The organism is Burkholderia sp. LS-044 (assembly GCF_004803625.1).
In the GTDB taxonomy this organism is placed as follows: domain Bacteria; phylum Pseudomonadota; class Gammaproteobacteria; order Burkholderiales; family Burkholderiaceae; genus Burkholderia; species Burkholderia cepacia.
Genome location: NZ_SSWO01000001.1, coordinates 457,289 through 685,219 on the forward strand (window position 1 = coordinate 457,289; position 227,931 = coordinate 685,219).

At 67.8% G+C, this 227,931-nt stretch carries 204 protein-coding genes and 1 tRNA gene (2 of these 205 only partly in view); 74 read left to right on the forward strand and 131 right to left on the reverse strand.

What is annotated here, in order from left to right; all coding sequences use genetic code 11:
- From E9536_RS02005 to E9536_RS02025, 5 genes are all read right to left on the reverse strand, one after another.
- Window positions 1-763: the 5' portion of a C45 family peptidase gene (locus E9536_RS02005; RefSeq protein ID WP_136469405.1), read on the reverse strand. 287 nt of this gene lie to the left of the window's left edge; the window shows 763 of its 1,050 coding nt (coding positions 1-763); it begins with the start codon at window positions 761-763; its stop codon lies off the left edge, out of view.
- A 20-nt stretch (window positions 764-783) separates the two neighbouring features.
- Window positions 784-1,512 (reverse strand): glutamine ABC transporter ATP-binding protein GlnQ, encoded by a 729-nt coding sequence (gene glnQ, locus E9536_RS02010; RefSeq protein WP_027791283.1) that lies wholly within the window; start codon window positions 1,510-1,512, stop codon window positions 784-786.
- Window positions 1,509-2,216 carry a glutamine ABC transporter permease GlnP gene (gene glnP, locus E9536_RS02015; RefSeq protein WP_021160890.1) on the reverse strand — a complete coding sequence of 236 codons (708 nt, stop codon included), beginning with the start codon at window positions 2,214-2,216 and terminating at the stop codon, window positions 1,509-1,511. Before glnP ends, glnQ begins: the two co-directional genes overlap by 4 nt.
- Before the next feature lie 15 nt (window positions 2,217-2,231).
- Entirely contained in the window at window positions 2,232-2,984 is a 753-nt protein-coding gene (gene glnH / locus E9536_RS02020; RefSeq protein ID WP_136469186.1) for a glutamine ABC transporter substrate-binding protein GlnH, read from the reverse strand.
- A gap of 510 nt (window positions 2,985-3,494) precedes the next feature.
- On the reverse strand, window positions 3,495-7,034 hold the full coding sequence (locus E9536_RS02025) for an ABC transporter ATP-binding protein (RefSeq protein ID WP_136469187.1): 3,540 nt from the start codon (window positions 7,032-7,034) through the stop codon (window positions 3,495-3,497).
- A gap of 119 nt (window positions 7,035-7,153) precedes the next feature.
- Between E9536_RS02025 and E9536_RS02030 the strand changes: the two genes are divergently transcribed.
- Entirely contained in the window at window positions 7,154-8,107 is a 954-nt protein-coding gene (locus E9536_RS02030; protein ID WP_124531538.1) for a LysR family transcriptional regulator, read from the forward strand.
- A 42-nt stretch (window positions 8,108-8,149) separates the two neighbouring features.
- Here E9536_RS02030 and E9536_RS02035 read toward each other — a convergent pair whose 3' ends face one another.
- Window positions 8,150-8,521, reverse strand: coding sequence for an MAPEG family protein (locus E9536_RS02035; protein WP_060315229.1), 372 nt, complete (start codon window positions 8,519-8,521; stop codon window positions 8,150-8,152).
- A gap of 301 nt (window positions 8,522-8,822) precedes the next feature.
- On the opposite strand from E9536_RS02035, the gene alr reads away from it, so the two are divergent.
- On the forward strand, window positions 8,823-9,944 hold the full coding sequence (alr, locus tag E9536_RS02040; RefSeq protein ID WP_136469188.1) for an alanine racemase: 1,122 nt from the start codon (window positions 8,823-8,825) through the stop codon (window positions 9,942-9,944).
- A 141-nt stretch (window positions 9,945-10,085) separates the two neighbouring features.
- On the opposite strand, the gene E9536_RS02045 is transcribed toward alr, so the two are convergent.
- Both E9536_RS02045 and E9536_RS02050 read right to left on the reverse strand, forming a co-directional pair.
- Window positions 10,086-10,880 carry an enoyl-CoA hydratase gene (locus tag E9536_RS02045; RefSeq protein WP_059683810.1) on the reverse strand — a complete coding sequence of 265 codons (795 nt, stop codon included), beginning with the start codon at window positions 10,878-10,880 and terminating at the stop codon, window positions 10,086-10,088.
- Window positions 10,881-11,074: 194 nt separating this feature from the next.
- Window positions 11,075-12,496, reverse strand: a complete 1,422-nt coding sequence (locus tag E9536_RS02050) for an MFS transporter (protein ID WP_124838285.1) — start codon at window positions 12,494-12,496, stop codon at window positions 11,075-11,077.
- A 133-nt stretch (window positions 12,497-12,629) separates the two neighbouring features.
- Between E9536_RS02050 and E9536_RS02055 the strand changes: the two genes are divergently transcribed.
- Window positions 12,630-13,511: a LysR family transcriptional regulator gene (locus E9536_RS02055; RefSeq protein WP_059696527.1), complete on the forward strand. Its 882-nt coding sequence runs from the start codon at window positions 12,630-12,632 to the stop codon at window positions 13,509-13,511.
- A gap of 236 nt (window positions 13,512-13,747) precedes the next feature.
- Here E9536_RS02055 and E9536_RS02060 read toward each other — a convergent pair whose 3' ends face one another.
- The 7 genes from E9536_RS02060 to E9536_RS02090 form a co-directional block, all read right to left on the reverse strand.
- Window positions 13,748-14,113 carry a response regulator gene (locus tag E9536_RS02060; RefSeq protein ID WP_011355572.1) on the reverse strand — a complete coding sequence of 122 codons (366 nt, stop codon included), beginning with the start codon at window positions 14,111-14,113 and terminating at the stop codon, window positions 13,748-13,750.
- A gap of 35 nt (window positions 14,114-14,148) precedes the next feature.
- Complete coding sequence (locus tag E9536_RS02065) at window positions 14,149-15,108, reverse strand: chemotaxis protein CheX (protein ID WP_060085069.1); 960 nt, start codon at window positions 15,106-15,108, stop codon at window positions 14,149-14,151.
- A 32-nt stretch (window positions 15,109-15,140) separates the two neighbouring features.
- Entirely contained in the window at window positions 15,141-15,722 is a 582-nt protein-coding gene (locus tag E9536_RS02070) for a hypothetical protein (RefSeq protein WP_136469189.1), read from the reverse strand.
- The gene (locus E9536_RS02075; protein ID WP_060085502.1) at window positions 15,719-16,447 is read right to left on the reverse strand and encodes a methyl-accepting chemotaxis protein; all 729 of its coding nucleotides are present in this window, start codon (window positions 16,445-16,447) and stop codon (window positions 15,719-15,721) included. The genes E9536_RS02070 and E9536_RS02075 overlap by 4 nt, the downstream gene beginning before the upstream one ends.
- Window positions 16,448-16,469: 22 nt before the next feature.
- Window positions 16,470-18,842, reverse strand: a complete 2,373-nt coding sequence (locus E9536_RS02080; RefSeq protein WP_060085067.1) for an MCP four helix bundle domain-containing protein — start codon at window positions 18,840-18,842, stop codon at window positions 16,470-16,472.
- Window positions 18,843-19,291: 449 nt separating this feature from the next.
- A complete protein-coding gene (locus E9536_RS02085; RefSeq protein ID WP_059696531.1) occupies window positions 19,292-21,022 on the reverse strand; it encodes a cation acetate symporter in 1,731 nt (576 codons plus the stop codon).
- Window positions 21,019-21,327, reverse strand: coding sequence for a DUF485 domain-containing protein (locus tag E9536_RS02090; RefSeq protein WP_027791268.1), 309 nt, complete (start codon window positions 21,325-21,327; stop codon window positions 21,019-21,021). Before E9536_RS02090 ends, E9536_RS02085 begins: the two co-directional genes overlap by 4 nt.
- Before the next feature lie 272 nt (window positions 21,328-21,599).
- On the opposite strand from E9536_RS02090, the gene E9536_RS02095 reads away from it, so the two are divergent.
- Window positions 21,600-22,283 (forward strand): phospholipase, encoded by a 684-nt coding sequence (locus tag E9536_RS02095; RefSeq protein WP_059696533.1) that lies wholly within the window; start codon window positions 21,600-21,602, stop codon window positions 22,281-22,283.
- Between the two features lie 50 nt (window positions 22,284-22,333).
- Here E9536_RS02095 and E9536_RS02100 read toward each other — a convergent pair whose 3' ends face one another.
- Complete coding sequence (locus E9536_RS02100; RefSeq protein ID WP_059696535.1) at window positions 22,334-23,845, reverse strand: amino acid permease; 1,512 nt, start codon at window positions 23,843-23,845, stop codon at window positions 22,334-22,336.
- A 106-nt stretch (window positions 23,846-23,951) separates the two neighbouring features.
- Window positions 23,952-25,358, reverse strand: a complete 1,407-nt coding sequence (locus E9536_RS02105; protein WP_027791265.1) for an aspartate ammonia-lyase — start codon at window positions 25,356-25,358, stop codon at window positions 23,952-23,954.
- Window positions 25,359-25,499: 141 nt separating this feature from the next.
- Here E9536_RS02105 and E9536_RS02110 point away from each other — a divergent pair, with 141 nt between their 5' ends.
- Window positions 25,500-26,474 (forward strand): LysR family transcriptional regulator, encoded by a 975-nt coding sequence (locus E9536_RS02110; RefSeq protein ID WP_136469190.1) that lies wholly within the window; start codon window positions 25,500-25,502, stop codon window positions 26,472-26,474.
- Between the two features lie 95 nt (window positions 26,475-26,569).
- Here E9536_RS02110 and E9536_RS02115 read toward each other — a convergent pair whose 3' ends face one another.
- A complete protein-coding gene (locus E9536_RS02115; protein ID WP_136469191.1) occupies window positions 26,570-27,634 on the reverse strand; it encodes an asparaginase in 1,065 nt (354 codons plus the stop codon).
- A gap of 322 nt (window positions 27,635-27,956) precedes the next feature.
- Between E9536_RS02115 and E9536_RS02120 the strand changes: the two genes are divergently transcribed.
- Window positions 27,957-30,191, forward strand: a complete 2,235-nt coding sequence (locus tag E9536_RS02120) for a TonB-dependent receptor (RefSeq protein ID WP_136469192.1) — start codon at window positions 27,957-27,959, stop codon at window positions 30,189-30,191.
- A 45-nt stretch (window positions 30,192-30,236) separates the two neighbouring features.
- Here E9536_RS02120 and phnY read toward each other — a convergent pair whose 3' ends face one another.
- The gene (phnY, locus tag E9536_RS02125; RefSeq protein WP_136469193.1) at window positions 30,237-31,691 is read right to left on the reverse strand and encodes a phosphonoacetaldehyde dehydrogenase; all 1,455 of its coding nucleotides are present in this window, start codon (window positions 31,689-31,691) and stop codon (window positions 30,237-30,239) included.
- Window positions 31,692-31,750: 59 nt separating this feature from the next.
- Window positions 31,751-32,089 carry a GNAT family N-acetyltransferase gene (locus tag E9536_RS02130; RefSeq protein WP_136469194.1) on the reverse strand — a complete coding sequence of 113 codons (339 nt, stop codon included), beginning with the start codon at window positions 32,087-32,089 and terminating at the stop codon, window positions 31,751-31,753.
- A gap of 270 nt (window positions 32,090-32,359) precedes the next feature.
- Here E9536_RS02130 and E9536_RS02135 point away from each other — a divergent pair, with 270 nt between their 5' ends.
- Window positions 32,360-33,886 (forward strand): PLP-dependent aminotransferase family protein, encoded by a 1,527-nt coding sequence (locus tag E9536_RS02135; RefSeq protein WP_027791259.1) that lies wholly within the window; start codon window positions 32,360-32,362, stop codon window positions 33,884-33,886.
- Window positions 33,887-33,946: 60 nt separating this feature from the next.
- Here the strand turns inward: E9536_RS02135 and E9536_RS41275 are convergent, their stop codons facing one another.
- Complete coding sequence (locus E9536_RS41275) at window positions 33,947-34,090, reverse strand: hypothetical protein (protein WP_168799489.1); 144 nt, start codon at window positions 34,088-34,090, stop codon at window positions 33,947-33,949.
- Between the two features lie 323 nt (window positions 34,091-34,413).
- Between E9536_RS41275 and E9536_RS02140 the strand changes: the two genes are divergently transcribed.
- The 5 genes from E9536_RS02140 to E9536_RS02165 all read left to right on the forward strand — a co-directional run bounded on the left by E9536_RS02140 (window position 34,414) and on the right by E9536_RS02165 (window position 41,992).
- The gene (locus tag E9536_RS02140; protein ID WP_136469195.1) at window positions 34,414-37,308 is read left to right on the forward strand and encodes a GH92 family glycosyl hydrolase; all 2,895 of its coding nucleotides are present in this window, start codon (window positions 34,414-34,416) and stop codon (window positions 37,306-37,308) included.
- A 371-nt stretch (window positions 37,309-37,679) separates the two neighbouring features.
- Window positions 37,680-38,078 carry a nuclear transport factor 2 family protein gene (locus tag E9536_RS02150; protein WP_136469197.1) on the forward strand — a complete coding sequence of 133 codons (399 nt, stop codon included), beginning with the start codon at window positions 37,680-37,682 and terminating at the stop codon, window positions 38,076-38,078.
- Between the two features lie 160 nt (window positions 38,079-38,238).
- Complete coding sequence (xsc, locus tag E9536_RS02155; RefSeq protein WP_136469198.1) at window positions 38,239-40,056, forward strand: sulfoacetaldehyde acetyltransferase; 1,818 nt, start codon at window positions 38,239-38,241, stop codon at window positions 40,054-40,056.
- Between the two features lie 137 nt (window positions 40,057-40,193).
- A complete protein-coding gene (gene pta, locus E9536_RS02160; protein ID WP_136469199.1) occupies window positions 40,194-41,228 on the forward strand; it encodes a phosphate acetyltransferase in 1,035 nt (344 codons plus the stop codon).
- Window positions 41,225-41,992 (forward strand): sulfite exporter TauE/SafE family protein, encoded by a 768-nt coding sequence (locus tag E9536_RS02165; RefSeq protein WP_060085056.1) that lies wholly within the window; start codon window positions 41,225-41,227, stop codon window positions 41,990-41,992. The genes pta and E9536_RS02165 overlap by 4 nt, the downstream gene beginning before the upstream one ends.
- A gap of 76 nt (window positions 41,993-42,068) precedes the next feature.
- On the opposite strand, the gene E9536_RS02170 is transcribed toward E9536_RS02165, so the two are convergent.
- Window positions 42,069-43,790 (reverse strand): cobalt chelatase, encoded by a 1,722-nt coding sequence (locus E9536_RS02170; protein ID WP_136469200.1) that lies wholly within the window; start codon window positions 43,788-43,790, stop codon window positions 42,069-42,071.
- Complete coding sequence (locus tag E9536_RS02175) at window positions 43,787-44,776, reverse strand: AAA family ATPase (protein WP_060373051.1); 990 nt, start codon at window positions 44,774-44,776, stop codon at window positions 43,787-43,789. The genes E9536_RS02170 and E9536_RS02175 overlap by 4 nt, the downstream gene beginning before the upstream one ends.
- A 200-nt stretch (window positions 44,777-44,976) precedes the next feature.
- Between E9536_RS02175 and E9536_RS02180 the strand changes: the two genes are divergently transcribed.
- Complete coding sequence (locus E9536_RS02180) at window positions 44,977-45,729, forward strand: IclR family transcriptional regulator (protein WP_021157633.1); 753 nt, start codon at window positions 44,977-44,979, stop codon at window positions 45,727-45,729.
- Between the two features lie 26 nt (window positions 45,730-45,755).
- Here the strand turns inward: E9536_RS02180 and E9536_RS02185 are convergent, their stop codons facing one another.
- From E9536_RS02185 to E9536_RS02225, 7 genes are all read right to left on the reverse strand, one after another.
- Window positions 45,756-46,703 (reverse strand): DmsC/YnfH family molybdoenzyme membrane anchor subunit, encoded by a 948-nt coding sequence (locus tag E9536_RS02185; RefSeq protein WP_136469201.1) that lies wholly within the window; start codon window positions 46,701-46,703, stop codon window positions 45,756-45,758.
- Window positions 46,704-46,740: 37 nt separating this feature from the next.
- Window positions 46,741-47,487, reverse strand: coding sequence for a 4Fe-4S dicluster domain-containing protein (locus E9536_RS02190; RefSeq protein WP_136469202.1), 747 nt, complete (start codon window positions 47,485-47,487; stop codon window positions 46,741-46,743).
- 16 nt (window positions 47,488-47,503) lie between these two features.
- Entirely contained in the window at window positions 47,504-50,440 is a 2,937-nt protein-coding gene (locus tag E9536_RS02195) for a molybdopterin oxidoreductase family protein (protein ID WP_136469203.1), read from the reverse strand.
- Between the two features lie 223 nt (window positions 50,441-50,663).
- On the reverse strand, window positions 50,664-52,088 hold the full coding sequence (locus tag E9536_RS02200) for an amino acid permease (protein ID WP_027791249.1): 1,425 nt from the start codon (window positions 52,086-52,088) through the stop codon (window positions 50,664-50,666).
- 189 nt (window positions 52,089-52,277) lie between these two features.
- Window positions 52,278-53,693 (reverse strand): FAD-binding oxidoreductase, encoded by a 1,416-nt coding sequence (locus E9536_RS02210; RefSeq protein ID WP_021157628.1) that lies wholly within the window; start codon window positions 53,691-53,693, stop codon window positions 52,278-52,280.
- 493 nt (window positions 53,694-54,186) lie between these two features.
- The gene (locus E9536_RS02220; RefSeq protein WP_027791248.1) at window positions 54,187-55,491 is read right to left on the reverse strand and encodes an MFS transporter; all 1,305 of its coding nucleotides are present in this window, start codon (window positions 55,489-55,491) and stop codon (window positions 54,187-54,189) included.
- A 128-nt stretch (window positions 55,492-55,619) separates the two neighbouring features.
- Window positions 55,620-57,275: a choline dehydrogenase gene (locus E9536_RS02225; RefSeq protein ID WP_136469204.1), complete on the reverse strand. Its 1,656-nt coding sequence runs from the start codon at window positions 57,273-57,275 to the stop codon at window positions 55,620-55,622.
- Window positions 57,276-57,464: 189 nt separating this feature from the next.
- Here E9536_RS02225 and E9536_RS02230 point away from each other — a divergent pair, with 189 nt between their 5' ends.
- Window positions 57,465-58,289, forward strand: a complete 825-nt coding sequence (locus tag E9536_RS02230; RefSeq protein ID WP_136469205.1) for an IclR family transcriptional regulator — start codon at window positions 57,465-57,467, stop codon at window positions 58,287-58,289.
- Between the two features lie 55 nt (window positions 58,290-58,344).
- On the opposite strand, the gene E9536_RS02235 is transcribed toward E9536_RS02230, so the two are convergent.
- From E9536_RS02235 to E9536_RS02250, 4 genes are all read right to left on the reverse strand, one after another.
- Entirely contained in the window at window positions 58,345-58,668 is a 324-nt protein-coding gene (locus tag E9536_RS02235) for a hypothetical protein (RefSeq protein ID WP_027791245.1), read from the reverse strand.
- A 115-nt stretch (window positions 58,669-58,783) separates the two neighbouring features.
- Complete coding sequence (locus E9536_RS02240; RefSeq protein WP_027791244.1) at window positions 58,784-59,806, reverse strand: DUF2891 domain-containing protein; 1,023 nt, start codon at window positions 59,804-59,806, stop codon at window positions 58,784-58,786.
- Between the two features lie 19 nt (window positions 59,807-59,825).
- Window positions 59,826-60,776 (reverse strand): DUF979 domain-containing protein, encoded by a 951-nt coding sequence (locus E9536_RS02245; RefSeq protein ID WP_136469206.1) that lies wholly within the window; start codon window positions 60,774-60,776, stop codon window positions 59,826-59,828.
- On the reverse strand, window positions 60,773-61,462 hold the full coding sequence (locus E9536_RS02250) for a DUF969 domain-containing protein (protein WP_027791242.1): 690 nt from the start codon (window positions 61,460-61,462) through the stop codon (window positions 60,773-60,775). Before E9536_RS02250 ends, E9536_RS02245 begins: the two co-directional genes overlap by 4 nt.
- 338 nt (window positions 61,463-61,800) lie before the next feature.
- Here E9536_RS02250 and E9536_RS02255 point away from each other — a divergent pair, with 338 nt between their 5' ends.
- Entirely contained in the window at window positions 61,801-62,025 is a 225-nt protein-coding gene (locus E9536_RS02255; protein ID WP_027791241.1) for a hypothetical protein, read from the forward strand.
- A gap of 57 nt (window positions 62,026-62,082) precedes the next feature.
- Here the strand turns inward: E9536_RS02255 and E9536_RS02260 are convergent, their stop codons facing one another.
- Window positions 62,083-62,511, reverse strand: a complete 429-nt coding sequence (locus E9536_RS02260) for a hypothetical protein (RefSeq protein WP_136469207.1) — start codon at window positions 62,509-62,511, stop codon at window positions 62,083-62,085.
- Between the two features lie 347 nt (window positions 62,512-62,858).
- Between E9536_RS02260 and E9536_RS02265 the strand changes: the two genes are divergently transcribed.
- Together E9536_RS02265 and E9536_RS02270 are read left to right on the forward strand one after the other, a co-directional pair.
- Window positions 62,859-63,863, forward strand: a complete 1,005-nt coding sequence (locus tag E9536_RS02265) for a chemotaxis response regulator protein-glutamate methylesterase (protein WP_027791239.1) — start codon at window positions 62,859-62,861, stop codon at window positions 63,861-63,863.
- Window positions 63,864-63,919: 56 nt separating this feature from the next.
- Window positions 63,920-64,987: a PleD family two-component system response regulator gene (locus E9536_RS02270; RefSeq protein ID WP_059694254.1), complete on the forward strand. Its 1,068-nt coding sequence runs from the start codon at window positions 63,920-63,922 to the stop codon at window positions 64,985-64,987.
- 27 nt (window positions 64,988-65,014) lie between these two features.
- Here the strand turns inward: E9536_RS02270 and E9536_RS02275 are convergent, their stop codons facing one another.
- Both E9536_RS02275 and E9536_RS02280 read right to left on the reverse strand, forming a co-directional pair.
- The gene (locus E9536_RS02275) at window positions 65,015-67,264 is read right to left on the reverse strand and encodes an EAL domain-containing protein (protein ID WP_027791237.1); all 2,250 of its coding nucleotides are present in this window, start codon (window positions 67,262-67,264) and stop codon (window positions 65,015-65,017) included.
- Between the two features lie 495 nt (window positions 67,265-67,759).
- The gene (locus E9536_RS02280) at window positions 67,760-68,653 is read right to left on the reverse strand and encodes a LysR substrate-binding domain-containing protein (protein WP_048025782.1); all 894 of its coding nucleotides are present in this window, start codon (window positions 68,651-68,653) and stop codon (window positions 67,760-67,762) included.
- A 199-nt stretch (window positions 68,654-68,852) separates the two neighbouring features.
- On the opposite strand from E9536_RS02280, the gene E9536_RS02285 reads away from it, so the two are divergent.
- The 3 genes from E9536_RS02285 (at window position 68,853) to E9536_RS02295 (ending at window position 71,484) form a co-directional block, all read left to right on the forward strand.
- Window positions 68,853-69,491 (forward strand): hydrolase, encoded by a 639-nt coding sequence (locus E9536_RS02285; protein WP_060357626.1) that lies wholly within the window; start codon window positions 68,853-68,855, stop codon window positions 69,489-69,491.
- A 204-nt stretch (window positions 69,492-69,695) separates the two neighbouring features.
- Window positions 69,696-70,418: a haloacid dehalogenase type II gene (locus tag E9536_RS02290; RefSeq protein ID WP_027791234.1), complete on the forward strand. Its 723-nt coding sequence runs from the start codon at window positions 69,696-69,698 to the stop codon at window positions 70,416-70,418.
- A 55-nt stretch (window positions 70,419-70,473) separates the two neighbouring features.
- On the forward strand, window positions 70,474-71,484 hold the full coding sequence (locus E9536_RS02295; RefSeq protein ID WP_247873404.1) for a hypothetical protein: 1,011 nt from the start codon (window positions 70,474-70,476) through the stop codon (window positions 71,482-71,484).
- Here the strand turns inward: E9536_RS02295 and E9536_RS02300 are convergent.
- From E9536_RS02300 to E9536_RS02310, 3 genes are all read right to left on the reverse strand, one after another.
- Window positions 71,481-71,978, reverse strand: coding sequence for an SRPBCC family protein (locus E9536_RS02300; protein ID WP_059694250.1), 498 nt, complete (start codon window positions 71,976-71,978; stop codon window positions 71,481-71,483). The two genes, E9536_RS02295 and E9536_RS02300, sit on opposite strands and share 4 nt — an antisense overlap.
- A 59-nt stretch (window positions 71,979-72,037) precedes the next feature.
- Entirely contained in the window at window positions 72,038-72,829 is a 792-nt protein-coding gene (locus tag E9536_RS02305) for a uracil permease (protein ID WP_136469208.1), read from the reverse strand.
- Between the two features lie 90 nt (window positions 72,830-72,919).
- Window positions 72,920-73,879 carry a LysR family transcriptional regulator gene (locus E9536_RS02310; protein ID WP_060085041.1) on the reverse strand — a complete coding sequence of 320 codons (960 nt, stop codon included), beginning with the start codon at window positions 73,877-73,879 and terminating at the stop codon, window positions 72,920-72,922.
- 157 nt (window positions 73,880-74,036) lie between these two features.
- Between E9536_RS02310 and E9536_RS02315 the strand changes: the two genes are divergently transcribed.
- The 3 genes from E9536_RS02315 to mmsB all read left to right on the forward strand — a co-directional run bounded on the left by E9536_RS02315 (window position 74,037) and on the right by mmsB (window position 77,903).
- Complete coding sequence (locus E9536_RS02315; RefSeq protein WP_027791229.1) at window positions 74,037-75,356, forward strand: MFS transporter; 1,320 nt, start codon at window positions 74,037-74,039, stop codon at window positions 75,354-75,356.
- Window positions 75,357-75,471: 115 nt separating this feature from the next.
- Window positions 75,472-76,998, forward strand: a complete 1,527-nt coding sequence (locus tag E9536_RS02320) for a CoA-acylating methylmalonate-semialdehyde dehydrogenase (RefSeq protein WP_027791228.1) — start codon at window positions 75,472-75,474, stop codon at window positions 76,996-76,998.
- 14 nt (window positions 76,999-77,012) lie between these two features.
- Window positions 77,013-77,903: a 3-hydroxyisobutyrate dehydrogenase gene (gene mmsB, locus E9536_RS02325; protein ID WP_059694247.1), complete on the forward strand. Its 891-nt coding sequence runs from the start codon at window positions 77,013-77,015 to the stop codon at window positions 77,901-77,903.
- Window positions 77,904-78,023: 120 nt separating this feature from the next.
- On the opposite strand, the gene E9536_RS02330 is transcribed toward mmsB, so the two are convergent.
- A complete protein-coding gene (locus tag E9536_RS02330; protein ID WP_059684256.1) occupies window positions 78,024-78,356 on the reverse strand; it encodes a hypothetical protein in 333 nt (110 codons plus the stop codon).
- A gap of 511 nt (window positions 78,357-78,867) precedes the next feature.
- Here E9536_RS02330 and E9536_RS02335 point away from each other — a divergent pair.
- The gene (locus tag E9536_RS02335; RefSeq protein ID WP_060173204.1) at window positions 78,868-79,632 is read left to right on the forward strand and encodes a DUF4397 domain-containing protein; all 765 of its coding nucleotides are present in this window, start codon (window positions 78,868-78,870) and stop codon (window positions 79,630-79,632) included.
- A gap of 82 nt (window positions 79,633-79,714) precedes the next feature.
- Here the strand turns inward: E9536_RS02335 and E9536_RS02340 are convergent, their stop codons facing one another.
- Together E9536_RS02340 and E9536_RS41280 are read right to left on the reverse strand one after the other, a co-directional pair.
- A complete protein-coding gene (locus E9536_RS02340; RefSeq protein ID WP_136469209.1) occupies window positions 79,715-80,272 on the reverse strand; it encodes a DUF3005 domain-containing protein in 558 nt (185 codons plus the stop codon).
- Window positions 80,273-80,480: 208 nt separating this feature from the next.
- Window positions 80,481-80,720, reverse strand: coding sequence for a hypothetical protein (locus E9536_RS41280; protein ID WP_060314592.1), 240 nt, complete (start codon window positions 80,718-80,720; stop codon window positions 80,481-80,483).
- A 218-nt stretch (window positions 80,721-80,938) separates the two neighbouring features.
- Between E9536_RS41280 and E9536_RS02355 the strand changes: the two genes are divergently transcribed.
- The 3 genes from E9536_RS02355 (at window position 80,939) to E9536_RS02365 (ending at window position 84,510) form a co-directional block, all read left to right on the forward strand.
- On the forward strand, window positions 80,939-82,489 hold the full coding sequence (locus E9536_RS02355) for an NCS1 family nucleobase:cation symporter-1 (protein ID WP_136469210.1): 1,551 nt from the start codon (window positions 80,939-80,941) through the stop codon (window positions 82,487-82,489).
- 22 nt (window positions 82,490-82,511) lie between these two features.
- Entirely contained in the window at window positions 82,512-83,240 is a 729-nt protein-coding gene (locus E9536_RS02360; protein ID WP_136469211.1) for an aspartate/glutamate racemase family protein, read from the forward strand.
- Between the two features lie 61 nt (window positions 83,241-83,301).
- A complete protein-coding gene (locus tag E9536_RS02365) occupies window positions 83,302-84,510 on the forward strand; it encodes a LysR family transcriptional regulator (protein ID WP_124674291.1) in 1,209 nt (402 codons plus the stop codon).
- A 61-nt stretch (window positions 84,511-84,571) separates the two neighbouring features.
- Here E9536_RS02365 and E9536_RS02370 read toward each other — a convergent pair whose 3' ends face one another.
- Window positions 84,572-86,143, reverse strand: coding sequence for an MFS transporter (locus tag E9536_RS02370; RefSeq protein WP_136469212.1), 1,572 nt, complete (start codon window positions 86,141-86,143; stop codon window positions 84,572-84,574).
- A gap of 100 nt (window positions 86,144-86,243) precedes the next feature.
- Between E9536_RS02370 and E9536_RS02375 the strand changes: the two genes are divergently transcribed.
- Together E9536_RS02375 and E9536_RS02380 are read left to right on the forward strand one after the other, a co-directional pair.
- Entirely contained in the window at window positions 86,244-87,134 is an 891-nt protein-coding gene (locus tag E9536_RS02375; RefSeq protein WP_060085037.1) for a LysR family transcriptional regulator, read from the forward strand.
- 148 nt (window positions 87,135-87,282) lie between these two features.
- Window positions 87,283-88,269: an ABC transporter substrate-binding protein gene (locus E9536_RS02380; RefSeq protein WP_027791218.1), complete on the forward strand. Its 987-nt coding sequence runs from the start codon at window positions 87,283-87,285 to the stop codon at window positions 88,267-88,269.
- 29 nt (window positions 88,270-88,298) lie between these two features.
- On the opposite strand, the gene E9536_RS02385 is transcribed toward E9536_RS02380, so the two are convergent.
- Window positions 88,299-88,658 carry a phage protein NinX family protein gene (locus E9536_RS02385; protein WP_136469213.1) on the reverse strand — a complete coding sequence of 120 codons (360 nt, stop codon included), beginning with the start codon at window positions 88,656-88,658 and terminating at the stop codon, window positions 88,299-88,301.
- Window positions 88,659-88,973: 315 nt separating this feature from the next.
- Here E9536_RS02385 and E9536_RS02390 point away from each other — a divergent pair, with 315 nt between their 5' ends.
- The 4 genes from E9536_RS02390 (at window position 88,974) to E9536_RS02405 (ending at window position 93,957) form a co-directional block, all read left to right on the forward strand.
- The gene (locus tag E9536_RS02390; RefSeq protein ID WP_134257559.1) at window positions 88,974-90,071 is read left to right on the forward strand and encodes a glycosyltransferase family 2 protein; all 1,098 of its coding nucleotides are present in this window, start codon (window positions 88,974-88,976) and stop codon (window positions 90,069-90,071) included.
- Window positions 90,072-90,077: 6 nt separating this feature from the next.
- On the forward strand, window positions 90,078-91,340 hold the full coding sequence (locus E9536_RS02395) for a glycosyltransferase family 87 protein (RefSeq protein WP_136469214.1): 1,263 nt from the start codon (window positions 90,078-90,080) through the stop codon (window positions 91,338-91,340).
- Between the two features lie 268 nt (window positions 91,341-91,608).
- The gene (locus E9536_RS02400; protein WP_060173196.1) at window positions 91,609-92,688 is read left to right on the forward strand and encodes a glycosyltransferase family 2 protein; all 1,080 of its coding nucleotides are present in this window, start codon (window positions 91,609-91,611) and stop codon (window positions 92,686-92,688) included.
- 15 nt (window positions 92,689-92,703) lie between these two features.
- Window positions 92,704-93,957 carry a glycosyltransferase family 87 protein gene (locus E9536_RS02405; protein WP_136469215.1) on the forward strand — a complete coding sequence of 418 codons (1,254 nt, stop codon included), beginning with the start codon at window positions 92,704-92,706 and terminating at the stop codon, window positions 93,955-93,957.
- Here the strand turns inward: E9536_RS02405 and E9536_RS02410 are convergent.
- From E9536_RS02410 to E9536_RS02470, 13 genes are all read right to left on the reverse strand, one after another.
- Window positions 93,930-94,970, reverse strand: a complete 1,041-nt coding sequence (locus E9536_RS02410; RefSeq protein WP_124841008.1) for a TadG family pilus assembly protein — start codon at window positions 94,968-94,970, stop codon at window positions 93,930-93,932. The genes E9536_RS02405 and E9536_RS02410 overlap by 28 nt on opposite strands.
- Window positions 94,963-95,391 carry a TadE family protein gene (locus tag E9536_RS02415; RefSeq protein WP_021162502.1) on the reverse strand — a complete coding sequence of 143 codons (429 nt, stop codon included), beginning with the start codon at window positions 95,389-95,391 and terminating at the stop codon, window positions 94,963-94,965. The genes E9536_RS02410 and E9536_RS02415 overlap by 8 nt, the downstream gene beginning before the upstream one ends.
- Complete coding sequence (locus tag E9536_RS02420; RefSeq protein ID WP_136469216.1) at window positions 95,388-96,263, reverse strand: tetratricopeptide repeat protein; 876 nt, start codon at window positions 96,261-96,263, stop codon at window positions 95,388-95,390. The genes E9536_RS02415 and E9536_RS02420 overlap by 4 nt, the downstream gene beginning before the upstream one ends.
- A complete protein-coding gene (locus E9536_RS02425; RefSeq protein WP_136469217.1) occupies window positions 96,260-97,204 on the reverse strand; it encodes a type II secretion system F family protein in 945 nt (314 codons plus the stop codon). The genes E9536_RS02420 and E9536_RS02425 overlap by 4 nt, the downstream gene beginning before the upstream one ends.
- On the reverse strand, window positions 97,201-98,178 hold the full coding sequence (locus E9536_RS02430; protein ID WP_136469218.1) for a type II secretion system F family protein: 978 nt from the start codon (window positions 98,176-98,178) through the stop codon (window positions 97,201-97,203). Before E9536_RS02430 ends, E9536_RS02425 begins: the two co-directional genes overlap by 4 nt.
- A complete protein-coding gene (locus tag E9536_RS02435) occupies window positions 98,175-99,593 on the reverse strand; it encodes a CpaF family protein (protein ID WP_059484272.1) in 1,419 nt (472 codons plus the stop codon). The genes E9536_RS02430 and E9536_RS02435 overlap by 4 nt, the downstream gene beginning before the upstream one ends.
- Window positions 99,590-100,813, reverse strand: coding sequence for an AAA family ATPase (locus tag E9536_RS02440; protein WP_060194759.1), 1,224 nt, complete (start codon window positions 100,811-100,813; stop codon window positions 99,590-99,592). Before E9536_RS02440 ends, E9536_RS02435 begins: the two co-directional genes overlap by 4 nt.
- Before the next feature lie 21 nt (window positions 100,814-100,834).
- Window positions 100,835-101,215, reverse strand: a complete 381-nt coding sequence (locus tag E9536_RS02445; RefSeq protein ID WP_021164087.1) for a CpaD family pilus assembly lipoprotein — start codon at window positions 101,213-101,215, stop codon at window positions 100,835-100,837.
- A gap of 15 nt (window positions 101,216-101,230) precedes the next feature.
- A complete protein-coding gene (locus E9536_RS02450) occupies window positions 101,231-102,613 on the reverse strand; it encodes a type II and III secretion system protein family protein (RefSeq protein WP_136469219.1) in 1,383 nt (460 codons plus the stop codon).
- A gap of 54 nt (window positions 102,614-102,667) precedes the next feature.
- Window positions 102,668-103,687 (reverse strand): Flp pilus assembly protein CpaB, encoded by a 1,020-nt coding sequence (cpaB, locus tag E9536_RS02455; RefSeq protein WP_136469220.1) that lies wholly within the window; start codon window positions 103,685-103,687, stop codon window positions 102,668-102,670.
- Window positions 103,688-103,707: 20 nt separating this feature from the next.
- Window positions 103,708-104,181: a prepilin peptidase gene (locus tag E9536_RS02460; RefSeq protein WP_027791206.1), complete on the reverse strand. Its 474-nt coding sequence runs from the start codon at window positions 104,179-104,181 to the stop codon at window positions 103,708-103,710.
- Window positions 104,182-104,271: 90 nt separating this feature from the next.
- Window positions 104,272-104,454, reverse strand: coding sequence for a Flp family type IVb pilin (locus tag E9536_RS02465; RefSeq protein ID WP_027791205.1), 183 nt, complete (start codon window positions 104,452-104,454; stop codon window positions 104,272-104,274).
- A gap of 344 nt (window positions 104,455-104,798) precedes the next feature.
- Entirely contained in the window at window positions 104,799-105,218 is a 420-nt protein-coding gene (locus E9536_RS02470; protein ID WP_136469221.1) for a hypothetical protein, read from the reverse strand.
- A 99-nt stretch (window positions 105,219-105,317) separates the two neighbouring features.
- Here E9536_RS02470 and E9536_RS02475 point away from each other — a divergent pair, with 99 nt between their 5' ends.
- From E9536_RS02475 to E9536_RS02500, 6 genes are all read left to right on the forward strand, one after another.
- The gene (locus E9536_RS02475) at window positions 105,318-106,385 is read left to right on the forward strand and encodes an ABC transporter substrate-binding protein (protein ID WP_060194761.1); all 1,068 of its coding nucleotides are present in this window, start codon (window positions 105,318-105,320) and stop codon (window positions 106,383-106,385) included.
- A 14-nt stretch (window positions 106,386-106,399) separates the two neighbouring features.
- On the forward strand, window positions 106,400-107,251 hold the full coding sequence (locus E9536_RS02480) for an ABC transporter permease (RefSeq protein WP_060208103.1): 852 nt from the start codon (window positions 106,400-106,402) through the stop codon (window positions 107,249-107,251).
- 48 nt (window positions 107,252-107,299) lie between these two features.
- A complete protein-coding gene (locus tag E9536_RS02485) occupies window positions 107,300-108,118 on the forward strand; it encodes an ABC transporter permease (RefSeq protein ID WP_060085028.1) in 819 nt (272 codons plus the stop codon).
- 32 nt (window positions 108,119-108,150) lie between these two features.
- On the forward strand, window positions 108,151-108,996 hold the full coding sequence (locus E9536_RS02490) for an ABC transporter ATP-binding protein (protein WP_060173188.1): 846 nt from the start codon (window positions 108,151-108,153) through the stop codon (window positions 108,994-108,996).
- A 148-nt stretch (window positions 108,997-109,144) separates the two neighbouring features.
- A complete protein-coding gene (locus E9536_RS02495; RefSeq protein WP_027791201.1) occupies window positions 109,145-110,098 on the forward strand; it encodes a TauD/TfdA family dioxygenase in 954 nt (317 codons plus the stop codon).
- 156 nt (window positions 110,099-110,254) lie between these two features.
- Window positions 110,255-111,202: a TauD/TfdA family dioxygenase gene (locus E9536_RS02500; protein WP_136469222.1), complete on the forward strand. Its 948-nt coding sequence runs from the start codon at window positions 110,255-110,257 to the stop codon at window positions 111,200-111,202.
- Window positions 111,203-111,302: 100 nt separating this feature from the next.
- Here the strand turns inward: E9536_RS02500 and E9536_RS02505 are convergent, their stop codons facing one another.
- Window positions 111,303-112,964 (reverse strand): ABC transporter substrate-binding protein, encoded by a 1,662-nt coding sequence (locus E9536_RS02505; RefSeq protein ID WP_059684287.1) that lies wholly within the window; start codon window positions 112,962-112,964, stop codon window positions 111,303-111,305.
- A 265-nt stretch (window positions 112,965-113,229) separates the two neighbouring features.
- Here E9536_RS02505 and E9536_RS02510 point away from each other — a divergent pair, with 265 nt between their 5' ends.
- Together E9536_RS02510 and E9536_RS02515 are read left to right on the forward strand one after the other, a co-directional pair.
- Window positions 113,230-113,637 carry a DUF427 domain-containing protein gene (locus E9536_RS02510; RefSeq protein WP_060085025.1) on the forward strand — a complete coding sequence of 136 codons (408 nt, stop codon included), beginning with the start codon at window positions 113,230-113,232 and terminating at the stop codon, window positions 113,635-113,637.
- Window positions 113,638-113,986: 349 nt separating this feature from the next.
- Window positions 113,987-114,979, forward strand: a complete 993-nt coding sequence (locus E9536_RS02515; protein ID WP_027791197.1) for a sulfonate ABC transporter substrate-binding protein — start codon at window positions 113,987-113,989, stop codon at window positions 114,977-114,979.
- A gap of 36 nt (window positions 114,980-115,015) precedes the next feature.
- On the opposite strand, the gene E9536_RS02520 is transcribed toward E9536_RS02515, so the two are convergent.
- Window positions 115,016-115,600, reverse strand: a complete 585-nt coding sequence (locus tag E9536_RS02520) for a putative glycolipid-binding domain-containing protein (protein ID WP_136469223.1) — start codon at window positions 115,598-115,600, stop codon at window positions 115,016-115,018.
- A gap of 174 nt (window positions 115,601-115,774) precedes the next feature.
- Here E9536_RS02520 and E9536_RS02525 point away from each other — a divergent pair, with 174 nt between their 5' ends.
- On the forward strand, window positions 115,775-116,683 hold the full coding sequence (locus E9536_RS02525) for a LysR family transcriptional regulator (RefSeq protein WP_027791195.1): 909 nt from the start codon (window positions 115,775-115,777) through the stop codon (window positions 116,681-116,683).
- 213 nt (window positions 116,684-116,896) lie between these two features.
- Here the strand turns inward: E9536_RS02525 and E9536_RS02530 are convergent, their stop codons facing one another.
- From E9536_RS02530 to E9536_RS02540, 3 genes are all read right to left on the reverse strand, one after another.
- Window positions 116,897-118,054 carry an iron-containing alcohol dehydrogenase gene (locus E9536_RS02530; RefSeq protein WP_136469224.1) on the reverse strand — a complete coding sequence of 386 codons (1,158 nt, stop codon included), beginning with the start codon at window positions 118,052-118,054 and terminating at the stop codon, window positions 116,897-116,899.
- Window positions 118,054-118,386, reverse strand: coding sequence for a putative quinol monooxygenase (locus E9536_RS02535; protein WP_048026491.1), 333 nt, complete (start codon window positions 118,384-118,386; stop codon window positions 118,054-118,056). Before E9536_RS02535 ends, E9536_RS02530 begins: the two co-directional genes overlap by 1 nt.
- Window positions 118,387-118,628: 242 nt before the next feature.
- Window positions 118,629-119,345: an SDR family oxidoreductase gene (locus E9536_RS02540; protein WP_136469225.1), complete on the reverse strand. Its 717-nt coding sequence runs from the start codon at window positions 119,343-119,345 to the stop codon at window positions 118,629-118,631.
- A 133-nt stretch (window positions 119,346-119,478) separates the two neighbouring features.
- On the opposite strand from E9536_RS02540, the gene E9536_RS02545 reads away from it, so the two are divergent.
- Complete coding sequence (locus tag E9536_RS02545) at window positions 119,479-120,465, forward strand: LysR family transcriptional regulator (protein ID WP_136469226.1); 987 nt, start codon at window positions 119,479-119,481, stop codon at window positions 120,463-120,465.
- Between the two features lie 8 nt (window positions 120,466-120,473).
- On the opposite strand, the gene E9536_RS02550 is transcribed toward E9536_RS02545, so the two are convergent.
- Window positions 120,474-121,211, reverse strand: a complete 738-nt coding sequence (locus E9536_RS02550; protein WP_136469227.1) for an SDR family oxidoreductase — start codon at window positions 121,209-121,211, stop codon at window positions 120,474-120,476.
- 103 nt (window positions 121,212-121,314) lie between these two features.
- On the opposite strand from E9536_RS02550, the gene E9536_RS02555 reads away from it, so the two are divergent.
- The 3 genes from E9536_RS02555 to E9536_RS02570 all read left to right on the forward strand — a co-directional run bounded on the left by E9536_RS02555 (window position 121,315) and on the right by E9536_RS02570 (window position 124,693).
- A complete protein-coding gene (locus E9536_RS02555; RefSeq protein WP_136469228.1) occupies window positions 121,315-122,271 on the forward strand; it encodes a LysR family transcriptional regulator in 957 nt (318 codons plus the stop codon).
- 152 nt (window positions 122,272-122,423) lie between these two features.
- Window positions 122,424-123,812, forward strand: a complete 1,389-nt coding sequence (locus E9536_RS02560; RefSeq protein WP_027791183.1) for a nucleobase:cation symporter-2 family protein — start codon at window positions 122,424-122,426, stop codon at window positions 123,810-123,812.
- A 455-nt stretch (window positions 123,813-124,267) separates the two neighbouring features.
- Entirely contained in the window at window positions 124,268-124,693 is a 426-nt protein-coding gene (locus E9536_RS02570) for an NUDIX hydrolase (RefSeq protein ID WP_060085013.1), read from the forward strand.
- 76 nt (window positions 124,694-124,769) lie between these two features.
- On the opposite strand, the gene E9536_RS02575 is transcribed toward E9536_RS02570, so the two are convergent.
- Entirely contained in the window at window positions 124,770-124,982 is a 213-nt protein-coding gene (locus E9536_RS02575) for a hypothetical protein (RefSeq protein WP_027791181.1), read from the reverse strand.
- A gap of 289 nt (window positions 124,983-125,271) precedes the next feature.
- On the opposite strand from E9536_RS02575, the gene E9536_RS02580 reads away from it, so the two are divergent.
- The 6 genes from E9536_RS02580 (at window position 125,272) to E9536_RS02605 (ending at window position 130,786) form a co-directional block, all read left to right on the forward strand.
- On the forward strand, window positions 125,272-126,252 hold the full coding sequence (locus E9536_RS02580) for an AraC family transcriptional regulator (protein ID WP_247873405.1): 981 nt from the start codon (window positions 125,272-125,274) through the stop codon (window positions 126,250-126,252).
- Window positions 126,253-126,343: 91 nt separating this feature from the next.
- Window positions 126,344-126,910, forward strand: coding sequence for a carboxymuconolactone decarboxylase family protein (locus E9536_RS02585; RefSeq protein ID WP_059694345.1), 567 nt, complete (start codon window positions 126,344-126,346; stop codon window positions 126,908-126,910).
- Complete coding sequence (locus E9536_RS02590) at window positions 126,907-127,986, forward strand: acyl-CoA dehydrogenase family protein (RefSeq protein WP_136469229.1); 1,080 nt, start codon at window positions 126,907-126,909, stop codon at window positions 127,984-127,986. The genes E9536_RS02585 and E9536_RS02590 overlap by 4 nt, the downstream gene beginning before the upstream one ends.
- On the forward strand, window positions 127,983-128,747 hold the full coding sequence (locus E9536_RS02595) for an ABC transporter ATP-binding protein (RefSeq protein WP_136469230.1): 765 nt from the start codon (window positions 127,983-127,985) through the stop codon (window positions 128,745-128,747). Before E9536_RS02590 ends, E9536_RS02595 begins: the two co-directional genes overlap by 4 nt.
- Before the next feature lie 28 nt (window positions 128,748-128,775).
- The gene (locus tag E9536_RS02600; RefSeq protein WP_136469231.1) at window positions 128,776-129,966 is read left to right on the forward strand and encodes an ABC transporter substrate-binding protein; all 1,191 of its coding nucleotides are present in this window, start codon (window positions 128,776-128,778) and stop codon (window positions 129,964-129,966) included.
- A 40-nt stretch (window positions 129,967-130,006) separates the two neighbouring features.
- Window positions 130,007-130,786 carry an ABC transporter permease gene (locus E9536_RS02605; protein WP_247873414.1) on the forward strand — a complete coding sequence of 260 codons (780 nt, stop codon included), beginning with the start codon at window positions 130,007-130,009 and terminating at the stop codon, window positions 130,784-130,786.
- A gap of 27 nt (window positions 130,787-130,813) precedes the next feature.
- Here the strand turns inward: E9536_RS02605 and E9536_RS02610 are convergent.
- From E9536_RS02610 to fdnG, 7 genes are all read right to left on the reverse strand, one after another.
- Window positions 130,814-130,909, reverse strand: a tRNA-Sec gene (locus tag E9536_RS02610).
- A gap of 31 nt (window positions 130,910-130,940) precedes the next feature.
- Window positions 130,941-132,866 (reverse strand): selenocysteine-specific translation elongation factor, encoded by a 1,926-nt coding sequence (gene selB / locus E9536_RS02615; RefSeq protein ID WP_027791169.1) that lies wholly within the window; start codon window positions 132,864-132,866, stop codon window positions 130,941-130,943.
- Window positions 132,863-134,302, reverse strand: coding sequence for an L-seryl-tRNA(Sec) selenium transferase (selA, locus tag E9536_RS02620; protein ID WP_136469233.1), 1,440 nt, complete (start codon window positions 134,300-134,302; stop codon window positions 132,863-132,865). The genes selB and selA overlap by 4 nt, the downstream gene beginning before the upstream one ends.
- 73 nt (window positions 134,303-134,375) lie before the next feature.
- Window positions 134,376-135,311, reverse strand: coding sequence for a formate dehydrogenase accessory protein FdhE (gene fdhE / locus E9536_RS02625; RefSeq protein ID WP_027791167.1), 936 nt, complete (start codon window positions 135,309-135,311; stop codon window positions 134,376-134,378).
- Between the two features lie 109 nt (window positions 135,312-135,420).
- The gene (locus tag E9536_RS02630; RefSeq protein ID WP_021162866.1) at window positions 135,421-136,047 is read right to left on the reverse strand and encodes a formate dehydrogenase subunit gamma; all 627 of its coding nucleotides are present in this window, start codon (window positions 136,045-136,047) and stop codon (window positions 135,421-135,423) included.
- Window positions 136,044-136,958: a formate dehydrogenase subunit beta gene (gene fdxH, locus E9536_RS02635; RefSeq protein ID WP_027791166.1), complete on the reverse strand. Its 915-nt coding sequence runs from the start codon at window positions 136,956-136,958 to the stop codon at window positions 136,044-136,046. Before fdxH ends, E9536_RS02630 begins: the two co-directional genes overlap by 4 nt.
- A 10-nt stretch (window positions 136,959-136,968) precedes the next feature.
- Entirely contained in the window at window positions 136,969-140,040 is a 3,072-nt protein-coding gene (fdnG, locus tag E9536_RS02640) for a formate dehydrogenase-N subunit alpha (RefSeq protein ID WP_136469234.1), read from the reverse strand.
- A 142-nt stretch (window positions 140,041-140,182) separates the two neighbouring features.
- Between fdnG and E9536_RS02645 the strand changes: the two genes are divergently transcribed.
- The 3 genes from E9536_RS02645 to E9536_RS02655 all read left to right on the forward strand — a co-directional run bounded on the left by E9536_RS02645 (window position 140,183) and on the right by E9536_RS02655 (window position 143,547).
- On the forward strand, window positions 140,183-141,115 hold the full coding sequence (locus tag E9536_RS02645; RefSeq protein WP_060083452.1) for a YihY/virulence factor BrkB family protein: 933 nt from the start codon (window positions 140,183-140,185) through the stop codon (window positions 141,113-141,115).
- A 404-nt stretch (window positions 141,116-141,519) separates the two neighbouring features.
- Window positions 141,520-142,680, forward strand: coding sequence for a porin (locus tag E9536_RS02650; protein ID WP_136469235.1), 1,161 nt, complete (start codon window positions 141,520-141,522; stop codon window positions 142,678-142,680).
- Between the two features lie 393 nt (window positions 142,681-143,073).
- Window positions 143,074-143,547, forward strand: coding sequence for a VOC family protein (locus E9536_RS02655; RefSeq protein WP_027791161.1), 474 nt, complete (start codon window positions 143,074-143,076; stop codon window positions 143,545-143,547).
- Between the two features lie 128 nt (window positions 143,548-143,675).
- Here the strand turns inward: E9536_RS02655 and E9536_RS02660 are convergent, their stop codons facing one another.
- Window positions 143,676-144,488, reverse strand: a complete 813-nt coding sequence (locus E9536_RS02660) for an AadA family aminoglycoside 3''-O-nucleotidyltransferase (RefSeq protein WP_136469236.1) — start codon at window positions 144,486-144,488, stop codon at window positions 143,676-143,678.
- A 281-nt stretch (window positions 144,489-144,769) separates the two neighbouring features.
- Window positions 144,770-145,219 (reverse strand): HU family DNA-binding protein, encoded by a 450-nt coding sequence (locus tag E9536_RS02665; protein WP_011355701.1) that lies wholly within the window; start codon window positions 145,217-145,219, stop codon window positions 144,770-144,772.
- Window positions 145,220-145,476: 257 nt separating this feature from the next.
- Between E9536_RS02665 and E9536_RS02675 the strand changes: the two genes are divergently transcribed.
- A complete protein-coding gene (locus E9536_RS02675; protein WP_136469237.1) occupies window positions 145,477-146,595 on the forward strand; it encodes an acyltransferase in 1,119 nt (372 codons plus the stop codon).
- A 399-nt stretch (window positions 146,596-146,994) separates the two neighbouring features.
- Here the strand turns inward: E9536_RS02675 and galU are convergent, their stop codons facing one another.
- Both galU and E9536_RS41285 read right to left on the reverse strand, forming a co-directional pair.
- Window positions 146,995-147,882 carry a UTP--glucose-1-phosphate uridylyltransferase GalU gene (galU, locus tag E9536_RS02680; protein ID WP_021162860.1) on the reverse strand — a complete coding sequence of 296 codons (888 nt, stop codon included), beginning with the start codon at window positions 147,880-147,882 and terminating at the stop codon, window positions 146,995-146,997.
- Window positions 147,883-148,112: 230 nt separating this feature from the next.
- Window positions 148,113-148,256 carry a hypothetical protein gene (locus E9536_RS41285; protein WP_006479318.1) on the reverse strand — a complete coding sequence of 48 codons (144 nt, stop codon included), beginning with the start codon at window positions 148,254-148,256 and terminating at the stop codon, window positions 148,113-148,115.
- A gap of 217 nt (window positions 148,257-148,473) precedes the next feature.
- On the opposite strand from E9536_RS41285, the gene E9536_RS02685 reads away from it, so the two are divergent.
- Window positions 148,474-149,649, forward strand: coding sequence for an acyltransferase (locus tag E9536_RS02685; protein WP_136469238.1), 1,176 nt, complete (start codon window positions 148,474-148,476; stop codon window positions 149,647-149,649).
- Between the two features lie 576 nt (window positions 149,650-150,225).
- Here the strand turns inward: E9536_RS02685 and E9536_RS02690 are convergent.
- From E9536_RS02690 to E9536_RS02700, 3 genes are read right to left on the reverse strand one after another with little or no spacing between them, the layout of a single operon-like run.
- Window positions 150,226-152,691, reverse strand: coding sequence for a glycosyltransferase family 4 protein (locus E9536_RS02690; RefSeq protein WP_168799490.1), 2,466 nt, complete (start codon window positions 152,689-152,691; stop codon window positions 150,226-150,228).
- A complete protein-coding gene (locus E9536_RS02695; RefSeq protein WP_060083447.1) occupies window positions 152,688-154,154 on the reverse strand; it encodes a flippase in 1,467 nt (488 codons plus the stop codon). The genes E9536_RS02690 and E9536_RS02695 overlap by 4 nt, the downstream gene beginning before the upstream one ends.
- A gap of 26 nt (window positions 154,155-154,180) precedes the next feature.
- On the reverse strand, window positions 154,181-156,397 hold the full coding sequence (locus E9536_RS02700) for a hypothetical protein (protein ID WP_136469240.1): 2,217 nt from the start codon (window positions 156,395-156,397) through the stop codon (window positions 154,181-154,183).
- Between the two features lie 464 nt (window positions 156,398-156,861).
- Between E9536_RS02700 and E9536_RS02705 the strand changes: the two genes are divergently transcribed.
- Genes E9536_RS02705 through E9536_RS02715 form a run of 3 tightly spaced genes read left to right on the forward strand, consistent with a single transcriptional unit; the run spans window position 156,862 to window position 159,966 of the window.
- A complete protein-coding gene (locus E9536_RS02705; RefSeq protein WP_136469241.1) occupies window positions 156,862-157,926 on the forward strand; it encodes an acyltransferase in 1,065 nt (354 codons plus the stop codon).
- A gap of 35 nt (window positions 157,927-157,961) precedes the next feature.
- Window positions 157,962-159,008, forward strand: a complete 1,047-nt coding sequence (gmd, locus tag E9536_RS02710) for a GDP-mannose 4,6-dehydratase (RefSeq protein ID WP_027791153.1) — start codon at window positions 157,962-157,964, stop codon at window positions 159,006-159,008.
- Window positions 158,995-159,966 (forward strand): NAD-dependent epimerase/dehydratase family protein, encoded by a 972-nt coding sequence (locus E9536_RS02715; protein WP_059694019.1) that lies wholly within the window; start codon window positions 158,995-158,997, stop codon window positions 159,964-159,966. Before gmd ends, E9536_RS02715 begins: the two co-directional genes overlap by 14 nt.
- A gap of 107 nt (window positions 159,967-160,073) precedes the next feature.
- Here E9536_RS02715 and E9536_RS02720 read toward each other — a convergent pair whose 3' ends face one another.
- The 13 genes from E9536_RS02720 to E9536_RS02785 form a co-directional block, all read right to left on the reverse strand.
- Complete coding sequence (locus E9536_RS02720) at window positions 160,074-161,264, reverse strand: O-succinylhomoserine sulfhydrylase (RefSeq protein ID WP_027791151.1); 1,191 nt, start codon at window positions 161,262-161,264, stop codon at window positions 160,074-160,076.
- A 247-nt stretch (window positions 161,265-161,511) separates the two neighbouring features.
- On the reverse strand, window positions 161,512-163,044 hold the full coding sequence (gene purF, locus E9536_RS02730; RefSeq protein WP_027791150.1) for an amidophosphoribosyltransferase: 1,533 nt from the start codon (window positions 163,042-163,044) through the stop codon (window positions 161,512-161,514).
- A gap of 51 nt (window positions 163,045-163,095) precedes the next feature.
- A complete protein-coding gene (locus tag E9536_RS02735; RefSeq protein WP_136469242.1) occupies window positions 163,096-163,590 on the reverse strand; it encodes a CvpA family protein in 495 nt (164 codons plus the stop codon).
- Between the two features lie 6 nt (window positions 163,591-163,596).
- Window positions 163,597-164,433: an SPOR domain-containing protein gene (locus E9536_RS02740; protein WP_059684345.1), complete on the reverse strand. Its 837-nt coding sequence runs from the start codon at window positions 164,431-164,433 to the stop codon at window positions 163,597-163,599.
- 29 nt (window positions 164,434-164,462) lie between these two features.
- A complete protein-coding gene (gene folC, locus E9536_RS02745; protein ID WP_021158730.1) occupies window positions 164,463-165,773 on the reverse strand; it encodes a bifunctional tetrahydrofolate synthase/dihydrofolate synthase in 1,311 nt (436 codons plus the stop codon).
- 100 nt (window positions 165,774-165,873) lie between these two features.
- The gene (accD, locus tag E9536_RS02750; RefSeq protein ID WP_021158729.1) at window positions 165,874-166,746 is read right to left on the reverse strand and encodes an acetyl-CoA carboxylase, carboxyltransferase subunit beta; all 873 of its coding nucleotides are present in this window, start codon (window positions 166,744-166,746) and stop codon (window positions 165,874-165,876) included.
- Window positions 166,747-166,810: 64 nt separating this feature from the next.
- Entirely contained in the window at window positions 166,811-167,626 is an 816-nt protein-coding gene (gene trpA, locus E9536_RS02755; protein ID WP_027791147.1) for a tryptophan synthase subunit alpha, read from the reverse strand.
- A gap of 41 nt (window positions 167,627-167,667) precedes the next feature.
- On the reverse strand, window positions 167,668-168,519 hold the full coding sequence (locus E9536_RS02760) for a site-specific DNA-methyltransferase (protein WP_060373006.1): 852 nt from the start codon (window positions 168,517-168,519) through the stop codon (window positions 167,668-167,670).
- Between the two features lie 9 nt (window positions 168,520-168,528).
- Complete coding sequence (trpB, locus tag E9536_RS02765; RefSeq protein WP_027791145.1) at window positions 168,529-169,722, reverse strand: tryptophan synthase subunit beta; 1,194 nt, start codon at window positions 169,720-169,722, stop codon at window positions 168,529-168,531.
- A 55-nt stretch (window positions 169,723-169,777) separates the two neighbouring features.
- Window positions 169,778-170,479: a phosphoribosylanthranilate isomerase gene (locus E9536_RS02770; RefSeq protein ID WP_027791144.1), complete on the reverse strand. Its 702-nt coding sequence runs from the start codon at window positions 170,477-170,479 to the stop codon at window positions 169,778-169,780.
- On the reverse strand, window positions 170,476-171,288 hold the full coding sequence (gene truA, locus E9536_RS02775; protein WP_060373004.1) for a tRNA pseudouridine(38-40) synthase TruA: 813 nt from the start codon (window positions 171,286-171,288) through the stop codon (window positions 170,476-170,478). The genes E9536_RS02770 and truA overlap by 4 nt, the downstream gene beginning before the upstream one ends.
- On the reverse strand, window positions 171,288-173,450 hold the full coding sequence (locus E9536_RS02780; RefSeq protein WP_136469244.1) for a FimV/HubP family polar landmark protein: 2,163 nt from the start codon (window positions 173,448-173,450) through the stop codon (window positions 171,288-171,290). Before E9536_RS02780 ends, truA begins: the two co-directional genes overlap by 1 nt.
- Window positions 173,451-173,861: 411 nt before the next feature.
- Window positions 173,862-174,062, reverse strand: coding sequence for a hypothetical protein (locus E9536_RS02785; RefSeq protein ID WP_136469245.1), 201 nt, complete (start codon window positions 174,060-174,062; stop codon window positions 173,862-173,864).
- Window positions 174,063-174,296: 234 nt separating this feature from the next.
- Between E9536_RS02785 and flgE the strand changes: the two genes are divergently transcribed.
- Window positions 174,297-175,541, forward strand: coding sequence for a flagellar hook protein FlgE (gene flgE, locus E9536_RS02790; protein WP_048022078.1), 1,245 nt, complete (start codon window positions 174,297-174,299; stop codon window positions 175,539-175,541).
- A gap of 105 nt (window positions 175,542-175,646) precedes the next feature.
- Here the strand turns inward: flgE and asd are convergent, their stop codons facing one another.
- The 9 genes from asd to E9536_RS02840 form a co-directional block, all read right to left on the reverse strand.
- The gene (gene asd / locus E9536_RS02795; protein ID WP_027791140.1) at window positions 175,647-176,768 is read right to left on the reverse strand and encodes an aspartate-semialdehyde dehydrogenase; all 1,122 of its coding nucleotides are present in this window, start codon (window positions 176,766-176,768) and stop codon (window positions 175,647-175,649) included.
- Window positions 176,769-176,849: 81 nt separating this feature from the next.
- Window positions 176,850-176,969: a hypothetical protein gene (locus E9536_RS42625; protein ID WP_021158720.1), complete on the reverse strand. Its 120-nt coding sequence runs from the start codon at window positions 176,967-176,969 to the stop codon at window positions 176,850-176,852.
- Window positions 176,970-177,067: 98 nt separating this feature from the next.
- On the reverse strand, window positions 177,068-178,135 hold the full coding sequence (gene leuB, locus E9536_RS02805; RefSeq protein ID WP_021158719.1) for a 3-isopropylmalate dehydrogenase: 1,068 nt from the start codon (window positions 178,133-178,135) through the stop codon (window positions 177,068-177,070).
- A gap of 76 nt (window positions 178,136-178,211) precedes the next feature.
- Window positions 178,212-178,862, reverse strand: a complete 651-nt coding sequence (leuD, locus tag E9536_RS02810; protein WP_060173163.1) for a 3-isopropylmalate dehydratase small subunit — start codon at window positions 178,860-178,862, stop codon at window positions 178,212-178,214.
- A gap of 68 nt (window positions 178,863-178,930) precedes the next feature.
- Window positions 178,931-179,077, reverse strand: a complete 147-nt coding sequence (locus tag E9536_RS02815) for an entericidin A/B family lipoprotein (protein ID WP_027791137.1) — start codon at window positions 179,075-179,077, stop codon at window positions 178,931-178,933.
- Window positions 179,078-179,080: 3 nt separating this feature from the next.
- Window positions 179,081-180,490, reverse strand: a complete 1,410-nt coding sequence (gene leuC, locus E9536_RS02820) for a 3-isopropylmalate dehydratase large subunit (RefSeq protein ID WP_021158716.1) — start codon at window positions 180,488-180,490, stop codon at window positions 179,081-179,083.
- Between the two features lie 437 nt (window positions 180,491-180,927).
- Window positions 180,928-181,689, reverse strand: a complete 762-nt coding sequence (locus E9536_RS02830; protein ID WP_136469408.1) for a Tat pathway signal protein — start codon at window positions 181,687-181,689, stop codon at window positions 180,928-180,930.
- A 30-nt stretch (window positions 181,690-181,719) separates the two neighbouring features.
- Window positions 181,720-182,541: a hypothetical protein gene (locus tag E9536_RS02835; RefSeq protein WP_124672956.1), complete on the reverse strand. Its 822-nt coding sequence runs from the start codon at window positions 182,539-182,541 to the stop codon at window positions 181,720-181,722.
- A complete protein-coding gene (locus tag E9536_RS02840; protein WP_136469246.1) occupies window positions 182,538-182,822 on the reverse strand; it encodes a hypothetical protein in 285 nt (94 codons plus the stop codon). The genes E9536_RS02835 and E9536_RS02840 overlap by 4 nt, the downstream gene beginning before the upstream one ends.
- Window positions 182,823-182,930: 108 nt before the next feature.
- On the opposite strand from E9536_RS02840, the gene E9536_RS02845 reads away from it, so the two are divergent.
- Window positions 182,931-183,254, forward strand: a complete 324-nt coding sequence (locus E9536_RS02845) for a cupin domain-containing protein (RefSeq protein WP_136469409.1) — start codon at window positions 182,931-182,933, stop codon at window positions 183,252-183,254.
- A 132-nt stretch (window positions 183,255-183,386) separates the two neighbouring features.
- Entirely contained in the window at window positions 183,387-184,112 is a 726-nt protein-coding gene (locus E9536_RS02850) for a glutathione S-transferase (RefSeq protein ID WP_048022087.1), read from the forward strand.
- 49 nt (window positions 184,113-184,161) lie between these two features.
- Here E9536_RS02850 and E9536_RS02855 read toward each other — a convergent pair whose 3' ends face one another.
- Both E9536_RS02855 and E9536_RS02860 read right to left on the reverse strand, forming a co-directional pair.
- Window positions 184,162-184,560, reverse strand: a complete 399-nt coding sequence (locus E9536_RS02855; protein WP_027791131.1) for a hypothetical protein — start codon at window positions 184,558-184,560, stop codon at window positions 184,162-184,164.
- A 15-nt stretch (window positions 184,561-184,575) separates the two neighbouring features.
- Entirely contained in the window at window positions 184,576-185,961 is a 1,386-nt protein-coding gene (locus E9536_RS02860) for an MFS transporter (protein ID WP_136469247.1), read from the reverse strand.
- A 208-nt stretch (window positions 185,962-186,169) separates the two neighbouring features.
- On the opposite strand from E9536_RS02860, the gene E9536_RS02865 reads away from it, so the two are divergent.
- Window positions 186,170-187,084, forward strand: a complete 915-nt coding sequence (locus tag E9536_RS02865; RefSeq protein ID WP_124672952.1) for a LysR family transcriptional regulator — start codon at window positions 186,170-186,172, stop codon at window positions 187,082-187,084.
- 110 nt (window positions 187,085-187,194) lie between these two features.
- Here the strand turns inward: E9536_RS02865 and E9536_RS02870 are convergent, their stop codons facing one another.
- From E9536_RS02870 to E9536_RS02890, 5 genes are all read right to left on the reverse strand, one after another.
- Window positions 187,195-188,727 carry an amino acid permease gene (locus E9536_RS02870; protein WP_027791128.1) on the reverse strand — a complete coding sequence of 511 codons (1,533 nt, stop codon included), beginning with the start codon at window positions 188,725-188,727 and terminating at the stop codon, window positions 187,195-187,197.
- Window positions 188,728-188,829: 102 nt separating this feature from the next.
- Window positions 188,830-189,294 (reverse strand): Lrp/AsnC family transcriptional regulator, encoded by a 465-nt coding sequence (locus E9536_RS02875; protein WP_059684359.1) that lies wholly within the window; start codon window positions 189,292-189,294, stop codon window positions 188,830-188,832.
- 98 nt (window positions 189,295-189,392) lie between these two features.
- Window positions 189,393-190,151, reverse strand: coding sequence for an arginine deiminase family protein (locus E9536_RS02880; protein WP_060195101.1), 759 nt, complete (start codon window positions 190,149-190,151; stop codon window positions 189,393-189,395).
- Window positions 190,152-190,358: 207 nt separating this feature from the next.
- Window positions 190,359-191,609: a DUF1479 domain-containing protein gene (locus E9536_RS02885; protein ID WP_136469248.1), complete on the reverse strand. Its 1,251-nt coding sequence runs from the start codon at window positions 191,607-191,609 to the stop codon at window positions 190,359-190,361.
- A gap of 110 nt (window positions 191,610-191,719) precedes the next feature.
- Window positions 191,720-192,109, reverse strand: a complete 390-nt coding sequence (locus tag E9536_RS02890; RefSeq protein WP_060173155.1) for a VOC family protein — start codon at window positions 192,107-192,109, stop codon at window positions 191,720-191,722.
- A 72-nt stretch (window positions 192,110-192,181) separates the two neighbouring features.
- On the opposite strand from E9536_RS02890, the gene E9536_RS02895 reads away from it, so the two are divergent.
- Window positions 192,182-193,147 (forward strand): AraC family transcriptional regulator, encoded by a 966-nt coding sequence (locus E9536_RS02895; protein ID WP_136469249.1) that lies wholly within the window; start codon window positions 192,182-192,184, stop codon window positions 193,145-193,147.
- Between the two features lie 90 nt (window positions 193,148-193,237).
- Here E9536_RS02895 and gltA read toward each other — a convergent pair whose 3' ends face one another.
- From gltA to E9536_RS02930, 7 genes are all read right to left on the reverse strand, one after another.
- Complete coding sequence (gene gltA, locus E9536_RS02900) at window positions 193,238-194,539, reverse strand: citrate synthase (RefSeq protein ID WP_049097329.1); 1,302 nt, start codon at window positions 194,537-194,539, stop codon at window positions 193,238-193,240.
- 66 nt (window positions 194,540-194,605) lie between these two features.
- A complete protein-coding gene (locus E9536_RS02905) occupies window positions 194,606-194,878 on the reverse strand; it encodes a succinate dehydrogenase assembly factor 2 (RefSeq protein WP_011548107.1) in 273 nt (90 codons plus the stop codon).
- Window positions 194,879-194,890: 12 nt separating this feature from the next.
- Window positions 194,891-195,592, reverse strand: coding sequence for a succinate dehydrogenase iron-sulfur subunit (locus tag E9536_RS02910; protein WP_006479352.1), 702 nt, complete (start codon window positions 195,590-195,592; stop codon window positions 194,891-194,893).
- A gap of 21 nt (window positions 195,593-195,613) precedes the next feature.
- A complete protein-coding gene (sdhA, locus tag E9536_RS02915) occupies window positions 195,614-197,389 on the reverse strand; it encodes a succinate dehydrogenase flavoprotein subunit (protein WP_027791121.1) in 1,776 nt (591 codons plus the stop codon).
- Between the two features lie 3 nt (window positions 197,390-197,392).
- Entirely contained in the window at window positions 197,393-197,761 is a 369-nt protein-coding gene (sdhD, locus tag E9536_RS02920; protein ID WP_011355745.1) for a succinate dehydrogenase, hydrophobic membrane anchor protein, read from the reverse strand.
- Window positions 197,762-197,765: 4 nt separating this feature from the next.
- The gene (gene sdhC, locus E9536_RS02925) at window positions 197,766-198,182 is read right to left on the reverse strand and encodes a succinate dehydrogenase, cytochrome b556 subunit (RefSeq protein WP_021158703.1); all 417 of its coding nucleotides are present in this window, start codon (window positions 198,180-198,182) and stop codon (window positions 197,766-197,768) included.
- A gap of 171 nt (window positions 198,183-198,353) precedes the next feature.
- Entirely contained in the window at window positions 198,354-199,178 is an 825-nt protein-coding gene (locus tag E9536_RS02930; protein ID WP_124534145.1) for a GntR family transcriptional regulator, read from the reverse strand.
- Window positions 199,179-199,466: 288 nt separating this feature from the next.
- Here E9536_RS02930 and E9536_RS02935 point away from each other — a divergent pair, with 288 nt between their 5' ends.
- The 5 genes from E9536_RS02935 (at window position 199,467) to acnA (ending at window position 206,637) form a co-directional block, all read left to right on the forward strand.
- A complete protein-coding gene (locus E9536_RS02935) occupies window positions 199,467-200,453 on the forward strand; it encodes a malate dehydrogenase (protein ID WP_027791119.1) in 987 nt (328 codons plus the stop codon).
- Between the two features lie 187 nt (window positions 200,454-200,640).
- Entirely contained in the window at window positions 200,641-201,648 is a 1,008-nt protein-coding gene (locus tag E9536_RS02940) for an aldolase/citrate lyase family protein (RefSeq protein ID WP_027791118.1), read from the forward strand.
- Between the two features lie 229 nt (window positions 201,649-201,877).
- A complete protein-coding gene (locus E9536_RS02945; RefSeq protein WP_027791117.1) occupies window positions 201,878-202,393 on the forward strand; it encodes a hypothetical protein in 516 nt (171 codons plus the stop codon).
- Window positions 202,394-202,415: 22 nt separating this feature from the next.
- A complete protein-coding gene (locus tag E9536_RS02950) occupies window positions 202,416-203,867 on the forward strand; it encodes a bifunctional 2-methylcitrate dehydratase/aconitate hydratase (protein WP_027791116.1) in 1,452 nt (483 codons plus the stop codon).
- Window positions 203,868-203,919: 52 nt separating this feature from the next.
- Window positions 203,920-206,637, forward strand: a complete 2,718-nt coding sequence (gene acnA / locus E9536_RS02955) for an aconitate hydratase AcnA (protein ID WP_027791115.1) — start codon at window positions 203,920-203,922, stop codon at window positions 206,635-206,637.
- A 124-nt stretch (window positions 206,638-206,761) separates the two neighbouring features.
- On the opposite strand, the gene E9536_RS02960 is transcribed toward acnA, so the two are convergent.
- From E9536_RS02960 to E9536_RS02970, 3 genes are read right to left on the reverse strand one after another with little or no spacing between them, the layout of a single operon-like run.
- Complete coding sequence (locus E9536_RS02960; protein ID WP_060194856.1) at window positions 206,762-207,193, reverse strand: DUF1801 domain-containing protein; 432 nt, start codon at window positions 207,191-207,193, stop codon at window positions 206,762-206,764.
- Window positions 207,190-207,621 carry an SRPBCC domain-containing protein gene (locus tag E9536_RS02965; protein WP_059693989.1) on the reverse strand — a complete coding sequence of 144 codons (432 nt, stop codon included), beginning with the start codon at window positions 207,619-207,621 and terminating at the stop codon, window positions 207,190-207,192. Before E9536_RS02965 ends, E9536_RS02960 begins: the two co-directional genes overlap by 4 nt.
- Window positions 207,621-207,944, reverse strand: a complete 324-nt coding sequence (locus tag E9536_RS02970) for a metalloregulator ArsR/SmtB family transcription factor (RefSeq protein WP_027791112.1) — start codon at window positions 207,942-207,944, stop codon at window positions 207,621-207,623. Before E9536_RS02970 ends, E9536_RS02965 begins: the two co-directional genes overlap by 1 nt.
- A 646-nt stretch (window positions 207,945-208,590) precedes the next feature.
- On the opposite strand from E9536_RS02970, the gene E9536_RS02980 reads away from it, so the two are divergent.
- Entirely contained in the window at window positions 208,591-210,324 is a 1,734-nt protein-coding gene (locus tag E9536_RS02980; protein ID WP_027791111.1) for a S53 family peptidase, read from the forward strand.
- A 64-nt stretch (window positions 210,325-210,388) separates the two neighbouring features.
- Here E9536_RS02980 and E9536_RS02985 read toward each other — a convergent pair whose 3' ends face one another.
- The 5 genes from E9536_RS02985 to E9536_RS03005 all read right to left on the reverse strand — a co-directional run bounded on the left by E9536_RS02985 (window position 210,389) and on the right by E9536_RS03005 (window position 216,500).
- Window positions 210,389-211,807, reverse strand: a complete 1,419-nt coding sequence (locus tag E9536_RS02985) for an MFS transporter (protein ID WP_027791110.1) — start codon at window positions 211,805-211,807, stop codon at window positions 210,389-210,391.
- A 220-nt stretch (window positions 211,808-212,027) separates the two neighbouring features.
- On the reverse strand, window positions 212,028-212,864 hold the full coding sequence (locus E9536_RS02990) for an ABC transporter permease (RefSeq protein WP_027791109.1): 837 nt from the start codon (window positions 212,862-212,864) through the stop codon (window positions 212,028-212,030).
- A 37-nt stretch (window positions 212,865-212,901) separates the two neighbouring features.
- Window positions 212,902-214,158, reverse strand: coding sequence for an ABC transporter permease (locus E9536_RS02995; RefSeq protein ID WP_168799498.1), 1,257 nt, complete (start codon window positions 214,156-214,158; stop codon window positions 212,902-212,904).
- A 111-nt stretch (window positions 214,159-214,269) separates the two neighbouring features.
- Window positions 214,270-215,316 (reverse strand): ABC transporter substrate-binding protein, encoded by a 1,047-nt coding sequence (locus E9536_RS03000; RefSeq protein WP_021158689.1) that lies wholly within the window; start codon window positions 215,314-215,316, stop codon window positions 214,270-214,272.
- 77 nt (window positions 215,317-215,393) lie between these two features.
- The gene (locus E9536_RS03005; RefSeq protein WP_060194862.1) at window positions 215,394-216,500 is read right to left on the reverse strand and encodes an ABC transporter ATP-binding protein; all 1,107 of its coding nucleotides are present in this window, start codon (window positions 216,498-216,500) and stop codon (window positions 215,394-215,396) included.
- A gap of 108 nt (window positions 216,501-216,608) precedes the next feature.
- On the opposite strand from E9536_RS03005, the gene E9536_RS03010 reads away from it, so the two are divergent.
- Window positions 216,609-218,132 carry a PLP-dependent aminotransferase family protein gene (locus E9536_RS03010; RefSeq protein WP_027791106.1) on the forward strand — a complete coding sequence of 508 codons (1,524 nt, stop codon included), beginning with the start codon at window positions 216,609-216,611 and terminating at the stop codon, window positions 218,130-218,132.
- Window positions 218,133-218,168: 36 nt separating this feature from the next.
- Here the strand turns inward: E9536_RS03010 and E9536_RS03015 are convergent, their stop codons facing one another.
- The 5 genes from E9536_RS03015 to E9536_RS03040 all read right to left on the reverse strand — a co-directional run bounded on the left by E9536_RS03015 (window position 218,169) and on the right by E9536_RS03040 (window position 223,810).
- Window positions 218,169-219,203 carry a lipase secretion chaperone gene (locus E9536_RS03015; RefSeq protein ID WP_136469251.1) on the reverse strand — a complete coding sequence of 345 codons (1,035 nt, stop codon included), beginning with the start codon at window positions 219,201-219,203 and terminating at the stop codon, window positions 218,169-218,171.
- A 3-nt stretch (window positions 219,204-219,206) separates the two neighbouring features.
- A complete protein-coding gene (locus tag E9536_RS03020) occupies window positions 219,207-220,301 on the reverse strand; it encodes a triacylglycerol lipase (protein WP_136469252.1) in 1,095 nt (364 codons plus the stop codon).
- A gap of 228 nt (window positions 220,302-220,529) precedes the next feature.
- Entirely contained in the window at window positions 220,530-222,662 is a 2,133-nt protein-coding gene (locus tag E9536_RS03025; RefSeq protein WP_136469253.1) for a TonB-dependent copper receptor, read from the reverse strand.
- Between the two features lie 83 nt (window positions 222,663-222,745).
- On the reverse strand, window positions 222,746-223,114 hold the full coding sequence (locus E9536_RS03035; RefSeq protein WP_136469254.1) for a DUF2946 domain-containing protein: 369 nt from the start codon (window positions 223,112-223,114) through the stop codon (window positions 222,746-222,748).
- A 159-nt stretch (window positions 223,115-223,273) separates the two neighbouring features.
- A complete protein-coding gene (locus E9536_RS03040) occupies window positions 223,274-223,810 on the reverse strand; it encodes a cytochrome b (protein WP_136469255.1) in 537 nt (178 codons plus the stop codon).
- Between the two features lie 230 nt (window positions 223,811-224,040).
- Here E9536_RS03040 and E9536_RS03045 point away from each other — a divergent pair, with 230 nt between their 5' ends.
- A complete protein-coding gene (locus E9536_RS03045) occupies window positions 224,041-224,679 on the forward strand; it encodes a Pr6Pr family membrane protein (protein ID WP_027791100.1) in 639 nt (212 codons plus the stop codon).
- Window positions 224,680-224,736: 57 nt separating this feature from the next.
- Here E9536_RS03045 and E9536_RS03050 read toward each other — a convergent pair whose 3' ends face one another.
- A complete protein-coding gene (locus E9536_RS03050; RefSeq protein WP_060083422.1) occupies window positions 224,737-225,471 on the reverse strand; it encodes a peptidoglycan DD-metalloendopeptidase family protein in 735 nt (244 codons plus the stop codon).
- A 412-nt stretch (window positions 225,472-225,883) separates the two neighbouring features.
- Between E9536_RS03050 and E9536_RS03055 the strand changes: the two genes are divergently transcribed.
- On the forward strand, window positions 225,884-226,204 hold the full coding sequence (locus E9536_RS03055; protein ID WP_021160881.1) for a hypothetical protein: 321 nt from the start codon (window positions 225,884-225,886) through the stop codon (window positions 226,202-226,204).
- A gap of 130 nt (window positions 226,205-226,334) precedes the next feature.
- On the opposite strand, the gene E9536_RS03060 is transcribed toward E9536_RS03055, so the two are convergent.
- Window positions 226,335-226,679, reverse strand: a complete 345-nt coding sequence (locus tag E9536_RS03060; RefSeq protein ID WP_021160880.1) for a DUF4148 domain-containing protein — start codon at window positions 226,677-226,679, stop codon at window positions 226,335-226,337.
- Window positions 226,680-226,880: 201 nt separating this feature from the next.
- Window positions 226,881-227,931: the 3' portion of an NADP-dependent phosphogluconate dehydrogenase gene (gndA, locus tag E9536_RS03065; protein WP_021160879.1), read on the reverse strand. 362 nt of this gene lie beyond the right edge of the window; only the last 1,051 of its 1,413 coding nucleotides appear in the window; its start codon lies off the right edge, out of view — the gene reads right to left on this strand; it ends in the stop codon at window positions 226,881-226,883.

Below are 227,931 nucleotides of genomic sequence, written 5' to 3' on the forward strand. Positions count from 1 at the left end.
GCGCCTCTGCTTCACAGCCCGGATGCACGAGATGGTTCGCGTGCCCGGCCAGCGTCGCCACGTCGACGACCGAGCAGCGCGCGGCACTCGCCTCGATGCTCAGCAGCCGCGTGTCGCCGGTCGCGCCGAGCGTATGGTGAAAGCCGCTCGCGCGCGCATTCACGCGCAGCACGTCGGCGGCCTCGTCGAGCGACGCCGCATCGAGCACGGCGCGCGCCAGGATCATGCGCGGCACGCCCGGCGCGGGCGTCCTGATCCGCAGGTTGTTGATCGCCTGCACGATCCCGGCCCGGTTCGCGGCAAAGGTGTGCCCCGGCAGCGAGCCCGGGTAGTAGAAACTGACGAAGCCCGGCTTGCCCACGGGCTGCACGTCGACGAGCAGGCAGCGTTCGCGCAGGAACGGATCGCCGTCCTCGTTGTGCGCGATCCAGCGCGTGCCGGCCGCGTCGCGCGCGGCCAGCGTCGTGCAGCCGTCCGGCGCGTTGTGGATCAGCTCGCCGCGGCAGTTCCACAGGAAGATGTCCCCGGCCGGCCAGCCGACACCCGCCGCGATTCCGTCCAGTTCCGCGACGAGATCGGGGTACGCGGCCAGCGCCGCCTGCCGCAGCGCATCGACGAACGGACGGCCGCGCCAGCGGCGCACGGCCTGCCACGCGCTGCTCTGCCGCATGTACGCGTCGAACACGGGACGGGCGAGCTCGCCGAGGCGCACGCCGATGTCGAACGGCGCGCCGGCGATGACGGGGGAAAGGGAAAGCGGCATGTCGGCCATTTCGGTTTCGTTCAGGACACGTGTTTCAGGAATTCCTTCAGGCGCGGGGTCGGCGGCCGGTCGATCAGGTCGACCGGATGGCCGTCCTCGGCAATGCCGCCCTGATCCATGAACAGCAGGCGCGTGCCGACCCGTTTCGCGAAGCCGATCTCGTGCGTGACGACGATCATCGTCATCCCTTCGTTGGCGAGATCCTGCATCACTTTCAGCACTTCGTGGCGCAATTCCGGATCGAGCGCCGACGTCGGCTCGTCGAACAGCATCAGCCGCGGCCGGATCGCGAGTGCGCGCGCGATCGCGACGCGCTGCTGCTGGCCGCCCGACAGTTCCGACGGGTAATGATTCGCGCGCGATTCGAGGCCGACCTTGTCGAGCAGCGCCATCGCCTGGTCGCGTGCGTCGGCACGTGACGCGCCGCGCACCTGGATCGGCCCGAACATCACGTTCTCGAGCGCGGTCATTTGCGGAAACAGGTTGAACTGCTGGAACACCATGCCGGCTTCGAGCCGGATGTTGCGGATCGTCGTCGCGTTGCCGCGCACGCTCTGGCCGTCGACAAGCAGCTCGCCGCCGGTGATTTTCTCGAGCGCGTTGATACAGCGCAGCATCGTCGACTTGCCCGAGCCGGACGGGCCGATCACGACGACCACCTCGCCCGCGTCGATCTTCAGGTCGATGTGCTTCAGCACCGGCACGTGGCCAAAACTCTTCGACACGTTCCGGAATTCGATCATGCTCATAGAATTCTCATCCTCTTTTCGACGAGCCGCAGCGTCAGCGTCATCGCGCCGGTCAGCAGCAGGTAGATGACGGCCACGGCGCTCCAGATCTCGACCGCCTGGAAATTGCCCGCGATGATTTCCTGCCCCTTGCGCGTCAGTTCGCCGACGCCGATCACGATGAACAGCGACGTGTCCTTCAGGCTCACGATGCACTGGTTGCCGAGCGGCGGAATCAGCCGCCGGAACGCGAGCGGCCCGACCACCTTCAGCAGCACGCGCGGCATCGACAACCCCATCGCGAGTCCCGCTTCCGTCAGCCCCTTCGGGATCGACAGCAGCGCGCCGCGCACCACTTCCGCGAGATACGCGCCGGAATTCACCGTGATCGCGATGATCGCGGCCGTCAGGCCGTCGATGCGGATATGCGCGAGCAGCGGCAGCGCGAAATACAGGAACATCACCTGCACGACGATCGGCGTGCCGCGAATCAACTCGATATAGACCTGGGCGAGCACGTTCATCGCCTTCGGTCCGTATGCGCGGAACATGCCCGCGATCATCCCGACGATGAAGCCGCCCACCAGCCCGAAAAATGCGATGAACACCGTCAACCGGACCCCGTCCATCAGGTCCGGCAACGCCGCCCAGATCGCCGACCAATCGAAATTCACTTGTCGCTCCCCGTTCGATTCAAGACCGGCGCGGCCGCCCGGCCGCGCCATGGTGCGCCGTCGCGCTTACATCTTCGGCGGCTCGGCGCCGAACCACTTCTTGTAGATCTGCGCGTAGCGGCCGTCGGCCTTGATCTTCACGAGCGACGCGTTGACCTTCGGCACGAGCGGGCTGCCCTTCGGGAAACCCATCCCGTACTTGTCGCCGCTGACCGGCTGGCCCGCGACCTTCACCTTGCCCTTGCCTTCGTTGTTCACGAAGAACAGCACGTTCGGCGTGTCGTGCATCGCCGCGTCGACCCGGCCGGCTTCGAGCGCGAGGTAGGCCTGGTCGATGTTCGGGAACTGGCGGATCTCCTTCGGCTTCAGGTGCGCCTTGATCCAGTCGATGGTCGCGGTGCCCGTCTTCGCGGCGATCACCTTGCCGTTCAGGTCGTCGATCGACTTGACCGTCGTGTTGCCGGTCTGCACCATCGCCGCGAGACCGCTGTCGTAGTACGGCGCGGAGAAGTCGATCGCCTTCTTGCGCTCTTCCTTGATCGTCATCCCCGACAGCGCGACGTCGATGTTCTGCGTCTGCAGCGCCGGGATCAGGCCCGCGAAATCCATCGGCTGGATCGTGTATTTCCAGCCCTGGTCCTTCGCGATCTCCGCCCACAGGTCGAGATCGAAGCCGACATACTTGTCGCCCTGCTTGAACTCGAACGGCATGAACGACGTGTCGGTGCCGACGACGAGCGTCCCGGTATCCGCGTGTGCGAGGCTTGCGCCGAGCGCGGCAACGACCGCGACGGCTTTCAGGAAGGAACGGCGACTCATGGTTTCTCTCCGCATGATTGAGCGATGTGACCGGCCAGCCGGCCGGCGGTAACGACGACATCAAGCCGCACCGCAACATGCGATGTCGAATTAGACCTTAGTGCAACAAGTGTTGTCAACCGCGATACTACGACAACAAAAAAACGCGCAACGGATAAATGCATCGAAACAAACCCGGGGCGCGCGGCGCGGATAAATCGGAAGAATGGGAGTGTGGCGCGGGGCGATGCACCCGGGCCGGACGGCGGCGCCTAAGCGCAGTTGGCGGTGACCGGGCCGGCTTGCTGCCCCAGGCGTCACGCACGAGAGGAGGAGGATGGCGCGGGCGCCCGGACAATCGTCGCGGCCCGCGCATTGGGTTTGTCAGCGTGAAGCGTCGGCGATCGGGTACGGTGCCGTGCCGGGGCGGCGTCCCCCGCGACACAGGCTACCGCCGGCGTGACTCGACGAATGTTGCGGCATGCGCGCGGAACCGCCGGAAGCGAGGCCCGCGCGCCGATGCGACATCGCTTACACCGCCACCCCGCTTGCCTGATGCGACACGAGCCGCGCATACGCACCCTGCCGCGCCAGCAGGTCCGCATGCCGTCCGGCCTCGATCACGCTGCCCTGCTCCATTACGAGGATCAGGTCGGCATTGCGCACGGTCGACAGCCGGTGCGCGATGATGATCGACGTGCGCTGCGTCATCAGGTCTTCCAGCGCCGCGCGGATCTGCTGCTCGCTGATCGTGTCGAGGTGGGACGTCGCTTCGTCGAGGATCAGCACGGGCGCATCCTTCAGGAACGCACGCGCGATCGCGACGCGCTGGCGCTGGCCGCCCGACAACTGCACGCCGCGCTCGCCGACGCGCGTCGCGAGCCCGTCCGGCAGCCGCGCGACGAATTCGCCGAGCGCCGCATGCTCGATCGCGCGCTGCACGTCCGCGTCGGACGCGTCGTTCGCCGCGAGCCGGATGTTCGCCTCCAGCGTGTCGTTGAACAGGTAGGTATCCTGCGCAACCAGCGCGATGTGCTGGCGCAGGTCGTCGAGCCGCAGGTCGCGCAGGTCGACGCCGCCGAGCGTCACGCGGCCCTGCTGCGGATCCCAGAAGCGCAACAGCAGGCTCGCGACCGTCGACTTGCCGGCGCCCGACGCACCGACCAGCGCAACCGTGCTGCCGGGCGCCATCTCGAAGCTCACGCGGTCGAGCGCGGGCACGCTGCGGCCCGGGTACGTGAAGGACGTCGCCTCGAAGCGCACCGCCGGATCGGCGGGCAGCGCATGCGTGCCGTCCGTCACCGGCACGGGCTCCTTCTCCAGCGCGCGCAGGCGGCGCGTCGACGCGATCGTGTCGGCGAGCTGGCGCGCGACCTGGCCGATTTCGGCAACCGGCATGAAGGCGGCCACCGCGACCAGCACCAGCAGCGGCAACGACTCGCGCGGAAACCAGCCGCGCGCGCACAGCAGCGCACCGAGCGCCGCGACGACCAGCCCGCCGAGCCCGCTCGCGACTTCCAGTGCGGCGCTCTGCGTCGACAGGTCGTCGAGCAGCCTGGCGCGTTGCTTCCGGTACGCATCGACTTCGGCCACGAACGCTTCGCGCCGGCGCGCGACGGCCTGGAACGCGGTCAGCTCCGCGAGCCCCTGGATCGTCTCGGTCAGGTGCGCGCCGAGCTGGCCGAGCGCTTCGCGCGCGCCGGTGCCGAGCCGGTCGACCTCGCGCCGCGCCAGCACCGGTGCAAGCCCGGCCCACAACAGGAACGGCAGCAGCGCGAGCGCGAGCGGCCACGCGACCGACGCGAGCAGCACCAGCACGGCGGCCGGCACGAGCACCGCGACGAACGCGGGCGCCAGCGTATGCGCATAGAAATACTCGACGGTCTCGACGTCCTGCGTCGCGAGCGACACGAGATCGCCGGAACGGCGGCGCAGCAGCCCGGCCGGTGCGAGGCGTTCGAGCGTCGCGAACAGCGCGATGCGCATTTCCGCGAGCAGCCGGTACGCCATGTCGTGCGCGAGCCACGATTCGAGCCAGTGCAGCACGGCCGCCACCGGCGCGATCACGAGCAGTGCGGTGACGAGCGCCGGGCTCACATGGCCGCCCGGTACCGCACCGACCACCAGCGCGCCGATCACGCCGACGCCGATGAACGCGAGCACGCGGCCGATCCCGAACAGCACCGTCAGCACGACCTTGCCCGTCCACGGCCGCACGAACCGCAGCAGCGTCCGCAGCGTTTCCGGCCAGCCGATCTCGGCCGCATCGTCGTTCAGCGGCCGCACCTGCGGGCCGGACGACGCGCGCGCGGTCGCGCCGGCCGTCGTCGCCACGCCGGCCGATTCGGCGACCGCTTCCAGTTGCGGCCCCATCAGCCGGCGATACGGGCCGTCACGCGCGATCAGCGCCGCGTGCGTGCCCTCGTCGACCACCTGCCCCTGGTCGAGCACCAGGATGCGGTCGGCGCCGATCACGCTGGACAGCCGGTGCGCGAGCACGAGCGTGGTGCGCCCGCGCGTGAGCCGGTCGAGGGCCTGCTGGATCAACGCTTCGTTCTCCGCGTCGACGGACGACAGCGCCTCGTCGAGCAGCAGGATCGGTGCGTCGCGCAGCAGCGCGCGGGCAATCGCGAGGCGCTGGCGCTGGCCGCCCGACAGCATGAGCCCGCGTTCGCCGATGCGCGTCGCATAACCGTCCGGCAGCGCCGAGATGAAATCGTGCGCGTTGGCCGCACGCGCGGCGGCGATCATGTCCGCGTCGCTCGCGTCGGGACGGCCGAGCCGCAGGTTGTCGGCGACGCTGCCGTCGAACAGCGTCGCATCCTGCGCGACGACCGCGATCATCTCGCGCACCTGGCCGGCATCGAGGGTACGCACGTCGCGGCCGCCGATGCGGACCGCGCCGCCCTGCGCATCGTGCTGACGCAGCAGCAGGCGCACGATGGTCGATTTGCCCGCGCCGCTCGGCCCGACGATGGCGACCGTCTCGCCTTCGCGAACCGAGAAGCTCAGCGCCGCATGCGCGTCGGCACGACGCCCCGGATACGCGAAGCTGACGGCGTCGAACGCGATCTCCGGCCGCAGGCCCTGCACGCGCGGCGCATCGGTGGAAGGCGTGTGGCTCCGCGCGTCGAGCAGCGCATGGATCGCATTCGCCGCCGACTGGCCGATCATCCCCTGATGCAACACCGACCGCAGGTCGCGCAGCGGCCGGAAGATCTCGCTGCCGGCCATCAGCACGATCAGCAGCGCCTCGAGGCTCATGTCGCCGTGCCGCACGCGCCACGCGCCGACCGCGATCGCGGCGGCCGCGCCGAGGCCGGTGCCGAGATCGGTGAAGAGCCGCGTCAGCAGGCCGAGCGCGAGCACCCAGAACGTGCTGTCGGACAGCGCGCGTGCCTTCGCGGCCAGCTTCGCGCCGAACGCCGTGCCTTGCCCGAACGCCTTCAGCGTCGGCAGGCCTTGCACCGCGTCGAGAAACTCCTCGCCGAACGCCTTGAACGCGGCCGAGCGCGCGAGCGCCGCGCGCTTGTCGGCACGATGCACGAGTTGCGGCAGCGCGAGCGTGACGAGCGCCGCGACCAGCAGGATGGCGGCCGTCGGCACGTCCCACCACGCGAGCACCGCGAAGATCATCACCGGCGCGCAGGCGGCGATCACGAGCTGCGGCAGGTAGGTGCCGAAAAAGGTCTGCAGCTGCTCGACGCCGTCGACGACGGCCAGCATCACGCCGCCCGTGCGTTCGCCGCTGAACCATGCGGGGCCGAGCGCCGCGATCCGGTCGAACAGCCGCGCGCGCAGCGTGGCCTGCACACGCCCGGCCGTGTGCTGCGCGAGCACCGTGCGGCGATGGTCGAGCCACGCGCGCAGCAGCACGCAGACCGCCGTTGCAACGACGGCTTCGCCGATGCTGCGCGCCGGCGCGCCGGAAAAGACCAGCGCCAGCACGCGGCCGAGGAACACGAAGCGCAGGATCCCGACACCCATCGCGAGCAGTCCGAGCGCGACGGCCGCGGCGACCCGCCAGCGCAGTCCCGCCATCATTGCCCATAGTCGTCGGTCGAAATACATGAAGCCCTCCGGTAGTGTCTGGTTGCATTTTTTCTTGACCGGATCGAGGCTACCCGCGCGGCCCGCGCGCGGCAAAAGATGATTTTTCAACGGGTGTTGAGTCAACTACAATACCCGCCATGTCGCACCTCCCTCCCCTCAGCGCGTTGCGGGCTTTCGAGGCGGCCGTCCGCCTCGGCGGGTTCGCGCGCGCGGCGGTCGAGCTGAACGTGTCGACGAGCGCGGTCAGCCACCAGATTCGCGCGCTCGAGGAATCGCTCGGCGCACGGCTGCTCGAACGCAGCACGGGGCTCGGCGGCATCGGCCTCACGCCGGCCGGCGAGCGCCTGCTGCCGGCCGTCAGCGATGCGCTGTCGCGCCTCACCGATGCCTGCGCCGAGATTCGCGGCACCGCGCAACGGCTCACCGTTTCCGCCAACGCGCCGTTTTCGGCAATGTGGCTCGCACGCCGCCTCGCGGAATTCTCGTCGCTTCATCCCGAAACGCCGCTGCACGCCGTCGTGCTCGACGACGAACCGGATTTCGCGCGCAGCGGCGTCGATCTGGCGATCGTGCACGTGCCCGCGCACCGGCTGCGGGACGACGACGACGTGCTGATCCGGGAGACGGTGTTCCCGGTGTGCAGCCCCGAGCTGTTTCCGTACGCATCGGGGCACGTGTGCCGCTCGCGGCTGCTGCAGGAGATGCACGAGGACAGCCCCGAGATCGACTGGCATAACTGGGCATCGGAATTCGGCTTGCCGGACGACTTCGAGACGAAGATCGTCCGTTACAGCAGTTTCAGCCAGGTGATCGGCGCGGCGGTCGGCGGCGCGGGCATCGCGCTCGGCCGCGTGCCGCTGATCGAGCCCGAACTGCGCAGCGGGCGCCTGGTGCCGCTGGTACCGGGCCTCGCACGCGATGCGTCATGGCGCTTCGTGCTGCGTCGCAACCCGTCCGCGCGGCACCGGCTGCTCGATCCGTTGATCGCGTTCCTGCGTCGCGAAGCCGAAGCCGCGCCACCCGCCACGCTCGCGAAGATCGTTGCGCCCGCATCCAACGACAGTCACGCGCGCGGCGCGGGCGGCGCCTGACGGGCCGGCGCACGAAGCCGGCCTCGCCTTGCCTGCCGGCGCCTACGGCGCAGCGAAGAACAACGCGACCACGCACGCCATCCCGCCGAACCACACGAGCGAACGCAGCGACGCCCAGTTCAGCAGGTACATCAGCATGTAGACGATCCGGATCGCGACGAACGCCATCGCGAGCTGGTCGACGCGATGCACGTTCGCGCCGTTGTGCCATGCCACCACCAGCGCGGCCGTGAACAGCGCGAGCGCCTCCCATGCGTTCTGGTGCGCGGCCTGCGCCCGCGCGCGCCAGCCTTCGAGCTTCGCCAGGTAGTCGCGCGGCGTGCGGTTGTCGTAACCCTTGCGGGCCTTCGCGAGAAACGTCATCGTGAACGGCAACAGCGCGACGATGAACAGGCACAGCTGGGACGTCGTCATCAAAAGTCTCCTCCTTTATCGTTACATTGATCAATGACAAGATCGCCGAGAGCTTAGCATTGCGTCATGCCGTTCGCGCACCGGTTTTCTAGACGGGAGACTCGGCTGCGCGGCCTGTCGACAGCCGCGCCCAGCCGGGACGAACACAAAAATTTCCACCAAATCGTCGACAAATACGTTAATTAAAACTGGTCGAACACCAATAAGATAGCGTTCAACACTGGCCCGGCGTGTTTTCGCGCCGGACTGCCGAACCCACGCCGCCGCGCGCGCCCAACGACATCCGATCCGAGACATCGCCATGCCCCGTCCCATCGTCGCCCATATCCGCCCTGACGCCATCCGCCACAACCTCGACTTCATCCGCCGCACCGCCGCGCAATCGCGCGTGTGGGCCGTCGTCAAGGCCGACGCATACGGCCACGGCATCGAGCGGATCTATCCGGGCCTCGCCGCCGCCGACGGCATCGCGCTGCTCGACCTCGACGAAGCCGTGCGCGTGCGCGAGCTCGGCTGGGACAAGCCCGTGCTGCTGCTCGAAGGGATCTTCGAGCCGGCCGACGTCGAGCTGGCCGACCGTCATCGGCTGACGGTGTCCGTGCACTGCGACGAACAGCTCGACCTGCTGATCGCGGCAAAGCCGCGGCAGCCGATCGACATCCAGCTCAAGATGAACTCCGGGATGAACCGCCTCGGCTACCGGCCCGACGTTTTCCGCGCGGCGTGGGAGCGCGCGGCCGGCGCGCCGTCGATCGGCAAGATCACGCTGATGATGCATTTCGCGAACGCCGACGAAGGCCAGGCCGACTGGCAGCTCGAACAGTTCGATGCGGCCACGGCGGGGATTCCCGGCGAGCGTTCGACGTCGAACTCGGCGGCCGTGCTGTGGCATCCGCACGCGCACCGCGACTGGGTGCGGCCCGGCACGATCCTGTACGGTGCATCGCCGACGGGTGCGTCGCGGGATATCGCCGACACGCCGCTGATGCCCGCGATGACGCTGACGAGCAAGATCATCGGCGTGCAGACGCTCGCGCCGGAAGAAACCGTCGGCTACGGCCGCCGCTTCACGGCCGACCGGCCGATGCGGATCGGCGTCGTCGCGTGCGGTTATGCGGACGGTTATCCGCGCCACGCGCCGACCGGCACGCCGATCGCGGTGGACGGCGTGATGACGCGCATCGTCGGCCGCGTGTCGATGGACATGCTGACCGTCGACCTGACGCCGTGCCCGGACGCGGGCATCGGGTCGAGCGTCGAGCTGTGGGGCGACCAGGTGAAGGTGGACGACGTGGCGGAAGCCAGCGGCACGATCGGCTACGAGCTGATGTGCGCGCTCGCGCGTCGCGTGCCGGTCGTGATCGTGCCGCCCGGTGCGTCGAGCGAACAGCCGGCGCTGCGGACCGGAAGCTACGGGCGCTGACACGGGTCGCCGCGGCAGCGCGCTACGCCGCAAGTGCCGCTTCGGCTGCGGGCTGCCTCGGGCAGCCCGTTCGTTTTCCGGTGTACGGGACAGGCCCGGGTTACGGCCCTTCCGCGCCGTTCGCCGGCCTTCGACGTCGCACTACGAACGCCACGTCGGCTTGCGCTTCTCGAGGAACGCGTCGATCCCTTCGCCCGCATCCTCTTCCATCATGTTGCGCGCCATCACGTCGCCCGCATACGCATAGGCTTCGTCGAGCGGCAACTCGCGCTGGCGATAGAACATCTGCTTGCCGTACCGCACCGCGGCCGGGCTCTTCGCGACGATCTCGGCGACCTTGCGTGCGACGGCCGCGTCGAGCGCGTCCTCGGGCACGGCCTCGTTGACGAGCCCCCACGCGGCGGCCGTCGCCGCATCGACGAAACGCCCGGTCACGAGCATGTCGAACGCGCGCTTCGCCGTGACGTTGCGGCTCAACGCAACGGCCGGCGTCGAGCAGAACAGCCCGACGTTGATGCCCGATACCGCGAAGCGCGCGGTATCGGCCGCGATGGCCAGATCGCACGCGGCGACGAGCTGGCAGCCGGCCGCCGTCGCGATGCCGTGCACGCGTGCGATCACCGGCACCGGCAACGCGCGCATCGCGAGCATCACGCGGCTGCACTGCGCGAACAGCGTGCGGTAGTAATCGAGCTCGGGCGTGCCGCGCATCTGCCGCAGGTCGTGGCCCGCGCAGAACGCCCGGCCTTCGGCGGCCAGCACGACGCAGCGCACGTGCGGATCGGCCGCCAGCGTATCGAACGCATCGTGCAGGCTCGCGAGCATCGCCTCGGATAACGCGTTGAATTGCTGCGGGCGATTCAATCGCAGCGTGACGACGCCGTCGTGCGCGTCGCGCAACAGGATCGGCTCGGCAGTCTCTTGATCGGGTTCCATGATGATTCGCTCGACGGGGTTCGGCAGGGTTCGGCAGGGTTCGGCACGGCACGAACAGGCGGCGGTGATGCACGCCCGTTCACGGCACGGTGTTGAAATCGTCCTCCACATTCCGTGCGGCGTCCAGTCGCGTGGACGCGCATGCACGCGCAGTAGCCGGCGTGCCGTCGTGCAACAACCAGGCGACTCGCGCATCAACCGCGCCGTTGCGCGGCCCTCGCCGTGCCTGCCGTCCGCGCGGCAAGAGCGGCCGTCGCATAGGCGATACAACCGACCGCCGCGATCGCCCATAGGGCGGCGGTCGGATTCGGCAGCAGTATCGTCGCGGCGCTGGCGATGGCCACACCGAACAGGCTGCCTGCCTGTCTCGCCGCATTGAGGAATCCCGACGCCACGCCCGCCGCGTCCGCGGGCACCTGTTCGAGTACGGTCGCGATCATCGGCGCCACGGACAGCGCGGTCCCGGTGCCGAACGCGGCCATCGCCGCCCAGGCCACCGGCCACGGCGCACGCAGCGTCAACGCGGCCGCGAGTGCCGGCATGGCCAGCGCCGCCATCCCGAGGCCGTTCGCCATCAGCCGGACCGGATGGACACGGCCTTGCAATTTTCCAGACAGCAGATTGCCGAGCGACAGGCTCAGCGCGAACGGCAACAGCGTCAGCCCCGTCTGCCGCGCGCTCATGCCGAAGCGCCCGTGCAGGTACAGGCTCAGGACGAACAGCAGGCCGAAGTACCCGACATAAACGAGGCTGCCCATCAGGTTCATCGCGACGAAGGTGCGATTGCGAAACCATGCCAGCGGAACCATCGGATCGCGAGCACGCCGTTCGATGATGACCAGCGCGCCGGCGGCAAGACCGGCGACCAGCAGCGCGCCCCGGACTTCCGCCGCACCCGGGCCGCGCGTCGGCAGCTCGATCACGGCAAAACACAGCGCACCGAGCGCGATCGCACCGACACACTGGCCGGCCCAATCGAAGCGGCGCGCATGCCGCGCGACCGACGCCCGAACGAGCACGGCCGCCCCGGCAAGAGCGACCGCACCGGTCGGCACATTGATCAGGAATGCGCTGCGCCAGCCGAAATCGTCCACGAGGACGCCGCCCAGCACCGGGCCCACGGCCACCGCGACCGACGCGATGCCCGCCCATACCGCAATCGCCCGCGCCCGCTCGGCAGGCACGTCGAAGGTGCTGCGCACGACCGCGAGCGACGCGGGTAAAAAGAGCGCGGCGCCCATGCCCTGCACGAATCGCGCGGCCACGAGGACGGCCACGGACGGCGCGAAGCCGCATCCGGCCGATGCCGCGACGAACAGCGCCAGCCCCGCGAGATAGACGTGCTTGGCACCGAACCGGTCGGACAGCGCGCCGCCCGCGAGAATCAGCGCGGCGAAACTGAGCGTATATGCGTCGACGATCCACGCGAGCGCCGCGACCGTCGCACCGAGATTCGCGCGCATCGCGGGCAGCGCAACGTTGACGATCGTCGTATCGAGTACCGCCATGAACATGCCGATCGCGACGAGCGCAAGCGTGAAGCGGCGTTCGCGGGCCGTCGGGCGGCACGCTGTCGTGATGGATACGGGAAGGGAAACGGGATGGCAATCGGGCATGAAACCTCCAGGCAGATCCCGGGAGTCTAGAAACGGCACACGATGCAGAAAAGTGATAATTTCGCATTTGCCTGATGCAGATATGCATCTCCACTCCCCGCCGCCGCCCTGCCCGATGACACTGCCGACCCGTATGAACTGGGACAACGCCCGCTTCTTCCTGGCCCTTGCGCGCACCGGCACGCTTCGCGGCGCCGCGGCGCAACTGAACGTCGATCAGGCGACGGTGGGGCGTCGGATCGCCGCGCTCGAAGACGAACTCTCGGCCCGCCTGTTTCTCCGAACCCCGACCCTCTATGTGCTGACGACCGCGGGCGAAGCGCTGCTCGAACCCGCCGAAACGATGGAACGGGCGTCGCTCACCATCGAGCGACGCGTGATGGGGCTCGACGAGCAGCTTGCCGGGTCGGTGCGCATTGCCACGACCGACTCGCTCGGCAAGCGTTTCGTGATTCCCGCCATCGCCAGCTTGCGGCGCAGGCATGCCGGCATCGACGTCGTGTGCGTGACGTCGGCCGAAATCGCCAATCTCACGCGCCGCGAAGCGGATCTCGCGATTCGCACGTTGCGGCCGGAATCACCGGACCTGATCGTCAGGCTGCTGGGGCATCTCGAAACGGGCATCTACGCATCGCGCCGCTATCTGGCCGAGCGTGGCGAACCGGTCGCAGGCAGTGCGTTCGAAGGACACGACCTGGTGATGTACCAGCAGCCGGTGGTGCCGACGATGTGGGACGCCCTGTGCGGCGAACCGACGTCGCGCGGCCGCGTGATGTTCCAGACATCATCGACGATGATGCTGGTCGAGGCCGCGCTTGCGGGGCTCGGCATAGCGGAGCTGCCGTGCTTCCGCGCCGAAGCCGAGCCGGAACTGGTGCGCCTCATGCCCCGACGATGCAATCATTTCGACGTGTGGCTCGTCGCACATGCCGATCTCTACAAGACCGCACGCGTGCAGGCGGTGATCGAAGCCGTCGTCGACGAATTCGCGAGCGCCGCGCCGGACGCCCGGTAACGAACGGGGGACCGCTTCAGCGCGCGACCGGGAGCCGCCGCTGCGCCACCCGCGCCCGCCCGGCCACAGATGCCCGACGCCACCAAGAAAAAAGACGGCACCCATGACACCAATGGCCAGCACACCGCCCCGGATCGCGCCGAACGTATTCATCCGCGCAGTCATCGCGGGCGTCTGCGGTGCGGAGCGGACCTCGACCGTCGCACCGTCCTGCAAGCTGACGTCGCCGACGCGCGTCAGCCCGCGAGCTTCTTCAACGCGTCGAGCACCGCGTCGCCCTTGAACGGCTTCACGATCCAGCCCTTCACGCCGGCGGCCTTGCCGCGCTCCTTCATTGCCGGGCTGCTTTCGGTCGTCAGCATCACGACGTTGACCGTCGAATTCGCCAGTTCGCCGCGGATCTTCTCGACCATCGTCAGGCCGTCCATGTTCGGCATGTTCACGTCGCTGATCACGAGGCGCACGCCGGGCGTCGCCTTGAGCTTCGCGAGCCCGTCCTTGCCGTCGACGGCCGTCGCGACGTCGAGCCCGTGATTGCGCAGGAAACCCGCGACCTCGTCGCGCACCGTGCCTGAATCGTCGACCACCAGAATCTTTGCCATGCTGTATTCCCCTTTCCTCTTTGCGACTTCAACATTCAAAACAGTTCGAGTTCACCCGATTCGACCATCGGCCCCACGTCCTGCACCGATTCGCGGAAATCCTCCGGCGACCAGCTCAGGCTGAACACGAAGCGCTGGTCGATGCAGACGGCGCGCCCCGATGCCGGGTCGGTCATCCGGTACTTGAAGCAGAGCTGCGGGCAGTCGCCGCCGAACGAGATGAACTTCTGCTTGTGATTGACGACGAGCGGCACCTGCACCGGATGGCGCGCCAGTGCCTCGGCGTCGCCGAGATAGCGGTTCTTGAACGCGCCCCACACGAGATTGGTGAGCTCGCCGAGCACGCTGTTCACGTCGCGGAAATCCGGCGCGCGGCCGGCGTCGCGCGTGCCGCCGAGCATGTCGAGCAGCGGCTGCTCGCTCGTCTGCAGCAGCATGTAGCCGCGGCACCACGCGCTTTCGAGCGCGATCAGGCTGAACACTTCGCCGAAGATGATCTGGTCGCGCACGATACACGGCGTTTCGTGCTCGATCGTCATGCCCGGGAACAGGCCGTCGAGGCGCGCCTCGGTGATCTCCGAGATGCCGCGCACGAGCGCGTTCGGGTAATCGCGGCCGAACAGGTATTCGTCGATCGCGCGCTTGAGCGGCGTCATGTCGTCCGCGACGTAGGCCGCGCACGCGACGCGCGCGAGCGCCTCCGGCAACCCGTCGCGCGACGCGTGCGCGTCGCGGCGCAGAATGATCGGCAGCTCGGGGCGCAGCGCATCGATCTGCGTCGCGATGATCGCGCTCTCGGCCGGCGAGCCGCCGTAATCCTCGGCCAGCAGGATCGCGCCGAGGTCGATGTTCGAGCGCAGCACCTTCAGCAGCCGGTTGCGCCGCACGGTCAGGCCGACCAGGTTGTGCTCGTCGCAGAAACGCTTGATCGCGTCGGCGTGCGCGCGACTGTCGTCCAGCACGAGCACCTTGCTGACGGGTTGGTCTACGGTCATCTCAAGGTTTCCTAATGGTCGGTCGGGGTCGGTCAGAACAGTTCGAGCTCGCCGCCGGTTTCCATCACGGCCGTTTCCGGCACATGGAAATCGACCGGCGCGTTCGCGCATACGCACAGCGTCGCGCAGACCCGCACGCCGCCGTCGAGCGTCAGGTCGTAAGCGGCCACGTGATCGGGCGACAGCGCGCCCAGGTAATCGATGCTCGATCCGCTCAGCAGATAAGGCGTCGACATCCCCAGGTCGGGAAACGGGGCGGTCAGCGCCTGGTTGATCGCGCCGCAGCACAGGTTCGCGACCTCCATGAACGCTTCGGGCAGCGGCCGCTGGCTGCCGGTGCCCGCGGTCGCGCCGGCGAAATGGCGGCGCGTCGCGTCGTCGTCGCTGAAGCGCAGCGCGAGCAGCAGGCGGAAATGCAGCGCCGAGATCGTCAGCGCCGCGACGTGCTCGGGCACCGTCGGCTTCGCGCGCGACTTCGCGTGCGCGCGATCGTGCCCGTCATGCGCCGCGCCGGCGGACGGCCGGATGTCGCACGCACCGCCGGATGCGAGCCGCGTGCGCGCCGCATCGAAGAAAATCCGCTCGAAACCGGCTTTCGCCTGCGCGCTGATCACGCCGCGCCTCCGTCGATCCGCGCATGCAGTTGCCCGGCCAGCGCCTCGACGGTCGCCAGCGCGGCCGTGATCATCTTGCCGCCGGCCTGGATGTCCTGGAACGTCGCGGCCGTCACGAGATCGTTGCGGTTCAGGCTGTCGCGATAGCTGTTCGACAGCTGCTGCGAGCGCGCGGCCAGCCCGCGCACCTCGCTCGCGACGATCGAGAAGCCGCGCCCGGCCGTGCCGGCACGCGCCGCCTCGATCGACGCGTTCAGCGACACGATCGACACGTGCGCGACGATCGCCGACAGCTCCTGGTTCTTCGTGCGCATGTCCTGGTTCTGCGTGGTCAGCGAGATCATCTGCTCGTGCCAGCGCTCGAAGGTGCCGGCGAGCCCGCGCAGGCGCGCGGCTTCGTCAGCGATCTTCTGCGCGTGCTGCGCCAGCGCGGCGCGATCGGCCGACATGGCCTGCAGCGCGTCACGCTGCGTGCCGGCCGCGGAAGTCTCGCGTGCCAGCGCATCCTCGAGCTGCGCCTCGCGTTGCGCCCATGCGTCGGCCGCCTCCGCGTGCGCGGACGCCGCCTGTTCGGCACGCTCGCCGGCCGCGTCGAGCGCACCGCGCAACGCATGCGCATCGCGCTCCAGCGCCGCGACGAGCCGCTTGCGCATCACGCGAAATACGATCGCCGCCACGATTGCGACGACTGCGCCGCCCGCCAGCGCGGCGGCCATCTGGATCATCCACGCCTGCACGATCACTTCGTCACTCCACAACGCCGACGTCCGCGCCGCGCGCGCGCTCGTGAGCGGCACCGTCGGCCGCGAAGCGGGCCGGCAACGACACGATCGTTTCGAATGCACGGTACGGCGCGCCGACACGATCGTCGGTGAAACGCAGCGCGATATCGCCGCCGTCGCGCTTCAGGAAGTTGCGCACCGCGTCCATGCCGACGCCGCGCCCCGACACTTCGGTCACGGCACTCGCGGTCGAGAAGCCGGGGCGGAAGATCAGCTCGGCCACCGCGTCGTCGGACAACGCCGCGTCGTGGTCGGCGTCGATCCAGCCACGCTCGCGCGCGATGCCGCGAATCCGGTCGAGCGCGAGGCCGCGGCCGTCGTCGCTCAGCACAAACCACAGCTCGCCGCCGCCCACGCCGACCGCGATGTCGATCGTGCCGGATGCCGCCTTGCCGGCCGCGCGCCGCTCGTCGGACGATTCGATCCCGTGGTCGATCGCGTTGCGCAGCAGGTGCATGAACACGTTCTTCAGCGTCGCGACGATTTCGCTGCGCACGCGCTGGCCATGGCTGTCGATATGCACGACGGGCGCCGGCTTGCCGAGTTCGGCGGCGAGCGACGGCAGCGACTCGATCACGCCGCCGAGCGCATCGCCGATCCCCTGCGTGCCGAGCTGGCTCAGCATGCGGCGTACGGCATCGCGTGCCGCGTGCCAGTCGGCCGCGTTCGCCGGATCGGCGCCGTCGAGCACGCGCAGGCTCTCGCTGATGTGCGCGCGCTCGACCATCAGGAAGTCGGCGCCGCCCTGCACCGCGTCACCGCTGCGGCCCAACGTGACCGCGTTGATCGTCGCGTAGTGCTCGACGGCCTCGCGCACGCGCGCCAGGTCGTCCATCAGCGCGTCGCGGTTCCACTCGGGGCCGCCGTCCGCGCGGCGCAGCGAGTCGTACGCCTGCTCCGCTTCGTGGACGATGTTCGTCAGGTGCTGGAGGCTGTACGTGCGTGCATTGCCCTTGATCGTGTGCATGTTGCGGAACAGCGCCGCGACGATCGAGTGATCGGCGCGCTCGTGCTGGCGGATCATCCGCTCGTTCTCGCTGAGGAAACCCTTCGCGCTGTGCACGAAGTCGTGGAACTTGTCCTGGCTGATCGACAGGATCTCGCCGATCATCTCGAGGCGGCGCTGCTGCTCGCCGGCCTGCGCGGTCAGCTCGCGGATCTCGGTCACGTCGCGCACGCACAGCATCAGGCGCACCACCGTGTCGGTCTCGTCGGTGATCGCCGACCAGCTCAGGTCGAGCCACTTCTCGCGGCCGTCCGGCATCCGCTTCGCGACTTCATTCACCAGCAGGTGCTCGTTGAACTCGAAGTTCATGCTGTCTTCGCCGAGGCACGCATGCACGGCCGCGTCGACCTGCGAACGCGCGTCGGCGCCGATCGCCGAATCGTCGAACACGAGCGCCATCAGGTCGCGGCCGGCGATGTCGCTCGTCTCGAAGATGGTCTCGAGGTACGCCGAATACTCGGCATGCACGACGCCGCCTTCGACGACGGTCAGGATCCCCTGCTGCATGTTCTGCAGCATCGCCTGGATGTCCGCCGTCTTCTGCTTGAGCTGCGCGGCGTTCTCCTGGATCTTCTCGATCATCCCGTTGAACGCGACGATCGAATGGCCGATTTCGTCCATCCGGCCCACCGGTACGCGGCGCGTGAAATCCTGGCTCGCCGCGATCTCGCTCATCGCCGTCTGCATCCCGATCAGCGGGCGCGTGATCTGGCGATACAGCAGCAAGCCGAGCGCGGTCAGCAGCACGATCACCGTGCCGGCGACGCCCGCGATCGCGGTCGCCGTCGTCGAGAGCATCCCGTTCAGCGCGCTGATCGCGACGTCCTTCTGGCGGTTCTTCTCGACGCGCAGCGTGTCGACGATGCTTTCGAGTTCGTCGCGATACTGCGCGACGTTCGCGAACAGGTACGCCTGCGCCATCTCGGGCTTGCCGTCGGCCTTCATCTTCACGGTGTCGTCGATCGCCGCGAAATAGTTCGCGGCGCTGTCCTTCGCCTGCGACACGAGCCCGACCTGCGCCTGGCCGACCGCCGACTTCGCCTGCACGTCGAGTGCGGCGCGCAGCGCAGCCTGCTTCGCCTTCAGCTCGTCACGCGCCTGGGCGGCGGTATTCGCGTCGGGCGCGTAGACGAGCGTCATCGTCGCGATCTGGATGTTCTTCACATCGGCGACGAGATCGGCCGACGCGAGCGCGCTCGGCACGATGCCCTGGGTAACCTGACGCACCTCCGACGCGCTCTTGCGCGTCTGGTACACGGCATAAATGCCGATCGCGGACAGCGCGAAGAACGTCAGGACGACTAGCAGCGTAATGCGATGACGGATGGTCATGAGTACAGCTCCCCGCAGCGATCCGGCTTCGATCGCCGTTTGGTCTATTGAAAGAATGTGAGCGCCGAATTATCGGGGATGGTGTATGACGCTCCGATGACCGGAAATCAATCGTTCATTGATAAAAATGCAATGAATAATTGTGGCGAAAGAACCCTAAAGTATTGCCGGGATCTGCCGTTAACCCTCTGCCTCAAGGCTTCTGGCGGTGCCTGTGCGTGACCGGAAATCCGGGATACGGATATTTTTTTATTTATTCGATCCGCGAATTGACCGTTATATGACTTTCGCAAAACGTTTGCGAATTATCGGCGAATCCGGTTGAATGCGCGATTTTTTATTGCCGGTGAATCATTGGACGGACGGCTGAAAACGATACCGCCCGCCCCGGGGCCGACGATGCGATGAACGGCATCGTCGGCCCTGGAGCGGGCGTGACCGGCGGCCGGTCAGTGGCTGCTGGCGCGGGTCGCCCCCAGGCCCGTTTCCGAGCGCACCTGCTGCGCGGCGAACGCGCCCTTCTCCGACCGTGCGCGCGCGCTCGAGTCAAGCACCGAGAACAGCCACACGCCCACGAAGCCGATGGTCATCGAGAACAGCGCGGGCGACGTGTACGGGAACCACGCCGAACCCTTCGGATAACCGAGCGTTGCCTCCCACACCGACGGCGACACGATGGTCAGCCCCACCGACGAGACCAGCCCAAGGAACCCGCCGATGACCGCGCCGCGCGTGGTGCATCCCTTCCACATCATCGACAGGAACAGCACCGGGAAGTTGGCCGACGCCGCCACGGCAAAGGCCAGCGACACCATGAACGCGACGTTCTGCTTCTCGAACGCGATGCCCAGCAGCACGGCGATCACGCCGAGCACCAGCGTCGTGATGCGCGACACCTTCAGTTCGTCGGCACTGTCGGCCTTGCCGTTCTTGAAGACGGTCGCATAGAGATCGTGCGACACCGCGGAAGCGCCGGACAGCGTGAGCCCGGCGACCACGGCCAGGATCGTCGCGAAGGCCACGGCCGAGATGAAGCCGTAGAACACGTCGCCGCCCACCGTCTTGGCCACCAGCACCGCGGCCATGTTGGCCGTGCCCGCGCCGCCCTTGATCACGCCCTTGGCCACGTCGGACAGTTCCGGATTGGTCAGCACCAGCGTGATCGCGCCGAAGCCGATGATGAAGATCAGCACGTAGAAATAGCCGATCCAGGTGGTGGCCCAGAACACCGACTTGCGTGCTTCCTTCGCATCCGGCACCGTGAAGAAGCGCATCAGGATGTGCGGCAGGCCGGCGGTGCCGAACATCAGCGCCATGCCGAACGAGATGGCCGAGACCGGATCCTTGATGAACCCGCCCGGCGACATGACGGACAGCCCGATACGGGTCGCGTCGTCCGTCGATTTTCCGGCATTCGCGGCAATCGCGGTCTTGACCTCCACGGCGTGGGCGAACAGCGCCTCCGGGCTGAAGCCGTACTGCGCGAGCACCATGATCGCCATGAACGTCACGCCCGCGAGCAGCAGGCACGCCTTGATGATCTGCACCCAGGTGGTCGCGGTCATGCCGCCGAACAGCACGTAGACCATCATCAGCGCGCCGACGATCACGACGGCCACCCAGTAGTCGAGACCGAACAGCAGCTTGATGAGCTGCCCCGCGCCCACCATCTGCGCGATCAGGTAGAACGCCACCACCACCAGCGTGCCGATTGCAGCGAAACTGCGGATCGGCCCCTGCTCGAAGCGGTAGCCCGCGACGTCGGCGAAGGTGAACTTGCCGAGGTTGCGCAGCCGCTCGGCCATCAGGAACGTGATGACCGGCCAGCCGACCAGAAAGCCGATCGAATAGATCAGGCCGTCGTAACCCGAGGTCATCACCGCGGCGGAAATGCCGAGGAAGGAAGCGGCCGACATGTAGTCGCCCGAAATGGCCAGCCCGTTCTGAAACCCGGTAATGCCGCCGCCGGCCGTATAGAAATCCGCCGCGGAGCGCGTGCGGGAAGCCGCCCACTTGGTGATCCACAGCGTCCCTGCCACGAACAGCGCGAACAGGACGATGGCCGTGGTGTTGGTCGCCTGCTTGGCGGTCTGCCCGACATCGCCGCCGCCCGCGACGGCCACGCCGCACGCACTCGCGGCCAGCAGCGCGACCAGCATCGTCGAAAGTGTCTTCTTCATCGGGCGACGTCCTGCAGGATGTCCTGCGTCAGTTGGTCGTATTCGTTGTTCGCGCGGCGCACGTAGATGCCGGTGATGACGACGGTGAACACGATCACCGCCATGCCGATCGGCACGCCGACACTCGTCACGCCGGTGCTCACGGGCTTCGCGAGAAACGACTTGTCGAACGCGATCAGCGCGATGTAGCCGTAGTAGACGATCAACATCAGCGCGGTCAGAAAGACACCGAGCGTATTGCGCCGTCGCTTGAGCAGCGCGTACTTCGGATGCGCTTCGATTTTTTTCACCAACCCATCATGCATCGCCTGTCTCCTGGTTTGCTTTTTGAATGAGTTCGGCGATTCTGAATAGCGAAGCTGACTGCGCGCTTACTCGCTCTTGCGCGCGCGGCATTCCGGGCACTATGGTTTTCCCTAGCGGGTTCGGGCGTGGCGGCGGCATCGCCTGCGCATGAGCGGCAGGCTCGATGCGTCGAATTCATTCCTCCCAGGAAACAATCAATCGCTCGCCGACGATTCACCCGCCCGCCCGTACGCTCTAGACTGTCGCATCGTTCCCTTTCCGGATTCACGCAATGACCGACGTCCTGCCGCTGACCACCGATCCCGAGTCGGGCCTCCCATACCGGCTGCGCCCGGCCGCCGGCCGCCCCGTTGCCCGCCTGTTGCTGCTGCATGGCGTCGGCGGCAACGAAACCAACCTGCTGAACCTGGCCGGCATCGTCGATCCCCGGATCGAGATCGCGTTCCTGCGCGGCCCGCTCACGTTCGGGCCCGGCCAGCATGCATGGTTTCCGGTGCGCTTCGGCCCGAACGGCCCCGAAATCGACGCGGCCCGCGCGGACGAAAGCCGCATTCAACTGATCACGCTGCTGCGTGCATTCCGCGCCCGCGACGGCGCGGGCGCCGCATTGCCGACCGTGATCGCCGGCTTCAGCCAGGGCGGCATCATGAGCGCGGGCGTCGGCCTCACGTCGCCGGACGATGTCGCCGCCTTCGCGGTGCTGTGCGGGCGCATCCTGCCCGAAATCGATCCGCTGATCGCGCCGCGCGATGCGCTTCGCCCGCTCCATGCGCTGATCGTGCACGGCCGCTTCGACGACAAGCTGCCCGTCGCATGGGCCGACACCGCCGATGCGAAACTCACGGCGCTCGGTGTCGCGCACGATACGCGGCTGTACGAAGCCGGCCACGAGCTGACCGCGGAGATGGCCGGCGATTTCGGCCGATGGGTCGGCGAACGCGCCGGCTTGAACTGACCGTACCGGCGCGCCGGGCGCGACCGCGCCGGCGCGCCCGGCGTGTACCGTCAGGCGCCCCGCGCCGGATCGGCGACGGCACCCGTGGCGACGGACGTACGCGCATTCTCCGCCTGTTCTCGCGCGGCACCGCGCTTCGCCAGCTTCCAGCCCACCACGAGTGCGAGCACGACGACCGGAATCATCGCGATGGTCCACGTGCCGCCCGGATAGTCGAACGCCATCAGCACCAGCACGCCGACGAGGAAGGCCAGCGTGAGCCACGACGTGAACGGCGCGCCGGGCATCCGGAACGACACCGCCTTCAGCTCGCCGCGATCGACCGCGCGGCGGAACAGGATCTGGCACATGACGATGAAGCCCCACGTCGTGATGATCCCGAGCGACGCCATGTTCAGCACGATCTCGAACGCCTGCGCCGGCACGATGTAGTTCAACGGCACGCCGATCGCGTTGATCGCGACCGTGATCAGGATCCCGCCGTACGGCACGCCGCGCGCGTTCATCCGCGACACGAAGCGCGGCGCCGATCCGCCCATCGCCAGCGAGCGCAGCACGCGCCCGGTCGAATAGAGGCCGGAGTTCAGGCTCGACAGCGCGGCGGTCAGCACCACGACGTTCATCACGGTGCCGACGTACGGCACGCCGAGCTTGCTGAAGAACGTCACGAACGGGCTTTCGTGCGAGCTGTATGCGGTCCACGGCAGCAGCATCGTCAACAGCACGACGGAGCCGACATAGAACAGCGCAATACGCCACATCACGCTGTTGATCGCCTTCGGCAGGACCTTGCGCGCATCGGCCGTCTCGCCCGCCGCGACGCCGACGAGCTCGATGCTCGCGTACGCGAACACGACGCCCTGCACGATCAGCACGGCCGGCAGGAGCCCGTGCGGAAAGATCCCGCCATGATCCGCGACCAGGTGAAGCCCCGGCATCTGCCCGGCGACCGGATGGCCGCTCGCGAGAAACACCGCGCCGACCGCGAGGAACACCGCGAGCGTCCCCACCTTGACGAGCGAGAACCAGAACTCCATCTCGCCGAACACCTTCACGCCGATCATGTTCATCACCGACACGATCCCGAGCGCACCGAGCGCGAACACCCACTGCGGCACGTCCGTGAACACGGCCCAGTACTTCATGTAGATCGCGACCGCCGTGATGTCGACGATGCCGGTCGTCGCCCAGTTCAGGTAGTACATCCAGCCCGCGACGAACGATGCGCGCTCGCCCATGAACTCCCGCGCGTACGACACGAAGCTGCCGCTGGTCGGCCGGTGCATCACGAGCTCGCCGAGCGCGCGCATGATCAGGAAGGCGAACACGCCGCAGACGAGATACACGAGCGCGAGCGCGGGCCCCGCGCTCTGCAGGCGTCCACCCGCACCGAGGAAGAGGCCGGTGCCGATCGCACCGCCCATCGCGATCATCTGCACGTGCCGCGGCTTCAACTGCTTCGCGTAACCTGCTTCGTGCGATGCAAACATCGCGTCGGGGTCGGCATGACGGGAATCCGCGCCGCCGGCCGGACCGGCCGGGCGCTCGCTGCTGTGGTTCATCGTGAGTCTCCGTAGTTTCTTGATGTGTCGCGCCCCGCGCGGGGGCGCTGATGAAATGACGGCCCGCCGGGCGCTCAACGCGCGCGCCGGCGGCCTTCAGCCGGCGTCAAAGCACGCGCGGCCGGATCAGCGCTTCGGGCTGAAGCGCTTCGTCGACCTGCGCATCGGTCATCCACTGGCGTTCGAGAACGACCTCGCGAATCGACTTGCCGGTCGCGTGCGCTTCGGCCGCCACGGCGGTCGCACGCTTGTAGCCGATGTACGGATTCAGCGCGGTCGCGAGCGCGACCGAGCGCTCCATCGTTTCGCGCAGCCGCTCGGGGTTCGCGGTGATCCCGCTCACGCAACGCTGCGCCAGCGTCGTGCAGGCGGCCGTCAGGTGGCTGAAGCTGCGGAACAGCGCGCTGGCGATCACCGGCTCGAACGCGTTGAGCTGAAGCTGCCCGGCCTCGGCGGCGAAGGTCACGGTCAGGTCGTTGCCGAACACCTCGAACGCGACCTGGTTGACGACTTCCGGGATCACCGGATTCACCTTGCCGGGCATGATCGACGAGCCGGCCTGCACCGGCGGCAGGTTGATCTCGCCGAACCCCGCGCGCGGGCCGCTCGACAGCAGCCGCAGGTCGTTGCAGATCTTCGACAGCTTCACGGCGATCCGCTTGAGCACACCCGAGACCTGCACGAACGCGCCGCAATCCTGGGTCGCCTCGATCAGGTTCGGCGCGGTGCTCAGGTCGAGCCCGGTAATGCGCCGCAGCGCCGCCAGCGCCTTCTCCGCGTACTGCGGATGCGCGGTGATGCCCGTGCCGATCGCGGTCGCGCCGAGGTTGATCTCGCGAATCAGCCAGCCGGCTTCCTGCAGGCGTGCAATGTCTTCCGTCAGCATCACCGCGTAGGTCGAGAATTCCTGGCCGAGCGTCATCGGCACCGCGTCCTGCAATTGCGTGCGGCCGAGCTTCAGCAGGCCGGCGAACGCGTCGGCCCGCTCCGCGAACGCATCGCGCAGGCGCGCCATCGCTTCGAGCAGGTGCTCGAGCGCGAAGCAGGTCGCGACGCGGATCGCGGTCGGATAGACGTCGTTGGTGCTCTGCGCGAGATTGACGTGTTCGTTCGGATGCAGGTATTCGTACTGCCCGCGCGCGTGCCCCATGAGTTCGAGCGCGCGGTTGCAGATCACCTCGTTCGCATTCATGTTGGTCGACGTGCCGGCTCCGCCCTGGATCACGTCGACGACGAACTGGTCGTGCAGGCGCCCTTCGCGAATCTCGACGCACGCGGCGGCGATCGCATCGCGGTACGGTCGCGGCAGCAGCCCGAGCTCGCAGTTCGCGTCGGCCGCGGCCTCCTTCACGGCGGCGAGCGCCATCACGAGGTACGGCAGCGACGCGATGGTGCGGCCCGAAATGTCGAAGTTCTCTTTCGCGCGCAGCGTATGGACACCGTAATACGCGTCGTCCGGAATACTTCGTTTGCCTAAAAGATCCGCTTCGACGCGGAAGCCGTTTTCTGTCATCGTGCCCTCCTGGATGTCTCGTACCGCTCGTCGTTCGCCGCTTCCCGACGCGACGGGTTCGCATTCTATGCCTTTGCAAAAACAAGCTCGCTTATGTATTATCGAAAGCGGTTTTGCGTGGGACGCAACAGCGAGAATCGAATGAAAAAAGGCGCGAGAGAAACCGGCATCGATCACATGGGCGCGATGCGCGCGTTCGTGAGAGTGGTCGAAACAGGGAGTTTTTCGGCGGTCGCGAAGGAGATGCACGTGTCGACGTCGACGGTCGCGCGCAAGGTCACGGCGATCGAGGAGGCACTCGGCGTCGCGCTGCTGCACCGCTCGACGCACAGCGTCACGCTGACCGAGGCCGGCCACATCTACCTGGAACGCGCCGTCACGCTGATCGCCGATCTCGACGACACGCTGCGTGTCGTCGCCGAGCTGAATGCGCAGCCGAGCGGCCCGCTGAAGCTCACCGCGCCGGTTGCGTTCGGCCGCCGCCATCTCGCCCCGCTGGTCGCGCCGTTTCTCGCGCGCTACCCGACGATCCAGCTCGACGTGCGCCTCACCGACAACCACAACGACCTCGTGGCCGGCGGCTTCGACCTCGACATTCACGAAGGCGAGAACTACCTGGACAACCTCGTCGTCCACCGCCTGTCGCGCAACGACAGCATCCTGTGCGCAACGCCCGGCTATCTCGACCGCTGCGGGCGCCCGTCCACGCCGGACGACCTCAAGCAACACAACTGCCTGCGCTACGTGCACCCCGAAGGCGATCCGCGCTGGGAGCTCGTGAACGGCGACGCGCATCACAGCCTGCTGCCGGTCGGCAACCTCGTCACCGACCATTCGGAGCTGCTGCTCGAAGCGACCTGCGCGGGGCTCGGCATCGCGGAGTTCGAGATCTGGCTGGTGCGCGACCTGCTCGCGAGCGGGCGGCTCGAAGCCGTGCTGCCGCGCTACCGGCTGCTGAACCGGCTGACGGGCGAATACATCTACATCGCGTATCTGGCGAACCGGCGCAGCTCGGCGAAGCTGCGCGTCCTGAAGGACTTTCTCGCCGAACACCTCGCGCACATCGGCGAACTGTCGGCGCTGGAGCTGGCGAAGATTCGCGGCGCACGCACGTAGCGCCCGCGTTCACGCCCGCGCCGGCCGGCAGGCATGTGCCCGCCGCCGCGCGCGGCCCGGATCGCGGGCCCGCGGCAGCGGCGCATCCGCGCCGGTCAGGCCGGCTGCAATTCGAACGGGAACGTGGCGTGCCCGATCTCGACGCCCTGCGTGTTGAGCATCGGCGGCCGATGGAAAGCGGCCAGTTGCGCGCGCTGCTCGGCCGTGCCGATCTGCAGCCGCTCGAGGAGTTCGCTGACGACCATGTAGAGCACGTCGAGATTGCCGTCCTCGATCTTCACCGAGATGCCGAGCGCGCCATCGGCGCCCAGTTGCCGCGTGCGCGCCGACGCACGCACGCCGATCCCGTAGCACGCATCGGCGCCGAGCTTGCCGACCACCTGCCCGTCGAACGCTTTCATCAGCACCGTGCAATAGCGCCCGTCGCCGGCCACCAGTTCCGGATACGCGGTCATCGCACGATGAATGCGCGCCAGCGCACGCACGCGATCGCTGATTGCGTCACCGCCCGCCTCCACCGTATCCGCACCATCGGCCAGCGATGCGTACAGGCGCGCCAGCCGGTCCAGCGGAAACGCCGGCGTCGGCAGGTTGCACCCGTCGATCGCCCAGCCCACTTCGTCCTCGCGCAGCCCGCACGCATCGGCCATCACCTGTTTCACGCGCACCTGCATCGGATGCTCGGGCAGATGGTAATCGGCGATCGCGGCGCCGATCGCCTGCGCGCCGGCCAGCATCCCGACATGCTTGCCCGAACAGTTGCTGCATACGCCGGTCGGCGTGTAGTCGCGCTTGATCCACGCGCGGTACACCGCGTCGGACAACGGCGGATGACCGCCGCAACGCAAGTCCGATTCGTGCGCGGCGACTTTTGCGAGCATCGCGCGCGTGCGTTCGATATGCCGGTCCTCGCTGCTGTGCGACGCGCACATCAGTGCGATGTCCGCATCGTCGAAGCCGAAGCGCTCGGGCGCGCCCGTCTCGATTACCGACAGCGCCTGGGCCGGCTTCGCCGCCGATCGCGCGAGCGTCATCCGGAACGGATTGCCGAACCGGGCCAGCAGCCTGCCGCGTGCATCGACCACCGCCACATCGGCGACGTGCGTGTTCTCGATCGCCTTGCCGCGGTACGTGACGACTGCTGCGCGTTGGGTGTCCATCTTATGTTGTCTCCATGCTCGGGGCCTGCTTGCCGGGGCCCTTCCAACCGGTACGGCAGTGTAGCGAGTCGCCGCGCCACGCGCCGGCCCGGCCATGGAAAGCGGTGTTGCATATAACGCAAAGGCGATCGCGCCCCCACGAAGACCTGACCGAATTAGTACAAAAACCATTCAATCGTTTACAGAATTAGTACCAATCCGTACAATTGCGACCGCAAACGCGAATCATACGCATTTGCATTGACGTTTTCCGATGTTCCGCACTGCCCGGCCTGCATCGAGAAGACGCGCCTGCTCACCGAATCTTCTGCTGCCTCTCGATATGCCCGCCCAGTTCAAGACGAGGCCTCGCGCCCTCGTGTCGGCGCTGACCTGCTCCGTTTTCCTGACCCCGCTGCTCGCCTCCGCCGAAACGGCACCGCCCCCCGCCGCCGACCGGCCGGCCCCGTCCGCCGACGTGCAGGCGACGCTGCCGACGATCACGATCCAGTCGTCCGCGCCGTCGGACATGCAGGTGAAGCAATCGCCGTCGTACAAGTTCACCGCGCCGCTGCTCGATACGCCGCGCTCGGTCACGGTGATCCCCGAGCAACTGATCAAGGAAAAGAACGTCACGTCGTTCGCGGATGCGCTGCGCTCGGTACCGGGCATCACGTTCCTCGGCGGCGATGCGGCCGCGAACCCGTCGGCCGACCGCCCGGTGATCCGCGGCTTCGAATCGCGCAACTCGATCTTCGTCGACGGGATGCGCGACTCGGGGCTGCAGAACCGCGAAACGTTCGCGGTCGAGCAGATCAGCGTGATCAAGGGCCCCGATTCGGTCTATGCGGGCCGCGGCTCGGTGGGCGGCAGCATCGACATCGTCACGAAGACGCCGAAGAACGACGATTTCATCAACAGCAGCATCGGCTTCGGCACCGACGGCTACAAGCGCGCGACGGTCGACGCGAACCGCAAGATCAACGACACGACGGCCGTGCGCCTGAACGTAATGGGTCACGACGCGAACCAGGCCGGCCGCAACGACGTGTACAACAAGCGCTGGGGTGTCGCGCCGTCGATCGTGTTCGGGCTGAATACGCCGACCACGGTCACGATCAGCTACTACCACATGAACTCGTACGACATGCCGGACTTCAGCGTGCCGTTCCGCGCGTCGGGCGGCACGCCGGTGCCGACCGATCGCGGGCAGTTCTTCGGGTTGAACACGCGCGACTACCGCTACGGGCAGACCGACACCGCCGAAGTGCGCGTCGAGCACAAGTTCAACGACGACTGGAAGCTGAAGAACACGACGATGTTCGGCCGCTCGACGCTCGATTACGTCGCGACGAACCCGCAGATCCTCGCGTCGAACCCGAACATGCTGAGCCTGCAGGCGAAGAGCGGCAAGTACGCGCTCAACGGCTTCTCGAACCAGACCGAGGTGACCGGCAGCGCGAGCCTGTTCGGCATGAAGCACACGATGACGGCCGGCGTCGAGTTCAGCCATGAACAGGCGCGCTACGAGGGCTACCTCGTGTCGGATTCGGCCGGCCACAACATCCGCTCGGGCGGCCCGTGCTCGGTGGCCGGCAACTGCACGCCGCTCGCGGGCGGCTGGAACCCGAACATGCCGTGGACCGGCAGCATCGTGCTGAACGGCGACAAGGGCTTCCCCGGCGCGACGACGAACACGCGCACCGACACCGTGTCGGCGTACATCTTCGATACCGTGAAGCTGTCCGAGCGCTGGCAGTTCAACACGGGGCTGCGCTTCGACCGCTACGACACGACCGGCAAGCAGGCCGGCGTCGCCGACCTGTCGAACACGTCGAACCTGTTCAGCTACCAGTTCGGCCTCGTGTTCAAGCCGGTGAGCAACGTGAGCCTGTATGCGTCGTACGGCACGTCGTCGAACCCGCCGGGGTCGAACGGCGGCCTCGGCGGCGGCACCGACCAGATCACCGCGACGAACCAGGACCTCGCGCCGGAGCGCTCGCGCAACATCGAGATCGGCGCGAAGTGGGACGTACTGCGGGATCAACTGTCGCTGACGTCGGCGCTGTTCCAGACCGAGAAGACCAACGCGCGCGTGAGCGACGGCCTCGGTCACACGGTCAACGCGGGCAAGCAGCGCGTGCGCGGTTTCGAATTCGGCTTCGCGGGCAACATGACGCCGAAGTGGCACGTGTTCGGCGGCTACTCGTACCTGAACGCGATCACGACCGACGCGGGCCCCGGCAACCCGGGCGCATCGGGCCTGCCGATGGTGATGGTGCCGAAGCACAACTTCACGCTGTGGACGAGCTACGACGTGATGCCGAAGCTCACGCTCGGCGCCGGTGCGACGGTGATGAGCCAGACCTATGCATCGGTGTCCGCGACGACGAAGAAATGGACGCCCGGCTACGCGCGCTTCGACGCGGCCGCCACCTGGCGCGTGAACAAGACGATGGACGTCCAGCTGAACGTGCAGAACCTGTTCGACAAGAAGTATTACGCGAGCGCGTACCCGATCTACGCGACTTGGGCGCCGGGCCGTTCGGCGATGGTCACGCTCAACTTCTATCAGTAACGCGGCTGGCGGCGGGAGGGCATGATACGCCCCTCCTCGCCGCGCTCACCACGGCAGCGAATACGTCTTCACGTTCGTGAAGCTCTTCATCGCTTCCTGTACGCCTTCCTTGTATCCCAGCCCCGAATCCTTCACGCCGCCGAACGGCGTCAGCTCCAGCCGGTAGCCCGGCACTTCACGCACGTTCACGCTGCCGACTTCCAGCTCGGTGATGAAGCGCGTGATGTGGTCGAATCGGTTCGTGCACACCGACGACGATAGCGCATAGTCGGTGCTGTTCGACATCCGGATCGCTTCGTCGATGTCGCGGAAACGCATGATCGGCGACACGGGCCCGAACGTCTCGTATTTCACGAGCGGCATGTCGGGCGTCACGCGATCGATCACCGTCGGCGAATACAGCGCGCCGTCGCGCACGTTGCCGACCAGCAGCCGCGCCCCGCGCGCGATCGCGTCGTTCACCTGCCGCTCGCAGAACTTCGCGGCCGCTTCGTCGATCACCGTGCCCATGTCCACCGACGGATCGGCCGGATTGCCGTACGACCACGCACGCGTTTTTTCGACGACCAGCCCGGTGAAGCGATCGGCCACCGACTCGTGCACGAGCATCCGCTTGATCGCGGTGCAGCGCTGCCCCGAGTTCCTGTACGAACCCGACACCGCGAGCGTGCTCGCTTCGTCGAGATCGGCGTCTTCCATCACGATGATCGGATCGTTGCCGCCGAGTTCGAGCACCGCGCGCCGGTAGCCCATCCGCGCCGCGATCGACTTGCCGATCGATACGCCGCCCGTGAACGTGATGAGGTCGATCGCCGGGTTCGTGATCAGTTCGTCGGCGATCTCCTTCGGGTCGCCGGTGAGCACCTGCAGCATCTGCGGCGGCAGGCCCGCTTCGTACAGGATGTCCGCGAACAGGCAGCACGACAGCGGCACCTTCTCGGAAGGCTTCACGACGATCCGGTTGTTGGTCGCGATCGACGGCACGATCTTGTGCGCGACCTGGTTCATCGGGTGGTTGAACGGCGTGATCGCCGAAATCACGCCGAGCAGCGGGTCGCGCTGCGTGTACACGCGGCGCTTCTTGCCGTGCGGGGTCAGGTCGCACGAGAAGATCTGCCCGTCGTCCTTCAGCACTTCGCCGGCGCCGAACGTCAGCACGTCGGCCACACGCCCCGCCTCGTATGTCGAATCCTTGATGCACAGCCCGGCCTCGGCGGTGATCAGCGCCGCGATCTCCGCCGTGCGCGCACGCACGATGTCGGCCGCGCGGCGCAGGATCGCCGCGCGATCGTGGCGCGTGAGCGCCGGCCGGTATGCGCGCGCGGCCGCGAACGCGCGCCGCACGTCGTCGAGCGTCGCCTTCGGCACGGTGCCGACCAGCGCGCCGTCGTACGGGTTGCGCACTTCGATCACCGCGTCGCGCCACACGCGCTGCCCGTCGATGCGCAACGCTTCGTGCCGCACGCCGGATGCGGGAATCGGCTTCAGGACCGTGCTCATGTCGTCTCCGTCGTCGTGATGCGTGATCGTGGCCACGCTACCGGGTGCCGCGGCGCGCCCTACCGCACCACGACCAGCCCTTCGTATTCGAGGCAGCGGCACAACGTCGCCCATGCCGGCGAATCGGGCCACTCACGCGCGCCGGTGTCGATGCGGATCGGCCGTCCGAATTCGCGCGATGCACACGCCAGCAGCGTGTGCGCGATGCCGCTGCGTCGATAGGCGGGTTCCACGTACAGCCGCACAAGCGACGGCGATCGCGCGTCACCGCCGCCGTCGTCGATGCCGAGTTCGCCGATCGCCTCGTCGTCGCGATACGCGACCGCCGTCGCGCGTGTGTCGTCGAACACGATGCGGATCACGCGCTCGCAGCGATCCCTGAACACGACGACGTGCATGGCCTCCTCCCTTCGCATCACGATGCGGGCGAACGCGATGCGCGCACGCCCTCCCGCGCCCGCGTACCGGGGAGTTATCCGGATCGTCCAGGGGCGACGAGTTGAGTATCGTCTTGCCACGTCGGCGCGCAGTAGTGCCAGACGACACCTTTCATTGAGTCCACATCCGCGGCGCGACGCGCGTATTCTCGCGAAACCGCGCCTCTCGCGGGCCGCGCGCACCCCAACGCGCACCGCCTCGCGTTTCCCGTACCGATCACAGGAGGAAGCATGCCGAGTCGTACCCCGACCGCCCTATGGGCCCAGCAGTTCCGGCGGTCGTCGGCGTCGAGCCTGCAGGACCAGATCCGGCGGATGCTCGTGGCCGCGATCCTCGACGGCCAGCTCGCCCCCGATGCCGCGCTGCCGTCGAGCCGCGAGCTCGCCGACCAGCTCGGCGTCGCGCGCAACACCGTCGTGCTCGCGTACCAGATGCTCGTCGAGGAGGGCTACCTGATCTCGCGCGAACGCAGCGGGCACTTCGTGAACCCGAAGATGCTCGAGGGCGTGCCTGGCTTCGCGGCGGCCAAGCCCGGCGAGAAACCGGACGGCGACGACGACACGCCGGGCCGCCCTGCGTGGGAAAAGCGCATCGCGCATCCGCCGTCGAGGCAGCGCAACATCGTGAAGCCCGCGAACTGGCAGCACTACGAATTTCCGTTCATCTACGGGCAATTCGACCAGTCGCTGTTTCCGACCAACGACTGGCGCGAATGCTGCCTGAAGGCGCTGTCGGTGATGGAGATCCGCAACTGGGCGCCCGACCTGATCGAGCGCGACGACGAATCACTGATCCAGCAGATCCGCACGCGCGTGCTGCCGCGGCGCGGCGTGTTCGCGATGCCCGACGAGATCGTCGTCACGAACGGCTGCCAGCAGGCGCTGTACCTGATCGCGGACCTGCTGTGCGGCAAGCACACGACGGTCGGCTTCGAGAATCCCGGCTATCCCGACGCGCGCAACATCTTCGAGAACCGCAACGCACGGCTGCTGCCGCTGCCTGTCGACGGCCACGGGATCGCGCCCGATGCGCTCGCCGATACGCTGGCGCGCTGCGACTACGTGTACGTGACGCCGAGCCACCAGTGCCCGACCACCGCGACGATGCCGGTCGAACGCCGCCGCGCGCTGCTCGATTGCGCGCGGCAGCACGATTTCGTGATCATCGAGGACGACTACGAGAGCGAGAACACGTTCTCCGGCACGCCGCATCCAGCATTGAAGAGCCTCGACACGGCCGATCGCGTGATCTATGTCGGCAGCCTGTCGAAGACGTTCGCGCCGGGGCTGCGGCTCGGCTACGTGGTCGGGCCGCGCGAGCTGATCCGCGAGTTGCGCGCGCTGCGGCGGCTGATGGTGCGCCATCCGGTCGCGTATATCCAGCGTGCGTTCGCGACCTTTCTCGCGCTCGGTCATCACGACGCGCTGCTGCGCCGGCTCGCGCATGCGTACAGCGAGCGCTCGCAGGCACTGATGGCCGCGCTCGATGCGCATCTGCCGGAAGCGCGTCATGTGCGTGTGACGGGCGGTGCGTCGTGCTGGGTCGAGGGGCCGCCGTGGCTCGATGCCACGCGCCTCGCGACCGACGCGCAGGCGGCCGGCATCCTCATCGAGCCGGGGAACGTGTTCTTCATGGACGATACGGGCGACGCGCGCCGCTGCTTCCGGATGGGGTTCTCCGCGATTCCGCTCGAGCGGATCGAGCCGGGCGTGCGGGCGCTGGCGCAGTGCGTGCGGGCGCAGAAGCCGGGCGCCTGACCGGATGCGGAGAGGCGTCGCGCCACTGATTGCGTGATCGCCCTCGCCCCTCGTGCACAATCACGCATCCGGAAACGATCCCGACTTTCGTTGCGCGGCAAGCATGCCGTCGGTGTCGCGCGCGTCGCTCCCGTGCGACGCGCGCAGGTGCCGATCGTAACGATCGATCGGGTTGCGCTGCCGGTCATGCAGGCTGCCTTTCATGCAACGGTCGCTTTCACGTGCGCACGCAACGTGCGCCGCCCCCGATCGGCACGTTGTTTCTCGCCTTGTCGTAGAACCCTGCATTCGCCACGCGCTCGCTGAATCCGTTGCACCCGCCGATACCGCGCCACCGCCTGCACATCGTTTCCACTCGTTTAGTAAATCTAATAAAAACATTACAAATCCGTTATTCGGATTGACAGCGAATTCATACGAATCCTAGTGTTACGACGCAACACGACAGCAACAACCCACTGCGATCCCGGGATTCGATCGTCGGGATCGTCAAGGCAAAAAGGCATCTCCGACTGGAGGGGACGATCATGAGTCGATTCACGACGCTCGCGGCGTTGCTGGCCGCGGCGTGCGCATTGAGCGGGTGCGGAGGCGGTGACGGCAGCGACGGAACGGCGGCGTCGATACTGGCCGCACATCCGGCGGAATCGTCGGCCGGTGCGGCCGACACGACCAACCTCGACGACAACCGCAGCCTGTCGTTGACGCAGTATGTCGACCCGCTGATCGGCACGCTCGCGAGCAATTCGCCGAACCCGGTGCCGGCGGGACAGGCCGGCAGCGTCGTCCCGGCCGCCGGGCTGCCGTCGGGCATGGTGCAATGGGCGCCCGACACCAACACCACGCCGGCGCCGAACGACAGCAAGGAACCGAACTCGCCGGCCGGCTATTACTACGACCTCCATTCGATCCAGGGTTTCAGCGTCACGCACATGCCGGGCGCCGGCTGCAGCGGCAACAACGGCGAATTCCCGGTCATGCCGACCACCGACGCGACGCAGCTCGTTCCGACCTTCAGTCATGCGAATGAAATGGCCCGGCCCGGCTACTACTCGGTCGCGCTCGATTCGCAGATCAAGGTGGAACTGACCGCCACCCTGCGCACCGGCTTCGGCAGGTTCACCTACCCGGCCGGCAAACCCGCACTGCTGGTACTCGACGCGACGCGCACCAATACGAAGACCTCGACCACCGGCGCGATTACGCAGGTTTCCGACAGCGCCATCTCGGGCAGCACGATCGGCGGCGGCTTCTGCGGCAACTCGGTGCCGGTACCCGTCTACTTCTATGCCGCGTTCGACCAGGCGTTCACGTCGGCGTCGATCTCGCACGGCGTGGCGCAACTCGGCTTCCGTCCCGGCCAGGCGGTCAGGATGAAGATCGGCATTTCGTACGTCAGCGCCGCCAATGCAAAGGCCAACCTCGACGCGGAAAATCGCGGCTGGGACTTCGAGGGCGTGCGCACGCAGGCAGACAGAATCTGGAACGAGCGCCTCAACGCGATCCGCGTGGCAGGCGGGACGCTGGACGCGAAGAAGAAGTTCTACACGGCGCTCTATCACGCGCTGTGGGCGCCCAGCATCTTCAGCGACGCGAACGGCCAGTACATCGGCTTCGACAATACCGTGCACCAGCTCGCCAAAGGCCAGAACGCGCAGTATTCGTCGTTCTCGGGCTGGGACATCTACCGTTCGCTGATCCAGCTCAAGTCGATCCTCGCGCCGTCCGAAACCAGCGACATGATCCAGTCGCTGGTCAACGACGCCGATCAGTGCGGCGCGATTCCGCACTGGGTCAACGACAACGTCGAGGACGGCGTGATGCCGGGCGATGCCGGTTCGCTGATCGTTTCGAGCGCCTACGCATTCGGCGCGCGGCGCTTCGATACGCGCTCCGCGCTGCAGCACATGGTGAAGATGGCGAACATCCCCGGCACCGCCTGCAACAACGTGACCACCAACGGCGGCCGCGCGAGCTACCTGCAGGGCGGCTACATCACCGGCGGCGAGTGGGGGCAGGCTTCGTCGACGCTCGAATACACGAGCAGCGACTTCGCGATCTCGCGCTTCGCCGGCGCACTCGGCGATACCGCCACGCAGCGCATGCTGCTGAGCCGCTCCGCCTACTGGCAGAACCTGCTCAATACCGCGCTGACGCCGCCGCTGATCGCGGCACGGCAATCGAACGGCGCGTGGATACCCGAAACGCCGGGCAGCGGCGACAACTACGTGGAAGGCAATGCCGAACAGTACACGTGGATGGTGCCGTACGACGCGGCCGGCCTGTTCGCGCAGCTCGGCGGCAACACGGCCGTGACGTCGCGGCTCGACCAGTTCTTCACGGTGCTCAATGCCGGCCTGAGCCTGCCGAATTTCTACATGGGCAACGAGCCGACCTTCGAGGTGCCGTGGCTTTACAACTGGGCCGCGCAACCGTCCGGCACGCAGCGCGTGGTGCAGCAGATCATGGCCAGCGCGTTCGGCACCGGCCCCGACGGCTTGCCGGGCAACGACGACCTCGGCGCCGTGTCGGGCTGGTATGTGTGGGGCGCGCTGGGCCTGTACCCGCAGATCCCCGGCGTCGCGGGCCTGGCGATCGGCAGCCCGCAGTTCCCGCAAATCGACGTGCGGCTCGGCAACGGCCACACCTGGCGGATCCGTGCAGCAGGCGCGCCGGCCTCGAGCTACGTGCAGTCACTGTCGATCAACGGTCGTGCCCACCCTGCCGCATGGGTCGCCTATGACGACATCGCCAATGGTGCGACGCTGCACTTCGCGATGGGCAGCGCACCGTCCCGATGGGGCGCCCAGGCGCAGCCGCCGTCGTTCGGCGTACCGGTGGCGCTCAACGCGGCCGACAGCTACAACAACCGCGGCTTCAGCATGGACGGTGCAACCAATACCGACGGCCAGGGCGCGGACTTCGACGGCAGCCTGTTCAGCTACTCGATCAATGCGCTCGGCGCGGCCGGCGTGCAGCCCGGCAAGCCGTTCGCGGTGGCCGGCGCCACCGTGACGGTAGCGGGCGGGCCGCTCTCGCTCGACAACACCGTGACCGTCGGCCAGACCGTGATGCTGCCGCCGGGATCGGCCGGCACCGGCGTCGTGGTGCTCGGTTCGTCCAACAACGGCCCGAGCAGCGGGATCGCGCAGCTGAATTTCGCGGACGGTTCGAGTCAGGCCGTCACATTGGCCTTCGACGACTGGACCCTGAACGGCGGCAGCGCGAGCCCACGCTCGACGGTGGCCGTCACGATGGCCTATCGCAATGCCGGCAACGGCCAGCAGGACAACGTCAAGACCTACATCTTCGCGCAGAAGATTCCGGTGCCGCCCGGCAAGGTGGTGACGAGTATCGTGCTGCCGCGGCAGGTCAGCGCCGGCAAGATGCACGTGTTCGGGATCGGCATGACGGCATCCTGATGCCCGCATGACCGGCGGGGCACATCGCGCGCGACGATGTGCCCCCCCGCCTCCTCCTGCTCGCCCGCGTCGCGGGTCCCGCCCCGATGGCGGCCGAATCCCTCGTCCGCCATTTTCCGTGCACGCCACGCTCACCGGCCTCGTTCGCCGTCGCGTCATGCGAGACGGCACGAAACCGGTTCAAGCCGTGCGTCCCGCCATGTCGGTAACGCCGTGAACGCGCGAACGTGCCCGGCATCCGCCGCTGGCCCAACCGAATCCCCCGAACTGGCGCTACCGCCAAAAACGAGCGCTCACTAACGTGTCGATACCGCGTGCCGCATGCGCGCCAGCGCCTCGCGCACCGCCCACCATTCGACAGGAGACACGTTATGTCCGACACGCTCACCGCCCCCGTCACGGCCGCCATGCTCGCGGCGTTTTCCGACGCATTCAACCGGCATGACGCGAATGCATTGATGGGCTTCATGACCGAGGACTGCGTATTCGACGCGGCCGGCGGCCCCGACATCCACGGCACGCGTTTCGTCGGCCGCGACGCCGTGCGCGCCGCGTTCGAAGCGGTGTTCAAGACCTTCCCCGACGCGCACTGGGGCCGCGGCCGCCACTACGTGACCGGCGAGCGCGGCGTGTCCGAGTGGGTGTTCACCGGCACGCACGCCGAAGGCTGGCGCGTCGAGGCCGAAGGCTGCGACCTGTTCGAATTCCGCGACGGGCTGATCGCCGTCAAGCGTGCGTTCCGCAAGGAACGGCCGAAGCAGCCGGCCTGAGCGCACCACTCGGGGCCACCGTACCCGCGCGCATTTTGAAACGAATCATTTCATTTCATTCCACATTCCCCCGCAGCAGGTGGAATGACTTGACCGGATTTTCCCGGCAAATAGCATCTGGAACAAGACGTTCCGTTAATTGAACAATCGGAGACAACCCATGAGCGAACAATCCACTTCCCTGCGTGCATCGGCCAGCGGTCCGCAGGACATGACGCCGTCCGAAGCCTTCGTCGAGACCCTCGCGGCCAACGGCGTGACCGATATGTTCGGCATCATGGGCTCCGCGTTCATGGACGCGATGGACATCTTCGCGCCCGCCGGCATCCGCCTGATCCCGGTCGTGCACGAACAGGGCGCGGGCCACATGGCCGACGGTTATGCGCGCGTGTCGGGCCGCCACGGCGTCGTGATTGGCCAGAACGGCCCCGGCATCAGCAATTGCGTGACGGCGATCGCGGCCGCGTACTGGGCACACAGCCCGGTCGTGATCGTCACGCCGGAAGCCGGCACGATGGGCATCGGCCTCGGCGGTTTCCAGGAAGCGAACCAGCTGCCGATGTTCCAGGAATTCACGAAGTACCAGGGCCACGTCACGCACCCGGCGCGGATGGCCGAATTCACCGCGCGCTGCTTCGACCGCGCGCAGGCCGAGATGGGCCCGACCCAGCTGAACATCCCGCGCGACTACTTCTACGGCAAGGTCAAGGTCGAGATTCCGCAACCGCGCCGGCTCGATCGCGGCGCCGGCGGCGAACAGAGCCTCGACGATGCGGCCGCGCTGATCGCGCAGGCGAAGTTCCCGGTGATCATCTCGGGCGGCGGCGTCGTGATGGCCGACGCGATCGAGGAATGCAAGGCGCTCGCCGAACGGCTCGGCGCACCGGTCGTCAACAGCTACCTGCACAACGACTCGTTCCCGGCGAACCATCCGCTGTGGTGCGGCCCGCTCGGCTACCAGGGCTCGAAGGCCGCGATGAAACTGCTGTCGCGCGCGGACGTCGTGATCGCGCTCGGCTCGCGCCTCGGGCCGTTCGGCACGCTGCCGCAGCACGGGATGGACTACTGGCCGAAGGACGCGAAGATCATCCAGATCGACGCGGACCACAAGATGCTCGGCCTCGTGAAGAAGATCTCGGTGGGCATCTGCGGCGATGCGAAGGCGGCGGCCATCGCGCTCACGCAACGCATCGAGGGCCGCACGCTCGCGTGCGACGGCTCGCGCGGCGATCGCGCCGACCAGATCGCGACCGAAAAGGCCGCGTGGGAAAAGGAACTCGACGACTGGACACACGAGCGCGACGCATACAGCCTCGACATGATCGAGGAGCAGAAGCACGAGAAGCCGTTCAGCGGCGGCCAGTACCTGCATCCGCGCCAGGTGCTGCGCGAGCTCGAGAAGGCGATGCCCGAGGACGTGATGGTGTCGACCGACATCGGCAACATCAACTCGGTCGCGAACAGCTACCTGCGCTTCAACAAGCCGCGCAGCTTCTTCGCGGCGATGAGCTGGGGCAACTGCGGTTATGCGTTCCCGACGATCATCGGCGCGAAGGTCGCCGCACCGCATCGCCCGGCCGTGTCGTATGCGGGCGACGGCGCGTGGGGCATGAGCCTGATGGAAACGATGACCTGCGTGCGCCACAACATCCCTGTCACGGCCGTCGTGTTCCACAACCGCCAGTGGGGCGCGGAGAAGAAGAACCAGGTCGACTTCTACAACCGCCGCTTCGTCGCGGGCGAACTCGACAACCAGAGCTTCGCGGCGATCGCGCGCGCGATGGGCGCCGAAGGGATCACGGTCGACCGCCTCGAGGACGTCGGCCCCGCGCTCAAGCGCGCGATCGACATGCAGATGAACGAAGGCAAGACCACGATCATCGAAATCATGTGCACGCGTGAACTCGGCGATCCGTTCCGCCGCGATGCGCTGTCGAAGCCGGTACGCATGCTCGACAAGTACAAGGACTACGTGTGAGCCCGCGTCGCTGACGCACCCGCTTCAGGCCGCGCGCATCGCCGCGCGGCCTGAACCCGGCCGGACGCCGTGCCCCGTGCGGGCCGCCGCATCCGGCCGTTTTTCCTTCCCGTGTTCCATTCCTCAGCGAGCGAACGATGAAAGCCCTCGACCGCATCCTCGAATCCGCGCGCCGCGCGCCGATGCGCATCGCGCTGTGCGAAGCGGACGATCCGCGCGTGCTGCACGCCGCCGCGCGCGCGACGCGCGACGGCATCGCGCGCATCGTGCTCGTCGGCAACCGTGCGGCCATCCACGCGGCAGCCGCGCGCGACGCGATCGATCTCGACGGCATGACGCTCGTCGATCCGGCCGACGCCCCGCAACGCGATGCGTATGCCGACGCGCTGCACGCGCTGCGCGCCAAAAAAGGCATGACCGCCGACGCAGCACGCGACGCGGTGCGCGATCCGTTGACGTACGCCAACCTGATGGTGCGGCTCGGCGACGCGGACGGCTCGGTCGCGGGCGCCGTGCATGCGACGGCCGACGTCGTGCGCGCGGCGATCCAGCTGATCGGCGTGGACCCGGCGTTCCGGATCGTGTCGAGCTTCTTCCTGATGATGCTGTGCGAACCGTTCCACACGATCAAGGGCGGGCTGATCTTCTCCGACTGTGCGCTCGTCGTCGATCCGGATGCCGTCCAGCTCGCCGAAATCGCGATGGCCGCCGCCGACAGCGCACAAGCGCTGCTCGGCGAGGAACCGCGCGTCGCGATGCTGTCGTTCTCGACGAGCGGCAGCGCGCATCACGCGGCCGTCGACAAGGTGACGGCCGCGACCGCGCAGGTGCGCGAACTGCGCCCCACCCTCGCGATCGACGGCGACGTGCAGCTCGACGCGGCGATCGTCGCGGAGATCGCCGAGCGCAAGATCGCGCATTCGCAGGTGGGCGGCCATGCGAACGTGCTCGTGTTCCCGAGCCTCGAGGCCGGTAACATCGGCTACAAGCTCGCCGAACGGATCGGCCGCGCGAAGGCCGTCGGGCCGCTGCTGCAGGGGCTGCGCCGGCCCGCGAACGACCTGTCGCGCGGCTGCAGCGCCGACGACGTGTATCACGTGATCGCGGCGACCACCGTGCAGGCGCAGGCGGCCGCGCAACGCGCCGCGACCGGCGAGGCCGCGCCCGCATGACGGCAGACAAACTGGCGATCCTGATCGCGGTAATCGGCGCCGGCAGCTATTTCCAGACCGTCACCGGCTTCGGGCTCGGGATGATCGTGATGGGCGCGACGAGCGGCTTCGGGCTGGCGCCGCTCGCCACCGTCGCCACGCTGATGAGCGTCGTGTCGCTCGCGAACGGCGCGGCCGCGCTGCCCGGCCGGCTGCATCACATCGACTGGCGCGCGGTCGGCGCGGCGACGCTCGGCATCCTGCCGTCGGTGGTCGCGGGCGTGCTGCTGCTCGAATGCCTGAGCCGCTCGGCGGCCGACCTGCTGCAACTGATCCTCGGCGCGGTCGTGCTGTACGGCGGCCTGAGCGCGGCGCTGCGCCCGACGCCGCTCACGGCGCGCTCGGACAACCGCAGCTTCTTCGTCAGCGGCCTGTTCGGCGGGCTGCTGAGCGGCATGTTCGGCGTGTCGGGGCCGCCGCTGATCTTCCAGTTCTACCGCCAGCCGTTGACGCTCGTGCAGATCCGCTGCGCGCTGATCGTGCTGTTCACGACGACCTCGGCCACGCGTGTGCTGTACAGCGCATGCGAAGGCCAGATCGATCGCGACATCTGGCTGCTGGCCGCGATCGCGACGCCGGTCGTGATGCTGACGACGGTCGCCGCGCGCCACTACCCGCCGCCGCTGTCGCCGGTCGCGCTGCGCCGGTTCGCGTTCGGCGTGCTGATGGCGATCGGCATCGGGCTGATCGCGACGTCGCTGCCGCCGCTGCTGCGCGGCGTGTAGTGCCGCGCGGCGCACGCCGCATCGAACCCTCCGGCGCGCGGCATTCGCGCCGCGATGCGCACGCACACTACTCGCTTCACCGCCGCGCACCGATCCAGCGCGCGATTTCGACGAGCCGCTTCATGTCCGGCGCCGACGCAAGATCGATCGCGAGCCGGTGCCGGTAGTACGGGCCGAGATCGAGCCCGACGCCGAGCCCGAGGACTTCGACGCGGCCGGCCGCTTCCTGGCGCGCGACCACCTGCTTCAGGTGATTGTCGAGGTAGAACGGATCGTTCGCGAGCGCCGTCGCGCCGTCCATCGGGCTGCCATCCGAGATCACGACGAGGATCTTGCGCGCCTCCGGCCGCGCCGCGAGCCGCGCACACGCCCATTCGACCGCTTCGCCGTCAACGCCCTCGCGGAACAGGTCGGCCTTGAACAGCGCGGCGATGCCCGTGCGCGCATGCCGCCAGCGCGTGTCCGCGTCCTTGAACACCAGATGGCCGGTTTCGTTGAGCCGGCCCGGGTGGCGCGGCTTGCCGCGCGCGAGCCAGTCCTGCCGAGCGCGGCCGCCGTTCCAGGCGAGCGTCGTGAAGCCGAGCACTTCGGTGGCGAGGCCGGCGGCATCGCCGGCGCGGGCCAGCGTGTCGACCATCAGCGCGACGCCGTCGATCCACGTCTTCATCGATCCCGAGCAGTCGATCAGGAACGCGAGCGCGCAGTCCACGTGCGGCCGCACGCGTTCGAGCCGGAACAACCGCCGTTCCGCCGGCGAGCTGACGAGCTGCGCGAGCCGGCGGCCGTCGAGGCGGCCGTGCTCCTCGCCGAACGACCAGCCGTCGGCCTGCGGCACGACGAGCGCCGCGCGCAGCACCCGTGCGAGCCGCGTAACGTTGATCCGCTGCGCGGCGACCTGGCGGTCGAGCCGGTCGCGATACTCGCGCAGCAGTGCCGCGCGGATCTGCGCGGCCGGCCGGAGTTCGCGGTCGTAACGCGTCGTGTACGCGCGATAGACGGCATCGCCGCCATGCAGCACGACGCTGTCGCCCGTTTCGACGAGCGCCGGCAGGTCAATGCCCGTGTCGTCGAAATCGACCCATAGCGAGAAATTCGTCAGCGCATCGTCCTGCTCGCGTGCGTCTTCCGATGCCGTTTCGACGACGGCCGCGCGCGCGTCGCGGATCATCGCCGCAATCCGGCGCGCGAGCGTCAGCGCGTGTTCCGCGAATGCGCGCTGATCGTGCCGGCAGCGCTTGAGCCCCGCGAGCGGCACGCCGATCTCCGGCACGATCGCCGCGCGCGACGCTTCGATCAGGTCTTCCGTTTCTTCGAGCACCGGCCAGCCGGTCAGCCGCGACCACGCGATCTGCGCGGCCGTGTACACGAGGATCCCGACATGCGTATCGGCCTGCCCCGACCGGTGAAACGCGCGCGACCAGGTTTCGAAACGATGGCGCAGGTTCTGCAAGACACCGCGCATCGCGGGTGGCGCGAGCGATTCGCAGCGCAGTTGCTCGAGCATTTCGAACAGCACGCGTTCGACCGGATCGTCGCCGGACAACGCGCGATGCAGGTCGGCATCCGAATGCAGGATGCGCAGCGCGGCGCCGTCGGCCGCGCCGCGCCACGACGCGAGATCGTCGTCGGCGGCCTGCGCGCGCAGGTGCGGCGCGTGGATCGGCAGCGGCCGCAGGTCGCGGCACACGCGGCCCGCACGGTAATGCAGCGCCGCATCGCGAGTCAGCGCACGCACGGTCGACGCGCCCAGCGCTTCGCGCGCCGACGCGCGGCGCGCGGCGTCGCGATCGGCGCTCACCGCCCGGCTCCCGGCGCGCCACCGCCGGCGCGCGACGCAACCGCCAGTTCCTCGCCGAAGCAGCGCTGGTAATACTCGGCGACGACGGGCCGCTCGGCGTCGTCGCACTTGTTCAGGAACGTGAGCCGGAACGCGAGTGCCGGATCGCGGAAAATCTGGCAGTTCTCGGCCCAGTTGATCACCGTGCGCGGCGACATCAGCGTGGACAAATCGCCGGTCGCGAAGCCGTTGCGCGTCAGCTCCGCGAGGCTCACCATCGATTCGAGCAGCGGGCGGCCGGCTTCGTCGGCGAGTTCGGGCACGCGTGCACGCACGATGCCGATCTCCTCGTCGCGCGGCAGATAGTCGAGCGTGGCGACCACGTTCCAGCGATCCATCTGCGCATGGTTGAGCATCTGCGTGCCGTGATACAGCCCGTTCAGATTGCCGAGCCCGACCGTGTTCGCCGTCGCGAACAGCCGGAACGACGGATGCGGATGGATCACGCGGTTCTGGTCGAGCAGCGTGAACTTGCCGTCGCGTTCGAGAATCCGCTGGATCACGAACATCACGTCGGGCCGCCCCGCATCGTATTCGTCGAAGATCAGCGCGACGGGCCGCTGCAGCGCCCACGGCACGATGCCTTCCTGGAACTCGGTCACCTGCACGTCGTCGCGCACGACGATCGCATCCTTGCCGACGAGGTCGAGCCGGCTGATGTGGCCGTCGAGGTTCACGCGCACGCACGGCCAGTTCAGCCGCGCCGCGACCTGTTCGATATGCGTCGACTTGCCGGTGCCGTGCATCCCCTGCACGAGCACGCGGCGGTTGCGCGCGAAGCCGGCGAGGATCGCCAGCGTGACGTCCGGGTTGAAACGGTATGCGTCGTCGATATCGGGCACGTGATCGTCGCGCGCGCTGAACGCGGGCACCATCAGGTCCGAATCGAACCCGAACCGTTCGCGGACCGACACCATGCAGTCCGGCTTGTTCGTCACCCCTTCCATTGCGTTGCGCTCCTGTCGTTGCCTGTCTTTGTCGGTGTTTGCGTATCGCTACCCGATGCGCGGGCGTCGATCCTTGTTTACGGAACGATTCGTTCCATCGCCGGCAATCCGCGCCGGCTTGCCGCACCCGCCGCCCCGCGCGGCCGGCCTGTCGGGCCGTTCGGTACAATGGCCGCAGTCCAGTTTCCGGAACGCCTGCCATGCTGCCCGCGGATACGCCCACGCTGCGCGCCTTCGCGCTGCTCGAACATCTCGTCCAGGCCGGCGATGCCGTGTCGCTCGCCGATCTCGTGCGCGAAGTCGATATCCCGAAGGCGTCGCTGCACCGGATGCTCGCGTCGCTCGAAGCCGGCGGCCTCGTGATCCGCGAGCCGGGCCGCAAGAACGCGTACGCGATCGGCCCGCGCCTCGCCCGGCTCGGCACCGGCGTGATGCTGCATGCGGGCGCGCGCCGGCTGCGCCATGCGATCCTCGAACGGCTCGTCGCCGATCTCGGCGAAACCTGCAACCTCACCGCGCTGCACGACACGGAAGTCGTCTATCTCGACCGCGTCGAAGCCGACTGGCCGCTGCGCCTCGACCTGAAGCCCGGCTCGCGCGTGCCCGCGCATTGCAGCGCGAGCGGCAAGCTGCTGCTCGCGCTGCTGCCGCGCGACGAGCGCGCCGCGCTGGTGCGCGCGCTGGCGCTGCCGCGCTACACGCCGAATACGATCTCCGATCCCGAACTGCTCGAAGCCGAACTCGACCGCACCGCGCACAAGGGCGTCGCGATCGACAACGAGGAATTCGTCGCGGGCATCGCGTGCATCGCGGCACCGGTCGTCGGCGACGACGGCGCGTGCATCGCCGCGGTCGCCGTGCATGCGCCCGTGTCGCGCGCGCCGCTGTCGCGGCTGCTCGACTGCGTGCCGCGCCTGCAGGAAGCGGCCGGCGCACTCGCGGCGACCTTCTAGCGCCGCGCGGCGGCACGCGCGCAACGTCATGACGCGCGCTGGTAGTAGATGTTCTGCGGATGCCGCGCATCCGCGAAGAAGAACCAGCGTTCCGCGACCAGCCCCGCATACTGGATCACGAACGCCGCGCCGAGCACGACGGCCGCCGCGACCGACGTCGGCGCGAGCGCGCCCGCGCCGGTCAGGACGAACGGCACCGCGAATGCGCCGGTCAGGAAGTCGGCCTTCACCGCACGCAACGTGCCGTTGCCCTGCCCGTGAAAGAACTCCCGCGTATTGAACGCGCTGGCCGTGAAACCGCGCGACTTCTGTTCGACCTTCTCGTGGCGAATACCGGTCGCGCTCTGCACGGTCGACTTCGGCCGCAGCCGCGCATTGCGCGCGAGCGACGCGAGCCGTGCGACGCAGCCCGCGAACGTCAGCACGCACGCGGCCGCCGCGAGCCGGCCGACCAGCGCCGGCGCGAGCCACGCGGCGCAAGCCGTCGCCAGCGTGCAGCCCGACGCGCAGCCGAGCAGCACGAAGTTCACAAGCGTCAACGGGCTCGCCCATTCCTGCAGGAAACGCAGGCACGCGTAGATCATCGCGGTACACACGAACAGCGCGACGCTCGCGAGCGCGCCGGCCGCGCCGATCAGCAACGTGCCGGGCCAGCCGAACAGGTGGGCCACGCCATACGCGAACGCGCACGCGAGAAACACCGGCAGCGCGATGCATTCGCGCGACAGCCACGACGTGCGCCACATCGCGATCGCGCGCCACGCGCGTTCGGGGTGGCCGAGATGGAAGAACGACGCGAACAGGCCGAGCACGCCGAGCGCGACCGACAGCGCGGCGCCGGTCACGTAGAACGCGGCGGCCACGTCGACGCCGGCCAGGCGCGCGAGCGCCTCGACGCTCACGAGCGTCAACAGCAGACCCTGTGCGGCGCCGCACAGCGTGGTGAGGAAAACGACCGAAAAGGCTGGGCGCATGGCAACTCCGTCTGGTTCTGGATGAAAAGCGCGGGGCTCAGCGCTGCGTCGCGAGCGACACGAGATCGATGTCGCCACGCGCCGCGCGCGCTTCGAACGAGTCGCTCTCGTCGCGGCCGTTCGACCCGCTGCCGCATCCGCCGCTACTGCCGCATGCGCACGATGCTTCGGTCTTCACGCGCGGCAGGTAATGGTTCGACGGCCGCGTGCCCCATTCGGGCATCAACGCATAACCGCCGCGCTCGCGGATCGCGCGCGACACGTCCGACTCCGGATCGTGCACGTCGCCGAACAGCCGCGCCGACGTCGGGCACGCGAGCACGCACGCGGGTTTCCGGTCGCGTTCGGGCAGTGCGTCGTTGTCGATGCGGTCCGCGCACAGCGTGCACTTCGTCATCTCCTTGCGGCCTTCGTCGAGTTCGCGCGCGCCGTACGGGCACGCCCACGCGCAGTACTTGCAGCCGATGCACTTGTCGTAGTCGACCAGCACGATCCCGTCCGACTTGCGCTTGTAGCTCGCGCCGGTCGGACAGACGGGCACGCACGGCGGATCCTCGCAATGCAGGCACGACTTCGGAAAGTGGATCGTGTCGGTCATCGGGAACACGCCCGCTTCGTACGTCTGCACGCGATTGAAGAACGTGCCGGACGGATCGTCGTCGTACGGGCGCAGATCGGCGAGACTGCCGGCTTCGCCCGACGTGTTCCATTCCTTGCAGCTCGTCACGCAGGCATGGCAGCCGACGCACACGTTCAGGTCGATGACGAGGGCCATCTGGGTCATGGTCGTGCTCCTTCGATCAACGGTCGTCGGGTTTCGGGCCGGCGGAAGTCGCGCGCCGCAGCCGTGCGGCGAATGCGCCGGTGCCCGCGAAATACGCCTGCACGCGCTGCAGCACGCGCGGCGTGCCGGGCAGCGCCGGCATCGGCGCGAACTGCGGCAGCGTGGTCGCGGCATCCGCTTCGGCCGGATAGATCCGCACCTGCACGTCGTACCAGCCGGCCTGCCCGGTGATCGGATCGGAGTTCGACATCCGCGCGCCGTCGCGCGCCGCATCCGGCAGCTCGTCGGTAATGACGTGGTTCAGCAGGAAACCGCGCTGCGACTCGCCCGCCTGCGGCCCGAGGTTCCACGCGCCGGCCGCCTTGCCGATCGCGTTCCACGTCCACACGGTGCCGGGCTCCACGGCCTCGCTGTAGCGCGCGCGGCAACGCACCTTGCCCCACGGCGATTCGACGTAGATCCACGCGCCGTCGTCGATCTGCTGCGCGGCGGCCGTCACGGGGTTCACGAACAGATGGTTCTCGCCGTGGATCTGCCGCAGCCACGCGTTCTGCGAATCCCACGAGTGGTACATCGCCATCGGCCGCTGCGTGATCGCCGCGAGCGGATAGCGGCCCGCGTCGGTCAACCCGCTTTCGAGCGACTGGTGCCAGAACGGCAGCGGATCGAAATAACGCGCGATGCGTTCGCGCAGATGGTCGGGCGGCTGGCGGCCCGACGTGCGCCCCTGCGCGGCGAGCCGAAATTTCTGCATCACGTCCGAGTAGAGCTGGATCACGATCGGCACGCCGAACTTGCGCATCCCGTTGTCGACCGCCCACTGCATGTACGGGCCGTTGCAGTTGCGCATGTACTGCAGCGGCTCCGGCAACCGGTGGTGGTACACGCAGTTGTTCTCCGCGTAACGCTTCCACTGGTCGGGGTTCGGCTCGCCGACGACGGCCTTGTCGCCGTCCTTGCCGCGCCAGCCGATCAGGAAGCCGGTGCCCGAATCGGGCGCGGTCTGGAAGTTGATGACGAAATCCGGATAGTCGCGGTACTTGCGCTGCCCGTCCGCCGTCGTGAAGGCCGGAAACTTCAGCCGGCTCGCGAGCTCGATCAGCACTTCCTGGAACGGCTTGCACTCGCCGGTCGGCGGCACGACGGGCACGCGCACCGAGTCGACCGGGCCGTCGAATTCGGAGATCGGCCGGTCGAGCACCGACATCACGTCATGCCGTTCGAGGTAGGTGGTGTCCGGCAGGATCAGGTCGGCGAACGCCGTCATCTCCGACGCGAACGCATCGCACACGACGAGGAACGGGATCCGGTATTCGCCGTCGTCGCGCTTGTCGATCAGCATCTTGCGCACTTCCGTCGTGTTCATCGACGAATTCCACGCCATGTTGGCCATGAAGATCAGCAGCGTATCGATCGGATAGGGATCACCGCGCCACGCATTGGTGATCACCGAATGCATGAGCCCGTGCACCGCGAGCGGGTATTCCCAGGAGAACGCCTTGTCCAGCCGCGCGGGCGTGCCGTCCGGATGCACGAACAGGTCCTCGGGGCCGGCGGGCCAGCCGAGCGGGCCGGTCGCAAGCGGCGTGTTCGGCCTGATCTGGCCGGGATCGTTCGGCGGCTTCGCCGACGGCGGCACCGCGCGCGGATACGGCGCCTTGTGCCGGAAGCCGCCCGGCCGGTCGATCGTGCCGAGCAGCGACATCAGCACCGCGAGCGCGCGGATCGTCTGGAAGCCGTTCGAATGGGCGGCGAGCCCGCGCATCGCATGGAACGCGATCGGCACACCCTTCACCGTCGCATGTTCCCTGCCCCACGAATCGGTCCAGCGCACCGGCAGCTCGATCGCGTGCTCGCGCGCGACCGTCTCCATCTCGCGGGCGAGGCGGCGGATCGTGTCGGCCGCGATGCCGGTGATGTCGGCCGCCCACTCGGGCGTGCAACCGGCCACCTGTTCGCGCAGCAGCGTGAACGACGGCGCGACGGGCGTGCCGTCGTCGAGCGTGTAGCGGCCGTCGAGCGCCGGTTCGGCGCCTTCCGTGTGATGCAGCACCGCGCGGTTCGTCTTCGTGTCCCACCACATCCGGTTCTGCGGATACAGCGCGTTGACTTCCGGCGCGCCGGCGTCACGCACGAACAGCCCGAACGTGTCGGCGCCGTCGCGCTGGTCGACCAGCTCGGCCGCGTTCGTGAAGCGCGACACGAATTCGAGGTCGAACGCGTCGCGCGCGATCAGCTCGTGCATCAGCGCCATGAACAGCGCGCCGTCGGTGCCGGGGCGAATCGGAATCCATTCGTCGGCGATCGCCGCGTAGCCGGTGCGCACCGGATTGATCGCGATGAAGCGGCCGCCCGCGCGCTTGAACTTGCCGAGCGCGATCTTCAGCGGATTCGAATGGTGGTCTTCCGCGGTGCCGATCATGAAGAACAGCTTCGCGTGGTCGAGATCGGGCCCGCCGAATTCCCAGAACGAGCCGCCGATCGTGTAGATCATCCCGGCCGCCATGTTCGCCGAACAGAACCCGCCATGCGCCGCATAGTTCGGCGTACCGAACTGTTTCGCGAACAGGCCGGTGAGCGCCTGCATCTGGTCGCGGCCGGTGAACAGCGCGAACCGCTTCGGGTCGGTCGCGCGCAGGTGTGAGAGGCGCTTTTCGAGCACGTCGAACGCGACGTCCCACGACACCGGCTCGAACTGCGCGTCGCCGCGCTCGGCGCCCGGCTTGCGCATCAGCGGCTGCGTGAGCCGCGCGGGCGAATACTGCTTCATGATCCCCGACGAACCTTTCGCGCAGATGACGCCCTGGTTCAGCGGATGCTCCGGATTGCCGTCGATGTAACGCACCTCGCCGTCGCGCAGGTGCACGCGGATGCCGCAGCGGCACGCGCACATGTAGCACGTCGTCGTCTTGATATCGGCCTGCTCGTCGCGTTCGCGTGCCCGATGTTCCATCGTCTGTCCTCGTTCGCGGATGAGGGCGCCCCCCGCGGGGCACGCCCGTGAATCGATTCGTCCATGCTAGTCGCGCCGGCCGCCGACATAAAGTCGCATCCTCCGATCGGTTCTATCGCGCGGCCCGATAGTTGGCCGCGCGATCCATCGGGCCGCCGCCGGCGCCGCATGCGCAAAGACCCGGCTTGCGTGCCGGGCCTTCGACGTCATGCATTACCGGGTATTACCGCGGCGGATACGCGAGCAGTTCGCTGTCGTCGAGATGCTCGCGGCGGCTGCGGCGCGTGAGCCCGTAAGCGACGACCAGCACGGCGAGGCTTGCGACGCCGAGCCACAGCGGCTTGCGCTGGTCCGGGATGAACGCCATCGCGACGAGGATGCCGACCATGCCGACGATCGCGACCCAGGTGAGGTACGGATACGCCCACATCCTGACGCGCAGCTTGCTCGCGGCCACCGGGTCGAGACGCTTGCGCAGGCGCAGTTGCGAGAACGCGATCAGCACGTACACGAACAGCGCGACGGTGCCGTACGAATTGACGAGGAACGCGAACACGGTATCGGGCGACACGTACGACATCACGACCGACACGTAGCCGAACACCGTGCCGAGCAGGATCGCGCGCACCGGCACGCCGCGCTTGTTGACCTTCGCGAGTGCGGCCGGCGCATCGCCGTGGCGGGTCAGTGCAAACAGCATCCGCGACGCCGCATAGAGGCCCGAGTTGAGTGCTGACAGCACGGCCGTCAGCACGATCGCGTTCATCACGTTGGCGGCGGCCGGCAGGCCCATCACTTCAAGCGCGCTGACGTACGGCGTGGCCATCTGATGCGAATTCCACGGCACCAGCGCGACGACGAGCGCGACCGAGCCGACGTAGAACACCAGCACGCGGGTGATCACCGAATTGGTGGCCTTCGCGACGGCTTTCGCGGGCTCCTTGGCCTCGGCCGCCGCGATCGTGACGATCTCGGCGCCGAAGTAGAAGCCGGTCGCCGCGACCGCCCCGCTCATCACCGGCCCGATGCCGAGCGGCATGAAGCCGCCGTGGCCGAGCAGCGTCGGCAGCACGGAAGTCGTGTGCATCGACGCGGGCCACAGGCCGAGCACGTAGAGGCCGCCGAGGAACAGGAACACGATGATCGCGCCGACCTTGATCGACGAGAACCAGAACTCGAACTCGCCGTAGCTGCCGACCGAGATCAGGTTCGTGAGCGTCAGCACGACCAGCAGCGCGAGGCTGATGATCCACGCCGGTGTGTCGGGCAGCCAGAACTGGATCAGCTTGGCGCCGGCGACCGCTTCGAGCGCGACGACGATCACCCAGAAATACCAGTACATCCAGCCGGTGAGGAAGCCCGCCATCTTGCCGGGCCCGCGCCAGTTGCCGAACGCGAGCCGTGCGTATTCGTAGAACGAGCCGACGGCCGGCATCGCGCAGGCCATCTCGCCGAGCATCCGCATCACGAGCACGACCAGCCCGCCCGTGATCAGGAACGACAGGATCGCCGCCGGCCCCGTCTGCTGAATCACCACGCCGCTGCCGACGAACAGCCCGGCACCGATCACGCCGCCAAGCGCGATCATCGTCATGTGGCGCTGCTTGAGCCCACACTTCAGGTCACTCTGGTTCATCGAGGGTTGCATGTCTTCTCCATATCCAGTTGTCCGGACGCCGCCCGCGCCACCGTCGGGTGAACGCGGGCGCCGCCGGCGACGGCGCGTACAGGGGCGCCTGCAGCCCCGGCCGCACGGATTTCCGCTGCTTTTCTTGTGTTGGACGGCCCGGCGCGCGTTGCATCACGCCGGGCGATGTGCACTGCGTTCAGGGCTTTTTCAGGGCTTTTCGTCGTTCCTGAAGTACGACAGGTAGAGCATCCGCTGCCCGATGCGCCGGAACGGCGCGAACGGGTGGCCGGGCAGCGGCGACGTGAAGATCGGCAGCGTCTGGCGTGCGCCCTTCCCCGCGATCTGTTCGGCGAGCCGGCGGCCGGCCTGCTGCGAATACGACACGCCGTTGCCGCCGTAGCCGAGCGCGTAGTACACCGACTGGCGCGGGTCGGGCTGGCACACGCGCGGCATCATGTCGTGGCTCACGTCGACCCAGCCCCACCACGAATAATCGATCTGCACGCCGCGCAGCGCGGGAAACTTGCGCGCCATCCCTTCCTTCAGCAATTCGACATGGCGCGGGTTCGGCGCATCGTCGCCGGTGATCGCGCTGCGGCTGCCGATCTGCAGACGGCGATCGGGCAGGAAACGGTAGTAGAAGCGCAGCGTACGCGTATCGGTCAGCACCTGCGTCGTGCGGAAATTGCACGCGTCGATTTCCGCGTCGGTGAGCGGGCGCGTGACCATCGAATTCGACAGGATCGGCATCACCTTGCTGCGCAGCGACGGATGCAGCGTCTGCGCCGTGTACGCACCGGTCGCGATGCCGACCGCGCGGGCACGCACGACGCCGCCGGGCGTGCGCAGGTGGTGCACGCCGTCGATCGTCTCGAAGCCGAGCACCGGGCTGCTCGTATGCACCTTCGCGCCGGCTGCGCGCGCGAGGCGCAGGTAGCCGAACGCGAGCTTCAGCGCATGGATGCCGATGCCTTCCGGCTCGTGCAGCGCGCCGGCCGCCTCGTGGTCGTTGATGAATTCACGGCGGAAGGTTTCCGCGCTCAGCAGTTCGGACGGGTAGCCGAACACGTCCTTCCACACCTTCGCCTCGGCTGCGAGCTTCGCCATGATGCGCGGACGGTGCGCGATCAGGAAATGGCCACCCGGCTGCGGATCGCAGTCGATTTCCGACACCAGCGACTTGAAGTGTTCGAAGCCTTCGAGGATCTCGTCGTGCATCTTCAGCGCGACGTCCTTGCCCCAGCGCTCGATCCACTGCGAGCGCGACAGCCGGCCCGACGCGTTCTGCCCCTGGCCGCCGTTGCGGCTGCTGCAGCCCCAGCTGGTGCGGTTGGCCTCGAGCACGACGGCCTTGATGCCATGGTCTCGCGCAAGGCACAGCGCGGTCGCGAGGCCCGTGTAGCCGGCGCCGATGATCGCGACGTCGACGTCGAGGTCGCGCGTGACGGGGCCGTCGTCGGGCGGCGGGTTGCCGGCCGTCGCGACCCAGTAGGTCGGCGCGTACTGCTTGCCGCAACCTGGCCCCGGCGACACGAGCGGATCGTAGGTCGGGTCGTAACGCGTATCGTTCGACCGGCCGCCGGCAAAACCGCTCGCGGTGCGTTCGATGGAAGGGGTCGACATGGTCAGACCTCCGATGCGGGCTTGCCTGCCGCGCCGCAACGGGCGCGCGAGGCGATTCGACTGACTGATGCGGGGCGTACGCTCGCCGGGCGGGCGAATGCTGCCGACTGCCTGTTGGTCATGCCTGTCTCCTGATCGTTCTCTTCGGGTCGATCGTGTGCAGATGCTTCAATGCGGCGATCTGTCGAGGAAAGTGTAGGCAGGCCGTTTTTTGGCAGGTAGGGCCAGTGGGCCGGATTCGCTTGGACCAGCGTGCGAGGGTGTCGAACGGCGGGGAATGGCGGGCGACCGCGGGCGGGCGGCGGCAGTCGCGGCGCGTGCTCTCCCCGGACAATCGGGAGCCCGAACGGCGGGCAGCAGCGGACGAGCGGTTGGCGGTAACGATCAGCAACGCGGACGCGGGCGCGGGCGCCGCCGACTGATGATCGATGACCGACGACCGCCTCGTCGAAACGGCCCCGCGCCCCGCCCGCTCCCTCCGCCCCGCCCGCCGTCACATCGCGCGCACCGCGACCTCGGCCACGCTGCCGCGCTTCTCGATCGCCCGCGCGGACACGATCGACAGGAGTGCAGACAACATCACGTACACCCCGACGAGCCACGGCGCACCGCCGTTCACGCGCAGCAACGCGGTCGCGACGATCGGCGTCAGGCCGCTCGCGAAGATGCCCGACACCTGGTAGACGAACGAAATGCCCGTGTACCGCACGTTCGCGTCGAACAGCTCCGCGAACAGCGCGGCCTCCGGCCCGTACGCCATCGCGTAGAAGATCCCGAACGGGATCACCAGCGCGAGCCATACGGCGAGCAGGTTCGACGATTGCGTCTGCAGCAGCCAGAACGCGGGCAGCACCGACAGCCCGCACAGCGTCGCGCCCCACCGGTACACCCGCGCGCGGCCGAGTCGGTCGGACAGGCTGCCGAACACGGGGATGAACCCGCACATCACGACCGCCGCGCTCATCACGCCGAGCAGCGCGTCGCCGCGCGAGATCGACAGGTTGCGCGTCATGTAGCCGATCGAGAACACCGCGAACACGTTGAAGAACACGCCGTCGATATAGCGCGCGCCCATCCCGAGCAGGATCGCCTGCCGGTAGTTGGCGAGCAGTTCGACCACCGGCAGCTTCGTATCGCGCCGCTGGCGCTTGAGCGCGACGAATTCGGGCGTATCGGCCACCCGCGTGCGGATGTAGAAGCCGACCGCGACGAGCAGCAGCGACGCCGCGAACGCCACGCGCCAGCCCCATGCGAGGAACGCGGCGTCCGGCAACACGCGCGACAGCGCCGCGACCACGCCGGCCGCGAGGCACAGCCCGATCGCGAGCCCGATCTGCGGCAGGCTCGCGTACAGCCCGCGCCGGTGCGGCGGCGCATATTCGTACGCCATCAGCACCGCGCCGCCCCACTCGCCGCCGAGGCCGATGCCCTGCAGCACGCGCAGCGTCAGCAGCAGCACCGGCGCCCACATGCCGATCTGCGCGTAGGTCGGCAGGAACGCGACGCCGGCCGTCGACACGCCCATGATCAGCATCGTCAGGATCAGCGCGGACTTGCGCCCGACGCGGTCGCCGAGATGGCCGAACAGCAAGCCGCCGAGCGGCCGCGTGACGAAGCCGACCGCGAACGTCGCATACGCGAGCATCGTCGACACGAACGGGTCGCCGGCCGGAAAGTACTGCTTGTCGAACACGATGCCGGCGACCACGCCGTACAGGAAAAAGTCGTACCACTCGACGGTCGCGCCGATCACGCTGGCCGCGGCCACGCGTCGGACGACCCGGGATTCGATTGCCATGCGAGCTTCTCCAGGTAAGGATGCGCCGCAACCTGCCCCGACGCCGTACCGGCGGGGGCATCGATGAACGCGCGGCGGCCGTCCGGGCGCAGGCGCACGGGCCACGCGGGAAGATGCGTGGCGAGGCCCTACGCGACGGCCTCGGCGGCCGGCGCGACGCTGCGGCCGCGATCGGCGGCGCGCGCGTCGTCGAGGATCATGTCGGACGCCTTCTCGGCGACCATCACGATCGGCACGTTGGTATTGCCCGATACGAGGGTCGGCATGATCGAGCAGTCGACCACGCGCAGCCCGCGCGTGCCGTACACGCGCAGCCGCTCGTCGACGACCGCGAGCGGATCGCTCGCGACGCCCATTTTCGCCGTACCGGACGGATGAAAGATCGTCTGCCCGTATTCCCGGCAGAACTCGAGCAGCTCGTCGTCCGTCTGCGCGTCCGCGCCCGGCCGCACCTCGCGCTTCATCAGCGGCGCCATCGGCTCGGTGGCCGCGACGCGTCGCGCGAAGCGCACGCCGGCCACCGTCGTGCGGCGGTCGCGCTCGGTGTCGAGATAGTTCGGCTGGATCGACGGCGCGTCGCGCGCGTCGTCGGTGCGGATTCGCACGGTGCCGCGCGATTCGGGCCGCAGCTGGCAGATCGAATACGTGCAGCCGGGGAACGGATGCACGCTGCCGCCCGCCGAATCCGCCGACAGCGTCGAGAAATGGAACTGGATGTCGGGCGTCGCCGATTCGTGCGGCAGCGCACGGCAGAACATCCCGCCCTGGTTGATGCCGATCGCGAGCGGGCCGCCGCGGAACAGCGCCCATTGCAGCCCCATCTTCGCGCGGCCGACCCACGAATGCAGTTCGTCGTTGGTCGTGATCGGCTTCGTCACTTCATAGATCAGACGAATCTGCAGATGATCCTGCAGGTTCTCGCCGACGCCCGCCCGATCGGCGACGACCGGAATCCCGTGCCGGCCCAGCAGCGCGGCCGGCCCGACGCCCGACACCTGCAGCAGTTGCGGCGACTGCAGCGCGCCGGCCGCGAGGATCACCTCGCGCAGCGCACGCACGTCGTGAACCTTGCCGTGCTGCACGTACCGAACGCCGGACGCCTGCGTGCCGTCGAACAGCACCTTCAGCGCCTGCGCATCGGTTTCGACATGCAGGTTCGGCCGCCCGCGCGCGGGTTTCAGGTAGGCCACCGCCGTCGAGCAGCGCAGCCCGTTGCGCGTGGTGAGCTGGTAGTAGCCCACGCCTTCCTGGTCGCCCGTGTTGAAATCGTCGACGGTGCGCACGCCGAGCCGGTTCGACGCGGCGACGAACGCATCGACGAGTTCATGCCGCTGCCGGATCGCGGAAGCCCACAGCGGGCCGCCGGTGCCGCGCGTCGGCCCTTCGCCGAGCGTGTTGTGTTCGAGCTTGCGGAAATACGGCAGGCACTCGCGCCAGCTCCAGCCGCGATTGCCGAGCGCGGCCCAGTGATCGTAGTCCTGCTGCTGCCCGCGCACGTAGATCAGCCCGTTGATCGAGCTGCAGCCGCCGAGCGTGCGGCCGCGCGGCCAGTACAGGCGGCGGTTGTGCATGTTCGGATCGGGATCGGTGTGGAAGCCCCAGTTGTACACGGGGTGGAACATCGTCTTGCCGTAGCCGATCGGCACGTGGATCCACATATAGCTGTCGGCGGGGCCGGCTTCCAGCAGGCACACCGTATGGCGGCCGCCGTCGGACAGCCGGTTGGCGAGGACGCAACCGGCCGATCCCGCGCCGACCACGACATAGTCGAAGCTGCGTGTCATTCCGTGTCTCCGTTCCGGGGTTTTAAAAAAATCCGGTATGTTTCGTCCAAATTTATTGAGCACACGGAGCACGTACAAGCCGATTTATTGTCCACGCGGCGAATGTGGTACAAAAACCGTTCAATTCGTTTCATTTCCATCGCATACACACCATCCCGGGACGCACGCCGATCCCGACGGAGGAGACACATGCGCGAACCTGCCCCCGCGCTGCCCGACGGCGCGCCCGCCGACGACGCGCGCGTGCTGCGCGCCCTCGCCGTGCTCGAAGCGCTCGCGTCGGCCGGCCAGCCGTACACGCTGTCGCAGCTCGCCGCGCGGCTGCATATCCCGAAGGCGACGCTGCTGCGGCTGATCGAGTCGCTGGAGGCGCGTGGCTACGTGATCCACATGCCCGACTCGCGCGGCCACGACCGCGGCATCGCGCTCGGCCCGCGTGCCGCGCAGTTCGCGCTCGCGGCGCTGTCGAACAACACCTTCACGCGCGGCTGCCGCTCGGTGCTGCGCGCGCTCGTCGACGTGCTCGGCGAAACCTGCAACCTCACCGCGCTCGACGGCGACACGGTGCTGTACGTCGAACGCGTCGAGACGACCGAGCCGCTGCGGCTCGAGATGCGGCCCGGCATGCGCGTGCCGCTGCACTGCACGGCGAGCGGCAAGCTGTTCCTGTCGCAGATGAATGCACTGGAGCGCAACGCGATGCTCGCGCGGCTCACGCTGAAGAAGATGACCTACCGGACGCTGACCGATGCGCAACTGCTCGCGGCCGAGCTCGACCGGCTCGCCGCGCGCGGCGTCGGCATCGACAACGAGGAATTCGTGCGCGGGATGGTGGCCGTCGCGGTGGCGGTGAAGGATGCGGCGAGCGGCCGCTTGCTTGCGGCGCTCGCCGTGCATGCGCCGACCGCGCGCGCGACGCTCAACGATCTGCTGGAGAACGTGCCGAAAATGCGCGACGCGGCGACGCGGCTCGCCCCGCTGCTGCAGGCGGCCGATGGCGCGCCGGCGGGTTGAAGCGGCTTTGCGCGGTCACGCGTTCAAGCGTTCAAGCGTTCAAGCGTTCAAGCGTTCAAGCGAGGTGATAACGCAGCCAGAAGGTTTCGCGGCACGCGTTGTCGAACGTCATCCGCGTCGGGCCGATCGGCTGCGCATCGGGATGGCGAAGCACGTCGTAGTCGATCCAGCACTCGGCGCACAGCAGGTCGGACGGCGCTCGGTCCTGCTCGACCGAGCGGCGCACGATCGCGCCGTTGTCGAAGCGGTATTCGGTTTCGTCGCGCGTGACCTCGACGTCGTCGTCGGTCCAGCGGTCGTGCGACGTGACATGCGACACGATCGACACCGGGCCCGCGAGCCCGTGGATCGCGGCGACGTAGGAAATGAGCTTGTCCATGGCGAGGCGGCGAACGAAGGGATGGCCGCCTCGCGCAACATGGATGGCACGAGGCGGCCCGAGCGGCGAGTATAGCCGCGCATCGATGACCTTGCCGCCCGTGGGGTTTCGCGCGCTACGCCTCCAGCGCGAGCAACGCGAACGTCGCGAGCCAGTGCTCGCCCATGTAGTCGCCGGCCACGTGCGCGAGCGCGCTCGCGAGGTGCCGGCCGGCCGCATCGAGCAGCTTCGCGCGCCGCGCGTCGCCTTCCGGCAGCGCGCCGGCGAGCGCGCGCTGGCACCACGCGCGGCTCAGGTTCAGCCCGTCGAGATGGGCGATCTTGCCGTCGCTGCGATCGCTGACCGTCGCCGGCTCGAACAGCGTCGCCGGCTCGCCGCGCGCGAGATCGGGCAGGAAGCGCGCGAACCAGCCGTCGAATTCGGCGGCCGGCAGCACGCGCCGCATCAGCTCGGCCTCCATCAGCGCCGGCGACAGGAATTCGTCGCCCGACGGCTCCCACGCCTGGCACGCGACGTCGTTCAGGTGCCAGCGCTTCGCGGTATCGACGATCAGCGCCGCGAGCCCGTCGCGCTGCGTGTCGCGCGCGAAGTCGAGCGTGAGCGCCAGCGCGAACGCGGTGTTGAAGTGCGTGCCGACGCGCAGCGGATAGGTCGCTTTCGGCAGGAAGGTCTCGAAGCGCGACACGAACAGGTCGGTGAGCGGTGCCATCGTCTTCGCCCAGCGCGCGGCCTGCGGCAGCGCGCCCCTCAGCGCGAGCCGCTCGAGCTGCGCGGCGAGCGCGAGCAGCCACGCCCAGCCGTAGGGCCGCTCGAAGCCGCTGTTGTGCGGCAGCGCGAGGTACGCCCGCTCGCCGGCGACGTTCGCATCGGTGAAGTGCGCATCGACGATCGCGACGATGCGTTCGGCCTCCGGCAATGCCGGGTAGCGTTCGAGCACGCGCAGCACGAGCCAGTAGCCGTGCACGCACGAGTGCCAGTCGTAGCTGCCGTAGAAGATCGGGTGCAGCGCGCGCGGCCCTTGCACGTCTTGCGGGCCGGCGAGCGAATGCGTGAGCTTGTTCGGATATTCGCGGGTCAGGTGCGCGAGCGCGAGCGACGCGAACTTCGACGCGAGTTCGGGGGTGAGTCGGTCGGTCATGAGGATCTCGTCCATCGAGTCAGAAGCGGAATACGAACGCATACATCAGCAACGTGTTCACGGCGAGCAGCAGCACGGCGGTCGGCCACTGCGCCTTGATCACGCCGTTCTTGTCCTTCAGTTCGAGCAGCGCCGACGGCACGATGTTGAAGTTCGCGGCCATCGGCGTCATCAGCGTACCGCAGAAGCCGCTCAGCATCCCGATCGCGCCGACGATCGCCGGGTTGCCGTGGAACTGGTGGACGATCAGCGGCAGGCCGATGCCGGCCGTCATCACGGGGAACGCGGCGAAGCCGTTGCCCATGATCATCGTGAACAGCGCCATGCCGACCGTGTAGGCCGCGACCACCGCGAACGGCGAATCGATCGGCACCCACTCCTTCACGAGCCCCGACACCACGCCGCCGACACCCGCGACCGCGAACAGCGCGCCGAGCGCCGCGAGCATCTGCGGCAGGATCGCGGCCCAGCCGACCGCATCCATCGTATGGCGTGCCTCCCTCACCGCATGCACCGGCGAATCGCGCAGCATCGCGAGCGCGACGGCGAACGCGACGAGCGTGCCGAGCACGAGCGAGATCAGCGTCACGCTCTTCTGGTCGACGAACGGCACGCCCTTCAGCGCGAACGTCCCGATCAGCGTGACGACCGGAATCAGCAGCGCGGGCAGGAACAGCCGGTTGCCGAAACGCTGCGCGAGCGTCTCGCGGCGCACGGCCGCGGCTTCCCCGGCTTCGTCGGACTTGCCGCGCCCGAGCTTGCCCGAGCCGGCGAGCACCGCGAGCGCGATCGCGAGGCAGCCCGTCACGAAATGCGGCAGCAGCGCGCCGAACAGGAACGTGACCGCGTAGATCGCCCAGAACGCGAAATTGACGATGCGGCGCGGGTTCGTGCGGTCCGTCAGGTTGAAGCACGCGAACGCGGCGAACATCAGCCCCGCGAGCGTGTACAACGATTCGAGGCCGATCATCGCGCGCCCTCCCGCCCGACCAGGCCGAAGCCGCGCGTGAGCCGGCGGTCGAGCAGCGCGAGGCGCGTGCAGTGGATCAGCAGCGCGGCGATCGCGGTCGGGATCGCCCACACCGACAGGTGCAGCGGTTCGATGGAAATCCCGTTCTGTTCGAGAAAGCCCTTGATCAGCAGGATCGACTGGATCGCGATGAAGATGTCCTCGCCGAAGAACACGGCGACGTTGTCGACGCCCGACGCATGCGCGCGGATCTGCTGGCGCACCGCTTCGGGCAGCTCGCCGTGCCGGTTGACCGCGGCAGCCTCGGCCATCGGCGCGATCAGCGGCCGCACCATCTGCGCATGGCCGCCGAGCGACGTGAGGCCGAGCGCGGCCGTCGCCTGGCGCAGCACGAAGTACAGCATCAGCACGCGGCCGGTGGTGGCCGCCTGCACACGCGAGATCATCCGCTTCGCCTGTTCCTTGAGCCCGTTGCGCTCGAGCAGCGCGATCACCGGCAGCGTCAGCCAGATGAGCCCCATGTAGCGGTTTTCGGTGAACGCCTTGCCGAACGCGCTGACGATGTCGACGAGATTCAGCCCGCCCGCCAGCCCCGTCGCGAGCCCCGCGATCGTGACCACCAGCAGCGCATTGAAGCGCAGCGCAAAACCGATCACGACGATCGGCACCCCAATCAGCACCAGCATTGCTCCTCCTTGTATCGGACGCGCGGCGCCTTGGCAACGCGCCGCCTGCCCGGTTTGGACCGGGCTCTGACGGCGCAATCTAGCACGAGACTTTATCGATAAAAAGTCGACAATTTGCTGCTTCGGGTAAACGTTGAAGTGTGCGGACACCGTGCCCGAACCATGTGTCGGCGACGTTTCATCCGAGGAATCGGTGGCTGGCCGGCCGGCGCGGACGCACCGGTCGCGGCACGCGCGTTGCCGCCCCGGAGGGCAGCGTGCGACGGGCCGCCGCGCGTGGCGGAGCACCGGTGCGCCGACTAAACTGGAAAGCATCGGCAACGGACGGGAGAGCCGCCATGATTGACGTATTCCAGACCATCGGCAGCCGCGCGTTCTCCGCTCATCTGGCGAAGGACGGGATGGTGACGCTGATGGAGCAACGCCATGAGGTCGATCGCGTGACGCTCGCGACCGCGTATGCCGCGCTCGTCGAGGAAGCCGAGCAGGAAGACGACCTGCTCGACGCGACGGTCGAAGGCATGATGCGCGCGCTGATCCAGGGGTACGCGCGCAGCCATTGACGGCGCGGCCGGTTTCCTCCGGCGCCCGTCGAAGCGGAAAACGGGCCTGCGCGGGCGCTACGCGGCCGGCGTGCCGGCACCCATGTCGAACCACCGGCCCGCGCGCAGTTGCCGGTAGTCGGCCTGCGTGAAGATTCTCAGCAGGTTCGCGACCGCGCCGTTGCTGGCGCGGTCGAGCGCCGTCATGAAGGCTTCGACTTCGTCGCGGCCTGCAAACAGGATCGTGCTGAAGTAGCGTTCGCGTTCCGCGTCGGACAGGTTCGTCGCGCTCAGCTGGTATGGATGGTGAAGCGCCGCGAACAGGAAGTAGTAGCGCTCGGCGTCGTCGCGCAGCACGCGCACCGCGTCGGGTTCGACCGGGAAATCGCGGTGGAACGACGCATGTCCGCTCTCGATGTAGATCCGGTACAGCAACCGGCCGTCATGCTCGGTGACGATCGGCGCCCACGGGTCGCGGCTGACGAGTACGGTGTCGGGCACGGCCATCCTGAATTCTCCCCGTCTTTTGCTTCGAAGCCGCCACGGTAACATGCCGGCTTCCGCGGCCTGCCGTGCCGAAACCGCGCGGCCATGCATGCACGCGCGGGCCGGCCCGGCTCCGCCGCCCGCTGCAAACACCGCACAGTCATAGAGGAAACGCACTGAATCGGCGCAATGCGCAAATTTTTCGATTGCCGCCGCCCGCGCCGCATGACAGCATTCGGGGCGTCGCCAACCGAAAAGAATGCCGTGCCGTCCGGCCGCCGATGCCGTCCGGCGGCGCCGAACAGGCCCCCTCCTTCCATGAACCCGGCCCACCTCCAGCATCACGAACCGACCGGAGAATTCCGCTTGTGAACATCGGCATCGTCAACGACCTCCCGCTTGCCGTCGAGGCGATGCGCCGCGCGATCGCGCGACGGCCCGAGCACCGCGTGCTGTGGGTCGCGACCGACGGCGCGCAAGCCGTCGAACTATGCGCCACGCAGCCGCCTGACGTCGTGCTGATGGACCTGATCATGCCGAAATTCGACGGGATCGAAGCGACGCGGCGGATCATGCGATCCGAACGACCGTGCGCGATCCTGATCGTGACGAGCTGCATCGGCGCGAATGCGTGGCGCGTGTTCGAGGCGATGGGCGCCGGCGCGCTCGACGCGGTCGATACGCCGCGGCTCGGCGACGGCTCGGCCGGCGACACGACCCGGCTGCTGCTCGCGAAGATCGACCAGATCGGCCGCCTGCTCGACGCGCCCGGCGGCTCGCGCCTCGCCGGCACGCCCCCGCGCACCGGCGGCGGACCGCTGATCGCGATCGGCGCATCGGCCGGCGGCCCCGGCGCGCTCGCGTCGGTCCTCGGCGGCCTGCCGGCCGATTTCAACGCACCGATCGTGATCGTGCAGCACGTCGACCGCGCGTTCGCCGAAGGCATGGCGCAATGGCTCGACGGCCAGACGTCGCTCGCCGTGCGCGTCGCGCGCGAAGGCGACCGCCCGCAGCCGGGCGTCGCGCTGCTCGCCGCAACCGACGACCACCTGCGCATCACGCGCGCCGGCACGCTCGAATACACGCGCGAGCCGGCCGCCACGCCGTATCGCCCGTCGGTCGACGTGTTCTTCAACAGCCTGACCGAGCACTGGCCCGGCCGCGTGATCGGCGTGCTGCTCACGGGGATGGGCCGCGACGGCGCGATCGGCCTGAAGGCGCTGCGGATGAAGGGCTACCATACGATCGCGCAGGACGAGGCGACGAGCGCCGTCTACGGCATGCCGAAGGCGGCCGCGACGCTCGGCGCGGCGCGCGCGATCCTGCCGCTCGGACGCATCGCGGGCGAGCTGGCGGCGCTCGCACGGATCTGAAGCCCGATGAACACTTGCAACACCCATGCCTGCCCTCGCAACAACCCGCATCGACCATGACCATTGACCCGACTCACCCGCCAGGCGGCCCCTACGTGCCGCCCGCCGACGTGCCGGCGATGGTGCTGCTGGTCGACGACCAGACGATCGTCGCGGAAGCCGTACGGCGCGCGCTCGTCGACGAGGAAGGCATCGATTTTCACTATTGCCCGCGTTCGGACGACGCGATGGCCACCGCGATCGAGACGCGGCCGACCGTGATCCTGCAGGACCTCGTGATGCCCGGCACCGACGGGCTGAGCCTCGTGAAGGCGTACCGGACGAATCCGGCGACGCGCGACGTGCCGATCATCGTGCTGTCGACGCAGGAAGAGCCCGTGATCAAGAGCGCCGCCTTCGCGGCCGGCGCGAACGACTACCTCGTGAAGCTGCCCGACCGCATCGAGCTCGTCGCGCGCGTGCGCTATCACTCGCGCTCGTACATGAACCTGCTGCAGCGCGACGAGGCCTATCGCGCGCTGCGGCAATCGCAGCAGCAGTTGCTCGAAGCCAATCTCGAGCTGCGGCGCCTCACGCATTCGGACGGCCTCACCGGGCTGTCGAACCGGCGCTATCTCGACGAATACCTCGCCGCCGAATGGCGGCGCGGCACGCGCGAGCGCAGCGAGCTGTCGCTGCTGATGATCGACGTCGACAATTTCAAGCTGTACAACGACACGTACGGCCACGTGTCGGGCGACAGCGTGCTCAAGCAGATCGCGTCGACCATCGAGCGCTGTCTCGGCCAGTCGGGGGATCTCGCCGCGCGTTTCGGCGGCGAGGAATTCGCGGTCGTGATGCCGGCCACGTCGCCGGGTGCCGCGCGGCTGCTCGGCGAAAAGATCCGCCTCGCGGTCGAGGCGCTGCGGCTCCAGCATGCGCATTCGTCGACGGGCGACACCGTGACGATCAGCATCGGCGGCGCGACCATCGTGCCGACGCCGGGCCTGCCGACGACCGTGCTGATCGAAGCGGCCGACCGCGCGCTCTATCGCGCGAAGCACGAGGGCAAGAACCGCGTCGAGATCGACGCGACGCCGACACCGCCCGTCCCCGGCGGCTTCGGTGCGCCGCGCGCCGACTGAACGCCGAACGCCGGCTCGGCGCCTCGCTCACGCGGCGCCGAGCCGGCGCGCGTAGTCGCTCGGGTCCAGCGGGCGGCTGAACAGGTAGCCCTGCTGCATGTCGCAGCCGATCTGCTGCAGGAACCACGACTGCGCCTGCGTCTCGACCCCTTCGGCCGTGACCTTCATCCCGAGCGAATGCGCCATCGCGACGACGGCCTGCGTGATCGCCACCGAATCGTGATGATCGGGCACGCCCGACACGAACGAGCGGTCGACCTTCAGGTTGTGCAGCGGAAAGCGCTTCAGGTACGCGAGCGACGAATAGCCGGTGCCGAAATCGTCGACCGAGATGCGCACGTTCATGTCCGTGAGCGCCTCGAGCATCGGCAGCACGGTGTCCGTGTCGTTCATCAGCAGTCCTTCTGTAATCTCGAGCTCGAGCGCGGACGGATCGAGCCGCGTCTGCGCGAGGCAGCGACCGACCGACTCGACGAGGCCTTCGTGGAACTGCCGCGGCGACAGGTTGACGGCCAGCACCAGGTCGGGCGCGATCGTGCGGCGCCATTCGGCCGCCTGCCGGCACGCGGTTTCGAGCACCCACTGGCCGATCGCGACGATCTGCCCCGTATCTTCCGCGACCGGAATGAACTCCGCCGGCGACATCGGCCCGAGCTCGGGGCTCGTCCAGCGCAGCAGCGCCTCGGCGCCGACGGTGCGGCCGCTGCGCGCGTCGACGACGGGCTGATACGCGAGCCGCAGCATGTCCGACGCGAGCGCGCGCCGCAGCGACTGCTCGATCGCGAAGCGGCGCTGCAGCCGCAGGTTGAGCTGCGCGGTGAAGAACGTGAAGTGGTTGCGGCCGCGCTGCTTCGCGTCGTACATCGCCGAATCCGCGTTGCGCATCAACGTGACGGCATCGTCGCCGTCGCGCGGCGCGACGCTGATCCCGATCGACACGCCGAGCCAGTATTCGTTGTTCGCGATCGCGAACGGCTTCGCGATCGCGTCGATCACCTCGCGCGCGAGCACCGCGAGCTTGTCGGGATCGTCGCAGTCGTCGACGAGGATCACGAACTCGTCGCCGCCGACGCGCGTGAGCGCATGCTGCCCGCCTCCGCACGCCGCGAGCCGCGCCGCGACGCTGCGCAGCAGCGCGTCGCCCGCGTCGTGGCCGGCCGTGTCGTTGACCTTCTTGAAGCCGACGAGATCGATGAACAGGATCGCGACGCGCGCGGGCCCGCCCGCCGCATCGTGGCCGCCGAACAGCTCGCGCATGCGGTCGCCGAGCCAGCGGCGGTTGTAGAGGCCCGTCAGCGCATCGCGCGTCGCCAGGTAGCGCAGCTGCTGCTGCGCTTCGCGCACGGGGCCGATGTCGTTGAATGAAACGAGCACCGAGTCGGCCTGCGTTTCGCCCGGCCTCACGATCGGCACCGCGTTGCCGCGCACCCAGATGGTGTCGCCGTCCGCCAGGCCGAAACCGACCGTGTAGTCGAGCATCGGCGTGGCCGTTTCGAGCGCGCGCCGGCTCGGCCAGTCGTCGGGCGCGATCGGCGTGCCGTCCTCGCGCAGCTTGCGCAGGATCACCGTCGACAGCCTGCGGCCGACGAGGTCGCCCTTCACGCGCATCATCCGGTTCGCACTCGGGTTGCTCGCGACCACGACGCCATCGCGCGACACGACGAGGATCCCTTCGTTCAGGCTGTTCACCACGAGCCTGTGATGTTCCTCGCTGCGCGCGAGCTGTCGCGCGATCCGGTCCTGGTGCACCGCGAGGCCGACGCTGTTGCCGATGTCGCGCAGCAGTTCGGTTTCCTCGTCGCTCGGCCGGCGCGGCATGCGGTGATAGACGGCGAACGCGCCCAGCACGGCGCCCGCGTCGTCGAGGAACGGCACCGACCAGCACGCGCGCAGGCCCAGCGGCAGCGCAACCGCACGATAGTCGGCCCACAGGGGATCGGTTTCGATATCTTCGACGACGACCATCCGGCGCAGGTACATCGCCGTGCCGCACGAGCCGGCCACCGGCCCGATCGTCGCGCCTTCGATCGCCGCGCTGTACTGTCGGGGCAGCGACGGCGCGGCGCCGACGTGCACGTGCACGCCGTCGATATCGAGCAGCAGGATCGTGCACGACGCACCGTCGCCGAGCAAAGCCTCGGCGCGCCGGCAGACTTCGACGAGCAGCTCCGGCAGCGGTGTGTTGCGCGTGATCAGCCTCAGCACGCTTTGCTCGGACGCGAGCACTTCCGCCGCGAGCCCGAGACTGTAACGAGAACTTTGCGGTTCGGTATTCAAGATGAATCCTGCCGTCTGTCCGATCGGGTCTGATGCGCCCGATTCGTTTTCGATCCTTCGTGCCGTTTTTCGCTCCGGGTATACGCCGATGCCCGGTGCGCCCCGTATTGCACGCGGTGCCAACGCGCGCCGAAATACATTTAACACCAATCCGTGGCAACCCGGGCGTCCATGCGCATCAGGGGTTACACGCGGTCGATGCGGCATGTTTGGCCGGCAGTCAGTCCGCCGGAAGACCTGCGCGCGGCGCGACCGCTCCCGGCAAGGCCGTGCGCCATGCGGGCCGTGTTCGAAAGCGATTCGTCAGCTTGCGGCGGCGCCCCGGCTCCGTTCGCGTTCGATCGTCTGCGCCGGAATCCGTGCGCGTAATCGCCTTCGATGCGTTGGTGGCGGCCGCGACCGCCACGCTCCGGGCGCTGCGCCCGGCGCCGATGCATCGGGCATCGGGCCCGCACACGCGCCGGCCAGGTTTGCAGCGCCGCGCCTGTGCGAGCGTCAATCCTTCCGGATGTGTTCGGCCAGGAAATCGATCAGCAGCCGCACGCGCGGCAGCAGCCCGCGCCGCGACGGAAACACCGCGTGCACCACGCCGCCCTTCGGCGCCCAGCCGGGCAGCACGTCGACCAGCGTGCCGTCGCGCAGGTCGTCCTCGACGACCATGCACGGCAGCTGCACGATGCCGACGCCGTGAATCGCCGCATCGCGCAACGCGTGCATGTCGTCCGTGACGAAGCGCGGATGATGGCGCAACTGCGCATGCTCGCCGTTCGGCCCAACCAGCTGCCACACGTGATGCCGCGCCGGCCCCCAGTCGAGACTCGGCGCGCCGGCCAGCCCGGCCGGGTCCGACAGCGGCGCGCGCCCGTCCAGCCAGTGCGGCGCGGCCACCAGCCGCTGCGGGCTGTCGGCGAGCACGCGCATCACGAGATCGCTGTCCTCCAGCGGCGGGAAGCGCACCCGCAGCGCGAGGTCGAACCCTTCGCTCAGCAGGTCGACGCGGCGGTTCGTCGCCTCGAGATGCACCTGCACCTGCGGATGAATCGCCATGAAGCGCGCGACCAGTTCGCTCACGCGATATTCGAGCAGCGCGGTCGGGCAACTGACGCGGACGACGCCGCGCGGCTCCGCGTGCCGGCGCTCGATCACCTCGCGCGCGGCGTCGGCCTCGACCAGCACCGCGAGGCAGCGCTCATGGAATTCGCGTCCGGTTTCCGTGACGGTGAAATGACGCGTCGTACGCTGCAGCAGCCGCACGTCGTACTTCGCTTCCAGCGCGGCGATACGCCGGCTCAGTGTCGATTTCGGCACGTCCAGCGCGCGCCCGGCCTGCGTGAACCCGCCGTGTTCGACCACCTTCACGAAATAGTAGAGGTCGTTCAGGTCATCCATGATTGTTCCACCCATAGAACACTGACGGCATTTTAAGGGACTGGAACGCCGGTTGTTGCACGCCTAGCATCGTGTTTCAGCGTGGATCGAGCGTGTCGCGGCAGCCGGGGATTTTCTCGACCGGCTTCTTCGCCGGACCCGACGGTTCACTGGACCTGGATTTACCCCCTCACTTCCCGCACCGTCACTGGAGACAACCATGGCAAGCGAACCGGTTCGCGACCCCGCGAACGACCACCTGCTCACCCCGCAGAACGCGGCGTTCATCGTCATCGATTACCAGCCGGTCCAGGTGAACTCCATCGCGTCGATGGATCGCCAGCTGCTGATCAACAACATCGTCGGCGCGTCGAAGGCGGCCGTCGCGTACAACCTGCCGATCGTCCACTCGACCGTGAACGTGAAGACGGGCCTGAACAAGCCGCCGATCCCGCAGTTGCGCGCGGCGCTCGAAGGTTATCCGACCTACGACCGCACCAGCATCAACTCGTGGGAGGACGTCGAATTCCGCAAGGCCGTCGAAGCGACCGGCCGCAAGAAACTGATCATGACCGCGCTGTGGACCGAAGCGTGCCTGACGTTCCCGGCGCTCGACGCGCTGAAGGCCGGTTACGAGGTGTACGTGGTCGTCGATGCGGTCGGCGGCACGTCGGTCGCCGCGCACGAAGCCGCGCTGCGCCGCATCGAACAGGCCGGCGGCCAGATGATCAGCGTCGCGCAGCTGTTCTGCGAACTGCAGCGCGACTGGGCGCGCAGCGCCACCGTGCCGGCATTCATCGACCTGTTCATCGAAACCGGCGGCACCGCGGGCATCCAGTTCTCGTACGACAAGAGCTGACCGGCACGGCACGCGCGGCGGCCGGCGTGTCCGGCCGTCGGCGCGCGCCGTTGCCCTGCTTCTCCGTTCCGGCGCGGCCGGACTGCATCGCGGCCGGCAGGCCGCGTTTTCGTATCCGTGATTCAATGTCGATGGCTCCGGCGCCGCGCATCGCGCGCGGCACGGCGATGTGTACCCTCATCGATTGACCTTCACAGGATCACCATGACGAACCCTGCCGAAATCAAGGCGCTCGTTTTCGATGTATTCGGAACGATCGTCGACTGGAGAAGCGGCGTCGCACGCGGCGCCGCCGCGTTCCTCGATCGCCACGCACCCGCACTCGACCCGTTCGAATTCGCCGATACGTGGCGGGCCGAATATTCGCCGTCGATGGAAGAAATCCGCAGCGGGCGCCGCCGCTACGTGCGGCTCGACGTCCTGCATCGCGAGAACCTCGTGCGCACGCTCGACCGCTACGGAATCGTCGACGTGCCCGACGCCGACATCGACGCACTCAACCTCGCGTGGCACAGCCTCGACCCGTGGCCCGACGCCGTCGCGGCGCTGCAGCGGCTGAAGCGACGCTACATCATCGCGCCGCTGTCGAACGGCAACATCCGGCTGATGGTCGACGTCGCGAAACGCGCGGGGCTGCCGTGGGATGCGATCCTCGGCGCGGAAGTCGTGCGCGCGTACAAGCCGTCGCCGCAGGTGTACAGCGATACCGTCGAGATTCTCGGCATCGAGCCGGCCGAGCTGTGCCTGGTCGCCGCGCACAACGGCGATCTCGCGGCCGCACGCCGGCAGGGGCTGTCGACCGCGTTCGTGCTGCGGCCGACCGAACACGGGCCCGGCCAGACGACCGACCTGCGAGCCGTTGATCAGTGGGACTTCGACGTCAAGGACCTGAACGAACTCGCGGACCGGCTGGGCTGCCCGGGTTGAAGGCCTCCGGGTCAGGGTGCGCGAGCGTGGCGCTGGCGGCCACGATGCGGGGCCGGTGGAACGGCACGTCAAGCAGGACAAACGCACCGACAGACGACTGATAGACTCCGCAAACCTTATCCCATTGCAGCGGCCTGCCCTGATGTCGTCACCCCTGCGTCCCGTAGAAGGCAAACTGACCGCGATGCGCTTTCTCGAGCGCCCCGACCAGGGCAGCGCCGGAAGCCGTCAGGTGCCGCCCGTCGACCCCGAAGCCCGCAAGAAATCGCTCGGCTACTGGTTCACGCACACCCTGGTGCCGATCCTCGCGGCACTCACCGGCAACGGGGCCGCGGCCAATGCCCTGGTGTTTCAGCAAGCCGACGAGGATCTCGTCCTGGCCGAGTTGAACGCCGCGGCCGACAAGGTCGAGCATCCGGCGACATGGTCGTACGCGAACCTGCGCGAAACCAGGACCTTCGCGTCGGCAAACGCGTTCGTGACCGTGGGGAAGAACGGCAGGATCCTGTTCGCGAAGCTACCGGTGGAAATCGAAATCGGCGGCGGGTCGTACCGCGGGTTCCTCGGCGGGCAGTGCTTCGACGTCGGCGACGACGTGGTTGCCGTGGTCGATCGCCGCGGCCGCCTGTTTGCGCTGTCGTCGCCGGACCGGCGCCGCACGGTCATGGATCACACGTGCAGCGACACGGGGCTGGCCGGCCTGACGCACGACATCTGGCTGGCGTGGAAATGGATGTTCATCGGCATGAACTGCTTTGTCATCCCGATGATGATCGTGCTGCTCTGGACCGGCGACGACGGCTTTTCCGACCTGGGTACCGACCTGGCCATGCTGCTGGGCGGGCCGGCCGCGATCGGCGTCATGCTCGCGCTGCTCTTGGGCGTGCGGTTGTCGTGGGCCGACTGGCTGCCGGCGTGGCGCACGTCGGGCATCCTGAAGGCGCTGGGCCGCCCGGATCTGTGCACGGTCGATTTCCTGACTATGCGCACCGAGGCCGAACGCAACGGCCAGGTGCGCGACACGGATGTCGGGCAAATCTATTACGCGCCCGTGCCCAAGACCTAGCGCACCGCCTCCATCGCACCCGCCCGCCCCTGCGCCGCCATCGCGAGACGCCGCCAGTTGCGGGCCGCATACCGGTGCGCCTGCCGCAACGCGAGCCACAGCCCGATCTGCCGAACCGGCTTGAAGAGGCCACGCGCGCTGAACACGGTGCGCCGTTCGACGCGCGTCCTGCCGCCTTCCACCGGTGTCAGCGTGAATTCGTCCTCAAGCAGGCCGACCCAGTCGCGACACCACACCGTCGACGCCACCATCCGGTAACGCAGCCGGCGATGCTCGTCGAGCACGAGGATCCGCTGGTCGATGGTGCCGCGATCGGTCGTGCACTGCCGCGTGTTGCCGACGGCCGGCACGCCTTCGAGCACGCGGCAGCTGACCGGCTTCGGCACGCCGAGGCGGAACAGCAACGGCCGCGTGTCGTCCATCCGGGCATGGAGGAAATGCGGCCAGACATGCTCGGGCCGGCAATCGAACGTCCACTGCGAATGAATTTCCACGACCGTCTCCTGGCGGTTGCCGGTGCGGGCATGATGACACAACCGCCCCGCCGCATTCGTCACTTCACGACGGCACGCCACGCGGTTCGCGCGTAGATGAGCAGCAACGGCAGCAGCGCCAGCGCGAACAGCAGGCCAAGCGCCAGCACCCACACCGGCCACTGTTCGGGATTCCCCCGCACCCAGTAGCGGTACGGCACGCTCAGGAACGCGATTTCCATCAGCAGCGCACCGAGCGGCACGAGCGCGTTCATCACCACGGCCACGCCGAATCGGGCCGCACCGTCGATGTTCTTCCCCGCACCGTACGCCGCGATCAGGTAGACGAAATACCCGATGATCGCGACCATCAGCGCGCCGCCGGCCAGCAGGCCGACACTGCGCACGCTGCGTTCATGCAACTGGGTAGCCCCGGCCGGCAACACGACATCGATCTTCTCGCCGATCTCCGGCACGCCGCCCGATCGGATGTTGCCCGGCAGCACGACCCGCTCGCCATCCGGCATCATGGCTTCCAGGATCGACGTGTACTTGATGCACCGATATCGTTCGGTGCGCCCGCTGCTGTCGCGTCGCTCGCAGGTGTCCCACTCGGACTGGTAGGACACGACGGTCGCCTCGTATTTCGGCGACACGGCCAGTGCGTAGAGTTCGTCGCCGATCCAGTACGCGAACGGGAAAAACAGCGACACCAGGCAAAAGCACACGAGCCACCAGAAGGCGACCGCGCCGCCCGCCCCGCGCTTGCCGCCGGTCTGTCGGCGCACCATGCGCGACGCGAGCCAGTACGCGGCCACGCCGAATACCGCCACACAGACCACGAACACCTTGCCCGCCTGCGTCAACGCCATCTGCCTTTCCCCCGATAACCGGCCGGATCTTCGTCGGCCATTTTTTCAATTCAGATCAACTCGTTCGTCACCGCCCCGCCCGCCATTCCGTCAGGCCGGCTCGCCGACGAATCTCAGCGTCCCCGATTCGCCCGACAGCAGCGCGCGATTCGCGTCCGCCGCCGCGCGCAGGTAATCCCACAGCGCGGTCACGCGCCGCAGCTTGCGCAGGTCCTCGCGGCACGTCAGCCAGAAGCACCGCGTGACGACCACGTCGTCCGGCAGCACGGCCACCAGCGCCGGCTGCGTGGCCGCCATGAAGCACGGCAGGATCGCGAGCCCGCCGCCCTGCAGCGCCGCGAAATACTGCGCGATCACGCTCGTCGTGCGCAGCCCGGCCGTCGCGCCCGGCACCGCCCGGTCGAGGTACAGCAGCTCGTTGCTGAACGCGAGATCGTCGACATAGCTGATGAACGCGTGCTCCGCGAGATCGTCGGTACAGGTGATCGGTGGATGGTTCGCGAGATAGTCGCGCGTCGCGTAGAGCCGCAACTGGTAATCGCACAGCTTCGTAACCACGTAAGGCCCGCGCTCGGGCCGCTCGAGCGTGATCGCGAGGTCCGCCTCGCGCTTGGGCAGGTTGACGAAATGCGGCACCGGCAGCAGGTCGACCGTCACGTGCGGATGCTCGGCGCGAAACTGCGCGAGCTGCGGCGCGAGGAAAAAGCACCCGAACCCCTCGGTCGACCCGATCCGCACATGGCCCGACAGCGCCTCGCCCGTATTCGCGACCTGGTCGCACGCGGACTGCACGGTCGTCTCCATCGCGTCCGCATACGCGACGAGCCGCTGGCCTTCGGCCGTCAGCGTGAAGCCGCCGGAGCGCGACTTGTCGAACAGCAGCGTGCCCATCGCCGCCTCGAGCGCGCGGATGCGCCGCGCGACGGTCGTGTAGTCGACGCCCAGCCGCTTCGCGGCGCCGCTCGCCCGCTGCGTGCGCGCGACTTCGAGGAAAAAACGCAGGTCGTCCCAGTTCAGGTTGCCGGAAACCGGCTCGGTGGCATGTCGCATCGGCGAGGGAAAAAGGGGCGGGAGTCTCCGGGTCGGCCGTCGATATGCATAAATGCACATCCAACCGGTTTCTTTATCGGTACATGATGAATCTGCGCATAACTATACTCGACCGTGACCTGCGGACCACGAGCCGCGGCACCACCACGGAGACACCATGCAGACGCGATCCACCCTCGATGAGCATGCGACAGTCGCGGCACCTGCGCCCGAGCGCACCGCGAAGCACCACCTGCTGGCCGGCTGGGCCAGCATGGCCGGCACCACGATCGAGTGGTACGACTTCTTCCTCTACGGCACGGCCGCCGCGCTCGTGTTCAACCGCATCTTCTTCCCGTCGCTGGACCCCGTCGTCGGCACGCTCGCCGCGTTCGGCACGTTCGCGGTCGGCTTCATCGGGCGGCCGATGGGCGGCATCGTGTTCGGCCACTTCGGCGACCGCATCGGCCGCAAGTCGATGCTGATGATCACGCTGCTGCTGATGGGCGTGCCGAGCATGATCATCGGGCTGATCCCGTCGTACGACAGCATCGGCTACTGGGCCGCCGCGCTGCTGATCGGGATGCGGTTCCTGCAAGGGATGGCCGTCGGCGGCGAATGGGGCGGCGCGGTGCTGATGGCCGTCGAACACGCGCCGAAGGGCCGCAAGGGGCTGTTCGGCAGCCTGCCGCAGACGGGCGTCGGGCTCGGCCTGATCCTGTCGTCGGTCGCGATGGCCGCGGTGGCCGCGCTGCCGGAAGCCGACATGCTGTCGTGGGGCTGGCGCGTGCCGTTCCTCGCGAGCATCGCGCTCGTCGGCCTCGGCTGGTTCATCCGCGCGAAGGTGCCCGAATCGCCCGACTTCGAGAAGATGCAGCGCCAGGGCAAGGCCGAGAAGTCGCCGGTGACGGCCGCGCTGCGCCGCCATCCGCGCGAGGTGCTGACGATCGTCGGCGCACGCGCCGCCGAGAACACCTGGTTCTACATGGTCGTCACGTTCGCGCTCGCCTACGCGACGCAGCAGCTGCATCTGCCGAAGGCCGAGATGCTGCACGCGATCACGGCCGGCGCCGCGCTGTCGCTCGTCACGATGCCGCTGTGCGGCCATCTCAGCGACCGCATCGGCCAGCGCCGGATGTTCGCGATCGGCCTCGTGCTGATGTGCGCGTTCGCCGCGCCGTTCTTCATGATGCTCGGCACACAGCAGACGTCGACCGCATGGTGGGCGATCGTGCTCGGCCTCGGCGTCGTGTTCCCGATTCTCTATGCGCCGGAATCGCTGCTGTTCGCGCAGCAGTTCCCGGCGGAGATCCGCTACAGCGGCATCTCGCTGTCGGTGCAGCTGGCCGGCGTGATCGGCGGCGGCTTCGCGCCGATGATCGCGACGTCGCTGCTCAAGGCCGGCGGCGGCCAGCCGCATTACGTGATCGCTTACCTCGTCGGCTTCGGCGTGTTCGCGCTCGTGTGTACCGCGTTGATGCGGCCGGCGCGCGCGTGAGCACGCCGCCGGCATCCGATCGATTTCAGTTCGTCCTGCCGTCCGCCGTGCGTGCATGCGCGGCGGCGGATACGGGCCGCCTTGTTTGTCATCACCTCGTTCCCCGGAGAGTTCCATGAACGCCGCAGTTCCCCAGACCACCCTCGCCCTGCCCACCGCCAAGCTGCTGATCGACGGCGCGTTCGTCGAATCGCAAAGCGCCGAATGGGGCGACATCGTCAACCCCGCGACGCAGGAAGTGATCGGCCGCGTGCCGTATGCGACGCTCGACGAGGTCGACGCCGCGATCGCGTCCGCGCAGCGCGCGTTCCAGACGTGGAAGACGACGCCGATCGGCGCGCGCCTGCGCATCATGCTGAAGTTCCAGGATCTCGTGCGCCGCAATCTCGAACGGATCGCGCACACGCTGACGGCCGAGCAGGGCAAGACGCTGCCCGATGCGCAGGGCGACATCTTCCGCGGCCTCGAAGTCGTCGAGCACGCGTGCTCGATCGGCACGCTGCAGCAAGGCGAATTCGCGGAGAACGTGGCGGGCGGCGTCGATACCTACACGCTGCGCCAGCCGATCGGCGTGTGCGCGGGCATCACGCCGTTCAACTTCCCCGGGATGATCCCGCTGTGGATGTTCCCGATGGCGATCGTCTGCGGCAACACGTTCGTGCTGAAGCCGTCGGAGCAGGATCCTCTGTCGACGATGCAGCTCGTCGAGCTCGCGATCGAGGCCGGCGTGCCGCAAGGCGTGCTGAACGTCGTGCACGGCGGCAAGACGGTGGTCGACCGCCTCTGCACGCACCCGGACATCAAGGCGATCTCGTTCGTCGGCTCGACGCGCGTCGGCACGCACGTGTACAACCTCGGCAGCCAGCACGGCAAGCGCGTGCAGTCGATGATGGGCGCGAAGAACCACGCGGTCGTGCTGCCCGACGCGCACCGCGAGCAGACGATCAACGCGCTCGTCGGCGCGGGCTTCGGCGCGGCCGGCCAGCGCTGCATGGCGACGTCGGTCGTCGTGCTGGTCGGCACGGCGCGCGACTGGCTGCCCGAGCTCGTCGAGAAAGCGAAGGCGCTGAAGGTCAACGCAGGCCACGAACCGGGTACCGATGTCGGCCCGGTCGTGTCGAAGGCCGCGCATGCGCGCATCACCGCGCTGATCGACGAGGGCGTGAAGGCCGGCGCGAAGCTCGAACTCGACGGCCGCAACGTGAAGGTGCCCGGCTACGAGCAGGGCAACTTCGTCGGCCCGACGATCTTCTCGGGTGTGACGACCGACATGTCGATCTATACGGAAGAAATCTTCGGGCCGGTGGTGGTCGTGCTCGAAGCCGACACGCTCGACGACGCGATCGCGCTCGTCAACCGCAACCCGATGGGCAACGGCGTGGGGCTGTTCACGCAGAGCGGCGCGGCGGCACGCAAGTTCCAGAGCGAGATCGACATCGGCCAGGTCGGCATCAACATCCCGATTCCGGTGCCGGTGCCCTACTTCAGCTTCACGGGTTCGCGCGGCTCGAAGCTCGGCGATCTCGGCCCGTACGGCAAGCAGGTCGTGCAGTTCTACACGCAGACGAAGACGGTCACCGCGCGCTGGTTCGACGACGACGCGACGGCCGGCGGCGTGAACACGACGATCGCGCTGCGCTGAGCGAGGGCATGCACATGGACATCGCATTCATCGGACTCGGCAACATGGGCGGCCCCATGGCCGCCAACCTGCTGAAAGCCGGCCACGCGCTGACGGTGTTCGACCTCGACGCGCACGCGGTCGACGTCGCGGTGCGCGCCGGCGCGACCGCCGCCGGCTCGCCGCGCGAAGCGGCCGCGCGCGGCGCGGTCGTGATCACGATGCTGCCGGCCGCGCAACACGTGCGCGCGGTCTATCTCGGCGACGACGGCGTCCTGGCCGGCGCGCACGCCGGCGCGACGCTGATCGACTGCAGCACGATCGATCCCGGCACCGTGCGCGCAGTGGCCGACGCCGCCGCGCAGCGCGGCTTCCCGCTCGCCGACGCCCCCGTGTCGGGCGGCACCGGCGGCGCGCAGGCCGGCACGCTGACCTTCATGGTCGGCGCGGACGCCGCACTGTTCGAGCGCATCCGCCCCGTGCTGCTCGACATGGGCAAGAACGTCGTGCATTGCGGCGGCACGGGCACCGGGCAAATCGCGAAGATCTGCAACAACCTGCTGCTCGGAATCTCGATGATGGGCGTCTCGGAAGCGATGGCGCTCGGCGCCGCGCTCGGCATCGATCCGTCCGTGCTGGCGGGCATCATCAATACGTCGACCGGCCGCTGCTGGAGCTCGGACACGTACAACCCGTATCCGGGCGTGAGCGACACCGCGCCGGCCGCGCGCGGCTATGCGGGCGGATTCGCGGCGAACCTGATGCTGAAGGATCTCGGGCTCGCGACCGAAGCGGCACGGAGCGCGCACCAGCCGGTGTGGATGGGCGCACTCGCGCAGCAGCTCTATCAGTCGATGAGCCAGCAGGGGCTCGGCACGCTCGACTTCTCCGCGTGCGTGAAGCTGTACGAGGCGCAGCCGGCGTAATCGCCGCAGCCGAGGCCGGACGTGCGCCGACCCGCGATGTGCCTGAACGGCCTCGCGGGTCGGTTTGCATCGGGGAGAAGGAAAACGCGGACGGCGGCGGCGTGCGACGCCGCCGGTCGCTCAACCGCGCGGATTCGACGCCGTCTCGAAGGTCGGATGGCACTCGAACGCGAGTTCGGAGCGCGCGCCGACACGGCTGCCGCTGGTCAGCGCCTCCTGCTTCAGGCTGGCGCGCATGCCGCGCTGCGTGCAGTAGTTGGTGGCTTCGTCGACGGCCTTCGTATGGGCGTCGGCCCACGTCGTCGATACGCCGACCGTGCGCGTCGTCACGGTAAATACGTTCGGGTTCGACGTCGCGGTCACGTCGGAAGCGGTCGAACACGCGGCGAGCAAGCATACAGCAGCCGCGACGGTCAACCATCGCAGGGTTCGAAAGGAAACTGGAGTGGACATGGGGGGCAAGCGCACGTACTTCGACGTGCATTGAGCAACATAGGCGACAGTATGCCTGCTCGATCGCCGGAGATCATGCCCCTTTCGGTGAACACATTGTTTCGAATGGTTAAACGATGACGGATGCAGGCAAGATTTACAGCCCTCGCCGGCGGCCGGCTTCGGCCGGCAGGTAGTTTCGCCCTGCCCGCACGCCGTTGCGGGCGCGCCGGGCGGCGCGACGTCCGGGGCGAGCCCCGCCGGCCGGGTCGGCGCCGACGCGGCCCCGCGCCCGGCTCCTGCGACACCGCCCTTTTTACAAGCCGCGCGCCCCCTCTCCCTCACCCCTGACCGGCCCCGCCCCGCACCCGGCCGCCCGGCGCCCCGTCGTCAGACAGGCACATCGCTTGCGCCACCCACGCGCCCGCCGATCCGGCGGACAACATCCTTCCCGCAACCGGCGTTGCTCACCACGCGACCTTCGCGTGGCGATCCCGCATCGCAAACAGGTTCCCCTGAACGAGAGGACAACATGAAATCAATACGAACGATAGCGGCCCTGTGCTCCATCATTTCCGTGCTCGCGGCATGTGGCGGCGACGGCAACGACGTCGGCACCGAGCTCGGCATCTCGAAGCCGCAGGCGCGCTTCATCAACGCGGTGCCGGCCGGCCCGAACCTCGACTACTACCTGAACGCCAAGATCGACCAGTCGGGTGTCGCGTACAAGGGCGTGACGCGCTATCACGACGTCGACTCGGGCACGCAGACCGCGAGCTACGACATCTCGGGCACGACCTCGACCATCGCGTCGCAATCGTTCAGCGCGGCGAACGGCCATCACTACACGACGATCGCGCTGCCGAGCACGACGTCGCTGATCTCTGTGATCGACGATCCGTACGACAAGGGCCTGCTGTCTGACAAGGCGCGCGTGCGCAGCTTCAATGCATCGCCGAACGCGCAGAACATCGACATGTACGTCGTCCCGCCCGGCACCGACATCACGACGCAAAGCCCGACGCTCGCGGGCGCGGCCTACCAGAACGCGGTGCCGGCCTCGACGCAGGATTCGATCTACCTGAACGGCGGCAGCTACCAGGTGATCGTCACGACGGCCGGCAGCAAGACACCAATCCTCAAGACCGCGCCGGTCACCATCAACAACAACGCCGACTGGCTGCTGCTGACGATTCCGTCGGGCGGGGTCGGCGACGTGACGCCGAACGATATCCACGTGCTGGTTGCGCAAGGCAACGACGCCGATACGTCCGCGCAGGAACTCGGGCCGCAGTAACGGCCGAACACGGCGGCGGCGATCGTGGCGGACGGTGCGAGTGCACCGGCCGCCCCGCGCCGGGTAACGGTATCCGGCGGTATCAGTCGATCCGCTCGAGGCAGATCACGTGCTCGGCGCGCGCACCGTCGCCGTGCTCGACGTCGACATCGCCGACATGCCGCACGCGCCAGCCCGGCCGCGTCGCGATCTGCGGCATGTTGCCGCCCGGCCGGCTCTCGATCCCGCCGAGCCCCTCGTCGGGCGTATCGACCGCATCGTCGAGCGACGCGTTCGAGTAGATCACGTTGTCCTGCAGTTCCGACGCGCCGGTGCGCGCCTCCATGCCCTTGCCGTCGACGTCGACCGTGTTGTCGGTCATCGCCATGTTCGCGTTGTCGAGCGTGACGATCCGGCCGGCCGCGCGACGCACGGGATCGCCGCTGTCGACCGCATGCGCGCCGACGTCGATCGGCGGCAGGCCGGTCGGCGTTTTCGCCGCGACCGCCTCGGGCGTCAGCGGCCGCTTCGCCACCTCGGCGGCCTCTGCGGCCTGGGTCGCCGCGTCGGGCATGTCGCCGGCCGCCGGGGTCTTCACCGGACTCTTCGCAATCTGTTCCTGCTGCTGTTGCGGGGTTGGATTCGATTCCGCGTTCTGCATCGCACCTCCTGTTCCGGACGGCGTGCGCCGGCGTGATGCCGGCGCCGGTCCGGGAATCGCTACAACGGTCCTTGCAAATCTTTCACGCGCAGGGACGCCGCGCACGCGCGTCCTGCGACGCCCATGCGGCATGGGCATGCCGCACGGCAGCGCACGGGTGACGAACCGGCGCACGCCGCGTGCACGTGCGCCGCCCGCCTGATGCCGGTCAGCCGCCGCTTGCGCCCGCCGGCGCGGAAGCCGCGCCCGGCATGCTTGCCGCGCCGCCCGGCGTGCCCGACGGCGCGGTGGACGGCGCCGGCGACATGCCGCCCGTGGCGCTGGTGTCCGAGCTCGCACCGGTACCTGTGTCGCTCTTTTTCTGGCAACCCGCACCCGCCGCCAGGCCGGCGATCAGGATGCCGGCGAAGACGGCTCGCGATACGTGACGAAGGGAATATCGCTGCATGACACCTCCGCTGATGTCGGTGGATGGAACCCTTCGACGCGCAATCCCCGTGCCTCGCCATCGATCCCTCCCATTCATTTTTCAAATGACGCCCAGCCGAATATTTAATTTCCCATCACCATGCCGGCGACCCATACTCGCGAACAAATCCGAGACATAACGTCCACGGCGGCCGGGCCGTCGCAGCGTATACGCGCTGCCGGTTTCGCGCCCCGCACATGGAAGGAGACAACGGCGTGCAACTGGAAGCCACCCACCGCCCGGGCATCGTGCCCGGCGCGGTCGACGCATCGCATCGAACCGATTCGGCCGCGCGCGACCCCGCGCTGAGCCCGCGGCTGCACAACCCCGACCTCGCGCCCACCAAGGCCGAGGGGCGGACGTGGGGCCGCTACAGCATCTTTGCGCTGTGGACCAACGACGTGCACAACATCGCGAACTACTCGTTCGCAATCGGGCTGTTCGCGCTCGGCCTGTCGGGCTGGCAGATGCTCGCGTCGCTCGCGATCGGCGCGGTGCTCGTGTACTCCTTCATGAACCTCACCGGCTACATGGGCCAGAAGACCGGCGTGCCGTTCCCGGTGATCAGCCGGATGAGCTTCGGCATCTACGGCGCGCTGCTGCCCGCGATGATCCGCGCGGTGATCGCGATCGCGTGGTTCGGCATCCAGACCTATCTCGCGTCCGTCGTGCTGCGCGTGCTGCTCACCGCGATCTGGCCGGGCGTCGCCGCGTTCGACCAGGACGCGATCTTCGGGCTGTCGACGCTCGGCTGGGTCACGTTCGTCGCGATCTGGCTCGTGCAGATCGGCATCCTCACGTACGGGATGGAAATGGTCCGCAAGTACGAAGGGCTCGCCGGCCCGGTGATCCTCGTCACGACGCTGTCGCTCGCCGCGTGGATGTTCAGCCGCACGGGCGGCCATCTCGCGATGTCGATCGGCAAGCCGCTGACCGGCCTGAAGATGTGGACGGAGATCTTCGCGGGCGGCTCGCTGTGGCTTGCGATCTACGGCACGCTGGTGCTCAACTTCTGCGACTTCGCGCGCTCGTCGCCGAGCGCGAAGACGGTGCGGGTCGGCAACTTCTGGGGCTTGCCGGTCAACATCCTCGTGTTCGCGACGATCAGCTTCGTGCTCGCGGGCGCGCAGTTCAAGCTGAACGGCCACATCATCCACAGCCCGACGGAAATCATCGCGACGGTGCCGAACAAGCTGTTCCTCGTGCTCGGCTGCCTCGCGTTCCTGATCGTCACGGTCGCCGTGAACATCATGGCGAACTTCGTCGCGCCGGCCTTCGTGCTGACGAGCCTTGCGCCGCATCGCCTGTCGTTCCGCCGCGCGGGCCTGATCAGCGCGACGGTCGCCGTGCTGATCCTGCCGTGGAACCTGTACAACAGCCCGATCGTGATCGTCTATTTCCTGTCCGGCCTCGGCGCGCTGCTCGGCCCGCTGTACGGGATCATCACGGTCGACTACTGGCTCGTGCGCAAGCAGCGCGTGAACGTGCCCGACCTCTATACCGAAGCGCCGACCGGCACCTATTTCTACACGCGCGGCGTGAACCGCAAGGCACTTGCGGCGCTCCTGCCGTCCGCGCTGATCTCGATCACGCTCGCCGTCGTGCCGGCCTTCAGCGCGATGACGCCGTTCTCGTGGCTGCTCGGCGCGGCCATCGCGGGCAGCGTGTACTGGCTGCTGGCCGATCGCAAACGGCAATACGAGGAGCGCTCGGGCGAGCCCATCGCGGTCGCCTGCGCGCAACACTGAACACACGCATACGGAGTCAGCAATGAGGATCCTGGTAGTCAACGTCAACACGACCGAGTCGATCACCGACGCGATCGCCGCGCAGGCACAGTCCGCCGCGTCGCCGGGCACGGAGATCGTCGGGCTGACGCCGCGCTTCGGCGCGGAGTCGATCGAAGGCAACTTCGAGAGCTACCTCGCGGCGATCGCCGTGATGGATCGCGTGCTGAGCTACGACGAGCCGTACGACGCGGTGATCCAGGCCGGCTACGGCGAACACGGCCGCGAAGGCCTGCAGGAACTGCTGACGGTGCCCGTCGTCGACATCACCGAAGCGGCCGCGAGCGTCGCGATGCTGCTCGGCCATCGCTACTCGGTCGTCACGACGCTCGACCGCACGGTGCCGCTGATCGAGGATCGCCTGAAGCTCGCCGGGCTCGACGCGCGCTGCGCATCGGTGCGCGCAAGCGGCCTCGCGGTGCTCGAACTCGAGGAGAACCCGGCGCGCGCGATCGAGTCGATCGTCGGCCAGGCGCAGCGCGCGGTGAAGGACGATCACGCGGAAGTGATCTGCCTCGGCTGCGGCGGGATGGCCGGCCTCGACCGGCAGATCGAGGAATGCACGGGCGTGCCGGTCGTCGACGGCGTATCGGCCGCGGTCGCGCTCGCCGAGTCGCTGGTGCGCCTGAAGCTGAAGACGTCGAAGGTCCGCACGTACGCACCGCCGCGCCCGAAACGGATCGTCGGCTGGCCGGGCACCTTCGCAAAATGACGCGCCGCCGGCCGGCTGCTGCGTCGCGCTCGGGCATCGTGTCGCCGGGAGACGTATCGGCATGCGGGACACGCTAGAACCGGACGCACTGCCCCGCGGCGCGTCCGACGCCGCGGGCGCGCTCGACGTGCTCGATGCGCGGCTGATGCGCATCCTGCTCGTGCTGCTCACCGAGCGCACCGTGTCGCGCGCGGCCGTGCGGCTGAACATGTCGCAGCCGGCGACGAGCGCCGCGCTCAAGCGCCTGCGCACGCTGCTCGGCGATCCGTTGCTGGTGCGCAGCCGCTACGGGATGGTGCCGACCGAGTTCGGCGCGCGGCTGATCGAACCGCTGCGCAACGCGCTGCGCGTGATCGACTTCATCCGCATCCAGCAGCCGACGTTCGACGCGCGCACGTCGGTGCGCACCTACCGGATCGGCTGCCCCGACTACCTGAACGTGCTGTTCGTGCCGAAGCTCGTCGCGCTGTTCCGCGAACGCGCGCCGAACGCGCAGCTCGTGTTCCATCCGCTCGGCGACGGCTTCGACGACGAGCGCGCGCTGGCCGACGGCGAACTCGACGTCGTGATCGACAATCGCCCGGCGCGCTCGTCGCGGTTCCGGCAGGACGACCTGTTCGACGATCGCGTCGTATGCCTGATGCGCGCGACGCATCCGCTCGCGCGGCACGGCGCGATGACGGCCGCCGATTTTGCCGACGCGCCGCAGCTGTGCCCGACACCGTCGTGGCTCGAGGCGTCCGGCGCGATCGACCGGCAGCTCGAACGCGTGGGCCTGCAGCGGCGGATCGTCGTCACGCTGCCCCACTTCGAACTTGCCGCGCATGCGCTCGTGCGCACCGACATGCTCCTGACCACCACGTACCGGCTCGCGCGGCATTATGCGAAGCTGCTGCCGCTCGCCGCCGTCGCGCTGCCGGCGGAGCCGCCGGGCATCGTGTACCGGATGACGTGGAACGAATCAGGCGCGTGCGTGGACGGCGTGCGCTGGCTGCGCGGGCTGATCGCGGAAGCGACACGCGCGTGGCTCGACGCCGAGGCGATGCTGCCGGCGGTTGCCGCGGTTCCCGCCGGCGCAGCTGCGGACGCAGGGAACAGCGTGACGGCTGCGGGCGATACGGCCGATGCACCCGATACAGCCGCTACGGCCGATGCGCCCGAACCGGTTCGACGCACGCGCCGCAGGCAGGCGACGCATTGCCGTGCATCGCACCCGCCGCGCGTCGCCCATGCGGCACGCATCCACCGTCACGCGACGAAGTCGCATTGACCGGCGCGACCGACCGGCGCGACAACGCGCCGCTCCGTACGTCACACACTTTCACGCACCGTCACGCAGCATCGCGCATCGGTTGCGCAAGCAGCCTGCATGCAACGACGGCCACGACGAGCGCGAGCACGCCGCTCACCGTCAGCGCGTCGGCAAACCCGCTCGCGAACGCGACGGGCGCCGCCTTCGCGAGCGCGCCGGCGGCCGACGGCGGCACACGCTCGAGCGCCCGCGCCAGGTCGCCGGCCAGCAGGCTCGACATGAACGGCGCATCGGCGAACGCGCGCAGGCCGGGCGCGGCGGACAGCAGCCGGTCGAGCCGCGCCTGCGTGCTCGCCGCCAGCACCGCGCCGAGCACGCCGACGGCCGTCACGATCGCCGAGAAGCGCGTCGTCGTGCTGATGCCCGACGCCATGCCGGTGCGATTCGACGGCACGCACGCCATGATCGCCTTCTGCGTGTCGCCGTTCATGATGCCCGCGCCGCAGCCCGTCACGAACATGCCGATCGCGACGAGCCGGTAGTCGCCGGCGGCCGTCAGCGCCGCGGTCGCGAGGTTGCCCGCGCCGATCAGCGCGAGCCCACCCGCCAGCACGCCGCCGGACGACACGCGCGCGGCCAGCGCCGCGCCGAGCGACGGCCCGGCGATCATCGCGAACGCGAACGGCAGCATCCCGAGCCCCGCGTCGATCGCCGACATCCCGAACGCGTTCTGCAGGTACAGCGGCAGGAACGTCATCATCACCTGCGCGCACGCCGCATAACCGAACATCGCGAGCACGGCGCCGACGAAGCGCGGCTGGCTAAACAGCGCGAGATCGATCATCGGCCGCGCCTGCCAGCGCTCCGCGCCGACGAACGCCGCGAACAGCGCGGCGGCGAGCGCGAGCCGGCCGAGCGTCGCGGCCGACAGCCAGCCGTGCGACGGTGCGCCGATCAGGGCTGCGATCGCGCACGCGAGCGCCGCGCCGAACAACAGGCTGCCGGCCGCATCCACGCGCTTCGCGTGCGGATCGCGCGACTCGTCGATCGCGACGCGCGCGCCGGCCGCGAGCAGCATGCAGACGGGCAGGTTCAGCAGGAACACCCAGCGCCACCCGATCCATTGCGTGATCGCGCCGCCGACGAGCGGCGCGACGGCCGTCGCGATCCCCATGCACATGCCCCAGATCGCCCACGCGCGCGCCCGCTCGCGCCCCTCCGGAAAACGGTTCGCGATCACGGCGAGCGCGGCCGTCAGCAACAGCGCGGCGCCGCCGCCCTTCACCGCACGCGCGGCGATCAGCCAGCCGGCCGACGGCGCGACGCCGCAGCCGAGCGACGCGAGAAAGAACAGCGCGAGCCCCGCGCCGAGCATCCGCTTGCGTCCGAAGCGGTCGGCGAGCCCGCCGGCCGGCAGCAGGCAGGCGGCGAACGCGGTCATGTACGCGCTCACGACCCATTCGATATCGGCGAAGCTCGCGTGGAAACTGCGCGCGATGCTCGGCAGCGACACGGCGACGACGTTCGTGTCGAGCACGATCAGCGAGCAGGTCGCGGACGCGACGGCGAGCGTCGCGGCGGCGGGCATGCGGCCGCCCGTGCGCGGGGCGGCAACCGCGCCCGCGCGCGACGCCGGTGAAGACTGGGACATCGGACACTCCGCAACAGGTTGAACGAACCGTATGCTAGGCTTGCCCGGTATTGCCCGTCATTGACACTCAGACGCTTTTTTATTGACGAAAACTGCAATCATGGATCGGCTCGAATTCCGTCACGTGCGCGCGTTCCTGAGCGTCGCGCAGCACCTGCACTTCGCCCGCGCGGCCGAGGCGCTCGACATGGCGCCGCCCGCGCTCACGCGGCAGATCCAGGAAGCCGAACGCGTGCTCGGCGTGCGTCTCTTTCACCGGTCGCGCCGCGCGGTCACGCTGAGCGCGGCCGGCGAGGCCTATCTCGCCGAAGCGCGCGCCGCGGTCGAACACCTGCAGCGCGGCCGCGAACTCGCGGCGCTGGCCGAGCGCGGCGAGCTCGGCCGGATCGAGATCGGCTACGTGTCGTCGGCTGTCTATTCAGGCACGCTGCAGCGCACGGTCGGCGCGTTTCGCGACGCGCATCCGCGCATCGAACTGAACCTGCGCGAAGTGCCGATGGACGACGTCGCGAACCAGCTCGACACCGGCCGCCTCGACCTCGCGTACGTCCGCCCGCCGCTGCCGCTGCCCGGCGGCCTGCGGATCGTCACGCTGCAGCGCGACGTGTTCGTCGCGGCCGTGCCGGCCGGGTCGCGCTACGCGTCGATGGCCGCCGTTCGCGCGGCCGACCTCGCCGACGCGCGCTTCGCGGTGCCCGAACAGGAGCGCGGCACGCTCGAAGTCGCGCGCCGCGGCCGCTTCGCGCCGCTGGTCGCCGCCCGCCCGGGCGGCTTGCTCGCGGTGCTCGCGTGCGTGTCCGTGAACGGCTGGGTCGCGGTGATTCCCGATGCGCTCGCCGGCTGCGTGTCGCTGCCGGGTGTCGTGTACCGGCCGATCGCCGGCAAGCCGATCACGTCGGAACTCGCGCTCGCGCACCGGCGCTTCGAAAAGGCGCCGGCGGTGCGCGCGTTCCTGCGGACGGTTCCGTCGGCCGCGCAAGACGCTGGATGAAACGCCCGCGTGCGGCGACGGCGGCGATGGCCGCCGCCGCGGCGCGAATATGCATTGCACGATTCGATGTTTGTCGGCTGGAAACCGATTCCGTAACCTGCCCGGCAACCGCGCCACCTGCGCGCGGGTAACCGAGGACACTCCGCCGATGAACCCAACTTCCGCCCCGGCGCGCCGCCGCGTGCTGCAGCGTCTTGTCGCCCTCGCCGCCGCGCCGCTCGCCGGCGGCGTCGCACTGCCCGCCCATGCGGCGGGCGCCGACCCGTCGGGCGTCACGCTCGTGCTCGGCGACCAGGCCGGCGGCCTGCGCGCGCTCGCCGAAGCCGCGCGCGTGCTCGACGGCACGCCTTACCGGTTCCGCTGGGCCAACTTCCAGGGTGCCGCGCCGCTGTTCGAGGCGCAGCGCGCGGGGGCGATCGATCTCGCGCCGGCCGGCGACCTGCCCGTGCTGACGGCCGCGCTCGGCGATCCGTCATTGCGGATCGTCGCGACGCGCGTCGGCTCGGCGACATCGCTCGGCATCGTCGTGCAGCCCGATTCGCCGGTCCGCACCGTCGCCGACCTGAAAGGACAGACCGTCGTCGTGTCGTCCGCGCGCGGCAGCATTTCGCAGTACCAGCTGTACGGCGCGCTGCGCGAACACGGCCTCGCGCCGCGTGACGTCGACGTGCGCTTCGTGCTGCCCGTCGACGCGTTCGCCGCGTTCGAGGCGAAGCGGATCGGCATCTGGGCGACGTTCGACCCGTACTACGGGCATGCGGTACGACGCGGCGCGCGCGTCGTCCGTGACGGCAGCGGCATCAATTCCGGGCTGGCGTTCCTCACGTCGCCGGTCGAAACGCTCGACGATCGCGCGAAGCGCGCGGCGCTCGCGGACGTGCTGGCGCGGCTCGCCCGCGCGGGCCAGTGGGCGCTCGCGCATCCCGCCGACTATGCGACCGTCTATGCGTCGCTCACGCGCCTGCCGCCCGACGCGGCCACCGACATCGCACGCCGGGCCGCGCTCGCGCAGCGCAGCCTCAGCGGTGCCGACATCGACGTGCTGCAGCGTGTCGCCGACCGCGCGGCGGCCGATGCGATCCTGCCGCGGCGCGTCGACGTCGCCTCGATCGCGATCCGCAACGTGTCCGCCTGAACGATGACGCGCGTGGCGGCGTGCAGCGTTCAGCGCGGCCGCGGCATGTCGAGGTCCGGCACGTCGTCACCGAACGTGGAGGCGACGAGCGTGCGCATGGCGGCGACCAGCAGCATCGGCCCCGACTGGTTGAACGTGCAGCGCTCGCCCGCGACCGGCACGGCCCACCACGCGCCACGGCCGCCCTCGCGTTCGAAAGCGGCGAACGGCAGCCGCTCGACGATCGGGCCGCCGTCCGTCCACGATGTCGACGGCGCGAACGGAGCCGGCGCCGCGCCCGCCGCGCGAATCGACGTACACCCGGACGCATCGGCGCGCGGGGCGTCATGGCCCTGCGCGACCGCGACCCAGTAGTCCAGCGGCGCGCCTGTCAGATCCCGGACTTGCATACCCGTCTCCGTCACCGTCGTTATCGAATCGACATGCTGACCGTTGCATCTGCGGCGGTTGCGGTTCCCGATGGCGCCGAAGCGCGCTGCCATATCGCTGAAATCCCTCCCCCGAGCAAACCCGCGCACGTTGTCACGGCCGCGTCACTCGTGCGTACAATGATCCGACCGCTTGCCGCCGCCGTTCACGGCAAACGAATCAGGACATTACAAACAGAAAACACACAAAACTGCGCCGATCCGGAGCTGTTTCCGGGAGTTCGGCGACATCAGGACCAGACAATGCGGCGCAGACCTGATCTCACGGGGGGACATATGTCCAGGCACACCCGAAAGCCGTTGGTATCGCTCGTCGTACCCTTCCATGACGAGGCGGAAGCGATCGACGCATTCTTTGCGACTGCCCTTCCCATCCTCGAATCGATCGACACCACGCGCTTCGAAATCGTTTGCGTGAACGACGGCAGCCGCGACGACACGCTGGACAGGCTCATCGACATCGCAGCCGGCGACCCGCGCGTGCGCATCGTCGATCTCACCCGGCGCTTCGGCAAGGAAGCCGCGCTCACCGCCGGCATCGACGAAGCCGCCGGCACCGCCGTGATCCTGATCGATGCCGACCTGCAGGACCCGCCCGCTCTGATCCCCGCGATGGTCGAACGCTGGCTCGCCGGCGCCGAGGTCGTCGCCGCGAAGCGCACCGACCGCATGTGCGATCCGCTGATGCAGCGCGTGGCCGCCGCGCTCTACTACCGCGTGCACAACCGCCTCTCCGAAGTCGAAATGCCCGAGAACGTCGGCGATTTCCGGCTGATGGATCGCCAGGTCGTCGACGCGCTGCGTGCGCTGCCCGAACGGCGGCGTTTCATGAAAGGCCTGTTCGCGTGGGTCGGCTATCGCACCGAGATCATCGAATACACGCGTGCCCCACGCAGCGGCGGCCGCTCGAAATTCTCCGGATGGCGGCGCTGGAACTTCGCGCTCGAAGGCATCACGAGCTTCAGCACCGTGCCGCTGCGCGTATGGACCTACATCGGCCTCGCGTTCGCCGCCCTCTCGTTCATCTACGGCACGTTCATCGTCATGCGCACGCTGCTGTTCGGCAACCCCGTGCACGGCTACGCGTCGCTCATCTCCGTGATGCTGTTCGTCGGCGGCATCCAGCTGATCGGTATCGGCGTCATCGGCGAATACCTCGGCCGCATCTATCACGAATCGAAGCAGCGCCCCGTCTATCTCGTCCGGCGCCGTTACCGCGCCGCCGCCCTGGTGGGCCAACATCCGGCGCGGCACGTCGCGCAGCCGGATGCCTCGAAGCTGCTGCCGTTTCCGGTTCGGCGCGTCGCCCCTGCCCGACGACGGCAGACGGCCGCCGTGACCGCGGCAGCAGCACGCAACCTGTCGGTCAAGTAGCGCAGCATGGATATTTCCAGCTCATCGATTCAAGCTGACGAACGCCCTGTCCGCGTCTGGCTGACGCCCGGACGCATCGCGCTTTACAGCGCGGTCATGCTCGCGATCGGCGTGCTGTTCGTGTCGATCATGGTCCGGGTCGGCTTCCACTCGCCCGACCCGGGCCTGTTCCGCCCCGGCTCGGGGTTCACGGTGTTCTGGTCCGCGTCCCATCTGATGCGCCATGGCTCGCCGTGGCAGGTCTACGATGTCCCCGCGTTTTCGCGGGCGCTCGCCGACCTGTTCCCGATCACGGCCGGCCATGCGTTCCTGCCGTGGCTGTACCCGCCTTCATATCTGCTCGTGGTGGCGCCGTTCTCGCTGCTGCCCTATGCGATCGGCTATCCGCTGTTCATCGCGCTCGGCATCGTGCTGCTGGGCGTGTCGACCTGGCGCGTGTCGGGGCTCGCGGCGACGCCCGGCGCGAAACGTGTCGGCTGGCTCGCGCTGCTCGCATGTCCGGGCGTGCTCGTCACCGCGACGTACGGACAGAACGCGATGCTGACTGCGACGTGCGCCGCGCTCGCCGTGCATTTCGTCGATCGACGGCCGATGCTGGCCGGCTTCTTTATCGGACTCCTGTCGGTCAAGCCGCAACTCGCGTTGCTGTTCCCGTTCGTGCTGATCGCAGCGCGTGCGTGGCGCGCATTCGCGTGGGCCGCGGCCTTTGCGACTGCCTTCACCGCGCTGGGCATCGCGACAGGCGGCATCGAATCGCTCCATCTCTTCATGCAGAACGCGGGCGCGCTGCGTTCGCTGATCATCGAGCATGGCGTTCCGTTCTGGTTTGCGTCGCCGACGCCGTTCGCGGCGTTTCGTCTCGCCGGCCTGTCGCCGGCGCTCGCCTATGTTGGGCAGGCCGGCATCGCCGCGGTTGCGATCGCGGCCGCGTGCTTCGTCTGGCATCGCCATCAGGATGCGCGGATGCGCGTCGCGACACTGTTCATCGCGACGCTCGCCGTGAATCCCTATGTCTGGCACTACGAACTGTCCTGGCTGTGCGTCCCGATCGCGTGCATGATCGCCATCGGCTCGCAGGACGGCTGGCTGCGCGGCGAGCAAGGTTTCGTGGCCATCCTGTGGGCGCTGCCGCTTTACGAGTTTCTGAATCCGTGGATGCATCTGCCGCAGATCGGGCCGCTCGTGACGTCGATCGCGCTGCTCATGCTGCTGCGGCGCGGACGGTTTGCCAGTCGCGGTACGCGCGCCGCGCTCGTTCGCGCCCCGTGAGCCGATAGCCGCGCACCACGCCGGCACCCTGCCCGTGCCGACTGCTGCGCTCGGCAATCGCGTCCCGGGTCGCGCTCGGGCAGCGTCGGTGGCACCGTCGACGTCCGGCAAGTCAGGCTGACGCCCGCCCCACCACCACGCCCGCATCAATTCGTGTTACGAATCCCCGATTCCTGCCTACAATGATCAGAACGCCTGTCGTCCGGCCTGCAGCGGACGACGACCTGATCCATACGGCGCAGCACGAGCCGGATCTCTCGGGGGACGTATGTCCGCGCACGCCAGAAGGCCGCTGGTATCGCTCGTCGTACCGTTCCACGACGAGGCGGAAACAATCGACGCATTCTTTGCGGCAACGCTGCCCATCCTCGAATCGGTCGATACGATCCGTTTCGAGATCGTCTGCATCAACGACGGCAGTCGCGACGACACGCTGGACAGGCTCATCGACATCGCCGCCGGCGACCCGCGCGTGCGCATCGTCGATCTCACCCGGCGCTTCGGCAAGGAAGCCGCGCTCACCGCCGGCATCGACGAAGCCGCCGGCACCGCCGTGATCCTGATCGATGCCGACCTGCAGGACCCGCCCGCTCTGATCCCCGCGATGGTCGAACGCTGGCTCGCCGGCGCCGAGGTCGTCGCCGCGAAGCGCACCGACCGCATGTGCGATCCGCTGATGCAGCGCGTGGCCGCCGCGCTCTACTACCGCGTGCACAACCGCCTCTCCGAAGTCGAAATGCCCGAGAACGTCGGCGATTTCCGGCTGATGGATCGCCAGGTCGTCGACGCGCTGCGTGCGCTGCCCGAGCGGCGGCGTTTCATGAAAGGCCTGTTCGCATGGGTCGGCTATCGCACCGAGATCATCGAATACACGCGTGCCCCACGCAGCGGCGGCCGCTCGAAATTCTCCGGATGGCGGCGCTGGAACTTCGCGCTCGAAGGCATCACGAGCTTCAGCACCGTGCCGCTGCGCGTATGGACCTACATCGGCCTCGCGTTCGCCGCCCTCTCGTTCATCTACGGCGCCTTCATCGTCATGCGCACGCTGCTGTTCGGCAATCCCGTGCACGGCTACGCGTCGCTCATCTCCGTGATGCTGTTCGTCGGCGGCATCCAGTTGATCGGCATCGGCGTGATCGGCGAATACCTCGGCCGCATCTATCACGAGTCGAAGCAGCGCCCCGTCTATCTCGTGCGCCGCCGTTACCGCGCGCAGCGGGACGCCGCCGCGCATCCTGCGTCGAAGCTGCTGCAGTTCCCGCTCAAGCGCACGCACGCGGCCCGCCGCCGGACGCCGCTCCCCGCGACTGCCGCCGGCCACGGCGCGCGCAAAGTCTCCGTCAAGTAACCGCGTACACGCCGCATGGATCTCGCCCGGCAAACGATGCGATCGGCGGACCATCCCGTCCGCGCATGGCTGACACCGCGGCGCGTCGTTGCGTACAGCGCGGTCGCGCTCGCGTGCTACGCGCTGTTCGTCGCGATCTGGGTATCCGTCGTCCGTCATGCACCGGCCACCGCCCCGTCGCGCCCGGGCCCCGACTACGCGGTGTTCTGGACGGCGTCGTACGTGATGCTGCACGGCTCGCCGTGGCAAGCGTACGATGTGCCGACCTTCTCGCGGCTGGCCGCCGAGCTGTTCCCGCAGTTCCGCCGCGACGACCTCGTCGCGTGGCTGTACCCGCCCACCAACCTGCTGCTCGTGACGCCGCTCGCGCTGCTGCCTTTTGCGATCGGCTATCCGCTGTTCGTCGCGTTCGGTGTCGCCGTGTTCGGTTTCGCCGCATCGCGCGTATCGGGCCTCGGCGCAATCCCCGGCGCAGGGCGCATCGGCGGGTTCGCGCTGATCGCCGCCCCGTGCGTGTTCGTCACCGGGATGTTCGGGCAAAACGCGTTCCTGACCGCGTCGTGCGCGGCGCTGGCCGTCTGCTGGGCGGACCGCCGGCCGATGTGGGCCGGCCTCTGCATCGGCCTGCTGTCGGCCAAGCCGCAACTGGCGCTGCTGTTCCCGTTCGTGCTGATCGCCACGCGCGCATGGCGCACGATCGCGTGGGCCGCGCTCGCCACCGCCGCGTTCGCCGCATTGAGCGTCCTCGTCTGCGGCGTCGAGTCGCTCCATCGGTTCGTCGCCGGCACCGCGCTCGCGCGGTCGCTCCTCCTCGAGCAAGGTGTCGTGTTCTGGCTCGCGTCGCCGGCGCCGTTCGCCGCCTTTCGGCTCGCGGGCCTGACGCCCGGGCTCGCGTATGCCGCGCAGGCATGCATCGCGGCGCTGGCGATCTCAGCCGCCTGCATCGTGTGGACCCGTTCGCGCGACCTCCGCCTGCGTGCCGCCGTGCTGGCGGTCGCGACGCTCGCGGCGAACCCGTACGTGTGGCACTACGAGCTCGCGTGGCTCGGCATCGCGATCGCGTGCATGCTGGCGACCGGCTGGCAGGACGGCTGGCTGCGCGGCGAGCAGGCCGCGATCGCGCTCATGTGGCTGCTGCCGATCGTCGAATACCTGAACCCGTGGCTGCAATGGCCGCAGATCGGCCCGGCCGTGACGCTGTTCGCGCTCCTCGTGCTGCTGCGCCGCGCCGGCCCGCGTGCTCACAACGCGAGCCGCGGCGGCACGTAGACGCCGTAGTACGGCCCGACGCCGGTCCCTGAGCCCGACATCTTCACGCCGGCGACGAAGTGGCCCTGGATGTACTTGTACGTGCCGCCGAGCGACACGTCGATATGGAACGGCGCGAACGCGACGATCGGCACGGTGGTGCTGGTCGCGGTCTGCGTGACGACCGGCAGCACCACCGTCGTGCCGACCGGCACCGACGTATAGAGCGTCGCCTTCACGCCGGTCGCGAGATTGATGCTGTCGCCGATGTTGAGCGCCGTCGGGTTGCCGGTCACCATCAGGTTCCCCATCGTCGTCGTGTCGGTCGCGGTCGACTGGAACGAGGTCCACTGCCCGCCCATGCAGAGCAGGCCGTAGACCTGGCCGTTCGTGATCGAGAACTCGTACGGCTGGCCGGTCAGCGGATTGATCAGCGGCTGGTTGGTCGCGGCGTTCCAGTACAGGTTGTACACGCACTGGTCGATCGCAACCGGAAACAGCGCGCCGGCCGCCACCCCGCCCGGCGCCGCCAGCACCGCCACCGCGGTCGCGCTGCCGGAGGCGCCGGGGATCCCCAGCAGCCCGCCGAGCAGCAGCGGAATCGAGCCGCCGTTCACGCCGGGCGCGCGCGACACGGTGACCTGCACCGCCGGCACGTCGTAGGTGCCGGGCGTGATGGTCGTCGGCTGCATGGATGCGGGATTGCGCGTCACGTTCCAGTATCCGGTGGTCACCGTGCCGGTCGACAGCGTCGCACCGGCCGCCGAGTTCCGCGCGATCACGCCGTTCGCCGCCGGCGCGGCCTGCGACCAGTTCACCGCGCCGCCGCTCGGCGACATCATCGCATCGGCCCCCGCGAGCGCGGCCGCATCGGCCGCGTTCTGCAACTGGTTGTTCACCGTGACCACCCACGCGATGTCGATCGCCAGCGCGCCGAACGACAGCAGCGGAATCAGGAACATCAGGAAGAACAGCGCGACCGAACCGCGCTGCCGCGCGGGGCCGGCGGGTTGCGTCGCGCACACGTCATTCATAGAGCATCACCGAAGTCGCCGAGACCGTCACCGGGCCGGTGAGCGCGCTGAACGCGGAACCCAGCACGAGCCCCGTATACGTGTAGGTCACGGTCACCGTCAGCGCGGTGCCCGACGTCGTGCCGTTCGCCTGCGTCACGGTCACCGCCGGGGTGGTCGCGGTGCCGCCGGTGATCAGGCTGTTCTGCATCGCGTTCTGCGCGATGCCCGCGATCTGCGTCGTGGTCAGCATCGGCACGCGCAGCACGACGCCGGCCCGCGCGGCCTCGCGGCTCGCGTTCGTGATGACGGCCTTGTCGCACAAGATCAGGCTCGTGTCGATGATGCCGATCAGCACCATCAGCAGGAACGGCAGCATCAGCACGAATTCGAGAGACACGACGCCGCGCGCGCGGCGGGCGCCGGTCGCCCCGCGTGTCATTTTGCGGCCCCCGCACCCGGCGGCGCGACGCCCGGCTCCAGCGCCGCGCCGGACATCGGCGGCGCGGCGCTGGAGCCGCCGGCACCGCCCCCGCGCGACGCGAGCCGCGTGCGCACCGCCTGGTAGAAGCGCAGGTTGTCGGCCACCGCCGACGCGGGCAAATCCGCGGACAGCAGCTTCTTCGCCGAATCGGTATTGCCGAGCACGCCGTACGCGAACGCGAGGTTCTGGCGCGCCTGCCACGGCGCGGACGGCAGCCCGGCGACGTCGAGCAGCACGTTCACGCCTTCGCGCGGCCGGTTGCTCAGCACGAGCGACAACCCGAGGTCGACGCGCAGCCCCTGCGCGTCCGGGTGCGCGCGCAGCGCGTCGCGATAGACGACCTGCGCATCCGCATGACGCCCCTGCAGGTCGAGCACGGTGCCGAGCCCTTCCGCCGCGAGCGGATGGTTCGGCTGCGCGGCCAGCAGGTCGCGATAGCGCTGCGCGGCTTCGTCGAGACGCCGCTGCCGCAACGCGACGCGCGCGAGCCCGAGCCGCGGGCCGAGTTCCGCGGGCGCCTGCCGCTGCGCCTCGTCGTAGAGCATCCGCGCGCGCTCCAGGTCGCCCGCGCGATAGTTGACGTCGCCGAGCCCCAGGCGCGCCGCAAGCGATTCGGGATGCTTCGCGAGCACCTTCTCGTACAGCGTCGATGCGAGATCGACGTTGCCGCCGGCGAGCGCGCTGTCCGCGATGCGTAGCTCGGCCTGCGGGTCGTCGCTCTTGTGCGACAGCACCGGCCGCGTCTGGATGCCCGGCGCGCAGCCGCCGGCCAGCACCGGCAGCACGGCCGCGAGCGCGAACGCGAACGCACGTACGACGGATCGTGTCATCTGAATACCTCGAGCAGGCGAATCGCCGCCGGGCCCGCTGCGATCAGGCACACAGTCGGCAGGATGAACAGCATCATCGGCAACGTGATCTTCGGCGCCAGCTTCGCGGCCCGTTCCTCGAGCGCGACGATCTGCTCGGTGCGCTCGGTGCGCGACAGGGTGCGCAGTGCCTGCGTGATCGGCGTGCCGAAGCGCTGCGACTGCGTGAGCGTCGTCGCGAGCGACCGCGCCGACGTGAAATCGACGCGCGTCGCGAAATGCGCGAGCGTCGCGGACACGTCGCCGCTCAGCGTGAGCTCGTCCGCGCACACCGTCAGCTCGTCGGCGAGCGGCGGGCAGATGCGCGACAGTTCGTGTGCGACGCGCCGGATGCCCGACGCGAGGCTGTTGCCGGCCATCGTGCAGATCACCAGCAGGTCGAGCGCGTCCGGAAAGCACGCGGCGATGAGCCGCCGCCGCCGCCGGATCATCGCGCCGAGCACGTACTCCGGCACGATCACGCCGACCACGAACGCGGCGACCATCGCCAGCGCCCGGATCACGAAGTATTCGCCGAAGCGCGGAATCAGCGGGCTGAACACGATCGCGCCGCATGCGAACAGCACGCCGCAGCTCAGCTTGATCCCGATCATCGACGACACCGCGCGGCGCTCGCGAAAACCCGCGCGCGTCAGTTGCAGGCCGAGCTTCACGCGCTGCATCGGGTCGAGCACCGGCAACCGTTCGCCCAGCTGCGCGAGCCGGCGCGTCAGGTCCTGGCGAACGCCGCCCGGCTGCAGCCACCCCGTCACGGGTGCCGGCGGGTGCTGCCCGGCAGCCTGCCGCACACGCACGGCGATCCGCTGGCGGGTGCCGCCGCCGGGGCTGCCGAGCGCCGCCGCGACACAGGCGAGCAACAGCAGCAATTCGAAGCCGCGGGCGGCCAGTATCGACATCGTCATCGCGCGGTATCCAGTTTCGAGATCTTGCGGATCACCAGCAGGCCGACCGTCAGCAACCCGGCCGCGATCGTCAGCATCGTGTTCCCTGCGTGCGTCGAGAACAGCAGCATCACGTAGTCGCGGTTCACGAGGAACAGCGCGCCGATCATCACGAACGGCACCGCCGAAATGATGTTCGTCGTGATGCGCCCCTCGGCGGTCAGCGCGCGGGTCTTCAGGCGGATGTCGCGGCGCGTGCGGATGATGCTCGACAGCTCGTCGAGCGTTTCGCCGAGGCTGCCGCCGGTCTCGCGCTGCAGCAGCAGGTAGACGGTGAAGAACGAGAAGTCCGCGATCATCAGCCGGTCCGCCGCCTGCGTCAGCACGTCCTTGAGATCCGCGCCGACGCGCAGGCTGTCGCCCATCGAACGGAACGTCGCGCGCACCGGTTCGGCCGCGCCGTCGCCGACCATGCCGATCGCCTGCGTGACCGGAATCCCCGCGCGCACGGCCCGCACGATCACGTCGATCGCGTCCGGGAACGCTTCGAGAAAGCGCACCCGGAACCGGTCGACCAGCGCGCGGTAGCTGGCGCGCATCGCGACCAGCGGCAACCCGGCATAGATCAGCGGACGCAGGAAGTCCGGCGGCCCGATCAGCTTCACCACGATGATCGCCGCGATCGCACCGGCGATCGTGCTCGCGACGACGATCCTCACCCCGCCCTTGCCGCCGACCGCGCGCACCCGCGTCACGCGGCGTTGCAGCCATGCGCGCAGGCGGCCTTGCCGGCGCTCGAGGTTGAACAGCGCGACGCCGGGCGCGGCGGACGCGTGCCCGGCGTGCCCGGCGAGCGACGGCGACAGCTTTCGCATCCGTGCGCGGATGCGCTGCGCCGGATGATGGCTCGCGCGATCGAACAGCGACGACAGCACGAGCCCGATCGCGAGGATCGTCACGAACCCGCCCGCCGCGAACAGGTCGGCGGCCCTCATTGCCGGAAGACCTCGGCGAGCGCATCCTCGACGCCGTAATACGCGGCACGCGCCGCGAATCCCGGCCGCAACGGCGATGCCTCGAACACGCCCTTCACCGCATCGCGCGTCGTGTCGCCTTCCTGGCGGAACACGAACAGGTCCTGCGTGATGACCACCTCGCCTTCCATCCCGACGATCTCGGTGATCCGCGTCACGCGCCGCACCCCGTCGCGCATCCGCTCGATCTGCACGAACAGGTGCACGGCGCTCGCGATCTGGCGGCGGATCGACAGCAGCTGCAGGTTCGCGTTCGCCATCATGACCATGCTCTCGAGCCGGCTGATCGCGTCGCGCGGCGAATTCGCGTGAATCGTCGTCATCGAGCCGTCGTGCCCCGTGTTCATCGCCTGGAGCACGTCGAACGCCTCGGGGCCGCGAATCTCGCCGAGGATGATGCGGTCGGGCCGCATCCGCAGCGCGTTGCGCACGAGATCGCGCTGCGAGATCCCGCCGAGCCCCTCGGTATTTTCCGGGCGCGTCTCGAGGCTCACGACGTGCGGCTGCAGCAACTGCAGCTCGGCGGCATCCTCGATCGTCACGATCCGTTCGTGCTGCTCGATATGCTGCGACAGCGCGTTGAGCAGCGTCGTCTTGCCCGAGCCGGTGCCGCCCGAGATCACGATGTTCAGCCGGCACGCGCACGCGACCTTCAGCACCTGCAGCATCGGATGCGAGATGTTGCCCTGCTGCGCCATCCGCGCGAGCGTGATGTCGCGCTTCGCGAACTTGCGGATCGAGATCGACGGGCCGCGCATCGCGATCGGCGGCAGCACGACGTTCACGCGGCTGCCGTCGGCGAGCCGCGCATCGACCATCGGGCTGCTCTCGTCGACGCGCCGCCCCACCGCCGCCGCGATCCGCTGCGCGACGCTCGCCACGTGCGCGTCGTCGCGAAACTTCAGCGACGTGAGCTCGAGCCGGCCCGCGCGCTCGACGTACACCTGGTCGGGCCCGTTGACAAGGATGTCGGTGACCGTGTCGTCGGCCAGCAGCGGCTCGATCGGCCCGACGCCGAACATGTCGTTCAGGATCGCATCGACGATCAGCACCTGCTCGCCGGCCGTGATCTTCAGGCGCTCGCGCTCGACCGTGTGCGCGGCCACCTGCTCGATGCCCGCGCGCACCTCGTCGCGCGTCTTCATCAGCGCCGCCGACATGTTCATCGACGTGAACACCGCGTGGCGGATCGCATCGAACTTGCTCGACCGGATCAGCGCCTCGTGGGTATCGGCCGCCACGGGGGCACGGGCCGATGCCGACGCGGGCGCAGGTGCTTCCGCCGGAGCCGGAGCCGGTGCCGGCTCGTGCGCCACGGCGGGCGTCGCGGCCGGCACGGGGTTCGCCGGCGGCCGGTTGCGGGTACCGAACGTCACGATCCCTTCCTCCACTTGACGAGCCGCGCATACCACGGCTCGGCGACGACCATCGGCTCGCCGGTGATGCCGTTCGCGAGCTGCCGGATCTGATCCACGAAGCCGTGCCGCTTCGCGCCTTCGATCGGCTCGCCGAGGTTCTCGGCGACGGCGAGCGTCTGCGGCTCGTGCGGCAGTTCGTGCAGCGGCGCGCCGCCGAACGCCTCCTCGAAATCGACCGGCTCGACCCGGCCCGCGACGGGCGCGAGCGGGTTGTTCAGCACCATCGACAGCAGCCGCTCGCCGGGCAGTTCCCGCACGAAGCGCACGAGCCGCGCGGCCTCGTATGCGGCATGCACCGAGCGGTCGACCACGACATGAACGAGATCGGACGCGACGAGCGCGTCCTCGAGCAGCTTGCCGGCGCCGCTCCCGACGTCGAACAGCACGTAGTGGAAGCGGTCCTTCAGCATGTCGACCAGGCGCGCGACGGCCTCGTCGCCCACCGGGGTGTCGGCGCCATACGCCAGCTCGGCGGACAGCACGTGCAGCCGGTCGCCCTTCGTGACGAACATGCGCTCGAACAACGCGTCGTCGGGGCGCTGCCCCATGTTCAGCAGTTCGATCAGCCCGTTGTTGCTGGACAGCCCGAACATCGAGTTCGCGCCGCCGCCATGCAGGTTCAGGTCGACATAGGCCACGCGGCGGCGCTTCTCGCCCGCCAGGAAGCGCGCGAGGCTCACCGTGATCGTGGTCGCGCCGACGCCGCCGCGGGCGCCGACGAAGCTGACGACCTTGCCGGTACGCGCCTGGACGACCGATTCCGTGGCCGTCAGCGCGCGCCGCATCAACTCGACGGTCAGCGGCTTGACGATGTAGTCCTGCACGCCGATGCCGAGCAGGTTGCGAAACAGCCCGACGTCGTTCTGCGTGCCGATCGCGATGACGCGCACCGACGGGTCGCACACGTCGGCGAGCCGCATCAGGTCCGACACCGGCAGCACCGAATCCGACACGTCGATGACGAGCTGGCGCGGCGAACGCTCGTACTGCTGCAGCAGCCGGATCGCATCGTCGCAGGTGCCCGCCTGCAGATGGGTGCGCGTGATCGACAGCTCCTGCGCGACGCGGCGTATCACGTCCTCGCTGCCCGGATCGGCGACGACCGCGACGAGATCGGCCGCCCCCGCGGACGCGGCGCGCCGGGTGTGCTGGCGATCGAGGAGGTTCATGGGCGGCATCGTGATGGCATCCGGGTCGGTTCAATGGCCGGGCGAGCCGGTCGTCAGCGTCTTGCCGGGCGTCGGCTGCTTCACGCGGTCCTCGACGTAGCGGCGCACTGCGTCGGCCGCGGCCTGCGCGTCCGCGCCGCCGTACGGCACGGGCGCGACGAGATCCTCCGGCCGCGCGAGCATCGCCGCGAGGTTCGAGTAGGTCGCGCAGCCGAACGGCACGCCGGGCCGCGCGTACCCCGCGTCGACGAGATGCGACGGCTGCATCAGCGTCGCGCAATCGGGCGGCACCGCGCGCGCGCCGTCGAAGCCGATCGTCCGCGCATCGGGCAGGTTGACCGGCGGCGGCGCCGACAGGCAGCCCGCGAGCCCCAGCGGCAGCAGTGCGGCAACGATCGATCGGGTTCGCATGGGCGCGCCTCCGGTTCAGTACACGAAGCCCGCGGCGCCGACGAGGCGCGGCGTATCGCCCGACAGCAGGTCGAGCCCCAGGTTGCGCTGCACCGCGAACTCCAGGTCGCTGCTCGGCCGCGCGACCGTGTCGATCGCCTGCTCGAGCTGGCCGGGCCCGGCCGGCTGCACGATGTACGGCGTGACGATGACGACCACCTCGGTCTTGTTGTCCTGGAAGTTCTTCGACGAAAACAGCCGGCCGATGATCGGCAGCCGGCCGAGCCCCGGGATCTGCGACACGGTGTCGGCCGTCTGGCTCTGCAGGAGCCCGCCGATCGCGAAGCTCTGCCCGCTCGACAGCTCGACGGTCGTCTCGACGCGCCGCACCGTGAGCCCCGGCACCTTGACGCCGCCGGTCGTCACGCTGTTGTTCGCATCGACCTCGCTCACTTCCGGCCGCACCTTCAGGCTGATCCGGTTGTCGGCGAGCACGGTCGGCGTGAAATCGAGCGACACGCCGAACGGCTTGAACTCGACCGTGATCGCGCCGGTCGACGAGCCGGCCTGCGCGACCGGGATCGGAATCTCGCCGCCCGCGAGGAAGCTCGCGGTCTCGCCGGACATCGCGGTGAGGTTCGGTTCGGCGAGCATCGTGATCAGGCCCTCCTGGTCGAGTGCGTCGAGCACCACGTCGATCGACCAGCGTCCCGCGCGGAACCCGCCGAGCACCGAGAACGCGCCCGTCGGCGACAGGTTGAACAGGCTGGTCGTCGGATCGAACAGCGTGCGCCCGTTGAACAGCCCGCCGACGAAGTTGCCGGCCCCGCCCAGCGAGCTCCAGTTGATGCCGAGCTGCTGCGTGATGTTGCGGCTCACCTCCGTCACCCGCACGCGCAGGTTCACCTGGATCGGGCGCGACAGCGTGAGCCGGTTGACGATCTTTTCCTTGTCGTGCAGGTACGGCGTGAGCGACTGCATCACGGCGTCGGCGTCGGCCGCGCTCGGCACCTTGCCCGACACCATCAGCGAGCCCGGCGCACCGGACACCGACAGCTTCAGTTGCGGGAAGCGGCTGTCGAGCACGCCCTGCAGCGATGCCGTGTCGACCTGCACGATCACCGTCTTGCGCAGGATCGGACGATGGTTCGCGCCGAGCGCGATCAGCGTGGTCGTGCCCGCCTTCTTGCCGAACACGAATACGGTACGCGGCGACGGCACCTGGATGTCCGCGATGGCCGGATCGGCGACGAACATCGCGGTTGCGGGCTCGGGCAGCGACAGCAGTTCGCCCTTGCCGGTCGCGATCGACAGCGCCGCGCCCGCGTCCGGCGCCCGCGCGACCTGCGCGGCGGCGCCCCCGCACGCGATGCCGCAAGCCAGGCCCAGGAAAGCGATCCAACGAACCATGCGCACCATGCGTGTTCCCGTCAAATGCCGGCCGCCGGACGGACGGCCCGAATCGTCAATCCGTCACTGCACCGTCGCTCCCGGCGGCGGCGCACCCGCCTGCGCCGCGACATTGGCACCGCCCGGTGCCGCGGGCATCGCCGGCCACGACGGCAGCCCGGACGGCAGCGGCGGCAGGCCCGGCGTGCCGGTTCCGCCGCCGTGCGATCCGTCGTCGACCGACGAACCGCGATAGATCACGACGGCGTTGTTCCGCCACGCCGGCCGCGCGCCCGCTTCCGGCCCGGCGGACGGCTCGCGTGCGGTCTCGCGCGCCGCGCGCGACACGTCGCCGGCCCACACCGGCTGGGTATCGGCCTCCTGCTCGTCGCCGCCCGCCGGCTGCCGCCGGTCGCTCGTCGCGAAGCTGCGCAGCGCGAGCGACAGCGAGCCGAGGCGGGTCGCCACCAGCACGACCTGCGCGGTGCGCGGCGCGACCTCGAGCGTGACCGTGCGCGCGCGCGCCGTCGCGTCCGGCGCGCTCGCGGGCGCCTTCGCGCGCTGGAATTCGGAACCGACCGCGAGCACGCGCGCACGCCGCACCACCGTCTCCGCTTCGAACGTGCCCGGCGACGTCGCCGAGCCGCCGATCTGCTGCGTCAGCAACACGTCGACGAAGTCGCCCGGCTGGATCAGCCCCGCGTTGCCCGACACGTCGTCGACCGGCACCGAGATCGCGCGCATGCCGGGTTGCAGCGCGGCCGCGAGAAAATCCGGCGCGCCGGCCGGAATCACGTTCTCGACGCGAATCGGCGCGCCCGCGCCCACGTGGTTGCGCAGCAGCGCGCCCTTCAGGTCCGCGCCCGGCTGCGACTCGACGAACGCGCCGGCCGGCACCTGCGCGCGCGGCATGCGTTTCCACGCGAGATCGTTGTCGCGCAGCAGCAGCCCTTCCGGCAGGTCGGCGGCGGCGACCCGCACGCGCGCCTGATCCGTTTCGGCGGGTACCGACGGCGTCGATGCGGCGACGTAGAGTTCGCGCAGGATGAACGCACCGATGCCGGCGGCAACGACGAGCACGGCCATTCTCAGCGGTTTGGGCATGGCGGCGTGCGTCCCCCGGGCTAGGTAAGCGAAACCGTGTGTGGAAACGACGCCCAGACGGCCAGCGTGCCGCCGAGCGCCAGCGCCACGCCGTACGGCACGCCGCGCGCGTCGATCGCGTGCACCGGCGTGGCGCGCCGCGACCGCGATACCAGCAACGCGACGCCGCACAGGGCACCGCCCGCGCCGACACTCGCCAGCACCGGAAACACCAGTGCCGGGCCGGCCCACAGGCATACCGCCGCCGCGAGCTTGACGTCGCCGCCGCCGATCCAGCCCGCGTGACGCATCGCGCCGAACAGCACCAGCGTCGCCGCGCCGATCGCGACATGCCCGGCCAGCGGCGCGAAGCCGTCGCGCGCCAGCGCCGCCGCGACGAAATACAGCGCCGCGAACGCGAGCACCACGCGATTGGACAGCCGCCGGTCGCGCAGATCCTGCGCGGCGAGCGAAGCCAGCAAGACCGTGGCCACCGACTGCACGAGCGTGAGCATGGGAGAGCCGTCCGTCGACACGCACCGGCCGCGGATACGTTCTACCGCTGCGGATCCCGGTGTTCGTCGGTGGCGCGCGGGTTCAGCGGATCAGATCAGGCTCGTCACCTTGTTGATCAGCGTCGTGAATATGCTCGGCAAGCCGCCGGTGTTGCTGCTGAGGATCACGCCGACCGCCGCCAGCGCGACCACGACGATGCCGGCCAGCACTGCGTATTCGAGCGAGCTGACGCCGCGTTCGTCACGCAGCAGGGACTTGACGTATTGCAGCATGGCAACCTCCGTGTAACGGGTCGGTGACCGACCGTTGAACGCAAAGACGCACCCTTGCTCCGGCGGTTGCGCAGGACCTTCGCCCATTGCGATGCCTGCGGGCGACCCTGGCACTGGGTCGTTCGCATCCCCCGGAATACTCTCGATCACGACAACACGCGGCGCGCAACGATGACTTCGACCGTTGCATGCCCGCATCCATGGTGCGGTCTTCCCGCACGATGCAACCACGCTGATTCGTCTAGGGTATAGACAATTTTTCAGGCGAATTCAAATGATTTGGCGTCGGAGTGCATTTATGGATTTCATGCTGCAACGATGAATGCCATATCGCTCATTTGCCTTCATTTTTCTCGCGGCATTTCGCATGATTCATGTATCGGAACAGGCATTGCCACTGTTGCGGCGCATGATTTTCCGGCCGGCCGCCGAACCGTTTCCATTCGATTTATCAGCATGCCGGATCGATCGACAGCGGCTCGCTTCTCCTTATCCGGCCTGACTTCCCGGCAAAATTGACCGGCCCGCATCGCATTTCCCCGATTACCGGCCTCCGTCTTTCCGCCCGGATTCGGCCAGCGCCCCTTACGCGATTCCATCCACGCCGCCATTGCGATTTTCAAATCGACGATTGCCCGATTCGGCATCCGGCCGCAATCGACATGATGGGAATCCTGAATGAATCTCCAATGCATGTGAATGCGGTTCTCCGCCGCAAAGAACGGAGCGCGCGGCGCGGCAACCCGCAAGGCGGCGATAAGCATAGTTCAAATCGTTTCTTGTCCGGCCCCGGCACGTCATCGAGAATGCCCCGACGGGCTGCGGCCCGGCCTTGTTCCTCAACGTTCCGGACCCGTCGATTCATGCTTCCACTGCGCCTGCTGCGATCGCTGTTCATTGCGTCCCTCATTGCGTTGCCGGCCGCCGCCGCGCACGCCGACAAGCCCGCCACCATCCGCATCGGCGTCGCCCAGCAAGGCGCCGGCGATCCGCCGACGTTCGGCGGCTCGAGCCCCGCCACCGCGCAGTTGCAGCAACAGGTCGAAAAGGAGTTCGCGGCAGACGGCATCAAGGTGGAATGGCTGTTCTTCAAGGGCGCGGGGCCTGCCGTCAACGAGGCGATCGCCAACAAGGCGCTCGACTTCGCGTACCAGGGCGACCTGCCCGCCGTGCTCGCGCGTGCGAACGGAATCAAGACGCGCCTGCTGCTCGCCGCGAGCGTGCGCTCGGGCGTCAAGATCGCGGTGCCGCCCGACTCCACGATCCGCTCGATCAAGGACCTGAAGGACCGCCGCGTGTCGATCTTCCGCGGCACCAACCTGCAGCTCGTCGCCGACAACGCACTCGCGAAAAACGGCCTCGGCGAACGCGACCTGCGCGTGATCAACCTCGACGCCGCGAGCTCGCTCGCCGCGCTCGCGTCGAAAGGCATCGACGCGTCGGTGGGCGACTACCAGCTGTACAAGCTGCGCGACGCGGGGCTCGCGAAGATCATCTACGAATCGCAGAACGACGGCCCGCAGTTCACGCGCCAGACGCACCTGCTCGTGCTCGACGATTTCGACCGCGCGCATCCGGACATCGTGCAGCGTGTCGTCACCGCGATCGTGAAGAGCGCGCAATGGTCGTCCGACGAGGCGAACCGCGATGCGCTGTTCAAGCTGTGGGCGAAGAGCGGCGTGCCGGTTTCGTCGTGGCAGGCCGACTACGCGAACCAGCGCCTGAAGGACCGGTTGTCGCCGCTGATCGATCCGTTCTTCGTCGCGCGCTACAAGTCCGTCGCGCAGGATGCGCTCGCATTGAAACTGATTCGCCAGCCGGTCGACGTCGACGGCTGGTTCGAGCCGAAGTATCTCGACAACGCGCTGCGCACGCTGAAGCTCGAAAACTACTGGCAACGATACGACGCGGCCGGCAAGCCCCTTTCCTGACCCGGACTTTCCCGATGAGCGACACCGCGTTTTCCGTCCCGTCATCCGACACTCGCCCGCCCGCCGCGCTCACCGCACAGCCGCACCCGGCGGCACACGTGAAACGGTGGTCGTGGCGGCTCGCGCCGTGGCTGCTGCCCGCGCTGCTGTTCGCGCTGTGGAGCGTCGGCAGCGCGCGCGGCTGGATCGCGCCGCAGATCCTGCCGCCGCCGGAACGCGTGTTCGACGCGCTCGCGGATCTCGCGACGAGCGGCGATCTCGTGCGCCACACGCTGATCAGCCTGCAGCGCGTGCTGGTCGGGTTCGCCGCCGGCACGCTGCTCGGCTTCGCGACCGGCGTCGCGCTCGGCCTGTCGCGCACGCTGGAAGCCTACGTGCTGCCGAGCTTCAACGCGCTCGTGCAGATTCCGGTGCTCGGCTGGCTGCCGTTCCTGCTGCTGCTCGTCGGCGTGGGCGAACCGCTCAAATACCTGCTGATCGCGCATGCGGCGCTCGTTCCCGTCACGCTGAGCACGCTGCAAGGATTTCGCCAGACCCCGCCCGCGCTCGACGAAGTCGCGCGCGTATTCGGCTACACGCGCCGCCAGCGCATCGTGCACGTCGTGCTGCCCGCCGCGATCCCGACGCTCGCGACCGGCGTGCGCCTCGCGTTCACGAAATCGTGGCTCGCGCTCGTCGTCGTGGAGCTCGTCGCATCGTCCGAAGGGCTCGGCTACCTGATCGTGTACGGGCGGCAACTGTTCCAGCTCGATCTCGTGATGGCCGCCGTGATCGTCGTCGGGGCGGTCGGCCTGCTGATCAACCGGCTGCTCGACGCGCTCGAGGCGCGCCTGCGCCGCGGCGTGCCGTCCGCCTTCCGGGGCTGAGCCACGCACCATGCCCGCCCTGCCCGTGCAACCGAAGGAGATTCTCCCGTGACGCATTCCGCTTCGCCGGACGCCGCACCGCCGGCCGCCACGGCCGCCCGCCGCCTGCGTGCGCCCGACTGGCGCGGCTTCGTCCTGCCGCTCGTCGCGCTCGCGCTGTGGTGGGCCATCGCGTCCGCGCACCTCGTGAACAGCGGGCTGCTCGTCGGCCCGGCCGACGTGTTGCGCACCGCATGGGCGCAAGCCACGAGCGGCGCGCTCGGCCGCGCGCTGTCCGCGTCGCTTGCGCGCGAAGCCTGCGGTTTCGCGATCGGCGCGGCCGGCGGGCTGCTGCTCGGCACCGCGCTCGGGCTGTCGCGCCTCGCCGCGCGGATGGTCGGCCCGAGCTTCGACACGTTCAAGCAGATCTCGCTGTTCGCGTGGATTCCGCTGATTTCCGTATGGTTCGGCCTCGGCGACGTCGCCAAGGTCGTGTTCCTGTCGCTCGCCGCGCTGCTGCCCGTTGCCGCGCACACCTGCGACGGCATTCATGCGGTGCCGCGCGCGTATGTCGACGTCGCCCGCGCGCTGCGCTACTCGCGGCTCCAGCTCGTGCGCCACGTGATCCTGCCGGCCGCGCTGCCGTCGATCTTCACCGGGTTGTATCTCGGCCTGATCTATTCGTGGCTCGCGACGCTCGGCGCCGAATACCTGCTGGTCGCCGGCAGCGGGATCGGCAACACGCTGATCGACGGCAGCGAGCAGTTCCGGATGGATCTCGTGCTGTTCGGGATCATCGTCGTCGGCGTGACCGGCTGGGCCCTGAACGCGATCGCACGCGCGATCGAGCGCAAGGTGCTGGCCCGGCGCGGCGACCTGCCGCGCTGATCGCCCTTCCTTTCCCCCTTCCTCACACCGCCATGACGACCCTCGCCTCCGATTCGCTCGACATCCTCCACGTGAGCAAGCACTACGCGCAACGCGGCGCCGCGCTCGCCGTGCTCGACGATGTGTCGCTGCACGTGCGCGCCGGCGAGTTCGTCACGATCGTCGGCGCGAGCGGCTGCGGCAAGTCGACGCTGCTGCGCCTGATCGCCGGGCTCGACACCGACTACGCGGGCGAGATCCGTGCCGGCGCCGAGCGCGTACGCGACACGTCGCTGCAGCGCGGGATCGTGTTCCAGGATCACCGGCTGTTCCCGTGGCTGACCGTCGCGCAGAACATCGAGGCCGCGCTGCGCAACGCGCCGCTCGACGCGGCCGCGAAGCGCCGCGCGGTCGCCGATCACGTCGCGCTCGTCGGGCTGAACGGCTTCGAGCATGCGTATCCGAACCAGTTGTCGGGCGGGATGGCGCAGCGCGTCGCGATCGCACGCGGCCTCGTGAACCGCCCGCGCGTGCTGCTGCTCGACGAGCCGTTCGGCGCGCTCGACGCGCAGACGCGCGCGCGGATGCAGAACGAGCTGCTGCGCATCTGGGAACAGGAGCGCATCACGATGATCCTCGTCACGCACGACGTCGACGAAGCCGTGTATCTCGGCGACCGTGTCGTGACGATGGCGCCGCGCCCGGGCCGCATCGAGCGCATCGTCGACGTCGCGCTGCCGCGCCCGCGCCGGCGGGATTCACCGGAATTCGCGCGGCTGCGCGACACCGTGCTCTCCGGTTTCGACGACGGCGAACCGCCGGGCGACGATCACCCGCGCGGCAAGCGTATCGACCCGCCGCGCCCGCACCGGATCGGCGAATGGCGGCTTGCGTGGTAGCACGCATGGCGCTTCGATTTGCTCAGCATGACGACGCATATCGATCGTCGCCGCACGCACGCTAAGGTTGTGACGATTCATCGGTTCCGGTTGCGCACGGTCCCTGCTTGAATGGAGACTCGACCGACCCGACTCCAGGAGACTCCCGATGTCCGAAGTCCAGCACGCCGCTCACCCGTCTTCGCATGCTTCGCACGCCGCGCCGCGCACGGCCGCCACCCCGCTCCAGCTTCGCCAGGTCGCTGGCCGGATCGGCGCCGAGATCGCCGGCGTGCGGCTGTCGGGCACGCTCGACGACGCGACGTTCGACGCGATCCAGGCCGCGCTGCTGCGCCACAAGGTGCTGTTCTTCCGTGGCCAGCACCACCTCGACGACACCGCGCAGGAAGCGTTCGCACGCCGCTTCGGCGAGACCGTCGCCCACCCGACCGTGCCGTCCGTCGACGGCAGCGCACACCTGCTCGAACTCGATTCCGCACACGGCGCGCGCGCCAATTCGTGGCACACCGACGTGACGTTCGTCGATGCGTACCCGAAGGTCTCGATCCTGCGCGCGGTCGTGATTCCGCCGTTCGGCGGCGATACCGTGTGGGCCAACACGGCCGCCGCCTACGCGAACCTGCCCGACCCGCTGCGCGCGCTCGCCGACACGCTGTGGGCGCTGCATACGAACGCGTACGACTACGCGTCGACGCACGTGCATGCCGACGCTGCGCAACTGAAGCGCTACCGCGAAGTGTTCACGTCGACCGTCTACGAAACCGAGCACCCGGTCGTGCGCGTCCATCCGGAAACCGGCGAACGCACGCTCGTGCTCGGGCATTTCGTGCAGCGGCTCAAGGGGCTGTCGGCGCAGGATTCCGCGCACCTGCTGCAGGTATTCCACGAGCATGTGACGCGTCTCGAGAACACCGTGCGCTGGAACTGGCAGGAAGGCGACGTCGCGATCTGGGACAACCGCGCGACGCAGCACTACGCGATCAACGACTACGGCGATGCGCGCCGTGTCGTGCGCCGCGCGACCGTGCACGGCGACGTGCCGGTCGGCATCGACGGCCGCCGGAGCGTCGTGCTGAAGGGGCCGGGCGCGACGCTGCAATAACGCCCGCGTCACGCGGCGGCGCCGTTCCGTGCGCGCCGCCGCACCTGCCTCCTTCGCCACCGGACACCCGACCATGCCCTTCCCGCCACCGGACCGACGCACGCACGCGCAACGATGTCGGCCCCGCACCCCGTTCACTTCCGCCAGGAGCGTCGCATGAGCGCCTTACTCGAACCCGCCGCCGAGCCGATCGACGTGATCCCGCTGTCCGCCCATATCGGTGCGGAAATACGCGGCGTCGACCTCACGCAACCGTTGACCACGCCGCAGATCTCGGCGATTCGCGCCGCGCTGCTGAAATGGCGCGTCATCTTCTTCCGCGAGCAGTTCCTCACGCACGAGCAGCACGTCGCGTTCTCCGCGCAGTTCGGCGAGCCGACGGTCGGCCACCCGGTGTTCGGGCACGTCGACGGGCATCCCGCCGTGTACTCGATCGCGAAACACCGCAAGGCCACCCGTTTCGAAGGCGAACCGGTGCGCCGGCCGTGGACCGGCTGGCACACCGACGTGACGGCCGCCGTGAACCCGCCGTGGGCATCGATCCTGCGCGGCGTGACGATCCCGCCTTACGGCGGCGACACGCACTGGACCAACCTCGTGCGCGCGTACGAAACGCTGTCCGTGCCGCTGCGCGGCTTCGTCGACGGCCTGCGCGGCATTCATCGCTTCACGCCGCCGGCCGGCGCGCGCGCAACCGATGCGTTCGACGACGCGGTCGAACGCCGCCCGCTCGTCACCGAGCATCCGCTCGTGCGCGTGCACCCGGAGACCGGCGAACGCGCGCTGTACGTGAGCCCGAGCTTCCTGAAATCGATCGTCGGGCTGACGCCGCGCGAGAGCCAGGCCTTGCTCGAACTGCTGTGGGAACACGTGACGCGGCCTGAATTCACGATCCGCTTCAAGTGGGAGCCGCGCAGCATCGCGTTCTGGGACAACCGCGCGACCGCCCACCTCGCGCCGGTCGACATCTTCGATCTCGACTTCGACCGCCAGCTCTATCGCACGACGCTCACCGGCGACGTGCCGGTCGGCCCCGACGGCCGGCCGTCGGTCGCGCTCGAAGGCTCGCCTGTCGAGGCCGCGGCGGCGGTCGCGCTCAACTGAACCGGCGGCAGCCGGCGCACCGCGGCGCGCCGGCCTTTCCGTCACTTCCGTCACGTCACGCCGATGAATGCGCGGGCCGCGCGTGCGCGCGGCCCGTCCGTCAATCCAGCCAGACCCCGTCGAAGCGGTGCCCGCCGAGCGGCGAGAACGTCAGCCCGTGCACGCGCTTGGACACGGGCAGCGACACGATCGACGTCGCGATCGGCGTGAACGGCACCTGGTCCTTGAACACGACCTGCGCCTGTTCGTACAGCGCCGTGCGTTTCGCGACGTCCGCATTGGAACGCGCGGCGTCCACCAGCCGTTCGAAATCCTGGTTGCACCATTTCGCGAGATTGCTGCCGTGCACCGCGTCGCAACCGAGCAGCGTGCCGAGCCAGTTGTCGGGATCGCCGTTGTCGCCCGACCAGCCGTACAGGATCGCGTCGTGCTGCCCTTCGAGCTTCGCGCGGCGGTTGTATTCGCCCCATTCGTAGCTGACGATCTTCGCACGCACGCCGATCTTCGCCCAGTCCTGCTGGATCAACTGCGCCATCAGCTGCGCATTCGGGTTGTACGGGCGCTGCACGGGCATCGCCCACAGCGTGAGGTCGAAGCCGTTCGGGAAACCGGCCTGCGCGAGCAGCGCCTTCGCGGCCGCCGGATCGCGCGGCGCATCCTTCAGGCGCGGGTTGTACGACCATTGCGCGGGCGGCATCGGGTTCGTCGCGATCTTCGCGTCGCCGTTGAACACGGTCTTCACGATCGCCGACTTGTCGATCGCGATGTCGAGCGCGCGCCGCACGTCGACGCGATCGAGCGGCGCATGCTGCGTGTTGTACGCGACGAAGCCGACGTTGAAACCCATCCCCGAGAACAACGACAGCTTCGGGTCGCGCCGCACCGTGTCGAGGTCGGCCGGCCGCGGGAACACCGACACCTGGCACTCGCCGGACACCAGCTTCTGCAGGCGCGCGGCCGGATCGGGCGTGATCGCGAACACGAGGCGGGCGAGCTTCACGTCGTCCGGCTTCCAGTAGTCCGGATTCGCGTCGTAGCGGATCAGCGCGTCCTTCTGGTACGTGCGCAGCAGGAACGGCCCCGTGCCGACCGGGAACTGGTTGATGTCGGCCTCGCGGTGACGCGCCGCGAGCTGCGACGCGTACTCGGCCGACAGGATCGACGCGAACGCCATCGCGAGATTGCGCACGAACACGACGTCGGGCGTCTTCAGCACGAAGCGCACCGTGTAGTCGTCGACCTTGTCGATGCGTTCGATGTTGCGGTCGAAACCGAGGTCGCTGAAATACGGGAAGCTGACCGGATAGGCCTTGCGGAACGGATCGTCCCGATCGAGCATCCGGCGGAACGTGAACACGACATCGTCGGCCTGGAACGGCCGCGTCGGCTTGAACCACGCGGTCGTCTGGAACTTCACGCCGCGCCGCAAATGGAACGTGATCGTGCGCTGGTCGGGCGACACGTCCCAGCTTGTCGCGAGCGACGGTTCGAGATCGAGCGTGCCGCGCTTGAACTGCACGAGCCCGTTGTAGATCGTGAACGTGCTCGCGTCGAAATCGGTGCTCGTCGTGTGCTGGCCCGGGTCGAAGCCGGCCGGGCTGCCTTCGGTGCAATACACGAGCGTCTTGCCGGCGGGCGCGGCCAGCGCCTGCGTGGCCGCGCCGGCGAGCAGCAGCGACGCCGCGATGCAGCGCAGGGCCGTCGCGGCGCGCGGCGGTTTCCGCACACGGGGCGCGGCGGGCGAAACGAAAGAGGTCTTCATGGTGGCGGAATCGGTGGCTGTCATGCAAATGACGACGGCCGATCTTCGCGCGTCGCCCGCCGATCGCTTACCAATTAATTTCGCGTTGCTTATCGCTGGATCGGCATCCCGCCGCCGCGGCACGGGGATGTCCGTGCGAGCGTCGGGCACGTGGCGCGCGTGGTCTCTTCCGGCCCCGTGCAGGTTCGCCGAAATGGGCGCATCGTATCGGCTGGCCAACGCCGGCGCGCATCCCGTCGCGCCGCCGATTCCAGGAGGACACACCATGCCTGTCAGCCCCGATACGCCTGCTCGCCCGGTGAAGACGCCGGGCCCCGATCACCCGATCACGATCGAATCGCACCCGCGGCGGGTCGTGGTCAAGGCGGCCGGCCGGATCGTCGCGGACACGCGCCGCGCGCTGGCGCTGCGCGAAGCCGCCTACCCGGCCGTGCTCTACATCCCGCGCGAGGACGCCGACCTGACGCTGCTGCTGCGCACCGATCACGCGACCTACTGCCCGTACAAGGGCGACTGCGCGTACTACTCGATCCCGGTCGGCGGCGAACGCTCGGTCAATGCCGTCTGGACCTACGAGGCGCCCTATCCGGCCGTCGACGCGATCCGCGGGCACCTCGCGTTCTATCCGGATCGCGTCGATTCGATCGAGGAAAGCACGACCGGCTCCGATTGAGCGTCGCGGCAGCGGTTCAGGCAGCGGCTCGTCGCGCGTCGCGCGCCGGGCGGCCGCGCGTGCGAGGCGGCGATTCCTCCGGGGCGGCCTGCCATGCCGCCCCGTTCCGGCCGCGTTTTGGCTCGTCGCTGCGGGTTTCTGCACTGATCGCCGGATCGGACGCCCGCAACGCGTCCACCGCTGATTTGCATATGCGCATTCGTTGGTTGGCCGCCAACGCAGGCGGACGTATCGTCACGAGTCCGGCGCGGGCCGGCCCGTGGCGTGCAGCGCCCGCATCCGGCCCCGCCCTGCGCCGACCGCGTCGCCTTTCGCGCGCGGCCCGCTCCTTCGCCCGCAGGACGCTTCGATGAACGACACACCGCACGCAGACGTTGAACCGACACCGGCGAACCCGCAGCGCCGCCAATGGCTGCAAGGCGCGGCCGCCGGGCTGGCCGGGCTCGCGCTCGGCCCGCTCGCCGGCCTGCCCGCGCACGCGCAAGACAGCGGCACGCGGCTGCGCGTCGGCTTCCAGAAATACGGCAACTTCGTCGTGCTCAAGGCACGCGGCACGCTGGAAAAGCGGCTCGCGAGCCAGGGCGTCACGGTGCAATGGCTCGAATTTCCGGCCGGCCCGCAATTGCTCGAGGGCCTGAACGCCGGCGCGATCGACGTCGGCACGGTCGGTGAGACGCCACCGATCTTCGCGCAGGCGGGCGGCGTCGATTTCGTCTACATCGGCAACGAGCCGCCCGCGCCGCAGGGCGAGGCGATCGTCGTGCTGCCCGATTCGCCGATCCGCAACGTCGCGCAGCTGCGCGGCAAGAAGGTGGCGTTCAACAAAGGCTCGAACGTCCACTACCTGCTCGTGAAGGCGCTCGAACACGCGGGCCTGACGTATGCCGACATCCAGCCGATCTACCTGACGCCCGCCGACGCGCGCGCCGCGTTCGTGCAGCGCAACGTCGATGCGTGGGTGATCTGGGATCCGTACCTGGCCGCCGCCGAGCGGCAGATCGGCGCGCGCGTGATCGCGAACGGCGAAGGGCTCGTGCGCAATACGCAGTACTACCTCGCCGCACGAAAATACGCGGCCGCTCACCCGCAGGTGCTGCGCGCGCTGCTCGACGAGGTCGACGCGGTCGACCGCTGGGCACGCGACCACGTGGCGGAAGTCGCCGCGCAACTGTCGCCGCTCGTCGGCCTCGACGCGCCGACGCTCGAAGTCGCGCTCAAGCGCGCCGGTTATGGCGTCCAGCCGATCAGCGACGCGACGCTCGCGTATCAGCAGAACATCGCCGACGCGTTCAGCGCGCTGAAGCTGATTCCCGGCAAGCTGTCGGTGGCCAGCGCACGCTGATGCACTGCCGCCGACGCACGACGCGGCACGCGTGCGTCAGCGCGCAGGGGCCGCGCCGATGCGCCGCCATTCGTCGTAGTCGGTGACGAGGCCCGCTTCGTCGACCGCGATATCGGCCGCATACGTGCCGCTTTCGTAGCGGTACACGTGCTCCGCCGTGCGGGTATAACGCTGCTCGCCGCGCACGAACTCGAATTCGGGGAAGCGCAGCCACGCGGTATGGATCACGGCCGCCTCGCCGACGGCCAGCCCGAGCCGCCGGATCGGCAACGTGTTCGTCGACGGGCTGAAACCGAGATCGATATCGGTCGCGCCCGCGAGCGCCGGTACGTCGACGCCGTCGATCGTCCAGCGCCCTGCGTCGCACGCGATATCCCGCTGCCGTGGCGGCTGCGCGCCGCCCCACTGCGTGATGCGCGCCGCGCGCGTGAGCCAGTCGGCGCCGCACGAGACCGCGTAATCGACACGAAACGGCGCGCCGTCGATCGCGCCCGACACCGACCCCGACAAGCCGATACCCGTTCGCGACTCGACGAGCCTGCACCATTCGGCCGCCTGCCAGGTCTGCACGATCTGCCATGCGACGCAGCGCGTGCGCACCGCTTCATCCTGTCGCGTCATGTCATCGTCTCCAGTCGATCGCACGGAAGCCGATTGTCGCCCATCGCTCCGGCGAACACACGCGGCTTGCGCAACCGATGGTCAGTATCGGGTCGCTCCACACCTTCAGTCAGCCGTGCTTTGGTACCATCCGTCGATCGGCATCAACCGGAACCGGACAAGGGGCGCGACTTCATGGATTTGCTGGCGACGATGCGCATCTACGTCAGGGTCGTCGAGCGCGGCACGATGTCCGGCGCGGCGCGCGATCTCGACATGGGCCAGCCGGCCGTCAGCGAGCGCATCGAACGGCTCGAGAAGCATCTCGGCACACGGCTCCTGATGCGCAGTGCGCGCACCCTCGTGTGCACGGAAGAAGGCCGGATCTTCTACGACCGCAGCAAGGCGCTGCTCGAAGCGGCCGACGATGCGGTCGCATCGGTCTCGAAGACGGAAACCGCGCTCGACGGCACGATCCGGCTCGCGGCGCCGCAATGCTTCGGCGAGGTCGTGCTGCCGGGCGTGCTGATGCATGTCCGCACCGCGTATCCGGGCCTGCACATCGATCTGGTCCTGAACGACGACATCGTCGATCCGGTCACGGAAGGCGTCGACATCTCGATCCGCGTCGGACAGCTCGGCGACGGCGGGTTCGTCGCGCACCCGGTCGGCACGGTGGGCCGCCGGCTCGTCGCCGCGCCGTCGTATCTCGACCGGTGCGGCCCGATCGACACGGCGGCCGATCTGGCCAACCATCCGTTCATCCGCGTGAAAGGCGTCTTCGCGAGCGAACGGCTGCCCGTGCAGCACGACGGCGGCCCGCTCGAATACGCGCGCATCCGAACGATCATGACGACGAGCCACTGGCGGCCGATGTTCGACACGATCGCGGCGGGCGGCGGCATCGGCGTGGTCCAGCACCCGGCCTGCGCCGATGCGCTCGCGGCCGGCACGCTCGTCGAGCTCCTGCCGCGCTACGCGATTCCCGACTTCGCGCTCAACGTGCTCGTCCACGCGCAGCGGCCGCTGCCGCCGCGCGTGCGGGCCGTCGTCGACCTGCTGAAGCAGGACATCCCGCCGCTGCTGGCCCGCCCTGCCCGCTGACGACGGCAGCCGCCGTCAAGCCTGCCGCGACTTCCCCGGTTCCTTCACGTGCGCGTCGAACATGACGCATTGCTCGTCACGCCGCGGGCCGGATGCGGGCTCGCGGCCGTTGCGCTCGCATGCGCATGCGGCGCGGCACGGCCCGCGCGGCGGGCGGCGCGCGCATCGCGACGTGAATGCATGGCGGGCGGCGCGCCACGCACGCCCGCCCCGTCACCACGCCTGCCGGTAAATCTCCAGCGCGTCGGCCTCCGTCACCTCGCGCGGATTGTTCACCAGAAGGCGCGTCTGCAGCATCGCGTCCGACGCCATCCTCGGCAGGTCGCCCTCTCCGATACCGACCTCGCGCAGCGTGCGCGGAATGCCCGTCGCGGCGATCAGCCGGTCGATCTCGCCGATCAGCGCGTGCGTACGCGCTTCGTCGCTGCCCGTCGCCGACGGCGCGACGATCGCCGCGAGTTCCGCATACAGCGGTGCGGCGGCCGGTGCGTTGAAACGCAGCACGTGCGGCAGCACGAGCGCATTCGACAGCCCGTGCGGCACATGGAAGATCCCGCCGACCGGATAGGCCAGCGCGTGCACGGCCGCGACCGGCGCATTCGCGAACGCCTGCCCCGCGAACATCGCGCCGACCAGCATCGCCTCGCGCGCGTGGCGGTCGTGGCCGTCGTCGCACGCCGCGAGCAGGTTGCGCGACAGCAGCGTCAGCGCGTGCACGGCCAGCATGTCGGACACCGGGTTCTTCAGCCGCGCGGACGTGTAGGCCTCGATCGCATGCACCATCGCGTCGATGCCCGTCGCGGCCGTCGCCGCGCGCGGCAGGCCAAGCGTCAGTTCGGCGTCGAGGATCGCGACATCCGCGAACAGGTGCGGCGACACGACGCCCATCTTGCGCGCCTCGCCGACCGTGACGATCGACACGGCCGTCACTTCGGAGCCCGTGCCGGCCGTCGTCGGCATCTGCACGAGCGGCAGCCGCGCGCTCGTGACCTTGTCGACGCCGTACATGTCGGCCAGCGCCTGCTGCCCGGGCACGAGCACCGCGATCAGCTTCGCGACGTCCATCGACGACCCGCCGCCCAGGCCGAGCACGATCTCCGCATCGGCCGCGACGGCCCGCTCGGTCGCGTCGAGGATCACCTGCTCGGGCGGATCGGCGATCACGTCGTCGATCACGGTGACCTGCCAGCCGTGCGCGGCGAGGCTCTCCAGCGCCGGCGCGAGCACGCCGCTGCGATGCAGGAACGCATCGGTGACGACGCACAGCCGCACGAGCGCCGGAAAGCGTTCACGCAACAACGCGCCGAGCCGGCGCGCGGCGCCGAATTCGACGACCTGCGTCGGCACGGTGCGGAATTGAAACGGGTTCATCAGGCACCTCCCGGCGACGTCGCCGTGCCGGTGTCCGGCTGCACCATGAAGCGCAACACGTCGCGGCGATCGAGCAACGGAAAGATCGCGCCGACACCGATCCGCTGGAAATGCGGCGTATCCCGATGCACGTCGAGGCCGTCCGCATAGCGGTAGCGTTCGAGGATCACGATATGGTCGGGGTCCTCCGCCGACCGGAAATACGCGTAGTCGAGGTTCTGCGGCTCGGTGCGCGTCGCTGGCGCGAGTTCCGCGAGCAGTTCGAGCACGCGGTCGCCGTTGCCCGGTTTGGCGAAGAAATGCGCGATGACCTGAAGGTAGGGTTCGTTCATGTTGCGCTCCGTGTTCGACTGGGGGCCGTCACGACGGGGACGCACACGATGCGCGGCGAACCGGGGGATTCGAACGCGACGGCGCAACGCCGTGTCACTGGCTTGTCGTCGCATTGTATTGAATCCGCACGGTCTTCGCAGAGCCGGCATCGGGCCGCAAAAAGCCCGGCGAAACCCGTGCCCCGTTCACGGCACGGCGGATCGCAACGGGCCGCCACCCGCGCGCTGCATCGCCGCAACGATTACCACGGCACCGTCCGCCCCAGATAGTCGAGATACTCGAGCCCCGGGCGCGTCCGCTTGGCGACCAGCACGTCGACGAGGCTCGGCACGCTTTCCTCGATCGTCAGGCGCGCATCCGGCCCGCCCAGCTCCGTGCGGACCCAGCCGGGTGCCATCAGCACCATCGCACGCCGCGTATCGGCCTGGCGCGCCGCGAAGCTGCGCATGAACTGGTTCAGCGCGGCCTTGCTGCCGCGATAGACCTCGCGCATCCCGCTGACGTTGTTCGCGACGCTGCCCTGCCCCGACGACATCGCACCGATCAGGCCGTCCGCGGTCACGCGATCCTGCAGCGTCTCGATCACGCGCATCGGCGCCAACGCATTCGTGACCATCACGCGCACGAATTCGTCGGTCGTCACTTCGCCGATCGTTTCGGTCGGCTCGTTCGTCGTTCCCGCATTCACGAACAGCATGTCGAAGCGCCGGCCCGACAGCCGCTCGCGCAGCGCCGCCAGTTGCGCCGGCTCGCAGATGTCGAGCGTCTCGATGTCGAGCCGGCCGTCGAACCGGTCGGCGAGGTCGTGCAGCCGCGTGCGCCCCGATCCTTCGCGCACGGTGCCCGTGACGCTCCAGCCCATGCTCAGGAATTGCTCCGCCATCGCGAGCCCGAGGCCGCGCGAGGCCGCGACAAGCAGGATCGTCGGTGCGTTTTTACTCGATACAGTCGATTGCATGGTGTCCGCCTTTGCCGGGTTGCGTCATGCAGCCACTATAGGTGCGTATCACGACAGGCACCAGACGCACCCGATTCAAACCATAGTTGCACCGAACGCCATGTCACATCGTGCCGTGGCGTATCCTGTCGCCATGGAAGACATCGACCTGAACCTCGTCACCGCGCTCGACGTGCTGCTGTCGGAAGGCAGCGTGACCGGCGCCGCGCGCCGGCTCGGCCTGAGCACGTCCGCGATGAGCCGCACGCTCACGCGGCTGCGGGTGTCCACCGGCGATCAGCTGCTCGTGCGCGCCGGGCGCAAGCTCGTGCCGACGCCGCACGCAGCCGCGTTGCGCGACCGCGTGCACGCGATCGCAACCGATGCGCGCGCGGTGCTGCGGCCGGCGACGGCCGACGTGGATCTGGCGACGCACGCGTCCACGTTCACCATCCGCGCGGCCGCATCGTTCATGGAAATGCTGTCCGGCCCGGTGGTCGCCGCACTCGGCGAAATCGCGCCGCAGGTGCGCGTCCGCTTCGTCCCGAAGCCCGACCGCGATCCGCAAGCGCTGCGCGACGGCGCCGTCGATCTGGAAATCGGCAAACGCGGCGACGATGCCCCCGAACTGCACACACGCATGCTGTTCCACGACTGGCACGTCGCGGTGGCACGCGCCGGGCATCCGCTGTTCGCATCGGGCAGGATCACACCCGCGCGTTATGCGGCCTGCCGTCACGTGATCGCGTCGCAGCTCGGCGATTTCGGCGGGCCGGCCGACGACCCGACCGACAGGGCCGGCCAGGGCGACGCCGTGCGCGTCGTCGTACCGGGCTACCCGGATGCGATGCGTGTCGCGGCCAGCACCGACCTGATCGCGCTCGTGCCGCGCTCGAGCCTCGGCAACGCATTCTCGCCGGGGCTCACGGACGCCCTCGGGCTGCGCAGCTTCGAGATCCCGGTGCGCCTGCCCGGGATCCTCGTTTCCGCGCTGTGGCATCCGCGCATGCACGGCGACCCCGTGCATCGCCGGCTGCGCGATGCGGTCATCGCCGTCTGCCAGCGCGCGTATCCGGATACCCGCACACCGCACACATCGCGCCCGCCGGCGCGGCGCACCGGCCCGCGCGCCGCAGGCTGACACGCGGCTCAGACCAGCCGGCCGCCGCCGTCGATGTGCAGGATCTCGCCGTTCATGAAGCCGTTGCCCAGGAGGAACGCGATCGCCTCCCCCACTTCATCGGCGCGCCCGACCCGGCCGCCGGGCAAAGCCGACGCCGCACCCGCGAGAATCGTGTCGCGCGATTCCGCGCCGAACGCATCGTACAGCGGTGTCTCGACGAATCCGGGCGCGACGACGTTCACGCGAATCGGCTTCAGTTCCAGCGCGAGCGACTGCGCCAGCGCCTCGACGCCGCGCACGGCGGCGGCTATGACGGACGTGCCGTGCGCGGCCGGACGATCCGACAGTTGCCCGCCGGTCAGCACGATCGAGCCGGTCGCCGGCATCAGCGGCAACGCGGCACGGATCGCGTAGACCGGCCCGGCGATACGTTCCTGCAGCGCGGCGAGCAGCTGATCGGGATCGGTCTCGTTCAGCTTGCCCGCAATGAACCGGCCGGCCGTGACGACCAGGTGATCGACGCGCGCGAGCGAGTCGAATACGGCCTGCACCGCCTGCCGGTCCGCGATGTCGGCCACCGCGATGCGCGCGCCGCCGATCGCTTGCGCGGCGGCCTCGAGCTTCGCGCGGGTCCGGCCGACCAACGTGACGCCCGCGCCTTTCGCCTTCGCGGCGGCCGCGGCCTCGAGGCCGATTCCGGAGCTTCCGCCGAATACCACGACGTGCGCACCGTCCAGTGCCGAAGATTGCGTTGCCTCGTTCATGTCGACTCCTCGTCAGGGATTGAAGGTTCGCGAACGTTAGGTCATTCTCCATTGCGCAGGAACGTGGGAGACTTGAATAAGGTTCATTCCCCGAAGGAATAAGATGGAATCGCTGCGATCCATGCGCGTGTTCGTCCGCGCCATCGAGCTCGGCAATTTCTCGGCGGTCGCGCGTGAGGAAGGCACCGGCCAGCCGACGATCAGCAAGATCGTCGCCGCGTTCGAAAAGGAACTGGGCGTCCGCCTGCTCGAACGCTCGACCACGAGCCTCGCGCCCACCGACGAAGGCCGCCGGTTCTACGATCGCTGCAAGCGCGTGATCGACGAATACGCGAGCGCGGTGGCCGAGGTGCGCGGGCAAACGGTGCGGCCGGTCGGCAAGCTGGTCGTCAATGCGCCGATGGGGCTGGGCGAGCTGAGGCTGAACGCGCTCGTGCTCGAATTCCTCGCCGCATGGCCGGAGATCGAGGTCGAGCTGCAATTGACCGACCGTGTGATCGACCTGGTCGAAGAAGGCGTCGACGTCGCCATCCGCCTCGGCCATCTGCTGCCGCCGGATGCCGTGGCGCGCCCCATCGCGTCGTCGCCCCGCCTGCTGGTCGCCACGCCGAAGTACGTCGCGCAGGCACCGAGGCTCCGCCGGCCGGAAGACCTGACGCGGCACGAGTACGTCGGCTACGCACGCGCAGACATCGGCAACGAACTGGCATTCGCCCGCGGCGACAAGCAGGTCGCCGTTCCGGTGCGCGGCCGGTATCGCGTGAACAGCTCGATGGCGCTGCGGGAATGCTTTCTCGCCGGGAACGCGGTGGGCAGCGGGCCGGCGTGGCTGGTTCAGGACCTGATCGACAGCGGGCAGCTCGTCCGGTTGCTGCCGAAGTGGGACATGGTGCCGCCGCATGCGCTGCACCTCGTGTATGCGTCGCGCCGGTATCTGCCGCTCAGGACCCGGACGTTCCTGCAGTTCATGGAGCAGCGGATTCCCGGGCTGCCCGGGTTCCATGCGACGACCGCCGCGACCGCCAACCCGGCCGCGCGCGCATCGCGGCAGCCCCGCTGACCGGCGGGCGTCGCGATCACGGCCGGCCCGGGCGCCGATCCGCCACCGTTTTCCCGATCCGCCGAATTCCCGCTATTGCGGCGCCCCCCGGCAGCGGCGGCAGGCCGTTCGGCTAAAATGCCGCACTTTCCACCTTGTCCGGCCCGCTCGCCATGCAACCCGCCTCCTCCGCCCAACCCGCCGCCCATGGCGCCGACGCCGCAGATGCGGCCCGCGACCTCGTCTACGGCCCGAACGACCGGCCGGCGCCGATGGTCGCCTTCGTCGCAGCCCTGCAGCACCTGCTGGCGATCATCGTGCCGATCGTCACGCCCGGCTTGCTGATCTGCCAGGCGCTCGGCGTGTCCAGCCGCGATACGACCCTCATCGTGTCGATGTCGCTGGTGATTTCCGGCATCGCCACCTTCGTCCAGTGCAAGCGCTTCGGCCCGCTGGGCGCCGGCCTGCTGATCGTCCAGGGCACGAGCTTCAACTTCGTCGGCCCGCTGATCGCCGGCGGCAGCCTGATGGTCAAGCAAGGCACGCCGGTCGAAACCGTGATGGCCGCGATCTTCGGCGTCGTGATTGCGGGGTCGTTCGTCGAAATGGGCGTGTCGCGCATCCTGCCGTTCGTGAAGCGCCTGATCACGCCGCTCGTCACCGGCATCGTCGTGCTGCTGATCGGCCTCACGCTGATCAAGGTCGGCCTCATCAGCATGGGCGGGGGCTTCGGCGCGATGGCCAACGGCACCTTCGCGAGCGCGGAGAACCTGACGCTCTCGGGCCTCGTGCTCGGCACGATCATCCTGCTGAACCGCGTGCCGATCGTGTGGGTGCGCAGCACCGCGCTGGTCATCGCGCTCGTCATCGGTTATCTCGCGGCCGCGTTCCTCGGCCGCCTCGACTTCACCGGCATGCACCAGGCCGCGCTGTTCCAGGTCCCGACGCCGCTGCACTTCGGCATCGGCTTCTCGTGGTCGCTGTTCGTGCCGATGCTGATCATCTACCTCGTCACGTCGCTCGAAGCGATCGGCGACGTCACGGCCACCAGCAAGATCTCGAACGAGCCGGTCGAAGGCCCGGTGTGGATGCAGCGGATCAAGGGCGGCGTGCTCGTCAACGGCGCGAACTCGCTGCTGGCCGGTGTGTTCAACACGTTCCCGAGCTCGGTGTTCGCGCAGAACAACGGCGTGATCCAGATCACCGGCGTCGCCAGCCGCCACGTCGGCATCTGGATCGCGGGGATGCTCGTGGTGCTCGGCCTGTTCCCGGTCGTCGCCGGCGTGCTGCAGGCCGTGCCGGAACCCGTGCTCGGCGGCGCGGCGATGGTGATGTTCGGCGCGGTGGCCGCATCGGGCATCAACATCCTCGCGGGCGTCCAGCTCGATCGCCGCGCGCTGCTGATCATCGCGGTGTCGCTCGCGCTCGGCCTCGGCGTGTCGCAGGTGCCGGACATCCTCAACAGCCTGCCGCACGCGCTGAAGAACGTGCTGGAATCGGGCGTGGCGACGGGCGGCATCTGCGCGCTCGTGATGAACTGGTTCCTGCCGGAAAAGAAGTAAGCGGATGATCCGCACGATGCGCGGTGCGCCCGACTGGCCGCACCGCGCGTCGTACCGGCCGGCACCCGCGGCGCCCGGTGCGGACAACTCGATCGGCGTATCGCCAACCGGCCGATTCCGCTCGCACCAACCGTTGCCCTGATTCCACGCGGCGCCGCGTCACACCTGGAACCGCCCGTCCGCTATCGCCGGCATCACCGGTTCCCGTACGAACGCGGCATCGGACAATTGCAGCAGCGTACGCACGACAGCCACCACGTCGTGAACCGGCACCAGCCCGCCATCGCGAGGGCGTCCGGCGCGGCACAAGCCACACGTCACACGCCACGAGACGCGCACGCCGAACTGCGCTTTCGACGTGCCCCGGGGTTATCGACCCCGTGTCGGCGGCGATCAAAGGTCAAACCCGGTCATGCCGCCTTGGCCGATCGATTTGTGCTGGTTAGAATCACGACATGCCCCGAGTTCCCGCCCCCAACAACACCCCCGAGACGCCCGCCGTCCCCGTCAAGGAACGCGCGACCGTCGTCTGCTACCGCGGTGAACGCGTCCTGCTCGTCGCCCGCGCGGCGTCGCGCTGGGCCCTTCCCGGCGGCACGATCAAGCGCGGGGAATCGCCGCTCGAAGCCGCGCATCGCGAGTTGTCCGAAGAAACCGGCATAACCGGCCAGACGCTCGTCTATTCGATGCAGTTCACCGGGCTCGCAAAGATCCATCACGTGTTCTTCGCGGAAGTCGGCCCGGACCAGACGCCGCAAGCGAACAACGAGATCGAGAAATGCAAGTGGTTTCCGATCGACGGCGTCGACGGATTGCGCGCAAGCATTCCGACGAAGCGAATCGTCGAACTCGTCCATCAACACGAAATCCGCAAGGCGTAGCGCGCGACGGACGAGCGCATGCCCCGGCCGGCGGCCGGCTCGCGTCGCTGTTCGTGAACCCGCGACGCGCGACCGCTCAGTGCATGCGCTTCCTGCGCAATTCGCGCGTGGAATAGACGACGAGGAAGATGCCCAGCATCGCGGCACCGGACGCCATGAAGTCGTTTGCGCTACCCGAACCGTGCAGGGACGTCGGGAATATGCCGAGACTCAATCCTGCGGCCGCGAGAAGCAATCCTGCAGCCACGCCCCAGATCGGCCCGGCGGTCTTGTCGATGTTATTTTTCATGCAGCACCCGTCTACAGTCATTACCTGAACGGTATCGGCAAAGCACGCCGCGTCTACCTTCAGTGATTCCACTATAGCCCGGAAAAAAATCATTGAAGCTTTAGTGCTTCTACCGATCAAGTTTTATCGATCGCGGCCGCCTGGGTGGGCTGATCGGCAATCCGGCTCGGCCGAGCCGACGCCGGCCACCGAAGAACGCATATGCCGCACGCCCATATGCATTCCACGATCGCTTGTTTTACCGCGCAACGTCGCGGCGCTAAGCTCGGAACCCGCCGTCGACTTCCCAATGGCTTTCCCGCCTTCGCCCACCATGCCGAACTCCGCCGAACAGGCCGCCGACTGGCTGCTCTCCGGACTCGAACTGCGCAGCACGCTGTTTCACGTGGGCCGGTATTGCGGCGTCTATCGCGCATCGACGGCCGGCCATCAGCGCGCGAGCTTCCACCTCGTGCTCGAAGGCGCATGCTGGTTGCACCTGCCCGCCCGGAACGGCCGTGCCGCGCAAAGCACGCGCCTCGTCGCCGGCGACGCGGTGTTCCTGATGCACGACATGACGCATTGCCTGACGCCCGACGCGGTTGCGCCGTCCGACGACGAATACACGGTACGGATCGGCACGATGACGCCGCTTGCCGAGCCTGCGTCGTCACCGGGCGACGTCGCGCTGGCATGCGGTTTCTTCGAGTTTCGTTCCGATCTTGGCGACGCGATCGCCGGCCTGATGCCCGATCACCTCCTGGCGCGCCACGACGACGCGAAGCTGGCGGGCGCGCGCACGCTGTTCGACCTGATCCGCACCGAAGCGGCGCGTGCCCAGGATGCACCGTCGCCGCTCGTCAATCGTCTGACGGATGCGCTGTTCTTCTATGCACTGCGTGCCGTCGCGAGCAGCGACGATTTTGCGCCGGGCCTGTGGTCGGTCATGCGGCGCGCCGAATTTACGCCGCTCGTCGGTGCGATCATCGAGAAACCCGGCGACGACTGGACCACGCACACGATGGCCGCGTTTTGCCACATGTCCCGCGCGCGCTTCTGCAAGCGGTTCGCGCAGGCATGCGGACAGCCGCCTGCGCAGTTCCTTGCGCTGCTTCGCATGAAGGTCGCGGCCGAGATGCTGCGGCAGGGGGCATCCACGCTCAGCACGGCCGAGCATGTCGGCTATCAGTCGGAATCCGCCTTTGCGCAGGCATTCAAGCGCGTCACCGGCCTGCCGCCCGGCACCTGCCGCCGCGCCCCGGAGCGCACCGGCGCGACACCCGTGCATTGACGCAAGACAAACGCGCATGAAACAGAGACGGCCGCGCATTGCCGGCTCGACCGGCGCCGCCAACAATGACGGCTTTCCGATCGAGGATGCCATGAGCCGCCTGCCCCTCCAAACCGTCGAAAGCGCGCCCGAAGCCAGCCGCCCGTTTCTCCAGAAGTCGCAAGCCGCCAACGGCTTCCTGCCGAATCTCGTAGCCTCACTCGCCAATGCACCGGTTGCGCTCGAAACGTACCTGACCGTCGGTGAAATCAATTCACGCAGCGGCCTCACGCTGGCCGAGCGCGAAATCGTGCAGATCACCGCCGCCGCCGTTCATGGCTGCGGTTTCTGCGTGGCCGGCCATACGGCCGTCGCGCTGAAGAAGGCGCAATTGCCCGCCGCGCTCGTCGACGAGGTCCGCGCCCAGCGCCCGCTGTCCGACGCGCGCCTCGATGCGGTCGCCACGTTCACGCGCGACGTGATAGCAACCCGCGGCGCCGTGTCCGACGAAGCGCTCGCCGCGTTCAAGGCGGCCGGCTACAGCGATGCCGGCGCGCTTGAAGTGGTACTCGGCGTGAGCCTCGCGACGCTTTGCAACTTCGCGAACAACCTGGCGCGCAACGAACTGAATCCGCAGCTCGAAGCGTATCGCTGGGAGCCGACGGCGCGCGCAGCATGACCGCGCCGGCGAGCTCCGATGCGTTCGACGCATGGCTCGAAGCAAATGCCGACGCGCTCGACGTCGACCCGTCGCGGGCGGCGGACATCCTTCCGCAGCTGGTGCGCTCGCGCACCGTCGCCGTCGGTGTGCCGGAGGTCATGGGCGGCACGGGCGGCACGATCGCGGACGCGATCGACACGGTGGCCGGCGTCGCGCAACGCTCATTGACGGCCGCATTCGTGCTGTGGGGACATCGCACCTTCATCGAATACGTACTGCAGAGCGACAACGACGCGCTCCGTGCGCGCTGGCTGACGCCGCTGCTCGACGGCGAAGTGGCGGGCGCCACCGGTCTTTCGAACGCGATGAAGTATCTGTCCGACATCGAGCCGTTGCAGATGCACGCGGCCCGCAGCGGCAACGCGTTCGTGCTGAACGGCAGCCTGCCGTGGATCACGAACCTGCGGCGCGAAGGCTTCATCGCCGCGGCCGCATTCGATCACGACGACGGCACGCCGCCGTCCGTCTTCGCGATTCCGCACGACGCGCGAGGCGTCGAGCGCAGCGACGATCTCGACCTGATCGGCCTGCGCGCGAGCAATACGGCTGCGCTGCGCGTGAGCGATACCGTCCTCGACGAATCGTACCGCCTCGCGGCCGACGCACCGGCCTGGCTCGCGCGCGTGCGCCCGGCGTTTCTCGGCTTGCAATGCGGGATGTCGATCGGGCTGGCGCGGCGCGCGTTGCTGGCCACGCTGGATGCCAGCGAGCCGTCGCGCGCGTCGATCGGCGCGGAAATTCGCGAACTCGAAACGACGCTCTCCGATCAGGCCGCGCAGTTGAAGCGAGGTGTGCTCGACGGCACCTTCCTCCACGCGCCCGCGAAGATGTTCGAACTGCGCATCGCGCTCGTCGAGACCGTCTCGCAGGCGGTCTCGCTCGAAGTGCAAGCCACCGGAGGGCGCGGCTATCTGCGCGGCCAGAGCGGCAGCGCGCGGCGCGTGCGCGAAGCGTCGTTCATCCCGATCGTGACGCCGAGCCTCGTGCAGTTGAAATCGCAGCTCGCGCGGCATCGACGGGCGGCGGCAGCATGACGCAAGGCGCGCACATCGTCGCGAACGGCGTCACGTTGCGGTACGGATCGCGCAGCGTACTGAACGGCGTCGACCTGTCGGTTGCGCCCGGCGAACTCGTTGCGCTGCTCGGGCCGAGCGGTTGCGGGAAGTCGTCGCTGTTGCGGGCCATCGCCGGCCTGACGCGAACCGCATCCGGCACGATTCGCGTCGATGGCGAGCCCGTCGACGGCCCGCGCCCGGAGGTCGCCCTCGCGTTTCAGGACCCATACCTGTTGCCGTGGCTCACGGTCGAGCGGAACGTGGGGTTCGGGTTGACCTTCGCGCGTCAACCGCACCTGACACGTGCAGACCGCAAGGAACGCGTGACGAACGCATTGGCCGCCGTCGGGCTCGACCATGCACGGCACGCGCTGCCGTCGCAGTTGTCGGGCGGCATGGCACAGCGCGCGGCGCTGGCGCGCTGCCTGGCGCGGGCGCCGCGCGCGCTGCTGCTCGACGAACCGTTCGGCGCGCTCGACGAAGTGACCCGCGCCGACATGCAGCAGCTCCTGGTTGCCGCGGTGCGCAACACCGGCGCGTCTGCGCTTCTCGTCACGCACGATATCGACGAAGCGCTGCTCGTCGCCGATCGGATCGTGCTGCTCGGCAAGCGCGGCACGCTGGTCGGACGCTGGACCGTCGAACTGCCGCAGCCGCGGCACACGCAAGTGCGCTCGCTCGGCGAGCTGCGCATCTCCATTCTCCAGGCGCTGCAGAACTCGATTTCAGCAGCCGCCTGAATCCGGCCGATACCCGCGGGGAATCCTCATGTGCAATGTACCGATGTCACGACGCGAATGGCTGAAGCTCGCGTCGCTCTTTACCGTCGCGGGCGCGGCGCCGCTGCTGAAAGCATCCGGCGCGCGCGCGGCAGCCGATCCGAATGCGCCCGTGCGCATCGGCTACCTGCCGATCACCGATGCGGCGCCGCTGCTCGTCGCACACAACAACGGCTACTTCGACGCGGCCGGCATCCAGGCGGAGAAGCCGACGCTGCTGCGAAGCTGGGCGCAGCTGGTCGAGGCGTTTCTGTCGGGACAGGTCAACGTCGTGCATCTGCTGTCGCCGATGACCGTGTGGGCGCGCTACGGCAGCAAGGCGCCCGCGAAGGTCGTCGCATGGAATCACGTGAACGGCTCGGCGCTGACGGTTGCGCCCGACATCAACACCGTGGCGGACCTCGCTGGCAAGACGGTTGCGGTGCCGTTCTGGTATTCGGTGCATAACGTCGTGCTGCAGGACCTGCTGCGCGCGCAGGGTCTCGCGCCCGTGCTCAAGCAGTCGGGGCAGCCGGGGCCGAAGGAAGTCAACCTGGTCGTGATGGCGCCGTCCGACATGCCGCCCGCGCTGGCGTCGAAAAAGATCGCCGGATATATCGTCGCCGAGCCGTTCAACGCGGCCGCCGAGCAGTTGAACGTCGGCAAGATTCTCCGCTTCACCGGCGACGTGTGGCGCAACCACGCGTGCTGCGTGATCTTCATGCACGAGCAGGACCTGACGCAACGCGCGGCGTGGTCGCAGAAGGTCGTCGATGCGATCGTCAATGCCCAGCTGTGGACGCGCGCCCATCCGCAAGAGGCGGCCAGGCTGCTGTCGAAGGAAGGCCCGAACCGCTACACGCCGCATCCTGCGCAACTGCTCGCGCGCGTGCTCGCGCCGCAAGCAGCCGATCAGGGGCGCTATCTCGGCGATCGCGCGATCCAGCACGCGAGCTGGGGCGTGAAGCGCATCGACTTCCAGCCGTATCCGTATCCGAGCTACACGGAAGAACTCGTGCGCCGGTTGAAGACGACCCAGGTGGAAGGCGCGAGCCAGTTCCTCGCGTCGCTCGATCCGAAACGGGTCGCCGGCGATCTGGTCGACGACCGGTTCGTGAAGAAGAGCATCGAAGCGCTGGGCGGCTTGTCCGCGTTCGGCCAGGATGGCGGCTATGCACGCAAGGAGACGATCGTTGTCTAGCGTGCTCGTTCGGGAAACGTCGGCGGCGGCGCGGCGTCCGGTGCCCGCGTCCACGCATTGGCGCAGCATCGTGCTGGGCGGTGCGGGACTGGCGGCCGCCCTGGCGCTGTGGTGGCTCGCCGTCACGCTGCTCGCGGGCCACAACGCGATGGCCGCGCAGTTCGCGCCGCAGCGTGCGTTCGAAGCGCTGCCGTCGCTCGTCACCGAGGACCAGCTGCTCGTGCATGCGGCGACCAGCCTCAGGCGCATCGCCGTCGGGCTGGCGTGGGCGCTCGAGGTCGGCGTGCCGTTGGGATTCGCGATCGGCCGTCTGCGCTGGCTCGAACGGACGCTGTCGCCGACGCTGCAGTTTCTTCGCATGATCTCGCCGCTTTCGTGGATGCCGCTTGCGGTGATGTCGCTCGGCGTCGGCGATCGCGCGGTGTATTTCCTGCTCGCTTTCGCCGCGGTGTGGCCGCTGGTGATGAGCACCGCATCGGGTGTCGCGCATCTCGACCGGCGCTGGGTCCAGCTTGGCGAAAGCCTTGCCGCCACGCGCGCGGAAATGCTCTGGCACGTCTACGTGCCGGGCATCGCCGCGCATGTGCTCACCGGCGTGCGCCTCGCGATCGGCATCTTGTGGATCGTGCTGGTCCCGGCGGAAATGCTCGGCGTGAGCGCGGGGCTCGGCTACCTGATTCTCGACACGCGCGACCGGCTCGCGTATTCGGAGCTGACGGCCGTGATCCTCGTGATCGGCGTGCTCGGTTTCCTGCTCGATCTGGCCGCGCGCGCGGTCGCGGCCCGGCTGTCGAGCGATATGTCGGGGGGTGATCGGTAGGTTCCGGTGAGTCGGGGATGCGTTGAATGGCGGAAGGCAGCAGGAGTCGAACCTACCCGGGAGTGTCTGACACCCCCAACTGGATTTGAAGTCCAGCCGTACCACCGGATACGAATGCCTTCCGTCGTGGGAAAAAACAAAGAACAACGAGCGCCTACGCCTGAATACCCGCCCAACCGCTGTCAGGCCGCAGGAAGTGGAGATCGCGGTGGAAGCGAGTATACCCAACCCGGTCGAAGAACTCGAGAATCTGGATCGCACGCTTGCGGCCCAGCCCCGTCGCGTCGCGGAACGTCGCGGCATCGAGCCCGCCGTCGCGCGACGGCGCGAGATGCGCAACCAGTTCCGCGAGTTCGCGCACGACGTCCGCGTGATAGAACAGGTCGCGCACGACCTGGTGCACGTCGCCGCGCCGTGCGAGCTTGCGCAGCAAGGTGCGCACCGCGTCCTCGGCCGCCCCCGTGTCGCGGGCCAGGTCGCGCACCCACGGCGGATCGAAGCGCCCCGCATGAATCAGCGGCAGCAGTTGCTGCGCCAGCGCTTCCTCGCGCGGCTCGAGGCTCACCGAATGCGACGGCAGGTGCAGCCACGGCCCGCTTCGCGCCACTTCGCCGCCGGTCACCAGCGCATCGACGAGCGCGCGCCACAGCGCATCGCCGGCGAGCGGCGCCGCCATCCGCCGCAGCCGCGCGGCGTCGAGCCCCTGCTCGTCGGGCATGCGTTCGTGATACGCACGCAGCGTATCGATCGCCCGCGTCTGCAGCGCACGCCAGTGCGCATGGGCAATCACCGCGCCGTCATTCGACGCGGCATCGCGCTGCCCGATTGCCAGCGCGTCATCCGGCAAAACCAGCGCGTTCGGCGCAAAACCCGTCAGATGCGTGAGCATCGCGCGCGGGACGCCGAGCGGCGCCTGCGCGAGCAGCGCATCGAGACGTCCTGCGTCGAGCCATTCGGCCAGCGCGTCGAGCCACGCGCGGCGCTGGGGCGTACGACGCTTGCGCGCCGGCCCGAACGGGTCGAGCACGCGGCCGCCGCCGACCGTGCGCGTCGCCTGCGGATTCCGGACGATGAACCGGTCGCCCGGCAACGCAAACACCGGCTCGTCGAATACCAGTTGCACGCGCATCCGCTGGCCGGCCGCAAGCGTATCGCCGTCGAGCAGCGCGACATGCGCGACGCGATGCAGCGTGCCGAGATGCACGTGCAGCGGTGCCCAGTGCGTGAGCGTCAGCCCCGCATCCGCGAGCAGCGTCAATTCGACGTCGAGACGCGGCGACGTCGCGACGAGCCGCGCATCGGCCACGGTATCTCCGCGCTCGACATCGGCCTTGTCGACCCCGGCCAGGTTCAGTGCGCAACGCTCGCCCGCGCGGCCGGACTCGACCGGCCGGTTCTGCGCATGGATGCTGCGCACGCGCGCCGCGCCGCCCGTGCGCACGATCGCGAGCGTATCTCCGGTCGCGACGCGGCCCGCGAACGCGGTGCCCGTCACGACGGTGCCCTGCCCCGTGAGCGTAAACACACGATCGACCGCGAGCCGGAACAGCCCGTCGTCGCGGCGGGCGCGCCACGCGATCGCCGCATCGGCCAGGTGACGTTTCAACGCGGCGACACCCGGATCGTCCACGGCCGTCGCCCGCGTTTCGAAGATCGGTACGCCGGCCAGCGTCGAATCGTTCAGCCATGCGGCGATCTCGTCGCGCACCTCGGCCACGCGCGCGGTGTCGACGCGATCGCACTTCGTCAGCGCGACGGCGCCATGCGTGACGCCGAGCAGTTGCAGGATCGCGAGATGCTCGCGCGTCTGCGGCATCACGCCGTCGTCGGCGGCAATCACGAGCAGCGCGAAGTCGATCCCGCACGCGCCGGCCGCCATCGTGTGAATCAGCTTCTCGTGGCCCGGCACGTCGATCAGGCCGAGCACGTCGCCGTTGTCGAGCGGCGTATACGCATAACCGAGTTCGATCGAGATGCCGCGCGCCTTCTCTTCCTTCAGGCGGTCGGTATCGACGCCCGTCAGCGCGCGCACCAGCGTCGTCTTGCCGTGGTCGATGTGTCCGGCGGTACCGACGATCATGCAGCGGGCCCCGCGAGCGGTACGCATTGCGCGATGAACGCCGCCTCGTCGGCCGCTTCGAGGCAGCGCAGGTCGAGCCGCAGCGCGTTGTCGGCCACGCGGCCGATCACCGGGCGCGGCCATTCGCGCAGCCGCTTCTCGAGCTGCGCGAGCGCGCGGCCGCCGCGCTTGCCGTCCGCCGTGCGCACGACGAGCCCGGCGCTCGGCAGCTGGTCGACCGGCAGCGCACCGCTGCCGATCTGGCTGAACATCGGCTCGACCGCTACGTCGAAACCGCCGCCGAGCGCGGCCTGCAGCGCCGGACGCACGCGTTCGGCGGCCTCGGCGATCTCGCCGTGCGGGCGCGTCAGCAGGCGCAGCGTCGTGAGCCGGTCGCGCAGGAACTCGGGGGACTGGTAGAGGCGCAGCACGGGTTCGAGCGCCGCGAGCGTCAGCTTGCCGACGCGCAGCGCGCGCTTGAGCGGATGTTTCTTGATCTTCGCGATCAGCGCACGATCGCCGACGATCAGGCCGGCCTGCGGCCCGCCAAGCAGCTTGTCGCCGCTGAACGTGACAACGTTTGCGCCGGCGGCCACGGTTTCCTGCACGGTCGTCTCGTGCGGCAAGCCCCATTGCGTCAGGTCGGCGAGCGTGCCGCTACCGAGATCGACGGCGACCGGCAGCCCATGCTCGCGCGCGAGCGGCGCGAGTTCGGCGAGCGACGTCTCCTTCGTGAAGCCGCTGATCGCGTAGTTGCTGCAGTGCACCTTCATCAGCAGCGCGGTGCGCGGGCCGATCGCCTCCGCGTAGTCGCGCAGATGGGTGCGGTTGGTCGTGCCGACTTCGCGCAGCCTGGCGCCCGCGCGGCTCATGATGTCGGGGATGCGGAATGCGCCGCCGATCTCGACCAGCTCGCCGCGCGACACGACGACTTCCTGCTTCGTCGCCAGCGCCGACAGCGCCAGCAGCACGGCCGCCGCGTTGTTGTTGACGACGGTCGCGGCTTCCGCGCCCGTCAGTTCGCACAGCAGATCGTCGATCAGGTCGTCGCGATCGCCGCGGCGGCCCGTGGCGAGGTCGAATTCGAGGTTGACGGGGCGCGTAAGCGCGTCGACCACCGCGCGCACCGCGTCGTCGGGCAACAGCGCGCGCCCGAGGTTCGTGTGCAGCACGGTGCCGGTCAGGTTGAACACGGTGCGCACCGCGCCCGCGCTCTGCGCGGCCAGCGCGCGCGCGACGGCCGCGGCGATGCGCGGTTCGTCGAGCGGTTCGGCCCCCGCCGGATCGTGCTGCGCGGCGGTACGCCAGCGTTCGAGCTCCGCGCGCACGGCGTTCAGCACGCGCGTGCGGCCGTAGTCGGCGAGCAGCGGTTGCAGCGGCGCCGACGACAGCACGCGCTCGACCGACGGCACACGCGCCAGCACGGCATTCAGTTCATTCAAACCGGGTTCGGTCACGTCGTGGTGGCTCCAGTCTCATGCTTCGCAGTCGGCCGGCGCCGGCGCTCTCGCGCCGCCCCGGCCGATGTCGTCAATCCGCTTCCCGCGCGACATCCGGCCACAGCAGCGGGTTCGGCGAACTGCGCTGGTAACCGGCCTCGTTCATCAGCAGGTCGAGCGTGAGGCTCGCGAGATCGTCCGCCAGCGGCTCGAACTCGTAGTCCTTGTCCTGATAACCGATCTTGCGATAGGTCTTGCACTCGTCGCACGATTCGGCCTTGACGGCTTCGCTGCCGCCCTCGATCCCGTGATACGCGATGCCTTTCGTCGAATCGCAGTGCGAGCACTTCGTGCGCACCATGTGCCACTCGGTCGTGCACAGCCCGCACTGCAGGAAACGGTAGCCCTGGTACTGCCCGCCGACCCGCACGACGCTCGCGACCGGGTGCGTGCCGCACACGGGGCACAGCCCCGGCTGGTCGAGATACGGGACGTCGGCCGGCGCAACGCAGCTTGCGAGATCCGTCCAGACGACCTGCAGCGCGGCCATCAGGAACGGCGCGGTGGCCGGGTCGACTTCGGCGAAGCGCAGCGCGAGGATCGCGTCGGCCTGCGCGTCGAGTTCGGCGGGCGCCATCAGGCGCAGCCGGTCGAGCAGCTTCGCGAGCTGCGGGTTGACGAGTCCGGCGCCTTCGACGCGGTCGAGCAGTTCGTACAGCACAGCCCGCCATTGCGGGTTGCGCTCGCCGTCGAGCGCCGGTATGAGCGGCATCGAATGCTGCTGCGCGAGCGCGATCGCTTCCTTCGACGGCAGCGGCAGTTCCAGCGTCTGCAGCGTCGCATGCTGCGCATCGGCGACGGTGGCCATCAGCCGCAGGTAGCCGCTGATCGGGTTCAGGTCGGCCAGCTTGCGCAGCCGCGCGGCGCGCGCCGAAAACGCGGTGGCGCGCTCCGGCAGGCGAAAGCGCGGGATGGCCGAATGATCGAGTGTCGAGATCTCGGTCGGTTCGAGGATGCGTTGTGTCACAAAAATGTCTTCCAAATAAACAAGCGCCGACGCATCGGCGCTTTCGGGCGGCTCCGGCGAAGGAACGGAACGCCTCGCCGTGACCGGCGAGCCGCCCCGCTCCGGTGCGTTATTTCACGCTTTCACGGAACCACTTCGGGTGATGCTTGCGAGCCCAGCCCAGCGTGACGGTGCCGCGCACCATCGCGCCGATCGAGCCCTTCACCCACAACGCCGCGTAAATGTGCACGATGATGCTCGCGATCAGCACGAAGGCCGCCACGGCATGCACGACAGCGGCCGCGCGGATCACCCCGATCGGGAAGTAGAACGAGAAGTAACGCCGCCAGATCACGACTCCCGACAGCAGGAGCAGCAACAGGCACGCCACCAGCGTGAAGAATAGCAGCTTCTGCCCGGCGTTATAGCGCCCGACGGGCGGCAGCTTGTCTTCCTGGTTGGTCAGCACGTCGCCGATCTGCTTCAGCCATTGGCGATCGTCCGCATCGAGCGCGTTGTGGTGCCAGAAGCGCACGACCAGGATCGCGAACGACACGAACATCACGAGGCCGACGAACGGATGCAGGATCCGCGTCCACTGGCCGCCGCCGAACAGCGCGGTCAGCCAGAACATCGACGGATGAAACAGCGCGAGCCCGGACAGCGCGAGCAGCACGAACGTGATCGCGGTGATCCAGTGGTTCGTGCGCTCGTTCGGCGTGTAGCGGACGATCAGGTTGGGGTCGTCGTGGTTCATTTCGCGTCCTCCTTGATGCGTCGCGCCTCGTCGCGCGCGGCCGATTCTTCCTCTTCGCTCACCTCGTTCGGACCGACCCGGACATAGTGGAAGAACCCGGCGAGCGCGGTCAGCGCGATGCCGGCCACCGCGAGCGGTTTCGCAATGCCCTTCCACAGCTTCACCATCGGGCTGATCGACGGGTTGTCGGGCAGCCCGTGGTACAGCGACGGTTTATCGGCATGGTGCAGCACGTACATCACGTGCGTGCCGCCCACGCCCTGCGGGTCGTACAGCCCCGCATGCTCGAAGCCGCGCTCCTTCAGGTCCTCGATCCGCTCGGCCGCGTGCTGCTTCATGTCCTCCTTGGTGCCGAACACGATCGCGCCCGTCGGGCAGGTCTTCACGCAGGCCGGTTCCTGGCCGACCGCGACGCGGTCGGAACAGAGCGTGCACTTGTACGCGCGATGATCCTTCTTCGAGATCCGCGGAACGTTGAACGGGCAGCCGGTCACGCAATAGCCGCAACCGATGCAGTTCTCCTCGTGGAAATCGACGATCCCGTTGTTGTACTGCACGATCGCGCCCGGCGACGGGCACGCCTTCAGGCAGCCCGGGTCCTCGCAGTGCATGCAGCCGTCCTTGCGGATCAGCCACTCGAGGTCGCCCGCCGGGTTCTCGTATTCGGCGAACCGCATCACCGTCCACGAGTGCTCGGAGAGATCGGCCGGGTTGTCGTACACGCCGACGTTGGTGCCGACTTCGTCACGCAGGTCGTTCCACTCCATGCACGCCGTCTGGCATGCCTTGCAGCCGATGCACTTCGATACGTCGATCAGCTTCGCGACGCTCCCGGTCACCGGTTCGCGCACCGTGGGCGGTGGCGTCGTGGTGGCCGAGACGCGCTTGATATCCAGCGATTGCAATGCCATCTCTTTCCCCTTACGCCTTTTCGACCTTCACCAGGAACGACTTGAATTCCGGTGTATAGGAGTTGCCGTCACCCACGGACGGAGTCAGGGTATTCGCGAGATAGCCGGGCTTCGTCAGACCCTTGAAGCCCCAGTGCAACGGGACACCGACCGTCTGGACCTTCCTGCCGTCGACCATCAGCGGCTTGATCCGCTTCGTGACGAGGGCGACCGCGATGATGTAGCCGCGCTTGGACGACACCTTCACGCGCTCGCCATGCGCGACACCGACTTCCTTCGCGAGGTCTTCGCCGATCTCGACGAATTGCTCGGGCTGGATGATCGCGTTCAGCCGCGCATGCTTGGTCCAGTAGTGGAAATGCTCGGTCAGCCGGTACGTGGTCGCCGCGTGCGGGAACTCCGGTGCCTGGCCGAACGACGCCCGATCGTCCGGGAACACGCGGGCGGCCGGGTTGTTCAGCGCCAGCGGGTTGTTCGGGTGCAGCGGGTTCGTGCCGATCGGCGTTTCGAACGGCTCGTAGTGCTCGGGGAACGGGCCTTCGTTCATCCCCGCACGCGCGAAGAAACGCGCGACACCTTCCGGATTCATGATGAACGGCCCCATCCCGTTTTCGGGTGGTTCGTCCGCCTTGAAATCGGGGATGTCGGCGCCCTTCCACGCGCTGCCGTTCCAGCCGATCAGCTTGCGGGTCGGGTCGAACGGCTTGCCGCTCACGTCGCACGATGCGCGGTTGTACAGGATCCGCCGGTTCGCCGGCCAGGCCCACGCCCAGTTCAGCGTCTGGCCGATGCCGGTCGGATCGGAGTTGTCGCGCCGGCCCATCTGGTTGCCGGCCTGCGTCCACGCGCCGCAGAAGATCCAGCAGCCGCTCGCGGTTGTCCCGTCGTCCTTCAGTTGCGCGAACGCGGCCAGCTGCTCGCCCTTCTTCACGAGCGTCTTGGCCGGATCCTTCGGATCGGGCAGATCGGCGAGCGCACGGCCGTTGAACTCCATCGCGAGCTCTTCGGGCGTCGGGCTTTCCGGGTTCGCGTACGGCCACGTCAGGTTGACGATCGGGTCCGGATACTTGCCGCCGTCCGTCTGGTACATCTTGCGCATGCGCAGGAACAGCCCCGACATGATCTCGAGGTCGCTACGCGCTTCGCCCGGCGGCTCCGCGCCCTTCCAGTGCCATTGCAGCACGCGGCTCGAACTCACGAGCGAACCGTTTTCCTCCGCAAAACACGTGGTGGGCAGGCGGAACACCTCGGTCTGGATCTTCGACGCGTCGACGTCGTTGTAGTCGCCGTGATGCTTCCAGAACTCGGACGTCTCGGTCGCGAGCGGATCCATGATCACGAGCCACTTCAGCTTCGCGAGCCCTGCCGCCGTCTTCACCTTCGACGGCGCCGCCGCGAGCGGGTTGAAGCCCTGGCAGATGTAGCCGTTCATCTTGCCGGCATTCATCAGCTCGATCGCCTGCAGCAGGTCGTACTGCTTGTCCAGCTTCGGCAGGTAGTCGTAGGCCCAGTTGTTCTCGGCGGTCGCCGCGTCGCCCCACCAGGACTTCATGAAGCTGACGTGGAAGGCCTTGTAGTTCTTCCAGTAGCTCAACTGGTTCGGCCGCAGCGGCTGCTGCACGCGCTTCTTGATGTAGCCGTCGAAATCCTGCTCGGCCTGCATCGGCAGCGTCATGTAGCCCGGCAGCAGGTTCGACATCAGCCCGAGGTCGGTCAATCCCTGGATGTTCGAGTGGCCGCGCAGCGCGTTCATCCCGCCGCCGGCGATGCCGATGTTGCCGAGCAGCAGCTGCACCATCGCGCCGGTGCGGATGATCTGCGCGCCGATCGAGTGGTGCGTCCAGCCGAGCGCGTACAGCACCGTGCCGGCGCGGCCGGGAACGGCGGTGGTCGCGAGCATCTCGCACACCTTCAGGAACTTCTCCTTCGGCGTGCCGCAGACCTGCTGGACCATGTCCTGCGTATAGCGCGCGTAATGCTGCTTCAGCAGGTTGTACACGCAACGCGGGTGCTGCAGCGTCGGGTCGACCTTCACGAAGCCGTCGTCGCCGCGCTCGTAGTCCCAGCTCGATTTGTCCGGGTATGCGTGTTTCTCGGCGTCGTAGCCGGAATAGATGCCGTCGTTGAACGCGAAATCCTCACGCACGATGAACGAGAAGTCCGTGTAGTTCTTCACGTACTCATGCTGGATCTTGTCGTTCGTCAGCAGATAGTTGATCACGCCGCCCAGGAAGACGATGTCGGTGCCGGTGCGGATCGGCGCGTAGTAGTCGGCCACCGAGGCCGTACGCGTAAAGCGCGGGTCGACGACGATCAGCCGCGCCTTGCGGTGCGCCTTCGCCTCCGTTACCCACTTGAAACCGCACGGATGGGCCTCGGCTGCATTGCCGCCCATCACGAGAATCACGTCCGCGTTCTTGATGTCGACCCAATGGTTCGTCATCGCTCCACGGCCAAACGTCGGGGCAAGACCTGCCACCGTCGGGCCATGTCAGACACGCGCCTGATTGTCGAATGCGAGCATCCCGAGACTGCGGACCGTCTTGTGCGTCAGGTAGCCGACCTCGTTGCTGCCCGCCGACGCGGCCAGCATGCCGGTCGTCAGCCAGCGGTTGACCTTCGCACCGTCCTCCGCCGTCTCGACGAAGTTCGCGTCGCGGTCGGCCTTCATCAGCTTCGCGATCCGGTCGAGCGCGTCGTTCCACGAGATCGGTTCCCACTTGTCCGAGCCGGGCGCGCGATACTCGGGGTGCGTCAGGCGGTTCGGGCTGTGGATGAAGTCGATCAGGCTCGCGCCCTTCGGGCACAGCGTGCCGCGATTGACGGGATGGTCGGGATCGCCTTCGATGTGGATGATGCTCGGCTGCGCGTTCTTCGCGCCGTCTCCGAGGCTGTACATCAGGATGCCGCAACCCACTGAACAGTATGGACAGGTGTTGCGCGTTTCGACGGTGCGCGCCAGCTTGTACTGTCGGACTTCGGCGAGCGCTTCGGACGGAGAGAAGCCCATCAGGGCTAGACTCGATCCGGCAAGCGACGTAGCCGTCACCTTCAGGAACTGGCGCCGGGACATTTGGAGCATGGCTGGTCTCGGCGTTATTGTGGGGGTGAGGAAACTGAAAGGAATTATAGACAGTTCGCGCAACTATGTTCGAATCTTCGGATCAATACTGAATTGTCTGATTACCAACGATGACCCGCGTTCCGCGCGCCACCGAACCGTCATGAAACGACCGATCACCTCCGAAGCCACCCGTCTCGCGCAACAACAGGCCAACTGGGCCCTCACGGCGTTCAAGCGCTTCTCGGCCGACCGTTGCTCCGCGATGGCCGCGGGCATTGCATTCTTCTCCGCGTTCTCGCTCGCGCCGATGCTCGTGATGGTGATTGCCGTGGCCGGCTGGTTCTACGGCGACGACGCCGCCCGCGGCCAGGTATTCGAACAGGCGCACCAGCTGATCGGCGACGACGCGGCGGCCAGCATCCAGACGATCGTGCAGAACGCGCACCGCGCGGGCGAGCGCGGCGGCCTCGCAACCCTGATCTCGTTCGCCGCGCTGGCCATCGGCGCGTCGGCCACCTTCGCGTCGCTCAGCGCCGCGCTCAGCGTGATCTGGCCGGCCACCGAGAACCGCTGGTCGAGCATGCTCGGGCTCGTGCGCGTGCGGCTGATCTCGTTCGGGCTCGTGCTCGGTGTCGCGTTCCTGCTGATCGTGTCGCTCGTGCTCGACACCGCGATCACGTTCGTCGGCACCTGGCTGCTGGGCAATTCGCCGTACGTGGTCGTCACGAACCTCGTGCAGTTCTTCGTCGGCATCGCCGTGCTCGCGGCCGCGTTCGCATCGCTGATGAAGTTCCTGCCCGATGCGCGCGTCGCGTGGCGCGACGCCGCGATCGGCGGCATCGTGTCCGCGATCCTGTTCTCGGGCGGCAAGAAACTGTTCGCGCTGTACCTCGCGCACGCGGGCACCGCCAGTGCATTCGGCGCGGCCGGATCGTTCGCGGTCCTGCTGATGTGGCTGTACTTCTCCGCGATCGTGCTGCTGCTCGGCGCGGAATTCGCGGCGGCCCGCGGCAACGCGCATCGTCTCGCCGGTACCGCACCGGCCGCGTCCGCTCAAGCCGACCGGCCCGTCGATCGCATGCGCGACGACTGATTCACGCTGTTCGCAACGTCGCGGCGCGCCCCAGCACACCCGTCTGCCTTCCTGCAACCACCCCAGTCCGCCGCGCATTCGCGCGACGTTGATAAGTCCTTTGCATGCCCCGGCTTCGTTGCCGCAACCGCAAACGTTTGCAAGCATCCATTTCCGTCCGCCAACGTGCCAAAACAGGCTGCCGACCGCAATGTGCGTCGACTTTTGAAACAATCGCGCCGCAGCAAATGTCAACTATTTCAAAAATGGGAACAGTCGTTGATGTGCTTGATATATATGGACTTTTTCGCGCTGTTACCTTTTCGAGACACTTTATTTTTTAGGCTTTCTTGCGTCTATGGCACTGAGCTATTCTCCAATCCGCAACAAATAACGATGAATCACTTGCGTGGAGAAACTCAACGATGAAGAAACTTGCTCTCTCGACCCTCTCGCTCGCGCTGCTGGGCGCCGCCGGCGCTGCTCAGGCACAGTCGAGCGTGACGCTGTACGGCGTGATCGACACGTCGATCACCTATGTTCACGGTAACGACGGTCAAGGTAACAATTCGTGGTCGATGGGTAGCGGCAACCTGCAAGGCAGCCGTTTCGGCCTGAAGGGTTCCGAGGACCTCGGTGGCGGCCTGAAGGCGATCTTCCAGTTGGAAAACGGCTTCAACTCGGCATCGGGCGCACTGGGCCAGGGTGGCCGCATGTTCGGCCGCCAGGCATTCGTCGGCCTGCAAAGCGACCAGTACGGTACGGTCACGCTGGGCCGCCAGTATGACCCGCTCGTCGACCTGGTCCAGGCAGTCACGGCAGACAACTACTTCGGCAGCGTGTTCGCCACGCCGGGCGACGTCGACAACAACGACAACAGCCTGCGCGTCAGCAACGCGATCAAGTACACGTCGCCGGTCTGGGCAGGCCTGCAGGTCGAAGCGATGTACGCACTCGGCGGCGTCGCAGGCGCAACCGGCAAGGGTCAGACTTGGGCGGCAGCTGCAGCCTACAACAACGGCCCGCTCGGCCTGGCTGCCGGCTACTTCCACGCAAACAACTCGGCTCCGCTGAGCGCAGTTGGCCAGCGCACCGGCTGGGCCGGCACGTCGGACGAGATCTTCGACAGCCCGGGCAGCAGCTTCATCAACAACGCATACACGTCGGCTTCGTCCATCGGCATCGCGCAAGTCGCTGGCCAGTATGCATTCGGCCCGGTGACGTTCGGCCTCGGCTACAGCAACGCGCAGTACAAGGCGGATGCGAACTCGGCCTTCGGCACGAACCAGAAGTACAACACGGGTCGCGCATTCGTCACGTACCAGGCATCGGCACCGCTGCTGCTGGGCCTCGGCTACATCTACACGAAGGGTAGCGGCCAGACGGACGCCAAGTACCACCAGGTTTCGCTCGGCGCTGACTACTCGCTGTCGAAGCGTACGGACATCTACCTGGTTGGCGCGTACCAGCACGCAAGCGGCAAGAACGCGGACGGTACCGATGCGCAAGCGTCGGTCGGCTCGTACGGCATCGCCGGCAAGAGCTCGCAGGAAATCGTCGCACTCGGCCTGCGTCACAAGTTCTAAAAACGACGTACCCGGCGTGCATGGCGTCTCCGACGCCCTGCCGCCGACCTGGAAAGCCAGCCCCGGTTTCGGCCGCGGCTGGCTTTTTTTTCGTCCGTCGCCGGCTGGCCCGCACGGCCTGCACGGGCCGACGGCCGATGTCCGGGTACCCGACACTCGTCACCCGGCCGGCAGCGGCGCCTGACGGCCGCAATGCGCCGGAAACGCGGTTTCCTGATGACAGGCTCGCTCGCCACGGGTGCGCCGGACGACTACCATCCGCACTGTCGGTGCCACGGCCCCGGAGCGACGGCCGTTCGCCCCGGCGTGTCGATTTCGACGGCCTTCATCCGTCGTACAGAGGCCGGCACGCGATTTGCGCCCCGGCCAATCCATACAGACAGGAGATTCGTCATGACGATTCAGAAGATCACGCCGTTCCTCTGGTATTCGACGGAAGCCGAAGAAGCAGCGGCCTTCTACGCAGGCATCTTTCCGGATTCGCGCATCGTGCGCGTCACGGCGGTGCCCGGCACCGACGGCACGCGAATGGTCGAGTTCGAGCTGTTCGGGCAACCGTTCTTCGCGATGAGCCACCCGCGCACCGACACGTTCAACCACGCGATCTCGCTGCTGGTCAGCTGCGCCGACCAGGCGGAACTCGACCGCTACTGGAACGCCCTGCTCGACAACGGCGGCACGGCCGACGCCTGCGGCTGGCTGCGAGACCGCTACGGCGTCTCGTGGCAGATCGTTCCGGAAGCGCTGATCCCGATGATGTCCGACCGCGACACCGTCAAGGCCACGCGCGTGGCCGCCGCGATGATGCAGATGGTCAAGCTCGACGACGCCGTGCTGAAGGCCGCCTTTGCCGGTACGGCCGGCTGACGATGCACATCGCATAAGCGCGTGCGAATGATGCGCCGGGTCGCCGGGCAGGCGTCCGGCTCGACTGCAAACGCGTGCGACAGCGTCGCAAACGCCCATGGCCCTCGTCGGCCCCGTCCGCAAGCCGGCTACGTTCGCGGCATCGGCTGCGACGTCGACAGCATCGATTCGACCGTTCGCCGCGCGTAGCCGATGAATGCGGCGAGGGGTTCGCCCGACAGGATCGCCGTGTCTTCCTCGCCGCCGAGATAGGCGGCGCGCGCCGCCGCTACAACCGGACGGTACGTTTCCGGCAGACGCTCCAGCGCCCACGTCGCGGCGACGTCCTTGGGCGCGATCCTGCCGGTCGCGGCGCTGTACCAGATGCGCGCGAGCGCGAGCACCACGTTGCACTCATCGCCGCGCCAACTCGGTTCGGCATGCCACTGCGCGACGGTCGCCAGCAGTGCGGCCACAAAATCCCCCTCAGGCACCGGCTCGAGCAACGCAGCAGCCGGCGGGCCGGCCAGCGCGACACTGTGCTGTCGCACCTTCGTCAACAGGATCGCCAGATCGTGATCGACGAGCGCCGGCTCGGCGATGCCGGCTTCGAGATCGTGACGCAGCCACTCACCGAACTGCAGTTCGCGTCGCGCCGGATGACGCCACGGCACGATTTCGTCGTGCGCGACGACGGTCACTTCCAGTGCGCGCATGCCGCCTGCGCGGCCGGGCGGCGCCGACACGGCGAGCACGCCGAGCATCAGCGCACGCCGCGTCGGCTCGTCGGGCCGGGCCGACACCGTCGCCAGCAGGTCGATGTCGCTGCGCGGTTTCAGTCCGCCGTCGAGCGCCGAGCCGAACAGGTGGATCGCGTTCAGCGTCGCGCCGAGATGCCGCTCGATCGTGTCGCATGCGGCGGCGACCTGCGCCGCGATTTCGTCGGGAATGGTTTCAGTCACGATGCGCGTGTCTCGCGATGCGTACGCAACAGGCGCAACCGGCGCGGCGAGCGCGAGCCCCTGTGAGTGGATCGCCGTTCGTCATGGCGCATGCACGACTCGTCGTCCGGCGTGCATCACACGTCGAACCGGACTTTCCGCCATTTCGCTTCTGCACTTCTGCACTTCTTCGCGGCCGCGCGCTTTGCGCAGCGCAATAAAAATCCCCGCACGCTTTCGCGTACGGGGATCGTCGGACTTCGCAACGGCTGCCGAATGCATTCGGCAGCCGCCGCGCGGCATTACGCTGCCGCGTCCTTCAGCTTCTTCAGCGCACGTGCCTTCACGCGCACGCTGGCCGGCTTCGCCGGGAACCAACGCTCTTCGCCCGTGAACGGATCCTTGCCGAAGCGCTTCTTCTTCGCCGGCACGACTTGTGCCGTGATCTTCAGCAGACCCGGCAGCGTGAACTCGCCCGCGCCCTTCTTGTGGACCGAGCCGAGCACGACGTTCTCGAGTGCGACGAGCACTGCCTTGACCGCCTTCACTTCGACAGCTGCGCGCTCAGCGATGTGCGTTGCGAGCGATGCCTTCGTGAACTTGTCCTTCAGCGGCGTCGGAGCGGCCGGTGCCGCCTTCGCGACGACCTTCTTAGCCACTACTTTCTTCGCGGGCGCAGCCTTTTTGGCAGCCACTTTCTTGGTGGCGGGTGCGGCAGCCTTCTTGGCCACCTTTTTTGCGGAAGTCGCCATGTTTCTCCTACCAGGTGTGGTCGTTGGATACACGAAGCGTGCAACGCGCGCGCTTCAACGCCGGATTCTACAAGCGCCGTGACGCTTCGTGGAGTACTTTTGTGCGTTTTCGCGGGGTTTCCCGCAGGTTTTTTTGCATGCGGACGATTTCGTCGACGCTCCAGCATCAGAAAACGCCTTCACGTATGCATCCGAACGCGAATTACGTTCGATATTTGCGCACCTATACTGGGCGCGCTCAATGCCCGGATGCCTCCATGCGCGAAGCCCGATACGTCAAAGGACTCGACGGCCTGCGAGCCCTCGCCGTCATCCTCGTTTTCCTGTCCCACAAAGGCCACGTCCTTGCCGTCGACGTCGGCAAGCTTGGCGTGTGGACGTTTTTCCTCATCAGCGGATTCCTGATCGTCGGCGAGCTGCATCGCAATCGCCAGGCGGTCGAATGCGGCACCATGACGCGCCGCCATGCGCTCGCGCTGTTCCTCGCGAAGCGCGCGCTGCGGATCTTTCCCGTCTATTACCTGCTGCTCGCCGCGCTCGCGATCGCGCACGCGCTGTTCTACCAGCGCGGCGTCAATCTCGGGCTCGCGTGGCACGCGGTGTTCCTGTCGAATTACTGGATCGGCGTCGTGAAGGACGGCTGGCCGGGCTCCACGTCGCACTTCTGGAGCCTCGCGGTTGAACAGCAGTTCTATCTGATCGCGCCGCTCGCGCTGCTCGCGGTGCCGGCCGCGCGACACGTCGCGCTCGGCATCGCGGCCGTCGTGCTGTGCGCGCTCGCCCATCTCGCGCTCTACCTGTGCGACGCGTCGCCGGTGCTGATCTACGCATTTTCCCCGTGGAATTTCGCGCTGATCGCACTCGGCGGCGTCGGCGCGATGGCGCTTGCCGGACGCGGCGCGGCCGCCGTGCGCCGCGTGCCGCCCGGCTGGCTCGGCGCGGCAGGCGTCGTGTTCTTCCTCGTGCTGCCCGCATGCACGGCACTCCCCGACGCGATCGCGGGGCTCGCGGATCTCGGCCTGTCCGCGTCGCTCGGCGCCCTGCTGCTGTGGATCGTCAGCGAACCCGAGCATCCGGTCGTGGCGCTGCTCGACTGGGCGCCGCTCGTCTATCTCGGCACGATCAGCTACGGCTTCTACCTGTTCCACAACCTGATTCCGACACGCTTCGGCGTGCTGCCCGCGCACTTCGCGCACGGGGCAATACCGGAAATCGTCCGCGAAACGCTGCCCGAGATGCTGCAGTTCGCGCTCGCCGTGCTGCTCGCGCACCTGTCCTGGCGCTACCTCGAAAAGCGGCTGCTCGACCTCAAGAAGCCGGTCACCGCGATGCTGGCCCGGCGGTTCGTCGCACAGCCGGGCACGTCGGCACGTTGAACGCCGCACGGATGCGGATACGATCGAACGGGAAAACCGCGATTCGGGCCACACCCGGAAGCTGACACCCGGCCAGCGTGGCGTGGCGCCCCGTCATCGACCGGCGCCGGCAGCACCGCTGCGGCACCGAACATCGACGTGCAGCGCGCAATCGAATCGCGACAGAGGCCGCCCGGTCACCCGCCGCGGCACCGGTTTCAGGCGTGACACCCATGCTTGCCGGGGCGCCCGGCTTCACACGCGGCAACGCTCGCACGGCAAACCCGCCACCGCACTCACCTCGACGGTGCGCACCAGAATCACGCATCCGCTCGCCCGTATACGCAAAAAAGCCCCGGCGCGCGAGCGGCCGGGGCCAACGGAACAACCACCACCTGAAACAACGGAGCGCGAGGCTGCTTAGGCGACAGCAGCCAGCGCGGGCAAGCAGGTACGCAGGTAGGCCTCGAATTCGCGGCTCACTTCCGGATGCTGGAGCGCGAGCTCGACGGTGGCCTTGAGATAGCCGATCTTGCTGCCGCAGTCGAAGCGCGTGCCGTAGTAGCGATACGCGAGCACCTGCTCGTTCGCGAGCAGCGACTGGACCGCGTCGGTCAGCTGCAGCTCGCCGCCGGCGCCCGGCTTGAGCTTGCGCAGGTGATCGAAAATCGTCGGCATGAACACGTAGCGGCCGACCACGCCGAGATTCGACGGCGCATCCTCGGGCGCGGGCTTCTCGATGATGCCCGACAGCTTGATGATGTCCTCCTCCCATTCGCGGCCTTCGACGACGCCGTACGAACGGCTGTCGTCGCGCGCGATCGTCTCGACCCCGATCACCGAGCTGTGATAGTGGTCGAACACGTCGACGAGCTGCTTCAGCACCGGCTGTTCGCCGTGCAGCAGGTCGTCGGCGAGAATCACCGCGAACGGCTCGCCGTGCACCAGCTTCTCCGCGCACAGCACCGCGTGGCCGAGGCCGAGCGCTTCCGGCTGGCGCACGTAGAAGCAGTTGACGTGGCTCGGCTTGATGCCGCGCACGAGCTCGAGCAGCTTTTCCTTGCCGCGCGCCTCGAGCTCGGCCTCGATCTCGTACGACTTGTCGAAGTGATCCTCGATCGCGCGCTTGCTGCGCCCGGTGACGAAGATCATCTCGGTGATACCGGCGTTGATCGCTTCCTCGACCGCGTACTGGATCAGCGGCTTGTCGACGACGGGCAGCATTTCCTTCGGGCTCGCCTTCGTTGCCGGGAGGAACCGCGTGCCGAGACCGGCAACGGGGAACACGGCCTTGGTGACTTTCAACATGTTCGCATCCTGATTGCGTTGACTGCGCCGCGTCGACCAGCGACCCGGCGCGATTGTGTTCCGAACGGCATATCGAGAATCGACGGTACTGCCAATTCGACTCCGCTCATTATCGATATGGACTGATTGCCCAATGATTCCGGAAAAAATATAATCCTTTCAACCCGGTCGATATTGCCGAACCGAGTGCCGAGGCAGAAACAAATTACCGATTTTCCAGATACAAATTCTTACGATTCGAATTCCTCGATATAGGGCACGCCGCCCCGTTCGAGCCCCGGGCGAATCGGTTCGTTCTTCAGCGCCTCGCGGTACGCCGACAGCACGGCCATGACCAGCAGTACTGCAGCGCTCGCGATCCAATGCATGTCCATCTTGCCGCTCCTTGCATCAATCAACTGGAGCTTCAAACTATCAGAAAAAAATCGGTAAATAATTGACCTGCCTCGCGGAACCGCTTTCTGAACGCGATAAAACCATGATGTGGAATACCGATATTTCCCGGTGAGATTTTTTTATTCATTGATCGAATTCTTGCGCATTACGATTGGATGAAACTTCCCGTCAATCCGTCGCAAGGAATCGAATCGCATGCAAGCTTTCAGCGGATCGTCTCTGACCGCGCCGCCCGTCGCCGACCACAAGGAACACGTGATCGACGCGATGCGCGGTTTCGCGGCGCTGCTCGTCGCCTATTTCCACTGCCGGCAGGTCGTCTGGGTCGGCATGCAGAGCTTCCATCACGCTTACGGCCATGCGCTCACCCCGGGCGCGATCGCCGGCTACCTGACCTTTCCGTTCGCGTGGGGCTCCGCCGGCGTGCCGATCTTCTTCGTGATCAGCGGCTACTGCATCCACCGCAACGCGGCGCTCAAGCTCGCGGCCGATCCAGCGTACCGGCTCGACGCGCCGAACTTCTGGATGCGCCGGTTCGCGCGCATCTACCCGGTGCTGCTCGCCGCACTGCTGTTCACGCTCGCGCTCGACTCGGTCAGCCTGCAGATCGAGCCCGTCAGCCACAAGATCCGCGATGTCGGCCTCGTCGCGTTCCTCGTGAACCTGTTCTCGCTGCAGGGCGTCGCCGGCTACACGTACGGGTCGAACGGCGCGCTGTGGACGCTGTCGCTCGAAGTGCAGTTCTACGCGATCTACCCGCTGCTGTTCGCGGTACGCCGGCGCATCGGCATGCCGGCGGTCGTGGCCGCGGTCGCGCTCGTCAACGTCGCGTCGGCGTGGCTGCTCGAACGGCACGACCTGCAGTTCTTCACGTCGTACTGGCTGTCCTGGACGATCGGCGCGTGGATCGCCGACGTGCGCGCACAGTCGCCGCGCGACGCGGCCGCCGTGCCGTCGCGTGCGTGGTACGGCGCGGCCGCCGTGCTGCTGGCCGCCGGCTGCGGCGCGTTCCGTTTCGGCCAGTACGGCGCGTTCCAGCTCTGGTCGGCCGGCTTCGCGTGCTTCCTGTACCGCGCGCTCGCCCGCCCGCCGCGCACCACGCCGCCGTTGCGCGTGCTGAGCTGGTTCGGCGACTTCAGCTATTCGCTGTACCTGATTCACCTGCCGCTGTTCGTCTGCCTCGGCTCGGTGCTGTTCCATTCCGAACTGCAGTTGTCGATCTGGCCGTCGTTCGCGTTCATGGCCGCCGCGATCCCGGTCGCCTACCTGTTCTACCGGATGTTCGAACGGCCCGCGATGACGTGGTCGGCCAGCTTCAAGCCGTCCCGCCCCGCCCGCGTCGTCGCGACGGCGCCCGAACGGGCCGCCTGATCCGGCCGGCCCGGGTTCCCGAGCCCCCGCGCGGCACCCCGCCGCGCGGGGGCTTTATCGTGGGCTGAGCGCGTCGGCACGCCGGGTTGACCAGATGGGGCAGGCCTCCGGCGTCGGGCCGCGCCACGACCCGCCTGGGCCGTCCTCGGCCGGCTTTCGCTGCGCGGGGTGCCCTGGGTACCGTCTTTCTCGCATCACCTTCTCGCATCACCTTCTCGCATCACCTTCTCGCATCACCTTCTCGCATCACCTTCTCGCATCACCTTCTCGCATCACCTTCTCGCATCACCTTCTCGCATCACCTTCTCGCATCACCTTCTCGCGTCACCTTCTCGCGTCACCTTCTCGCGTCACCTTCTCGCGTCGCCCTCTCACGCCGTCCTCTCACGTCGCCCTATCCCGCTGCCGTCTTGCATCGCCCGCCGTCCCCCCAACGGCGATCGTGCAAGCACGCGCCCGCCACGCTACACAACGACCTGCCCGCCACTCGCCCGACCAGGCACCGCGCTGAAAAGCAAAGCCCCCACGCAGCGCATTGCCGCATGAGGGCTCGTTCCGGGGGGCGGCTCGCGCCGGTTACTGCCTTTTCGCCTTCGCGGCCTTCGCCGTATCCGCGAGAATCTTCTCGACCCGCTCCACGTAGGTTTCGGTGCCGAACCGGCGCACCGCCGTCGCCCGCCCGCTCGCGACGAGCCGCTCGCGCAGCGCACCGTCGCGCTTCAGCGTATCCAGCGCCTCGGCCAGCGCGGCCGCATCGCCCGGCGCGCAGAGCAGCCCGTTGTCGCCGTCCTCGATGATCTCGACGACGCCGCCCGCGCGGGCCGCGACGACCGGCCGGCGCGCGAGCATCCCCTCGACGATCACGCGCCCGAACGGCTCGGGCGTGATCGACGTATGCGCGACGACGTCGACCGCCGTCATGCACGCGGCCACGTCGCGCTGGAACCCGAGGAAATGCACGCGCTCGCCCATCCCGTGCCGGGCGACGAATTCGTGCAGCTGCGCGGCGTATTCGTCCTCACCGAACAGCGGCGCGCCGACCAGCACCACGTGCATGTCGGGATGCCGCGCGGCGGCCTCCAGCAGCACGTGCTGCCCCTTCCAGTGCGCGAGGCGGCTGAACGAGCCGACGAGCCATGCGTGCTCGGGCAACCCCAGCCGCGCGCGCAGCGCGGCCTGGCTGACGCCTTCCAGCGCATCGAACGGCTCGGCCGAAATGCCGTTGAACACGACGTCGACGTGCTGCGGCGTGAAGCCCGTCAGCGCGCGGAACGCCTGCGCGGACGCGTCGGAGTTCGCGATCACGCGCGTGACGCCGAACCGCGCGCAGTACTTGATCGCCAGCAACTGCTTGCTGCCGAAATGGTCGGTGCTGACGATGTCGCGCAGGTGCCACACCACCGGCTTGCGCGCGAGCCGCCCGGCCAGCGCGGCGACCACCATCGCGCGCTGCGTGTTCGCGTAGATCACCTCGGCGCGGCGCGCGCGCCGCGCCACATCGCGCACGAGCCGCACGAGCTGCTTCACCGCGCCGACCGACACGCCGCCCTGCTTGCGCACGCCCGCGAGCGCGCCCTGGTCGACCACGTCGACACGCGCGCCGATCTCGTCGAGCGCCGCACGGAACGGGCCGTCGTCGAACAGCAGCACGTCGGCGTTCGCGCGCATGTGCTTCATGATCTCGAGCAGCGACAGCTCGGCGCCGCCAAGCACGCCGCTCTGGTCGAGCACGAGCGTCGCCGGGCCGCGCGCGGCCGGCAGCGGCGCGACGGCCGTACCGCGCTGCGCGGTCGAGCCGGGCAGCGCGGCTTCCACGTAGTCGAGAAAGCGCCGCCGGAACGTATCGGCGGAAAACCGCTCCGCGTTCGCGCGGCATGCGTCCGGCGTGAAGCGCTGCGGCGCGCGCTCGAAATCGTCGACGGCCGCGACGATCGCATGCGGCGTCTGTTCGTCGAAGAAGAGCCCGGTCGGATTCCGGTTCGATTGCGGGTCAAGCACGGTTTCGAGCGCACCGCCCTTGCCGTACGCGATCACGGGCGTGCCGCACGCCTGCGCCTCGACGACCGAGATCCCGAAATCCTCCTCGGCCGCGAACACGAACGCCTTCGCGCGCCGCATCCGGTCGTGCAGCACCGCGAACGGCTGGTAGCCCATGATCTCGACGTTCGGGCCGGCTTTCGCGCGGATCTTCTGCATCTCGGGGCCGTCGCCGATCACGACGAGCTTGCGCTCGGGCGTCTTCGAGAACGCCTCGACGATCAGGTCGATCTTCTTGTAAGGCACCATCCGCGACGCGGTCAGGTAGAAATCGTCCTTCTCCGCGTTCAGCGAAAACGCGTCGACGTCGACCGGCGGGAAGATCACCGCCGCGTCGCGGTGGTAGACCTTCCTGATGCGCCGCGCGATGAACGCGGAGTTCGCGACGAAACCGTCCACCGCGTTCGCGGTGCGCGTATCCCAGTTGCGGATGTAGTGCAGGATCATCCGCGCGAGCAGCGATTTCGGCCCGCGCGTGAGGTTCGACTGTTCCAGGTACTGGTGCTGCAGGTCCCACGCATAGCGGATCGGCGAATGCACGTAGCTGATGTGCATCTGGTCCGGCCCCGTCAGCACGCCCTTCGCGACCGCGTGGCTGCTCGATATCACCAGGTCGTACTCCGACACGTCGAGCTGCTCGATCGCGAGCGGCATCAGCGGCAGGTAGCTGCGGTACTTGGTGCGCGCGAACGGCAGCTTCTGGATGAACGACGTCGTCACCGGCTTGCCGCGCACGAACGCGCGGTCGTCGAGGAAGTCGACGAGGCTGAACAGGTCGGCGTCGGGAAAACACGCGACGATCTGTTCGAGCACGCGCTCGGCGCCCGCATAGGTGACGAGCCAGTCGTGGACGATCGCCACGCGCAGCGCGCGCGACGGTTGCCGCGCGCTGGCGCGCTCGGCCGGCACGGGCCGGCGCAGTGCGGCGACATCGCCGGCTTCGGCCGCGGCGGCATCGGCCGTGGCGAGATTCAACAAGGCGTGTTCCGCCAGATCGCGATTCATGTTGTTCTCCTCGCATTGAGACGGACAAACAGGTCGCGCACGAGCGCGCGCAGCCCCGGCGTCATCGTGAGCGACCACGCGACGTTCAGCAGCAGCACGACCGCGCACATGCCGATCGACTCGACGAGCCCCGGCCATGCCTGCGCCAGAAACAGGCTCGCCAGCAGGAACGCGAGGTGCGCGAGCATGTCGAGCACGATCGCGCGCATCCGGATCGCCGACAGGTACAGCAGCACGCCGTAGTCGACGAACGCGCGCGCCGCGACGACCACCGCCGCGCCGATCAGCCCGAAGTGATGGATCCCGAACCACAGGCCGCCGACGAAGAACGGCATCTGGACGAGCCCGGCAAAGGCCGCGCGGGACGGATTGACCTGCGACTGGATCAGGATGCGCGTGACGCTCGCCTGGCCGACGAGCCACACGCTGATCACCAGCACGCGGCCGACCGGTGCCGAATGCGCGGCGAGATCCGCGCCGACCCACAGCGTGAGGAACGGCGCGAGCGCGAAGATCGCGACGATGCCGACCGGCGTGAACACCCCGTTCAGGAATTCGAGCGACTGGCGCGCGAGCGTGTCCGCATGGTCGCGGCCGACCGCCGACAGGCGCGGGAACAGCGTGCGCACGAGCGCGTTCGGCAGCATGTTCAGGCGCGTGACGAGGTTCTGCGGCACCGTGTAGTAAGTGACGAACTTCGCGCCCATGCCGGCACCGAGCATCACGCGGTCGAGCGTGTCGGCGATCATGCTCGTCGTGCTCGCGATCAGCATCCAGCCGCCGAAATTGAACAGCCCTTTCGCGGTGCCCCATTGCGGCGGATCGATGCGCCGGATCCCGAGCACCTTGATGCTGGCGTGGCCGAGCATCACCGCCGCGATCAGGCGCGCGACGACCGCCGCGGCGAGCACCGTCTGCAGGTTCGGCGCGATCCACCACGCGGCGCCGAGCGGCAGCAGCTGGAACAGGAACGTGCCGATCGTCTGGTTCGTGTTGAACACGCCGAAACGTTCGGCGCCGTTGATCGCGCCGGCGAACACCCACGACACGTTCGCCAGCGGAATCGCGAGCGCGAGCCACGGCAGCGCGAGATACACCTCGTGCTGCATCGCCGCCGACACCTTCGTGAAGTAGGCGGTGTAGATGAACGCGCCGAAATAGATCAGCAGCCCGCCCACGATGCCGGTGCCGAGGTTCAGCCAGAACGCGCTCCAGAACACGCGCGCGCTCTCGTCGTCGTTGCCGCTCGCGAGCGCCTTCGAGATGTGGTTCTGCGCGGCCATGCTCATCCCGAGATCGAGGATCCCGAAATAGCCGATCAGCGTCCACACGAGGCTGACGACGCCGTAACGTTCGACGCCGAGCGCGTGGATGTACGCGGGCACCGTCACCAGCGACACGAAGGTCGGCAGGATCAGCCCGATGAAGTTGATCGAAACGTTCTTGAGTATGCCTTTGTCCATGCTTCTGCCTTGTGTGACGTCGTCCGTCACGGTTTCCAGCGATACATCAGCACCTTGCCGCGCGCGTCTTCCTCGACGAACACGAGGTACTCGCCGTTCTCGCGCCGGAACGCGCTGATGCCGAACGGCACGTCGACCCAGCCGGATGCCTTGCCGACCTCGGCGCCCGGGCTCATCACGCCCACTTCCTTGCCGGTTTCCTTGTCGTACACGTGGATCTTGCCGACCGGCTCCACCCCGAAGAGGTAGCGGCCCTCGGCCGTGATCCCGATCAGGTCGAAGATCGGCTTCGCGTCGAGCTGCCACGGCAGCGCGACCTGGTAGCGCACGACCGGCGAGCCCGTCGACCACTTGTCGAAGCGGACCAGCACACGGCCCACTTCCTTGTTGATGCCCGGCTGCGCCGGGGCATCGGCCGTGTAACCGGTCACGTACAGCGTGTCCGTCTGCGCGTCGTAGATCGAGCGGCGCAGCTGCGTGAACGGCTGCGGCATCGGATAGGTCGTGACCTTGTCGTACGAGTAGATCGGGTTGCCGGCCTTGTCGACGCCGCCGTACTGGAAGCGGTGGATGCCGCGCACGTCGCTCGTGCGCCAGATGTCGCCCTTCGTGTCGACCCACCAGCCCCAGCCGCCCGCCTTCGCCTTGCCGGTGGTATTGATCTCGAACTCGTCGGCATCGAGCCGGCCGTTGCCGTTCGCGTCGCGCCACAGCCAGTCGCCGCCCGGCGGCTTGTTCGGCACGTTGTCGACCGGCCGCGCGCGGCCCGCGATCAGACCGGACGGAATCGCGACTTCGCCGTCGCGCTTCGCGTCGAAGCGGTAGATCTTCAGGTGATCGGCGTACATGTCCGTCAGGTACAGGAACGTGCGGCCGTCGAGGCGCCGCGCGATCGGCGTGCCGGGCCACTGGTCCGTATGGAACACGGGGTCGTCCGGATACTTGAAGCGGTTCGACAGGAAGCCGACGTATTTCCAGTCCCGGCCCGGCGGCTTCGACAGGTCGAGCTCGAAGCGCTTGTTGCCCGTGTACACGCTGTTCGGCCGCGCCGGGTCGAGCCATGCGCCGTCGACGAACAGCAGCCCCTGCACCTGCCAGCGCAGCTTGCCGTCAGGCGTATAGCTTTCGAGCACGGCGCCGAGCCCCGCACCGATCGTGTCGTGACGCGGCCCGATGCCGTTCATCGACACGTAAATGTTGCCCGCCCGGTCGACACCGACCCCCGTCAGCCCGTTGAAACGCTGCGGCCCGGGCCGGCCCGGCACCGGGCCCGCGAAGATGCCGCCGCGCTCGCCGAGCGTGCCCGACTGCGCATAACCCTTGCCGCCTTTCGAGAAGATCAGGATCTGCTGGCGCGGCCCGTTGTCCGCGACGAGCACGCGCCCTTTCGCGTCGACTGCCACGTCCACCGCGTCGGTGCCTTCCGGCAGCGCGGGGGCGTCGTCGAGCTTGCGGCCGTCGGCGCGCACGTGCGCGAGGTGCGCGGGCCCCTTGATCGTGTCCGTGAGCAGCCACAACGTGCCGTCGCCCGCGAGCGCGATGCGGCCCGGCTCGTGCGCGCTCCACGTGCCCTTCTGCTGCATCGTCTCCGCGTCGTACACGTCCACCGCGTCGCGCGTCGGATTCGTGGCGAACAGCGTCTTGTCGTCGGCCGCGAGGCCGCCGACCTCCGCCTTCTGCTCGCCCGTTTCCGAGCGCGCGGGCGCCGCCACCTCGTTCATCATCATGAAGCTCGCGGCCATCCGCGCGCGGCCGGCATCGGCGTGCCCGCCAGGAGCCACCTGCGGCGCCGCGCGGAACGGCGCCGGCTGCTTCATGTCGCCGATCGTGCGGCGCGAGATGCCGAACCACTGCTTGCCCTTGTCCGGCCAGATGCCGGGCGACTGCAGGTGGCCGCGCTCGTTGCCGACACCGATCGCGACGTACGCATATTTGCTGTTCACGGCGATCGCGCTGCCGCCGAGGTTGCCCCAGCCGTGCGTGCCGCCGGCGAAGCCGAGCATCTTTCCGTCCTGGTAGACGCTCGCTTCGGCGCCGCTCTCGTCCCATGGCGCATTCGTATACACCTTGCCTTCAGGCGTCACCGCGATCGCGCGGATGTCGATCTGCGTCCAGCTGCCGTCGCCATAGCCGAACGTATTGCCGATCCACGACGTCGTCGCGGGCAATACCGTTTCGGCCGGTACGGCGCTCGTCAGCAGCGTCGCGCATACCGTCATGCCTACCAGAATCAGACGTCGCAATGCGCTTCTCCAGACTTGATGCAACAGCGACCGGCACCGCTGCCGGCGCACCCTGTCGCTAAATGGGTTTCAAACGTCGCGATGCAGGTTACAAGCAAAAATAATCACAAGAAATTTGGAAATATTTGGGGATGTTTCCGCCTGAAATATCGAACCGGAACAGACGCGCAAAGACACCCGAAAACGGCAATTACGACCGTGTTTCGCTTTCCAGTCTGTAGAAAATGCCGCTTTTCACCGCCTGGCGGGGCCTCCCGGGCGGCGACCGTTCATCGCGCGACCGAAATAACCGGCATTTGAATGTTTGTCGTCGGATAAATGACGCGCGTTTTTTTGCCGATTTCTTTTCCCTAGAATCGATTTCGATTCGATATTTCATTTAATGGCATGCATTACGTTCACGTTTACGTATCGGATGTGCGACTCGCCCCGGCTCAGGCCGCGCGTCGCGAAGGAGCGGCGCGATGACGGGCCTCTCGCGACCCGCGGCCCCCACCCCGCCGCAACACGGCCGCATCGTGCAGCTCGACGGGCTGCGCGCGATCGCGGTGGGCGCCGTGTTCCTGCAGCATGCGCTGAAGGCGCCGCTGTGGATGGGCGTCGACCTGTTCTTCGTGCTGAGCGGGCTGCTGATCACCGGCATCCTGCTCGATCGCAAGGCGCGCGGGCAGTCGTACTTCAGCCACTTCTACGCACGCCGCGTGCGCCGCATCCTGCCGCCGTACGTGTTGCTGCTGGTGGTGTCGACAATCCTGTTCGGTGCGGGCTGGCTGCCGCACTGGCCGTGGTTCGCGTTCTTCTCGACCAACATCGGGCTGTCGCTCGGCAGCATCGGCCACGACAGCCTGAACGTGCTGTGGTCCCTCGCGGTCGAGGAGCAGTTCTACATCTTCTGGCCGTTCGTCGTGCTGTGGTGCTCGGAGCGCGCGCTGCTGTGGATCGCCGCCGCGCTGATCGTCGCGGCCCCCGTGCTGCGCGCGATCGCGACGCCGTGGTTCGACTCGTTCTGGCCGATCTACTACCTGACGCCGTTCCGGATGGACCTGCTCGCCGCCGGCGCGCTGCTCGCGATCGTGCTGCGCCGCGACCGGCGCGCGCTGGAACCGTTCTATCCGCTCGCGATCGTCGGCGCGCTCGTGTCGCTCGCGATCCTCGGCTGGCTGCACCTGTCGTTCCCGCGTTTTCGCGCCGCGAACACGCCGCTGTCGAACGCCGCGCTCTACAGCATCTCGCTGCTGCTGTGCACGTCGATCGTCGTGATCGCGCTGCGCGGCCGCGGCCTTGTGCAGCGCGTGCTGACGAACCCAATGCTCGTCTACGTGGGCACCGTCAGCTACACCGTGTACCTGATCCACCTCAGCGTGCTGTACGCGCTGTGGCCGCTGCACCTGAACCGCTTCGTCACGGCCGCGCTGGCGCTCGCGATCACGCTCGCGTACGCGACCCTGAGCTGGTACAGCTTCGAACGACGCCTGACGCGCGGCCCCGCACGCGGCGCGCTGCCGGCCGCCGCCGGCACGACCGCCTGACTTTCACCCTCCATCGTTTCTACCAGGACAACGTCATGAGCCAAACTCGCAAGAAGGCCATCATCACCGGGATCTCGGGGCAAGACGGCGCCTACCTGACCAAGCTGCTGCTCGACAAGGGCTACGAGGTCACGGGCACCTACCGCCGCACCAGCTCGGTGAATTTCTGGCGCATCGCCGAGCTCGGCGTCGACACGCACCCGAACCTCACGCTCGTCGAACACGACCTGACCGACGCCGGCTCGAGCCTGCGCCTGCTCGAACGCACGCAGCCCGACGAGCTGTACAACCTCGCCGCGCAGAGCTTCGTCGGCGTATCGTTCGACCAGCCGGCGACGACCGCCGAAGTGACCGGTCTGGGTCCGTTGAACCTGCTCGAGGCGATTCGCGTCGTGAGCCCGAAGACGCGCTTCTACCAGGCGTCGACGTCGGAGATGTTCGGCAAGGTGCAGTCGATCCCGCAGACGGAAGCGACTTCGTTCTATCCGCGCAGCCCGTACGGCGTCGCGAAGCTGTACGCGCACTGGATGACGGTGAACTATCGCGAGTCGTACGGCCTGTTCGGCAGCAGCGGCATCCTGTTCAACCACGAATCGCCGCTGCGCGGCCGCGAGTTCGTCACGCGCAAGATCACCGACACCATCGCGAAGATCAAGCTCGGCAAGGCGACCCGCCTCGAGCTCGGCAACCTCGACGCGAAACGCGACTGGGGTTTTGCACTTGAATATGTCGAAGGCATGTGGCGCATGCTGCAGGCCGACGAACCCGACACCTACGTGCTCGCGACCAACCGCACCGAGACCGTGCGCGATTTCGTGCGGATGGCGTTCGCGGCGGCCGGCTACCAGATCGAATGGACCGGCAAGGGCGAACAGGAACGCGGCCTCGACGCGTCGAACGGCAACGTGCTCGTGGAAGTGAACCCGAAGTTCTATCGCCCTGCCGAGGTCGACCTGCTGATCGGCTGCGCCGACAAGGCCCGGTCCAAGCTCGGCTGGGAACCGAAGACGACGCTCGAACAACTTTGCCAGATGATGGTCGAAGCCGATTTGACGCGGAATCAACACCATGACACGTTCTGAAGCCGGACGCCCGTCGCGCCGTGCATTTGTCACCGGCCTGACGGGCTTCACGGGCCGCTACATGGCCGAGCGCCTGCAGGCGGCCGGCTATGAGGTCTGGGGCACGGTCGCGCCCGGTGCGGCGCGCCCCGACGATCCGGCCTTCGCGCACTGCACGCTGCTGCCCGTCGACCTGCTCGACGCACAGGCGCTGCGCGCGGCGGCCGCCGACGCCCGGCCCGATGCGGTCGTGCATCTCGCCGCGCGCGCGCATGTCGCGCAGGACGAGCCGTCGGAAACCTACGCGGTCAACATCGTCGGCACCCGCAACCTGCTGGCCGCGCTTGCGGGCCTCGACCGCCGCCCGTCGGCCGTGCTGCTCGCCAGCAGCGCGAACATCTACGGCAATTCGACCGCCGGCGTGCTCGACGAAACCGTCGCCCCCGCCCCGGCGAACGACTATGCGGTCAGCAAGCTCGCGATGGAATACGCGGCGAAACTGTGGGCCGACCGTCTGCCGATCGTGATCGCGCGGCCGTTCAACTACACGGGTGTCGGCCAGAGCGATGCGTACCTGCTGCCGAAGCTCGTCGCGCACTACGCGCGCAACGCCCCGCGGATCTCGCTCGGCAACCTCGACGTGAGCCGCGATTTCTCCGACGTGCGCGACGTGACGGCCGCGTACCTGAAGCTGGTCGAAGCCGCGCCGGCCGGCGAGACGTTCAACGTGTGCTCGGAGCGCGCGTATTCGCTGAAGGAAGTGCTGGCGATGCTGTCGCGTATCGCCGGATACGTGATCGACGTGACGATCGATCCGCGTTTCGTGCGGCACAACGAGGTGAAGAGCCTGTCCGGGTCGCGCGACAAGCTGCGGCGCGCGGTGGGCGAGTTGCCCGTCACGCCGCTCGACGACACGCTGCGGTGGATGGTGGAGGCGATGCGCAACGACACGCACGCCAACGCAGATCGCACCGGGTAAGCCGCGCGATTTCATCGGCACAAAAACGAAGGGCCGCTCGCTTGCGCGAACGGCCCTTCGTCCATCGTCACGTCAGATCACGTCACGACATGCGTGACGTGCCGCGCTCAGCCTTCCAGCCCGCGCGCGAGATCCTTGCGCAGGTCGCCCGCGTCCTCGAGGCCCACCGACAGGCGGATCAGCCCTTCGCTGATCCCCGCTGCCGCGCGCGCCTCCGGCGTGATGCGGCCATGCGTGGTGGTCGCCGGATGCGTGATGGTCGTACGCGTGTCGCCGAGGTTGCCGGTGATCGAGATCAGCTTCGTGTTGTCGATCACGCGCCATGCATTCGCGCGCTGCTGTTCGGGCGTGTCGCCCTTCAGCTCGAACGACAGGATCGCCCCGCCCGCCTTCTGCTGACGCTTCGCGAGCTCGTGCTGCGGATGCGATTCGAGGCCCGGATGAAACACGCGCGCGACGGCCGGATGCGAATCGAGCCAGCGCGCGATCTCCAGCGCGTTCGCCGATTGCTTCTCGACGCGCAGCGACAGCGTCTCCATCCCCTTCAGCAGCACCCACGCGTTGAACGCCGACAGCGTCGGGCCCGCGCTGCGCACGAACGGGAACACCTTGCCCATGATGAATTCCTTCGAGCCGACCAGCGCGCCGCCGAGCACGCGGCCCTGGCCGTCGAGGAATTTCGTCGCCGAGTGCATCACGACATCCGCGCCGAGCTTCAGCGGCTGCTGCAGCACCGGGCTGCAGAAACAGTTGTCGACGACGAACAGCGCGTTCGATGCCTTCGCGATCTTGCCGATCGCCTCGATGTCGGCGAGTTCGGTCAGCGGGTTCGACGGCGTCTCGAGGAAGAACATCTTCGTTTCCGGACGCACGGCTTCCTTCCACGCGTTCAGGTCGGTCGGGTCGACGAAGGTCGTCGTGATCCCGAACTTGCTGAAGATCTGCGAGAACATCCCGAGCGTCGAGCCGAACAGGCTGCGCGAGCTGACCAGGTGGTCGCCCGCCTGCAGCGCGGACATCACGACCGACATGATCGCGGCCATCCCGGATGCCGTCGCGATGCACGCCTCGCCGCCCTCGAGCGCCGCGAGGCGCTCCTGGAACATGGTGACGGTCGGGTTCGTGAAACGCGAATAGGTGAAATAGTCTTCCGAATTCGCGAAGCGCTCGGCCGCGTCGGCCGCGCTCTGGAAGCAAAAGCTCGACGTGAGGAACAGCGCTTCCGAGTGCTCGTTGAAGTCGCTGCGCAGCGTGCCCGCGCGCACGGCAAGCGTGTCGAAGTTGAGGGAGTCGTCCATGTTCCGTTTTCCGTATCCGATGGCCACGCGCATCGCGCAGGCCAGATCAAAACCAGGCCAAAAAACAAAAAGCCCGCTATGCGTCGGCATCAGCGGGCTTCGGTGCGGTACGACAGCGATCGACTCGGGCCGGTTGCCACCGGCCTTCGCTTTAGCTGTTTTGGGAAGTCGCCCCGCGTCCGCAAGCTGATATCAAATCGACGCAAGGCCACATCCTATCACGCCTCGATAAAAGCGTGCGCCGGTGTCACTCGACCGACAGTTGCAGGTTCATCTGCGAACGTTCGGTGTCGCCGGCCGTATCGCGATCGGCCTGCGACGCCGGCGTGAGGCGCGCGCGCTCGATCGCATCGAGATACTCGGGCGTCACGTCGCCGGTGATGTAGTTGCCGTCGAAGCACGACGCCTCGAAGCGTTCGAGCTTCGGGTTGATGTCGCGCACCGCGCGGCGCAGGTCGTCGACGTCCTGGTAGATCAGGTGGTCGGCGCCGATGATCTTCGCGACGTCTTCGTCGGTGCGGCCGTGTGCGACGAGCTCGCCGCGCGTCGGCATGTCGATGCCGTACACGTTCGGGAACTTCACGGGCGGCGCGGCCGACGCGAAGATCACCGACTTCGCGCCCGCATCGCGCGCCATCTGCACGATTTCATGCGAGGTCGTGCCGCGCACGATCGAATCGTCGACGATCAGCACGTTCTTGTCCTTGAACTCGATGCTCATCGCATTGAGCTTCTGGCGCACCGACTTCTTGCGCACGGCCTGCCCCGGCATGATGAAGGTGCGGCCGACGTAGCGGTTCTTGAAGAAGCCTTCGCGGTACTCGACGCCGAGCTTCGCGGCGACCTGCATCGCGGCCGGGCGCGACGAATCGGGAATCGGCATCACGACGTCGATCGGCACGTTCGGCAGTTCGCGCTTGATCTTCTCGGCGAGATAGTCGCCCATGCGCAGGCGCACGTTGTAGACCGGCACGCCGTCGAGGCACGAATCCGGACGCGCGAGGTACACGTATTCGAACATGCACGGGTTCAGCGTCGGGTTCTCCGCGCACTGCTGGCTGTGGAAGTTGCCGGCCTTGTCGATGAAGACCGCTTCGCCCGGCTCCAGGTCGCGCACGAATTCGAAACCGATGCCTTCGACCGCGACCGACTCCGACGCGACCATCCATTCGGTGCCGTGCTCGGTCTCGAGCTTGCCGATGCAGAGCGGGCGGATGCCGAACGGGTCGCGGAACGCGAGCAGGCCGTAGCCGGCGATCAGCGACACGATCGCATACGAACCCTGCAGGCGGCGATGCACGCCCGAGACGGCCTTGAACACCGAAGCCGGATCGAGCTCGAGGCCCGTGGTCGACAGTTGCAGCTCGTGCGCGAACACGTTGAGCAGCACTTCGCTGTCGGAATTGGTGTTGATGTGCCGGCGGTCGATCCGGAACATCTCGTCCTTCAGTTGCTGCCAGTTCGTCAGGTTGCCGTTGTGCGCGAGGATGATCCCGAACGGCGCGTTCACGTAGAACGGCTGCGCCTCGGCTTCGCTCGACGCCGAGCCGGCGGTCGGGTAGCGCACCTGGCCGATGCCGTAGGTGCCGGGCAGGCTGCGCATGTTGCGCGTGCGGAACACGTCGCGCACCATGCCGTTCGCCTTGTACATGTGGAAATTGCTGCCGTCCGCCGTCGCGATGCCCGCCGCGTCCTGACCGCGATGCTGCAGCAGCAGCAGGCTGTCATAGATCAGCTGGTTGACAGGGGATTGGGAGATAACGCCTACGATGCCGCACATGGCATGTCCTTCAGAATGACAAAATCGGTTCCGTCCTGCCCAGCCGCGTCGTCACACGCGTACGTACTGGGCCATGCCGTCGGGCAGGAGCTGCTTCAGCTCGTGCACGCCCTGTTCGGCGAAAGGACGCAATAGCGCATTGCGCCAGAAATCCTGTTTGGGCAGTTCGGTCAGCCCGGCCGCCGCGACCAGCAGCACCACCATCACGCAGCCGCGGACGAGCCCGAACATCATGCCCAGCGAGCGGTCGACGCCGCCCAGGCCACTGGCCTGCGCGATCCGCGACAGCAGCGCGTTCGCGACGCCGGCGACCAGCACCACGCCGATCACGACCAACGCGAAAGCGATCACCCACTGCGTCAGCGCACCGCCCGGCCAGTTCGCCGGAATATACGGTACGACCAATCCGACGTAGCGGCCCGCGATCACGATCGCCGCGATCCAGCCGATCAGCCCGAAAATCTCGGACACGAAGCCGCGCCACGCACCGCGTAGCGCCGACAACACGATCACCGCCAATACAGCGTAGTCGAAAGCCGTCAGCATCGTGCGTTACTGCGTGAGACCGGCTTCGCGCACCTTCGCGATCGCGGCGGAAGCCGCCGCGCGATCCGCGAACGGGCCTGCACGCAACAGTGTAGCCGTGCTGCCATCCGACTGCTTGCGATGCTCGACATATGCGGGCACGCCCGCCGATTTCAACTTGGTGGCCCACGAACGGGCCGTCGCGTCATCCTTGAACGACCCGAGCTGCACCGCGAAGCGCGCACCGGCCGGCGACGACGGCGACGACGCGTCGCCGCTGTCCGGGCTCGCGGCGTCGGCATTCGCGACGGCCGCGGGTGCGGGCTTCGGCGCAGCCGGCTTCGCCGCGGGCGCAGCCGGTTTCGGCGCAGGCTTCGGCGGCGTCACGCTCGCCGTGGTCGTGGTATCGGGTTTCGCGGCCGGCTTGGCGGCATCCTTCGGCGCGGGCGCCGGTGCGGCCGCAACGGCCGTGTCGGATGCCGGCGGTTCGTCATGCGCGACGCCGGCCTGCACGTCGGACACATCGTCGTCGCGCGGCGCGACCGCCTGGTGCGCGGGCCGGTTCGGGATGTCGATCGCGATGTCGTCGGTGACCGGCTTCGGGTGCGAATCGAGCACCATCGGCAGCACGATCACCGCGGCGACGACGAGCGCGATCGCGCCGACGAGGCGACGGCGCGCGCGTTGCTTTTCTGGAAGGGTCGGATCGAGGAGCAGTGCGTCCGATTCCGGACGCTCGGTGCGGCGCGAGCGTCGCTCGACGCGTTCAGTGCGCTCCGTGCGCACGTTCCGGGAGGCCCCGGTGCGACCGCCGCGCCGCGGGGGCGCGTCGTCGTCTTTCTTGCCGAACGAGAAAATTCCCATGAATGGCTGAGTCCGAAACTGCCCGTCAGTCAGTGTTGCTGCGATTTACGGTAGGCCAGCACGCCGGCAACCGTATGGAAACTGCCGAAAACCACGATTCTATCATTCTCGGATGCTCTTTTTAGTGCATCGCGAAACGCTTCAGCGGGCGACGTGTAACGCGTGACGCTCGAATCGGGCCCCTCCTCCACGCCGGCCTTGCGCAGCGCGGCTTCGAGCTGTTCGGCGGTGGCCGCACGCGGCAGCGGCAGGTCGGTCACGCACCAGTGGTCGATCTCGCCCTTCAGGTGCTGCAGCACGCCGTCGATGTCCTTGTCGTGCATCGCGCCGAACACCGCGTACGTGTACGGGAAGAAACCCATGTTGCCGAGGTTCTGCTCGAGCACGGCCGATGCATGCGGGTTGTGCGCGACGTCGAGCACGATCGCCGGCTTGCCGGGCAGCACCTGGAAGCGCCCGGGAAGCTCGACGTTCGCGAGGCCGAGCCGGATGTCCTGCGCCGACACCGGCAGCACCGGGCGCAGCGCCTCGAGCGCGGCAAGCGCGGCCGATGCATTGATCAGCTGATTCGCGCCGCGCAGCGCCGGGTACGCCAGCGCCGGATAGCGCTTCTCGCGACCGAGGTAGCTCCACTGCTGGCGCTCCGCGCCTGCCTGCGCCTCGTAGCGGAAATCGCGGCCGACGAGCCACAGGTCGGCGCCGATCGCTTCCGCGTGGTCGATCAGCGTTTGCGGCGCGGCCGGATCGCCGCAGATCGCCGGCTTGCCGGCACGGAAGATCCCGGCCTTCTCGAACGCGATCTTCTCGCGCGTGTCGCCGAGGTATTCGGTGTGGTCGATGTCGATGCTCGTGACGATCGCGCAATCGGTATCGATGATGTTGACCGCGTCGAGCCGGCCGCCGAGGCCGACTTCGAGGATCACCGCGTCCAGCCCGCGCGACGCGAACAGGTGCAGGATCGCGAGCGTCGTGAATTCGAAGTACGTGAGCGACACGGGCTCGGGCAACGACGTGCGTGCGGCTTCGACGGCCTCGAAGTGCGGCAGCAGCTCGTCATCGGTGACGTTCTGCCCATTCACGCGCGCGCGCTCGTTGAATTCGAGCAGGTGCGGCGACGTGTGGCAGCCGACCTTGTAGCCCGCGCGCACGAGGATCGTCTCGAGGAACGCGCAGGTCGAGCCCTTGCCGTTCGTGCCGCCGACGGTAATGACGGGGCACGCGAATTCGAGCTGCAGCGCCGCCTTGACCTGCCCGATGCGGGTCAGGCCCATGTCGATGCCGACCGGGTGCGCGCGTTCGAGATGCGAAAGCCACGCGTCGAGAGTGGGAAAAGTGCTCATCGGTTCAAATCTGGATCGGTACCGCCACTACGCCAAAAAACGAAGCGCGTCGCCTGACGCGGAAGCCAGGCGACGCGCAGAGTTCACAACCTTGCGCCGGTCAAGCCAGCGCGTCGGCCGGCTGTCGCTGCAGCAGCGCGAGCAGTTGCGCGATCTCGTCGCGCATCTTGCGACGGTCGACGATCATGTCGATCGCGCCCGTCTTGATCAGGAATTCGGCGCGCTGGAAGCCTTCCGGCAGCTTCTCGCGGACCGTCTGCTCGATCACGCGCGGGCCGGCGAAGCCGATCAGCGCCTTCGGTTCGGCGATCACGACGTCGCCGAGGAATGCAAAGCTCGCCGACACGCCACCCATCGTCGGGTCGGTCAGCACCGAAATGAACGGCAGCTTCGCTTCGGCCAGCTTGGTCAGCATCGCGGTGGTTTTCGCCATCTGCATCAGCGACAGCAGGCTTTCCTGCATCCGTGCACCGCCCGAAGCGGTGAAGCAGATGAACGGCACCTGCTGTTCGAGCGCGTTCTGCGCGCCGCGTGCGAAGCGCTCGCCGACCACCGAGCCCATCGAGCCGCCCATGAACGAGAACTCGAAGCAGGCCGCGACCACCGGCAGCGTGTGGATCGCACCGCCCATCACGACCATCGCGTCGGTCTCGCCCGTGTCGTCCATCGCTTCCTTCAGACGATCGGGGTACTTGCGGCTGTCCTTGAACTTCAGCGTGTCGACCGGCACGACTTCCTGACCGATTTCATAACGGCCTTCCGGATCGAGCAGCCCGTCGAGGCGCTCACGCGCACCGATGCGCATGTGGTGATCGCACTTCGGGCACACGTGCAGGTTCGCGTCCACGTCGTTGCGGTACAGCACGGCCTCGCAGGACGGGCACTTGACCCACAGGCCTTCCGGAATGCCCTTGCGGCTTTTCGGGTCGGTCTGCTTGATCTTCGGCGGCAACAGTTTGTCGAGCCAGCTCATCGTATGGTTTCCTGTTCCGTGGCGGGCCGGGCCGACCGGCCCGTTCCCGCTTCCTGTGTTGTGTTTATCGCGCCGTCTTGCCCGCGCCGTCCAGGGCGGCGCGCAGCTCGGCAATGAAAGTCTTCAGCGCGGCGGCGGCACCCTCCGGCGCAGCGCTTTCGAGCAGCTGCACGAGGCGGCTGCCGATCACGACCGCGTCCGACACCTCGGCCACCGCGCGCGCCGTTTCGGCGTCTCGGATACCGAAGCCGACGCCGACCGGAACCGGCACGCGCGACTTGATGGCCGGGATTTTACCCGCAATGCTCGAAACATCCAGATTTCCTGCGCCGGTCACGCCCTTGAGCGACACGTAATACACGTAGCCGCTCGCGATCTTGCCGACGTCGGCGATACGTTCGTCGGTCGACGTGGGCGCGAGCAGGAAGATCGGATCGATCTGCGCGGCGCGCATTTTCTCGGCGAACACGCCCGCCTCTTCCGGCGGATAGTCGACGACGAGCACGCCGTCGACACCGGCCGCCTGCGCTTCGGCCGCGAACGCGTCGACGCCCATCCGCTCGATCGGGTTCGCATAACCCATCAGCACGACGGGCGTTTTGGGGTCGGTTTCGCGAAAGCGCTTCACGTCGGCGAGCACGCTCTTCAGCGTGACGCCGCGCGCGAGCGCGCGTTCCGACGAGCGCTGGATCACGGGGCCGTCGGCCATCGGGTCCGAGAACGGCACGCCGAGTTCGATCACGTCCGCGCCGCCTTCGGCGAGCGCGTGCATGAATTCGACGGTTTTCGCGGGATCGGGATCGCCGGCCGTGATGAACGGGATCAGGCCCTTACGGCCTTGTTCGGCGAGCGCGGCGAAGGTTTGCTGAATACGGGACATGGCAATTTTTCCTCAATGCTTCGGCGAGGCGGCGGCGCGATTCACGCGCACGCCGGCACAGCGAGCGCGCTCACGCGCTCGTGCGCGATCGCACAATAGCTTTCGTTGATCTCGTAGCCGACGAAGTCGCGCCCCTGCCGTGCGCAGGCCACCGCGGTCGTGCCGCTGCCCATGAACGGATCGAGCACGCGGCCGCCCGGCGGGCAGCTTGCGAGCACCATCCGCTCGATGATTTCCAGCGGCTTCTGGGTCGGATGGTCGACGCGCTCCGCGTGCTGCCGGTGCAGGCGCGAGACCGACCAGACGTCCTTCGGGTTGTAGCCCATCTCCAGCCACTTGCTGCCCTCGAACAGCTTGCGCGAGCGGGCCTTCTTCGTGTCGGCGTCGTACGGGATGCGGACCGGATCGAGATCGAAGTAATACGCCCTGGAAACCGCGAAAAAGCCGATGTTGTCGTGCACCGACGTGAAGCGGCGCGTCGTGCCGCCCATGCTCGGCACGCGCCGGTCCCAGATGATCTCGTTGACCATCGTGAGCTGCGTCTTCAGGAAACTGAAGATTTCCGGCGCGTACTGCCATGTGCAGAAGATGTACATCGACCCGCTCGGCTTCAGCTTCGGAATCGCGAGCTCGAGCCATTCGCGCGTCCACGCGAGAAAGTCGTCGCCCGAACGCTTGTCCGAGTCGTTGCCGTAGTCCTTGCCGAGCCCGTACGGCGGATCGGCGACGATCAGGTCGATCGACGCGTCCGGCAGGTGCGCGGCATCGGTCAGGAAATCGCGGTTGTGCAGTTCGATCCCGGACGGCAGCGCGCGCGGCACGGCGGCGGCGGGCTGAACCGCCCCCGCCTCGCTCGCGGCACCGCCGCCCGGTTCTTCGATCAGGTCACGCATCGGTCGGGGTCAGAGCTCGATGCCCGATCGCTCGGCGACCGTGTGCATGTCCTTGTCGCCGCGGCCCGACAGGTTGACGAGCAGGATCTTGTCCTTCGGCAACGTCGGCGCGAGCTTCACGCCATACGCGATCGCGTGGCTCGATTCGAGCGCGGGAATGATCCCCTCGATCCGGCAGCAGTCGTGGAACGCCTTCAGCGCCTCCTCGTCGGTAATGCCGACGTACTGTGCGCGGCCGCTGTCCTTGAGCCATGCGTGCTCGGGGCCGACGCCCGGATAGTCGAGGCCCGCCGACACCGAATGCGTCTCGATGATCTGGCCGTTGTCGTCCTGCAGCAGGTAGGTACGGTTGCCGTGCAGCACGCCCGGGCTGCCGGCGATCAGCGACGCCGCGTGATGACCCGTGTCGAGGCCGTCGCCGGCCGCTTCGACGCCGATCAGCTGCACCGACGTGTCGTCGATGTACGGATAGAAGATGCCCATCGCGTTCGAGCCGCCGCCGACGCAGGCGATCACCGCGTCCGGCTGCCGGCCCGCGAGCTCGGGCATCTGCACCTTGCACTCGTCGCCAATCACGCGCTGGAAGTCGCGCACCATCATCGGGTACGGGTGCGGGCCCGCGACCGTGCCGATGATGTAGAACGTGCTCTCGATGTTCGTGACCCAGTCGCGCATCGCTTCGTTCAGCGCGTCCTTCAGCGTGCGCGAACCCGATTCGACCGGCACGACCGTCGCGCCAAGCAGCTTCATCCGGTAGACGTTCGCGGCCTGGCGGCGCACGTCTTCCGAGCCCATGTAGACGACACACTCCATCCCGAAGCGGGCGCAGATCGTCGCGGTCGCGACGCCGTGCTGGCCGGCGCCCGTCTCGGCGATCACGCGCTTCTTGCCCATGCGCTTCGCGAGCAGCGCCTGGCCGATCACGTTGTTGATCTTGTGCGCGCCCGTGTGGTTCAGGTCTTCGCGCTTCAGGTAGATCTGCGCGCCGCCGAGCGTCTCGCTCCAGCGCTGTGCGTGATAGATCGGCGACGGGCGGCCGACGAAATGCTTCAGCTCGCGCTCGAATTCGGCGACGAAATCGGGATCGTTCTGGAATTTTTCATACGCCGCGCGCAGTTCGTCCAGCGCGTGAATCAGCGTCTCGGCGACGAACACGCCGCCATACGGGCCGAAGTGGCCGCGGTCATCAGGAAGGTTGTACATGGTGTCTCTCTCGATCGGTCGGGGCGCCCCGCTTTCGGGGCCGCGCCGGCTTGCATCACCCGGCGTCCGCTTCGCGCACCGCGCGTACGAACGCCGCCATCCGGGCGTGATCCTTCACGCCCTTCGCGCCCTCCACTTCGATGCCACTCGAGACATCGACAGCAAACGGGCGCAACTGGCGAATCGCATCACCGACGTTTTGCGCGCTCAAGCCACCACTCAAAACGGCCCGATGCGCGAGCTCTGCGGGAATAAGAGACCAATCGAAGACCTTGCCGCTACCGCCGTAATCCGGCACCAGGGTGTCGAACAGGAGGCCGCGCGCTTTCGAATAATGAAGTGCCGATTCTACCAAATCGGCCGGCTGCGTCGAGGGGCCGACGCGCACCGCGCGCAACCACGGCAGGCGTGCCGCGCGGCCGAGGGCATCGCACTGCCCGGGCGTCTCGTCGCCATGGAACTGCAACAGCGTGAGCGGCACGTCGCGCACGACGGCCTCGATCTCGGCTTCGGTCGCATTCACGAACAGTCCGACCACCGACACGAACGGCGGCGCGAGGCGCGCCAGCTCGGCCGCCTGCGCGATCGTCACCGCGCGCGGGCTCTTCGGGTAGAACACGAGACCGATCGCGTCGGCGCCGAGCGCCGCCGCGTGCAGCACGTCCTCGGGGCGCGACAGGCCGCACAGCTTGATGCGCGTGCGCGGCGGCAGGCCGGCCGCGGCAGGAGTCGAAGGAGACACGGCGTGATCCGTCATGGTTGAGGGTCCAGGTCGGCCCAGACGCTGCTCCACGGCACGCTGCCGAGCTGCGCGGGCGGGACGGCGAATTCCGCCGGGTAGCCGACGTGGGCGAGGTACAGCCCGTCGGCCATGAACGTGGGCGCCGCGAGATTGCGGTCGCGCCCGGCCAGCACGTCGGCAAGCCAGTCGGCCGGATAGCGGCCGCGGCCGACCGCGACGAGGCAGCCCATCAGGTTGCGCACCATGTGGTGCAGGAACGCGTTGGCGCGGAACCGGAAATGAATGAAATGGCCCACGCGCCGCACGTCGATCTGGTACAGGTGTTTGACCGGCGTCTTCGACTGGCATTCCGACGACCGGAACGACGAGAAGTCGTGCTCGCCGATCAGGTGCGCGGCGGCGGCGCGCATCGCGTCATCGTCGAGCGGCGTATGGATCCAGCCCGCGCGCCCCGCCAGCATAGGCGAGCGCACGGGATGCACGTACAGCGCGTAGTAATAGGTGCGCTCGAACGCCGAGAAACGCGCGTGAAACGCCTCCGGCATCGGCTTCGCCCATTGCACCGCCACGGTCGGCGGCAGGAACGCGTTGGTCCCGCGCACCCACGAGAACACCTCGCGATCCAGGTCGGTATCGAAATGCACGACCTGCCCGAGCCCGTGCACGCCCGTGTCGGTCCGCCCGGCCACCGTCGTATGCAGCGGCACGCGCGCGAACTCGGCCAGCGCGTGCTCGAGCCGATCCTGCACGGTCTTGCCGTGCGGCTGCGCCTGCCAGCCGCAGAACGCCGCGCCGTCGTACTGAATGCCGAGCGCGATCCGCATCACGCCTCGTCCGCCAGTTTCGCGAGCAGCGCACGCGCATCGTCGCGCGTCGCGATGTCGTTCGCGTCGACCACTTCCTGCAGCAGCGTCCGTGCGCCGGACAGGTCGCCCAGCTCGACGTATTCGGTCGCGAGGTCGAGCTTGTTGCGCGCGATGCGGGCAAGTTCGTCCGGCGTCAGCGCCGGCAACGCGGCGCCCGGCGTCGACGGCAGGTCCAGATCGAAGTCGAGCTTCAACGCGCCGAACTGCGCGCCGCCGAGCGGCGGCAGCGACGACGTCGCGAACGAGCTGCCCGCCTGGCCGGCAGGCGTCGCCGCGTCCGGATCCCAATCGAACTCGTCGTCCTGATCGGCCGGATGTTCGGGGGCCGGAGCGATCGCGCCAATCGGAAGGCGTTGGTCGGCTTGACCGTTAGTTGCGACCTTATCGGTGTCGGACTGCCTTGCCTGCGCGGCAGACTCGTCCGTCGCCAGCGACGGCTCGTCCTGCGTGCGCGGCGGCAGCGGCATGTCGAGGCTGTTGAGCGCGCTGATCGCGTTCTGCATCAGCGCCTCGTGCTGCGTTTCGGTGGCCGCGGGGGCGATCGGCGTCTCGGCAGGCTGTTCCGCGGGCTGTTCGGCAGCGATCTTCTCTACCGGCTCTGTATCGTGCGGAGCCGGAGCCGCCTCGCTCGCGGTCGGCACTACGGCGTGCGCGGCCGGCAATTCGGGCTGCTCGTCATGCGGCGGCACCACTTCCGGCGCCGACGGCACATCCGTATCAAGCGTCTCGGCCGTCTCCGCCGCTGCGGCAGTGGCCGCAGCAAGGCTCAAATCGGAAGCCGCGTCGCGTGCGACCGGCATCTCGGGCCGGATCGGCAGTTCCGGCTCGACGGACGGCGCGGCTTCGGTTTCTGCCGCCGCAGCCGCGGACCCGCCCGCGACGACCGCAGCAGCCGTCGCGCTCGTACCCGCATCACCCGTTTCTTCCGCGCGCCGGCCCTTCCGGCGCTTGCGCCACGCAAAACCTGCGGCGAGGACGATCACGGCCGCACCGGCCACCGCGGCCGGACGCCAGTCCATCTGCCCGGTACTGCGCGCAGGTGCCGCCACCGGCGCGGCCGATTGCGCGGGCGCCGATACCGATGCCGGCTGCGCTGCGCTGGCAGCAACGCCGGACGCGGCTTCACTTGCCGCCGGCGCGGCAGCGGATGCGCCCGTATCGTTCGTGGCCGGACGCGGTGCGACAGGTGCCGGCACGGGCGCCGGCGCGACCTCGTTCGTCGTGGCCGGCTTGCCGATGCCGTGCTTCTGCAACTCCATCAGCACGCGGTTCTTCAGCGCCAGCAGTTGCTGCAGGCTCGACGGCCGCGGCTGCGACGCGCCCGTCGCGGGCGCAGCCGCGGCCGGTTCGTTCATGCCCGAAACCTGGCTGCCCGCAACAGGCGGAAGCGCGGCACCGCTCGCGGACGACGGCACCGACTGGATCGCACCGCTCCACACATGCGGACCGCTTGCACCGGCAACGGGCGCCGCCGGCTGCACGCTTTCGACGGCCGATGCGCCGTGTGCCGCCGAAGCGCCAAGCGACGCCGCCGCACCGGCGGCCGTCGCGACGCTCGCACCGCTCACCGGAGCCGCATGCACGGCCGGCGCCACCGGCGCGGACGGCACGGTCGCCGCCGGGGTCGAGCCCGGATGCGGCGCCGACGCACCATGCTGCGCGACCGCCGTGCCGCCGGATGCCGCCGCGGGCGCGGACGCTGCCGCCGTACCCGATGTGCCGGATGCAGCGGATGCAGCGGATGCAGCGGATGCAGCGGCCGGTGCGAGTGCCGCGCCTGTCGCATCGAGCGCCGGCACGGTCAGCGTCGCACCGACTTTCAGGCGGCTCGCGTCGTGCTTCATGAACGCCTGCGGATTGGCGTCGAACAGCGCGCGGCCGGCGCGCGCGAGCACACCGGGATCGCGCGACTGCGTGGCCGCTTTCGCGATGTCGTTCAGCGACTGGCCGGGCTGGACCGTCACGGTAAGCGGCACTGCACCACCGGCAGCGGACGCCGGCAGTTCGCCGGTGCCGGCCGCCCAGGCCGATGCGGTTGCGCCGAGCGCCAGGATCGCCAGCGCGCCACGCACGGCGCGCGACAGACGGGACTGACGCGGAAACAAGGAAATTCGGGACATCGTTGGCTCTATCGCCGCGCGTGGGCGCGGCTCGGATTCGCGGTTGAAAGCGTCAATAAAGTTGCCGCAGAAATGCAAAAGCGTCGCGTTGAACGCGACGCTTTCGGCGGGTCTGTGCGTCGTAACCGCGTAGTTTACTTCACGTGATCGGGTTCGGGCCGAATTCGTCGCCGATGGGTGCAACCGGCCGCGTTCGCGCGTCCGCGCGCCCGCCTGCCGGGCCGCTCCGATGCCCGGGTTCACACGGCGCGACCAGCGTTCCCGATCGATCGGAAGCACACCTCCCTCAACTGAAAGATGCCCGGCCGCATCCCGTCCCGAACGAATGGCGCGCCCCTTGCCGCTCACCCGGCGCCCTGCCCACTCCGGGGCTCGATGCCGCGCCACGACCGCGAAATCGGGCACGTTTGCTCAATAAATCGCGCCACCTGCCGTTAATGGATTAGCAATTTCCAATAAAGACAAATCCCGCCGATCACCAAAACAATTCAAATAAATTTCAATTGATCGATAAGAGGCCAATTCCCCTCTCTTATCGTTGAATTGGACATATCCATCCTCAAACACCCGCCCCACAAGGCTTTCAAGCCTCATCCCAGTTTCATTGCTCATACGAAATCAATCATTTCGACAACAATTCAATTACATTACACAAAATTACACAGATCGAATAATTGCCGTCGCTACGATCGTCTTCAAACAAGAATCGGCGCAGTTCGACCACCGCGTACACACCTGCCGGAAAGGCAGGCACGCGCCTGGCCAGGCTGACGTCGTGAGGTGCCAGGGAGGCATCGCGCAGTCGCACGACTGCATCTACTCACCAGCTCGTTACGGGGATCGAACATGGGCTATCAACAGGGTTTGAGCGGGTTGGCCGGCGCGGCGAACCATCTCGACGTGATCGGCAACAACATCGCGAACGCAAACACGGTCGGCTTCAAGCAGGGGCGCGCGAACTTCGCCGACATGTACGCGAATTCGGTTGCGACGTCGACCAACACGCAGATCGGCATCGGCACGCGGCTCGCGTCGGTGCAGCAGCAATTCGGCCAGGGGACGATCAACACGACGAAGTCGTCGCTCGACATCGCGATCAACGGCAACGGCTTCTTCCAGATGTCGAACAACGGCGTGACGACGTACTCGCGTGACGGCGTATTCCACCGGGACAAGAGCGGCGCCATCGTCGATTCGCAAAACCGCAACCTGATGGGCTATGCGGCAGGCCCGGGCGGCGCGATCAATACCGCGGCGACCGTGCCGCTGCAGGCGCCGACCAACAACATCGCCCCGCAGGCGACGACGAAGATCACCGGCCAGTTCAACCTGAATTCGCAGGACAAGGTGCCGGCCAAGACGCCGTTCAACCCGGGCGACAACACCACGTACAACTACAATTCGTCGATCCAGGTGTACGACACGCTCGGCGGCTCGCAGCAGGTGTCGATGTATTTCACGAAGAACGCGGCCGGCACCTGGCAGGCCTACGCGGGCGTGCAGGGCCAGACGCCGACGAATCTCGGCACCGTCACGTTCGACACATCGGGCCGGATCACCTCGACGACGTCGGCCGCCACCGGCCAGCCGACGCCGAGCCTCGGTCAGTTCGCGTTTTCGATCCCCAACGCGTCGGGCGGCGCCAATCCGCAGAACCTGACGCTCGACCTGGGCGGCACGACGCAGTTCGGCGGAAAGAGCGGCGTGACCAACCTCGCACAAGACGGCTTCGCGAGCGGCACGCTGACGACGTTCTCGATCGGCACCGACGGCAAGCTGACCGGCAATTATTCGAACGGCCAGAGCGCGGTGCTCGGCCTGATCGCGCTCGCGAACTTCAACAACCCGAACGGGCTCGAGAACATTGGCGGCAATCAGTATGTGGAAACCGCCGCGTCGGGCGTGCCGCAGATCTCCGCGCCGGGCAGCACGAACCACGGCACGCTGCAGGGAAGTGCGCTGGAAAACTCGAACGTCGACCTGACGACCGAGCTCGTGAACCTGATCAAGGCGCAGCGTGATTACCAGGCCAATGCGCAGACGATCAAGACCCAGCAGACCGTCGACCAGACGCTGCTGAACATGCGCTGACGCGCACATGAAAAACGCGCCGCGCCAGCCTTGATATCGTCAAGGCCGGCGCGGCGCGCCATCTTGTGCAACGCGGCCCGCGCATCGCGGGCCGGACACACGAGCTTACTTGTCGAGCAGGATGCGCAGCATGCGGCGCAGCGGCTCGGCCGCACCCCACAGCAGCTGGTCGCCGACCGTGAACGCCGACAGGTATTCGCCGCCCATCGCGAGCTTGCGCAGGCGGCCGACCGGCACCGTCAGCGTGCCCGTGACGTTCGCCGGCGACAGGTCGCGCATCGACGCTTCACGCTCGTTCGGCACGACCTTCACCCAGTCGTTCGCCGACGCGAGGATGCCGTTGATCTCGTCGAGCGGCACGTCCTTGTTCAGCTTGATCGTCAGAGCCTGCGAGTGGCAGCGCATTGCGCCGATCCGCACGCACAGGCCGTCGACCGGGATCGAACCGGGCTCGCCCATCGCCGGCTTGCCGAGGATCTTGTTGGTTTCCGCGCCGCCCTTCCACTCTTCCTTCGACATCCCGTTGCCGAGATCCTTGTCGATCCACGGGATCAGCGAGCCGGCGAGCGGCACGCCGAAGTTGCTGGTCGGCATCGCGTCGCTGTTCATCGCGGCCAGCACGCGGCGGTCGATGTCGAGGATCGCGGATGCCGGATCGGCGAGCTGCTCCTTCACCGCGCCGTTCAGCGTGCCCATCTGCGACAGCAGTTCGCGCATGTTCTGCGCGCCCGCGCCCGATGCGGCCTGGTAGGTCATCGCCGTCATCCAGTCGACGAGGTTCTCGCGGAACAGGCCGCCGAGCGCCATCAGCATCAGGCTGACCGTGCAGTTGCCGCCGATGAAGTTCTTCGTGCCCTTGACGAGCGCATCCTTGATCACGTCGAGGTTGACCGGATCGAGGATGATGACCGCGTCGTCCTTCATCCGCAGCGACGATGCCGCATCGATCCAGTAGCCGTTCCAGCCCGCCGCGCGCAGCTTCGGGAACACGTCGTTCGTGTAGTCGCCGCCCTGGCACGTGATGATCACGTCGCACTTCTTCAGCTCGTCGACGTTGGTCGCGTCCTTGAGCGTAGTCTCGTTTTTCGCGAACGACGGCGCTTTGCCGCCCGTGTTGCTGGTGCTGAAAAACACCGGTTCGATCAGGTCGAAATCGCCCTCTTCCTGCATGCGCTGCATCAGGACGCTGCCGACCATGCCGCGCCAACCTACGAGACCTACGTTCATGACTAACCCTTTGATGGAGCTTCCCCGCCATTTCCGTCCCCGGTGTGACCGCGCGGGGAAATAGGCGGGCACGACGGACGATCAGCGTTTAATGATCGTTTTCGTGGTAATGGTTTTCGTGATGACGATGGCGCGCGCACCCGCACGGGCAATGTTGCCGTGGAGTTTCAAGACCGGGGAGATCAGGGAAATTTGCGCCATCGTTCGAGTCTACACAAAGCCGGTTGCCCGCACAACGGCCAACCGCGCGCGAACCGGCCGATTTCGCGGCCCGTTCGCGCCCTTTCTACTTGCTTGCGTTACAGCGCCGCGACCACCGCGTCGCCCATCGCCGTCGTGCCGACCTGCTTGCCACCCGGCGTCGCGATATCGCCCGTGCGGTAGCCCTGTTCGAGCACCGTTTTCACCGCGCGCTCGATGCGATCGGCCTGCTCCGCACGATTCAGCGAGTAACGCAGCATCATCGCGGCCGACAGGATCGTCGCGAGCGGGTTCGCGATGCCCTTGCCCGCGATGTCCGGCGCCGAGCCGTGCGACGGTTCGTACAGGCCCTTGTTGTTCTTGTCGAGCGACGCCGACGGCAGCATGCCGATCGAGCCCGTCAGCATCGACGCTTCATCCGACAGGATGTCGCCGAACATGTTGCCGGTGACGATCACGTCGAACTGCTTCGGCGCCTTCGCGAGCTGCATCGCCGCGTTGTCGACGTACATGTGCGACAGCTCGACGTCCGCGTACTCCTTCGACACGTCGATCATGATGTCGCGCCAGAACTGCGACGTTTCGAGCACGTTCGCCTTGTCGACCGACAGCAGCTTCTTCGCGCGCTTGCGGGCCGCCTGGAACGCGACGTGCGCGATGCGGCGCACTTCCGGTTCCGAATAGCGCATCGTGTCGAAGCCTTCGCGTTCGCCCGCGAACAGGCCGTCCGGTGCGGCACGCACGCCGCGCGGCTGGCCGAAGTAGATGTCGCCGTTCAGTTCGCGCACGATCAGGATGTCGAGGCCCGCAACCAGCTCGGGCTTCAGCGGCGACGCATCGACGAGCTGCGGGTAGCAGATCGCCGGGCGGAAGTTCGCGAACAGCTCGAGATGCTTGCGCAGCCCGAGGATCGCCTGCTCGGGGCGCAGCGCGCGCTCGAGCGAGTCGTACTTCCAGTCGCCCACGGCGCCGAACAGGATCGCGTCGGCTTCCTTCGCGAGCGCCAGCGTCGCGTCCGGCAGCGGATGACCGCTTGCCTCGTAGCCCGCGCCGCCAACCGGCGCCTGTTCGAGTTCGAACTTCTCGTCGAGTGCGTTCAGCACCTTCACCGCTTCATTGACGATTTCCGGACCGATGCCGTCGCCGGGCAGCACTGCAATCTTCATGCGAAATTCCTGACTGGGTAGGTTTTATGAGGCAGGCCGGCGAGCGCGCCGCCGGCGCGCCCGCCCGAAAGGCACGTCAGCCGACCAGCTTGGTATTGAGCCACGGCTGCTTCACGAGGCGCTCGGCCTCGAACTGGCGAATCTTGTCCGCGTGGCGCAGCGTGAGGCCGATGTCGTCGAAGCCGTTCAGCAGGCAGTACTTGCGGAACGCGGTGATCTCGAACGGATACTCGCGGCCGTCGCCCGAACGCACGACCTGTGCGTCGAGGTCGATCGTCAGTTGAAAACCGTTGAACGCAACCGTCTCGTTGAACAGGTGATCGACCTGCTGCTCGGTCAGCACGATCGGCAGCAGCCCGTTCTTGTAGCAGTTGTTGAAGAAGATGTCCGCGAAGCTCGGCGCGATGATCGCGCGGAAGCCGTACTGCTGCAGCGCCCACGGCGCGTGCTCGCGCGAGCTGCCGCAGCCGAAGTTCTTGCGCGCGAGCAGCACGGATGCACCCTGGTAGCGCGGCTGGTTCAGCACGAAGTCGGGATTCAGCGGGCGCTTCGAGTTGTCCTGGCCCGGCTCGCCGTGATCGAGGTAACGCCATTCGTCGAACGCGTTCGGACCGAAGCCCGTGCGCTTGATCGACTTCAGGAACTGCTTCGGGATGATCGCGTCGGTGTCGACGTTCTCGCGATCGAGCGGCGCCACGACGCCGGTATGCACAATGAATTTTTCCATGATCCGTCTATCCGGTTGAAGGGCCGGCGTTCAGCCGGCGCACATCGACAAATTCTCGGCGGGAATCGTCACTCCGCGGCGCGCTTCAGCGCGTTGCCGGCGGCGTTGACGTCCTGCCCGAAGCCCTGGACGGTGTTGCAGCCCGCAAGGCCGAAGCCCAGCCCCGCAAGCGCCAGCGCGGCAACCAGCCGCGTTATGACCTTCGATGCCGTCACGCGTTACCCCAGCTTGCGAATGTCGACGAAGTGACCTTCGATCGCCGCGGCCGCCGCCATCGCGGGGCTCACGAGGTGCGTGCGACCGCCCGCGCCCTGCCGGCCTTCGAAGTTGCGGTTCGACGTCGACGCGCAGCGCTCGCCCGGATCCAGCCGGTCGGCGTTCATCGCGAGGCACATCGAGCAGCCCGGCTCGCGCCATTCGAAGCCGGCGTCCGTGAACACCTTGTCGAGCCCTTCGCGCTCGGCCTGCGCCTTCACGAGGCCCGAGCCCGGCACGACCATCGCGAGGCGCACGTTCGACGCGACACGACGGTTCAGCTTCTTCACGACGTAAGCGGCTGCGCGGATGTCCTCGATGCGCGCGTTCGTGCACGAACCGATGAAGATCTTGTCGACCTTGATCGACTCGATCGGCGTGTTCGGCTCGAGCGCCATGTAGGCCAGCGCACGCTCCATCGCGTCGCGCTTGACCGGATCCTTCTCGCGTTCGGGATCGGGCACGCGACCGTCGATCGACGTGACCATTTCCGGCGACGTGCCCCACGTGACCTGCGGCACGATCTCGGCCGCGTTCAGCTCGACCACGCGATCGAACTGCGCGCCTTCGTCCGACTTGAACTGGCGCCAGTATTCGACGGCCTGATCCCATTCCGCGCCGGTCGGCACGAACGGACGGCCCTTCAGGTAATCGATGGTCGTGTCGTCCACCGCGACCATGCCCGCGCGCGCGCCGGCTTCGATCGCCATGTTGCAGACGGTCATGCGGCCTTCCATCGTCAGCGCGCGGATCGTCGAGCCGCCGAACTCGATCGCGTAGCCCGTGCCGCCGGCCGTGCCGATCTTGCCGATGATCGCGAGCACGATGTCCTTCGCGGTACAGCCGCGCGGCAGCGCACCCTCGACCTTCACGAGCATGTTCTTGCTCTTCTTCTGCAGCAGGGTTTGCGTGGCGAGCACGTGCTCGACTTCCGACGTGCCGATGCCGTGTGCGAGCGCGCCGAACGCGCCGTGCGTCGACGTATGCGAATCGCCGCACACGATCGTCATGCCCGGCAGCGTCGCGCCCTGCTCCGGCCCGATGATGTGGACGATGCCCTGGCGCACGTCGTTCATCTTGAACTGCGTGATGCCGAACGCATCGCAGTTCGCGTCGAGCGTGTCGACCTGCAGCTTCGAGACGGGATCGGCGATGCCGTGGCTGCGATCGGTGGTCGGCACGTTGTGGTCCGACACGGCCAGGTTCGCGCTGATGCGCCACACCGGACGCTGCGCGATCTTCAGCCCTTCGAATGCCTGCGGGCTCGTGACTTCATGCAGCAGCTGACGGTCGATGTAGAGCAAAGTCGTGCCGTCTTCCTCGGTGTGGACCACGTGGGTGTTCCACAGTTTGTCGTAGAGAGTCTGTGCCATGGGTATGCGGGGTCGTTGTGACTACAAGCCTTGCGGATGCGGTCGATTATGCCACGCAGAACGCGTCACGGCGCGGGCCGCACGCGAAAAAACCCATTAAAAACAGTGGTTTGGCTGGTAGTGCCAATACCTGTATCGGCATTACCCGGCAAATGCGGGCGCAAACGGCGCGGCGGCGGTTGCAGCCGTCGCGTGGGACGCATGTCGCGGCGACACGCGACGGCTGGCCGCCTTCGTGGGGTCGGTATCGCGCTGCACGCAGAAGCGCTGCGCGTCCTTCGGCGAGTGGAAGCGGCCGTTGCGGAACAACACCCTTCGCTGCAACGTGTCGTGCAGCGACGGCGTCTTGAACGGCCGGCAGCTCGCGATTGCGCCGCACACCGGGCGCCCGGAACGTGAAGTCGTTCGGCGGCGGATGCCGCGAGTGCCCCGCAGCGTCAGCCGTTCGGGTATTCGCGGTTGATCAGGTCGAGCCGCAGCATCCCGAGTTGCACGCCGACGTTGCTCAGCAGGTAAAGATCGCGGCGCCGCAAGGCCGGCATCTGCGCGGACGCGTCGTAGAGCGACGGCAGCGTCAGGCCCGCCGGCACCGCGGCCTGCATCCCCGCGGTTTTCGACACGCGCACGGCAATCGAAGCCTGATCCGAATGCGTGACGACACCGACGTTGCCGAGTGCCGACGCCGAGCCGGCCTGCCTGACGATCGCGGTTACGACGCCGTCGGGCGTCGGTATCGGGCTGCCGGCGGCCGGCGCCGGTGTCGCGATCGACGTCACGCCGGCCGTCAGCCCGTATTTCGACGCGAGCACGCTCGCGACTTCCTGCTGCGCAAAGATCCGCGCGGCGACCTTCCGGCGCAGCAGGAACACGGCGTCGGCAATCGCCTCGTTCACGGGGCCGGGCACCGGCGCGGCGCCCGACGACGGCGCGGCGCGACTGCCGAAAGCGAATGCGGCAATCGTGTTGATAGCCGTGGCCTGGACGGCCGGCGGCATCCACGAGAAAAACGTCTCGAACAGGTAACCGGCCTCGTCGGCGGCGGCTGCGCGGTCGTTCAGTTCGTTCGTCAGCTTGCCGAGCATCTGGCGTTGCAGTTCGGCATCTGAAACGGGAGCGTCGCCGGCGAAGCCCGGCGTGCTGGCGGCACCGGTCACGGCAAGCGCGGCAGCGGAAGCGAGGAAATGGCGGCGGGTCTGCATGGTCATCGGAATCGGGAGAAAGAAAGTGCGTCAGCCCTTCGGGAACGCCTGCATCGTCGCGCCGACCGCGCGGGCGAGCATCTGCGCATACATGTCGTGCACGAGGTACAGGCTGCGGTTGCGCGTCCACGGCTGGCCCGACTGCGGGTCGTAGCGCGTCGGCAACGGCACCTCGGCAACCGCGGCCGCCTTCATGCCCGCCTGCTGCGAGGTCTGGATGCAGCGCTTCGCGTGATCCCGATGGCCGACCACCGCGACGCGGCCCATCGCGGCCACGCCGCCCGCGCGCGACACGGCCTCGGCGGCCACGCCGGCCGTGCTGAGGTACACGATCGTGCCGTCGCTCGCGATCACGGGCTCGATCGACGACAGCACGTCGGCGCCCATCCCGTATTTCGACACGAGAAAGCGGGCGATTTCCCACTGCGCGTAGACCTTGACCGGCTTCAGTTGCCGAATGCGGTAGACGGCGTCCGCGAGCGCTTCGTTGACGGGCCCCGGATCGGGCAGCGCGGACTGGTTGCCGCCCGTGCTCGACGTATTGCCGCTTGCCGCGTTCGGGCGATTGCCGAAGCTGTACGCAACGATCGCGCCGGCCTGGGCCGCCGGCATCGTCGGCAGGTCCCAGGCAAACCCGACGTCGGTCAGCGCCGGCTGGATCGCGCCGACCGTCGCGGCATCGCCGAGCTGCGCATTCAGCTTCGCGGACATCTGCGCGGCCAGCGCGGCGTCGGTAACGGGCATCGACGTGACGTCGTCGCCGCCGCATGCGCTCAGCAGCGGCACCGCCGCGACGGCCGGCGCGGCGGCCAGGAATTTTCTGCGTGAGGAAGCCAGCGGATTCAGTTTCATGAGAAATACGAAATGATGCGAATGACGTCGACGCGATACCTCGGCGTCGCATTCACGGTCACGGGAAATCGCAATCGGGCGAGTCGCGCAGGCGGCGACGGACGGCAGTACCGCAGCGCGGACCGAATCGCCGCGCTTGCGTCGATTGACGAGCCCGGATCGTAGTCGGCGTTTGTTAAATTGCGGTGAAGCTCGCGAGCCAATACGCGCAATCTCGTCGTTGTTTCGCGGATGAATGCCAGCGTTTCACATAAGGTGAGCGCCTGCGCGATTCGTTCCACGGATGGCGATCATGCGCCCCGCGCTCCGCGCGACTTCCCGGCATGACGCGCTACGATCGCGCAACGCACATGGGCAATCCCCACGCCCCGAACCCGGAGTACACCACGATGAAGCTCGGCCTGAACGAATCGCTCACCCGTCTCGACGAAGAAGGCACGCTGTTCACGACGCTGTTTCGCCACGGCACGCTCGACGTCGAGCTGTACCGGCCGCGCATTGAGGACAAGCAGAAGCCGCACACGCGCGACGAGGTCTACGTGATCGCCACCGGCACGTCGCACTTCGTCGTCGACGGACACGAATGCGCGGTCGCGGCCGGTGACGTGCTGTTCGTCCCGGCACACGCCGACCACCGCTTCACCGGCTTCTCCGGCGACTTCTCGACCTGGGTGTTCTTCTACGGCCCCGAGGGCGGCGAGCGCGGCGCGTAGCGCGCGATGGCGATGCGCGGCACTTTTCCCGCGATCGCCTAGACTGTCTATTCGCAGCGGGCGGCGCGCGACGCGCGGCCGCCCGATCGTCACGATGCCCGTGGCAGCCGCGTCAACAAACGGGAAAACAGCATGCGATACGAACTGTATTACTGGCCCGAGATCCAGGGCCGAGGCGAATATGTGCGGCTCGCGCTCGAGGCGGCGGAAGCCGACTACGTCGACGTCGCGCGCGAATCGGGGCGCGGCATGGGGGTGCCGGCGATGATGCGCATGATGGACAGCGCGAAGGCGGAATGCGTGCCGTTTGCGCCGCCGTTCCTGAAAGCCGGCGACCTGGTGGTCGGGCAGACCGCGAACATCCTGCTGTTTCTCGGCGCGCGGCTCGGGCTCGCGCCGGACGACGAAGCCGGCCGGCTGTGGGTGCACCAGCTTCAGTTGACCGTGGCCGATTTCGTCACCGAGATCCACGACACGCACCATCCGATCGCAAGCGGCCTCTACTACGAGGACCAGCAGGCGGAAGCCGCCGAGCGCGCGGCCGATTTCCTCGAAAACCGGCTGCCGAAATTCCTCGGTTACTTCGAGCGCGTACTCGACCAGAACCCGCACAAGAGCGGCTACATCGCCGGCCACGCACTCAGCTATGCGGACCTGTCGATGTTCCAGTTGATCGAGGGGCTGCGTTACGCGTTTCCGAAAGCGATGAAGCGCGCGGAGCGGAAAATCGCGGCGCTGGTCGCGCTGCACGACCGCGTCGCGGAGCATCCGCCGGTGGCGCGCTACCTCGCGTCGGAACGCCGCATCCCGTTCAACGACATGGGCATCTTCCGGCACTATCCGGAGCTGGACAAGTAACGCCGGCACCGCATCCGCGCCGCCTCAGGCAGGGCGGCCGATGCCCCGCTCACGCGACGACCGGCGTCTCGTGCAAATGGCGCCACACGATCAGCCCGTCCGCCTCGCGCCGGAACACGACCGTCGAGCGCCGCACCGTGCGCTGCCCTTGCGCGTCGGTCTGCGTCTCGCGATAGCCGATCGTCGCGCCATCGGACCACACGGCAAGCCCGCGCAACTCGTCGATGTCGATCACCAGCCCGGGGCGCGCGCCGTGCCCGTGTGAAAACAGCGCATCGATGCCCGCGTAATCGAGCACCGTGCCCGACATCGTGATCATCGAAAATCCCGGCGAAAAACGCGCCATCAGCGTCGCGAGCCGCTCGGGGCCGGCACGGCCGGACAACCAGCACGCGATGTCGGCAACGGTGTCGACGACTTCCTTGAAATACGGATTCGGCAAATTCATAAAGCTCTCAGGTTCTCACGAGTGGGATGAAACGGGTTGCGCGACCGGCGCACGGTATGCGGGAAGCCGCGCAATCAGGCCCAGCGGCAGCAACGTCAGCACGACCGCCAGCCCGAAGCACCAGCGGTACGGCGCGAGCGACGGCCCGCCCGCGTCGAATGCCAGCAACGCATTGAGTGCGCTGCCGAGCACGGCCACGCCGACGCAGAAGCTCAACTGGCGGTTGATGTTCCACAGCGCGCTCGCGTCGCCCATCCGGTCGGCAGGCACATCGACGAACGCCGCGCTTTGCGACGTGCTCGTGCACAGGCTCGCGCCGAACCCCATCGCCGCGAATGCCGCGATGCGCACGGCTTCGACGCCGGCCCAGGGGGTCGCGAGCAGTGCGATGCCGACGCAATCGATCACAATGCCGCTCGCGAACAAGGGCTTCGCGCCGTGGCGCGCGAAGCAGCGGCGCGTGGTCGCGATCGCGAAGCACGCCGCGATCGCCCACGGCAGCATCAGCGCGCCGGCATGCGCAGCGCTCAACCCGAGCGCGTTCTGCAGATAGAGCGACGCGACGAGGTTGACGCCCGTGAAGACGCCCGGCACGCACAGATAGACCACCACGCCGGTTCGCAGCAGCGGCTGGGCGAGCAGTCGCAGGTCGACGACCGGCGACAGGGCGCGACGCGCATGCGCCGCATAGCCTGCGCCTGCCGCGCTCGCGACGGCCAGCATCGCGAGCGGGAATACCGCGCCGCCGGGCTGCCCCGCGGCGGTCAGCCCGAGCAGCAGCGCGACGAGCGTGACCGCACTCAGGCCGAGCCCCGGCCAGTCGAGCCGCGGCGGCCGGTCGCGCGCGCCGTCGCGCGGCAGCCATGCGAACGCGAGCGCGCAGGTCGCGGCCGCGATCGGCAACATCACGAAGAAGATCGCGCGCCACGAACCGCGATCGACGATCGCCCCGCCGATCGCCGGCGACAACGCGGGCACGAGCAGCGCGACCATCATCACGACCGACGTGAGCCGCGCCCGCGCCTGCGGCGGATACGCGCGATAGGCCATCGTCTGCCCGACCGGAATCAGCAGCCCGCCGCCGAGCCCCTGGACCAGCCGCCACGCGAGCAGCGTCTCGATCGACGGCGACGCGCCGACGCCGGCACTGCCGAGCCCGAACAGCAGCAGCGATGCCGCGAACACGCGCCGCTCGCCGCAGCGGCGCGCGAGCCACGTGCCGAACGGAATCACGACGGTCAGGCCGAGCACGTACATGTTGCCGACCCACGCAAGCTGCGCGACCGACGCGTGCAGCTCGCGCTGCAGCGCCGGATACGCGGCGTTCAGCATGAACATGTTCGCGAGGTCGATCGCGAAGCCGAGCAGGTAGACGGCGGCGATTCTGGAACGGTCTGGCATGGCGGCGGGAACATCACGAAACGCCGCAGTGTAGAAGCCGGCACGCGCATCGGTAAGCGGCCGGATGCGACGAGTCCCGTCGAATTTTTTTGACAATCGGATCGCGCCGCCACGACGCCGTAGCGCCGCAACGCCGCAACGCCGCGCGGCCGCACATTCGGGTACCCTTCGAGCGATCCAACAGCCAGACAGGACCCACGCCCCAACCATGGTGAGCCTCGATCGTTTCGCCGTTTTCCGTGCCGTGGTCGAAGCCGGTTCGTTCACGGCCGCCGCCACCGCACTGAACCAGGCGCGGGCGGCCATCAGTTTCAACGTGAAACAGCTCGAAGCCGAGCTCGGCGTCACGCTGCTCACGCGCACGACCCGGCGTGTCGAGCTGACCGACGCCGGCGAGCGCTTTTACCAGCGCTGCCTGCGCGTGCTCGACGAAGCCGAAGGCGCGATCGACGAGGTGCGCGGCGAGCACGGCGGGATGCAGGGCATGCTGCGCGTGACGTCGACGGTCGAGTATGCGGCGCGCGTCCTCGCACCGATGCTGCATGCGTTCACCGCGCAGCATCCCGCGTTACGCGTGCGGCTCGAAACGCATACGTCGCAGGCCGATCTCGTGCGCGACCGCTTCGACGTCGCGATCCGGCTCGGACGCCACGAGCACTTTCGCGACCTGCCCTATCGCGGCGTCTGCCTCGCCACCTACGACGTACTCGCCGTGATGGCGCCCGACCTGCCGGCGAAGGCCGGGCGCCCGAAACCGGCGTCGCCCGACGACCTCGCCCGCCTGCCGCAGCTCGGCCACAGCCGGCTCGAGCGGATCGCCGAATGGACGCTCACCGATCGCGCGGGCAACGAACATGCATTTCGACCGGCCGCGAAGCCTCGCGTCGTCGTCGACAACGCATCGGTGTTGAGTGAACTCGCGCGCCAGGGCAGCGGCGTCGCGCTGCTGCCCGCATGGCTCGTACGCGACGATCTCGAAAGCGGCACGCTGGTCGATGCGCTGCCCGCGTATCGGTTTCCGCAGCAGAACGTCTACGCGCTGTACGTCGCGACGCGGCACGTGCCGCAGAAAGTGCGCGCGTGGGTGGACTTCATGAAGGCGCGGTTGCAGCACGCGCACTGAGCGCGGTTTGCGTGCGCCGCCGCGCGCGGGCCGTCGCAGCGAAGCCGGCCGTCCGACACGACCGGCTTCCGTTGCCGCGCTTTCGGTACCGCGCGTTCAATACCGACTAGTCAGTGCGGATGCCCGTGCTGCGTGGCCGCCGCATCGACGGCCTCGACCGAGCGCGTCAGCCACGGCCCGATGTCCATCTCCTCGTAGCGCACGAGCCGGCTCTTGCGCGCCCGGCGATATGCCCACCAGATCGCGACGAACAGCGGAATCCACACGTAGATCGACAGCACTTCCATCCAGTCGATGCGGGCCGCGAAGAACGCCTGGTAATCCTGCCCGAGCGAGATCACGATGCAGATCGCGATCGCGAACAGCGGCCCGAACGGGAACCATTTCGCGCGGTACGGCAGTTGATCGAGCCGGTAGCCCTGCTTCAGGAACCCCTTGCGGAACCGGTAATGGCAGACCGCGATGCCGAGCCATGCGATGAAACCCGTGATGCCGACCGTGTTCAGCAGCCACAGATAGATGCTCTGGTTGTTGGTCAGCGACGTGAGGAAGCACAGCCCGCCGACGGCCATCGTCGCGTACAGCGCGTTGCGCGGCACGCCGCCCGGCGACAGCGTCGCGAACATCGCCGGCGCGCGCCCTTCCGCCGCGAGGTTGTACAGCATCCGTGTCGCCGCGTAGGTGCCGGAGTTGCCGGCCGACAGCACGGCCGTCAGGATCACGAGGTTCATGGCGCCGGCGGCGAGCCGGAAACCCGCATGGCTGAACACCAGCGTGAACGGGCTCACGCCGATGTCGGTCACGTCGCTCTTCAGCAGGTTCGGGTCCGTGTACGGCACCAGCAGGCCGATCACGAAGATCGCGAACACGTAGAACAGCATGATCCGCCAGAAAATCTGCTTCACCGCGCGCGGGATCGTCTTGCGCGGATTCTCCGATTCGCCGGCGGTGATCCCGACCAGCTCGGTGCCGAGAAACGAGAATCCCGCGATCAGCGCGACGCTCATCATCGCGTGCACGCCGCCGACAAACGGCGCGTCGCCGGTCGTGAAGTTGCGCAAGCCCACCGGATGCCCGTTCCCGATCAGGCCGGCGGCGATCAGCAGCCCGGCCGCGATGAACGCGACCACGGTCACGACCTTGATCAGCGAGAACCAGTATTCCGATTCGCCGAAGCCGCGCACCGACAGCGTATTCAGCAGGAAGATCAGCACGAGAAAGCCCGCGCCCCACCAGATGCCGGGTATGGTCGGAAACCAGTAGCGCATCACGATCTGCGCGGCGACCAGCTCGATCGCGATCGTCACGGCCCAGCTGTACCAGTAGGTCCAGCCGAGCGCGACGCCGAAGCCTTCGTCGACGTACTTCTCGCCGTAGATCGCAAACGACCCCGACACCGGCATCAGCGCGGCCATCTCGCCGAGGCCCGTGACGACGAAGTACACCATCAACCCGATCGCGATATACGCGGCGATCGCACCGCCCGGCCCCGCCTGCGCGACCGACGCACCCGACGCGACGAACAGCCCCGTGCCGATCGAGCCGCCGATCGCGATCATCGCGATGTGGCGGCCCTGCAGACGGCGCTTCAGCGTCGTTCCCGACGGCGCGGCCGTCTCCACTGCCGCTTGCATAGCATCCATAGTGTTCACCCTGATTGGATTCGGGCCGGACAATTTGATTCGGAATACAAATCGTCAGGCCCGGTCATTCGCGTCGAAACCGGCCCTTCCCGGCCGGCCGCCTCACACGACGGTGCGCTTGATCGCCTGCAGTTCGGCCGTCGTCACGATCTTCTCGATCCGGAATCGCGGGCTTTCCAGCCACACGTTCGCGATCCGCCGGTACTCGTCGAGATCCTCGCACGCGAGCCGCACGAGAAAATCGAACGTGCCGCTGACGAGCCAGCAATCGAGCACGGCCGGATTCGCACGCATTTCGTCTTCGAACGGCGCCTGCGAACGCCCGTGGTCGGCCAGCACGATCTGCGCGATCACGACGATCGGCTTGGTCGCGCGCGGCGCCTTGATCACCGCACGGTAGCCCTCGATCACGCCGAGCGCCTCGAGCCGCTCCACGCGCGCCTGGCAGGGCCGCGGCGTGAGGTTCACGAGCTCCGACAGCTTCCGGTAGGAAATGCGCCCGTCGGTGCGCAGGATGTCGAGGATCCGGAGATCGATCTTGTCGAGCTGCATCTTCTTGTCGGTCATCCGCGTTCGCTCCGGTCGGGTCGTGGCTGGTGCGCGGAACGTTTCCTGTTCCGCGCGGGGGCCACATTATCGGGCCGAAGCGGCCGCGCGCCAATCGGCTAGAACCGCAGCGACAGGCAGGTCAGGCCGCCGTCCATCTTGCGGAACTCGCTCGTATCGATCACGTGCAGCGGCAGCCCGAGCGACGCGATCGCGTCGTGCACGCGCGGGTAGCCGGCCGGCGTGATCAGCGTGCCGTTCACGCGCAGCGTGTTGCCCGCGTATTCGTCGGCGGCCGAGATCGCGATCCGGCGATAGTCGGCGAATGCCGGATGCGCGGCCAGCGCTTCGGTCACGAGCAGCGTGTCGTCGCCGAGCGCGTTGACGACCGACTTCAGATGCAGGCCGGCGCCCACCGGCACCGCGACGACCGAATAGCCGTAGCGCGACACGAGCGATTCGAACGCGGCGATGCCTTCGGCGTCGGTACGGCCCGTCAGGCCGATGTAGAAGCGCTTGCCGACCAGCATCACGTCGCCGCCGTCGAGACGGCCGTCCTGCATCGGCAGCAGGTCGCGATGCGCGGCGAGCGCCGCTTCGATGTGCACCGTCTCGCCGCGCCGGGCGGGCGCACCGGGGCGCGTGATCACCGCGAATTCCGGTGTCACGACCGCGACGTCCTCGACGAAGTGCGAATCGGGAAACGCGTCCAGCGGCGGCAGTTCGGTCAGCTCGACGCCGAGCGTGCGCAGCGCGTCGCAGTATGCGTGGAACTGCGTGAGCGTCTTGTCGTAGTCGGGCGCGCCGAGCTCGGCAGTAGTCAGGCCCGCGCCACAGGACGGCGCGGGGCGGCGAACGATCGCTTGCGTGAATTGCATCGACTCCTCCATGGTCAGCGCCACACCCGTGCGGCACACGGGGCGGCTGCGTTGTGTCCGGACCATTATCGGAAGCCAAATTGCGCAATTCGCGTCGATTTCGGCTGCGCCGACAGCCGATTGCGTCGAATTGCACGCAGCCCGCAGCGGATTCGGCAGACGGCCGTTCACCGCGTGGCGAACGGCCGCTTTCCCGTGCGACGCGGGCTAAGCGCCCGGCCCGAACCCCATCTGCGAACGGCCGAGCGCCGAGAGATCGCCCTCCCCGCCACGTTCGTCGAATGCGACCTCGAAATGGTCGGCCGGGAAATCGGGCGGGCTCTCGCCGCGCAGGAACGCGGCCCGCTGGCGCAGCAGGTACGCGTCGTTCTTCGCGCAACCGGGCGCGGCCGCGATGTACATCACGTTGCTGTCGCCGCTGCCGCGGTGCGCATCCTCGACCGCGTGCACGACGTCGCCATGCCAGAACACCGCGTCGCCCGGCTCCATGTGCGGGATCGGCACCAGCGCATCGAGCAACAGTGCGTGCCATTCAGGCCGGATCGACAGCGCGCGACCCGGACGCGCGCCGCACAGGTCGTCGTCGGCGACATCGTCCTGCAGCGCGCGCAGCACGACATAGGCCATCGCGTTCGCAACCGGGATCAACTGCAGCGTGCCGTCGCCCGGCCCCTGCGGCGTGAGCGCGGTCCAGCCCTGGAACGTGCGGAACATCGAGCACACGGCCGGCGACGGAATCTCCTCGACGTCCGGACGGAACGCCGCATCGAACGGGTCGTAATCGCGCCAGCGGCCGGCCAGCACGTGACGGTAGACCTGGCGGAAGTTCGCGCCGAGCCAGCGTTCGACGGAACCGCCGTCGACATGCGGCGACAGCCCGAGCGACGTCGAGCCGGGCGGGCGGCGGCGAATCCGGTCCGCATAGGCCGGCACCTGGTCGGGATCGAAGTGCGTACGCCCGCTGTCGGCGTGCCGCCACAGGCGGTTCAGGAACACGCGCGCCTGCGTCAGGGCCGGCGACTGGCGCGCAACCACCTGCGGCTTCGACCAATAAACGCCGTAGATCTGCGGCTTGCCCGACGCAAGGTTGCCGAAATAGCGATCCTCGGCGCGCGCATCGAGCCGCTCGGTGAAGCGGTTCGCGTCCAGGTACGCGCCGATCTCGTCGTTCCAGTCGCGCGCCTGCCGCGCATCGAATACGCGACGAATCACGACCGCGCCATGCGTGCGGATCGCTGCCACCGCGCGCGGATCGACGGTCCCGCCCGCGATGTCCGCGAACGGCACCACCGGAATCACGTCGTGACCATGCGCATGCGCGCGGCGGATCGCGTCGACCTGCCGCGCGATGTCGCCCTCCAGCTCGCGAAACGTGGCCGCATAACCGGGCAGGTCGGCGCGCAGCCCCTTTTTCGCGTCGCGAATCGCGGCAGGCAGGTCGTCAATCGTCAATTGCATCGTGGTCTCCTCGCTGACAGGTGTCGTGATGTGCCATCAGCGTACGGCCGGTGCGCTGCCGAGATCACCGTTATCCGGCCAACTATCGATACAATCCCGACAACCCTGGATCACTCGGGACGATGACAGACCACGCACAGCTTGTTGCCGTCCGGATCGCGGAAATAGGCGCCGTAGTAATCGCGGTGATAGTCCGGCCGCAGGCCCGGCGGCCCTTCGCAGGTGCCGCCGTGGCGCAGCGCGAGCGCGTGGCAGCGATCGACGTGCGCGCGCGTCGGCGCGACGAACGCGATCGTGTGGCCGTTGCCCGGTTCGGGCGCGCGGCCGTCGAGCGGCTGGCCGAAGAAGAACAGCGGCCGGTCGGCGTCGGCCGGCATCCAGCCCGTCCAGCCGTCCGGCTCGCGAAATTTCAGGCGCAGCCCGAGTTCCGCGAACAGCGGCGCGTAGAAATCGTAGGCGCGTGAGGTGTCGCTGACGCCCACGCAAACATGTGAAAACATGGCATTGCTCCGTCGTGACGATCGCCCTCGATCATGCCATGGCGCGATGCCCGCCCTCTCCCGGAGGCCGCGATGAAACCGCAGTACGAGCACGTGACGTTCGCCCCCGGCTGTTCGATCCGTGTCTATCACCGCCAGCTCGCGCGCATTCCGTTCGAATGGCATCGCCATCCCGAGTACGAACTGACGCTGACGCTCAACAGCCGCGGCCGGCGCTTCATCGGCGATCACGTCGCGCACTACGCAGACGACGACCTGGTGCTCGTGCCGCCCAACCTGCCGCATACCTGGTCGTCGAACGCGCGCATCGATCGCGATGCGCCCGAGGTCGCGGTCGTCATCTGGTTCGACGGCGACTGGGTGCGGCGGCTGGCCGACTGCTGCCCCGAATACGCGCCGCTGCGTTCGCTGCTGCGGCGTGCCGCACCGGGCCTGCGCTTCGACACGGACACAGCCCGCGCGATGCGGGCGCGGCTGCCGCACTTGCTCGATCCGTCGCCGCGCACCAGGCTCGCGGCCGCGCTCGACACGCTCGCCGATCTCGCGGAGGCCGGCGGCGAGCCGCTCGCCACCGCGCACGCGTACGACCGGACCGAACGCACGACACCGCGCGCCGATACGGCCGCCCCCGAAGCGGAGCGCCTCGACCGCGTGCTCGACGCGATCGACCGGCACTTCCACGAACCGCTGCGCATCGACGCGCTCGCCGCCGCTGCGCATATGTCCGAACGCACGCTGCAGCGCCTGTTCGTCCGGCATCTCGGCGAAAGCGTCGGGCGCTACGTGCAGCGGCTGCGGCTCGCGCACGCGTGCCGTCATCTCGTCGGCACCGACTGGCCGATCGCGACCGTGGCCGCGCGCTGCGGCATTCCGAATGCCGCGAACTTCAACCGCCAGTTCCTCGCCGCACGCGGGATGACGCCCGGCGCCTACCGGCAGTTCTTCGTGCGGCACGGCCATGCGCCCGATGACGACGCGCCCGCACTCGACACACGCCCGCCGTCGCTGGAGCATCGCGCCGATCCGGCGCGCAAATGAAAACACCCCGACGGGATGACCCGTCGGGGTGTCGTGGCGTTGCGATTGCCCGACGCGAGCGGCCTGCCGGCCGTTCGCGCCACACACGGCTTAACGTGCGTTGAGCGGCTTCGCTTCGCGCGGCGTATCGCCGATGAACAGCTGACGCGGACGGCCGATCTTCTGCTCCGGATCGCCGATCATTTCGTTCCACTGTGCGATCCAGCCGACCGTACGTGCCATCGCGAAGATACACGTGAACATCGACGTCGGGATGCCCAGCGCGCGCTGAACGATGCCCGAGTAGAAGTCGACGTTCGGGTACAGCTTGCGCGACACGAAGTATTCGTCTTCCAGCGCGATCTTCTCGAGCTGCATCGCGAGCTTGAACAGCGGGTCGTCGTGCAGGCCCAGTTCGTTCAGCACTTCGTAGCACGTTTCGCGCATCAGCTTCGCACGCGGGTCGTAGTTCTTGTACACGCGGTGACCGAAGCCCATCAGCTTCACGCCCGAATTCTTGTCCTTCACCTGCTTGATGAATTCGGGGATGTTGTCCGGCGAACCGATCTGCTCGAGCATGTTCAGCGCGGCTTCGTTCGCACCACCGTGCGCCGGGCCCCACAGACACGCGATACCGGCCGCGATACATGCGAACGGGTTCGCGCCCGACGAGCCGGCCAGGCGGACGGTCGACGTCGATGCGTTCTGCTCGTGGTCGGCGTGCAGGATCAGGATACGGTCGAGTGCGCGGACGAGCACGTCGTTGACCTTGTACTCTTCGCACGGGTTCGAGAACATCATGTGCATGAAGTTCGCGCTGTACGACAGCGAGTTCTTCGGATACACGAACGGCTGGCCGATGCTGTACTTGTAGGCCATCGCGACGAGCGTCGGCAGCTTCGCGATCATGCGGATCGCCGACACTTCACGGTGACGCGGATCGTTGATGTCGAGCGAGTCGTGGTAGAACGCCGACAGCGCGCCGACTGCGGCGACCAGGATCGCCATCGGGTGCGCGTCGCGGCGGAAGCCACGGAAGAAGAAGTGCATCTGCTCGTGCACCATCGTGTGCTTCGTGACGGTATCGACGAATTCCTTCTTCTGCGCTGCGTTCGGCAGTTCACCCTTCAGCAGCAGGTAGCAGCTTTCGAGGAAGTCCGCGTTTTGCGCGAGGTTGTCGATCGGGTAGCCGCGGTACAGCAGCTCGCCCTTGTCGCCGTCGATGTACGTGATCGCCGAATTACAAGCTGCCGTCGACATGAAGCCCGGGTCGTACGTGAACTTGCCGGTCTGGCCGTACAGCTTGCGGATGTCGATCACGTCCGGGCCCATCGTGCCCTTGTAGATCGGCATTTCGACGCTCGGAGAGTTGTCGCTGAACGATAGCGTGGCTTTAACATCAGACGGAGTCATGGCACATCCTCAATCGAAATAAAGAAACGGGATTCGATAACGGGCACAACGTGTCACACCTTGGCGTTACACGTTGCGCAGCATCTCCAACAGCCGGTGAATGTCCGGGCTGTCTAGGTCGCCTTCTGGTTCCTTGCGCGCGAGGAGCAAGTCCATCAGGTCGTTGTCGCTCAGATCGAGCAGGCGCGACAACGCGCCTACGTCTGCATCGGTGAGGTCATGCTCGTATCTGCCGAAGAAACGCTCGAATACGATGTCGTTTTCCAGCAGACCCCGCCGCGCGCGCCAGCGAAGGCGCGCGCGACGGTGCGGGTCGGATTGATGCGAATCGTCGCTCATTGCAGCCCGGCCTTAAACCGCGCGGCGGACCATCAGTTCCTTGATCTTGCCGATCGCCTTCGTCGGGTTCAGGCCCTTCGGGCAAACGTCGACGCAGTTCATGATCGTGTGGCAACGGAACAGACGGTACGGGTCTTCCAGGTTGTCGAGACGCTCGCCGGTAGCGGTGTCGCGGCTGTCCGCGATGAAGCGGTAAGCCTGCAGCAGGCCGGCCGGGCCGACGAACTTGTCCGGGTTCCACCAGAAGCTCGGGCACGACGTCGAGCAACTCGCGCACAGAATGCACTCGTACACGCCGTCGAGCTCGTCGCGTTCTTCCGGCGACTGGAGGCGTTCCTTCTCCGGCGGCGGCGCGTCGTTGATCAGGTACGGCTTGATCGAGTGGTACTGGTTGAAGAAGTGCGTCATGTCGACGATCAGGTCGCGCACGACGGGCAGGCCCGGCAGCGGACGCAGCACGATCTTCTGCGGCAGGTCGTTCAGGTTCGTCAGGCACGCGAGACCGTTCTTGCCGTTGATGTTCATCGCGTCCGAACCGCACACGCCTTCACGACACGAACGGCGGAACGACAGCGTCTCGTCCAGTGCCTTCAGCTTCACCAGTGCGTCGAGCAGCATGCGCTCATGCTGGATCTCGAGCTCGTACGTCTGCATGCGCGGCGCTGCGTCCTTGTCCGGATCGTAGCGGTAGACTTCAAAAATGCGTTTTGCCATTTCGGATTCCTTTGACTCGGCTTAGAACGTGCGCGGCTTCGGCGGCACGGAGTCGACCGTCAGCGGCTTCATTTGAACCGGCTTGTAGTCGAGGCGATCGCCTTCGCTGTACCACAGCGTGTGGCGCAGCCAGTTCTCGTCGTCGCGGTGTTCGTAGTCGCTGTGTGCGTGCGCGCCACGGCTTTCCTTGCGCGCTTCCGCCGACACCATCGTGGCGCGGGCCACTTCGATCAGGTTCTCCAGCTCGAGCGCTTCGACGCGCGCGGTGTTGAACACCTTCGACTTGTCCTTCAGGTGGATGTTTTCCACGCGCGCCTTCAGGCCGGCCATCTGGTCGACGCCTTCCTTCAGCAGCTCCGACGTGCGGAACACGCCTGCGTGCTTCTGCATCGTCGAACGGATGTCGTTCGCGACGTCCTGCGTGTATTCGCCCGAGGTCGACTTGTCCAGCTTCGCCAGGCGCGCCAGCGAGAATTCGCCTGCATCGGCCGGCAGCGGCTTGTGTTCCTTCTGGTTCTTCACGTGCTCGACGATGTGGTTGCCGGCCGCACGGCCGAACACCACGAGGTCCAGCAGCGAGTTCGTGCCGAGGCGGTTCGCGCCGTGCACGGACACGCACGAGCATTCGCCCACTGCGTAGAAGCCGTTGACCGGATCCTTGTGACCGCGCGACGTGCCGACGACCTGGCCGTGGATGTTGGTCGGGATGCCGCCCATCTGGTAGTGGATCGTCGGGACGACCGGGATCGGTTCCTTGATCGCGTCGACGTTCGCGAACTTCAGCGCGATTTCGCGGATCGACGGCAGACGCTTCATGATCGTCTCGGCGCCGATGTGCGACAGGTCGAGCAGCACGTGATCCTTGTTCGGACCCACGCCGCGGCCTTCCTTGATTTCCTGGTCCATCGAACGCGACACGAAGTCACGCGGCGCCAGATCCTTCAGCGTCGGTGCATAGCGCTCCATGAAGCGCTCGCCGTTCGCGTTGCGCAGGATACCGCCTTCGCCACGCACGCCTTCGGTGATCAGCACGCCCGCGCCGGCCACGCCGGTCGGGTGGAACTGCCAGAACTCCATGTCCTGCAGCGCGATGCCCGAACGCGCAGCCATGCCGAGGCCGTCGCCGGTGTTGATGAACGCGTTGGTCGATGCCGCGAAGATCCGGCCTGCGCCGCCCGTCGCGAACAGCGTCGTCTTGCCTTCCATGATGTAGACGTCGCCCGTCTCCATCTCGAGGGCCGTCACGCCGAGCACGTCGCCGTCCGCGTCGCGGATCAGGTCGAGTGCCATCCATTCGACGAAGAACTGCGTCTTCGCTTCGACGTTCTGCTGGTACAGCGTGTGCAGCAGCGCGTGACCGGTACGGTCGGCGGCCGCGCATGCGCGCTGGACCGGCTTCTCGCCGTAGTTCGCGGTATGGCCGCCGAACGGGCGCTGGTAGATCGTGCCGTCCGCGTTGCGGTCGAACGGCATGCCGAAGTGTTCGAGTTCGTACACGACGTTCGGCGCTTCACGGCACATGAACTCGATCGCGTCCTGGTCGCCGAGCCAGTCGGAGCCCTTGATCGTGTCGTAGAAGTGGAAGTGCCAGTTGTCTTCGCTCATGTTGCCGAGCGACGCACCGATGCCGCCCTGCGCGGCCACCGTGTGCGAACGCGTCGGGAACACCTTCGACAGCACGCCGACCGACAGGCCCGCGCGCGACAGTTGCAGCGCTGCGCGCAAGCCGGAGCCGCCCGCGCCGACGATCACGACGTCAAACTTGCGGCGCGGGAGATTAGTTTTGATTGCAGCCATTCTTTACACTCTCCAGAGAATCTGCGCGGCGTAGCCCGCACATGCGAGCAGCCAGACGATGGTCAGCGATTGCAGCAGCAGGCGCACACCGACGGGCTTCACGTAGTCCATCCAGATGTCGCGCACGCCGACCCATGCGTGGTAGAAGAGGGAAAGCAGCATCACGAAGGTCGCGAGCTTCATCCATTGCGCGGCGAAGATCGATGCCCAGCCTTCGTACGAGAAATCGTGCGCGCCGAAGAACAGGACGAGCAGAATGACCGTGTAGACCGCCATGATCGTGGCGGTGATGCGCTGCGCAAGCCAGTCGCGCAGGCCGTAATGTGCGCCGACGACGAGGCGCTTCGAGCCGATTCGGTTATTGGCTGCCATTTTCTTAGAATGCTCCGAACAGTTTGAGTGCCATGGCGATCGTCAGCGCGATCGAGACGACAAAGACGACGACTGCCGTCCGCTTGCCGCCTTCCTTCGTGACGGCGTCGTGGTTGACGTCCATCAGCAGGTGGCGAATGCCGGCGCAGAAATGGTGGAAGAAGGCCCACGACAGTGCGAGGACGATCAGCTTGACGATGATGTTGGAGAGGAAAGCCTTGAAGACTTCGAAGCTGAGCTCGGACGTAAGGCTCTGGTCGAAGAGGAACAGCAGGAACGGCAGGAACAAGAACAGCAGCGCGCCGCTGACTCGATGGAGAATCGACAATATCGCCGCCAGCGGCATGCGATATTTCATCGTGATATCGGCGAATCCGATGTTCCGGTATTCCGGCCTCGGCTTTCTTACTGCATCAGTCATGCTAGACCCCTACTATGTTGTCACACTAATCCGCGATTTTAGCGCCTTTTTATATCGCGCTGCAGCGAAAGTCTGCTCTGGATAGTTGCGCGAACTAGAACAAAAGGCGGCCCGAAACGTGCTTCGCGAGCGTGGGAAACGCGAACGCACTCGGCTTGAGCCGAAACTCCGTCAACTCAAGTCATTCTGATAGTAGTACCCGGTTGTGACATACCAGCCGCGACGCACCTCCACCGGCCGGTCACCATATGTATAGGACACGCGCTCGACCGACAGCAACGGAAAACCCGCCGGCACGTGCAGCAGGTCCGCCACCGCCGGCTCCGCCGCCACCGCGCGGATCTTCTCCGTCGCGCGAATCATTCGCGTGCCGAACTCCGTCTCGAACATCGCGTAGAGCGGCCCCTTGTACTCGCTCAGCCGCTCGAACGTGAGCCCGCGGAACATCGCGCCCGGCAGCCAGATCTCGTCGAGCACCGTCACTTCGTTCTCGAACTCCAGCAGCCGGCGCACCTGCACGACCGGATCGGCCGGCTTCAGGTCGAGCTGCCGCGCGATCTCGGCCGGCGCGCGCAGGCGCCGGCATTCGAGCAGGCGGCTCACGTGCGGATGCTCGGCACCGTCGTCGGCCAGCAGGCGCAGGAAGCGGAACTGCGCGCGATCTTCATTGTGCGTCGCAACAAAAGTACCCTTGCCCTGCCGCCGGACCACGAGGTTTTCCGCGGCCAGTTCGTCGATCGCCTTGCGGACGGTGCCCTGGCTGACCTTGTAGCGGGCCGCGAGCTCCACCTCGCTCGGGATGATCTCGCCCGGCTTCCATTCACCGGATTCGAGACTTTGCGTGATCAATGACTTAATCTGCTGGTATAACGGGCTGAACGTCGGCGACGGCGACGCCGCAGGCGAAGGTGCGGGATCGCTCGCGCCCGGCTGCCCTGGGCCGCCTGCGCCGGTCTGATTCGCGGTATTCGCCTGGTTCGATGTCATGGCGCGCATTTCATCACAAACCGCACTTTTTCGTCCACTCAATTTCCGCAAAACATCTGTCTTATATAAGACATATGATACCGTTTGACTTTGCGCGTGACGGCTCCTACACTCCCGGTCGAGCAAGGGTTCGCGGGTGCAAAAGCGCGTCCCCGGCTACGTGCCACGGCCGTCTCCAGGTTCACCGCGTCTGCCATCGCGAGTCCTCCGCCCTGCTTCAATGCAACGCTACGCACAACGCGCATAGAATGGCGTTTTCGCTAGCGTCCAACGCTTCACCCGTCCTGGAGATTTTCAATGGCTAAGCCCGCAAAGCGCGTTGCCGTCACCGGCGCCGCAGGTCAAATCGCTTACTCCCTGCTGTTCCGCATCGCGAACGGCGACCTGCTCGGCAAGGACCAGCCGGTCATCCTGCAACTGCTCGACCTCCCGCAAGCCCAAGCCGCCGTCAAAGGCGTCGTGATGGAACTCGACGATTGCGCGTTCCCGCTGCTGGCGGGCGTCGTGATCACCGACGATCCGAAGGTCGCATTCAAGGATGCCGACGTCGCACTGCTGGTCGGCGCACGTCCGCGCTCGAAGGGCATGGAGCGCAAGGACCTGCTGTCGGCAAACGCTGAAATCTTCACGGTTCAGGGTGCTGCGCTGAACGAAGTCGCCAGCCGCGACGTGAAGGTCCTGGTCGTCGGCAACCCGGCGAACACGAACGCATACATCGCGATGAAGTCGGCACCGGATCTGCCAAAGAAGAACTTCACGGCAATGCTGCGCCTCGACCACAACCGCGCGCTGTCGCAGCTCGCAGCGAAGTCGGGCAAGCCGGTCGCATCGATCGAGAAGCTCGCCGTGTGGGGCAACCACTCGCCGACGATGTACCCCGACTTCCGCTTCGCGACCGCCGAAGGCGAATCGCTGCTGAAGCTGATCAACGACGACGTGTGGAACCGCGACACGTTCATCCCGACCGTCGGCAAGCGCGGCGCGGCGATCATCGAAGCGCGCGGCCTGTCGTCGGCGGCGTCGGCAGCCAACGCGGCGATCGACCACGTGCGTGACTGGGTCCTCGGCACGAACGGCAAGTGGGTCACGATGGGCATCCCGTCGGACGGCTCGTACGGCATCCCCGAAGACATCATCTACGGCGTGCCGGTCGTGTGCGAAAACGGCGAGTACAAGCGCATCGAAGGCCTGGAAATCGACGCCTTCTCGCGCGAGAAGATGGACGGCACGCTGGCCGAGCTGCTCGAAGAGCGCGATGGCGTTGCCCACCTGCTGAAGAACTAAGCATCACGTGCCTTTGCCGGGCGGCTCTCGGGCCGCCCGATTCCGGCCCGGGCCGGCGCCAGCCGCCGGCCCTGCCGAACGATCCGATCCGCGCCCGTTTTGCCGCCCCGCGCCCGCCGCGCACCGGCCCAGAACGCGCCCGAATCCGATTTTCTCCACGTTGACCCGCTTCCCTGACGTAGACGAGATGGCTGCGCTCACTCCTGCACAAGTGCTGTACGACGGGGCGTCCCCGCCCGCGGTCCTGCCCTGTTGCGATCACTACGCGGGCAGCGAAAAGCTGATGCGCAAGTCGCTCGCGCTGCAGGCCGAAACGGGCCCCGTGTTCGACATCACGCTCGACTGCGAAGACGGCGCGGCCGTCGGCCAGGAAGCCGCGCACGCGGCACTCGTCGCCGACATGCTCGGCAGCGACGAAAACCGCTTCGGCCGCGTCGGCGTCCGCATCCACGACTTTTCCCATCCGCACTGGCGCGACGACGTGCGCATCGTGCTGCGCGCGTCGCGCGCACCCGCCTACATCACGCTCCCGAAGATCGCGAGTGCCGCCGACGCAGCCGAAATGACCGCGTTCATCGAAGGCACGCGCCGCGAGCTCGGCATCGCGCAGCCGATCCCGGTCGACGTGCTGGTCGAGACGCACGGCGCGCTCGCGCAGGCGGCCGCCCTCGCCGCGCTGCCGACGGTCGGCACGCTGAGCTTCGGGCTGATGGATTTCGTCTCCGCGCACCATGGCGCGATTCCCGATGCCGCAATGCGCTCGCCCGGCCAGTTCGAGCACCCGCTCGTGCGCCGCGCGAAGCTGGAAATTGCCGCGGCCTGCCACGCGCACGGCAAGACGCCGTCGCACAACGTGACGACCGAGGTGCGCGACATGAGCGTCGTCGCCGCCGATGCCCGCCGCGCGCGCGACGAATTCGCCTTCACGCGGATGTGGAGCATCCATCCCGCGCAGATCCGCCCGATCGTCGACGCATTCGCGCCGCGTACCGACGAGGTCGCGCTGGCCGCCGAGATCCTGCTGGCCGCGCAGGCCGCCGACTGGGGGCCGACGCGCCACGGTGATACGCTGCACGATCGCGCGAGCTACCGGTATTACTGGTCGGTGCTGCGCCGCGCGCGGGCCACCGGCCAGCCCGTACCGGCCGAGGCCGCGCCGCTGTTCGGCCCGGCCGCCGCGGGCAGCGCGCCGTAAGCGCGCGGCGCCGGCCGATACACGAGTTTCATGCATTCGACGACACGCGAACCGGATAGAGGTTTGCGAAACGACAAAAAACGTAACGGAGCCCGAAAACCTGATATGTACGCGGCCAAATAGGTGAAAATAGCGGCCGCTGCGCGCTTTCGGGGCGCGTGCAGTTTCAAACCGGCCGGCAATTCGATTGCCGGCCCTTGTCAACTGATTATCGAAAGGTTCTGACTCCATGAAGAAACTCCTGATCGCTACCGCCATCGGCGCCTTGTCCGCCACGATGCTGGTGTCGGCTCCGAGCGCGTTTGCCCAGGGTACGACCACCACGACCGCGAAGAAGGCAACGGCCAAGCGCCCGGCGCCGGCCAAGCGCATCATCCCGCGCAGCAAGAAGGCACAGGCACGCGCCGCAGCCAAGGTCGATCCGGTACCGGACGGCGCGGTCAAGTGGTCCTGCAAGGAAGGTCTGTCGTTCGACCTCGCCGGCGACATGAAGCGCGACCAGGTGGTCACGGTTCACTGGGCGAAGAAGAACTACAAGCTGCCGCGTCAGGCCACGACGACGGGCGCGGACACGTTCTACGATCCGGCAGCAGGCTTCAAGCTGATCGTGATCCCGACCAAGGCGATGCTGTTCTCCGACGCAAACGGCGGCGAGCGCCTTGCGGACGAATGCGTGACGCCGGAAATGGCACAAGGCACGCCTGCACCGACGCAGTCGAACGAGCTGAAGCCGGCAACGAACTAAGCGCGTTCCCATCGGCCCCTCGATGTCCGCCCCGGTCTCCAACGTCCGCCCTGCTCCGGATACGGTACTCGTCGATATCGTCGACTACGTGCTGAATGCCGGCATCGACAGCGCGCTTGCGCTGGAGACGGCGCGTCATTGCCTGATCGACACACTCGGATGCGGACTCGAGGCGCTGTCCTACCCTGCCTGCACCAAGCTGCTCGGCCCCGTCGTGCCCGGCACGATCGTGCCGAACGGCGCGAAGGTGCCCGGCACGTCCTTCCAGCTCGATCCCGTCCAGGCCGCGTTCGGCATCGGCGCAATGATCCGCTGGCTGGACTTCAACGACACCTGGCTCGCCGCCGAATGGGGCCATCCGTCCGACAATCTCGGCGGCATCCTGGCGACGGCCGACTGGCTCTCCCGCACGGCCGTCGCGGCCGGCAGGAAGCCGCTCACGATGCGCGACGTGCTGGTCGCGATGATCCAGGCCCACGAGATCCAGGGCTGCCTCGCACTCGAGAATTCGTTCAATGCGGTCGGGCTCGACCACGTGCTGCTCGTGAAGGTCGCATCGACGGCCGTCGTCGGCCGGCTGCTCGGGCTCACGCGCGACGAGCTGATCAACGCGGTGTCCAACGCGTTCGTCGACGGCCAGGCGCTGCGCACCTACCGCCACGCGCCGAACACGGGCTCGCGCAAATCATGGGCGGCCGGCGACGCGACCTCCCGCGCGGTGCGCCTCGCGCTGATCGCGAAAACGGGTGAAATGGGCTACCCGTCGGCACTCACCGCAAAAACCTGGGGCTTCTACGACGTGCTGTTCGACGGCAAGCCGTTCCGCTTCCAGCGCCCGTACGGCACGTACGTGATGGAAAACGTGCTGTTCAAGATCGCGTTCCCTGCCGAGTTCCACGCGCAGACGGCCGCCGAGGCCGCACTGCAGCTGCATGCGCAGCTCGCCGCCGCGGGCCGCACGACCGACGACATCAGCCGGATCACGATCCGCACGCATGCGGCCGCGATCCGCATCATCGACAAGCAGGGCCCGCTCGCCAATCCGGCCGACCGCGACCACTGCATCCAGTACATGGTCGCCGTGCCGCTGCTGTTCGGCCGGCTGACCGCGGCCGATTACGAAGACGCGGCCGCCGCCGATCCCCGCATCGACGCGCTGCGCGCGAAAACGGTGTGCGTCGAGGATCCGCAGTTCACGAAGGATTACCACGACCCGGACAAGCGCTCGATCGCGAATGCGCTGACGATCGAGTTCACGGACGGGTCGAAACTTGCCGAAGTGGCGGTCGAATACCCGCTCGGCCATCGGCGGCGGCGTGCGGAAGGCATCCCGCTCCTGGTCGAGAAGTTCAGGACCAACCTTGCCCGCCGCTTCCCGGCAAAGCAGCAACAAGCGATTCTCGACGTGTCGCTGGACCAGGCAAAGCTCGAAGCGATGCCGGTCGATGAGTACGTCGACTTGTATGTGATATAGCCGTCAGATACAGGACTATTTGTTTCCTAGCCTTAAACCCAGGAAAATCACCATGGCCCACAATCTCCACAAGACCCTCAAGGAATTCGACAGCGGTTCCGGCAAAGGCAAGTTCTACTCGCTGCCGCAGCTCGGCAAGGAACTGAAGACGAAGATCGAACGCCTGCCGGTGTCGATCCGTATCGTGCTCGAGTCCGTGCTGCGCAACTACGACGGCAAGAAGATCACCGAAGAGCACATCGAGCAGCTCGCGAACTGGAAGCCGACCGCGAAGCGCGTCGACGAGATTCCGTTCGTGGTGTCGCGCGTCGTGCTGCAGGACTTCACGGGTGTGCCGCTGCTCGCCGACATCGCGGCCATGCGCGGCGTCGCGGAGCGTACGGGCAAGAACCCGAAGAAGATCGAGCCGCTGGTTCCGGTCGATCTCGTCGTCGACCACTCGGTCCAGATCGACTACTTCCGCCAGAAGGACGCGCTCGACCTGAACATGAAACTGGAATTCCAGCGCAACAACGAGCGCTACCAGTTCATGAAGTGGGGCATGCAGGCATTCGACACGTTCAAGGTCGTGCCGCCGGGCGTCGGCATCGTCCACCAGGTGAACCTCGAATACCTCGCACGCGGCGTCCACAAGAAGGCGGACGGCGGCGACACCGTGTACTACCCGGATACCCTCGTCGGCACGGACAGCCACACGACGATGATCAACGGCATCGGCGTGGTCGGCTGGGGCGTGGGCGGCATCGAGGCAGAAGCCGGCATGCTCGGCCAGCCGGTGTACTTCCTGACGCCGGACGTCGTCGGCGTCGAGCTGAAGGGCAAGCTGCGCGAAGGCGTGACGGCCACCGACCTGGTGCTGACGATCACCGAAATGCTGCGCAAGGAGAAGGTCGTCGGCAAGTTCGTCGAGTTCTTCGGCGAAGGCACGAAGTCGCTGTCGCTGCCGGATCGCGCGACGATCGGCAACATGGCGCCGGAATACGGCGCGACGATGGGCTTCTTCCCGGTCGACGAAAAGACGATCGACTACTTCGAAGGCACGGGTCGCACGAAGGCGGAAATCGCCGCGTTCGAAAACTACTTCAAGGCGCAGAAGCTGTTCGGGATCCCGAAGGCCGGCGACATCGACTACACGAAGGTCGTGACGCTGGATCTGACGACGGTCGCCCCGTCGCTGGCCGGCCCGAAGCGCCCGCAGGACCGCATCGAGATCGGCAACGTCAAGTCGACGTTCACCGACCTGTTCTCGAAGCCGGTCGCGGAAAACGGCTTCGCGAAGAAGGCGGACGACCTGGGCACGCAGTACACGACGAGCAACGGCGTCGACGTGAAGAACGGCGACATCCTGATCGCCGCGATCACGTCGTGCACGAACACGTCGAACCCGAGCGTGCTGCTGGCCGCCGGCCTGCTCGCGAAGAAGGCGGTCGAGGCCGGCCTCACGGTCGATCCGAAGATCAAGACTTCGCTCGCGCCGGGATCGCGCATCGTCACCGAGTACCTGACGAAGACGGGCCTGCTGCCCTACCTGTCGAAGCTCGGTTTCGAAGTCGCGGCGTATGGCTGCACGACCTGTATCGGCAACGCGGGCGACCTGACGCCGGAGCTGAACGAAGCGATCACGAAGAACGACATCGTCGCGGCAGCCGTGCTGTCGGGCAACCGTAACTTCGAAGCGCGTATCCACCCGAACATCCGCGCGAACTTCCTCGCGTCGCCGCCGCTCGTCGTCGCGTACGCGATCGCCGGCAACATCACGCGCGACCTGATGACCGAGCCGGTCGGCAAGGGCAAGGGCGGCCGCGACATCTACCTCGGCGACATCTGGCCGACGAGCGACGAAATCCACGCGCTGCTCAAGTTCGCGCTCGATCCGAAGAAGTTCGAGGACAACTACTCGAAGCTGACCAAGAAGGGCGACCTCTGGAGCAAGATCGAGGGCGAATCGGGCCAGGTCTACGACTGGCCGAAGTCGACCTACATCGCCGAGCCGCCGTTCTTCGGCAACGACTTCTCGATGGAACCGGCTGCATCGATCCCGACGGTCAAGGGCGCGCGCGCACTGGGCATCTTCGGTGACTCGGTCACGACCGACCACATCAGCCCGGCAGGCTCGATCAAGGAAGACTCGCCGGCAGGCAAGTGGCTGAAGGAAAACGGCGTGCAGAAGGCCGACTTCAACAGCTACGGCTCGCGCCGCGGCAACCACGACGTGATGATGCGCGGTACGTTCGCGAACGTCCGGATCAAGAACCTGATGATCCCGGCGAAGGCGGACGGCACGCGCGTCGAAGGCGGCCTGACGATCCACCAGCCGAGCGGCGAACAGCAGTCGATCTACGACGCGGCGATGCAGTACGTCGCGGCCGACACGCCGACCGTCGTGTTCGCGGGCGAAGAATACGGCACCGGCTCGTCGCGCGACTGGGCCGCGAAGGGCACGCAGCTGCTCGGCGTGAAGGCCGTGATCGCACGCAGCTTCGAGCGTATCCACCGCTCGAACCTGGTCGGCATGGGCGTGCTGCCGCTGCAGTTCAAGGGCTCGGACAGCGTCCAGTCGCTCGGCATCACCGGCGACGAGACGTTCGACATCGAAGGCCTCGGCGACGACTTCAAGCCGCAGCAGGACGTCACGCTCGTGATCAACCGCAAGAACGGCGAAACGCAGCGCGTGCAGGTCCTGCTGCGCATCGATACGCCGATCGAAGTCGACTACTACAAGCACGGCGGTATCCTGCCGTTCGTGCTGCGCTCGCTGCTCGCAGCGTAAGCGCCCTGCCTTTGCAGGTGCCGCAGCCGCCTCGCGGCGGTTGCGGCCGATTTGGATGCCCGACCTCGTGTCGGGCTTTTTTTTGCCTGCGCGCGTTACGCAATGTTGCCGATTGTCAGGCTCGTCACGCCGCCTTGTCGCCGCGCGCCTTCGCGCCCGCTCCTCGTGCGTTCTTCTTCAAGTGCGTGCGGTTGTACTCGATCGCCGCGCGCACGAGATTCTTCAGCGCCCGCTTGTCGAGCCGGTCGCCTTCGAACAGGTCGATCGCGCGTCGCGCATTGCCGTCGAGGCCGTCGTTGAACAGCTTGTCGGGATCGGGCAACTGCGCGCCGTGCATGAAGGTCAGCTTCACCTTGCCCTTGTGCGCGTTCGCCACCGCGATCATCCCGTCGCACGACCATACGGGGCTGCCCATCCACTTCCATTCCTCGACGATGCCCGCTTGCGCGGCGAGAATCGTCTGGCGCAGGTCGGCGAAGGTCTTGCCGCGCCAGTCGGCGATGCCGGCGATCAGCGCGTCGATGCGCTCCGACGGCGTGAGGTCCGTTGCGTTCATGCGCGGGCCTCCGTGCCTTCGTCGGGGCGTGCCAGCACCTGTTCGAGCGCATCGAGGAACCGCACCCAGCCGTGCTGCGCACCGCGGTATGCCTGCTCCTGGTCCGTGCGGAAGCCGACCTGCTCCATCCGCAGGTGTGTGCCGGCCGGCGTCGGCGTGAGCGTCCACGTGACGACGCTTTCGAGGCCGTACGCGGCCCACGTATAGGACAGCGTGCGCGGCGGCTCGATCGTCAGGACCTTGCAGTCGACCGAGCCCCAGTCGGCGCGGAAGCTGAAGGCGCGGCCCGCGACGGGTTCGAAGTCGCTCTTCATCAGCCAAGCCTCGATCAGGTGCGGTTGAGTGAGCGCGCGCCAGATCTTCTCCGGTGGATGAGGCAGTTCCCGGTCGACGACGACGGAGCGCGTTTCGGTGGTGGCCTGGTTCATTACTGGTCCATCCTTTTCAGAAGATCTTCGAGGGCATCGAACCGGTTCTGCCAGAAGCCGGCCATCTGGCTCGTCCAGTCGATCAGCGGGGCCAGCGCTTGCGGCTGCGCGCTGTAGTGCGTCTGCCGGCCTTCGTGACGGTCGTTCACGAGCCCGGCCTGCTTCAGTACGCCGAGATGCTTCGACACGGCCGGCTGCGAGACGCCCGCATGGGCCGTCAGCGCGGCGACCGTCAGCTCGCCGTCCGCGCACAGCCGCTCGAAGAGCGCGCGGCGGGTGGGATCGGCCAGCGTCCGGAAAAGCATGTCGTGATCGGTCTGCATGTCGTTCAAAATCCATAACCCGTTGGTTATGGATTGAAGAATAGCCGCCGGTCGACGCGCGTCAAGGCGGAATTTCACGAACGGCGTCGTGCAATCCGGTGCGGGCCTGCCGCCCACCCATCGGCGCGCGCCTGCACCCGGATTCGAGCGTTTCCTCTAATCCGCATGTGCGACACGCGATCCGAAAGCCGCCTGCAAGACTGCCCGACGTGCTGTTCCACAGTTCGGGAAACGTTTGCGTTCGACCGGCCCCTTTCTTGTGCACGCGCGAATCCGTTCCTGCCGCATCGCTTCGTTTGACCACATAGTGCGACGCGGCATGCGGCAACGACCGGTCGCGCGCCACGCGTTCACGCGTCGATCCACTCCGCGATCGCGCATGTTCCGACGCCGTGACGAGCGACGCGTGCGTGCGAACGTCGCGCATTGCCGCGCCGTCGTGCCGCGAACCGGTTCCGTTCGCCTCGCCCACGATCGCCTGCGCATACGACGCAACGCGTGCACGCTCACACCCCGATGTCAGAACTGACAGCTATGGAAACTGGCAGCTACCTGAACGGTAGCGACGCCCTACGCTCGTCACCGCTCGCGACCCCACAAGGGTCGAGGGCTCCAGCAACGTCGTCTCTCCTAAAAAGGACTCCCGATGAAAAGGAACGCCTGGTTTGCCCTGCCCCTGCCGTCGCCCCGCCGCCTTGCGTGCGTGGCACCCCTCGTGTTCGCTGCCGCTGCGGCGCATGCGGCGACGGACTGGGTCGATACCCATACGAAGGCCTTTCTGACCGGCCCGCAGTTGATGGCGCGCAGTGCGGCGCCGTCGCTCGAACTCGCGGCCGGCGAAACGACCGACGTCGTCGTCAGCCTGAAGCTGCGCAATGCCGCGCAGCTCAAGCAACTGGCGCGCGACGTGAACCGGCCCGGCAGCGCGCATTACCGCCAGTACCTCACGCACGAGCAGTTCCTCGCCAACTACGCGCCGACCGATGCGCAGGTGAAGTCGGTCGTCGACTATCTGCACAAGAGCGGCTTCGTGAATGTCGAGGTCGCACCGAACCGGTTGCTGGTGTCCGCACGCGGCACGGCCGGCACCGTGAAGACCGCATTCAACACGTCGCTCGTGCACTTCGACTACGCGGGCCGCTCGGGCTTCGCCAACACGTCGACCGCGCAGGTGCCGCGCGCGCTCGGCGACGTCGTCGGTTCGGTGCTCGGGCTGCAGAGCGTCGCGCGCGCGCGGCCGCTGCTGCGCATCGGCAACGTGTCGAAGCCGCAGGCGCTCGCGGCCGGCACGGCGACCGGCCACTATCCGAAGGAATTCCCGGGCCTCTACAACGCGACCGGCGTGCCGACCGCAGCCGGTGTCACCGTCGGCATCATCACGATCGGCGGCGTGTCGCAAACGCTGCAGGACCTGAAGCAGTTCACGTCGAGCAACGGTTACGGCACGGTCTCGACGCAGACCGTCAAGACCAACGGCTCCGGCGGCAGCTACACCGACGACCAGGACGGCCAGGGCGAATGGGATCTCGACAGCCAGTCGATCGTCGGCTCGGCCGGCGGCCAGGTCGGCAAGCTCGTGTTCTACATGGCGGACCTCAACGCCAGCGGCAACACGGGGCTCACGCAGGCGTTCAACCGCGCGGTGTCGGACAACACCGCGAAGGTGATCAACGTGTCGCTCGGCTGGTGCGAGACCGACGCAAACGCGGACGGCACGCTCGACGCCGAGGAACAGATCTTCACGACGGCAGCGGCGCAAGGCCAGACCTTCTCCGTGTCGTCGGGCGACGAAGGCGTGTACGAGTGCAACAACCGCGGCTATCCGGACGGCTCGAACTACACGGTATCGTGGCCGGCTTCGTCGCCGCACGTGCTCGCGATCGGCGGCACGACGCTCTACACGACGTCGTCGGGTGCGTTCTCGAACGAGACGGTGTGGAACGAAGGGCTCGACGACAACGGCAAGCTGTGGGCAACGGGCGGCGGCGTCAGCACGATCCTGCCCGCACCGTCGTGGCAGTCGGGCAGCAACCGCCAGTTGCCGGACGTGTCGTTCGACGCCGCGCAAAGCACCGGCGCGTACATCTACAACTACGGCCAGCTGCAGCAGATCGGCGGCACGAGCCTCGCCGCGCCGATCTTCACGGGCCTCTGGGCACGCCTGCTCGCAGCGAACGGCACGGGCCTCGGCTTCCCGGCCGGCAACTTCTATGCGGACATTCCGTCGCGTCCGTCGCTCGTGCGCTACGACGTGGTGTCGGGGAACAACGGCTATCAGGGGTATGGCTATAACGCCGGCACCGGCTGGGATTACCCGACCGGCTTCGGCAGCCTGAACATCGCGAACCTCAACCAACTGATCAAGTCGGGCGGGTTCTAAGCGAAGCCTGAAGGCCGGTGCGCGGCGGCAGGTTGCCGCGCACCGGCGCGTGACTTGCCCTTGCCTATTCCGCCGCCCGCTCGCCCACGCGCTCGGACGCCGCCGCCACGCCGGCCCGATGCGACGGCGCAAAGAGCCGCAACCCGCTCGCGACACTCGCCGCCCCGGCGAACCCCGCACCGAGCATCAGCGCAAGCGTCGGCCCGTGGCGCCCCGCGATCCCGAACGACAGCGCGACGAGCGCAGCACCCGTCGCCTGCCCGATCAGCCGCGCGGTCGCGATGATCCCGCTCGCGCCGCCACTGCGCTCGGGCGGCGCGCTCGACATCAGCGCCTTCAGATTCGGCGACTGGAAGAAACCGAAGCCCGCGCCGCATAGCATCATCCGCCAGCCGATGTCGATCACGCCCGGCGCCGCCGGCAACGCGGCGAGCGACACCATGCCCGCGCTCAGCAACGCAAGACCGATCGCACCGAGCAGGCCCGGCGGATAACGATCCGACAACCGCCCCGCGATCGGCGCGGCAAGCGCGACGATCGCCGACCACGGCGTCATCAGGAACCCCGTCTCGACCGCGTTGCGATGCAGGACGGTTTCGAAATAGAACGGCAGCGACACGAACGCGAGCCCCTGCGCGGCGAACGCGCACACGGCGGTCAGCGCGGACAGCGTGAACACCGGCCGGCGAAACAGGTCGACCGGCAGCATCGGTGCCGGGTGCCCGGCCTGGCGGCGGATCAGCAGCCAGCCGAACGCAAGCGCGACCGCGGCCGACGCGAATACGATCGAAAGCGGCCCGCGCTGCGCGAATTCGCCGAGCGCGAAGATCAGCGACGCGAACGTGATCACGTTGAACAATGCGGCGACCGGATCGAATGCGTGCTTGCCGCGCGCCGTCTGCGGCAGCGACGGAATCGCCACGGCCAGCGCGAACACGCCGAGCGGCACGTTCACCGCGAACAGCCACGGCCACGCGGCGACCGACAGGATCAGCGACGCGATGGTCGGCCCCACCGCGAACGACACGCCGACGACGAGCGCGTTGAAGCCGACGCCGCGCCCGAGCCGGTGCGCGGGGAACAGGCCGCGGATCAGCGCGACGTTGACGCTCATGATCGCGCTCGCGCCGAAGCCCTGCACGATCCGCGCGGCCGTCAGCATCGGCAGCGTCGACGCGAGCGAGCAGCCGAGCGACGCGAGCGTGAACACCGCGAGCCCGGCGATATACACGCGCTTGTGGCCGACGATATCGCCGAGCGACGCGAACGGCAGCAGCGTCGCGACCATCGCGAGCTGGTATGCGTTGATGATCCATACGGACGCGGCCGGCGATGCATGCAGGTCGGCGGCGATCGCGGGCAGCGCGGTGTTCGCGATCGCGGTGTCGAGCGTCGCGAGCGCGACGGCCAGCAGCACGGCGGACATCGCGCGCCAGTTGACGGCCGGCTCATGCGCGCCGGCGGAGGAGGCGAATTCGGACAAGATGAGGCTCGGCTGACGAGCGACGCGATGCGCCGCGTCGCGGATTGGACTCGCGGCGGCGTTCCGGTCGCACCGCACGGAACGCGCGCCGCCGCGTCCCGTATTGTTGCAGAGCCGCATCGAACGTGCAGGCGGCCGCTTCGTCAGTCAGCGAAATGAAAGCAATGCGCGGCCACGCATGACACGTGGCGACTCAGGTGCCGGGGGCAAGCCCGCCCGCTCAGCTCACTGCGCGCCGCGCATTGCGTCCGCGCAGCCATTCGAGCGCAAGCAGCAGGCTCGTCGAGAAGATGATCAGGATCGTGGCGAGCGCGGCGATCGTCGGGCTGATGTTCTCACGGATGCCCGTGAACATCTGGCGCGGCAGCGTGGTCTGGTCCGCGCCCGCGAGGAACAGCGTGACGACGACTTCGTCGAACGACGTCGCGAACGCGAACAGCGCACCCGACATCACACCCGGTGCGATCACCGGCAGCGTCACGCGGAAGAAGGTCGACACCGGATTCGCGCCGAGCGACAGGCTCGCGCGCACGAGGTTCTGGTTGAAGCCCTGCAGCGTCGCCGCGACCGTCGTCACGACGAACGGCACGCCAAGCGCCGCGTGCGCGGCGATCAGCCCCGTGTAGGTGTTCGCGAGCCCGAGCGGTGCGAAGAACAGGTACATGCCGACGCCGACCACGACGACGGGCACGATCATCGGCGACAGCAGCACGGCCATCAGCAGCCCCTTGCCGCGGAAGTCGGCCTTCGTAAGACCGATCGCGGCGAGCGTGCCGAGCACCGTCGCGACGACGGTCGCCGACGGCGCGACGATGAAGCTGTTCTTCGCGGCCATCCGCCACTCGTCCGACGCGATCAGGTTCTCGTACCAGCGCATCGAGAAGCCCGGAATCGGATAGACGAGGAACGTGCTCGACGAAAACGACAGCGGCACGATCGCGAGCACCGGCAGGATCAGGTACAGCAGCGTCAGCACGACGAGCACGCGCAGCGCGACGTACCACGCGCGCTCGACGAACGACATGTGCGGCGCGAACAGCGGCCTGGCGAGTTTCATGGTCGGATTCCCCTTCCCGTTTCGTTGTGCGCGGCGCTCAGCCGAGGCTCACGTTGGTGCGCGTGAAGCGCCCGTACACCGCGTACAGCACCAGCGTCGCCGCGAGCAGCAGCCCGCCGAGCGCGCACGCCATGCCCCAGTTGATCGTCACGTTCGTGAAGTACGCGACGTAGTAGCTGACCATCTGGTCGTTCGGCCCGCCGAGCAGCGCGGGCGTGATGTAGTAGCCGATCGCGAGGATGAACACGAGCAGCGCGCCCGCGCCGACGCCCGGATAGGTCTGCGGCAGGTACACGCGCCAGAACGCGGCGAACGGATGGCTGCCGAGCGATACGGCCGCGCGCTGGTAGGTCGGCGGGATCGACTTCATCACGCTGTAGAGCGGCAGGATCATGAACGGCAGCAGGATGTGCGTCATCGAGATGTACACGCCGACGCGGTTGAACAGCAGCGTCAGCGGATGCGAGATCAGCCCGCTGCCGATCAGCGCCGTGTTGATGAGCCCTTCGCTCTGCAGCAGCACGATCCACGCGGCGACGCGCACGAGCACCGACGTCCAGAACGGAATCAGCACGAGGATCATCACGAGGTTCGCGCGGCGCTCCGACAGCGTCGAGATCCAGTACGCGAGCGGATAGCCGAGCAGCAGCGCGAACAGCGTGACGGCAACGCCGATCACGAACGTGCGGCCGAAGATCGCCAGATAGATCGACTGGTCCGGATCGGCCTGCACGATGTGGCCGAAGCCGTCCTGCTTGTGGTCGAGCGCGGCGAGCAGGTAGAACGGCGACACGGTGCTGCCGTTCTTCGCGATCGACTGCCAGTACGCGACGTCGCCCCAGCGTGCATCGAGGTCGATCAGTTTCGCGCGCGTCTGCGCGGGCGTCAGTGCCGCGTCGTTGTCGCCTTTCAGCGGCATCGCGCGCGCCGTCTTCGCGACGAGCGAGCGATAGCCGGGAATCTCGGTGTTCAGGCGCCGCGCGAGCGCCCCCATCGCCTCGCTGTCAGCCACCTTCGTCATGTCGGCCGCGAGCGCGACATACGCGGCGTCGGCCGGCGGTGCCTTGCGGTCCCAGCCCGACAGCGCGGCGACCGTGCCCGGCAACGCGGTCGCGATCTCCGGGTTCTGCACCGCGCGCGTGAGCAGCGTGCCGATCGGCACGACGAAAATCAGCAGCAGGAAAATCGCGAGCGGGGCGACCAGCAACAGCGCCATCGTGCGCTTGCGGGCTTCGGCGGCCTTCAGCTCGCGCTTGAGCGCGGCGGTCGACGGCGAGGAAGACGCGATCGTCATCGTATTCAACGTTTCTCTCCGGCCGGGGACGATCCGGCGGAAGGCCGCGCGACGCGATCGACGCGCCGCGCGGCAGGTTGCATCAGGACACCTTTGAGGATGCCTGACCGGTTACTTCGTCGCCCATGCTGCGAAACGCTGCTCGAGCTCGTCGCTGTGGTCGGTCCAGAAGCCGATATCTTCCAGTACGGCGTTCTTGCCGTTGGCCGGCGAGTTCGGCAGGTTCGCGAGCGTCTTCGCGTCGAGCGACTTGATCGCCGCGATGTTCGCGGGGCCGTACGCGATGTGCTGCGCATACCCTTGCTGCGGCTTCGGCGTCAGCGTGTACGCGATGTACTGCTCGGCCAGCGCCTTGTTCGGCGAGCCCTTCGGAATCGCCCAGTAGTCGAGGTCGTAGATGCTGCCGTTCCACACGACCTTCAGGTTCTTGCCTTCCTTCTGCGCAGCGTCGATGCGGCCGTTGTACGCGGTCGACATCACGACGTCGCCGGCGACGAGGAACTGCGGCGGCTGCGCGCCCGCTTCCCACCACTGGATATACGGCTTCAGCTCGTCGAGCTTCTTGAACGCGCGATCCTGGCCGGCCTTCGTGCCGAGCACCTTGTAGACGTCCTTCGGCGCGACGCCGTCGGCCATCAGCGCGAATTCGAGGTTGTAGCGCGCCCCCTTGCGCATGCCGCGCTTGCCGGGGAATTTCTTCACGTTCCAGAAATCGGCCCAGCCGGTCGGAGCCGACTTCAGCTTGTCCGCGTTGTACGACAGCGCCGTCGACCACACGAAGAAGCCGACGCCGCACACCTGCGGCGATTCCGGAATCAGGTCGGACTTCTTCGCGATCTTCGACCAGTCGAGCTTCTCGTACAGCCCTTCGTCGCAGCCGCGATTCAGGTCGCCCGACTCGACTTCGACCACGTCCCAGTTGACGTGCTTCGCCTCGACCATCGCCTTCACTTTCGCCTGCTCGCCGTTGTATTCGACGGCGGTGACCTTGTTGCCGGTCGCCTTCTCGAACGGCTGGTTGAACGCGGCCTTCTGCGCGTCGCCGTTCGCGCCGCCGAAGTTGACGACCGTGAGTTCGGCAGCCGATGCCGATACGCCGACGACGGCGAGCGCGAGTGCCAGCGCGGTACGACGCGCCGTAATGCTTGCTCGGTTCATGGTGGTTCCTCTCCTCTCGTGGTGGAAGTGGGCAGTTGTTGTTGACGACGTACAGCGGAAAATCGGGAAAACCCTGCTCAAGCGAACACGCGCAGGTGTTCGGGTGCGAACGCGAGCGCGACCGGCGCGCCGGGCGAGAACGCGTCGAGCGCGCCGGTGCCGAGCGGCACCTTCACGAAGCACTCGTCCTGGCCCGGCAGCGCGCAGCGCATGCGCACGTGATCGCCGAAATAGATGAGGCTGCGCGCCTCGCCGCTCAACCGGTTGGCGGCCGCGCCGTTCGCGTGCCCGTTCGCGCCGTGCGGGGCGAGGCTCATGCGTTCGGGGCGGATGCACGCGACGGCCGGCGCGCCCTCGGCCGCATCGCCGATGCGGCGGCCGACGAGCTGCGTGCCGTCGTCGAGCCGGAATTCGCAGAATTCGCCGTCGACGCGCGCGATGGTGCCGCGCAGCCGGTTGCTGTCGCCGATGAAGTTCGCGACGAATTCGTTGCACGGCGACTCGTACAGGCGGTCGACGGTGTCGAGCTGCTGCACGATGCCCTTGTCGAACACGGCGACGCGATCGGACATCGTCAGCGCCTCGCCCTGGTCGTGCGTCACGTACACGAAGGTCACGCCGAGCTTTTCGTGCAGCGCCTTCAGTTCGTACTGCATGTGCTCGCGCAGTTGCTTGTCGAGCGCGCCGAGCGGCTCGTCCATCAGCACCAGCTTCGGCTCGAACACGAGCGCGCGCGCCAGCGCGATGCGCTGCTGCTGGCCGCCCGACAGTTGCGCCGGGTAACGTTTCGCGAAGCGCTCCATCTGCACCATCTTCAGCGCATGCGCGACGCGTTCTACACGCTCGGCGGCCGGCAGCTTGCGCACGGTCAGCGGATACGCGACGTTCTGCTCGACCGTCAGGTGCGGAAACAGCGCGTAGTTCTGGAACACCATGCCGATGTTGCGCTTGTGCGGCGGCACGTTGTTCAGCAGTTCGCCGTCGAGGCGGATCTCGCCGCCGGTCGGGAATTCGAAGCCGGCCAGCATCATCAGGCAGGTCGTCTTGCCGGAGCCCGAGGGCCCGAGCAGCGTCAGGAATTCCCCGCGGTGGATATCGAGGTCGAGCGATTTGACGACCAGCGTTTCGCCGTCGTAGGTCTTCCGCACGCCGCGAAAGCTGACGATCACATCATCGGACTTCATCGTGGCTGTCCCCTTGCTTCGCGACAATTGATTTTGAGATGCGAGCCACTATACGGCGCCCACGGTTCTACAATAGGGAACCATTTCAATATTACTAGTAGGACCACTTTGGATACCGTGATCCTCGCCGACTGGCTCTCCGCCCGTCTCGACCGTAGCTCGCCCGAGCCGATGTACCGGCAGTTGCTGCAGCTGATGCAGCAGGCCATCCTGACCGGAGAATTGGGGCCAGGAACCAAGCTGCCGAGTTCCCGCACGCTCGCGGCCGACCTGTCGATCGCGCGCAATACCGTGCTGCACGTGTACGACCAGCTGACCGCCGAAGGCTACGTGCTGACGACCACCGGCAGCGGCACCTATGTGGCCGACACGCGGCCGGATGCCGCCGCGATCCACGTGCCGGGCGCCGCGCCGCCGCCGTCGAGCGCCGACGCAGCGCCGCAGCCGGACGCGCAGGGCGGCCTGTCGATGCGCGGCCGGCAACTGATCGAGCATGCGGGGGTATCGCGACGCCAATGGGGCGCGTTCATGCCGGGCGTGCCGGACGTGTCGGAGTTCCCGAGCCGGACGTGGAGCCGCCTGCAGGCGCGGCTGTGGAAGGAAGCGAACCCCGAGCTGCTGACCTATGCGCCGGGCGGCGGCTACCGGCCGTTGCGGCGCGCGCTCGCCGATTACCTGCGCGTCGCGCGCTCGGTCAAGTGCTCGCCCGACCAGGTGATCATCACGACGGGCATCCACCAGTCGATCGATCTCGCGGTGCGGCTGCTGTCCGACATCGGCGATCGCGCGTGGGTCGAGGAACCGTGCTACTGGGGTGTGCGAAGCGTATTGCAGGCGGCGGGCCTCACGCTGACGCCGGTGCCGGTCGACCAGGAAGGGCTCGACCCGCGTGCCAGCGACATGCAGCATCCGCCCCGGCTCGTGCTCGTCACGCCGTCGCACCAGTACCCGCTCGGGATGGTGATGAGCCTCGCACGGCGCCGGATGCTGCTCGAATACGCGCGGCAGCACCGCTGCTGGATCATCGAGGACGACTACGACAGCGAGTTCCGCTACGGCAGCCGCCCGCTCGCGTCGCTGCAGGGGCTCGACGACGGCGGCCGCGTGATCTACGTCGGCAGCCTCGGCAAGATGCTGTTCCCGGGGCTGCGGATGGGCTACATGGTCGTGCCCGAGCATCTCGTCGACACGTTCCGCACCGGGTTGTCGGAGCTGTACCGCGAGGGCCAGTTGATGCAGCAGGCCGTGCTCGCCGAATTCATCATGGACGGCCACCTGACTTCGCACGTCAGACGGATGCGCACGCTGTACGGCGAGCGCCGGCAGCTGATGATCGACGCGATCCGCGCGCGCTTCGGCGACGCGCTGCCCGTGATGGGCGACGAGGCCGGCCTGCATCTCGTGCTCGGCCTGCCCGACGCCTGCGATGACCGTGCGGTCACGCAGAGCGCGTTCGATGCGGGCGTGATCGTGCGCCCGCTCACCAGCTACTACAGCAACCTCGATACCGCGCGGCGCGGCCTGTTGCTCGGTTATGCGTGCGTCGCGCACGAAGGCATCCGGCCGGCATTCGACACGCTCGCGAATACCATCGAGCAACACCTGCCTCGCGATCTCACGCGCGCGGCATAACGGCCGTCATGCGCCGTGCCGCCAGCGCCGCGAGCGTTACCGCGCGCTGCCCGCCCCGCGATCGAGCGACGCCGCGCGCGCGGCTTCGCCGGGCTTCGTGAACACGCGCTGCCGCAGCGCGGCGATCTGCGCGTCGCGATCCTGCGGCGACAGGCCGGCCGACTCGATCTGTGCACGCTGCGTCGCGTAGTCCGCGTAGCGGCTCTGCCACGATGCGTCGTCCTGCTGCATCTGCGCGACGCGCGCGGCCGCTTCGGGGCCGAGCGTCTGCGTCAGTTGTGCGCGCATCGCATCGGGCGTCGCCCCGCTCTTCTGCAATTGCGCGATCTGGTCGATCGCCGCGCGCTGCCGGTCGACGCGCTGCTGCGCGGCGCGTTCGTCGGCCGGCATCTGCTGTTCGAGCGCCGCGAGCCGTTCGGCCTTCTGCGCATCCGTCAGCGCGGGGTCCTGCACGATCTTCAGCCGCGCGAGGTCGTAGCGCTGCCGCCATTGCTCCGCACCGAAGAACGGCTGGCTCCAGTCGCCGAGCGTGCGGTACGCGATCGACGCGCGCTGGTCGAGCGCGAGCTGCAATGCACCCAGGTCCGACTTGTCGGCCGCGCCGGCATCGCGCAATTGCGCGAGTGCGTCGAGATACGCGCGATACCGATGCCACACGTCGAGCGCCTCGGCCTGCGCAACGGTCCCGTCGAGCTGTGCGGCAATCTCGCGCACGACGAACGCATCGAGCCCGGCCGCACTCAGGTCGCTCTGCGCGGTCAGGCAGTAGTCGAAGAAATCCCGCACCGCGCGCGCCTTCGCGAGATGGCCGCCGGCATCGAGCGGCAAGCGGGGCGCGCTGGAGCCGGCGAGCGACGGCGGCAGGCCCGTGCTTGCCGGCACGGCGGCCTGCGGCGGTGCGGCAGCCGGTCCGCGTGCCGCCGACGCATCCGGCGGCTCGCCGGATGCGCCCGTCCCGCCATGCCGGCCCGCGCCGCTCCACATCGCCACGCCGGCAATCGCCGCCAGCCCCACGGCACCATAGACCACGGCGCGGCGCGCCAGCGGCGCGCGTCCTCCTCGTGCCGTCATCGATTACACGCCCGCCAGCTTCAGCCGGTTCGCATGCGTGCGGATCACCGCGACCGGATCTTCCGCATACGCGCCGCGCACGCCGAGCAGCTGGTTGATCTCGTCGAGGTGGTTCCACTTGTAGTTCGTGCTCAGCACCTTGCCGTACAGCGCACTGCACTTCGACACGAGCCCGTCGTTCTGCCCGGAGCCGCGGTTGATCATCACCGTGCCGGTGCCGAACAGCGCAAGCGTCGACAGGTCGAGCACGTTCGCCGGATCGACGAGCGGAAGGGTGCTCGTGTCCGTCGCGCCCGTGACGCCGAACACGGAGAGCGTCGACTGGATCGCCGTGCCGGCCCATGAATACAGCAGGTGCGTGTTGCCGCCGACGGTTTCGGTCGGCGCACCGGTCTGGCAACTGCCCGGCGCACCCAGGCCCGCGCTCGGATAGTTCTGGTTGTACGTGGCGGCCCGTGCGGTGGTCAGCGTCTGCAGTGCGGCAAGCGCGTCCTGGTTGGCGTTGTGGCTGCTGCTCGTCAGGATCCCGAACACATTGACGAACGCGGCGATCACCGATGACGAAAGCCCGGTCGGATCGTACGCGAGCACGTTCTGCACGAAGTCGGCGAATTCGGAGCCGCGATGAGGCGTGCCGATCGTCGTCACCGACGCAACGAGATCGGGCGCGACGGCAGCAACATAGCGCGACGAGAGGCCGCCCTGGCTGTGACCGACGAGATTCACCTTGGTCGCCCCCGTCGCCGCGAGCACCGTCTTCACGTAAGCGAGCAACTGTTCGCCGCGCCCGTTCGGGCCGTCGTCGCTCTGGAAACCCGACAGGTTCGCGACGTAGACGGTCGCACCGTTCTGTTGCAGGTCCTCCTGGATGCCGTACCAATACTCGAGCACGCCGGCGTACTTGTCGGTACCCGAGAGCCCGTGCACGAGGATGATCGGGTAACGCGTCGCCGCGTAGCCAGCGGCGGGCGCGGTGGCCGCCATTGCCGCGTGCGTCGTCGCGAGCGTCATCATCGCGGTCGTCCCCGCGAACGGCGCGATGCTCATCGCGCATGCCACTGCCCCTGCCACCACCCTGGAACGCATCGTCCTGGCCATGCATGTTCTCCTGATTATTGTGCTGCCGGTGCGAATGAAGCCGGATCGACACACACCCTGCATCGCGAACGTCGCGCGCACCGTGTGCGTCGAATGCGGGAGTGAATCACGACTCGCGAACGTTTGCGCCCTGACTAGACACGGTTCTCTAATCGGTTGACGCGCCCCGCCCGTTCAGGCGGGGCCGCGTTCATGCGTGCGCATGCTGCAACGCACACGCGCGACGCGTTACAGCTTCGCGCTCACGCGCACCCAGGCGGTCCGGCCCGGCTCCATCACCGGCGAGTTCGCCGGATAGCCGAAGCCCGCGTTGCCGGCGAGGTTCAGGTGCTCGGTATAGGCCTTGTTCAGCACGTTGTCGACGCCCACCGATACCTGCACGGTCTTGCTCACGTTGTACTGCGTATGCAGCGAGAGCACGCCGAATCCGGCGCTCGGGCCGAAGTCCTTGCCGACCACGTTGCCCTCGTTCAGTGCATAGCGATGCTGCGGCGCAACGATGCGCCACAGGCCCCCTGCCGACCACGCACCACGCGTGTATTCGAGCCCGATGCGTGCCTCGAGCGGCGGCATCTGCGGCAGCGGATCGCCGCTTGCCACGTTGCGCCCCCACGCATACGCGAGCGACGTCTCGACGCGCAGCGGCGCAACCGGCCGCCACGACACGCCCGCCTCGCCGCCCATGATCTGCGCATTGACGTTGGTCGCCTGCGTGGTCGGGCCCATCATGCCGGCCGAATAGTTGAACAGGATGAAGTCCTGCACGTAGCCCGCGTAGGCCGACACCCATGCATCGAGCCGGTCGCTCTTGTATTGCGCGCCGATGTCGAGCTGCGTGGTCTTCTCCGGCTGCACCGCCGAAAACGCGTTGACCGAACCGGCTGGCCCGCGCTTCGCGGAGAACAGCTCCCAGTAATCGGGATAACGCTCCGTATGGCCGATCCCCGCGTACCACGTGACGGGCAGCGACGCGAGATCGCGTTCGTAGCGGATGAAGCCGCTCGGCAGCACGCGCGTGCGATCGTCGTCGAAGGTCGGATTCGGCTTGCTCTTCATCATGCCGCTCGTCGTCGCGCGCTTGTCGCGTGCGCTCGCATAGTCGACGCGCGCACCGCCGATCACGCGCGACACTTCGCTCGCGTACCACGTCAGTTCGCCGAACACGCCCGCGTTCCACATCGTCGCCTGCGCATCCCACGGCTGGTCGCCGTAGTTCTGCCGCCCCATCGCCGAGCGCGAGTCGAGCCGGTTCGATTGCGCATCCACGCCCGTCACGAGCTTGAAGTCGCCGGCGAAACGGAACGTCGCGGCTGCGCGCGCGCCGACCGTGCGACGCCGCACTTCCGACGCCATCCGCATCGGCATGCTGCTGGTCGGGTCGGGTTGCCGCAACGTGTAGTTGTCCATCACGTGATCGGCTTCGTTGTAGTACACGCGCGCCTCGATCCGGTCGAGCACGTCGCCGATATGCTTCTTGTCGAACGACAGGCCGAACGTCTCGCGGCGGAAATGCGCGCCGTCCATTCCGCGCCCCGCGTAGCGCGCATAGCCGTCGCCGGTGCCGGCGGTCAGCTCGACGCGCGTGTGGTCGTCCGGCGTCCAGCCGAGCGCCGCATCGGCGTTCCATTTGTCCCACTGCGACGGCACGGTGTTGCCGTTGCCGTCCTTGTAGTCCTGCGAATGCGCGTGGTTCGCGGTCACGCGGCCATAGACGTCCGGCGTGCCGGCCGTCACGTCGATGTTCTGGTCGTTGCGGCCGAACGACCCGCCGACCAGGCTGCCCTCGAAGCGCATGCCGGGCTTGTCGAATCGCGGGGTCACGCGCTCGAACAGCACGGTGCCGGCCGATGCGCCGGGGCCGTACAGCACGGTCTGCGGCCCCTTCAGGACGGTGACCTTGTCATAGCTTTCGGGTGCGATATACGACGTCGGCGCATCCATCCGGCCCGGGCATGCGCCGAGCGTCGACATCCCGTTCGCCAGGATGTTCAGCCGCGAGCCGAACATCCCGCGCAGCACGAGGTCACCGTTGGTACCGCCGCTGCGGATCGACGTGAAGCCGGGGATCGTCTTCAGGTAATCCGCGCCGTCGCTGGCGGGCAGCGGCTGGCGCGGGGTCTTCGGATCCGTGACGACGACGAGCGGCGTCGTCAGCGGCGATGCGACGACTTCGATGGCCGGCAGCGGCGCGGCCGTATCGTCGGCCGGCGCGCCGGCCGCGCGCGCCGTTTCGGCTGCCGCGGCGCTCGCGGCCAGTGCGCCGGCTGCGAGCGCGGGAACGGTGAGTTTCAGCACGCGCGGCATGCGCCGCGCACAGGCATTGCGCGACGCCCGCGGCGCACGCAACTGGAAAATGGTCATGATCGAAAGCCCGAGTGACGCCCTCCGCACGGCCTCGACGGGCCGCACGGATATCGGCGGTGAAAAGAACGGAAAACAGCGCGTCAGGCGCGCTCGGGCGGTGCGCGCGGGTACGCGCGCGGATAGCGGTCGGCGCGCGCCGCGACGGCAGGCGGCGCGACGGCGGAGACGGAAACGACGGGAACGGAAGCGAGTGCCGCGGCGGCAGGCCCGCCGATCGCGGGACTGTGCGCGAAGAAACCGCAGTAGCCGCACGCATCGAGATGCAGCGCGTGATCGTGCATGCGGCCTGCATCGGGTGACCGATGCGCGCCATGCTCTGCACTGCAGACAATTGCGTCGGGCGTGGCCGCCTGCGCGACGCGCCACTGCGACACCAGCGGCGCCGCGATCGCGAACCAGATCGCGAGCACGCCAAACCAGGCGGTCAGGTGACGATGTCGGTGCAGCATGCGCGGCGCAGAGTAAGCGGAATGTAAAAACAGCCGAGATGTTACAGAATGTTTAACGCGCTGACCAGCGCAGATGGCGGTAAACGGACCGGGGGCGCATGGTTGTCAACACAACCATGCGCCCCCGCCTGCTGCATGCTTCCGGAACGAACGTGCCGTTCAGGGCGCCATGCGCCGCAGTACGTCGTCGCGCCGGATGAAATGATGGTAAAGCGCGGCCAGCGCGTGCAATCCGATCACGAAATAGAACGCGTTGCCAATCAGCTCGTGCGCTTCCTTGATCGTCGGCCGCAGCGCCTTGTCGGGGCCGAGCAGCGTGAACGACACGCCGAGCCAGTCGAGCGACACCGGCTTTCCGCCCAGGTTGATCGTCATGATCCCGAGCAGCGGCTGCGCGATGATGAACACGTAGAGCGCGAGATGCGCGAGCTTCGAGAGCCAGCGCAGCAGCGCCGTTTGCGGAACGGCCTCGGGCACGCGGCTGACGACTCGCCACAGCACGCGCAGCACCGACAGCACAAGCACGAGCGTGCCCGCGGTGAGGTGAGCGTTCATCCAGAACACCCGGCTGTCGCTGCCTTTCGGCCCGCGGATCTCGATGGCCAGGTAGGCCAGCGCCACCAGCGCGAACACGGCCCAGTGGAAGAAGATCGCGGGCGAGCTGTAGCGCGTCTGTTTCGCGAGGATGTTTCTCATGCTTCGTCTCGTGTTGTATGCGGGGATGGGCGCATGCCGCAATCGGTTCGGCAGCCCGGCAAGGCTGCCACGATTGTAGCCGCACGTGCGTCCGGTTTTGTGCGGCGAGGTCAAATATCGGATGAATCGTCAACGCACGCGCCGCGCGGGCCGTCATATGGAAAATCCGCATCGCGCCCGTAAACGGCTGTGGCACGATGAAGCTTTGGTGTCGACGTTGCGCGCGCATCATGAGCAAGGCGTTCTTCGTTGCGGCCTATCGGCTGACCGCCGCGTTGCTCGCGGTGTCGACGACGTTGCACAGCATCGCCGGCTACTGGGGCATGCCTGCATTCGAGCTCGGCAACTTTCTCAGCTACTTCACGCAACTGAGCAGCCTCTACGCGGCCGCGATGCTCGCCGCCGGGCTCTGGCGCATCGCCCGCCCCGGCTCGGCTCGATACGAATCGATGCGCGGCGCCGCGGTGCTGTACGTCCTGATCACCGCGATCGTCTACGAACTCCTGCTCGCGCGGCTCGATGCGCTGCGCCACGTCACGCCGGCGTTCAACAACTGGGTGCTGCACCGGATCGTGCCGCTCGTCGTGCTGTGCGACTGGCTGTACGTGGAGCCGCGCCTGCCGATCCCGCGGCGCAGCGCGTTCGCGTGGCTCGCATTTCCGGTCGTCTATCTCGGCTATACGCTCGTGCGCGGCGCGCTGGAGAACTGGTATCCCTACCCGTTCGTCGATCCGCGGCCGCATGGCTACCTGCCGGTCGCGATCCAGTGTTCGCTGATCGCGATCGGCGCGGCGGCGCTCGCACTGGGCATTCGCTGGCTCGGCAATCACGCGAGACAGTCGGGTGCAGTGACGCTCGGGAAAGGATGAAGGCGGGAAACGCCGGATCGTGTGCGCCGCCCGGCGCACACGGGGTGAGGCGGGCCGTCAGCCGCCGTTGCGCGGCAGGAAGTTCATCGGATCGACGACCTTGCCGTTCTGGCGCACTTCGAACTCGAACGTCGAACGACCGCTCGTGTCGGTGCCCATTTCGGCGACCGGCTGGCCCTGGCGCACCGCGTCGCCTTCGTTGACCAGCAGTTTGCCGTTGTGTCCATAGGCCGTGATGAGCCCGTTCTCATGCTTCAGGATCACGAGCGGGCCGTAGGCCTTGACGCCGGACCCCGCATAAACCACGCGTCCGGCCGCCGCGGCCCGCACCGAATGGTCGGGGCCGGACGCCGCGATCACGATGCCGCGCGTCCTGCCGGCCGCGAACGGCGTCGCCACGACACCGGTGGCCGGCCAGGCGAGCGAGCCCGGCTGCGCGGCCGCCGAGGGCGGCTGCCCGAGCGACGTCGCCGCAGGCGGCGGCGCGACGCGCAGCACCTGCCCGGGATACACGGCATCGGTCGGCGCCATGTGGTTCCAGCTGGCCACGTCCTGCACGCGCTGCCCGTACGCGTTCGCGACACCCGCGAGCGTATCGCCCGGATTCACGCGGTAATAGCCGGCGATCACGCCCGGCGTCGCGGCCGACGTGGGTGCCGACTGGCGCGCCGGCTGCCAGCTGTCGGTCCACGGCGTCATCGTGCAACCCGTCAGCGCGATGGCCGCGGCAACGAGTGCCGCCTGCGGCAGCCAGCGCGTCGGCGCATCGTGGATGGGAATAGTTTCTCTCAAGGGTCCTCCCGGATTTGCGTCGTTGCGCCGCCCACCGCCCCCCGGCGCGCGACGCACGATGTCCGGCCGGACGGCCGGACCAATCAGTATCCGACCGCTCTCGCGGCCGTCAGTTTCCACAGCGGAACATCGGCGCGATGGGCTCACCGGCCCCTTTTTCGCGCCGTTCCGATCGGCAAAGATACCATTTGTGGCGGTCAAGGCCGCGACCGATGCCTGATCCGGCAACAATCTTGCGGTGCCGCAGCAGCGTGCCGGCCGCCTGCGAGCCCCGCCGGGCGGGCCTGCCGCGGATCTTCCGCAGGCCTCGCCACCCGCGCCTGCCGTATCGATCCCGTCACATTCTCCCCTTCGATCGCCACCTATACTCGGTGATGCACTGCGCGACCCAACGACAACGAGGAGCATGACAATGAACAACGCGACGTTTCTTTCCGTGCAGCTCAACGCCGACGATTTCTCCGGTTCCAGCGGCCTGGTCGAATTGCTCAACCGGCACCTGCTGTTCGCAACCGACGTCGCCGAGGCGGCCGATGCGCTCGTCCAGCTGGCGAGCGTCGCGCACATGACCGGCGCCACGCGCCACAGCGTCGAGTTGCCGGTCCTCGCGATCGAGCGGCTGCGCGACGCGCTCGACACGCTGAGCGGCTACGACGAAACGTGGCTGCAGGTGCTGGAACCGGCCGAAGCGCTGTTCCGGGATATCGGGCGCGGCAGGCGCCCGCTGCACTGAACCGACGGTCGGCGCGATACGCGCGCCACCAATGAAAACAGCCCGTCGTTCCGCTATCCGGAACGACGGGCTGTTCGTACTTCAGGGGACGGATCAGGCCGCCAACGCGGCTGCACCGACCGAACCACCATTAACGACCCTTGTAGATCGGCGCGTCGTCAGCGATGCGCTTGACTTGCCAGCCGGTCTTGGCCTTGGCCGGTGCGCCGGATTCTTGCGCGGCAGCCGGTTGTGCGCCATAGCCGGTCGTGTCGGCAGCGGCGACGTTCTGTTGCGGGTTCAGGCGGGCTTCAGCGGCCTGAATGCTTTCCGGGTAGTTCGTACGGTCGCTGCCCAGCTTGTAGCCGGCCTGCTGGACGGCGACCAGATCGGCCTTCACCTGTGCACGGGTGACGGGCGCATTCTGTTGGGCGAACGAGACGGCGGGAACGGCGAGAACGGCAGCTGCGGCGAACGTTGCGATCAGCGATTTCATGATTACCTCCGGGATTTTTTTGCTCCGCCGCACACACCATGTCTGCAGCGATGGAACAGAGTTTAGTCCCGGGAACACCTAGGGAAAACCATGAAAGAACGAAAACACTGTTTCCCGGGAGCCAACAATGTCGGCATCCGGGATAGAAAAACCCTATTCAAAGAATAGATTTTCGCAACAATGCCGCCCCCTGCCAGCCGGTCAGGACCAGTTCGCGTGGAAGCTGCCCGGCTTGTCGGTACGCTCGAACGTGTGCGCGCCGAAGAAGTCTCGCTGCGCCTGCACGAGGTTCGCCGGCAGCCGCTCGGAACGATAGCTGTCGAAGTACGCGACGGCCGACGCGAACGCCGGTACCGGCACGCCTGCCTTCACCGCGGCCACCACGACGTCGCGCAGCGACGCCTGGTAATTCGCGGCGATGTCCTTGAAGTACGGATCGAGCAGCAGGTTCGCGAGCGCCGGATCCTTCGCGTACGCGTCCGTGATCTTCTGCAGGAAGCGCGCGCGGATGATGCAGCCAGCGCGGAAGATCTTCGCGATCGTCCCGAGATCGAGGTTCCAGCCGTACTCTTCGGAGGCCGTGCGCAGTTGCGCGAAGCCCTGCGCGTACGAGATCACCTTGCTCAGGTACAGCGCGCGGCGCACCGCTTCGACGAACGCGGCGCGATCGCCGTCGAACGGCGCGGCGGCCGGGCCCGACAGGATCTTGCTGGCCGCGACACGCTCGGTCTTCAGCGACGACAGCACGCGCGCGAACACCGACTCTGTGATGAGCGGCAGCGGCACGCCGAGATCCAGCGCGTTCTGGCTCGTCCACTTGCCGGTGCCCTTCTGCGCGGCGCGATCGAGGATCACGTCGACGAGGTGCTTGCCGGTCTCTTCGTCCTTCTTGCCGAAGATCTTCGACGTGATCTCGATCAGGTAGCTGTCGAGTTCACCCTGGTTCCATTCGGTGTACACCGCGCCGAGTTCGTCGTTGGTCAGGCCCGCGACGTCCTTCAGCACCGAGTAGCTTTCGGCGATCAGCTGCATGTCGCCGTATTCGATGCCGTTGTGGACCATCTTCACGTAATGGCCCGCACCGTCCGGGCCCATGTAGGCGACGCACGGCTCGCCGTCCGACGGCGCCTTCGCGGCGATCTGCTTGAGGATCGGCTCGACGAGGTCGTACGCGTCACGCTGGCCGCCAGGCATGATCGACGGGCCGCGCAGCGCGCCCTCTTCGCCACCCGACACGCCGGTGCCGATGAAG

What these genes read in the sequence shown, in the direction of transcription:
- glnQ (WP_027791283.1), bottom strand. Translation starts at nt 1,512, where the DNA reads ATGAGCATGATCGAATTCCGGAACGTGTCGAAGAGTTTTGGCCACGTG.
- glnP (WP_021160890.1), bottom strand. Translation starts at nt 2,216, where the DNA reads ATGGCGCGGCCGGGCGGCCGCGCCGGTCTTGAATCGAACGGGGAGCGA.
- glnH (WP_136469186.1), bottom strand. Translation starts at nt 2,984, where the DNA reads ATGAGTCGCCGTTCCTTCCTGAAAGCCGTCGCGGTCGTTGCCGCGCTC.
- E9536_RS02025 (WP_136469187.1), bottom strand. Translation starts at nt 7,034, where the DNA reads ATGTATTTCGACCGACGACTATGGGCAATGATGGCGGGACTGCGCTGG.
- E9536_RS02030 (WP_124531538.1), top strand. Translation starts at nt 7,154, where the DNA reads ATGTCGCACCTCCCTCCCCTCAGCGCGTTGCGGGCTTTCGAGGCGGCC.
- E9536_RS02035 (WP_060315229.1), bottom strand. Translation starts at nt 8,521, where the DNA reads ATGACGACGTCCCAGCTGTGCCTGTTCATCGTCGCGCTGTTGCCGTTC.
- alr (WP_136469188.1), top strand. Translation starts at nt 8,823, where the DNA reads ATGCCCCGTCCCATCGTCGCCCATATCCGCCCTGACGCCATCCGCCAC.
- E9536_RS02045 (WP_059683810.1), bottom strand. Translation starts at nt 10,880, where the DNA reads ATGGAACCCGATCAAGAGACTGCCGAGCCGATCCTGTTGCGCGACGCG.
- E9536_RS02050 (WP_124838285.1), bottom strand. Translation starts at nt 12,496, where the DNA reads ATGCCCGATTGCCATCCCGTTTCCCTTCCCGTATCCATCACGACAGCG.
- E9536_RS02055 (WP_059696527.1), top strand. Translation starts at nt 12,630, where the DNA reads ATGAACTGGGACAACGCCCGCTTCTTCCTGGCCCTTGCGCGCACCGGC.
- E9536_RS02060 (WP_011355572.1), bottom strand. Translation starts at nt 14,113, where the DNA reads ATGGCAAAGATTCTGGTGGTCGACGATTCAGGCACGGTGCGCGACGAG.
- E9536_RS02065 (WP_060085069.1), bottom strand. Translation starts at nt 15,108, where the DNA reads ATGACCGTAGACCAACCCGTCAGCAAGGTGCTCGTGCTGGACGACAGT.
- E9536_RS02075 (WP_060085502.1), bottom strand. Translation starts at nt 16,447, where the DNA reads ATGATCCAGATGGCCGCCGCGCTGGCGGGCGGCGCAGTCGTCGCAATC.
- E9536_RS02080 (WP_060085067.1), bottom strand. Translation starts at nt 18,842, where the DNA reads ATGACCATCCGTCATCGCATTACGCTGCTAGTCGTCCTGACGTTCTTC.
- E9536_RS02085 (WP_059696531.1), bottom strand. Translation starts at nt 21,022, where the DNA reads ATGAAGAAGACACTTTCGACGATGCTGGTCGCGCTGCTGGCCGCGAGT.
- E9536_RS02090 (WP_027791268.1), bottom strand. Translation starts at nt 21,327, where the DNA reads ATGCATGATGGGTTGGTGAAAAAAATCGAAGCGCATCCGAAGTACGCG.
- E9536_RS02095 (WP_059696533.1), top strand. Translation starts at nt 21,600, where the DNA reads ATGACCGACGTCCTGCCGCTGACCACCGATCCCGAGTCGGGCCTCCCA.
- E9536_RS02100 (WP_059696535.1), bottom strand. Translation starts at nt 23,845, where the DNA reads ATGAACCACAGCAGCGAGCGCCCGGCCGGTCCGGCCGGCGGCGCGGAT.
- E9536_RS02105 (WP_027791265.1), bottom strand. Translation starts at nt 25,358, where the DNA reads ATGACAGAAAACGGCTTCCGCGTCGAAGCGGATCTTTTAGGCAAACGA.
- E9536_RS02110 (WP_136469190.1), top strand. Translation starts at nt 25,500, where the DNA reads ATGAAAAAAGGCGCGAGAGAAACCGGCATCGATCACATGGGCGCGATG.
- E9536_RS02115 (WP_136469191.1), bottom strand. Translation starts at nt 27,634, where the DNA reads ATGGACACCCAACGCGCAGCAGTCGTCACGTACCGCGGCAAGGCGATC.
- E9536_RS02120 (WP_136469192.1), top strand. Translation starts at nt 27,957, where the DNA reads ATGCCCGCCCAGTTCAAGACGAGGCCTCGCGCCCTCGTGTCGGCGCTG.
- phnY (WP_136469193.1), bottom strand. Translation starts at nt 31,691, where the DNA reads ATGAGCACGGTCCTGAAGCCGATTCCCGCATCCGGCGTGCGGCACGAA.
- E9536_RS02130 (WP_136469194.1), bottom strand. Translation starts at nt 32,089, where the DNA reads ATGCACGTCGTCGTGTTCAGGGATCGCTGCGAGCGCGTGATCCGCATC.
- E9536_RS02135 (WP_027791259.1), top strand. Translation starts at nt 32,360, where the DNA reads ATGCCGAGTCGTACCCCGACCGCCCTATGGGCCCAGCAGTTCCGGCGG.
- E9536_RS41275 (WP_168799489.1), bottom strand. Translation starts at nt 34,090, where the DNA reads ATGAAAGGCAGCCTGCATGACCGGCAGCGCAACCCGATCGATCGTTAC.
- E9536_RS02140 (WP_136469195.1), top strand. Translation starts at nt 34,414, where the DNA reads ATGAGTCGATTCACGACGCTCGCGGCGTTGCTGGCCGCGGCGTGCGCA.
- E9536_RS02150 (WP_136469197.1), top strand. Translation starts at nt 37,680, where the DNA reads ATGTCCGACACGCTCACCGCCCCCGTCACGGCCGCCATGCTCGCGGCG.
- xsc (WP_136469198.1), top strand. Translation starts at nt 38,239, where the DNA reads ATGAGCGAACAATCCACTTCCCTGCGTGCATCGGCCAGCGGTCCGCAG.
- pta (WP_136469199.1), top strand. Translation starts at nt 40,194, where the DNA reads ATGAAAGCCCTCGACCGCATCCTCGAATCCGCGCGCCGCGCGCCGATG.
- E9536_RS02165 (WP_060085056.1), top strand. Translation starts at nt 41,225, where the DNA reads ATGACGGCAGACAAACTGGCGATCCTGATCGCGGTAATCGGCGCCGGC.
- E9536_RS02175 (WP_060373051.1), bottom strand. Translation starts at nt 44,776, where the DNA reads ATGGAAGGGGTGACGAACAAGCCGGACTGCATGGTGTCGGTCCGCGAA.
- E9536_RS02180 (WP_021157633.1), top strand. Translation starts at nt 44,977, where the DNA reads ATGCTGCCCGCGGATACGCCCACGCTGCGCGCCTTCGCGCTGCTCGAA.
- E9536_RS02185 (WP_136469201.1), bottom strand. Translation starts at nt 46,703, where the DNA reads ATGCGCCCAGCCTTTTCGGTCGTTTTCCTCACCACGCTGTGCGGCGCC.
- E9536_RS02190 (WP_136469202.1), bottom strand. Translation starts at nt 47,487, where the DNA reads ATGACCCAGATGGCCCTCGTCATCGACCTGAACGTGTGCGTCGGCTGC.
- E9536_RS02195 (WP_136469203.1), bottom strand. Translation starts at nt 50,440, where the DNA reads ATGGAACATCGGGCACGCGAACGCGACGAGCAGGCCGATATCAAGACG.
- E9536_RS02200 (WP_027791249.1), bottom strand. Translation starts at nt 52,088, where the DNA reads ATGCAACCCTCGATGAACCAGAGTGACCTGAAGTGTGGGCTCAAGCAG.
- E9536_RS02210 (WP_021157628.1), bottom strand. Translation starts at nt 53,693, where the DNA reads ATGTCGACCCCTTCCATCGAACGCACCGCGAGCGGTTTTGCCGGCGGC.
- E9536_RS02220 (WP_027791248.1), bottom strand. Translation starts at nt 55,491, where the DNA reads ATGGCAATCGAATCCCGGGTCGTCCGACGCGTGGCCGCGGCCAGCGTG.
- E9536_RS02225 (WP_136469204.1), bottom strand. Translation starts at nt 57,275, where the DNA reads ATGACACGCAGCTTCGACTATGTCGTGGTCGGCGCGGGATCGGCCGGT.
- E9536_RS02230 (WP_136469205.1), top strand. Translation starts at nt 57,465, where the DNA reads ATGCGCGAACCTGCCCCCGCGCTGCCCGACGGCGCGCCCGCCGACGAC.
- E9536_RS02235 (WP_027791245.1), bottom strand. Translation starts at nt 58,668, where the DNA reads ATGGACAAGCTCATTTCCTACGTCGCCGCGATCCACGGGCTCGCGGGC.
- E9536_RS02240 (WP_027791244.1), bottom strand. Translation starts at nt 59,806, where the DNA reads ATGACCGACCGACTCACCCCCGAACTCGCGTCGAAGTTCGCGTCGCTC.
- E9536_RS02245 (WP_136469206.1), bottom strand. Translation starts at nt 60,776, where the DNA reads ATGATCGGCCTCGAATCGTTGTACACGCTCGCGGGGCTGATGTTCGCC.
- E9536_RS02250 (WP_027791242.1), bottom strand. Translation starts at nt 61,462, where the DNA reads ATGCTGGTGCTGATTGGGGTGCCGATCGTCGTGATCGGTTTTGCGCTG.
- E9536_RS02255 (WP_027791241.1), top strand. Translation starts at nt 61,801, where the DNA reads ATGATTGACGTATTCCAGACCATCGGCAGCCGCGCGTTCTCCGCTCAT.
- E9536_RS02260 (WP_136469207.1), bottom strand. Translation starts at nt 62,511, where the DNA reads ATGGCCGTGCCCGACACCGTACTCGTCAGCCGCGACCCGTGGGCGCCG.
- E9536_RS02270 (WP_059694254.1), top strand. Translation starts at nt 63,920, where the DNA reads ATGACCATTGACCCGACTCACCCGCCAGGCGGCCCCTACGTGCCGCCC.
- E9536_RS02280 (WP_048025782.1), bottom strand. Translation starts at nt 68,653, where the DNA reads ATGGATGACCTGAACGACCTCTACTATTTCGTGAAGGTGGTCGAACAC.
- E9536_RS02285 (WP_060357626.1), top strand. Translation starts at nt 68,853, where the DNA reads ATGGCAAGCGAACCGGTTCGCGACCCCGCGAACGACCACCTGCTCACC.
- E9536_RS02290 (WP_027791234.1), top strand. Translation starts at nt 69,696, where the DNA reads ATGACGAACCCTGCCGAAATCAAGGCGCTCGTTTTCGATGTATTCGGA.
- E9536_RS02305 (WP_136469208.1), bottom strand. Translation starts at nt 72,829, where the DNA reads ATGGCGTTGACGCAGGCGGGCAAGGTGTTCGTGGTCTGTGTGGCGGTA.
- E9536_RS02310 (WP_060085041.1), bottom strand. Translation starts at nt 73,879, where the DNA reads ATGCGACATGCCACCGAGCCGGTTTCCGGCAACCTGAACTGGGACGAC.
- E9536_RS02315 (WP_027791229.1), top strand. Translation starts at nt 74,037, where the DNA reads ATGCAGACGCGATCCACCCTCGATGAGCATGCGACAGTCGCGGCACCT.
- E9536_RS02320 (WP_027791228.1), top strand. Translation starts at nt 75,472, where the DNA reads ATGAACGCCGCAGTTCCCCAGACCACCCTCGCCCTGCCCACCGCCAAG.
- mmsB (WP_059694247.1), top strand. Translation starts at nt 77,013, where the DNA reads ATGGACATCGCATTCATCGGACTCGGCAACATGGGCGGCCCCATGGCC.
- E9536_RS02330 (WP_059684256.1), bottom strand. Translation starts at nt 78,356, where the DNA reads ATGTCCACTCCAGTTTCCTTTCGAACCCTGCGATGGTTGACCGTCGCG.
- E9536_RS02335 (WP_060173204.1), top strand. Translation starts at nt 78,868, where the DNA reads ATGAAATCAATACGAACGATAGCGGCCCTGTGCTCCATCATTTCCGTG.
- E9536_RS02340 (WP_136469209.1), bottom strand. Translation starts at nt 80,272, where the DNA reads ATGCAGAACGCGGAATCGAATCCAACCCCGCAACAGCAGCAGGAACAG.
- E9536_RS41280 (WP_060314592.1), bottom strand. Translation starts at nt 80,720, where the DNA reads ATGCAGCGATATTCCCTTCGTCACGTATCGCGAGCCGTCTTCGCCGGC.
- E9536_RS02355 (WP_136469210.1), top strand. Translation starts at nt 80,939, where the DNA reads ATGGAAGGAGACAACGGCGTGCAACTGGAAGCCACCCACCGCCCGGGC.
- E9536_RS02360 (WP_136469211.1), top strand. Translation starts at nt 82,512, where the DNA reads ATGAGGATCCTGGTAGTCAACGTCAACACGACCGAGTCGATCACCGAC.
- E9536_RS02365 (WP_124674291.1), top strand. Translation starts at nt 83,302, where the DNA reads ATGCGGGACACGCTAGAACCGGACGCACTGCCCCGCGGCGCGTCCGAC.
- E9536_RS02370 (WP_136469212.1), bottom strand. Translation starts at nt 86,143, where the DNA reads ATGTCCCAGTCTTCACCGGCGTCGCGCGCGGGCGCGGTTGCCGCCCCG.
- E9536_RS02375 (WP_060085037.1), top strand. Translation starts at nt 86,244, where the DNA reads ATGGATCGGCTCGAATTCCGTCACGTGCGCGCGTTCCTGAGCGTCGCG.
- E9536_RS02380 (WP_027791218.1), top strand. Translation starts at nt 87,283, where the DNA reads ATGAACCCAACTTCCGCCCCGGCGCGCCGCCGCGTGCTGCAGCGTCTT.
- E9536_RS02385 (WP_136469213.1), bottom strand. Translation starts at nt 88,658, where the DNA reads ATGCAAGTCCGGGATCTGACAGGCGCGCCGCTGGACTACTGGGTCGCG.
- E9536_RS02390 (WP_134257559.1), top strand. Translation starts at nt 88,974, where the DNA reads ATGTCCAGGCACACCCGAAAGCCGTTGGTATCGCTCGTCGTACCCTTC.
- E9536_RS02395 (WP_136469214.1), top strand. Translation starts at nt 90,078, where the DNA reads ATGGATATTTCCAGCTCATCGATTCAAGCTGACGAACGCCCTGTCCGC.
- E9536_RS02400 (WP_060173196.1), top strand. Translation starts at nt 91,609, where the DNA reads ATGTCCGCGCACGCCAGAAGGCCGCTGGTATCGCTCGTCGTACCGTTC.
- E9536_RS02405 (WP_136469215.1), top strand. Translation starts at nt 92,704, where the DNA reads ATGGATCTCGCCCGGCAAACGATGCGATCGGCGGACCATCCCGTCCGC.
- E9536_RS02410 (WP_124841008.1), bottom strand. Translation starts at nt 94,970, where the DNA reads ATGAATGACGTGTGCGCGACGCAACCCGCCGGCCCCGCGCGGCAGCGC.
- E9536_RS02415 (WP_021162502.1), bottom strand. Translation starts at nt 95,391, where the DNA reads ATGACACGCGGGGCGACCGGCGCCCGCCGCGCGCGCGGCGTCGTGTCT.
- E9536_RS02420 (WP_136469216.1), bottom strand. Translation starts at nt 96,263, where the DNA reads ATGACACGATCCGTCGTACGTGCGTTCGCGTTCGCGCTCGCGGCCGTG.
- E9536_RS02425 (WP_136469217.1), bottom strand. Translation starts at nt 97,204, where the DNA reads ATGACGATGTCGATACTGGCCGCCCGCGGCTTCGAATTGCTGCTGTTG.
- E9536_RS02430 (WP_136469218.1), bottom strand. Translation starts at nt 98,178, where the DNA reads ATGAGGGCCGCCGACCTGTTCGCGGCGGGCGGGTTCGTGACGATCCTC.
- E9536_RS02440 (WP_060194759.1), bottom strand. Translation starts at nt 100,813, where the DNA reads ATGCCGCCCATGAACCTCCTCGATCGCCAGCACACCCGGCGCGCCGCG.
- E9536_RS02445 (WP_021164087.1), bottom strand. Translation starts at nt 101,215, where the DNA reads ATGCGAACCCGATCGATCGTTGCCGCACTGCTGCCGCTGGGGCTCGCG.
- E9536_RS02450 (WP_136469219.1), bottom strand. Translation starts at nt 102,613, where the DNA reads ATGGTGCGCATGGTTCGTTGGATCGCTTTCCTGGGCCTGGCTTGCGGC.
- cpaB (WP_136469220.1), bottom strand. Translation starts at nt 103,687, where the DNA reads ATGCCCAAACCGCTGAGAATGGCCGTGCTCGTCGTTGCCGCCGGCATC.
- E9536_RS02460 (WP_027791206.1), bottom strand. Translation starts at nt 104,181, where the DNA reads ATGCTCACGCTCGTGCAGTCGGTGGCCACGGTCTTGCTGGCTTCGCTC.
- E9536_RS02465 (WP_027791205.1), bottom strand. Translation starts at nt 104,454, where the DNA reads ATGCTGCAATACGTCAAGTCCCTGCTGCGTGACGAACGCGGCGTCAGC.
- E9536_RS02470 (WP_136469221.1), bottom strand. Translation starts at nt 105,218, where the DNA reads ATGCTTATCGCCGCCTTGCGGGTTGCCGCGCCGCGCGCTCCGTTCTTT.
- E9536_RS02475 (WP_060194761.1), top strand. Translation starts at nt 105,318, where the DNA reads ATGCTTCCACTGCGCCTGCTGCGATCGCTGTTCATTGCGTCCCTCATT.
- E9536_RS02480 (WP_060208103.1), top strand. Translation starts at nt 106,400, where the DNA reads ATGAGCGACACCGCGTTTTCCGTCCCGTCATCCGACACTCGCCCGCCC.
- E9536_RS02490 (WP_060173188.1), top strand. Translation starts at nt 108,151, where the DNA reads ATGACGACCCTCGCCTCCGATTCGCTCGACATCCTCCACGTGAGCAAG.
- E9536_RS02495 (WP_027791201.1), top strand. Translation starts at nt 109,145, where the DNA reads ATGTCCGAAGTCCAGCACGCCGCTCACCCGTCTTCGCATGCTTCGCAC.
- E9536_RS02500 (WP_136469222.1), top strand. Translation starts at nt 110,255, where the DNA reads ATGAGCGCCTTACTCGAACCCGCCGCCGAGCCGATCGACGTGATCCCG.
- E9536_RS02505 (WP_059684287.1), bottom strand. Translation starts at nt 112,964, where the DNA reads ATGAAGACCTCTTTCGTTTCGCCCGCCGCGCCCCGTGTGCGGAAACCG.
- E9536_RS02510 (WP_060085025.1), top strand. Translation starts at nt 113,230, where the DNA reads ATGCCTGTCAGCCCCGATACGCCTGCTCGCCCGGTGAAGACGCCGGGC.
- E9536_RS02515 (WP_027791197.1), top strand. Translation starts at nt 113,987, where the DNA reads ATGAACGACACACCGCACGCAGACGTTGAACCGACACCGGCGAACCCG.
- E9536_RS02520 (WP_136469223.1), bottom strand. Translation starts at nt 115,600, where the DNA reads ATGACGCGACAGGATGAAGCGGTGCGCACGCGCTGCGTCGCATGGCAG.
- E9536_RS02525 (WP_027791195.1), top strand. Translation starts at nt 115,775, where the DNA reads ATGGATTTGCTGGCGACGATGCGCATCTACGTCAGGGTCGTCGAGCGC.
- E9536_RS02530 (WP_136469224.1), bottom strand. Translation starts at nt 118,054, where the DNA reads ATGAACCCGTTTCAATTCCGCACCGTGCCGACGCAGGTCGTCGAATTC.
- E9536_RS02535 (WP_048026491.1), bottom strand. Translation starts at nt 118,386, where the DNA reads ATGAACGAACCCTACCTTCAGGTCATCGCGCATTTCTTCGCCAAACCG.
- E9536_RS02540 (WP_136469225.1), bottom strand. Translation starts at nt 119,345, where the DNA reads ATGCAATCGACTGTATCGAGTAAAAACGCACCGACGATCCTGCTTGTC.
- E9536_RS02545 (WP_136469226.1), top strand. Translation starts at nt 119,479, where the DNA reads ATGGAAGACATCGACCTGAACCTCGTCACCGCGCTCGACGTGCTGCTG.
- E9536_RS02550 (WP_136469227.1), bottom strand. Translation starts at nt 121,211, where the DNA reads ATGAACGAGGCAACGCAATCTTCGGCACTGGACGGTGCGCACGTCGTG.
- E9536_RS02555 (WP_136469228.1), top strand. Translation starts at nt 121,315, where the DNA reads ATGGAATCGCTGCGATCCATGCGCGTGTTCGTCCGCGCCATCGAGCTC.
- E9536_RS02560 (WP_027791183.1), top strand. Translation starts at nt 122,424, where the DNA reads ATGCAACCCGCCTCCTCCGCCCAACCCGCCGCCCATGGCGCCGACGCC.
- E9536_RS02570 (WP_060085013.1), top strand. Translation starts at nt 124,268, where the DNA reads ATGCCCCGAGTTCCCGCCCCCAACAACACCCCCGAGACGCCCGCCGTC.
- E9536_RS02575 (WP_027791181.1), bottom strand. Translation starts at nt 124,982, where the DNA reads ATGAAAAATAACATCGACAAGACCGCCGGGCCGATCTGGGGCGTGGCT.
- E9536_RS02580 (WP_247873405.1), top strand. Translation starts at nt 125,272, where the DNA reads ATGGCTTTCCCGCCTTCGCCCACCATGCCGAACTCCGCCGAACAGGCC.
- E9536_RS02585 (WP_059694345.1), top strand. Translation starts at nt 126,344, where the DNA reads ATGAGCCGCCTGCCCCTCCAAACCGTCGAAAGCGCGCCCGAAGCCAGC.
- E9536_RS02590 (WP_136469229.1), top strand. Translation starts at nt 126,907, where the DNA reads ATGACCGCGCCGGCGAGCTCCGATGCGTTCGACGCATGGCTCGAAGCA.
- E9536_RS02595 (WP_136469230.1), top strand. Translation starts at nt 127,983, where the DNA reads ATGACGCAAGGCGCGCACATCGTCGCGAACGGCGTCACGTTGCGGTAC.
- E9536_RS02600 (WP_136469231.1), top strand. Translation starts at nt 128,776, where the DNA reads ATGTGCAATGTACCGATGTCACGACGCGAATGGCTGAAGCTCGCGTCG.
- selB (WP_027791169.1), bottom strand. Translation starts at nt 132,866, where the DNA reads ATGATCGTCGGTACCGCCGGACACATCGACCACGGCAAGACGACGCTG.
- E9536_RS02630 (WP_021162866.1), bottom strand. Translation starts at nt 136,047, where the DNA reads ATGAACCACGACGACCCCAACCTGATCGTCCGCTACACGCCGAACGAG.
- fdxH (WP_027791166.1), bottom strand. Translation starts at nt 136,958, where the DNA reads ATGGCATTGCAATCGCTGGATATCAAGCGCGTCTCGGCCACCACGACG.
- E9536_RS02645 (WP_060083452.1), top strand. Translation starts at nt 140,183, where the DNA reads ATGAAACGACCGATCACCTCCGAAGCCACCCGTCTCGCGCAACAACAG.
- E9536_RS02650 (WP_136469235.1), top strand. Translation starts at nt 141,520, where the DNA reads ATGAAGAAACTTGCTCTCTCGACCCTCTCGCTCGCGCTGCTGGGCGCC.
- E9536_RS02655 (WP_027791161.1), top strand. Translation starts at nt 143,074, where the DNA reads ATGACGATTCAGAAGATCACGCCGTTCCTCTGGTATTCGACGGAAGCC.
- E9536_RS02665 (WP_011355701.1), bottom strand. Translation starts at nt 145,219, where the DNA reads ATGGCGACTTCCGCAAAAAAGGTGGCCAAGAAGGCTGCCGCACCCGCC.
- E9536_RS02675 (WP_136469237.1), top strand. Translation starts at nt 145,477, where the DNA reads ATGCGCGAAGCCCGATACGTCAAAGGACTCGACGGCCTGCGAGCCCTC.
- galU (WP_021162860.1), bottom strand. Translation starts at nt 147,882, where the DNA reads ATGTTGAAAGTCACCAAGGCCGTGTTCCCCGTTGCCGGTCTCGGCACG.
- E9536_RS41285 (WP_006479318.1), bottom strand. Translation starts at nt 148,256, where the DNA reads ATGGACATGCATTGGATCGCGAGCGCTGCAGTACTGCTGGTCATGGCC.
- E9536_RS02685 (WP_136469238.1), top strand. Translation starts at nt 148,474, where the DNA reads ATGCAAGCTTTCAGCGGATCGTCTCTGACCGCGCCGCCCGTCGCCGAC.
- E9536_RS02690 (WP_168799490.1), bottom strand. Translation starts at nt 152,691, where the DNA reads ATGAATCGCGATCTGGCGGAACACGCCTTGTTGAATCTCGCCACGGCC.
- E9536_RS02695 (WP_060083447.1), bottom strand. Translation starts at nt 154,154, where the DNA reads ATGGACAAAGGCATACTCAAGAACGTTTCGATCAACTTCATCGGGCTG.
- E9536_RS02705 (WP_136469241.1), top strand. Translation starts at nt 156,862, where the DNA reads ATGACGGGCCTCTCGCGACCCGCGGCCCCCACCCCGCCGCAACACGGC.
- gmd (WP_027791153.1), top strand. Translation starts at nt 157,962, where the DNA reads ATGAGCCAAACTCGCAAGAAGGCCATCATCACCGGGATCTCGGGGCAA.
- E9536_RS02715 (WP_059694019.1), top strand. Translation starts at nt 158,995, where the DNA reads ATGACACGTTCTGAAGCCGGACGCCCGTCGCGCCGTGCATTTGTCACC.
- E9536_RS02720 (WP_027791151.1), bottom strand. Translation starts at nt 161,264, where the DNA reads ATGGACGACTCCCTCAACTTCGACACGCTTGCCGTGCGCGCGGGCACG.
- purF (WP_027791150.1), bottom strand. Translation starts at nt 163,044, where the DNA reads ATGTGCGGCATCGTAGGCGTTATCTCCCAATCCCCTGTCAACCAGCTG.
- E9536_RS02735 (WP_136469242.1), bottom strand. Translation starts at nt 163,590, where the DNA reads ATGCTGACGGCTTTCGACTACGCTGTATTGGCGGTGATCGTGTTGTCG.
- E9536_RS02740 (WP_059684345.1), bottom strand. Translation starts at nt 164,433, where the DNA reads ATGGGAATTTTCTCGTTCGGCAAGAAAGACGACGACGCGCCCCCGCGG.
- folC (WP_021158730.1), bottom strand. Translation starts at nt 165,773, where the DNA reads ATGAGCACTTTTCCCACTCTCGACGCGTGGCTTTCGCATCTCGAACGC.
- accD (WP_021158729.1), bottom strand. Translation starts at nt 166,746, where the DNA reads ATGAGCTGGCTCGACAAACTGTTGCCGCCGAAGATCAAGCAGACCGAC.
- trpA (WP_027791147.1), bottom strand. Translation starts at nt 167,626, where the DNA reads ATGTCCCGTATTCAGCAAACCTTCGCCGCGCTCGCCGAACAAGGCCGT.
- E9536_RS02760 (WP_060373006.1), bottom strand. Translation starts at nt 168,519, where the DNA reads ATGCGTGACCTGATCGAAGAACCGGGCGGCGGTGCCGCGAGCGAGGCG.
- trpB (WP_027791145.1), bottom strand. Translation starts at nt 169,722, where the DNA reads ATGTACAACCTTCCTGATGACCGCGGCCACTTCGGCCCGTATGGCGGC.
- E9536_RS02770 (WP_027791144.1), bottom strand. Translation starts at nt 170,479, where the DNA reads ATGACGGATCACGCCGTGTCTCCTTCGACTCCTGCCGCGGCCGGCCTG.
- truA (WP_060373004.1), bottom strand. Translation starts at nt 171,288, where the DNA reads ATGCGGATCGCGCTCGGCATTCAGTACGACGGCGCGGCGTTCTGCGGC.
- E9536_RS02780 (WP_136469244.1), bottom strand. Translation starts at nt 173,450, where the DNA reads ATGTCCCGAATTTCCTTGTTTCCGCGTCAGTCCCGTCTGTCGCGCGCC.
- E9536_RS02785 (WP_136469245.1), bottom strand. Translation starts at nt 174,062, where the DNA reads ATGAGCAATGAAACTGGGATGAGGCTTGAAAGCCTTGTGGGGCGGGTG.
- flgE (WP_048022078.1), top strand. Translation starts at nt 174,297, where the DNA reads ATGGGCTATCAACAGGGTTTGAGCGGGTTGGCCGGCGCGGCGAACCAT.
- asd (WP_027791140.1), bottom strand. Translation starts at nt 176,768, where the DNA reads ATGAACGTAGGTCTCGTAGGTTGGCGCGGCATGGTCGGCAGCGTCCTG.
- E9536_RS42625 (WP_021158720.1), bottom strand. Translation starts at nt 176,969, where the DNA reads ATGGCGCAAATTTCCCTGATCTCCCCGGTCTTGAAACTCCACGGCAAC.
- leuB (WP_021158719.1), bottom strand. Translation starts at nt 178,135, where the DNA reads ATGAAGATTGCAGTGCTGCCCGGCGACGGCATCGGTCCGGAAATCGTC.
- leuD (WP_060173163.1), bottom strand. Translation starts at nt 178,862, where the DNA reads ATGGAAAAATTCATTGTGCATACCGGCGTCGTGGCGCCGCTCGATCGC.
- leuC (WP_021158716.1), bottom strand. Translation starts at nt 180,490, where the DNA reads ATGGCACAGACTCTCTACGACAAACTGTGGAACACCCACGTGGTCCAC.
- E9536_RS02830 (WP_136469408.1), bottom strand. Translation starts at nt 181,689, where the DNA reads ATGCAGACCCGCCGCCATTTCCTCGCTTCCGCTGCCGCGCTTGCCGTG.
- E9536_RS02835 (WP_124672956.1), bottom strand. Translation starts at nt 182,541, where the DNA reads ATGAAACTGAATCCGCTGGCTTCCTCACGCAGAAAATTCCTGGCCGCC.
- E9536_RS02845 (WP_136469409.1), top strand. Translation starts at nt 182,931, where the DNA reads ATGAAGCTCGGCCTGAACGAATCGCTCACCCGTCTCGACGAAGAAGGC.
- E9536_RS02850 (WP_048022087.1), top strand. Translation starts at nt 183,387, where the DNA reads ATGCGATACGAACTGTATTACTGGCCCGAGATCCAGGGCCGAGGCGAA.
- E9536_RS02855 (WP_027791131.1), bottom strand. Translation starts at nt 184,560, where the DNA reads ATGAATTTGCCGAATCCGTATTTCAAGGAAGTCGTCGACACCGTTGCC.
- E9536_RS02860 (WP_136469247.1), bottom strand. Translation starts at nt 185,961, where the DNA reads ATGCCAGACCGTTCCAGAATCGCCGCCGTCTACCTGCTCGGCTTCGCG.
- E9536_RS02865 (WP_124672952.1), top strand. Translation starts at nt 186,170, where the DNA reads ATGGTGAGCCTCGATCGTTTCGCCGTTTTCCGTGCCGTGGTCGAAGCC.
- E9536_RS02870 (WP_027791128.1), bottom strand. Translation starts at nt 188,727, where the DNA reads ATGGATGCTATGCAAGCGGCAGTGGAGACGGCCGCGCCGTCGGGAACG.
- E9536_RS02875 (WP_059684359.1), bottom strand. Translation starts at nt 189,294, where the DNA reads ATGACCGACAAGAAGATGCAGCTCGACAAGATCGATCTCCGGATCCTC.
- E9536_RS02880 (WP_060195101.1), bottom strand. Translation starts at nt 190,151, where the DNA reads ATGCAATTCACGCAAGCGATCGTTCGCCGCCCCGCGCCGTCCTGTGGC.
- E9536_RS02885 (WP_136469248.1), bottom strand. Translation starts at nt 191,609, where the DNA reads ATGCAATTGACGATTGACGACCTGCCTGCCGCGATTCGCGACGCGAAA.
- E9536_RS02890 (WP_060173155.1), bottom strand. Translation starts at nt 192,109, where the DNA reads ATGTTTTCACATGTTTGCGTGGGCGTCAGCGACACCTCACGCGCCTAC.
- E9536_RS02895 (WP_136469249.1), top strand. Translation starts at nt 192,182, where the DNA reads ATGAAACCGCAGTACGAGCACGTGACGTTCGCCCCCGGCTGTTCGATC.
- gltA (WP_049097329.1), bottom strand. Translation starts at nt 194,539, where the DNA reads ATGACTCCGTCTGATGTTAAAGCCACGCTATCGTTCAGCGACAACTCT.
- E9536_RS02905 (WP_011548107.1), bottom strand. Translation starts at nt 194,878, where the DNA reads ATGAGCGACGATTCGCATCAATCCGACCCGCACCGTCGCGCGCGCCTT.
- E9536_RS02910 (WP_006479352.1), bottom strand. Translation starts at nt 195,592, where the DNA reads ATGGCAAAACGCATTTTTGAAGTCTACCGCTACGATCCGGACAAGGAC.
- sdhA (WP_027791121.1), bottom strand. Translation starts at nt 197,389, where the DNA reads ATGGCTGCAATCAAAACTAATCTCCCGCGCCGCAAGTTTGACGTCGTG.
- sdhD (WP_011355745.1), bottom strand. Translation starts at nt 197,761, where the DNA reads ATGGCAGCCAATAACCGAATCGGCTCGAAGCGCCTCGTCGTCGGCGCA.
- sdhC (WP_021158703.1), bottom strand. Translation starts at nt 198,182, where the DNA reads ATGACTGATGCAGTAAGAAAGCCGAGGCCGGAATACCGGAACATCGGA.
- E9536_RS02930 (WP_124534145.1), bottom strand. Translation starts at nt 199,178, where the DNA reads ATGCGCGCCATGACATCGAACCAGGCGAATACCGCGAATCAGACCGGC.
- E9536_RS02935 (WP_027791119.1), top strand. Translation starts at nt 199,467, where the DNA reads ATGGCTAAGCCCGCAAAGCGCGTTGCCGTCACCGGCGCCGCAGGTCAA.
- E9536_RS02940 (WP_027791118.1), top strand. Translation starts at nt 200,641, where the DNA reads ATGGCTGCGCTCACTCCTGCACAAGTGCTGTACGACGGGGCGTCCCCG.
- E9536_RS02945 (WP_027791117.1), top strand. Translation starts at nt 201,878, where the DNA reads ATGAAGAAACTCCTGATCGCTACCGCCATCGGCGCCTTGTCCGCCACG.
- E9536_RS02950 (WP_027791116.1), top strand. Translation starts at nt 202,416, where the DNA reads ATGTCCGCCCCGGTCTCCAACGTCCGCCCTGCTCCGGATACGGTACTC.
- acnA (WP_027791115.1), top strand. Translation starts at nt 203,920, where the DNA reads ATGGCCCACAATCTCCACAAGACCCTCAAGGAATTCGACAGCGGTTCC.
- E9536_RS02960 (WP_060194856.1), bottom strand. Translation starts at nt 207,193, where the DNA reads ATGAACGCAACGGACCTCACGCCGTCGGAGCGCATCGACGCGCTGATC.
- E9536_RS02965 (WP_059693989.1), bottom strand. Translation starts at nt 207,621, where the DNA reads ATGAACCAGGCCACCACCGAAACGCGCTCCGTCGTCGTCGACCGGGAA.
- E9536_RS02970 (WP_027791112.1), bottom strand. Translation starts at nt 207,944, where the DNA reads ATGCAGACCGATCACGACATGCTTTTCCGGACGCTGGCCGATCCCACC.
- E9536_RS02980 (WP_027791111.1), top strand. Translation starts at nt 208,591, where the DNA reads ATGAAAAGGAACGCCTGGTTTGCCCTGCCCCTGCCGTCGCCCCGCCGC.
- E9536_RS02990 (WP_027791109.1), bottom strand. Translation starts at nt 212,864, where the DNA reads ATGAAACTCGCCAGGCCGCTGTTCGCGCCGCACATGTCGTTCGTCGAG.
- E9536_RS02995 (WP_168799498.1), bottom strand. Translation starts at nt 214,158, where the DNA reads ATGACGATCGCGTCTTCCTCGCCGTCGACCGCCGCGCTCAAGCGCGAG.
- E9536_RS03000 (WP_021158689.1), bottom strand. Translation starts at nt 215,316, where the DNA reads ATGAACCGAGCAAGCATTACGGCGCGTCGTACCGCGCTGGCACTCGCG.
- E9536_RS03005 (WP_060194862.1), bottom strand. Translation starts at nt 216,500, where the DNA reads ATGAAGTCCGATGATGTGATCGTCAGCTTTCGCGGCGTGCGGAAGACC.
- E9536_RS03015 (WP_136469251.1), bottom strand. Translation starts at nt 219,203, where the DNA reads ATGACGGCACGAGGAGGACGCGCGCCGCTGGCGCGCCGCGCCGTGGTC.
- E9536_RS03020 (WP_136469252.1), bottom strand. Translation starts at nt 220,301, where the DNA reads ATGGCCAGGACGATGCGTTCCAGGGTGGTGGCAGGGGCAGTGGCATGC.
- E9536_RS03025 (WP_136469253.1), bottom strand. Translation starts at nt 222,662, where the DNA reads ATGACCATTTTCCAGTTGCGTGCGCCGCGGGCGTCGCGCAATGCCTGT.
- E9536_RS03035 (WP_136469254.1), bottom strand. Translation starts at nt 223,114, where the DNA reads ATGCTGCACCGACATCGTCACCTGACCGCCTGGTTTGGCGTGCTCGCG.
- E9536_RS03040 (WP_136469255.1), bottom strand. Translation starts at nt 223,810, where the DNA reads ATGAGAAACATCCTCGCGAAACAGACGCGCTACAGCTCGCCCGCGATC.
- E9536_RS03045 (WP_027791100.1), top strand. Translation starts at nt 224,041, where the DNA reads ATGAGCAAGGCGTTCTTCGTTGCGGCCTATCGGCTGACCGCCGCGTTG.
- E9536_RS03055 (WP_021160881.1), top strand. Translation starts at nt 225,884, where the DNA reads ATGAACAACGCGACGTTTCTTTCCGTGCAGCTCAACGCCGACGATTTC.
- E9536_RS03060 (WP_021160880.1), bottom strand. Translation starts at nt 226,679, where the DNA reads ATGAAATCGCTGATCGCAACGTTCGCCGCAGCTGCCGTTCTCGCCGTT.